This window comes from Fodinibius sediminis (genome assembly GCF_900182555.1).
GTDB classification, from domain to species: domain Bacteria; phylum Bacteroidota; class Rhodothermia; order Balneolales; family Balneolaceae; genus Fodinibius; species Fodinibius sediminis.
This window is the reverse complement of sequence record NZ_FXTH01000009.1, coordinates 1-206,747: the sequence shown is the minus strand read 5'-3', so window position 1 is coordinate 206,747 and position 206,747 is coordinate 1. Positions and strand designations below refer to the sequence as shown.

188 protein-coding genes and 2 pseudogenes are annotated in these 206,747 nt (G+C 47.2%); 98 read left to right on the top strand and 92 right to left on the bottom strand.

Annotated features, from left to right (window positions below):
* Positions 1-148: 148 nt before the first annotated feature.
* From FN808_RS11675 to FN808_RS11660, 4 genes are all read left to right on the top strand, one after another.
* The gene (locus tag FN808_RS11675) at positions 149-793 is read left to right on the top strand and encodes a hypothetical protein (protein ID WP_142714772.1); all 645 of its coding nucleotides are present in this window, start codon (positions 149-151) and stop codon (positions 791-793) included.
* A gap of 137 nt (positions 794-930) precedes the next feature.
* Complete coding sequence (locus FN808_RS11670; protein WP_142714771.1) at positions 931-1,803, top strand: endo alpha-1,4 polygalactosaminidase; 873 nt, start codon at positions 931-933, stop codon at positions 1,801-1,803.
* 27 nt (positions 1,804-1,830) lie between these two features.
* Positions 1,831-3,876, top strand: a complete 2,046-nt coding sequence (locus FN808_RS11665) for a hypothetical protein (RefSeq protein ID WP_142714770.1) — start codon at positions 1,831-1,833, stop codon at positions 3,874-3,876.
* Positions 3,877-3,891: 15 nt separating this feature from the next.
* The gene (locus FN808_RS11660; RefSeq protein ID WP_142714769.1) at positions 3,892-7,758 is read left to right on the top strand and encodes a DUF2194 domain-containing protein; all 3,867 of its coding nucleotides are present in this window, start codon (positions 3,892-3,894) and stop codon (positions 7,756-7,758) included.
* 5 nt (positions 7,759-7,763) lie between these two features.
* On the opposite strand, the gene FN808_RS11655 is transcribed toward FN808_RS11660, so the two are convergent.
* From FN808_RS11655 to FN808_RS11630, 6 genes are all read right to left on the bottom strand, one after another.
* Positions 7,764-8,291 (bottom strand): TrmH family RNA methyltransferase, encoded by a 528-nt coding sequence (locus FN808_RS11655; RefSeq protein WP_142714768.1) that lies wholly within the window; start codon positions 8,289-8,291, stop codon positions 7,764-7,766.
* Between the two features lie 264 nt (positions 8,292-8,555).
* Positions 8,556-8,714 carry a YqaE/Pmp3 family membrane protein gene (locus FN808_RS11650; RefSeq protein WP_142714767.1) on the bottom strand — a complete coding sequence of 53 codons (159 nt, stop codon included), beginning with the start codon at positions 8,712-8,714 and terminating at the stop codon, positions 8,556-8,558.
* Between the two features lie 352 nt (positions 8,715-9,066).
* Complete coding sequence (locus FN808_RS11645; RefSeq protein WP_142714766.1) at positions 9,067-9,267, bottom strand: hypothetical protein; 201 nt, start codon at positions 9,265-9,267, stop codon at positions 9,067-9,069.
* 4 nt (positions 9,268-9,271) lie between these two features.
* Positions 9,272-11,416 carry a M3 family metallopeptidase gene (locus tag FN808_RS11640; protein WP_142714765.1) on the bottom strand — a complete coding sequence of 715 codons (2,145 nt, stop codon included), beginning with the start codon at positions 11,414-11,416 and terminating at the stop codon, positions 9,272-9,274.
* A 31-nt stretch (positions 11,417-11,447) separates the two neighbouring features.
* Positions 11,448-12,956 carry an amidohydrolase family protein gene (locus FN808_RS11635; protein ID WP_142714764.1) on the bottom strand — a complete coding sequence of 503 codons (1,509 nt, stop codon included), beginning with the start codon at positions 12,954-12,956 and terminating at the stop codon, positions 11,448-11,450.
* 183 nt (positions 12,957-13,139) lie between these two features.
* Positions 13,140-13,994 (bottom strand): helix-turn-helix domain-containing protein, encoded by an 855-nt coding sequence (locus tag FN808_RS11630; RefSeq protein ID WP_142714763.1) that lies wholly within the window; start codon positions 13,992-13,994, stop codon positions 13,140-13,142.
* A gap of 161 nt (positions 13,995-14,155) precedes the next feature.
* Between FN808_RS11630 and FN808_RS11625 the strand changes: the two genes are divergently transcribed.
* The 24 genes from FN808_RS11625 to FN808_RS11510 all read left to right on the top strand — a co-directional run bounded on the left by FN808_RS11625 (position 14,156) and on the right by FN808_RS11510 (position 37,155).
* Entirely contained in the window at positions 14,156-14,962 is an 807-nt protein-coding gene (locus tag FN808_RS11625; protein ID WP_185958368.1) for a LuxR C-terminal-related transcriptional regulator, read from the top strand.
* A 392-nt stretch (positions 14,963-15,354) separates the two neighbouring features.
* Complete coding sequence (greA, locus tag FN808_RS11620; protein ID WP_142714761.1) at positions 15,355-15,825, top strand: transcription elongation factor GreA; 471 nt, start codon at positions 15,355-15,357, stop codon at positions 15,823-15,825.
* A gap of 3 nt (positions 15,826-15,828) precedes the next feature.
* Positions 15,829-17,190: a UDP-glucose dehydrogenase family protein gene (locus tag FN808_RS11615; protein WP_142714760.1), complete on the top strand. Its 1,362-nt coding sequence runs from the start codon at positions 15,829-15,831 to the stop codon at positions 17,188-17,190.
* Between the two features lie 14 nt (positions 17,191-17,204).
* A complete protein-coding gene (locus FN808_RS11610) occupies positions 17,205-18,167 on the top strand; it encodes a UDP-glucuronic acid decarboxylase family protein (RefSeq protein WP_142714759.1) in 963 nt (320 codons plus the stop codon).
* Between the two features lie 7 nt (positions 18,168-18,174).
* Positions 18,175-18,627 carry an NUDIX domain-containing protein gene (locus FN808_RS11605; protein WP_142714758.1) on the top strand — a complete coding sequence of 151 codons (453 nt, stop codon included), beginning with the start codon at positions 18,175-18,177 and terminating at the stop codon, positions 18,625-18,627.
* On the top strand, positions 18,609-19,841 hold the full coding sequence (locus FN808_RS11600; protein WP_142714757.1) for a BamA/TamA family outer membrane protein: 1,233 nt from the start codon (positions 18,609-18,611) through the stop codon (positions 19,839-19,841). Before FN808_RS11605 ends, FN808_RS11600 begins: the two co-directional genes overlap by 19 nt.
* Positions 19,842-19,880: 39 nt before the next feature.
* On the top strand, positions 19,881-21,587 hold the full coding sequence (locus FN808_RS11595) for a caspase family protein (protein WP_142714756.1): 1,707 nt from the start codon (positions 19,881-19,883) through the stop codon (positions 21,585-21,587).
* Positions 21,588-21,590: 3 nt separating this feature from the next.
* On the top strand, positions 21,591-22,448 hold the full coding sequence (locus FN808_RS11590; RefSeq protein WP_142714755.1) for a hypothetical protein: 858 nt from the start codon (positions 21,591-21,593) through the stop codon (positions 22,446-22,448).
* A 394-nt stretch (positions 22,449-22,842) separates the two neighbouring features.
* Positions 22,843-24,291: a Fe-S cluster assembly protein SufB gene (sufB, locus tag FN808_RS11585; RefSeq protein WP_142714754.1), complete on the top strand. Its 1,449-nt coding sequence runs from the start codon at positions 22,843-22,845 to the stop codon at positions 24,289-24,291.
* Between the two features lie 57 nt (positions 24,292-24,348).
* On the top strand, positions 24,349-25,131 hold the full coding sequence (gene sufC / locus FN808_RS11580) for a Fe-S cluster assembly ATPase SufC (protein WP_142714753.1): 783 nt from the start codon (positions 24,349-24,351) through the stop codon (positions 25,129-25,131).
* A 4-nt stretch (positions 25,132-25,135) separates the two neighbouring features.
* The gene (sufD, locus tag FN808_RS11575) at positions 25,136-26,470 is read left to right on the top strand and encodes a Fe-S cluster assembly protein SufD (RefSeq protein WP_142714752.1); all 1,335 of its coding nucleotides are present in this window, start codon (positions 25,136-25,138) and stop codon (positions 26,468-26,470) included.
* Positions 26,471-26,474: 4 nt separating this feature from the next.
* Complete coding sequence (locus FN808_RS11570; RefSeq protein ID WP_142714751.1) at positions 26,475-27,722, top strand: cysteine desulfurase; 1,248 nt, start codon at positions 26,475-26,477, stop codon at positions 27,720-27,722.
* Between the two features lie 105 nt (positions 27,723-27,827).
* Entirely contained in the window at positions 27,828-28,379 is a 552-nt protein-coding gene (locus FN808_RS11565) for a NifU family protein (protein WP_142714750.1), read from the top strand.
* A gap of 19 nt (positions 28,380-28,398) precedes the next feature.
* Entirely contained in the window at positions 28,399-28,737 is a 339-nt protein-coding gene (locus tag FN808_RS11560; protein ID WP_142714749.1) for a HesB/IscA family protein, read from the top strand.
* Between the two features lie 7 nt (positions 28,738-28,744).
* Entirely contained in the window at positions 28,745-29,269 is a 525-nt protein-coding gene (locus tag FN808_RS11555; protein WP_142714748.1) for a DUF2480 family protein, read from the top strand.
* 156 nt (positions 29,270-29,425) lie between these two features.
* Positions 29,426-30,160, top strand: a complete 735-nt coding sequence (locus tag FN808_RS11550; RefSeq protein WP_246068345.1) for an SDR family NAD(P)-dependent oxidoreductase — start codon at positions 29,426-29,428, stop codon at positions 30,158-30,160.
* 161 nt (positions 30,161-30,321) lie between these two features.
* On the top strand, positions 30,322-31,029 hold the full coding sequence (locus FN808_RS18920; RefSeq protein WP_185958367.1) for an SH3 domain-containing protein: 708 nt from the start codon (positions 30,322-30,324) through the stop codon (positions 31,027-31,029).
* 64 nt (positions 31,030-31,093) lie between these two features.
* On the top strand, positions 31,094-31,858 hold the full coding sequence (locus FN808_RS11540) for a M15 family metallopeptidase (protein WP_185958366.1): 765 nt from the start codon (positions 31,094-31,096) through the stop codon (positions 31,856-31,858).
* A 7-nt stretch (positions 31,859-31,865) separates the two neighbouring features.
* Positions 31,866-32,390, top strand: coding sequence for a GNAT family N-acetyltransferase (locus FN808_RS11535; protein ID WP_142714746.1), 525 nt, complete (start codon positions 31,866-31,868; stop codon positions 32,388-32,390).
* A 161-nt stretch (positions 32,391-32,551) separates the two neighbouring features.
* Entirely contained in the window at positions 32,552-33,583 is a 1,032-nt protein-coding gene (gene fni / locus FN808_RS11530) for a type 2 isopentenyl-diphosphate Delta-isomerase (protein WP_142714745.1), read from the top strand.
* Between the two features lie 54 nt (positions 33,584-33,637).
* On the top strand, positions 33,638-34,630 hold the full coding sequence (locus tag FN808_RS11525) for a polyprenyl synthetase family protein (protein WP_142714744.1): 993 nt from the start codon (positions 33,638-33,640) through the stop codon (positions 34,628-34,630).
* Between the two features lie 17 nt (positions 34,631-34,647).
* On the top strand, positions 34,648-35,526 hold the full coding sequence (locus tag FN808_RS11520) for an outer membrane protein assembly factor BamD (protein WP_142714743.1): 879 nt from the start codon (positions 34,648-34,650) through the stop codon (positions 35,524-35,526).
* Entirely contained in the window at positions 35,526-36,122 is a 597-nt protein-coding gene (gene nadD / locus FN808_RS11515; RefSeq protein ID WP_142714742.1) for a nicotinate (nicotinamide) nucleotide adenylyltransferase, read from the top strand. Before FN808_RS11520 ends, nadD begins: the two co-directional genes overlap by 1 nt.
* 7 nt (positions 36,123-36,129) lie before the next feature.
* Positions 36,130-37,155: a S66 peptidase family protein gene (locus FN808_RS11510; RefSeq protein ID WP_142714741.1), complete on the top strand. Its 1,026-nt coding sequence runs from the start codon at positions 36,130-36,132 to the stop codon at positions 37,153-37,155.
* Between the two features lie 110 nt (positions 37,156-37,265).
* Here FN808_RS11510 and FN808_RS11505 read toward each other — a convergent pair whose 3' ends face one another.
* From FN808_RS11505 to FN808_RS11490, 4 genes are read right to left on the bottom strand one after another with little or no spacing between them, the layout of a single operon-like run.
* Positions 37,266-38,651, bottom strand: coding sequence for a peptidylprolyl isomerase (locus FN808_RS11505; protein WP_142714740.1), 1,386 nt, complete (start codon positions 38,649-38,651; stop codon positions 37,266-37,268).
* Positions 38,644-39,552 carry a peptidyl-prolyl cis-trans isomerase gene (locus FN808_RS11500; protein WP_142714739.1) on the bottom strand — a complete coding sequence of 303 codons (909 nt, stop codon included), beginning with the start codon at positions 39,550-39,552 and terminating at the stop codon, positions 38,644-38,646. The genes FN808_RS11505 and FN808_RS11500 overlap by 8 nt, the downstream gene beginning before the upstream one ends.
* Positions 39,553-39,575: 23 nt before the next feature.
* Positions 39,576-40,910: a NupC/NupG family nucleoside CNT transporter gene (locus FN808_RS11495; RefSeq protein WP_142714738.1), complete on the bottom strand. Its 1,335-nt coding sequence runs from the start codon at positions 40,908-40,910 to the stop codon at positions 39,576-39,578.
* A gap of 12 nt (positions 40,911-40,922) precedes the next feature.
* Positions 40,923-41,552 (bottom strand): thymidine kinase, encoded by a 630-nt coding sequence (locus FN808_RS11490; RefSeq protein ID WP_142714737.1) that lies wholly within the window; start codon positions 41,550-41,552, stop codon positions 40,923-40,925.
* A 566-nt stretch (positions 41,553-42,118) separates the two neighbouring features.
* Here FN808_RS11490 and der point away from each other — a divergent pair.
* From der to FN808_RS11465, 5 genes are all read left to right on the top strand, one after another.
* Positions 42,119-43,426 carry a ribosome biogenesis GTPase Der gene (gene der / locus FN808_RS11485; protein WP_142714736.1) on the top strand — a complete coding sequence of 436 codons (1,308 nt, stop codon included), beginning with the start codon at positions 42,119-42,121 and terminating at the stop codon, positions 43,424-43,426.
* 91 nt (positions 43,427-43,517) lie between these two features.
* A complete protein-coding gene (locus FN808_RS11480) occupies positions 43,518-44,216 on the top strand; it encodes a NuoI/complex I 23 kDa subunit family protein (protein WP_142714735.1) in 699 nt (232 codons plus the stop codon).
* Positions 44,217-44,223: 7 nt separating this feature from the next.
* Positions 44,224-44,799, top strand: coding sequence for a hypothetical protein (locus FN808_RS11475; RefSeq protein ID WP_246068344.1), 576 nt, complete (start codon positions 44,224-44,226; stop codon positions 44,797-44,799).
* A gap of 12 nt (positions 44,800-44,811) precedes the next feature.
* Positions 44,812-45,423 carry a hypothetical protein gene (locus FN808_RS11470; protein WP_142714734.1) on the top strand — a complete coding sequence of 204 codons (612 nt, stop codon included), beginning with the start codon at positions 44,812-44,814 and terminating at the stop codon, positions 45,421-45,423.
* A 60-nt stretch (positions 45,424-45,483) separates the two neighbouring features.
* Positions 45,484-45,954: a redoxin domain-containing protein gene (locus FN808_RS11465; protein WP_142714733.1), complete on the top strand. Its 471-nt coding sequence runs from the start codon at positions 45,484-45,486 to the stop codon at positions 45,952-45,954.
* A 1,050-nt stretch (positions 45,955-47,004) separates the two neighbouring features.
* Here the strand turns inward: FN808_RS11465 and FN808_RS11460 are convergent.
* The 10 genes and pseudogenes from FN808_RS11460 to FN808_RS11415 all read right to left on the bottom strand — a co-directional run bounded on the left by FN808_RS11460 (position 47,005) and on the right by FN808_RS11415 (position 54,296).
* Positions 47,005-47,487, bottom strand: a complete 483-nt coding sequence (locus tag FN808_RS11460; protein WP_221930019.1) for a cupin domain-containing protein — start codon at positions 47,485-47,487, stop codon at positions 47,005-47,007.
* A gap of 60 nt (positions 47,488-47,547) precedes the next feature.
* Entirely contained in the window at positions 47,548-48,024 is a 477-nt protein-coding gene (locus tag FN808_RS11455; RefSeq protein WP_142714781.1) for a nuclear transport factor 2 family protein, read from the bottom strand.
* Between the two features lie 87 nt (positions 48,025-48,111).
* Positions 48,112-48,300, bottom strand: a pseudogene (locus tag FN808_RS19255) (aldo/keto reductase); the annotation flags it as partial.
* Positions 48,301-48,336: 36 nt separating this feature from the next.
* Positions 48,337-48,393, bottom strand: a pseudogene (locus FN808_RS19455) (twin-arginine translocation signal domain-containing protein); the annotation flags it as partial.
* Between the two features lie 110 nt (positions 48,394-48,503).
* A complete protein-coding gene (locus FN808_RS11440; protein WP_142714732.1) occupies positions 48,504-49,490 on the bottom strand; it encodes an aldo/keto reductase in 987 nt (328 codons plus the stop codon).
* 44 nt (positions 49,491-49,534) lie between these two features.
* A complete protein-coding gene (locus tag FN808_RS11435; RefSeq protein WP_434084134.1) occupies positions 49,535-49,945 on the bottom strand; it encodes a nuclear transport factor 2 family protein in 411 nt (136 codons plus the stop codon).
* 325 nt (positions 49,946-50,270) lie between these two features.
* A complete protein-coding gene (locus tag FN808_RS11430; protein WP_142714731.1) occupies positions 50,271-50,897 on the bottom strand; it encodes a flavodoxin in 627 nt (208 codons plus the stop codon).
* 59 nt (positions 50,898-50,956) lie between these two features.
* On the bottom strand, positions 50,957-52,363 hold the full coding sequence (locus FN808_RS11425) for a PQQ-dependent sugar dehydrogenase (RefSeq protein WP_142714730.1): 1,407 nt from the start codon (positions 52,361-52,363) through the stop codon (positions 50,957-50,959).
* A 49-nt stretch (positions 52,364-52,412) separates the two neighbouring features.
* Positions 52,413-53,486 (bottom strand): NHL repeat-containing protein, encoded by a 1,074-nt coding sequence (locus tag FN808_RS11420; RefSeq protein WP_142714729.1) that lies wholly within the window; start codon positions 53,484-53,486, stop codon positions 52,413-52,415.
* A gap of 63 nt (positions 53,487-53,549) precedes the next feature.
* A complete protein-coding gene (locus FN808_RS11415) occupies positions 53,550-54,296 on the bottom strand; it encodes a carboxymuconolactone decarboxylase family protein (protein WP_142714728.1) in 747 nt (248 codons plus the stop codon).
* A 196-nt stretch (positions 54,297-54,492) separates the two neighbouring features.
* Between FN808_RS11415 and FN808_RS11410 the strand changes: the two genes are divergently transcribed.
* The 7 genes from FN808_RS11410 (at position 54,493) to FN808_RS11380 (ending at position 62,370) form a co-directional block, all read left to right on the top strand.
* A complete protein-coding gene (locus FN808_RS11410) occupies positions 54,493-55,383 on the top strand; it encodes a helix-turn-helix domain-containing protein (protein WP_142714727.1) in 891 nt (296 codons plus the stop codon).
* A 339-nt stretch (positions 55,384-55,722) separates the two neighbouring features.
* Positions 55,723-57,048 (top strand): sigma-54-dependent transcriptional regulator, encoded by a 1,326-nt coding sequence (locus FN808_RS11405; protein WP_142714726.1) that lies wholly within the window; start codon positions 55,723-55,725, stop codon positions 57,046-57,048.
* Positions 57,049-57,226: 178 nt separating this feature from the next.
* The gene (locus FN808_RS11400) at positions 57,227-59,089 is read left to right on the top strand and encodes an ATP-binding protein (RefSeq protein WP_185958364.1); all 1,863 of its coding nucleotides are present in this window, start codon (positions 57,227-57,229) and stop codon (positions 59,087-59,089) included.
* Positions 59,082-59,321 (top strand): hypothetical protein, encoded by a 240-nt coding sequence (locus FN808_RS11395; protein ID WP_142714724.1) that lies wholly within the window; start codon positions 59,082-59,084, stop codon positions 59,319-59,321. Before FN808_RS11400 ends, FN808_RS11395 begins: the two co-directional genes overlap by 8 nt.
* 41 nt (positions 59,322-59,362) lie before the next feature.
* The gene (locus FN808_RS11390; RefSeq protein WP_142714723.1) at positions 59,363-59,758 is read left to right on the top strand and encodes a hypothetical protein; all 396 of its coding nucleotides are present in this window, start codon (positions 59,363-59,365) and stop codon (positions 59,756-59,758) included.
* Positions 59,759-59,791: 33 nt separating this feature from the next.
* Positions 59,792-61,645 (top strand): TrkH family potassium uptake protein, encoded by a 1,854-nt coding sequence (locus FN808_RS11385; protein WP_142714722.1) that lies wholly within the window; start codon positions 59,792-59,794, stop codon positions 61,643-61,645.
* A 23-nt stretch (positions 61,646-61,668) separates the two neighbouring features.
* Positions 61,669-62,370 carry a potassium channel family protein gene (locus FN808_RS11380; RefSeq protein ID WP_142714721.1) on the top strand — a complete coding sequence of 234 codons (702 nt, stop codon included), beginning with the start codon at positions 61,669-61,671 and terminating at the stop codon, positions 62,368-62,370.
* 585 nt (positions 62,371-62,955) lie between these two features.
* Here the strand turns inward: FN808_RS11380 and FN808_RS11375 are convergent.
* Positions 62,956-64,305, bottom strand: coding sequence for a hypothetical protein (locus FN808_RS11375; protein ID WP_142714720.1), 1,350 nt, complete (start codon positions 64,303-64,305; stop codon positions 62,956-62,958).
* An 862-nt stretch (positions 64,306-65,167) separates the two neighbouring features.
* Between FN808_RS11375 and FN808_RS11370 the strand changes: the two genes are divergently transcribed.
* A complete protein-coding gene (locus FN808_RS11370; protein ID WP_142714719.1) occupies positions 65,168-67,327 on the top strand; it encodes a sensor histidine kinase in 2,160 nt (719 codons plus the stop codon).
* 392 nt (positions 67,328-67,719) lie between these two features.
* Positions 67,720-68,451 carry a tetratricopeptide repeat protein gene (locus FN808_RS11365; protein ID WP_142714718.1) on the top strand — a complete coding sequence of 244 codons (732 nt, stop codon included), beginning with the start codon at positions 67,720-67,722 and terminating at the stop codon, positions 68,449-68,451.
* Positions 68,452-68,544: 93 nt separating this feature from the next.
* Here FN808_RS11365 and FN808_RS11360 read toward each other — a convergent pair whose 3' ends face one another.
* The 3 genes from FN808_RS11360 to FN808_RS11350 all read right to left on the bottom strand — a co-directional run bounded on the left by FN808_RS11360 (position 68,545) and on the right by FN808_RS11350 (position 72,530).
* Positions 68,545-71,799: a CHAT domain-containing protein gene (locus FN808_RS11360; RefSeq protein ID WP_142714717.1), complete on the bottom strand. Its 3,255-nt coding sequence runs from the start codon at positions 71,797-71,799 to the stop codon at positions 68,545-68,547.
* A gap of 189 nt (positions 71,800-71,988) precedes the next feature.
* Positions 71,989-72,219, bottom strand: a complete 231-nt coding sequence (locus tag FN808_RS11355; RefSeq protein WP_142714716.1) for a hypothetical protein — start codon at positions 72,217-72,219, stop codon at positions 71,989-71,991.
* Between the two features lie 80 nt (positions 72,220-72,299).
* The gene (locus tag FN808_RS11350; RefSeq protein WP_142714715.1) at positions 72,300-72,530 is read right to left on the bottom strand and encodes a hypothetical protein; all 231 of its coding nucleotides are present in this window, start codon (positions 72,528-72,530) and stop codon (positions 72,300-72,302) included.
* A gap of 1,189 nt (positions 72,531-73,719) precedes the next feature.
* Between FN808_RS11350 and FN808_RS11345 the strand changes: the two genes are divergently transcribed.
* Positions 73,720-74,175, top strand: a complete 456-nt coding sequence (locus FN808_RS11345; protein ID WP_142714714.1) for a fasciclin domain-containing protein — start codon at positions 73,720-73,722, stop codon at positions 74,173-74,175.
* A gap of 57 nt (positions 74,176-74,232) precedes the next feature.
* Here the strand turns inward: FN808_RS11345 and FN808_RS11340 are convergent, their stop codons facing one another.
* The 6 genes from FN808_RS11340 to FN808_RS11315 all read right to left on the bottom strand — a co-directional run bounded on the left by FN808_RS11340 (position 74,233) and on the right by FN808_RS11315 (position 79,733).
* The gene (locus tag FN808_RS11340; RefSeq protein WP_142714713.1) at positions 74,233-75,273 is read right to left on the bottom strand and encodes a hypothetical protein; all 1,041 of its coding nucleotides are present in this window, start codon (positions 75,271-75,273) and stop codon (positions 74,233-74,235) included.
* 121 nt (positions 75,274-75,394) lie between these two features.
* On the bottom strand, positions 75,395-76,087 hold the full coding sequence (phoU, locus tag FN808_RS11335; RefSeq protein ID WP_142714712.1) for a phosphate signaling complex protein PhoU: 693 nt from the start codon (positions 76,085-76,087) through the stop codon (positions 75,395-75,397).
* A gap of 43 nt (positions 76,088-76,130) precedes the next feature.
* The gene (pstB, locus tag FN808_RS11330; RefSeq protein WP_221930024.1) at positions 76,131-76,901 is read right to left on the bottom strand and encodes a phosphate ABC transporter ATP-binding protein PstB; all 771 of its coding nucleotides are present in this window, start codon (positions 76,899-76,901) and stop codon (positions 76,131-76,133) included.
* A gap of 98 nt (positions 76,902-76,999) precedes the next feature.
* Positions 77,000-77,857 carry a phosphate ABC transporter permease PstA gene (gene pstA / locus FN808_RS11325; protein WP_142714710.1) on the bottom strand — a complete coding sequence of 286 codons (858 nt, stop codon included), beginning with the start codon at positions 77,855-77,857 and terminating at the stop codon, positions 77,000-77,002.
* Positions 77,850-78,725 (bottom strand): phosphate ABC transporter permease subunit PstC, encoded by an 876-nt coding sequence (pstC, locus tag FN808_RS11320; RefSeq protein WP_142714709.1) that lies wholly within the window; start codon positions 78,723-78,725, stop codon positions 77,850-77,852. Before pstC ends, pstA begins: the two co-directional genes overlap by 8 nt.
* Positions 78,726-78,785: 60 nt before the next feature.
* On the bottom strand, positions 78,786-79,733 hold the full coding sequence (locus tag FN808_RS11315) for a PstS family phosphate ABC transporter substrate-binding protein (protein WP_142714708.1): 948 nt from the start codon (positions 79,731-79,733) through the stop codon (positions 78,786-78,788).
* 229 nt (positions 79,734-79,962) lie between these two features.
* On the opposite strand from FN808_RS11315, the gene FN808_RS11310 reads away from it, so the two are divergent.
* Positions 79,963-80,706, top strand: a complete 744-nt coding sequence (locus FN808_RS11310) for an NYN domain-containing protein (protein WP_142714707.1) — start codon at positions 79,963-79,965, stop codon at positions 80,704-80,706.
* A 5-nt stretch (positions 80,707-80,711) separates the two neighbouring features.
* On the opposite strand, the gene FN808_RS11305 is transcribed toward FN808_RS11310, so the two are convergent.
* The 3 genes from FN808_RS11305 to FN808_RS11295 are packed head-to-tail and all read right to left on the bottom strand — an operon-like array spanning position 80,712 to position 84,955.
* The gene (locus FN808_RS11305) at positions 80,712-81,596 is read right to left on the bottom strand and encodes a cell division protein FtsX (RefSeq protein WP_142714706.1); all 885 of its coding nucleotides are present in this window, start codon (positions 81,594-81,596) and stop codon (positions 80,712-80,714) included.
* A 12-nt stretch (positions 81,597-81,608) separates the two neighbouring features.
* The gene (locus FN808_RS11300) at positions 81,609-83,666 is read right to left on the bottom strand and encodes a putative porin (RefSeq protein ID WP_185958363.1); all 2,058 of its coding nucleotides are present in this window, start codon (positions 83,664-83,666) and stop codon (positions 81,609-81,611) included.
* Positions 83,663-84,955, bottom strand: coding sequence for a competence/damage-inducible protein A (locus tag FN808_RS11295; protein WP_142714704.1), 1,293 nt, complete (start codon positions 84,953-84,955; stop codon positions 83,663-83,665). Before FN808_RS11295 ends, FN808_RS11300 begins: the two co-directional genes overlap by 4 nt.
* Positions 84,956-85,053: 98 nt before the next feature.
* Here FN808_RS11295 and FN808_RS11290 point away from each other — a divergent pair, with 98 nt between their 5' ends.
* From FN808_RS11290 to pyrE, 3 genes are all read left to right on the top strand, one after another.
* Positions 85,054-85,680, top strand: a complete 627-nt coding sequence (locus tag FN808_RS11290) for a CDP-alcohol phosphatidyltransferase family protein (protein WP_142714703.1) — start codon at positions 85,054-85,056, stop codon at positions 85,678-85,680.
* Positions 85,667-86,131, top strand: a complete 465-nt coding sequence (locus FN808_RS11285; RefSeq protein ID WP_142714702.1) for a phosphatidylglycerophosphatase A family protein — start codon at positions 85,667-85,669, stop codon at positions 86,129-86,131. Before FN808_RS11290 ends, FN808_RS11285 begins: the two co-directional genes overlap by 14 nt.
* Positions 86,132-86,206: 75 nt before the next feature.
* Complete coding sequence (gene pyrE, locus FN808_RS11280; protein ID WP_142714701.1) at positions 86,207-86,848, top strand: orotate phosphoribosyltransferase; 642 nt, start codon at positions 86,207-86,209, stop codon at positions 86,846-86,848.
* Here the strand turns inward: pyrE and yiaK are convergent.
* A complete protein-coding gene (yiaK, locus tag FN808_RS11275; protein WP_221930016.1) occupies positions 86,842-87,852 on the bottom strand; it encodes a 3-dehydro-L-gulonate 2-dehydrogenase in 1,011 nt (336 codons plus the stop codon). The genes pyrE and yiaK overlap by 7 nt on opposite strands.
* A gap of 167 nt (positions 87,853-88,019) precedes the next feature.
* Here yiaK and FN808_RS11270 point away from each other — a divergent pair, with 167 nt between their 5' ends.
* The 5 genes from FN808_RS11270 (at position 88,020) to FN808_RS11250 (ending at position 92,776) form a co-directional block, all read left to right on the top strand.
* Positions 88,020-88,391 carry a DUF488 domain-containing protein gene (locus tag FN808_RS11270; RefSeq protein ID WP_246068343.1) on the top strand — a complete coding sequence of 124 codons (372 nt, stop codon included), beginning with the start codon at positions 88,020-88,022 and terminating at the stop codon, positions 88,389-88,391.
* A gap of 106 nt (positions 88,392-88,497) precedes the next feature.
* Positions 88,498-89,859 (top strand): tRNA (N6-isopentenyl adenosine(37)-C2)-methylthiotransferase MiaB, encoded by a 1,362-nt coding sequence (miaB, locus tag FN808_RS11265; protein ID WP_246068342.1) that lies wholly within the window; start codon positions 88,498-88,500, stop codon positions 89,857-89,859.
* Between the two features lie 343 nt (positions 89,860-90,202).
* Positions 90,203-91,495 (top strand): sigma-54 interaction domain-containing protein, encoded by a 1,293-nt coding sequence (locus tag FN808_RS11260; RefSeq protein ID WP_142714699.1) that lies wholly within the window; start codon positions 90,203-90,205, stop codon positions 91,493-91,495.
* Positions 91,485-92,003, top strand: a complete 519-nt coding sequence (gene lptE, locus FN808_RS11255; protein ID WP_142714698.1) for an LPS assembly lipoprotein LptE — start codon at positions 91,485-91,487, stop codon at positions 92,001-92,003. Before FN808_RS11260 ends, lptE begins: the two co-directional genes overlap by 11 nt.
* A 140-nt stretch (positions 92,004-92,143) precedes the next feature.
* A complete protein-coding gene (locus tag FN808_RS11250; RefSeq protein ID WP_142714697.1) occupies positions 92,144-92,776 on the top strand; it encodes a hypothetical protein in 633 nt (210 codons plus the stop codon).
* A gap of 5 nt (positions 92,777-92,781) precedes the next feature.
* Here the strand turns inward: FN808_RS11250 and FN808_RS11245 are convergent, their stop codons facing one another.
* The 16 genes from FN808_RS11245 to FN808_RS11170 form a co-directional block, all read right to left on the bottom strand.
* A complete protein-coding gene (locus FN808_RS11245; protein ID WP_142714696.1) occupies positions 92,782-93,423 on the bottom strand; it encodes an MBL fold metallo-hydrolase in 642 nt (213 codons plus the stop codon).
* 120 nt (positions 93,424-93,543) lie between these two features.
* The gene (gene rpmE, locus FN808_RS11240; protein ID WP_142714695.1) at positions 93,544-93,756 is read right to left on the bottom strand and encodes a 50S ribosomal protein L31; all 213 of its coding nucleotides are present in this window, start codon (positions 93,754-93,756) and stop codon (positions 93,544-93,546) included.
* Positions 93,757-93,830: 74 nt separating this feature from the next.
* Entirely contained in the window at positions 93,831-95,354 is a 1,524-nt protein-coding gene (locus FN808_RS11235; RefSeq protein ID WP_142714694.1) for a sigma 54-interacting transcriptional regulator, read from the bottom strand.
* Between the two features lie 202 nt (positions 95,355-95,556).
* Complete coding sequence (locus tag FN808_RS11230; RefSeq protein WP_142714693.1) at positions 95,557-96,651, bottom strand: Gfo/Idh/MocA family protein; 1,095 nt, start codon at positions 96,649-96,651, stop codon at positions 95,557-95,559.
* A 158-nt stretch (positions 96,652-96,809) separates the two neighbouring features.
* A complete protein-coding gene (gene pabB, locus FN808_RS11225; protein ID WP_142714692.1) occupies positions 96,810-98,093 on the bottom strand; it encodes an aminodeoxychorismate synthase component I in 1,284 nt (427 codons plus the stop codon).
* On the bottom strand, positions 98,090-98,977 hold the full coding sequence (locus FN808_RS11220; protein WP_142714691.1) for an aminotransferase class IV: 888 nt from the start codon (positions 98,975-98,977) through the stop codon (positions 98,090-98,092). Before FN808_RS11220 ends, pabB begins: the two co-directional genes overlap by 4 nt.
* On the bottom strand, positions 98,964-99,506 hold the full coding sequence (locus tag FN808_RS11215; protein ID WP_142714690.1) for a TlpA family protein disulfide reductase: 543 nt from the start codon (positions 99,504-99,506) through the stop codon (positions 98,964-98,966). Before FN808_RS11215 ends, FN808_RS11220 begins: the two co-directional genes overlap by 14 nt.
* A gap of 5 nt (positions 99,507-99,511) precedes the next feature.
* Complete coding sequence (locus FN808_RS11210) at positions 99,512-101,302, bottom strand: glycoside hydrolase family 13 protein (RefSeq protein WP_142714689.1); 1,791 nt, start codon at positions 101,300-101,302, stop codon at positions 99,512-99,514.
* A 3-nt stretch (positions 101,303-101,305) separates the two neighbouring features.
* Positions 101,306-102,301: a 6-phosphofructokinase gene (gene pfkA / locus FN808_RS11205; RefSeq protein ID WP_142714688.1), complete on the bottom strand. Its 996-nt coding sequence runs from the start codon at positions 102,299-102,301 to the stop codon at positions 101,306-101,308.
* 29 nt (positions 102,302-102,330) lie between these two features.
* A complete protein-coding gene (locus FN808_RS11200; RefSeq protein ID WP_142714687.1) occupies positions 102,331-103,332 on the bottom strand; it encodes a LacI family DNA-binding transcriptional regulator in 1,002 nt (333 codons plus the stop codon).
* 67 nt (positions 103,333-103,399) lie between these two features.
* Positions 103,400-104,167: a tetratricopeptide repeat protein gene (locus FN808_RS11195; RefSeq protein ID WP_185958362.1), complete on the bottom strand. Its 768-nt coding sequence runs from the start codon at positions 104,165-104,167 to the stop codon at positions 103,400-103,402.
* 145 nt (positions 104,168-104,312) lie between these two features.
* Positions 104,313-104,954: a hypothetical protein gene (locus tag FN808_RS11190; protein ID WP_142714685.1), complete on the bottom strand. Its 642-nt coding sequence runs from the start codon at positions 104,952-104,954 to the stop codon at positions 104,313-104,315.
* 42 nt (positions 104,955-104,996) lie between these two features.
* On the bottom strand, positions 104,997-106,235 hold the full coding sequence (gene ispG, locus FN808_RS11185; protein ID WP_142714684.1) for a flavodoxin-dependent (E)-4-hydroxy-3-methylbut-2-enyl-diphosphate synthase: 1,239 nt from the start codon (positions 106,233-106,235) through the stop codon (positions 104,997-104,999).
* A 73-nt stretch (positions 106,236-106,308) separates the two neighbouring features.
* Positions 106,309-107,178, bottom strand: coding sequence for a rhomboid family intramembrane serine protease (locus tag FN808_RS11180; protein ID WP_142714683.1), 870 nt, complete (start codon positions 107,176-107,178; stop codon positions 106,309-106,311).
* Between the two features lie 56 nt (positions 107,179-107,234).
* On the bottom strand, positions 107,235-107,864 hold the full coding sequence (locus FN808_RS11175; protein WP_142714682.1) for a rhomboid family intramembrane serine protease: 630 nt from the start codon (positions 107,862-107,864) through the stop codon (positions 107,235-107,237).
* 237 nt (positions 107,865-108,101) lie between these two features.
* Positions 108,102-110,285: a glutamine synthetase III family protein gene (locus tag FN808_RS11170; RefSeq protein WP_142714681.1), complete on the bottom strand. Its 2,184-nt coding sequence runs from the start codon at positions 110,283-110,285 to the stop codon at positions 108,102-108,104.
* Positions 110,286-110,566: 281 nt separating this feature from the next.
* On the opposite strand from FN808_RS11170, the gene FN808_RS11165 reads away from it, so the two are divergent.
* Genes FN808_RS11165 through menE form a run of 3 tightly spaced genes read left to right on the top strand, consistent with a single transcriptional unit; the run spans position 110,567 to position 114,038 of the window.
* Complete coding sequence (locus FN808_RS11165; RefSeq protein WP_142714680.1) at positions 110,567-111,463, top strand: 1,4-dihydroxy-2-naphthoate polyprenyltransferase; 897 nt, start codon at positions 110,567-110,569, stop codon at positions 111,461-111,463.
* Positions 111,460-112,539, top strand: coding sequence for an o-succinylbenzoate synthase (gene menC / locus FN808_RS11160; protein WP_281280774.1), 1,080 nt, complete (start codon positions 111,460-111,462; stop codon positions 112,537-112,539). The genes FN808_RS11165 and menC overlap by 4 nt, the downstream gene beginning before the upstream one ends.
* A gap of 2 nt (positions 112,540-112,541) precedes the next feature.
* Positions 112,542-114,038, top strand: a complete 1,497-nt coding sequence (gene menE, locus FN808_RS11155; protein ID WP_142714678.1) for an o-succinylbenzoate--CoA ligase — start codon at positions 112,542-112,544, stop codon at positions 114,036-114,038.
* A 25-nt stretch (positions 114,039-114,063) separates the two neighbouring features.
* On the opposite strand, the gene purD is transcribed toward menE, so the two are convergent.
* The 4 genes from purD to gatB form a co-directional block, all read right to left on the bottom strand.
* Positions 114,064-115,353 carry a phosphoribosylamine--glycine ligase gene (purD, locus tag FN808_RS11150; protein ID WP_185958360.1) on the bottom strand — a complete coding sequence of 430 codons (1,290 nt, stop codon included), beginning with the start codon at positions 115,351-115,353 and terminating at the stop codon, positions 114,064-114,066.
* A gap of 120 nt (positions 115,354-115,473) precedes the next feature.
* A complete protein-coding gene (gene tpiA / locus FN808_RS11145; RefSeq protein ID WP_142714677.1) occupies positions 115,474-116,247 on the bottom strand; it encodes a triose-phosphate isomerase in 774 nt (257 codons plus the stop codon).
* A gap of 17 nt (positions 116,248-116,264) precedes the next feature.
* Complete coding sequence (locus tag FN808_RS11140) at positions 116,265-117,605, bottom strand: TlpA family protein disulfide reductase (RefSeq protein WP_142714676.1); 1,341 nt, start codon at positions 117,603-117,605, stop codon at positions 116,265-116,267.
* A 33-nt stretch (positions 117,606-117,638) separates the two neighbouring features.
* Complete coding sequence (gene gatB, locus FN808_RS11135; protein ID WP_142714675.1) at positions 117,639-119,081, bottom strand: Asp-tRNA(Asn)/Glu-tRNA(Gln) amidotransferase subunit GatB; 1,443 nt, start codon at positions 119,079-119,081, stop codon at positions 117,639-117,641.
* Positions 119,082-119,268: 187 nt separating this feature from the next.
* Here gatB and FN808_RS11130 point away from each other — a divergent pair, with 187 nt between their 5' ends.
* Positions 119,269-119,820 carry a hypothetical protein gene (locus tag FN808_RS11130; protein WP_142714674.1) on the top strand — a complete coding sequence of 184 codons (552 nt, stop codon included), beginning with the start codon at positions 119,269-119,271 and terminating at the stop codon, positions 119,818-119,820.
* A 502-nt stretch (positions 119,821-120,322) separates the two neighbouring features.
* Here FN808_RS11130 and FN808_RS11125 read toward each other — a convergent pair.
* From FN808_RS11125 to FN808_RS11105, 5 genes are all read right to left on the bottom strand, one after another.
* Positions 120,323-121,585, bottom strand: a complete 1,263-nt coding sequence (locus tag FN808_RS11125; RefSeq protein ID WP_142714673.1) for a collagen-like domain-containing protein — start codon at positions 121,583-121,585, stop codon at positions 120,323-120,325.
* A gap of 464 nt (positions 121,586-122,049) precedes the next feature.
* Positions 122,050-123,393 (bottom strand): amidohydrolase family protein, encoded by a 1,344-nt coding sequence (locus FN808_RS11120; RefSeq protein WP_142714672.1) that lies wholly within the window; start codon positions 123,391-123,393, stop codon positions 122,050-122,052.
* A 20-nt stretch (positions 123,394-123,413) separates the two neighbouring features.
* Positions 123,414-124,805, bottom strand: a complete 1,392-nt coding sequence (locus tag FN808_RS11115) for an amidohydrolase family protein (RefSeq protein ID WP_142714776.1) — start codon at positions 124,803-124,805, stop codon at positions 123,414-123,416.
* A gap of 15 nt (positions 124,806-124,820) precedes the next feature.
* On the bottom strand, positions 124,821-126,149 hold the full coding sequence (locus FN808_RS11110) for an amidohydrolase family protein (RefSeq protein WP_142714671.1): 1,329 nt from the start codon (positions 126,147-126,149) through the stop codon (positions 124,821-124,823).
* 145 nt (positions 126,150-126,294) lie between these two features.
* A complete protein-coding gene (locus tag FN808_RS11105) occupies positions 126,295-127,929 on the bottom strand; it encodes an acyl-CoA carboxylase subunit beta (RefSeq protein WP_142714670.1) in 1,635 nt (544 codons plus the stop codon).
* Between the two features lie 154 nt (positions 127,930-128,083).
* On the opposite strand from FN808_RS11105, the gene FN808_RS11100 reads away from it, so the two are divergent.
* The 5 genes from FN808_RS11100 (at position 128,084) to queG (ending at position 133,012) form a co-directional block, all read left to right on the top strand.
* Positions 128,084-129,493: a GWxTD domain-containing protein gene (locus FN808_RS11100; protein ID WP_185958359.1), complete on the top strand. Its 1,410-nt coding sequence runs from the start codon at positions 128,084-128,086 to the stop codon at positions 129,491-129,493.
* A 22-nt stretch (positions 129,494-129,515) separates the two neighbouring features.
* Positions 129,516-130,520 carry a 4-hydroxythreonine-4-phosphate dehydrogenase PdxA gene (pdxA, locus tag FN808_RS11095; RefSeq protein ID WP_142714668.1) on the top strand — a complete coding sequence of 335 codons (1,005 nt, stop codon included), beginning with the start codon at positions 129,516-129,518 and terminating at the stop codon, positions 130,518-130,520.
* A gap of 5 nt (positions 130,521-130,525) precedes the next feature.
* A complete protein-coding gene (locus FN808_RS11090) occupies positions 130,526-131,308 on the top strand; it encodes a class I SAM-dependent DNA methyltransferase (protein ID WP_185958358.1) in 783 nt (260 codons plus the stop codon).
* On the top strand, positions 131,290-131,973 hold the full coding sequence (gene ftsE, locus FN808_RS11085; RefSeq protein WP_142714666.1) for a cell division ATP-binding protein FtsE: 684 nt from the start codon (positions 131,290-131,292) through the stop codon (positions 131,971-131,973). Before FN808_RS11090 ends, ftsE begins: the two co-directional genes overlap by 19 nt.
* 88 nt (positions 131,974-132,061) lie before the next feature.
* Positions 132,062-133,012 carry a tRNA epoxyqueuosine(34) reductase QueG gene (gene queG / locus FN808_RS11080; protein WP_142714665.1) on the top strand — a complete coding sequence of 317 codons (951 nt, stop codon included), beginning with the start codon at positions 132,062-132,064 and terminating at the stop codon, positions 133,010-133,012.
* Positions 133,013-133,085: 73 nt separating this feature from the next.
* On the opposite strand, the gene FN808_RS11075 is transcribed toward queG, so the two are convergent.
* Positions 133,086-133,724 carry an RNA polymerase sigma factor gene (locus FN808_RS11075; RefSeq protein WP_142714664.1) on the bottom strand — a complete coding sequence of 213 codons (639 nt, stop codon included), beginning with the start codon at positions 133,722-133,724 and terminating at the stop codon, positions 133,086-133,088.
* A 225-nt stretch (positions 133,725-133,949) separates the two neighbouring features.
* Here FN808_RS11075 and FN808_RS11070 point away from each other — a divergent pair, with 225 nt between their 5' ends.
* The gene (locus tag FN808_RS11070) at positions 133,950-134,447 is read left to right on the top strand and encodes an outer membrane protein (protein ID WP_142714663.1); all 498 of its coding nucleotides are present in this window, start codon (positions 133,950-133,952) and stop codon (positions 134,445-134,447) included.
* A gap of 55 nt (positions 134,448-134,502) precedes the next feature.
* Here the strand turns inward: FN808_RS11070 and FN808_RS11065 are convergent, their stop codons facing one another.
* The 6 genes from FN808_RS11065 to FN808_RS11040 form a co-directional block, all read right to left on the bottom strand.
* Positions 134,503-135,456 carry a Ppx/GppA phosphatase family protein gene (locus FN808_RS11065; RefSeq protein WP_142714662.1) on the bottom strand — a complete coding sequence of 318 codons (954 nt, stop codon included), beginning with the start codon at positions 135,454-135,456 and terminating at the stop codon, positions 134,503-134,505.
* Positions 135,423-136,262 carry a 50S ribosomal protein L11 methyltransferase gene (prmA, locus tag FN808_RS11060; RefSeq protein WP_142714661.1) on the bottom strand — a complete coding sequence of 280 codons (840 nt, stop codon included), beginning with the start codon at positions 136,260-136,262 and terminating at the stop codon, positions 135,423-135,425. Before prmA ends, FN808_RS11065 begins: the two co-directional genes overlap by 34 nt.
* A 94-nt stretch (positions 136,263-136,356) precedes the next feature.
* Positions 136,357-137,331, bottom strand: coding sequence for a M28 family peptidase (locus FN808_RS11055; protein ID WP_142714660.1), 975 nt, complete (start codon positions 137,329-137,331; stop codon positions 136,357-136,359).
* Complete coding sequence (locus tag FN808_RS11050; RefSeq protein WP_142714659.1) at positions 137,324-138,100, bottom strand: SDR family NAD(P)-dependent oxidoreductase; 777 nt, start codon at positions 138,098-138,100, stop codon at positions 137,324-137,326. Before FN808_RS11050 ends, FN808_RS11055 begins: the two co-directional genes overlap by 8 nt.
* Before the next feature lie 165 nt (positions 138,101-138,265).
* Positions 138,266-139,801, bottom strand: coding sequence for an amidase family protein (locus FN808_RS11045; RefSeq protein WP_142714658.1), 1,536 nt, complete (start codon positions 139,799-139,801; stop codon positions 138,266-138,268).
* 13 nt (positions 139,802-139,814) lie between these two features.
* Positions 139,815-140,045, bottom strand: coding sequence for a Sec-independent protein translocase subunit TatA/TatB (locus tag FN808_RS11040; protein WP_142714657.1), 231 nt, complete (start codon positions 140,043-140,045; stop codon positions 139,815-139,817).
* A gap of 188 nt (positions 140,046-140,233) precedes the next feature.
* Here FN808_RS11040 and FN808_RS11035 point away from each other — a divergent pair, with 188 nt between their 5' ends.
* The 3 genes from FN808_RS11035 (at position 140,234) to FN808_RS11025 (ending at position 144,281) form a co-directional block, all read left to right on the top strand.
* Positions 140,234-140,488: a DUF2795 domain-containing protein gene (locus FN808_RS11035; protein WP_142714656.1), complete on the top strand. Its 255-nt coding sequence runs from the start codon at positions 140,234-140,236 to the stop codon at positions 140,486-140,488.
* A gap of 93 nt (positions 140,489-140,581) precedes the next feature.
* Positions 140,582-143,002: a BamA/TamA family outer membrane protein gene (locus tag FN808_RS11030; protein WP_246068340.1), complete on the top strand. Its 2,421-nt coding sequence runs from the start codon at positions 140,582-140,584 to the stop codon at positions 143,000-143,002.
* A gap of 82 nt (positions 143,003-143,084) precedes the next feature.
* Positions 143,085-144,281, top strand: coding sequence for a lycopene cyclase family protein (locus FN808_RS11025; protein WP_185958357.1), 1,197 nt, complete (start codon positions 143,085-143,087; stop codon positions 144,279-144,281).
* Positions 144,282-144,311: 30 nt separating this feature from the next.
* Here the strand turns inward: FN808_RS11025 and FN808_RS11020 are convergent, their stop codons facing one another.
* Together FN808_RS11020 and FN808_RS11015 are read right to left on the bottom strand one after the other, a co-directional pair.
* Positions 144,312-145,364: an AI-2E family transporter gene (locus FN808_RS11020; protein WP_142714654.1), complete on the bottom strand. Its 1,053-nt coding sequence runs from the start codon at positions 145,362-145,364 to the stop codon at positions 144,312-144,314.
* A 68-nt stretch (positions 145,365-145,432) separates the two neighbouring features.
* Complete coding sequence (locus tag FN808_RS11015; protein ID WP_142714653.1) at positions 145,433-146,143, bottom strand: PIG-L deacetylase family protein; 711 nt, start codon at positions 146,141-146,143, stop codon at positions 145,433-145,435.
* Positions 146,144-146,307: 164 nt separating this feature from the next.
* Between FN808_RS11015 and FN808_RS11010 the strand changes: the two genes are divergently transcribed.
* The 3 genes from FN808_RS11010 to FN808_RS11000 all read left to right on the top strand — a co-directional run bounded on the left by FN808_RS11010 (position 146,308) and on the right by FN808_RS11000 (position 150,201).
* On the top strand, positions 146,308-146,940 hold the full coding sequence (locus FN808_RS11010) for an ankyrin repeat domain-containing protein (RefSeq protein ID WP_142714652.1): 633 nt from the start codon (positions 146,308-146,310) through the stop codon (positions 146,938-146,940).
* A gap of 179 nt (positions 146,941-147,119) precedes the next feature.
* Positions 147,120-149,270, top strand: a complete 2,151-nt coding sequence (locus FN808_RS11005) for a tetratricopeptide repeat protein (protein WP_185958356.1) — start codon at positions 147,120-147,122, stop codon at positions 149,268-149,270.
* A 100-nt stretch (positions 149,271-149,370) separates the two neighbouring features.
* Positions 149,371-150,201, top strand: a complete 831-nt coding sequence (locus FN808_RS11000) for an ABC transporter ATP-binding protein (protein ID WP_142714650.1) — start codon at positions 149,371-149,373, stop codon at positions 150,199-150,201.
* Positions 150,202-150,220: 19 nt separating this feature from the next.
* Here FN808_RS11000 and FN808_RS10995 read toward each other — a convergent pair whose 3' ends face one another.
* From FN808_RS10995 to FN808_RS10975, 5 genes are all read right to left on the bottom strand, one after another.
* Positions 150,221-150,931: an ABC transporter ATP-binding protein gene (locus FN808_RS10995; RefSeq protein ID WP_281280773.1), complete on the bottom strand. Its 711-nt coding sequence runs from the start codon at positions 150,929-150,931 to the stop codon at positions 150,221-150,223.
* Between the two features lie 415 nt (positions 150,932-151,346).
* Positions 151,347-152,702, bottom strand: a complete 1,356-nt coding sequence (locus FN808_RS10990) for a TolC family protein (protein WP_142714774.1) — start codon at positions 152,700-152,702, stop codon at positions 151,347-151,349.
* A 185-nt stretch (positions 152,703-152,887) separates the two neighbouring features.
* Positions 152,888-153,289, bottom strand: coding sequence for a hypothetical protein (locus FN808_RS10985; RefSeq protein ID WP_142714648.1), 402 nt, complete (start codon positions 153,287-153,289; stop codon positions 152,888-152,890).
* Between the two features lie 9 nt (positions 153,290-153,298).
* Positions 153,299-153,742 (bottom strand): phage holin family protein, encoded by a 444-nt coding sequence (locus FN808_RS10980; RefSeq protein WP_142714647.1) that lies wholly within the window; start codon positions 153,740-153,742, stop codon positions 153,299-153,301.
* Between the two features lie 6 nt (positions 153,743-153,748).
* A complete protein-coding gene (locus tag FN808_RS10975) occupies positions 153,749-153,961 on the bottom strand; it encodes a hypothetical protein (RefSeq protein ID WP_142714646.1) in 213 nt (70 codons plus the stop codon).
* A 461-nt stretch (positions 153,962-154,422) separates the two neighbouring features.
* Between FN808_RS10975 and bshB1 the strand changes: the two genes are divergently transcribed.
* Positions 154,423-155,166 (top strand): bacillithiol biosynthesis deacetylase BshB1, encoded by a 744-nt coding sequence (gene bshB1, locus FN808_RS10970; RefSeq protein WP_142714645.1) that lies wholly within the window; start codon positions 154,423-154,425, stop codon positions 155,164-155,166.
* Between the two features lie 29 nt (positions 155,167-155,195).
* Here bshB1 and FN808_RS10965 read toward each other — a convergent pair whose 3' ends face one another.
* Together FN808_RS10965 and dnaG are read right to left on the bottom strand one after the other, a co-directional pair.
* Positions 155,196-156,017, bottom strand: coding sequence for an inositol monophosphatase family protein (locus FN808_RS10965; RefSeq protein WP_142714644.1), 822 nt, complete (start codon positions 156,015-156,017; stop codon positions 155,196-155,198).
* 85 nt (positions 156,018-156,102) lie between these two features.
* A complete protein-coding gene (dnaG, locus tag FN808_RS10960; RefSeq protein WP_246068339.1) occupies positions 156,103-158,124 on the bottom strand; it encodes a DNA primase in 2,022 nt (673 codons plus the stop codon).
* Between the two features lie 270 nt (positions 158,125-158,394).
* On the opposite strand from dnaG, the gene sucD reads away from it, so the two are divergent.
* From sucD to FN808_RS10920, 8 genes are all read left to right on the top strand, one after another.
* Positions 158,395-159,264 (top strand): succinate--CoA ligase subunit alpha, encoded by an 870-nt coding sequence (sucD, locus tag FN808_RS10955; RefSeq protein ID WP_142714643.1) that lies wholly within the window; start codon positions 158,395-158,397, stop codon positions 159,262-159,264.
* Between the two features lie 206 nt (positions 159,265-159,470).
* Positions 159,471-160,757: a serine hydrolase domain-containing protein gene (locus FN808_RS10950; RefSeq protein WP_142714642.1), complete on the top strand. Its 1,287-nt coding sequence runs from the start codon at positions 159,471-159,473 to the stop codon at positions 160,755-160,757.
* A 593-nt stretch (positions 160,758-161,350) separates the two neighbouring features.
* A complete protein-coding gene (locus tag FN808_RS10945; protein ID WP_142714641.1) occupies positions 161,351-162,604 on the top strand; it encodes an MFS transporter in 1,254 nt (417 codons plus the stop codon).
* A 397-nt stretch (positions 162,605-163,001) separates the two neighbouring features.
* Positions 163,002-163,322, top strand: coding sequence for a hypothetical protein (locus FN808_RS10940; protein WP_142714640.1), 321 nt, complete (start codon positions 163,002-163,004; stop codon positions 163,320-163,322).
* Between the two features lie 99 nt (positions 163,323-163,421).
* Positions 163,422-163,889, top strand: coding sequence for a hypothetical protein (locus FN808_RS10935; RefSeq protein WP_142714639.1), 468 nt, complete (start codon positions 163,422-163,424; stop codon positions 163,887-163,889).
* Positions 163,890-163,943: 54 nt separating this feature from the next.
* Positions 163,944-166,172: a TonB-dependent receptor gene (locus FN808_RS10930; RefSeq protein WP_142714638.1), complete on the top strand. Its 2,229-nt coding sequence runs from the start codon at positions 163,944-163,946 to the stop codon at positions 166,170-166,172.
* 569 nt (positions 166,173-166,741) lie between these two features.
* Complete coding sequence (locus tag FN808_RS10925) at positions 166,742-167,590, top strand: LEA/WHy family protein (protein ID WP_142714637.1); 849 nt, start codon at positions 166,742-166,744, stop codon at positions 167,588-167,590.
* A 251-nt stretch (positions 167,591-167,841) separates the two neighbouring features.
* A complete protein-coding gene (locus FN808_RS10920; RefSeq protein WP_142714636.1) occupies positions 167,842-170,307 on the top strand; it encodes a serine/threonine-protein kinase in 2,466 nt (821 codons plus the stop codon).
* Here FN808_RS10920 and FN808_RS10915 read toward each other — a convergent pair whose 3' ends face one another.
* From FN808_RS10915 to FN808_RS10890, 6 genes are all read right to left on the bottom strand, one after another.
* Positions 170,308-171,183 (bottom strand): sensor histidine kinase, encoded by an 876-nt coding sequence (locus FN808_RS10915; protein WP_142714635.1) that lies wholly within the window; start codon positions 171,181-171,183, stop codon positions 170,308-170,310.
* 209 nt (positions 171,184-171,392) lie between these two features.
* Positions 171,393-173,744: a M61 family metallopeptidase gene (locus FN808_RS10910; protein ID WP_142714634.1), complete on the bottom strand. Its 2,352-nt coding sequence runs from the start codon at positions 173,742-173,744 to the stop codon at positions 171,393-171,395.
* Positions 173,745-173,907: 163 nt separating this feature from the next.
* Positions 173,908-175,320: a glycosyltransferase family 2 protein gene (locus FN808_RS10905; RefSeq protein WP_142714633.1), complete on the bottom strand. Its 1,413-nt coding sequence runs from the start codon at positions 175,318-175,320 to the stop codon at positions 173,908-173,910.
* Complete coding sequence (locus FN808_RS10900; RefSeq protein WP_142714632.1) at positions 175,313-176,125, bottom strand: HEAT repeat domain-containing protein; 813 nt, start codon at positions 176,123-176,125, stop codon at positions 175,313-175,315. Before FN808_RS10900 ends, FN808_RS10905 begins: the two co-directional genes overlap by 8 nt.
* Entirely contained in the window at positions 176,122-176,442 is a 321-nt protein-coding gene (locus FN808_RS10895) for a hypothetical protein (RefSeq protein ID WP_142714631.1), read from the bottom strand. Before FN808_RS10895 ends, FN808_RS10900 begins: the two co-directional genes overlap by 4 nt.
* Before the next feature lie 80 nt (positions 176,443-176,522).
* Complete coding sequence (locus FN808_RS10890) at positions 176,523-176,987, bottom strand: response regulator (protein ID WP_142714630.1); 465 nt, start codon at positions 176,985-176,987, stop codon at positions 176,523-176,525.
* A 379-nt stretch (positions 176,988-177,366) separates the two neighbouring features.
* Between FN808_RS10890 and FN808_RS10885 the strand changes: the two genes are divergently transcribed.
* From FN808_RS10885 to FN808_RS10845, 9 genes are all read left to right on the top strand, one after another.
* Positions 177,367-178,578 (top strand): YaiO family outer membrane beta-barrel protein, encoded by a 1,212-nt coding sequence (locus tag FN808_RS10885; RefSeq protein WP_185958355.1) that lies wholly within the window; start codon positions 177,367-177,369, stop codon positions 178,576-178,578.
* A gap of 6 nt (positions 178,579-178,584) precedes the next feature.
* Complete coding sequence (locus tag FN808_RS10880; protein ID WP_142714628.1) at positions 178,585-179,046, top strand: methylated-DNA--[protein]-cysteine S-methyltransferase; 462 nt, start codon at positions 178,585-178,587, stop codon at positions 179,044-179,046.
* 99 nt (positions 179,047-179,145) lie between these two features.
* A complete protein-coding gene (locus tag FN808_RS10875) occupies positions 179,146-180,741 on the top strand; it encodes an amidohydrolase family protein (RefSeq protein ID WP_142714627.1) in 1,596 nt (531 codons plus the stop codon).
* A gap of 121 nt (positions 180,742-180,862) precedes the next feature.
* Positions 180,863-181,333, top strand: a complete 471-nt coding sequence (locus FN808_RS10870) for a hypothetical protein (RefSeq protein ID WP_142714626.1) — start codon at positions 180,863-180,865, stop codon at positions 181,331-181,333.
* 51 nt (positions 181,334-181,384) lie between these two features.
* A complete protein-coding gene (locus tag FN808_RS10865) occupies positions 181,385-181,780 on the top strand; it encodes a (2Fe-2S) ferredoxin domain-containing protein (RefSeq protein ID WP_142714625.1) in 396 nt (131 codons plus the stop codon).
* A gap of 107 nt (positions 181,781-181,887) precedes the next feature.
* Positions 181,888-183,558 (top strand): hypothetical protein, encoded by a 1,671-nt coding sequence (locus tag FN808_RS10860; RefSeq protein ID WP_142714624.1) that lies wholly within the window; start codon positions 181,888-181,890, stop codon positions 183,556-183,558.
* Positions 183,559-183,981: 423 nt separating this feature from the next.
* Positions 183,982-184,926: a pyridoxal-phosphate dependent enzyme gene (locus FN808_RS10855; protein ID WP_246068338.1), complete on the top strand. Its 945-nt coding sequence runs from the start codon at positions 183,982-183,984 to the stop codon at positions 184,924-184,926.
* 62 nt (positions 184,927-184,988) lie between these two features.
* The gene (locus FN808_RS10850) at positions 184,989-186,170 is read left to right on the top strand and encodes an FAD-dependent oxidoreductase (protein WP_142714623.1); all 1,182 of its coding nucleotides are present in this window, start codon (positions 184,989-184,991) and stop codon (positions 186,168-186,170) included.
* 62 nt (positions 186,171-186,232) lie between these two features.
* The gene (locus tag FN808_RS10845; RefSeq protein ID WP_185958354.1) at positions 186,233-187,315 is read left to right on the top strand and encodes an AI-2E family transporter; all 1,083 of its coding nucleotides are present in this window, start codon (positions 186,233-186,235) and stop codon (positions 187,313-187,315) included.
* A gap of 25 nt (positions 187,316-187,340) precedes the next feature.
* Here the strand turns inward: FN808_RS10845 and FN808_RS10840 are convergent, their stop codons facing one another.
* From FN808_RS10840 to FN808_RS10805, 8 genes are all read right to left on the bottom strand, one after another.
* Positions 187,341-187,679 carry a ribbon-helix-helix domain-containing protein gene (locus FN808_RS10840; protein ID WP_142714621.1) on the bottom strand — a complete coding sequence of 113 codons (339 nt, stop codon included), beginning with the start codon at positions 187,677-187,679 and terminating at the stop codon, positions 187,341-187,343.
* Positions 187,680-187,706: 27 nt separating this feature from the next.
* On the bottom strand, positions 187,707-188,528 hold the full coding sequence (locus FN808_RS10835; protein ID WP_142714620.1) for a ZIP family metal transporter: 822 nt from the start codon (positions 188,526-188,528) through the stop codon (positions 187,707-187,709).
* A gap of 37 nt (positions 188,529-188,565) precedes the next feature.
* The gene (locus FN808_RS19450; protein WP_142714619.1) at positions 188,566-188,946 is read right to left on the bottom strand and encodes a MerC domain-containing protein; all 381 of its coding nucleotides are present in this window, start codon (positions 188,944-188,946) and stop codon (positions 188,566-188,568) included.
* A gap of 108 nt (positions 188,947-189,054) precedes the next feature.
* Positions 189,055-189,240 carry a CsbD family protein gene (locus tag FN808_RS10825; RefSeq protein WP_142714618.1) on the bottom strand — a complete coding sequence of 62 codons (186 nt, stop codon included), beginning with the start codon at positions 189,238-189,240 and terminating at the stop codon, positions 189,055-189,057.
* 61 nt (positions 189,241-189,301) lie between these two features.
* A complete protein-coding gene (locus FN808_RS10820) occupies positions 189,302-189,712 on the bottom strand; it encodes a YtxH domain-containing protein (protein WP_142714617.1) in 411 nt (136 codons plus the stop codon).
* Between the two features lie 100 nt (positions 189,713-189,812).
* Positions 189,813-190,007 (bottom strand): CsbD family protein, encoded by a 195-nt coding sequence (locus tag FN808_RS10815; RefSeq protein ID WP_142714616.1) that lies wholly within the window; start codon positions 190,005-190,007, stop codon positions 189,813-189,815.
* 113 nt (positions 190,008-190,120) lie between these two features.
* Positions 190,121-191,233: an AI-2E family transporter gene (locus FN808_RS10810; RefSeq protein ID WP_142714615.1), complete on the bottom strand. Its 1,113-nt coding sequence runs from the start codon at positions 191,231-191,233 to the stop codon at positions 190,121-190,123.
* Positions 191,234-191,680: 447 nt separating this feature from the next.
* The gene (locus tag FN808_RS10805) at positions 191,681-192,214 is read right to left on the bottom strand and encodes a DUF421 domain-containing protein (RefSeq protein ID WP_142714614.1); all 534 of its coding nucleotides are present in this window, start codon (positions 192,212-192,214) and stop codon (positions 191,681-191,683) included.
* A 320-nt stretch (positions 192,215-192,534) separates the two neighbouring features.
* Here FN808_RS10805 and FN808_RS10800 point away from each other — a divergent pair, with 320 nt between their 5' ends.
* A complete protein-coding gene (locus tag FN808_RS10800) occupies positions 192,535-193,188 on the top strand; it encodes an EcsC family protein (protein ID WP_142714613.1) in 654 nt (217 codons plus the stop codon).
* A 392-nt stretch (positions 193,189-193,580) separates the two neighbouring features.
* Here FN808_RS10800 and FN808_RS10795 read toward each other — a convergent pair whose 3' ends face one another.
* Positions 193,581-193,832 (bottom strand): DUF7218 family protein, encoded by a 252-nt coding sequence (locus FN808_RS10795; protein ID WP_142714612.1) that lies wholly within the window; start codon positions 193,830-193,832, stop codon positions 193,581-193,583.
* 373 nt (positions 193,833-194,205) lie between these two features.
* Between FN808_RS10795 and FN808_RS10790 the strand changes: the two genes are divergently transcribed.
* The 5 genes from FN808_RS10790 to FN808_RS10770 all read left to right on the top strand — a co-directional run bounded on the left by FN808_RS10790 (position 194,206) and on the right by FN808_RS10770 (position 197,251).
* A complete protein-coding gene (locus FN808_RS10790) occupies positions 194,206-194,565 on the top strand; it encodes a PRC-barrel domain-containing protein (protein ID WP_142714611.1) in 360 nt (119 codons plus the stop codon).
* Between the two features lie 183 nt (positions 194,566-194,748).
* On the top strand, positions 194,749-195,327 hold the full coding sequence (locus FN808_RS10785; RefSeq protein WP_142714610.1) for a CHRD domain-containing protein: 579 nt from the start codon (positions 194,749-194,751) through the stop codon (positions 195,325-195,327).
* A 62-nt stretch (positions 195,328-195,389) separates the two neighbouring features.
* Complete coding sequence (locus tag FN808_RS10780; RefSeq protein WP_142714609.1) at positions 195,390-195,590, top strand: hypothetical protein; 201 nt, start codon at positions 195,390-195,392, stop codon at positions 195,588-195,590.
* Between the two features lie 25 nt (positions 195,591-195,615).
* Positions 195,616-195,780: a DUF1328 domain-containing protein gene (locus FN808_RS10775; RefSeq protein ID WP_142714608.1), complete on the top strand. Its 165-nt coding sequence runs from the start codon at positions 195,616-195,618 to the stop codon at positions 195,778-195,780.
* Positions 195,781-196,612: 832 nt separating this feature from the next.
* Positions 196,613-197,251: a response regulator gene (locus FN808_RS10770; RefSeq protein WP_142714607.1), complete on the top strand. Its 639-nt coding sequence runs from the start codon at positions 196,613-196,615 to the stop codon at positions 197,249-197,251.
* A gap of 354 nt (positions 197,252-197,605) precedes the next feature.
* On the opposite strand, the gene FN808_RS10765 is transcribed toward FN808_RS10770, so the two are convergent.
* Positions 197,606-199,576 (bottom strand): aconitate hydratase, encoded by a 1,971-nt coding sequence (locus tag FN808_RS10765; RefSeq protein ID WP_142714606.1) that lies wholly within the window; start codon positions 199,574-199,576, stop codon positions 197,606-197,608.
* A 403-nt stretch (positions 199,577-199,979) separates the two neighbouring features.
* On the opposite strand from FN808_RS10765, the gene FN808_RS10760 reads away from it, so the two are divergent.
* Positions 199,980-200,300: a Dabb family protein gene (locus FN808_RS10760; RefSeq protein WP_142714605.1), complete on the top strand. Its 321-nt coding sequence runs from the start codon at positions 199,980-199,982 to the stop codon at positions 200,298-200,300.
* Positions 200,301-200,442: 142 nt separating this feature from the next.
* On the opposite strand, the gene FN808_RS10755 is transcribed toward FN808_RS10760, so the two are convergent.
* Entirely contained in the window at positions 200,443-201,267 is an 825-nt protein-coding gene (locus FN808_RS10755) for a sulfotransferase domain-containing protein (RefSeq protein WP_142714604.1), read from the bottom strand.
* 345 nt (positions 201,268-201,612) lie between these two features.
* On the opposite strand from FN808_RS10755, the gene FN808_RS10750 reads away from it, so the two are divergent.
* The 5 genes from FN808_RS10750 to FN808_RS10730 all read left to right on the top strand — a co-directional run bounded on the left by FN808_RS10750 (position 201,613) and on the right by FN808_RS10730 (position 206,611).
* On the top strand, positions 201,613-202,623 hold the full coding sequence (locus FN808_RS10750) for a GNVR domain-containing protein (protein ID WP_142714603.1): 1,011 nt from the start codon (positions 201,613-201,615) through the stop codon (positions 202,621-202,623).
* Between the two features lie 77 nt (positions 202,624-202,700).
* Positions 202,701-204,137, top strand: a complete 1,437-nt coding sequence (locus tag FN808_RS10745; protein ID WP_142714602.1) for an oligosaccharide flippase family protein — start codon at positions 202,701-202,703, stop codon at positions 204,135-204,137.
* On the top strand, positions 204,130-204,720 hold the full coding sequence (locus FN808_RS10740; RefSeq protein WP_142714601.1) for an acyltransferase: 591 nt from the start codon (positions 204,130-204,132) through the stop codon (positions 204,718-204,720). Before FN808_RS10745 ends, FN808_RS10740 begins: the two co-directional genes overlap by 8 nt.
* Positions 204,721-204,740: 20 nt before the next feature.
* Positions 204,741-205,694, top strand: coding sequence for a sulfotransferase family protein (locus tag FN808_RS10735; protein ID WP_142714600.1), 954 nt, complete (start codon positions 204,741-204,743; stop codon positions 205,692-205,694).
* Between the two features lie 11 nt (positions 205,695-205,705).
* Positions 205,706-206,611, top strand: coding sequence for a glycosyltransferase family 2 protein (locus FN808_RS10730; RefSeq protein ID WP_142714599.1), 906 nt, complete (start codon positions 205,706-205,708; stop codon positions 206,609-206,611).
* Positions 206,612-206,747 lie beyond the last annotated feature (136 nt).

Here is a 206,747-nt window from a genome sequence, read left to right as displayed (position 1 = left end):
AATTCCGTTTTAATCATCGAAATAAAAACTTATATAACGTCTTACTGGATAAGCTCCGAGAGGACCCCCTTTGAGAGCTTAACTTCATAAGACCCATATTAATTACCGTTATTTTATTTATGGCTTGAGTTATTTCTTGTTCCTTTTCATGGACCGCTTATTAGCATGGACAACCGGTGATGTACCCCCACCTTTAATTCTATGGTTCAATACACCCTATGAAATTGGTATGGATTGGGCTCTGATTACCCTGGTTTTGAGTTTTGCGATGCTTGAATATAGTATAAATGTATTTTCGAGGGGGCTTAAACCGTTGCAAGAAAAAATACCGTTTCTACAGTTGGAGCAATTTAATGAATACTTTAAACGTCTCTATTTTAGGCAGTTGTTTTTGTTGGTCGCTGTGGGAGGGATCTCTATTATAGGTACTTATTATGCAGTAAATAGCTTGATGGTTTTTCAGGATACAGTTCCTGAAATAAAAGATTTTTTTGCCAATACTCTGACTACGAGAGTATTTTGGATAGCAAGTATTTCATATCTGTTTCTTACAATCGGTCTGCTGCACTGCTTGTTTTTTTTGACGCTGGACCAACCCGTATTTGCAATGTATGCTGTTTTGGGGGGATTAATTGTAAATTTCACCATAGGCTTTATCTGCAGTCGAATAATTGCATTTGATTACGCTACCATCGGACTGTTAGCAGGATCTATTGCTTTTGCAATCCTATCCGGTTTCATGGCCCGAACTTTCTTCAAAAAATTGGACTACTTTTATTATTCAGCCTTCTGATTAAAAAAACAATAAAAGATTGGGTAAGAACTCCGATGGACGATGGCGTATAATGAAGTGAGCAACATTGAAAAATGGAGCTGAGCAAAAATATATAATCGACATAAGCTTATGCCATCGATTAAAAAATATAAGTTATGATCTTCGACAACATGGTAATTAATACAAATTTGCATCTGCTATTAATGGTATTCATGATCTCGTTGGCAGATTGCACAGGTCCGGGTAATATGCAAAAGGAAATAACACTGGAACCTTTTGCCGTTAGCTATGAAAAAATTGAAAATCGAGCAGAGATAGCCAATAAATACAAGTTACTCATTGTAGAACCCGACCATTATTCTAAGCCGGAGATCGATTCGTTAAACACCAGTACTAATAAATTGATTGCCTATGTGTCCCTGGGTGAAGTTAATCGCAACCGATGGTATTACCCTTTACTTGAAAAACGTGGTTTTTTAGGAGTGAATGAACAGTGGGGTAGTCAATACCTTAATTTAGCTGATTCAACAACTCGTGCTATTCTACTGGGAAAAGTTATCCCCAATATAATGAAAAAGGGTTTTGACGGTCTCTTCCTGGATACCGTGGATGGCGTAGCTCCATATACGGATCGCTCTCATTTACAGTCTTGTATGATTGATATGATTGCTAAAATTCACAAGGCCAATCCCCAGGCTTTTGTTGTTCAAAATTCGGGTTTATTTATGCTTGATAAAACCAATCAGTTTATTGACGCCGTCCTGATCGAAGATGTGGCTTCAAGTTATAATTTTGGGGACCAAACTTATGGATTAAAATTACGAAAAAAGTATAAAGATAAAGTCGAAAGTATTGGCAGGTATTCATCTTTATATGATAAGCCTATTTTAATCGTAGACTTTTCAGATAAAGAATTACTCAATAAAAAAATTAAAAACAGGTTGGATTCCTTATCTTATCCCTATTTTATCGGTCCTATACAATTAAATAATATTAAAGAAACGATTTCAAGTATACCTTCTCATTGATCATAACTCATAACATAAGTTTTTTCCTTGGGATTTTTTGCTGATTATCCATATTGGGTCAACGCTCTCTTTGCCATTTTTCGCATTGGCCTTATTTTCTTCATTCTTCTTGGATTTATAGCTCCTCTGTTCCTTTCGCATATTCGTAAACTACCACTCATAGAAAGGTTACTTTACTCTTGGGTTGGTCTGGGTGGGATTATTATGGGTTCAATTTTCGTACTGACTGTATTGCACATATACGATTTCATCAGTCTTATTCTGACCCTACTGCTAATTTCTTTTTTTGTAAATTTTTCACGAAGTAAAAAAAGAAGCATTCTGTCTTTTCTGCGACAGTGGGAGCAAAAAGTGCTGATCGCATATATTCGATTCGTAGAAATGAAAAAAGGATCGTTTGGAGATTGGTTAAAACGTAATGTTCTGACCCTGGAAAATTATGGATGGTCAAAGATTGGGAAATATTCTCTAATCATCAGTATCGCTGTAGCAGGTGCCCTTGTACGGTTATTCCCGATTTTGCAACATGCTGCTCCCTTTGGCAGTGGCTGGTTTTCACACCTTGATCGTGTTAAAGAAATCAGTCTGCAAGACTATTTTGGAGACACAGCTGAACCCGTTGGCATGCATGCAGCTGTAAATTTATTTAGCCAACTCATACAGGTAAGTCCTGAGATGATTTTACAGATATCTGGAGTTATAACCAGCTTTTTTTTAAGCGTCATTATCTATTGGTCAGCCAAAGACCTTATCAAGAATCGCTACTCAGTGGCACCACTATTTGGAATGTCCATTTATGCTTTAACGCCATTGCTTTTAATGCCTATTTCTTTTGACCAGCATATAGAGGCTGCCAGCTTAGAAATGGCCCTCGGCCTGGCTTTTATAACTTTTACGATCTTTGTGAGAAATTTACGGGGCAGCTATAAAAGTCCCTGGTTTTATGTTCTTTCCGGCTTTGTTGCAACAGCGATGATGAATTTATTCATAGCTTTTGTTTTCTTGTTACCCATACTGTTATTTATGCTGGTCATAGTACCCCGTAAGAACTATTTTCGCTCTTTCCGCAGGCCCACAATCTATTTGATATCCATCAGCATCACTGTTCTAATGCCTTTTGCAGGTTTTAATATTTACCATGGTGTTGATTTTCAACAATTTGTTTTGAAACAGTTATTTAACGTTCACCTTTATAGTTATTTCCCTTCTTTAATTTTGCCTTTAGAAAAATTGAGTGTCATATATGTTTTAATCGCCTGCGGAATAGGTTCATTTCACCTGATACGATGGGGGGTTAAAAGAGACGGTATGCGTGATGAACTAATTTTTTTGGGATCATTCATAGGAGTCTCATTTTTTTATATCCCGGCAGTCGATCTCAGTAATAGCTGGTGGCTCGATCTTGACCAGCTTAATCATGTGTATGCATTAATGATTGCCATATTCGCCAGTGTCGTTTTTGCTACACTTCTGGAAATAGTAGATATAACATTTGAGATGTACAAAACAGGACTGCGTATCTGTTCCGGTATACTGCTGGTAGTAACGATTGGCAGCCTTATTTTTATTCAGGGAGGTCTCAAACTGAGCCGCACTAATCCGGATACCATCCCTGACGGTTTCATGGAAGCTTATTATCAAATTATTACCAAGCGGCAGCCGTATACCTATGCCACCGTGGGACCAGAAGTGCAGCAGGTGATGGCTAAAAATCGTCATTATTTTATGGAATACAGTTATTTTTTGTCAGAGTATAACAGCATTGATTCTCTTTATCGCGAAGAACTTGAGCTGCCGGAAGTGGAGCGGGACGGAAATAACATACCACCCGCTTCTATCTTCGTGTTTACTGAAAAGGCTCCCTATGGACATATACAGCAGGGAATTTTATATGATTCCCCATCTGTAATGCGTGATGTAGAACAATGGATTACCAACTATAAGCAATTGCCGAACAGAATGGTCGAAGTTTATTATTCCGATATCAACACAAAGGTATATGAGCTTGTAATTCGTCCGAAGGAATCTGAAATGGAGGATATTCTCTATGATATTTATCCTGCCAACCAGTAATAAGGTTCATTTTCTATGAGTAATATGCTCCGTTCTTTTTTTATTATATCCTTCTTGGTGAGCATATTCTATGGTTGGTTGGGAGGGTGTTCCACACAGAGAACATCTGAACATATAGAGCACCCCCTCCCGGTTCGGGCTCCTCTTGTATTCGTGATTGGCGACCATAAGGACAGTACCTCAATTACAATTGATCAGCAGCTGTCAAAAACGCTTGATTATGCCGGTATACCCTATACTAATCACGATCTCTCTGTTGAAGGTGGTGGATTATCTATTCCTATAACGGCACGATTAGTATATTTGACTACCGATCGAGTAGAACAGTTATCGGATGAATCCGTTGAACGGCTCGTACAATTTGTAGCCAAAGGCAACCAGCTACTGATCCTGAGACCTTTGTTCGATGATCGTTTCGCCTACCTGCTTGGACTCAAACGAAACAGCTCATATGCAATCGACCGGCAGGCAGAGGGGTACTTTTTTCAAGAACCTGTGCTTCCGGATGTTCAAGGAAAATTATTCCAGTCGCGCCAAATCTCCCTGCACAATGGATTTCAAAGCTCAGAATTTTCAGACAAAGTAGGTCTTATTGCCACTGCTGCCAGTGACACGACATATCCTGTTATTGTGGAACGATCGATAGGAGAGGGGAAATCTGTTTACTTCAATACCTCTCAGATGACTGAAAAAAACAATAGAGGACTCCTTTTTTCATCTGGAGTGAGAGCGCTGGAAGGCATTCCTTATGAGATAGCGAATGTAAGTACAATCTTTCTTGACGATTTTCCAGCTCCTTTATATGACAGAAAACTACCACCCATCGATAAGGAATATGATATAACCCACGCTGAGTTTGTACAGCGAATCTGGTGGCCGGAAATGAAAGCATTAGCCGACAGTTTTGGTATAGACTATACGGCAATGCTTACTTTTAATTACAATGCTACTGTTGTGCCACCATTTAATTTTAATGAATGGGAGGCGAGCAAAATTACCATCAACGGGATGACTCAAAATACAAGTCCCTGGCTTGCTAATGATATATTGGACAGCAGGCACGAGTTGGGCTTCCACGGTTACAACCATTTTTCATTATGGCTGAAAGACTGGCAGAACAGAGGATACATGGAAGCGGCATTAGGGGCTGCCAAAAAAAGATGGAGAATTAATAGTCCCGGTACGTTGCCAGAATCATACGCACCGCCTACCAATGAAATTGATTCGGTAGGATTGACCAGTCTCAGGGCAAAATTTCCAGAAATTAAATATATGAGTTCTCTTTATAATGGACAGGTTGAAGAAGGAGGCGGCCGGGAATTCGGCCCCGATCCATTCGTCCCATCGTTATTTGATTATCCTCGCATCACAAGTGGTTATATCAATAATAATATGTCGAGCTTTAACCAGCATAGTTTATTTTTATACACTGGTATTTGGACACACTTCATCCATCCCGATGATGTATTCCAGGTCATGCAGCGGGCTGAAGATGATTATAGGAGTCGTAATCCCGAAGGATTAGGCTGGCACAGTAGTGAGACGCATGATTATGGGTTGTATGAAGTTTTTCAACAGCGTCTGGAAAATACGGTAAATGAATATCCTTTTATAAGGTTTGTTTCTGTCAGTGAAGCCGGTCCCATCGTACAAAACTGGCTCAATACTCAAAATAGGTATGACTTCAGTGATTCGACTTTAAAAGTCAATACCGCTGCTATCCAGAGGGGAACACAGGATGATAATCAGCAATTTTGGTTTACTTATGTAAGTGATAGTAATCGGATTCCTTTTGAGCAGTCACTTTTAGACTCGGAAATTAATTTTACCTCATCAACATTCTGGGATGGCAAGCTCTATCAATTTTCAACGACTTCCGACAGCCTGACGTTGCCATTACTAATCGAAAGTTCTGTATCTGAAAGTACCGACAGGAGGGAGGTGATGCAGGCAGTTAGACAATACCGCGACTATACCAGTGCAGGGGGAGATTCAGATTGGGTGGATACCCGTTTTGAAGAGGCTGTTGCTGCGCTAGAACAAAATCCGTCGTCGAGAAATCTACAGGACAAGGTAATCGAACTGGCAGTTGAGTTTGATAGTATCAATACGGCTATTGATGTCCTTGAACAGCAGCTAATGAAACAACCAATATGGAATGCCCATGACGTACAGAAACTGTTAAAATTTTATGGATGGGAGGGGCAATCCGGTAGAGCGTTTTCACTACTGGAAGAACTGTGGGTGAAATATCCCGGCCAGTCGATTATTTCGCTTAAAAAGATGATGATTGAAGAATATGGGATTCCGGATGATGAATTTCAAAAAAAATGGACACAACGGGCATTGGCGCTCGAACCTAAAAATGAATCTCTGCTCAGAGAAATGGTCCGGCTGCACTACTCAGTAGAGGAGTGGTCAAAACGGAAACAATATATTAAACGCCTGATTGATTTGAATCCCCGTTCAGATACGCTATATCATTTTGCTTTGGATAATTCCATGGCTTATGAGTCTCCTCAAAAAACACTGGAATGGCTTAGGGACTTTCCAGCTGAAGCAACGCAGCAGTTACAGCCATTGGCTTCAGATATTGCCTATATGTATGCTAATGAAGGAGCGTTGAGCCGGGCCGTAGTATGGGGACAACGAACAGAGAAGATCCCTGCTGTTATGGAACTCGACTGGCTGTTGCAGCAAAAAAGATATCATGACTTTCTAAACCGAAGTAAAACATTTCTGAAAGAGCAACCTCAAAATGACTCTCTACGCACTTTTATTGGACAGCAACTGATATACGAAAACTTTAGGAAGGAAGGATTTCGAACACTTTATCCTTTATTTCAGCGAGATCAGGCGTCACCGGAATCCAAAGAACTGCTGTACTCCGAAATCGGATACATGAATTATGAGCAGAAGAAGCAGTTCTTCCAAAGTTATTCCGATTTTTTTAATGACAGTCTAAGATCGGATCTGGATCATACCCATCGGAAAAATGAAGGATTTGAAGTAGGAACCAACAGTTCCTTTGCTTCTGATAATTTTGATAACGAGATCGCTACCGTTGGGCTGTTCTCCACCTGGGGTAAAAGGCCAGAGCTCACGCATAGCATTACATTGGACGAGAAGATCATTGCATCCAATATTTTGGGTAATGATAATGTAAATAATTTGTACCATTTAAGTTACCGGTATCAACGCAGTTACAAGGAACAGACGAGGCAGTCTTTTATGAAGGGAGGTGTTTACCTGGACGAGGGGGCATTTAGACCGGATATAGAAACAGGCTTTTCATTTTCAAAAGATTCCTCCTTCACATCAACTAGGCTACAATTTGAACCTGTATTTACCAACCGGGGAGTTCGTAAGAATATGAATCAAGTTACGGCTATGATCTATCGGGAAGACCACTGGCTCAAAGATCAGCGCGTACAAACGGCACTATCACTGACCGGCAGCTGGTACAGCAATGATGTGTTTGAACATGAAACCTTGGCCCGATTCTATATCAATCTGCCGTTTTCAACAAGATTTAGTAAAGTGCGTCCGGTCGCCCACTTGTCCTATTCGAATGCTTCTGAACATTATCGTTCCGGCGTCCCATACTACACGCCCGATCACCTTTTTATTAAAGGTGGTGGAATAGACTACAGCTATCGTGACCAACTTTATGACCCCGATTTTTCAGCGGGCCTCACCCTTATGGCAAAACATGATAATCGATCAGGCGCCTTCTTCTCGGCAAATGCCCGCTTATCTGCTCGAATCCATAGATACTGGCAGTTATCGCTGGAAACAGAACTTTCCACCAGCAGCGAGTATCGGTACAATAATGTGGGATTTAATATCTCCTACTTATTGCCCAAAACATTTACCGATTAATCACCTCACCAATACTTTTCCAGGAAGGCATACAGCGCCACGCCTACTGTTACTGAAACATTCAGCGAGTGTTTGTGTCCATACTGTGGAATTTCCACGAACTGATCGATGTGGGGCAGGAAATCTTTGTCGAGCCCCGTCACTTCATTCCCGAAAATGAGGCATATTGATTTGTCGGATGGTATTTCATAGTCGGGAAGCAGGATACTATGCGTCGTTTGTTCGAGGCCAACAAGCAGATATCCGGCCTCTTTGAGCTGCTTGACTTTTGTTTCCGTCTCTTCTATCGATTCCCACTCCACATGCTTCTCGGCCCCGATGGCGGTCTTGGAAATTTCCGGTCTCGGTGGGGTGGGGGTGTACCCCGAAAACAGCAGGCTTTGGATGCCAAAGGCATCAGCACTGCGGAAGGCGGCTCCCACATTATGCATGCTGCGAACATTATGAAGCCATATGTTAAGTTTATTCAGCTGCCCTGGCACGCTGCGATCCAGATTTTGTTGGAGTATTTCCCTGGTACTGAGTTTTTGCATGTTTCTGAGGCTGTTTGGTCAAAAAATGAAGTCAAAGATATGAATTTTAAGTTCCGAAAGGTAGCTGCCGGGGGGACGCTTGGGTTGCTGATGCAGGAGTAAAATAGTGCACTTTTTAATAAGTCCGGCTATGGAGCGTGAAATTATCCTGCCCCGTGCGCTGAGTTGGAAGGGGCAATGGATGCTATGTGCCAAGTCCCCTGCTTTGATACTCGTATTGGAGAGGCAAAAATACATCTAGGTGACCTGCGTGGTCAGGGCTGATTACTTCCGTGCGATAATCCAGACGGCATGGACGATACCGGGGATATAACCAAGCAGGGTCAGCAGGATATTCAACCAGAAGGCCCCCTTTATTCCAACTTCCATGAACACGCCGAGGGGAGGCAGGATGACGGCAAATATGATTTTCAACAGGTCCATATTTTCCTTGTTTCATTGGGTTTAGTACGATATCAACAGCAGTTACCAGCTTACAGTTCAAATTTTTGACCATGAGTCTGGATTAGGGATAGAAGTGCACGGCAGGTTTTGTAATAGAGCAGGTCCTGTATGAAGGCAAAGTGTCCCTTACACCATGGTCTAACCATGTCCGTGATGAACGTATGGATGAATACCATATCAACCCAAACTTATAATCCCTTTACCCGTCCTACGACGATCATCGGCGGAGCCCGGTCTACTCCTGATAAAAAACCGACGATTCCCCTTAGGTGATGAAAAAATGTTTTCCATCGGGTAGATAGGGCACGGATATCGGGTACTCCGGGTGCTCTTATAACCAACCCTCGGGCAGCCGAACCAAGATGCGACATTCCTCCTCCAGAATGTCCGATTGAAACGTCATCGCGGTTTCGATGCTGATTGGCTCGTTTCCATTGATGGCTTCCTGCGCTTGTGCTATTAAGATAGAGACAAAAATAACCGAGCATGAAAAGGCCAGGATTGCGATCTTTTTTATATTGAATGGTTTCATAAGGTCATCTCTCGGTTTGGGTTATTGTTCGTTTTTGGCTGCCATTCAGCCAGTCCTGCCAGGCCTCGGTGTTAAACGGCCGGCCCAGAAATTCTTCGATGAGTTCTTCCATAGGCGCGGTGCCGGAACGTTCCAGGATGATTTTTCTATATCGATGACCAACATCGGGATTGAGCAGGTTTTTATTGTCAAATCGAGTTAACAAATCTTGGGCAATGACGTCGGACCACAGGTAGGTGTAAAAGTTTGAGGAATACAAAAAAAGATGAGGCAAAAAGCTGGATGGATGAAACCAGTCCGGCCGTTTAAAATGGAAGGCGGACTCAAATGTATGGTCTTCCACTTCTTTTATTGATTGTTCGTGCGGAGCACTGTTAAAGTGCTGAAATGATAAAACTGCCGGCCAAAGGCTATAATGAGTACGTAGTGCCCGTCCAAATTGATCAGACTGGTTGTATGCTTTCACCATTTTATTGGGGATAGGCTCTCCGGTTTCATAATGTCTGGCAAAACGGCTTAGATTTTTGGGATCCTTAGCCCACTCCTCAAACAACCGGGAGGGCGCTTCTATAAAATCCCATTCCATTTTGCCCACTGCCGGGGCGCTTCCTGTAAATATTCTATGCAGGGCGTGTCCAAACTCATGAAAAATTACCCTAACCTGCCCGGGGTCAAGCAGTCCGGGATCATCGGGGGTGCCGCCCGGCAAATTCATCAGGAGTGTGGTCTCGGGAACGGTACTGTTCCCCATGCGTAATGTAAAATTACCTGCACCTCCAAACTTGCCTTTCCGTGGATGCATATCGAGATAAATCCGTCCTATTAGATTTCCATGATCAACTATTTCATAAGGCTCGACGGCTGGACTCCATTTTGGAAGCTGGGGTGCATGTCGGATCTCTATATCATATAATTTTTCTGAAGTCGTTAAGACCCCGTCTATAACCTGCTCACAAGACAGGTACTCTTTTATTTTTGAGGCACTAAAATTATAGTTTTTTGACATTACTTTATTTTGTAGATACCGGCTAATCACCCAATCAATCTCTTCTGCCGTTGGATCCGTCTCTTTTTTTATTTGCAGCAGCTGATTTATTTCATTTTCTATAGGTTCTTTCGATATGGTTGCTATCTGCGAAAGAAACTGTTGGATTCTTCGAGGTGATTTGGTCATTAACGGCTCTGCCGAATAATGGGCCCAGGATTCATAGCCCAGAAGTCTGGCCAGTGTATGACGAGCGGTTCGGAGGGAGTCGAGCACAGAAAAATTCAGGGGATAACCCTTCGTATAATAACCTTTCATCGCTGCCTGCCGTGCATATTCTTGCTCGGCGTAGATGGCTAACTGATTCATATTTGGATTCGTCAGGGGGATACGAACAAATCCTTGTTCATCCTGGGGATGGCTTTCTATCCATTCCGTGGAAATTCCTGATAATGAATCTCTGTGGATAGTCAGGGTAGGAGTATTCTCGAATATATTGCGCTCGAATTGATTGCCGAAGGTCGTAATCTTGTATTTAAGTTCAGCCACCTGTTCTCTTTCTTCTTTTCCAAGCAGAACACCATTGCGTTCAAAAATCGTAAGTTTTTTGTCTCGGATATAACGAAGTTCCGGTGAGAGTTCGGAGGAATCGATTTCAGCCAGGTAGTAATAGACTTCAGGGTCCGTGTTAAGTTGTCCGAGCTTTTTCGACAACCGGCTATCCCAGCGTTGGGCTACATCTCTGAAGGTCTTCTCCGGATGAGCGTTAAGGACAATCCGCGCCAGCAGGCGGGCATTTTCAAGCTCTCGTTCGGCAGACAGATACTGCAAGGCTTTATGTTCAACAGGCTCTATAAGTCTCTGACCCTTGAGCTGTTTTTTTAAGCGATCAATTTTCAGGTCCGCCCGATAAATATGAGCCTTTATCCGTTCGTTAAATGCAGTGGTGTCGGTAAGCCCCTGCCACACCGGCCCCGGATCGGTTAATCGATTGGCTGGTTTAATATTAGCATGATCTGTAAATGGAGCATTTAGCTGCTCATCTGTTTGTGCAGTCGTACGTAGAAAGGGATTGGTATTGTTGGTGTTATCCTGGGAACGAACGGCTGTCGTTGAAAGTCCCAAAACAATTATTAATAACGATAGGAAAGTTTGTGTTTTCATCTCTCTGTGGATTTAGTTGATATAAGGAATCTTATTCGCGTTTTTTGAATTTCTTTACTTTGCTCTTTATCTCATTTAGCATGGAGTCCAGCGCCGCCCGTTTTAGCAGTCTTCCTCTTAAAACTACGGCATGGATATCCCGCACATTATTGATGTCCTTCAGCGGATTCTCATTGAGAAGCACCAGATCAGCGGTATTGGCGACAGCAACTGTTCCCATCTCGTATTCTCGTCCCAGGTATTGCGCTGGATTAATGGTGGCTGTACTCAGGGCTTCGGCAGGAGAGAGGCCAGCCTGTACCATGAGTTCCAGTTCATCATGCAAACTTGAGCCGGGAAAAATATAGGGCAGATCGGGCATATCGGTGCCCGCCAGCAGGGGAACACCGGCTTCATGAAGTGTATGGGTGATTTTGAACCGGGATTCAAAGAAATCATGGTTCATTTGACCAAAGCCCGGCTTCTGTACGATAGAGTCCGGGATCGAGTTAACACGTTGTTGCCAAAGATTTTTATACTGGGGATGTAACGTCTGATAGCGTGGATCATCCTCTGATGGAGGCTCTGTAATATGTGTCATTCCCTTGAAAACGGCATGAGTGGGTGTGTACCATACGGCTGCATTTTCCAATTTTCCAAGAAGATTCTTACACGCACTGGGATCAAAAGAGGTCATTACTTCTTTGTCTGCACCGGCAAATATATCTAATGCCCTGATACGTTTGGGATGCATCCGTTCAAGGCTGTTCGCCTCTTCTATTATCTTTCGATATTCAGTGGCTTGTTCCGTACAGCGGTAGGCTAATGGATCGCCGTGCTCAAAACTTCGCTGACCGGCCTCAATGGCCTCTTCAAGTTTAATTGTGGGTGGTAGATGTCCGGCGAAAGGAATGCCCAGCTTGTTGGCTTCTTCAGCTATAGCAACGTACGTTTTGCGGCTGAGGTTACTGTACACCTTGACGAAATCAATGTTGGAATTCTTGTTTAACGTTCGAACCAAAGAACGTGCTTGTTCTGCTGTTGACAGAGGATATGAGTAATAGCGTTGCAGAGAGGGATTTCCATCAAGATAGGGACCTGCTGCGATGATCTGCGGGGCAATGAGTTGTTCATTAGCGGTCCACCTTTTCCATTCAGCAAGCTGACGGAGATTTCCTCCCATATCCCTAACCCCCACAATGCCATGGACAACAAGGAGGTCCAGTGTCATTTTTTTGTCTTTATCGGTGAAGTGCAGCCCCGGTTTGTCATCCAGATGCACATGCATATCCCACAGGCCGGGGATCAGGTACTTGTTTCTGGCGTTAATCATGGTTGCATGGCCGGGTGTGGACAAAGAATCCACCTGACCCAGGCCAGTGATCTGCTGACCGGCAATTATTACGGTTTGATCGGGGATGAGTTGCCCCTTTACGACATCCACAATTATAACATCTGAAATCACGATAGGGGAGGAGGAGGCATCAATAGGCTGGGCATGAAATGAACAGGGTAAAATGAAAAGCAGTATTAGCGTTGGAAGAGGAGCTTTTGTTTTCATTTCTCACCGTAGTTTTAATATTCAAAATAAAATCCCGACTGTTATACGGCTATTCGTTCCCTTAGGAGTTACAGACAAAGTTCAGGAGAATTACGGGCGGGTTATAGTAAAAAATCGTCAAATTGAATTGAAGGGAGGAGGGATTCGGACTGTATTTATCGCACGGTGAAATACAGCCTGAAGTTAAACGGTTTCGTCAATAGGCTGTTTATCCCTATGAGCAACATCACTTAATAAGTGGTTATCCTCGGAAGTATGTTGGGCCGGGGTCTTGCCGTAGAACAATTTGAACTCTTTGATAAAATGAGTCTGATCGTAATAGCCGAAGCGATGGGCAACCCGGGACCAATTCAATGGTTTTGGTTGTTGACTGATGTAGTCAAGACACAAGTTGAACCGCATGATTCTCTGGAATTCTTTTGGCCTTACGCCTACAATCTTTTTCATGTGCCTTTCGAATGTACTTAGAGAGTAACCGGTCTCTCGGCATAGTGCTTTGACTGATGATCGGCTCCGATGGCATCGTTTAATCTTTTCAATGGCATGTGACAGTTTTTTTATCTCATCCCTTTTAGTCAGACGCTTGATTCTTTTCAGGAAAAACCTGTCCACGCACTCCCGAACGTCATCAGTTTCCTGCTTTTCAGCAAGATGTTCTTCCAGGAAGGATTCGGACGACCCAACAAGGGCACTAAACCCAATACACTGGTTTTGACAGCAGTCCTGTGAAATGCCGAGTAATGGAAAAGCGCCGAAAGGCTCAAAAACAACAAGGAATAGATGCAGCCTGTCGCGCCAGGCCAGGTTTTTGTATTGTGTGGTCTGTCCGACAAAGGTAATAGGTTCATATTTTGTTTCTTCCCGGCTATTCTCTTTTACCCTGATGTTGTCCTTGTTCAAGGTGATTGAAAGCTTGGCACAACCGGGCGGTACCATGCTGCTGTGAGTCCAGCTGCCGTCGGTTCCTATTTCACAATTCACATAATGACGTATATATTTTCTAAGCGCTCGATGTGGTTTGAGAAAACGGATAAACATGAATCCCCGGACATAATATTGAAAAGAAGCCCTGATATTCTACTCTTCTATAGCAAGGTTATTCAATATTAGCCGGAAAAGATATCCCCAGAAATGGGGATATTTATGAAAAATTGTTATTTAGATACTAAAAGGGGAGAACGATGATATTTTGAATGGCCATGAAGAAGAATAGAATTGCTCAAAAGATGGCAGATTTACTTCGGGATTTCTCGGGAACGCATTTGAATGCTGGTGATATCCACTCCCATTTGGAGCGTATTGATCATCAAAACTCCCTCTTATCAAGCGGGTCGGTCATTTATTCACTATTCAATCATGTGACATTCAAATTTGACTATATGAGTCCGAATGTCAAGCAAATACTGGGAGTCTCGGCCAAGCGACTTATGGCGCTTGATTATCAAACATTTCTCGAAGAATATTTTCATCCTGAAGACTTACAGATCATTAGCCAAAATATATTCCCGGATCTTGGCACATATGTAAATCAGCATGAAATAGATCCCATTAGCCGTATTTCAATTAATTACAGCTATCGAATGAAAACCGCGAGACAAAAGTGGATCAGGATTGAGCAGCAGGCAAGTCCTGTACAATCGAATGGAAAAGATGAAATTCTTCTTACCCAGTCTTTTTATCAGCTGGTTGGAGAAGCTGAAGAGGAGAGGGGAAACCCCATTACACTTTCCATATTTATCAGCGATTCTGATGGCTTATATCATCTTGAGCATTCTAAAACCTATGCGACTGAGAATAATAAGACCAGCAACAGCATTACCCCGAGAGAAATGGAAATCCTGACTTTGTTGGCGGAAGGGAAGACCAGCAGTCAAATCGGAAAAATATTGTACATCAGTGAATCTACAGTGATCACCCACCGGAAAAATATGCTCGAAAAATTCGGACTCAAGAATACCAGTGAGCTCATCGCTTATGCCTTTAAGACAGGGATCCTGGAAATTTAACGATGGTCCTAGATCGTCCTGTTATGCAAGGAGAAGAGTTGAGGTTAACGGCTCTGCCGTTGCGATCTAAAAAAGACACCCCGGCCGTCGACAGTGGTCAGGCCGGTGAAAATAACCGGGAGTGCTTTACGTTGTATCATATGCTGGAAGTGTCCGCCGGCTGCTTTAACAAAGAGTATCAACGCTGTATATTCGTTATCAGCCGTCGGATTGGCAGCTGTTCGTAATGCCCGGCTGATGGATTTGTCAGGATGGGAACATATAAATTTAGATTTGGTAACAGAGAGTTAAAGATGGTATTTTAAGGTACTTTGAAACCAAGGAATGTCAGCTGTATAGCTGGCATTTATTTTTATGTACGAATAAAGATTTTGAATTAAACGTTAGATACCGTGGAGAAGAATTATTTATCACGTGAAGGTTTTGAAAAGCTGGAAGCTGAACTTAAAGATTTAAAAGGCAGGGGACGCAAGGAGATAGCTGAAGAGATAGCCGAAGCCCGGGCCAAGGGAGATCTGAGTGAAAATGCAGAATATGATGCAGCCAAAGAAGCCCAGGGCATGCTTGAGAAGCGTATTGCCGAGCTCGAAAATGCGCTGGCCAACGCCCGGATCCTTGATGAAGAGGACGTCAACACCGACAAGGCTTATTTGCTTTCTACGGTGACCATTTATAATCACAAGGTGGAGAAAGAAGTTAAGTACACGCTGGTCTCAAAAGACGAGGCTGATTTCAAAGAAAATAAAATTTCGGTTGAATCACCCATCGGCAAGGCTATTCTGGGATCGGAAATTGATGAAATTGTTGAAGTGGAGGTTCCGGCGGGAAAGCTGAAACTGGAAATCAAAAATATAGAGCGATAGTATATGAATATAGCAGTAATTGGTACCGGGTATGTGGGGCTGGTCAGCGGGACTTGCTTTGCCGATTCGGGTAATGATGTTACGTGTGTTGATATTGATAAAAAAAAGGTCGATCAGCTGCGGGATGGAGAAATCCCCATCTATGAACCGGGCCTTGAAACGCTCTTTTCCCGGGGACTGCGTGAGGGACGCCTTCACTTTACCACTGACATGGACCGTGCTGTTTCCAATGCTGATATCGTGTTTTTATGTCTGCCGACTCCTCCCGGTGGTGACGGGCAGGCCGATCTAAGCGCTGTAATGCAGGTCGCCGGAGAGCTGGGATCGCTCATTGAAGATTATACGGTTATTGTCAACAAATCCACGGTGCCGGTGGGGACCGGGGATCGGGTAGAGGAAGCTGTGGCCGAAAATGTAGACAGGGAACGCTTTGATGTGGTTTCCAACCCGGAATTTTTGCGGGAAGGGGCTGCCGTGGACGATTTTATGTACCCCGAGCGCGTGGTCATCGGTACCGACAGTGACCGGGCGGCAGAGATCATGACAACCCTGTATGAGCCCTTTGTACGGTCGGGGAACCCCATTATTGTGATGGACCGGCGCAGCTCAGAGCTCACCAAATACGCGGCAAACGCCATGCTGGCTACCAAAATTACCTTTATGAATGAAATCGCCAACATCTGCGAAAAGGTCGGGGCTAACGTCGACAATATCCGGCGGGGTATTGGTACTGATTCGCGCATCGGCAAGCGCTTTTTGTTTGCCGGTATCGGATACGGGGGCAGCTGTTTCCCAAAAGATGTACAGGCCATCCACTACACCGCCGCTCAGAATGGCTATGATTTCAAGATCCTGGATTCGGTCATGAAAGTGAACGAGTCCCAAAAAATTTCCATCGTTAAGAAGATGGAAGAATATTACGAGACCACGGATTTTTCCGGAATGACCTTCGGCGTCTGGGGACTGAGCTTCAAGCCCGAGACCGACGATATCCGGGAAGCGCCGGCTCTGTATATCGCTGATGAGCTGACCGAGCGGGGAGCAAAGCTGCTGGCTTACGACCCGGAGGCTATCGGCACCTTCAAGCAGGCCACCAGCCCGAAGGTGCTAGACAACACGACCTTTGTTCATGATCAAAAAGCGGCCCTGGATAATATTGATGCGCTGGTCATCTGTACTGAGTGGAATGAATTCCGCCGTCCCACGGTAGACAACTTTGCCGATGAGATGAAGCAGCCCATCATTTTTGACGGCCGCAACCTGTACGATCTGGAACGGGCACGCAAGGCGGGCATCACCTATATCAGCGTGGGCCGACCGGCCATAAATGTTCCTGAACGGAAGAAACTGGAAAACAGTCTTTAATTAATTTAGCGTCTGTGGCTGAATCAACGAATAAGAAACGCGTCCTTATTACAGGGGGAGCCGGTTTTCTGGGCTCTCACTTGTGCGATCGTTACCTCTCGGAAGGGTATGAGGTAATCTGTATGGACAATCTTGTGACGGGAAGTGGCGATAACATTGCTCATCTTTTTGGCCATGAAAGGTTTACCTTTATTGAGCACGACGTAACCAACTTTATATATGTAAGCGGTGCACTGGACCTTATCCTGCATTTTGCATCCCCGGCTTCCCCCATTGATTATCTGGAAATGCCCATCCAGACCCTGAAAGTCGGATCCCTGGGCACCCACAAGGCCCTGGGACTGGCAAAAGCTAAAAATGCCCGATTCCTGCTGGCATCAACGAGTGAAGTATACGGGGACCCGCTGATTCATCCCCAGGCTGAAGACTACTGGGGAAATGTCAATCCCATTGGCGACCGCGGGGTCTATGATGAGGCCAAGCGATTTGCCGAGGCCATGACGATGGCTTATCATCGCTATCACGGTGTTGACACCCGGATCGTTCGTATTTTCAATACCTATGGCTCGCGCATGCGCCTGCACGACGGGCGGGCCCTGCCAACCTTTATGCGGCAAGCCCTTAATGGGAATCCGCTTACGGTCTATGGCGATGGTTCCCAGACGCGCTCGTTCACCTATGTGGATGATCTTGTTGAAGGCGTCTGGCGTCTTTCTCAAAGTGACTTCACCGATCCTGTAAATATCGGCAATCCACAGGAAATCACCATCCTGGAGTTTGCCAGGGAAATTATAGAACTAACCGGCTCCGACAGTGAAATTACATTCGAGGAGCTGCCCAAGGACGACCCAAAAGTTCGCCAGCCCAATATTGGGCGAGCCCGGGAAGTGTTGAACTGGGAACCTGTTTTTGACCGGAAAGAAGGGCTCACGAAAACCCTGAACTACTTCAAGCAGAAAGTCCTCAGCCAGTCCTGACCCTTCCATGGAGCGACGCCTCGTAGATGTGTATGCCTATTGCTTCAGAAAAGGGGAGGTTGAGCTCCTTGTATTGAAAAGAGCGCCCCATGTCATTTATTCGGACCAGTGGCGAATGATAGGCGGTAAAGTACGACAAGGTGAAAAAGCCTATACGGCAGGACTTCGAGAGCTGAGGGAAGAAACGGGATATGTCCCAAAACTGTTTTGGACCCTTCCTTCTGTTAATCATTTTTACGAAGCAAGCAGCGATTGTATCAGGCACATTCCCGTTTTTGCAGCGGAGGTCGATCCTGAAGAAAGCATCACTCTTAATCACGAGCATGTTGATCACAAATGGATATCAGACGAGCAGATATCCGAGCATATTCAATGGCCGGAACAGCAACGGCTTATGCATCTTCTGATTAGGATCCTAACCCAAAACCAACTGTTAGACGAGTGGATTTTAAAAAAATAAGCTACCCGCAGCTATGTATTGCAATAGTCGCCCTTCTTCTGGCAGAGGCGTCACCGTCTGTGGCGCAATCGGGAAAAGGCTATCAGATTTTACCTGCTCCGGATGTTTGGTACAACAGTGTTGACGGGCTACGGGTGGGGCTCCGCCTGAGGGGGGAAACACCGGGAACGTTTGGCGACGGGCCGCACCGAATGAGTACTGGGGTATGGCTGGGAACAAAATTCCCGGATCACCCGGTTTCCTACTATTTCTCCCTTACCGAACCGATTCCTTCCTTGTCGGACTTCGGAAGTGAGGCAAACGTACATCTGGAAACTTCTTACCGAACGGGATTTCAATCGCACGGACTTACCTTTAAGAAACGCTGGCAGGCGGGTTTCGACGAAACCCATTATACGGAGCTTGCCTTAGGCATGAGGACGGAACATCGTTTCGAGGACAGCTATTTGCTCTACCGTCAGCTGTGGCAGGATGAATGGCTCTACCCGTTTTCAGCCAATCTATTGAGGACCCGAGAAAACGGGGCCGGACGGTATGTCTTTGCATGGTCCGCAGCTGCCAGCATCATGGGGCCTGGCCCGGAATTTATACGTACTGAGGTCTCATTTGAACAACGGATTCCCCTCTCAAACGCACTTATGTTCAGGGGACGGCTCTATTCTGGACTGGCATCCGATGAAACACCCCCGGAATACCGTTTTTCGCACAGCTTGCGGTCGGCACGTCGCTGGATGGACAGTGGGCTGACGCGGGCGCGGGGAACCATCCCGCCGGCATGGATGCAGTCCGGAAACATCCAGGTGACGGGAGGAGCCAGCCTGCGCGGATACCTGCACCAGGATATTCAACAGTTAAACAACGGTGCAGCTCCCCTGTATACTTCCCTCTCCGCACTGAATATGGAACTAGATTACCCAAATCCTCTGGGACGGGCCGTAACAAATATCCCCGTCGTGGGTGAATTCATCGATTTTCGCTCCTATCTGTTTTTTGACAGTGGTACTTCCACGGGACTGACATCTGTGGAGGAATCTCGTATATTGGCAGATGCCGGACCAGGTTTTTTGCTATCCATCAATGTTCCCGATTACCTGGGGAAGTCGCGCGGGTTGATCATTCGCTATGACCTCCCGCTCTGGATTTCTCATCCTGGTCTCGAGGAACACGTTAAATTTCGCCATGTCATAGGTATTGGGGCGATAATTTCTCTTTAATACTATACTGTGAAACAATCGACCTACATAGGATTTTATATGATTATGCTGGTCCTGCTGTCATCCTGTACCAGCGGCAGGTGGGTGGTTAAAGACCGGCAGGCAATCGATCGATCCGATTATGAAGTACTGGAACAACAGAAGTTTTTATCGGTGGCAAATTCGCTGAGCCCCGACGATCCCATACTGCGGCTTAATGTAAAATCTCATACTACCTACAAGTACACTCAGAAGATGCTGGTTCAGCGAAGCATCCAGGACTATCGCTTGCGACCGGGCTTTGTAGCTCTTGGACTGGCAGGAGCAGCGGCGGCATTCTACGCAGCCAATTCCGGTGGTGGGTCAGGACAGTCTTTGACCCTGAATGCGGTAGGAGCACTTTTGGCCGCCTCGGGTTTTTTGAATCTAAAGCCTGTTGGAGAACCTCGACCGGTAGGAGAAGAGCGATACCTTAATCCTTCTGGCACGGTAGTTGAAACGGACACCATCAATATAAAGGAAGATGAATCCTCGCCAGCCACGGTACTGGTAACGTATGGTGAACGCACTGTTTTTGAAGAAAACCTCGACCAGATACCGGATGGACAGCTTCAAATACCTCTCGCTCAGGGGTTTAACGATCTACAGCTGACCGATCGTGATCCCGGTTCCTTTGATATCAGGGTCTCATTCCAGGACTCCATGTATCATTACCGCTATCCGGTGGAATCTATCCTGGAGCCCTATGCCCGGATCACCACCGATCTTACGGAGTTACGGAATGAGCCCGTTGTCGATCCCGATAATGTCCTGGCCGACTTGACCCGTGGCAGTCAAATCAGAGTTGATACGCTCGTTAATGATCAGTGGTACCGTGTTTGGTATGGCATCTCTCAAAATTACATACAGAGCAAGGATGCCCAGCTGAGCTGGCGGTCTACCAACCTTTCTGTGGATGACAGGGTGGTGGCAGTCCCCCGGGTCCCTTTTGGTAATATCGATGTGGAAAGCAATATCCCGGTTTTAAGAGATAAAACACCCAATGCTAGGGCGCTCATTATTACCAATGAAAATTACCTTGACCCTCTGGCTGAACGGCAAAATACCCATAGGGACGGGAGATTGATGGCGGAATATCTCGTGGAAGCCCTTGGATATTCGGCTGAGCATATTCATCACCTTACAGATATTCAAAACCCGGATGAAATCTATCGGCAAATAGATCAGATGGCTTCCGAGGTCAACGACAGTACGGAGCTTTTTATGTATATTGGAGGATATGGTGAATTGCAAAATGATCATGAACTAACACTGAAAAACGTTACGCCGGTGGGTGAGAAATCCGCCAGTGATATTTCTCTGCGATCCATTTTCAGCCGTTTGGCTGCCCTGCCTGCCTCCAAAAAGATTATTGCAGCAGACGTTGACTTCAGTAGTTCGATACCCCGTAAACTGTCGGAAAGCGAGCAGACCAAGCTCTTGAAAGATCATGCATCCATCCTGACCCAGCGGCCAGGTTCTGTATTGCTGGTGGGTAATCAGCCCGGCCAGCCATCATACCTGTACCGTTCATCGGGAGGAGAGGATAAGAAACATCATATTTTTCCCTATTTTGTGGCACGGGCCCTGCAGCAGCAGCGCACTTCGATTAGCCGGATCAATGATCTGTTACAGCGCAATATTTCCTATACCGCCCGAAGATTGCACGATCGTCCCCAGCAGCCGTTGATTTTGGGCGATCGATCGCTTTCGTTCACAGCCCCCTAGCATATGGTCTTGCTTTACCTGCTTTTAAGTTCAGCCTGCTCGCTGGGTGTAGCTCACCTCCTGAAGCGCAGCGAAGCGGAAGGATTGCGAACGCTGAATACCCTGACTGTTAATTACGCCAGTGCTTCCGTTTTTGCCTTCCTGGTTGGTTTTAGTGAGAGCAATGGACCGATAAACTGGCTGCCGGACCAATATGTACTCTTTTTTTGTGGGATTATCGGATTATTTTTCATTTCCAATTTTATTGCCTACAGTAAGTCTGTCCATGCCAATGGCATAGGAGTTACCATTGCTGCCATGCGCTTGTCGCTGCTGATTCCCGTACTACTTTCGATCATGGTCTACGATGAGACGATGAGCGGGACAAAAATATCGGGCGTCGTCCTGGTGTTCGGGGCTCTTTTTCTTCTTGTGCCACATACTAAAACCATAAGAATTGGAAACTTTTATGCTTCATGGCTTCTCCCAACTGTCTTCATACTCACCGGACTGGCAGATTCCTCGCTGAAAATTTATAACGAAGAGTTAAGCACCGTTTTTAGTGAAACGATATTTATGGCCTGGGTTTTTCTGTGTGCGTTTATTATCGGACTGGTGGTTGTATTGATGAGGAAGGGGACACTGGTAAGCAGGGACGAGGTAAAAATGGGGATGCTCATCGGTCTCCCGAACCTCTATTCAGCCGTATTCCTGATGTATGCCCTGGATGGAATGGCCGGTGCCATCGCTTTCCCGGTGGTTAATGTGATCAACGTATTAGGTGGTACTTTCCTGGGCCTTTTTTTGTGGAATGACCGAGTTTCTGTAAAACAATGGTCCGGTATCTGCGTTGCACTAGTGGCAATATGGATCTTGATTTGACCGCTCGAACCCCTTTAAAAGCCAGGCTCATAGTCTGAGCATAGCGTTTAAAGGCAGGAGGGATGGAATGGTCATTAGAAACAGAGGTGATAATACCTTTGATAGTGTGTGCTTATATCGCACATAATCCTTTTCAATTGGCATGCTTTCCTTTTAATGAGGATATTCTAAAACAGAAATAAGCCGTAAAATATGTATTGAGCCATTAATAGAGTTTACCTTGCTTGTAAGTTTGTTTATATTATGAGTTCTCTGTGATCCCCTTATAATCAAACCATGCGGACAGGGAGAGCAGACCGGTTTTTAGACTTGGTCTAAGTTAATATAGGAACAACATATTTACCTTTTTTGTAATTAACGAGTTTAGCACCCTAAAAATAATTGAAGTCAAGTTATGAGTGAAACTGAAGCACTTGAATCGATGGTCGGTGGTGAGTACAAGTATGGCTTTACCACGGATGTTGAATATGAAGATTTTCCCACGGGTATCAACGAGGATATTATCCGTGAGATTTCCCGCCGGAAAAATGAGCCGGAATGGGTGACCGAATTCCGTTTGGAAGCGTATGAAAAATGGAAGCAGATGGAAGAGCCCGAATGGCCCAACGTAGAGTATCAGACCCCTGATTTTGACAAGGTGCAGTACTATTCGGCGACCAAGAAAAACAATGGTAAAAAGCCTGAAAGCCTTGATGATGTAGATCCCGAAATTATTGAAACCTATGAAAAGCTGGGGATTCCGCTCCAAGAGCAAAAGCAGTTGCAGGGTATTGCCGTAGATGCAGTATTCGACAGTGAATCAATTTTTACGACCTTCAAGGAGAAACTTGCCGAAGCGGGCGTAATATTTTGCTCCATTTCGGAGGCAATTCAGGATCACCCGGAGCTGGTTAAGGAATATTTGGGTTCGGTGGTGCCGAAGGGAGACAACTTCTACGCGGCACTGAACTCGGCCGTATTTTCTGATGGTTCGTTTGTGTATGTGCCCGAAGATACGGTATGCCCCATGGAGCTTTCCACCTATTTCCGAATTAACAATATGCAGTCGGGGCAGTTCGAACGTACCCTGATTATTTGTGAGGACAACAGCCATGTGAGCTATCTTGAAGGCTGTACTGCTCCCATGTACCAGGAAAATCAGCTCCACGCTGCTGTGGTTGAGCTTGTAGCACTGGAAAATGCTGAAATCAAATACTCGACCATTCAGAACTGGTATTCCGGTGATGAAAAGGGCAAGGGTGGTATTTTCAACTTTGTCACCAAGCGTGGCCATTGCCGCGGGGACAATTCCAAGATCTCCTGGACCCAGGTTGAAACCGGCTCGGCCATAACCTGGAAGTATCCGAGTGTCATCATGCAGGGAGATAATTCCATAGGAGAGTTTTTCTCCGTGGCCGTTACCAATAACAGGCAACAGGCCGATACGGGTACTAAAATGATCCACGTTGGCAAGAACACCAAGAGCACCATCATTTCAAAAGGTATTTCTGCCGGCGAATCGAACAACAGTTACCGTGGACAGGTGAAAATAAGTCCCCGGGCCGACAACGCCCAGAATTACTCTGTATGCGACTCCATGCTAATTGGTCAAACCTGTGGAGCCCATACATTTCCGTATATCGAATCAGCCAATCCTACAGCTAAGGTTGAGCATGAAGCCAGTACCAGCCGTGTGGGCGAAGATCAGATCTTTTACCTGCAGCAGCGGGGCATGGATGAAGATGACGCTATCTCGCTGATCGTCAATGGTTTCTGTAAAGAAGTGTTGAAAGAGCTGCCCATGGAGTTTGCTGTTGAGGCCGATAAGCTTCTGGGCATCAAGCTGGAAGGCAGTGTAGGATAACGAGTCAGCGTCAAACCATTTTAAACTATCAAATAAATTTTAGAGGAATAGATTAACGTGTTAGAAATTAAAGACTTACATGTTTGCGTAGCAGAGGATCCTTCAGAAAAGATCCTTAAAGGAGTTAACCTTACGATTGGAAAAGGCGAGATCCATGCCATTATGGGTCCCAATGGAAGCGGAAAGAGCACGCTGTCCAAAGTGGTAGCCGGCCATGAAGCATATGAGGTTACCCAGGGGGACATCCTTTTCGAGGGGGAGAGCATTCTTGAACTGGACCCCGATGAAAGAGCTCACAAGGGTATTTTCCTAGCGTTCCAGTACCCTGTTGAAGTACCGGGCGTAACCAATAAGAATCTGCTTCGTCAGGCTCTCAATACCATTGCCAAAGAGCAGGGCCGCGAAGAGCTGGATCCCCTTGAGTTTGAAGATTATGCTCATGAAAAACTTCAACTGGTTGACATGAAGCCAGAATTTCTGGAGCGCAGCGTCAATGCCGGTTTCAGCGGAGGTGAAAAAAAGCGCAATGAAATTTTTCAGATGGCCGTATTGAATCCGAAACTTTCATTTCTGGATGAAACCGATTCAGGACTTGATATCGATGCCCTTAAGATTGTGGCCAACGGCATCAACCAGATTGCAGATGAGGAGAAATCTGTTGTAATGGTGACGCACTACCAGCGGATTCTCGATTATGTGCAGCCGGACTTTGTCCATGTGATGATTGACGGCAAGATTGCCAAGTCAGGCGAGAAAGACCTTGCGCTCAAACTTGAAGAGCAGGGGTACGACTGGTTGCACGAAGAAGTAGCAGTATCTGTAAATGGTGAACAGAACTAAGCAAATGACAAAATTGAAGCAGACAAAACAAACTTTTTTGCAGGATCTCCTTGATTTTCAGGGATCATTGAACGGAAAATCGCAATTTTTAGACGAGGTACGCCTGAAGGCGGCTGATGAGGTTCGGAATACCCCTTTTCCACATCGCAAGGATGAGGACTGGCGATTCATCAGTCTGCGGGACCTGTATTCCGACAATTACCAGCTGGCGGACGGCATGGAAGTCTCTCTTCCGGATATCAGTGAGCACTATCTGCCGGAGAGTGAAGGCGCCCGCATGGTTTTTGTAAACGGCTCATTTTCGGAAAAACATTCTTCCACCGAGGCGTTGCCGGAGGAGGTGGAGATTGGCAATCTGGCTGATTTTGCTTCTGAGGACCATCCTCTGGTAAAAGAACATCTGGGAAAATACGGCAATTTTGAGGGCGATGTCTTTTCTTCATTTAATGCCGCATTCCTGTCAGATGGTGTTTTCATTCATGTGCCCGAGGGCCTTAAAGTGGATACCCCGGTCCATCTGTTGTTTGTACAGACCGATGCCGAGGTGAATTACTTTGCCACCTCGCGAAGCCTGGTTTTGGCCGATGCCAATTCAGAAATCACCATTGTTGAAGACTATATTGGCCTTGGCAACAACAAGTACTTTAACCTCCCCGTATTTGAGGTCAACCTTGAGGAAAAAGCGTTTGTAAAGCATACCAAGATCCAGCGCGAAAGCAAGGAAGCCATTCATGTTGCCCGTACAGGAGCTTTTGTGGCTAAGCACGCCAACTATGAATCGTATACCATTACGCTCGGCGCCAAGCTTTCCCGCAACGAGCCGCGGATTTCACAGCGGGATGAAGAAGTGGAATTTACGGTGGACGGGCTGGTCCTGATCGATGGCGACCAGGTATCTGATACCCACTCTGTGATGGATCACCGCTTCTCGCATGCCGAAAGCCACCAGCTTCATAAATGCGTGATTAACGGGAAGGCCCACTCGGTATTCAACGGCAAGATTTTTGTCCGCAAGGATGCCCAGAAGATTGACTCTTTCCAGGAAAACAGAAACCTTCTGCTTTCCCGCAAAGGGCTGGTGAATACCAAGCCCCAGCTTGAGATTTTTGCTGACGATGTAGTCTGTACACACGGTGCAACGGTGGGGCAGCTCGAGGAAGATGAGGTTTTTTATCTCAAAAGCCGGGGACTGAATGACCAGCAGGCAAGAGAGCTGCTTATTTATGCGTTCGCCCTGGAAACCATTGAAAACATTGCGGTGGATTCAGTTCAGAAGCTGCTGGTGGATGAAGTCCACAAATACACCGAACGTCAATTAGACTCACAACTTACGACCTGACATCATGGCCAAGGCTGCACCTGCTATATCAACAGAGGCAACAGACTTTGATCAAATCCGGTCTGACTTTCCAGTCCTGCAGGAAAAGGTCAAGGGTAAACCGTTGGTATACCTGGATAATGCAGCCTCCAGCCAGATGCCTGCTGTTGTGGCCAACCGTATTGATCATTATCACCGCCATGAACATGCCAATGTACACCGGGGCATCCATCACCTGAGCCAGAAAGCGACAGATTCCTATGAGGAAACGCGCAGAAAGGTACAGGCATTCATCAATGCGGAGCATGAACATGAAATCATTTATACGTCCGGGACGACCGATAGTATAAACCTGGTGGCCTATAGTTTCGGCGAGCAGTATATTGATGAAGGCGATGAAATCGTCGTTTCAGAGATCGAACATCATGCCAACATCGTACCCTGGCAAATTGCAGCGCAAAAGCATGGGGCAAGCGTACAGGTTGTACCGGTTAATGATGACGGAGACCTTGATCTGGAAGCGTATGAGAAGCTGCTAAATAAACGCACAGCTATTGTAGCTATTGGCCATGTTTCCAATGCGCTGGGTACTATACACCCCGTCAGGGAAATTATAGCCAAAGCCCATGAGCGGGACATTCCGGTCCTCGTTGACGGAGCACAGGCCGTACCTCACGGGCAGGTGGATGTGCAGGCGCTTGATGCCGATTTTTATGCCTTTTCTTCCCATAAGATGTGCGGACCCACCGGTTTTGGCATCTTATATGGAAAAGAACGGTACCTCGATGCCATGCCACCCTACCGGTCAGGCGGTGACATGATTGACAAGGTCTCCTTTGAAGGAACTACTTTCAATGTCCTTCCCCATAAATTCGAGGCCGGGACTCCGCCTATCGCGGCTGGAGTTGGGCTCGGAACCGCCGTCGACTACCTGTCTAATATTGGCATGGATGTGATTGCGCAGCGCGAACAAGAGCTCCTGGATTACGCCACGCAACAGCTGCTCGATATTGATGGGTTACGTATTGTTGGTACGGCCCGGCAAAAGGCATCGGTAATCTCTTTTGTGTTCGATGATATTCATGCTACCGACATAGGTACCATTCTGGATCAGCAGGGTATTGCTATTCGTACCGGACACCATTGTGCTCAGCCGGCCATGCGACGATTTGACATTGCCGGTACGGCCCGTGTTTCACTTGCATTCTACAATAACCGGGAGGATATCGACCGGCTGGTGAAAGGGATAAAAGAGGCGAAGACGTTTTTTTAACGCAGGAAGCACTGCCACCAAAATAATCAGGTTTCATTGGGAATGATATTTTATTTATATTAATTCTAAACAAGTAACTACTGCTCCAATTTAACGCCAAAAGCTATGCCAAAGATTAAAGAAATCGAACGTACGCCCAACCCCGATGCCATGCGATTTGTATTGGGGGAAGCCCTAACTAACGGTGTAACAAAATCTTATGAGAACAGTAGCCAGGCTGAAGATGATGAACTGGCTTCTGCACTTTTTGCCATCGATCATGTTATCAATGTGTACTATGTTGATAAATATGTAACGGTTACCCAGGATGGGGAAGCCGTATGGTCGGAGCTGCTGAGAAAACTGGCACCGCCTATTCGAGAGGCCAAAGCGCAGACAGACGCCGTGGAAGACGATGAAGTCCACGCGACCAAGGAGGTGCAGGATAGCGATGATCCCCGGCTGATAGAAATTAACAAGATGCTGGACGAACAGGTGCGGCCGTATTTATTGGCCGATGGAGGGGGACTCAAGGTTCTGGGCCTTGATGGCAACCGGTTGAAGGTGCACTACCAGGGCGCCTGTGGGACCTGTCCGACCGCAACCAGCGGCACCCTGTATGCCATCGAAAGTATGGTTAAACGGGTGGATCCTGAAATTCAAGTTGTTTCTGTGTAAATAGAGACGGAAGGTAGTTATGTCAATCACCATCAGCGATCGAGCAGCACATCGAATCAAGGAGATTCGTAAAGAGCAGCATGTGCCCGATGAGGCCAAATTACGGGTAGGTGTCGTCAGTGGTGGCTGCTCGGGGTTAACGTATGATCTCAATTTTGACGCTGATCCCCAACAGGGATCAGAGGAAGACCAGGAATTTGAGGATAATGGAATCAAATTGATTGTAGACATGCGCAGCTTTTTATACCTCTCCGGAACTGAACTGGATTACACGGAAGGATTGGAAGGGCAGGGGTTCCATTTTCAGAATCCCAATGCAACGCGTACCTGCTCCTGCGGAGAATCATTTTCAGTTTAAATAAACTATGGCTACAGATACGCAAGACGAAATTGTCAACAAGGTTAAGCAGTCTGACAAACTCGTCACTATCGACTTGCAGCAGTACTTTGATTCAACAACCCGCGAGGGCCTCGACCTGAAACAATTTTTGTTCAAGGGGCTGATTCTCAAGGAAAAGGAATTTCGCAAGCAGCTTGACGAGTACGACTGGAGCCGTTACGACGACCAGTATGTTTGTGTCTACTGCTCGACAGATGCTATTCTCTCCAAATGGGCCTATATGCTGGTTGGTCAGCACCTGGCGCCTCATGCCAAAGAGGTATTCAAGGGAAAACCCGATGAGATCATACACGAACTGTTCCGCCGCAGACTCGATGATGTTGACTGGAGCCGGTACCAGGACAAATTTGTCATTCTCAAAGGGTGCAGTGATGACGATCGTCCGGTCCCCGACAGCGTATACCTGTATGTGACCCAGAAACTAATACCACATGTGAAAAAGATCATGTACGGCGAAGCCTGTTCCAATGTCCCTGTGTATCGCGGCTAAAACAGATCCTTTCCCCTTCAGCCGACAGGATGTAAGTATCCTAAAATTCCTCAGGTAGAAAACGGTAATTAAGGCTTGCTTGTAATCCCCTGAGGACCGATTTTGAGGCCATCACCAATGGTAGAACTGTAATAATCCTTGACTTTGAACAGCCCGATGATGTATGCATTAGTAACCGGTGCCTCCCGGGGCATTGGCAAAAGTATCACTGAAACACTGCTGAGAGAGGGAACTGCGGTCATTGGAACCGCACGCGGATCTGCATTTCCCGATGAACTTGCGTCACATCAAAACTTTGAAGGACTGCATATTGATCTTGCAGATCTCGAACAGCTCCGGGAACGCTTGAAACCCATTTTTGAACGGGACCAATCACCGGGAATCCTCATCAACAATGCCGGCATTTCCGAGCATTCTGATTTTTCCGACAGTGACATAAGCTGGCTGAAAAACTGGGACCGCACCATGCATATCAACCTTCGGTCGCCGGCTCTTCTTTCCAAGTGGGCCCTTAATGGGTGGAAGCGGGAGGGAAGCGGTGGAATTCTGATCAATATCGCTTCCAGAGCGGCCTACCGGGGCGATACCCAGGAATATGCCTCGTATGCCGCCTCAAAAGGAGGGATGGTGGCCTTCACCAAAAGCATAGCGCGTGATTTTGGCCGTGATGATATTTATGCCTATACCATTGCTCCCGGATTCATCAATACGGACATGGCCAGGGAGGCCGTCGATATTTATGGCGAGGAGTACCTGACTGAGGGTACTGCTTTTGATGAAATTACATCGCCGGAAGAGGTGGGTGAACTGGTCGCCTTCCTGGCATCCGGCAAAGTGCCTCACATGACGGGGGGCACTTTTCATATCAATGGTGGAAGTTATATGCTCTGATATTTGAACAGGGGGAGTAGGGCGCCTTCACTGATCCCCCCCCCCGGCTTTTGCAGCTGCTTAAAATTCTGTCTCAACACTTTTTTGATGTTCATATTTTAATTAAACTGATCTGTCATAAAAGGTTAAACAAATAGCTACTCCAACGGTAACCGACTACCATGTACGCCAAATTTATTCATTTCTCTGTCGCTGTCGTAACATTGTCCGTAATGAGCCTGCTTTCGGCCTGCAGTTCTTCGACATGGGAAGAGGCCCGGCAAGCCGATACCTACGAAGCCTATCAGGCCTATATTTCAGAGAACCCGGATGGCGAGCATCTTGAAAAAGCCAGAAAACGCGCTGACAACCGTTACTGGACGGCGATCGAGCATGATACGACTGCCCGGTCATTTGAAAAATATCTCAAGGAATTTCCCGAAGGCTCGCATCGACCGGAAGCACAGCAGAAAATGGAAGAGCTGTCCGGAACCGCAACAGAAGGACGCGTGACAGGTTCGAATATTATCATCAGGAGTGACCACACCACCCGGTCGCCATCCGCCGGTGTTGTAGCCAACGAGGGGACTGTTGTCAAAATCCTGGATCAATATAGTTCAGGTAACAGCAAGGAAGCCATTCTAAAACGCGATGTAACCATTACCGAGGGGGGCAATACAATAAAACTGCCGGGAGGGAAGGCCATTAACATACTGGACGATTTAAATGATTCGGTCCGGGCTTCTTTCTCCACCCCCGATTATGGCAGGGTTGAAGCCACGATCAGCAAGCGTGATGTGGAAGCTATAAGCGGGGAAACATGGTATAAGATTCATACCAGCGATGGCATCACTGGTTGGATTTATGGCAAGTTTATAAAAGAATTGTAGTATTCGTATCTTCTGTTGATTATCCATAATGTAAACCTCAGTTGTTATTTACAGATTTATGAGAATGATCTTTTTTCTGCTTATTGGGTTCCTGATAAGCTGCAGTGCAGACAAACCTTCTTCTGATAAACAAGAAAGTGCTTCTGGCAAGGCAACAGAAGCTGCCGGCGACACATTGCAGGTGGACGTTTCTATCGATTTTGTTACCGGGCAGTTTGATTTCAGGTCGCATGATGATTTTGTGCGTGTTGATCCCGAATATGCCAACAAGGAGATCTATCTTCACAGGAAAGCGTATGAGGCCTATAAGGCGATGGTTGACAGCGCAGAAAATGACGGTATTTCATTTACTCTTATTTCCGGGACCCGCAATTTCAATTACCAGAAGTCGATCTGGGATCGAAAATGGAGCAACTCCACGGCCGGCTCCGACATGCAGAAGGCCCTTGGAATTCTCGAATACAGCTCCATGCCGATGACTTCGCGCCATCACTGGGGCACCGAGGTCGATCTCAACGATCTCAATAACACTTATTTTGAAAACGGACAGGGTAAAAAGGAGTATGAATGGCTGAAGGCCCATGCCAATGACTTTGGATTTTACCAGCCCTATACCTCGAAAGATCTGAACGGCCGCACCGGCTACAACGAGGAGAAGTGGCACTGGTCCTACCTCCCGCTGGCAAGGCATTATCTGGCCTACTATAACAATCATGTCTCGAATGCTGATATCACAGGGTTCAAAGGGGCGGAGCTTGCCAAAGAAATTGATATGGTCAAGAATTATGTAAACGGTATTTCATTGAAGATAAAACAGCAAAGCAACTGATGCCCTTATGCCGCAGAAGATCCCTACCGACATACCGGGCTGCTACCTTCGCTTTGCAGAAAAGGAGGATACGGCCCTGATTCTCGATTTCATTCACGGACTTGCCGCCTATGAGAAGATGGCAGACCAGGTAGTGGCTACAGAAGAGCTTCTGAGAAAAAATCTATTTGGCAAGCAGAGCTATGCCGAAGTGCTGCTGGCTTATGATCGGGATGAACCAGTGGGATTTGCCCTTTTTTTTCACAGCTTTTCCACCTTCAGGGGGCAGGCGGGGATTTATTTGGAAGATCTTTATGTGAATCCATCTGCCCGCGGCAGGGGCATTGGAACTGCATTACTTGCCTTTCTGGCTCAGCTTGCGGTCGAGCGCGACTGTGCACGTTTGGAATGGTCGGTTTTAAATTGGAATAAACCCGCCATCGACTTTTATGAGTCTCTCAAGGCCCGGCCACTGGATGATTGGACAACATACAGGCTTAGCGGTCGGGCGCTGCGGAATATGGCACAGCATGCGGCCAGCGGTCAAGCCTGAGCGCACGGGCAGCCGGACATCGGCTTGAGTCTAAATGACGTCCTCGATCTTTACACCGGAAAGGCTGATTTATTCCCGGAGAATGGACAGATATATTTTCGCTTTCCGACTTACTTGCCTACCTTACTTTCAAATCATAAAAACTAGTCTTCGGTCAGCCCATGTCGATTAAACAGCGTAAAATAGATCATGTAGAGCTAACGACTACGGGGCAGATGAACTATCGGCAGACAACCGGTTTGGAACAATACCGGTTTGTACACAACGCCATGCCCGAAGTCAATACCGACGAGGTGTCGACGCAGGCCAGTCTGTTGGGGCGCTCTTTTGCCTTTCCGCTCTTTATTTCATCGATGACGGGAGGATATACGGATGCAGGGGCTGTGAATGCTATCATTGCTGAATTCTGCGAAAAATACAATCTCCCTTTCGGCGTGGGCAGCCAGCGCATCATGCTTGATAATCCCAAAGCGGAGTCTTCATTTTCTATTGTTCGCAAGCGGGCTCCCAGTGCGTTTATAGCCGCCAATATCGGGGGTGCCCAACTTATCGGCGGACTTCCTTCTCAACAGGTACGTCTTCTCGTTGATTCCATCGAGGCCAATGCGGTTATCGTGCACCTGAATCCTCTGCAGGAGCTTATGCAGCCTGAAGGGGATCGAAGATTCAAAGGCATCAAGGAAGGCATTGCCATGCTGGTTCAATCTATCGAAGTGCCCGTGATAGTAAAAGAAACCGGGGCCGGAATATCCGGAGAGATAGCCGAACAGTTGCTTGAAATCGGTGTTAAAGTGATTGATGTAGCAGGAGCCGGCGGCACCAGCTGGGCAAAGGTGGAAAACAGGCGCAAAAGTAACCAGAAGCCCTCTCCTCAGTTTGACGATTGGGGGATTCCTACCGCGGAATGCCTGCGTCAGGTGACAGACCTCAAGCACGATTACTCTTTTGATATTATTGCTTCCGGCGGCATACGTTCGAGTCACGATATTGCTAAATCCTTGTGCCTGGGGGCCCGGTTTGCTGCTTCCGCCCAACCTGTTATTAAGGCCGTGGTGAGTGATGGCATGCAGGGGCTGGAGTCACTTTTCCATAGCTGGTGTCATCAGTTGCGCGTAATTCTTACTCTGCTGGGATGCGAACAACTGGAAGAGCTGTCCCCGCATCATATTGAAATAAAGCGAAGGAGCAGGTAACATCTTGCTTCAAAATGCTTATATTTGGCCTTTTAGAAATTCAGTATAGACCACGTGCAAGTTACTACACAGCAAGAATTATCAAATCTCATTGACGAGGGTTTTGATCGGCTCAGTTTACCCGAGGCACCGGCCTCGCTGTATGATCCTATTCGCTATACCCTGGAGCTTCCCGGGAAACGAATACGACCCCTTTTGACCCTCATCGGCTGCGGTCTTTGTGAAGGTGATGTTAAAGAAGCCCTTCCAGCGGCTATTGCCGTGGAGCTGCTGCATAACTTCACTTTGTTGCATGATGACATCATGGATGCCGCCCATACGAGGCGGGGGCAGCCCAGCGTCTATAAAAAATGGGATGCCAACACTGCTATACTCTCCGGGGATGCCATATATGCCAAGGCTTTTAGACAACTCCAGTATTACGGCTATGCCGAAGCGTATACCAAAGATCATTACGCAGCAATTGTTGATATTTTTCTGGACAGTGCACAGAGCGTTTGTGAGGGGCAGGCCTACGATCTTGATTTTGAAGATAAACAGGAGGTTACCCTTGAAGACTACCTGAAAATGATTGACGGCAAGACTGCCGCCCTGATCAGTACATCGCTGGCCATTGGGGCCCGGGTGGCCACGGGCGATGCTGCCATTATTGACCGCCTCAGGACGATAGGCAAAAAGACCGGTATCGCCTTTCAGATCCAGGACGATTTGCTGGATGTTGTCGCTGACCCTGAGAAATTTGGCAAACAGCGTGGAGGTGATATCAGAGAAGGCAAGAAAACATATTTGTCTCTTCTTGCGTTACAACGATGCAGTCCCGAGCAGCGGAAACGTCTGTCGGCCATTCTGTCTCATAACGATACCTCTGATGATGAGGTCGTTTCGGTTATCGAATTATATAAAGAGCTGAATGTCATTAGTGCCACCCGAAGCGTTATACGAAGTTTTTACGAAGAAGCAATGGAACATATTGATACTTTCGCAGCTTCATCCTACAAGGATGAAATTATCACCCTTTTAAATCGTTTGATATCCCGAGAATACTGAAAGTCAAATTTAGTGACATGAAAAATATTTATACTCCCTTTTTTAGAATATCCTGTCTCTTGCTTATCACTGCAGTTCTGCTGTCGTGCAAGAATGAGGATCTGATTCAGCGCGGTGACACACTTCCCACGGCCTTTAAAAAATCAATGAGTTTGTACCAGTCAGAGGAGTACACGGATGCGGCGGAGGCTTTCGAGACGGTTATCCAGCTGGGACGAGGCACGGACTATGGCCAGGAGGCACAGTTCTATCTTGCTGAATCCTATTTCAAGAGTGGCCGCTATCTGCTTGCCAGTGCAGAATACAGCCGCTTTGTCACCCTCTATCCGCGTGCAGACAAAAGGGAGGAGGCACAGTTCAAGGAAGCATACAGCTACTATAAATTAAGTCCCCGCTACAAGCTTGATCAGAAACACACTCGTACAGCCATTGAAAAATTCCAGCTGTATAATTCGCGCTATCCCAATTCCGAACGGGTAGAGGAGGCCGCCAGGTACATTACGGAGCTTCGCTCCAAGCTTGCCAAAAAGCTTTATCATTCAGCTCGCCTTTATATGCAGACGGACAGCTATGAAGCGGCTATCGTGTACTATGATCTCACTATTGACAATTATCCTGAATCCATGTGGGCACAGCGCGCACTTGTAGATAAAATAAATACCTATGTTGTTTATGCAGATCGCAGTGTGCAGGCCAAGCAGCGTGAGCGATACCAGGCTGCCGTTGATGCCTATGAAACCTTCATCCAGTTATTTCCCGAAGGTCAATATCGCTCGGAAGCTGAAGACCATGTCGATGATGCCCGTGCGGCCCTTGCAGATCTCGGGGAAAGCAACAGCTCACAGGAGGGCAGTGCAGTGAGCAGCAACAATGCTGCCGCAAACAGTTCGAGGTAATGGCATCTGCAGGGAAGTCGGTGGGCTTACTGGGGGGGAGCTATGATCCGGTACACAACGGACACTTGGCTATTGCCCGATCCTTTGTTGAATCGGGTTATATATCCAATCTAAGGGTGCTCCTGACGCCTGAATCACCCCATAAATCCAGCCGAAAGCCTGCGGATTATGATCTGCGTCTTAAAATGCTTGAGGCCGCTTTTGATGGGGAGGATCAGATAAGCGTCAGTGATCTGGAACGCAGGCTTCAACCACCATATTACACGGTCCAGACCCTCCGATACCTGACGGAAAAGGAACCAGGCATCAACTTCTTTTTATGCATCGGGGAGGACTCGCTCCTCAACTTTCGTACCTGGCACATGTGGAAGGAGCTGCTCACGTACTGCGATCTGCTGGTAGCAGCCCGTCCATCTTTTGAGACGGAGAATTTGGATGCCGAGATCACGAGGAAAGTCCACTATGTGGAGCATGCGCCGGTCGCCATTTCGTCGACACAGGTAAGAAACCGTGTCAAAGAGGGGAGGGATATATCAAAGTTGGTGCCGCCACGGGTGGCACAGATCATTACCGAGCATAAACTATATACCGGGTGAATGCCTAATGAATCGGGAAACGTTTCTACAGCTCATCGGGATTGGAGGGATGGCCCCCTTTTTTAACTATAAAGCAGCCATGGTTGACGGGAAAGGGGTGATTAAGCCCAAAGCCTTGTCGAGGGGAGATACCATCGGTCTGATAAGTCCCGCTGGTATCATTGGGGACGATACGGACTATGACAAGATTGTGGAACGCATTCAGCAGCTGGGATACAAGACCAAAGAGGGGGCCAACGCCCGCCGGAAATACGGCTATTTGGCGGGGACTGATGAGCAGCGGGCTGCAGATCTGAATGCGATGTTTGCCGATCCCTCGGTCGATGCTGTCATGCCGTTCCGGGGAGGGTGGGGATGCAACCGCATTCTGGATCTCATTAATTATGAACTCATTCAAAAGCATCCCAAAATACTGGTGGGATTTAGCGACATAACTTCGCTCCTTCTGGCTATACAAGCCAAAACCGGACTTACTACTTTCCATGGCCCCGTAGCCAAGGTGGTATGGACCACCTTCACCAAGCGTCACTTTCACAAGCTGCTGGGGTCGTCAGCCCTGACTACGCTCAGGCGCCGCTCATTGCACGTCAGCAAGGAGTATGATCGGTTGAATATCATACGCCCTGGCCAGGCAAGGGGGCGCCTTTTAGGAGGCAATCTGAGCGTGCTTACCGCAATGATCGGATCCGATTATCTGCCAGAATGGGAGGGAAGTATCCTGTTTCTGGAAGATGTGGGTGAGGATGTTTACCGGATTGATCGGATGTTAACCCAGCTGAAGTTAAGCGGTATCCTTGATAGGATATCGGCTCTTGTATTTGGTCAGTGTACGGCTTGTGATATTTCCGACGAGCATGGCTTTACACTCCGCGAAATACTGGATCAACATATCAAACCGCTGCAAATTCCCGCTTTTTCAGGGGCGCTGTTCGGACACATTGATCATATGGGCACACTGCCTGTCGGCATCAGCGCAGAACTGAATGCCGGGGAAGGCAGCATCACCCTTCTGGAGTCTGCTGTTCGGACATAACGTATTCCAGCATTGAACCTTACCGCTTGTGCTGAGAAGAAATTAAATCAACATCACCGGCCCCATGAATACCCTGTACAGGTAGTCTCGATAAGAACGGAAAGGAAGTGTTAGAGGTTCATATTCCGGTAATTCTCGGGGATGTGAATTTTATACTCAACGTACATTTCATCCCTCAGATCGGCAATCCAGGATTCAATCATCCGTTGTTGTTTCTGCTGCAGGGCAACCGCCTTAATACGATTGTAATCCTGTTCAAAATTGGCCACATGCTCTTCAACATGCTTGTTCAGCCGTACAATGCGAAAGGCGCGTTTGGAATTGTTGTTTTGCCCCAGCTGAAAGGAACGGGGTTCGGAAATATCCCCCTCGTTTTCCAGAAGAAGAACAATACGGTAGAGGGCAGGATCCAGCTGTTCGAGGGCCAGCAGCCGCTCTCCGGTTTGTGGATTCAGCAGACGTCCACCGAGCGGAGCAGTATTGGGATCTTCCGAATGCTCGCGTGCAACATCGGCAAAACTCACATCTTCATTGGTTTGAATGGAATCTTTGAGCGCTTTCAAGCGGTTTATGGCCGCCTGGTCGTCATAGCTTTCCTCATCAATTGTAATTAAAATATGATTGGTGTCAATCTGATCACCAACCCGCTTGTTCAGGCGAATGACATGAAAACCAAAAGAGGATTCCACTACCTTGGATATCTCGCCGGGCGCCAGGGCCGAGGCCGCTGCCGAATACTCGGATACGAGCTCATCGAGCGACATAAGCGGCAGTTTACCGCCATCCGATGCAGAGGGACCGTCGCTGTATTTCCTGGCCAGTTCTTCAATGGTTTTGCCATGATTGATCAGTGAATCACGGAGCTGCCGGGCCCGTTCAAGGGCCTGCTGGCGGGCATCTTCAAGCGGGGGAGGGGTAATGACAATCTGCGAGAGACTTACCTGTTCTGGAATTGTAGGCAGAGAATCCTGCGGAATATTTTCAAAGTAGGCTTTGACCTCGGGACGTGTGATTTGAATTTCGTTACGTTTCTGTTGCTGCAGGCGCTGAACGATCATCTGCTCGCGATAGTTTTCACGCAAATCGGCACGAATCTGTACAATACTTTTTCCCATTTGCTGTTCAAGTGCCTGCTCGCTACCCACTTGCTGAATAGTCTGCTGGATACGCTGGTTGATCTGCTGGTCAACCTGCTGGTTGGATATTTCGACAGAATCCCGTTTGGCCTGATCCAGCATGATATTGCGATCCACAATATTCTGCAATACGGCATACCACATATCCTCGCCAAAAGGGATGCGTTGATTCTGTTGTTGCTGCATCTGCAGCATATACTGCTGCACCTGCTGGTCCACTTCTGATTTCAGGATAATATGATCATTGACAACGGCTACGATTTGGTCAATGGATTCATTTTGTGCTTCCTGTGCCTGACTCCAGTCGGGCATGAACAGGAGAATAAATGCTGAAAGAAACGTTAAATAAATCTTATTCATCAGTTGAGGTACTTTCAAGGGTATCTATAGGGGTATGTTTAGAATTAGACTTCGCAGGTAAAACGTTAAAAACTTCTATTTCATTATTCGACTCGGCCCTAAGATAAAGATTCTTTAGGTAGGAATTGAATTTTCGCTTCCTTTTGTCGAGAATAATCCAGTTTTTAACTTCCTCCATGATCCAGTCCAGGTCTGCATATTCGCCCGCTTCCTTTTTTTCTGTAAGCTGTACAAAGTGATACAGGCCATTAACCCGCTGAATAGCGGAGACTTCTCCTTCACCGATGATCTGGAGATAGCGATTCATAATTTCAATTTCCGACAGGGCCCGCGAAACAGGTTGAAACCGGCGGGCCCGGCGTATGGCCTCCTCCGGATCTTGAGCATAGGTTGTCGCCACCGTATCCCAGGCTGTTCCATCCCGGAGACTCTGCTTGGCCGCGCGGGCGTCTTCAATGCCCTCGACAGCGAGGTGACGGAACCGCACATAGGCTTCACTCAGTGCGAAATCCTCTTTATTTGCCTCATAAAAGTCTATGGCTTCCTGGTCGGATACCACGGAGTCGACCTGGCTTGTAATCACATGCGAGCGGAGAGCCTCTTTCAAAACCTCACGCCGGGCCTGACGCAATTTCTCCTGGACTTCCTCCTGCTCTTCAAGCTTCAGCTTGTTTGCCTCCTGCAGCACCAATTGCTGTTGTATCCATTGCGTGCGATACTGTTCAATGGCCGCCGTACTATCCGGCCCGTACATAAATGAAGGAATTGCTTTTTTAGCCTGGTCGAGTGTTAGATAGGTGCTGCCTACCCGGGCAATACGGTTGGGGTTTTCCTCAGGCTGCATCTGCGTGCAGCCGAGCGGAAGAAGGAACAGAAGGGCCAGCCAGGTAATAGGTTTCATGAAAAGGATATCTGTTTTGTCATCTAAAATAACATTCCTGCAATAGTTGCAGTCATCAAATTGGCCAGGGTGCCCGCCAGAACAGCTTTGAGCCCAAATTGGGCCAGTTCAGATTTGCGGCTGGGAGCCAATCCCCCAATACCGCCAATCTGTATGGCAATAGATGAAAAATTGGCGAAGCCGCACAGGGCAAAAGTAGCCATGGTTACGGTTTTGGGATTCAGGGTCGCATTCCCCACCATGTCAGAAAGCTGAAGATATGCTACAAACTCGTTAAGCACCACCTTTGTTCCAATGAGAGATCCCATATGAATGGCATCCTCCCACGGAACTCCCACAAGAAAAGCAACGGGGGCCAAAATCCATCCCAGCAGTGTTTCAATGCGAAGGCTCCCACCGGGAATGAGCTCATTGATCCCGGTCATCGTTCCAAAATTTTCCAAAAAATAGTTCCCCATTGCCAGCAACGCAATGAAAGCCAATAGCATAGCGCCAACATTAGCAGCTAATTTTAGCCCTGTAGCCGCCCCGCTGGCCGCCGCGTCAATACCATTGGCATCAGGCTGTTCAATATCGATCTGAACATCCCCCTTGGTTACCGGTTTGCTCACCTCCGGGTATAGAATTTTGGCGATGACAAGTGCAGCAGGAGCCGCCATGAGACTGGCTCCCAGAAGCTGTTCTGCAAACATCAACCGTCCGATATCAAGCGAGACCCCCTGGGCCTGGGCATAGGAATTGCCAAGCATCTGCACATAGGCGGCCATGACCCCGCCGGCAATGGTTGCCATGCCCCCCGTCATGACTGCAAGGAGTTCCGATTTGGTCATTTTTTTAATATAGGGTTCCACAACAAGGGGGGCTTCTGTTTGGCCGACAAAAATATTAGAAATGACCGAGAGAGATTCTGCCCCGGAGGTTCCCATCAGCTTTTGCATGCCCCGGGCCATATACTGTACCAGTCGCTGCAGAATGCCGTAGTGATAGAGAATAGCCGTAAGAGAGGCAAAGAAGATGATGGTGGGCAGGACCTGGAAAGCAAAGAAATTGCCCATGCTGTCTTCCATGCCGGGACTCAGGGCCAGGTCACCGAAAATAAACGTGGCTCCTTCCGTGGTGAAGTCGAGAACAATCACGAAAAAAGAGGAAATCCAGCTGAAGAAATCTTTGGGCCAGCCCAGCGGTGTCCAGTATTCAGCCATATCCCGTCCCTTCAAGATAAAAACAGCCAGTATAAACTGAATGCCCAGACCGGTGCCCACCAGCCGCCAGTTGATCCTGCTCCTATTCTGGCTGAATGCATAAGCGATACCGACGATAGCCGTCATTCCGATGATCCCGCGGAGAATATCAATCATTATAGGGGTCTTCTATGATTCGTTATTGGGATTTTGCCTGGTTATGGGAGTAACCGGCTTTCCTCTTCGTTCGTCGACGGGGGGACGGAAGCAGTGGCGGGCTCTGGGTTCATATGCGTCGGCTTCGCCTACCAGCATGCGATCTTTATGATCTACCACACGCTGGGAATAATGGGCCATGGCTCCACTTTCTGTACAGATGGCATGGAGTTTGGTTACATATTCTGCAATGGCCAGAAGCTGGGGCATCGGCTCAAAGGGGCGGCCTTCAAAATCCATATCCAGACCGGCAATAATAATTCGCTTTCCGTCATTGGCCAGAGTATTGGCTACATTGATCAGCTGACTGTCAAAAAACTGGGCCTCATCAATACAAACCACCTGCGCATCGCTGGTCAGCAATACCATCTGGTCGGCCGTATCAACCACCAGCCCGGGGAGGGCATTCTCATTGTGTGATACGACATTGTCGTCACTGTAACGATCATCCATCTTGGGCTTGACAACCACAACTTTCTGTCCGGCAATATGAGCCCGCTTGGCTCTGCGAATCAGCTCTTCCGTTTTGCCACTGAACATCCCTCCGCAGATGACTTCAATCCATCCAATATGATCGGGAACAAATGACGGTTCGTTTAGCATAAATCAGGGATAAAGATTCTGGATATGTCTGTTAAGCGTGCATTATGGCTGCCGGCGTCCTGCACTCCGGGGGAGGGCGCCAGTCGCAGCCGGAGACATGCACAGCGCCGAGGCCTAAGTTAATCGTTCTTTCATAGTCGGTGAAATATATCTTTGTAAGACGAAAAATAAAAAGAGTGAATTGGCCTGATCTGTGCGTTAGAGGAAGGGCAGGATAACCGGAAGATGGGAAAAAGCTATTCAATCAACACTTTCTTCCTTCATAAGTCTGCTTTGGGTTTGCATATCCCAGAACAGCCATACAATGGGATAAGGGGGGAAGAAAATGGAGAAAAACAGTTTTACATTTTTGGCTTTGCCGTCTTTCAGCTGTGATATGCCGGCAACTCCGGCCAGCCAAAATATAAAGAGTAAAAATATCAGGAACGAGATCGAAATTGATCCTATAAAACCAAAGCTATTGTAAAAGGTTTGAAGCATAGAGTTTGTTCTCTACTTTGACCAGTTAATTCATTATTTTCTCCGGTTACCTTAACAATATCAGATAAATTAAGAATAAATTCCAGATGCTTCCGGTAGTTTCAATTGTAGGCCGACCCAATGTCGGTAAATCTACTATTTTCAATCGTCTCATTGGCAGTCGCAAGGCTATTGTGGACGATCAGTACGGTGTTACCCGCGATCGCCATTACGGAGAATCATTCTGGAACGGGCGGAGATTCAATGTTATTGATACGGGGGGGTACCTTCCGGATGAGAGTGATGTGCTCGTGGCTGGGGTCCGGGAGCAGGTGCACATCGCACTGGAGGAATCGGATGTTATCCTGTTTGTTGTTGATGCCGAGGGCGGCATTACCAGTCTGGACCAGGCCGTGGCTGAACTGCTGCGTAAACAGGACAAGCCCGTGCTGCTGGTGCCCAACAAAGCAGACAATGATGAGCGAACCCTCAATGCCACCGAATTTTATGCCCTTGGGTTTGAGCAGCTTTTCCCCATATCGGCTATTAACGGCAGGGGAACCGGCGATCTGCTGGATGAACTGGTCAAGCTCCTGCCCGAGGAGCAGGAGGAAGAGGAGGACAAGACACCAAAACTGGCCATTGTGGGACGTCCCAATGTGGGTAAAAGCAGTTTTATCAATGCTCTTTTAAACAACGAGCGCTGTATCGTCACGGATATTCCAGGCACAACCCGTGATTCCATTAACAGCCGGCTAACCTATGAGAACAAGGACTATATCCTTATTGATACCGCCGGACTTCGGAAAAAGCGAAAGGTCAAAGAGAATGTAGAGTTTTACAGCACTGTACGCACAGACCGGGCGCTCAAGGAATGCGATATTGCCATCCTCATGCTTGATGCCATGCGGGGTTTTGAAGCCCAGGACAAGCATATACTGCGGGAAGCAGAAAAATATAACAAGGGTATTGTCATTGTACTTAACAAGTGGGACCTGGTGCCTGAAAAAGACACCCACATTCACAAAGAGTTTGAGGAATATATCTACAGCCGGGCCCCGATGATGGATTATGTGCCCATCGTTTCAATTTCTGCGCTGAGCGGCCAGCGTATCCACAAGGTTATTACCGTAGCCGACAGGGTGCTCCAGGAGCGCCGAAAGAGAATTAGTACGCCTGACTTGAATGATTTTATAAACCGTATCCTGAAAGAAAAACCCCTGCCCATTCGAAGAGGCGTGCCTCTGAAAATTAAGTATTGTACCCAGGTTAAATCAAACCCGCCGGTCTTCAAGTTTTTTATGAATATCCCCAAGGAATTACCCGCCAACTACCGTCGGTTCATAGAAAATAAGATCCGGCAGGAATTCGGCTTTGAGGGGGTTCCCATAACCATGACATTCAAAAAGAAATAAATGATTTTACCTTTGATGTGAATCATTTTATCAGTTATTTTTCCAGCGATACTTAGTTGAGCAATAACCACTATTTTCTTACAGCAGACAGATGGCAGCACCACAAAACTTAGAACAACCGCGGGCAAACACGCTTAACGAGAATTTTGAGCGTGAACGCGATTTCTCTTTTTGGGAAAATATTTATCTCCCTGAAATTTTCAAGGCGCTCTGGTATACGCTGAAACAGATGTTTATGCCCAAGGTTACCCTTCGCTATCCCGAAGAGAAATGGGATCCCCCTTCCATCTTTCGCGGACGTCCGGTACTGGTAGAGGACGGAGGCAAAGAGCGCTGTGTCGCATGCGGGCTTTGTGCCCGGGCATGCCCGCCGCTGGCCATCAGTATGCAGGCCAACGAGGATGCGGATGATCCCAAGGAGCGCTATCCCGATTTCTTTGAAATTAACATGCTTCGCTGCATCTACTGCGGCTATTGCGAGGAAGTCTGTCCCGAAGAGGCCATCGTTATGAGCAAAGATTACGATATTGTTTTTGAGTCCCGGGAAGAAGCCATTTATGACAAACAACGGCTCCTGGTGCCCAAAGAGGATTTGAAGGAACGCCTGGATTTTCTCCGAAATTATAAAAACCATCAATTCGGTCAATTTTGGGACTTCCAGGAAGAAAATAACATTCACTCCGTCCGTGACCGCGACCGGGAATTTAACTCCGGCCTTTCCCTTTTTGACATGCTTGAGCAACAAAGACACAATGACAATGTAGAAGCCGAATCTCCATGGGTACGGTAATTAAACGATGATGGCTGACCGAGAGATTTCTCAGGAAGAGGTTGACCAGCTCATTGAGGACGCGGCCTATTTGCAGGATGAGGCTGATGCCCTGCAATATGTCATTGACAGCGTTCCCTACAACCAGGCTCCCCCGGGCAAACGCTCGATCGGTGAAATACTGCTCTTTATCGATCATGCCCAGACAGATTACTATCGCCCCATCTTTGATGAAGCCGTAAAGAGCAAACGACCAACCCACCTCAAGAACTTTCCTCATTTTGAAGAGAGCTTTGAGTTTGATGGTGAAATCGAAGACATCCAAAAGGTGCTTCGCAAGATATCCAAGCATCGGGCAGGGGTTGTAAATGCGATCAAAGGCATCCCATTAATTGATTGGGAGACAGTTATTTATGATAATGATAAACAAATTTTACTGATCCGGGTTATGCAGCAGATGGTTCGTTTTGACCGGAGAATGCTGAAACAAATTGCGAGCCAGGTAATGGAGTACAGCAAGGAGAAACAGACCCAGAGGGAAATTAAACAGCGTCATCAGCGACAAGAGCACAATGGAGAACATCCAACAGATAACCCTTCCTAGACCTATCTTTTTATGCTCTGGATCGATATCCTGCTTTTGCTGATCAGCGGTTATGCCGCCTATGAGCTGGTAGAATTTGCACGGGGCAGGGGACGGCTTAAATTTTTGGGACTTACCATCGCTGCCATCATATTTGCCTTCATGCAGGTGACCGTCATAATCGGACACCTCGTTGAAATGTCCGCCGTTGCCACAGTGGTTACCTTTATTATCGAATGGAGCCATCTCATCAGCCTGGCTTTCACTTTGAGCGCGCTGGCCGTATTTATTCGAGAATCCAAACCCGTCTTCGCCCAGTTTCCCCTGGCATACACGGCATTGCCGCTTTCCATTATCCTATCCTACTTTTTTGTCTACGACAGCCTCGTGCTTAAAAAGTGGTTGTTCTTTCTCTACCAGGGGGGAGCGCTCGTTGTATCCGCTATGATGTACGGTATCTATACCTACCGGTCGAAGAAATATATCCTCATCCTGGCAGGCATTGCACTGTTCTGGCTCTGTTTTTTACTCTATTGGGGTATCCCGGCACTCAGAATAACATCACTTGCCTGGATATGGAAACTGTTGCTGGGCGGGGGCATGGTTACAACGCTCTTGGGCTACAAGTACGCTCACAGCTATTAATGCCGCTCAGAAACGGTAATAACATCAGCTGAACGCCTAATTTATATAACCCGGATTGTCATGATTCCAGAAGTTAACGATTCCGCTCCTGATTTTACGCTGCTTAATACGGAAGGCAACAAGATTTCACTTGCCGATTTCAAGGAAAAGCAAAAAGTGGTGCTGCTGTTTTTCCCGCTGGCGTTTTCAAGCGTATGTACCGAAGAACTGTGCTTTACACGTGACAATATGAAATTGTACCATGCAATGAATGCCCGGGTTCTGGCTGTCAGTGTCGACAGTTTTTTTGCACTCAACGCTTTTAAAAAAGCCGAGAACCTCAATTTTACCCTGCTGAGTGATTTTAATAAAGAAGTAGCCCGTTCCTATAATGTGCTCTATGAGGATTATTTCGGCATGAAGGGAGTGGCAAGGCGGGCCGTCTTTGTCATCGGCGAGGATGGCATCATCCGGCACAGGGAAGTGCTTGAGGATTCCGGGGATCTGCCTGACTTCAAGGCGGTGCAGCAGGTACTTGGGACCTTGTCGTAACAGAGAGTAGAGCCCCTTTTTAAGGACAAGAGCAGCTTAATAGGCGACCTGTTGATCCCTCTGCCTAAAGAGGAACAGCCCGTTGTGAGTGCCATTTTTCAAGAGTAACCGTAGTGAATATGGAGACTGTAACCATTGGATGGTTAGCCGCTGAGAATCCATTGATCGGCCGGACTACGTATTACCGCTAACTGCCGTGTAATACGAAATAGAGATAAACGGAATGTCACTGTTTTCCTCCCGGCTGCTTTATAGGTCAACTAATAGAAGAAAATGGGTACAATGAGAATTGTTAACAGTACAGGCCTGCTGGTATTAGCAGCTGCCCGGGATGGAGCAGTTCTGATTTAATACCCCCGGCTTCAATAGCTTCAGCGCTTCTATCAAGCGGATCTTATGCAAAAGCCAAAAGGGTTTCTGTCCAGGCTGATAGCTTGTCCGACCGGGCCCGTCAAAGACCCCGATTCGGCGGACTGCTTATTTATAAGTCCAACCAGCTGAGTATCTGTCTTACCAACCCGGCGCAGCAACAGGTAAAAGACAGGGATATTCTCTAACTCGGACCTTATCGCGACAGCGCTGTCAAATCAATCGCCTTCCATATCTTATGAAAAAGCCGGTATGCCTTTATTATTCTTCTTTAGTGGAAAAAGAGGTATCCAGAGAGATCTCCGTCAAACTATGGGTCTAATCGGTCGACATCGATCAATCCCGGAGCATGCTGACAATTGGCATTGAAAGCAAATCTGTACGGGATGAGGTATACAGGAAACTGGCAGGGCTAAATATCCCGGGAAGGCGGCTATGATGTAACAGATGACGGAACCTGAGTTCCTAATGATTCGCTAACAACAAAATATTGTTATTTTAGAGTTATCCACTCGATAACGGAGCCTCCATGACTGTAATACCAATGCTAAGCCCCGGCTGGATAGTTTACTATAACAGGAGGGAGGCATGGAAAACCTTTATGAGATAAACGGGAGGCAGATACAGTGCTAAGCATGGTTCTTAAAATATTTCCGGGAAAGGTTTTCATTGGTTTTAAATTCATCTATGATACTCTTCCTCGCTTACGGGACGGAGCCATTCGGTAGGACCATGTTCCCGGCCCGTGATGGCTATTTGGACAAATGCTTGATCAGGACTTGCCCCATGCCAGTGCGGTACATTGGGCGGACATTTTACCGCATCGCCTTTACGCAGGACTCTCCTGGGGCTTCCTTTCTCCTGATAATAGCCGACACCTCCTGTAGCCAATATAATCTGGCCGGCCGGATGGGAGTGCCAATTCGTTCGAGCCCCCGGCTCAAAAGTAACGTTCCCGACCGATGTTTGATTGGTGCTGTCGCCACGGATCAAGAAGCTCACCCATGCAGCCCCATTAAAATGATCGTTTTCAATCTTTTCACCCCTGGGAAAAATGGTGTCTTCCTCAGCCCATTTTTGTTCCTGTTGGGCCCTCGCCTGGAGAACAGGCAACAGCAGCAAGGCTATTACTAAAGTTAAGCTCGATGTTTGCATGGTTTTCATAGTGGATGAATTTGGGATGACGGATTAGTTAAGGTACCTAAGAAGAAGGGTTTTTGTGAATCAATGACCTTCCGAATTCATCAGCCTTGTAAACGACAAAGAGGCCAACTTCCACTCATCGTTCTGCTTCACATACACTTCAGTAACCTCGAAGGGATTGGTAACCTCATTGCCGCCCACCTCAGCCAACAGGCTAATCCGGTTTAAGAGAATGGCTGTATTGTCAATAATGTTAACCAATACCTCATGGATGTCTGCGTTTTTGTACCAAATGCCTCCACTTTCGATGATATTGAGTTCTTGTTCTTTACCCCAGGATCCGCCCATATGGACAAACTCAGCTTTTTCGTGAAATAGATTCTCCAGGGCATCCACGTTTTTATCTGCCATCCACTGCCACTTCTCTTCGGAGAGATTAATGATTTCCTGCTCTGCATCCGTGTTCCTTTCCGCCGAAGTACTTGCCTCATTTTGTTGTGCAAAGGACCAGTGTATATCCGTTATAAAAAAACACAGGACCAGAACTGATACTTTTATTCCTGTGTCTGCAAGTTTGCCATTGCTCATAACATTCGCCTGCTTCATAATTTTTGTTGATTTATTATTAATTGAATTGTTTAGTTATTATGTCCTCTCGGAAAACCACTTGATAATCTCTGGATCACGGTGGCTGAAAAACTGGCTCTCCCCGGTATCAAGCGACCGAATAGAGGTCATATCTTGGTCTGAGGGTACAAAATCGAAGACGTCAATATTTTCCTTCATTCGTTCCTTCCGGATTGTTTTCGGAATAACAACAATCCCCCTCTGACTTTTTTTCGACTGAGCTTTTGACATTCCCCATGCCAGGGATGCAAAGGCGACGCAGGCTCCCGCACCTGCCGTTTTTCTCAGAAAATCACGTCGACTTGTGGTACTGCTTCCACAGTTATCTGAGCTGGTTGAGCTTTATTCCTTATTCATACTAACGACTTATGGAGTTGAACATTAATTGACATTAATGTTAAAAAGCCCTTTTAATTACCAGTTCTTGCCTCAAGCTCTTCCGGGTATCGGGCGCCCAGAATATCAATCTTAGACAAGGCCTGATCAATTTGGTCAAGATCATCCGACGAGAGTGCAATATCGACCGCTGCTATATTGCTTTTTAGGTGCTTCAGCTTTGTAGTGCCGGGGATAGGGACGATCCACGGTTTTTGAGCCAGCACCCAGGCGATGGCAATCTGGGCACGGGTTGTGCCGTAATGATCCGCAATTTCTCCAAGCAGCTCCACCAGCTGTTGATTGGCCTTGCGGTTTTCCTTGTTGAACCGCGGTACGATATTTCGAAAGTCATTCTCTGAGAAGGTGGTATCTTCGTCAATCGCACCGGTTAAAAATCCTTTGCCCAACGGACTAAAAGGAACAAATCCTATGCCGAGTTCTTCCAGCGTAGGCAGCAATTGGTCTTCCGGCTTTCGCCACCACATGGAATATTCGCTCTGGATCGCGGTAACCGGCAGCACGGCATGGGCTTTTCGGATACTCCTCACACCGGCCTCCGACATTCCAAAATGTTTCACTTTTCCCTCTTTAATCAACTTTTTAACGGCTCCTGCCACCTCTTGAACTGGAACATCCGGATCTACCCGGTGCTGATAGCAGAGGTCAATAGTATCAATGTCGAGCCGCTTTAGCGAGCCCTCGACGCTTTTACGAATCTGATCAGGATGACTGTTGAGAATCTGGGTTCCATTGTTATCGTGATAGATTCCAAACTTGGTGGCTATCACCACTTCCTCTCTAATCGGTGCCAGCGCTTTGCCCACCAGTTTCTCATTGTTGTATGGTCCATAGGCCTCAGCGGTGTCAAAAAAGGTGACCCCCTCATCAAAAGCGGTACGTATCAGGCTAATCATTTCTTGTTTATCAGCAGCCGGACCATAGCCATAACTCATGCCCATGCAACCGAGTCCAATGGTTGAAACTTTCAGATCACTACTACCGAGCATTCGTGTTTGCATAATACTGCCTATATGGATGATTTGTTAAAGGGTTCTGTCTGTGATCATTCAATGCTATGGGTGTCTCGCACACTGCTAAAGGTCAAGTCTAATAACTTCCAATCGTTCTCTTCTTGTTTATAGACCTCGGTAACCGTAAACTCATTCGACACCTCATTGCCCCGGACCACAGCCACCAGCGTAATGCGGTTCCAAAGAATGGCCGTGTTGCCAACAATTTCCACGGCAACCTCATGAACATCTGCATTCTTGTACCAAATGCTCCCGCTATTAATGATTTCGAGCTCCCGGTCTTTGTTCCAGGTTCCGCTCATATGGACAAATTTTGACTTGTCATGAAAAAGGGTGGCGAGTTTATCCACATTTTTGTCTGCCATCCACTGCCATTTCTGTTTGGATAGATTTCTAATTTCCTGCTCCACCTCAGAATGTTGTGCAAGGGATGGCATGCTCATTGTAATTAAAAACAGTCCGACCAGTACTGGCTTTATTGCTGTAATAAGTGTTTTCATATTGACGATTATTTATGGGTTATATAATTGTTATTTCAACGCTTTTACCGGTTTATAAAGAAAGAACTATACGTATAAAGTTGGTCAATCCCCCTGTCCTCCTTCTCCAAAGCTTGTCCCGAAAACTATCGGGAGAGGAACTCTTGGATTACGTTCACGGCCAGGATGCCTAAAGTCCCTCTTGGAGACCTTAGGTTATCTTTAGGGCGATGGCCCACCTTTTCTACAGAATTCTGTTGTTAAATGTGATATAGGGATTACTGTTTTATTACTGATGAATCCCAATTTCCCGCAACCAACTGACGACTTCGGCCTTGGCTTCTTTTCTTCGTTCTCCCTTAATCGCCAGGTGTATGCCCTCTTTTTCCAATCCCCCTTTGAGGGAAAAGGCTTCCAAAACGTTGGAATCAGGACATAGGCTGTTTATCTGTTGGATGCTGCTTCCCAGGCCGTACCCTCCATTGGTATTGAAGGGAATTACCGTTTTACCGCTCAGGTCATATTTGCTCAAGAAACTTTTCATCGGTGGCGGCAGCTGCATATCCCAGGTGGGAAACCCGATTAATATTGTATTGTACGCTTGGATATTATCAATATCAGTTTCAAGAGGAGGGAGGTATCCCTTTTCATTTTCCCGGTCCACTTGTGCTACAATAGCATCGTAATTTTCGGGATAGGGCTTTCTCAGCTTGAGTTCGATCATGTTGCCTCCCACTTTTTGGTGGATGATTTCTGCTATTGCCCGGGTATTTCCTGTACGGGACAGGTATACGATTAGCATCTTCTCTTGATCAACCTCGGGCAGGGCTACATCCTGTTCTTGTGCATTAGATGAACAGGAGATCAAGCCGATAAATGCTGCCAGCAGCAGCGTGAAGGAATTTTTCTGTTTCATGATGTTAAGCTTGTCCACAAATTATAAAAGTTGACTGTGGCGGATAGATCCTGGAAGCCCTACCTCTCGACCGTCTCTTGTTTATCTTTTTTACCGGTGTATACCACGCGCCAGATGCGCCCCTTTTGGGAATCGGAGATATAAAGTGCACCGTCGGGCCCCAGCGCCAGCCCCATCGGGCGGTATGCTGCTTCGCTCGGGGCAGAAATGGAGTCTGCACCGGCGAAGCCGTCCGCAAACGTCTCGTAATCACCTGCAGGCGCCCCATCTTCAAACGGAGTAAAAGTGACCTTGTAGCCCTGTTGGGGCAGTGGGGCACGGTTCCAGGAACCGTGGAAAGCAATGAAAACGCCGCCACGGTATCGTTCGGGGAAATGATCGCCGGTGTAAAAGAGGAGGGCGTTAGGGGCCCAGTGACCCGGGAAAGCCGCTACCGGATCCAGGTATTCCGCGCAGCGCCCGACTTCCTGTCCGTCGCCGCCGTATTCGGGAGAGAGAACTTTCTTTGCCTGCTGGCCGTCGTAGTAGCAGTAGGGCCAGCCTGCATTGGCGCCTTCGGGAAGACGCAGTAATTCCTCTGCGGGCAGCTCGGCATTTTCTTCCTGTGTATAGAGGTCCGGCCAGAGCTGATTGAGCTGGTCGCGCCCGTGCTGCATCGCGTAGAGCACACCCGTTTCGGTGTGCCAGTCGAGGCCGACGACATTTCGAATGCCTGTAGCGTAGTGGGTACCTTCCTGCTGCATCTGTCCCAGCGAATCGGCCGGAAAGCGCCAGATACCAGCCTGCCGCTCCAGCTGAGGACATGGGTCCTGTCCCGGAGAACCGGGGGTTCGCGGCTCTTCCTGGCAGGCATTCGACGGGGCGCCCACATTTACGTAGAGATAACCGCTGTCATCAAAGGCAATGGACTTGGAGTCGTGCGATCGCTGTTCCGGGAAACCGGTGACGACGATCTCCGGATCACCTACGGGGACGAGCCTGCCGTCTTCGGGCATCGGCCAGCGATAAACGGACCCCGTATTCGAAGCCCACAGGTATCCATCATGAATTGCCATGCCTGTCTCCCACAAGATTCCACTGCCCACCGGGGTCCTGTCACTGAAACGTTCAATGACGTCCGCCCGAAAATCGCCGGTGGTATCACGCAAGGCAGCGATGCCGCCCTCTTCGCTGCGCGTCTTTACGTAGAGGTCTCCATTGGATGCTACCGCGATATGACGCGCAGGGCCCAGGCTGTCAACCACAAGGCTCGCACAGAACCCTTCCGGCAGGGTAATACCGCCGTTGCCGGGCACACACTCGATCTTTGGACTCTCTTCGGAATCACTGTCGACCACTGGTTCGCTGCATCCGGCAATCAGCAGTGTTACAAAAACTGATAAAATGGGAAGCAGGCGGGAAGCCCTGGTAAAGGAGCGCGAGAAATTGTTACCAGTGTGGGGCGAAGAGCTATTTTTGATATCCATAGTATTCATGTCGTTCGGTTTAGGTAGATAGATGTTTTGAGAAGACCCGTTAGTCGAGCGGAATAAACCCAAGCGTATTCTGGGACGTCATCGGAACAACAAGCTGATTGGCCTTCGAATCATAGCATATGGAAGCAGCGCTTGGGATGTTCTCTGCAATCAGCTCGGCAGGCTCACCGGGGCTGATTCGGGAAATACCTCCCTGCCTCACACTGCTAATATATTTGGTACCATCAGGCATGATTTCTATTCCATCGCCTCCCGCCTGAACAGCTTTCTCCGTCTCCACCAATTCTCCGCCGGGAGTAAAGGTCAATACCTCTCTGTTTCCAAAATTGACTACGACAATATTTCCGTCCTGATCTATTGCAATGCCGTTTGGGACATTAATTGGGTTGCCTACGACAAATACAGAAATATCCCCTTCCGGAGAGATTTCCCATACCCGCCAGGATTGCGGATCGGGATTTTGTCCCAGGTCGCCGGTTTGCGTGGTGTAAATTGTTCCATCCTTTGCAACGGCAAGGTCGTTGATCCAGGGGGAATCTTCGATTCGAATTTCTTCCAGGGGCGCACCCGTTTTTAAATCAAACCGGCGAATAACGGCAACTGTTGGGTCATCACTGCCGGTACCGCCGTCGCGATCGGCAAAATAGAGAACGCCGTCTGCTATTTCGCTTCCCAGCGGATCATTGAATACCAGGGGCGGGGACAAATCGCTGCGCTGGTCTGAATTCTGAATGCCAATCCATTTCGAGGTGTGGACCGATCCGTCGTGATTGATGAGGGAAACCCAGGCGTCATTGGTCCGAAGACTCTGTGGGGCCCCTCGACTCGGCACTACAATAAGATCCCGGTCCGGGTCATAGATACAACTTTCTGCAGAATTGATAGCTCCATATACTTTTATATTGGATGAGATGGGTCTAAATTCACCTTCAGACGTTAGGCCAAGGGGATTCCCGACCGGAAAAGAACCCGTATCCTGCGCTTGTGCGGATACCGGAGGGGGCAGGATACCAATAGTCAGTACTGCAGTAACAAGGGAAAGAATAAACTTGTATTCGTTGAATCGATAGCTGAATTCTTTACAATAGATTTTTTCAGGGTTTATATTTTTCATAATGATCTCCATGTTTTTTTATTAAAATCTGTTTTGCGAATGGAATTTCTTTTCCCGGTCTCCTTATTGGTTTCTTGAAATCATAATCTGGGATAGAACTTCGAGACCTGTATGGGCCTCTTCTTTACCCACATTAGCCTCCATGATGGAGAAGAGTTGCTGAAGCCGGGATTCCGTAACACCAATGTTCAGTGCAATTCTTATATGGCCTCCCAGCATGGGCTCAACGCCTCCCATACTGCTGAGTGCAGCAATTGTCACCAGTTCTCGCTGCCGATACGTCAATAGGTCGCGTTCAAAGATGTCGGCAAACAGATGCTCTTTAAGGAAAGTGTCGATGACAGGGGCAAAAGCGCCGTAACCCGATTCCGGGTTTCCCCATTCTTCGCCGGTCAGTTCATGAAGGGTTTCCACGCCCCGTTCGTACTTGCTTCTTTGATCCATGATGGCAGAGGCTTCCGGGCCCAGTTCATCGGTGATGCCGTTGGCTTTACGTTCATCCAATACCCCCATAAATGTGTTAAGCCCCCTGATGCTGCGCGGAAAGCCACAATAGGCATATAGATGTACCAGCACTTCCTTGATCTCATTGATGGTAAGACCGGCCTCCAGGCCACGTCGCAGGGCAGGTTCCAACTTTTCAAGATCGCCTATGGCAGTATATGCGGATATAAGGACAATGCTTTGTTGCTTTTCACTAAGCGATTGATGGTTACCGGTGTTATTTTGTGCATCTGTTGTGTTCGAAATGCTGAATAGGGAGATAACCAGGAAAATGATTATATGAACCTTTGGGTTCCCATTTTGCATAAAAGCTTAAACGTTTATGTTTGTTATAAATTCAATAAACCGTTCCTCTTTGATGATACAAAGGAAAGATAGTGTATTATTTTTGGCTCTTCGTTATACCGATTACGGAATTGCTAACCAATATTACGGATCATTCCTCTGACCACTGTTATTGCGATCCAGGAATAATTACATTTGTATTAAAACAACAGCAGATATGTCACAGATCTACAGGTTTGATACCGTTCGTACATACAATGACTTTAATAATCATGATACATTGCACCCCTTGGTCAGTGTGATTGATTTTTCCAAGGCGGAAAAGCGTACCGGCAAAAAAATGTATTTTGGACTTTACTGCATTGTGCTGAAAGATGTAGCATGTGGAAATTTGAAATACGGCCGTAACTATTACGATTATCAGGAAGGAACCCTGGTCTTTATTTCGCCCGGTCAGGTTATTGATGTCGAAGATAAAACAGAACCGTATCAGCCCATGGGGCACGGGCTGGTGTTCCATCCGGATTTAATACACGGTACTTCCATCGCAAGAATTCAAAATGAGTATAGTTTTTTCAGCTACAATACGAATGAGGCCCTGCATCTGTCGGATCGTGAACAGCAGATTGTTCTGGATTGCTTTTCAAAGATAGCGTTTGAATTGAAGCAATCCATCGACAAGCACAGCAAAAAACTCATTGCGTCTAATATCGAACTGTTTTTGAATTACTGTGAACGTTTTTATGATCGCCAGTTTATTACAAGAGACAGTGTTAACAGGGGAGTGTTGGAAAAATTTGAAGAACTGTTGAATGACTATTTTTTATCAGATAAACCCCGGGATTTAGGATTACCCACCGTTGCTTATTTTGCAGAAGAGTGTCATTTGTCTGCCAACTATTTTGGTGATTTGATCAAAAAAGAAACAGGAAAGTCAGCCCAGGAACACATTCAATTGAAACTGATCGATATTGCCAAAGAACGAATTTTTGACCCGGACAAATCGATCAGCCAAATTGCGTATGAATTGGGATTCAGCTATCCCCAGCATTTTAGCCGGATGTTCAAGGAGCACGTGGGTTCTTCTCCAACTGAATACCGGCAGTAGAATGGAAATGAACAATTGTCTATTCATATGAGGACATTGTCCGGGCAGCTTATCATTTAAACCGTTTTTTAGAGCGCATATTCTCCTGTTTGCTTATCTAATCTTCGCTTAACAGTTGGAGTATTTCAGCATGGAAAGCGACCTATTGCGGTCATTCACAACCCTTTTTATTGTACCCAGTGTATGGATGCCACACTTTCAGACGAACTGGTGTATTATTAATTGTCGTTGAGTTGTTTGATTTAGATTACTGAGTACAGATCATATAATTCTATTATTTGCTGGACAGATATTTAGCAATATCTTTACAGTGGATAAATCGAGAAAAACCCATGCACAATGAACAAAAATGTCTTAATTATTGATGATGAAGAACGCTTTCGTGAATTGCTGGCACGGGTGGTTGGACTGGAAGGTTTTACTATTTTTCAGGCCAAAAATGCCCGTGAAGGATTTAGCATACTGAAAAAGGAGACCATCAGTGTCGTTGTTACGGATGTGAGACTCCCCGATGGCAATGGGCTGGAGATATTATCGCGGATAAAGGAGGAATATCCACTCATTGAAGTTATTGTTATTACAGCCTTTGGTACCATCCAGGATGGCGTAAACGCAATGAAGCAAGGGGCTTTTGACTACATAACCAAAGGGGATGAGGATGACCATATTCATGTAGTGGTAGAGCGGGCGGTGGAAAAGGCACAGATGCAGTCCAAGTTGCGACATTTAGAACAGCGCATGGACAGCCAGTACAGTTTTAAAAACATCATTGGAGAATCAAGTGCTATCCAGCGGGCTAAACAGATGGCCCGGAAGGTGGCTGATTCTGAGATAAGTGTTCTGTTACAGGGGGAAACAGGCACCGGGAAAGAGCTTTTTGCCCAAGCAATCCACCAGGCAAGCAAGCGAAAAAATGCCCCTTTTGTTGCTGTAAATTGCAGTGCTTTTCCCAAGGATTTATTGGAATCTGAACTTTTTGGCTATAAAAAGGGTGCTTTTACCGGGGCTGATGAAACGAAGAAGGGGCTTATCGAGGAAGCTCATACTGGAAGCTTATTTTTGGATGAGATCGGGGAGATGGATATTAGCCTGCAGGCCAAACTGTTACGGTTTCTTGAAAACAAGACTTTTACAAAGCTCGGGGATACGAAAAGGCAATCCGTTGATGTTCGCATAATTTCGGCGACAAATAAAATACTAAAAGAGAGAGCTGAGAAAGGAAATTTCAGGGACGACTTGTACTACCGGCTGGCAGGGTTTACAATCGACATTCCTCCACTGAGAGAGCGCAAAGCTGATATTCCCATACTGGCTGATTTTTTTCTTGGCCGCGTCAACAACCGCGTCAAAAAGATCAATGAAGATACCTTGCAATTATTACAGGATTACCCCTGGAAGGGAAATATCCGGGAGCTTAAAAATGTGATTGAACGTGCGGCTATTTTAGCCGAAGGTGATTGTATTACAGCGGATCTTTTGCCGGAGGAGCTTCGGCAAAGAGAAGATTTTTCCATCCCGTCCCCTACAAGTACACTGGAAGAAATTGAACGTGCCCATATCAAAGGGGTACTGAGAAAGGTGGATGGTAACAAGACCAAAGCCGCCGGCATATTGGGTATTGGGACGAGTACGCTTTACCGGAAAATTCAAGAGTACGATCTGTAGGCTCTCCCGATTTGGGATGCCGGGTCTCCCATAATGGGAGACTTTATATTGTCTTTCCTATTCTATTTCGTGCCTTAATGGTCTTTAAATGAACAGAGAGGCGATTACCCTTATATTTTGGATATTCATATCGGGCTGGCACGATTCTTTCAATTTGTAACACTAAATGCATACCAAAATGAATATTGGAATAAAGTCAAAGTTATATGTAGGCATTGGCCTGTTAGCCGGATTTGTAGTTCTTCTTTGGATCAGTGGCTCCCTGTTCATCAATATGCTGGCAGAAAATTCTGGAGCTATTATCCAGGATAACATTCGTTCGGTTTCGTATGCACAGCAGATGGAGCAATCTCTTAATGATTTATATACCTCACAAATGTTATCTGTAGCTAGAGTAACTGGTTCAGATAGTGTGGATACCAAAGACTACCAGCAATCAGCTCGTCAGTTTGAGGAGGTACTCCAGAAACAGAAAGCCAATATCACGGAAACCGGCGAACAGGAACTTACCCGCCAGCTGGAAAAAAATTATTTGGCTTTGATTGGATTTATTGAATCAGGGGAATCCAATCAGCGTACTTTTTCGGTACCCCTAAATCAGCAGATTGCTTCAGCTTACCACCGTGTGCAGCAGAATTTAAGCCAACTGACAACGATGAATGTTGATGCCATTCATCGTAAGAATAATATAGCCCAACAAACAGCTTCAAACATTACCCTCTACATGAGTATCATTGGCGGTCTTTGTTCAATACTGGGTATTCTGATGCTGATCCGTTTTCCGAACTATATCGTTGATCCTATCCAGGAACTTATCAGACGGATTAAAGCCATAGCAAACCGAAATTACAACCAGGTATTAGAATTTCAAACGGGGGACGAGTATCAGGAGCTGGCCGAAGCATTTAATCAAATGGCCAGCAAACTCCAGGAATATGAAAATAGTAATATTGACCGCATCGTCAGCGAAAAAAAACGCGTTGAAACCATCATTAATAACATGGGGGATGCGGTCATTGGGTTGGATGCGGGAAATACCATTTTATTTGTCAATGAGAGAGCGGCAGAACTTATTGGCCGGCCCCAAGGATCATTGGTGGGGCAGTATGGTCCGGATATTGCCTCACAGAATGACCTGTTCCATAAAGTTATGCAATCTCTTTCAGTGGATCTCGAGGATGATACAGGCTATGTGAAGGTAGGTCAGACGGATGAGCATTATTATTCGATTGAGGTTATGCCCGTCCACCATGAAAACGGGGAAGAGTCTTCACAGGATTCACATTTGGGGAACATTATTACACTGAAGAATGTGACTCGTTTTCATGAGCTTGATCAGGCGAAAACGAATTTTATATCTGTGGTTTCTCACGAGCTGAAGACGCCAATATCATCCATAAATATGAGCCTGCGTTTGCTTTCAGATGAGCGTGTAGGAAAACTTAACACTGAACAACAGGATCTGGTGGCCAGCATAAAAAAAGATGTCCGCCGTATGAAACAAACAACGTCGGAACTGCTGGACCTGTCTAAAATTGAGTCGGGGAATATCCAGCTGAATATGAGTTCATCTGACCCACAGGACTTGCTGGAATATGCCTACGAAACGATGATTATCCAGGCCATGCAGAAAGATTTGGTTATGGACATAGATGTGGAGGAGGGGCTTCCTCCCGTTGAGGCTGATCCACAAAAGACGGTCTGGGTGCTGGTTAATCTCATTGCCAATGCCATCAGGTACACCGATAACAACGGGTATGTTACCCTGAAAGCACAACAAGATGAAGATCCCTATTTCATCCGGTTTGTGGTGCAAGATACGGGGGTTGGTATTGCTCCTGATGATCTGGATAAAATCTTTGATAAATATTATCAGGTAGACAAAGGCCCCAAAGACCGCAGTGGTTCCGGTCTGGGCCTTTCTATCGCAAGGGAATTTATTATTGCCCAGGGAGGTAGAATATGGGTTGAAAGTGAACCCGGAGAAGGAAGTAGCTTTTATTTCACCCTACAAACAAGCAGGCCGTTAAATCATGACTAAATTTTTAGGCATATACCGTGGAGCTGAAATATATGAAATCGACGAATTTGATCCTTCAGAAGGTGAGAAGGTGGGTTCCAGGGTTATAGCTAAAGCGATGCTACCGGAACAGCAAAATATGAAAGTGGATTTTAGCGTAGAGGCAGGTACCCGGGAAAAAGCCCAAGAAAAGATTCAGAAAACAATTGACCATTATTTGGAAAAGTACGACATAGGCGAATTTGAACACTAATAGTTATAACCGAGACAAGCACAGAATCAATGGAAGCAACAATGGACGAGATTCTACACAAGGAGCATTTACTAGCCGAAAAAGCGCAAAGCATACTTGAACATCAGCGAGAGCTGGAAAGGCTAAAACAGCATAGAGAGGCATTGCAACAAAAGAAACCTCAGACTGACAAGAGCCAGCTTAGCTATAAAGAATCCCTGAAGTTGGGTGAGCAGCTTAACCAGTATGAGGAAGAATTACAACGGGTGGAGATTCACCTTCAAAAGGTCCGGAGAGAACTCAGTGCATTAAAGCTGCAGGCAAAAAAACTGTTACCCGTTTCAGAAGTTAATGTTCGGGTTTCAACGGCTAACCCTCCCCAGCAAACCTATTGCATCAAACATGTTAAAACTGATGCCGAGTCCCAGGGTCATTTTGAAATAAAGCAGGTATCCTAACATACCCATCTCCAAAACAGACCGTCTTCACGCATGAAACTTCCTTACCGTTGGAAACAAAAGTGGGTACAGCTGCTGCAGAAATGGCGCGTATTTAAAAAAGATTTAAATCTGAACTTCCGCTACCTACAGGATGATATTTATGAAATTGATAAGGTGGCCCATCCTTATTTAAGGGCATTTACGGTACTGCTTAGCGTATTGGTGATAGCCAGCGTCCTTATTCCCATCGGCTTTGAACTGACCCCCGAACTTGTTCATTTAAACCGGCAGATTGAGGGATGGATCCTTTTCGGATTCGTGGCAAATTTTCTGCTGCGGTTAGCCTTAACCAATGATCACCGGAATTATCTCAAAAAACGATGGTTTGAAGGCATTGTATCAATCTTTTCGATTATTTTATTAATTGATATTTGGGTATCGTCCATTGGGGTTATTGCATTTCTTTCGGGTGATGCACCAAATCCGGAACGGATTTTCCTACAGTTTCTTAAGGGCTATCTGCTGTTTATTGTAGTCATAAAATTTCTGCAGTATTTGCCCGAGCTCCTGGACCAGCAAAAAAATACCGCTCGTTTCCTCGTCTACAGTTTTCTGTCTCTTATTGCCAGTGGTACGTTTCTGCTTATGTTGCCGGGGGCCACGCAGGATAGTCAGGGGCTGATGTTTATTAATGCTTTATTTACCTCGACCAGTGCGGTTTGTGTTACAGGGCTTATTGTGGTGGACACTGCAACACATTTTACCCTTTTTGGGGAACTGGTAATCCTTACGCTGATCCAGCTGGGGGGAATAGGCATTGTTACCTTTGCCACCTTTTTGTTCTTGTTTATTAGTGGTGGCCTTGGGGTTGGACAAATGAATACCCTAAAGGGGATGGTCGGTGAAAGTAATACGAGCCTGGTGACATCCACCCTGAAACAGGTGGTCGGATTTACTTTTGCTGTCGAGCTCATCGGAGCCATAGGGTATTATATAAGCTGGGAAGTATCCTTTCCCTCACACGGCCAGCGAATATTGTTTTCCATATTCCATGCTATTTCTGCTTTTTGCAATGCGGGATTTTCCTTGTTTACCAACAGTCTTGCCGACGGTGCAAATGCAACCAACCTGGGAATTAATATTACGACAATCATACTTATTGTTTTGGGAGGTCTTGGCTTTACCACCATATGGGAAATGATTCGTACTAAGACAGACCGATCCCGTTGGCGCAGGAGGCTTTCCATACACACCCGTACCGTGCTGGTGACAACGGCTGTACTTATTGTTATCGGTACTGCATTTATTCTCGCTATGGAGTGGGATCAAACCCTGGCCGGGTACAGCTGGGGCAACAAGGTTTTGGTGTCTTTATTTCAGAGCGTGACAACAAGAACTGCGGGATTTAATACCATTAATACCGGGGCCATAGGTATCTCCGCAACCCTGGTAATGCTGATTCTGATGTTTATTGGTGGCTCTCCGGCATCTACAGCAGGCGGTATTAAGACAACTACCTTTGCGGTTCTTATGCGATCCCTTGTGATGACTATTCGGGGCTACGACAGAATGGAATTATTTAAACGAACCGTACCCAATCGTGTCATTTTTCGAGCGATGACCGTGATACTTTTAGCTGCCTCATGCATAGGCATGAGCACCATTTTATTGTCGATTGTGGAGGATCATGCGTTTATGGATTTGCTTTTTGAAGAGATTTCAGCTTTTGCGACTGTTGGTCTGTCTCGTGGTATAACATCTGATCTTACTCCATGGGGCAAGGTAATAATCGTGGTATCAATGTTTTTGGGCCGCGTTGGCATTCTGACATTCATGGTTGCTTTTGCCAGTCGCATCGACACGCATGACTATGAATATCCGGAAGAAACCATCATGGTTTCCTGATTTAACTTTAGAAACTGACTGTTATGAAACGACGACGAGAACTGCATTTTGCAATTATTGGAATTGGGGCCTTTGGGAGCGCCTTAGCTAAAAAGCTGTCTGAAGAAGGGGCTTATGTAATCGCAATCGATAACAATATGGAGCATATTAACCAGGTCAAGGAATATGTTTCTGATGCCATCTGCTTTGATGCCACAGATCCTGAATTATTGGAAAGCCATGGCATTACCAATGTTGATGTTGCTATTATTTCCATTGGTGAATCATTTGAACCTGTGGCGCTTATTGCAATGCACCTGCTAAATTCCGGGGTCAAAGAAGTTTATGGCCGTGCAGGAAGTTATCTGCAGGAGCAAATTTTAAAACAAATTGGAATTACGGATGTCATTCATCCAGAGCGGCAGGTAGCCGAACGGATGGGCGTCTCCCTGGTGAGAAGAGGGATGTCGGACGTTTTTGATTTGGGAGAGGGGCTGGCCATGTTTGAAGTTGAGGCTCCTGATTCAATGGTGGGTTATACGCTGGAAGAGCTCAATATTAGGAAGAGGTATAATCTGAATCTAATTACCATCAAAAGATTAGAAGAAACAATAAGTGAAACTACGTTAAAGGAACAGTATAAACCGATTGGAATCTTAGCCGGAGATACAGAAATCAAAAAGGGGGATCGATTTATTTTGGTGGGAACCAAGGAACATTGTGATAAAATGCTGGAAGCAAATTGATATAAGCTTCCAAGTACTTTTAAAATTGTTGGCAATGGCTACACAATTCGGTAATTGAACGCTTTCTCTTTTTCTTAAAATTGCACTTGCACAAACAGGGGCGGCTTTCGGCTTCGCCCACCCCGCCAGGGAGGGAGGACAGCGCCCGGGTGCTACTGAGGCCTTTAAACCTTTATCTCTCAAACCTATTTCTCTCGCTTGATATGGTGTTTAGCATCTCATCTATTCGATGTTAGTATAATATTGACAGGCAGTCAAAGAGTAAAAAAAGCGGAAGGGTGCTGAAGTAACGCATCGGCAAGACGGTTTTTGAAAATGGAAAAATGTCGACCATCTGTTGTTCGGCGGCGGGAAAGGTAAACTGGAGAGATCATTTTTTTGATTGGTGGACTGGACGGGATACCATAACCTTGAAGGAGATCAGGAACCGATATCCAATATAAAAATCAATCATACCCCTCTTGCCAAGTACTTTACTAAATTCTTTTATTTATTGAGTAACAATGAAATAGGGCGAAAATTTAATGTAAAATAAAAAAGGGTAGAGTACAATACGCAACTGGCATTATACTCTACCTTCTCTATTTAATTATCCAGGATAGGTTCCTCGCTCGTTTTAAAGATATTCGTCAAGAACCTCCCGTTGTCGACGTATTTATAGGTGTCGCTCTCAGGGTTGTATCGCAGGATGGATGAATGGAGATAGCCCTGATAAACAAAGGCTTTTTTACCAGCGGGAACGGAATAGTCGATGGTCTCCGTCTGACTTTTGTTCCATGTTTCCGTGAAGGTGAGACTGAAACCGATTTTTATTCCTGCTTTTACAAATTCGACATCGGCCTCAAAGGACAGTTCCGCGCTTAATGTCTGGCTCATGGAAAAGGTAAAGCCACTGGTCGTGCTCTTACTGTACTTGGAAGAGACATCCGAATTCGTATTATCCAGGCATCCCACCTCCTCCAAATTTGCTGAATGAAGTATAATCACTTCCACATACTTCTCCTTTGAAATGACCGGAAGACCGCGGTTAAAGGTGTTTTCTGTAGCAGGAGGTCGACGGTCAAAGATCTTAAGACCATGATGCTTGGGAGGGATGCTTAAACAGTACGCTTTGCTTTTAAAATGGGATTCCACGAATTTTTTGTCGGCATGCAGCACTTTGATATCATCATACAGTACCGTCCGTGCACGGATTTTTAAGCACGTTTTGTGTTTTAGCGACTCTTTCTTCTCTTTATAATCCTTTATCTTCAAATGCCAGTTAATGGTTAAAACCCCGATGGCATCTGCTTCTTCTGTTTTATCGTTATAATTATCCACTAAAAAAATCACTCTGCTATCCGTCTCATCATAATCCTTTGCATTCTTGTCGTTAAGCGGAGCTATCGCATTACTCAACACCGATTCTATGGAGCTTTTATCTAACCCCTTTACCAGTGTGGATGATGCTGTCGTGCCAACATTGGTAAAGAGATTCTTGATGGCTTCCACCGTATTGTAATTGCCTCTATAGACCGGGGGTTCTTCAGTAACTCCGGTAAAGGAGGGCCGGTGTTTCATCAGATAGTCAAAATGTGTTGGAAATTGAATGTACTCAAGTTCAGAAGAGTACCCCAGACCGGTGTCTGATGGCTCCCAGTTGCCTTTTGAGGAGGATTCTAACCCGTTGTAGTCGGCTTCCAGGGGTCCTAATTCATCATTGAAATGGGGGCTTCCATTCGGATTTTCCTTGTACTTTAAGATTCCAAACGTATTCACTTCGCCCGGAGGAAACTGGGATATCACCTCTTCTTTATATTCTTTTAAGTTCTCTGTGCTCGTATGTTTGCATGTTAATCCTACATGATGCAACTGTTTTTTTAAGGATTCAACATCCAGCTGGGTTGGGGTTGCTTTCTTTAGTGAAAGAGCAATTCCTTTTTTGGGAATAGGCATAAGTCTGTTTATTTATTAAAGTTATTGAATAATTTATTTAACTATAATTAAATAATATGATAGCTATATATTATACTATTCGGATAAATTGAAGTAAGAATACGAATGGATCTGATACTTACTTTACATTTTGCGGGGAACCAGCTGGAATATTAAATGTGGAGGGTACTTAAGAAGCTTCAAATCATAACCCCGGCTGTTCAACACGTTTGTTATCGCTGACTTTACAGCTTAGATAGCAGTTGTTGGGATGAGAGGAGGATATGCATGAAAATCTTCGCATTGAACGTGAAATAGGAATAACGGACCTGGAATATTCGGTCACTCAATTTTTGGGCACCGCTAAGATCGATGAACCAAAGTAATTACTCCTGATGCTTGGTAGAACAACATATCAGAAACTGAAAAGGTTGATGTTGGAAGAGGCATTGCTGATCCGAAAACAGGTTATACCATTTCCCATGAGGAGTTCATGATAAAGGGTGACCATCAGTTATATCTGCTGTAGTAATTTTTATCAGGATAAATTAATATAATTTTCAAATAACGCCTATTCATAATTATATTTTAAAGTAGGAAAAAATGCGTATTTGGTAGCTTATCTTACAAGAAAAACTCTTGCAGACCATTTAAAATCTTGTAATTTACGACAGGAAAATCTGCCAGCCGGCGGATGAATGAAGCAAGCTGGAAAAATATAAATCTAAATTAATATGCCTCCATCTATGACTTGTAGCTATGGGAAACGTTCTGGAATGTATTTGGATGGTAAGCTATTAAATGACGCGAATGGGGGGTATTCTTTGGGAAGTATTTGGCTTAAAATGTAACCCTGCTTGTGGCGGCGGGCTAATTTTCAGCAATGTCAGAAGACAAATGTGAAGAAAGTATGACCATATCAGCTAACTTTTCCAAGACCTTTTTCTCAAATTTTACAGGGATTACAACAGCAGCATTTTTTTTGGTCTTTGTGTCTTTTTCGTGTCAGGTTTCAGAGAATGACAAAAATGTCGATAGAGATCGTGAGATTAAACAACTGACCGATGAAATTACTCACCGTGTCGACAGTCTTGTGCGGGCAGGGCACCCTGATCCCGTAGCCTTCCTGGACTCTGCAACCCAGGTATCCCCGGAACCGGAATTTGAAAATTTATTCCGGAAATATACCGCAGGCAGCTATTATTTTTCCCAGTACGGTAATAATTATGCGCTGGCCGAAACCTATACGGACAGCACCCTGCAACTGTTTGAAAAAAAGCAGTATGCCTCGGATTATGAAATGCTTCATTTGTATGCAATTTTACAAAAGGGAGATACCAAGCGGCATCAATACCTGTACGGAACGGCCATCCGGTACCTTATGCAGGGCTGGCAGCTGATCGACCCGGAAACAACGCCCTGCATAGCTGCCGAATACCTGCGCAGGCTGGGAAGGATCAGCTATCAGCAGGAAAACTACAAGGATTCAAACAATTATTATTCCCGATCCTGGCGGCTATCTGCCGGTTGTACCGCCCATACGGATTTTTCCTGGTTCCGGCGTACGTTTCATCATTACCATCACCTGTCTTCGAACTACCTCGAACTTCAGAAGCCCGACAGTGCGCTTTATTACGACGAATGGGCCCTGGCCCTGCTGCAGGAGGCAGAATCGTCGGGAAGATTTTCGGAGAATGCGAATCATCGTCATTACCTGGAGCGGGCAAAAGGAGTTACCTATGGTAATATGGGAACGTCAAGTAACAAAGTTGGCCGTGAGGAAGAAGCGGAGCGCTTTTGGAAAATGAGCATTGCCATCAATGAGCGGAGTAGTTATGCCAATGAGCATGCAGAACTGATGCGGCTGCAGCTTGCCGAACATTATGTGGATGCGGACCGTCTGGAGGAGGCCGAAACAGCGCTGACAAAGGCCCGGGAATGGCTGGATAGGGTTCCGAGTGAAGCAGTAGCGCTGCGATGGTGGCGTGTACGGTGGAAGTGGCTCGCCCGCACAGGAGATGACGCCCAGGAGTATGCCGCCTACCGGAGATACACGGAACTGATGGAAGCGAGGATGCAGGATAAAGTGGATGCGGGAGCAATAGATATCGCCGCCCAAATCCGGCTTTCCGAGCAACAGCATGAAATCGGCCGGTTACAAAGGGAGAGCAAATTAGGGGAGATCTATCTTGTGATGGCAGTTATTGTTTCGCTATTGGCATGTGTTATACTCTTTTTGATATGGCGTAACTGGAGACAGTCAAAGAACAATGTGCAGGAATTGGCGGATTTAGGCAAACAGGTGTTTAATCAGAAATTGGAGTTGGAAAAGAGTAATAAAACCATCACCAGAATAATGAATATGGTAGCCCATGATCTGAGAAATCCTCTTACCGGCATCAAAGGGATCTCATCGATGCTTGCGCGAGATGGGAATCTGGTGGACGATCAGAAGGAATTGATCAGGCTTATACACGACTCAAGCGGACATGCCCTGGAGCTGATCAATGAGTTAATGGATAGCAATGTATTAGAGGATATTGAAAACAGGCACAAGTCGAAAGAAAAGGAGATTACAGAAATACGGCCTTTCCTTAAACGCTGCGCGGATGTGTTGCAGTTCAGAGCCAAAGAAAAAAGTCAAACTATAGAACTTGATTTTGAAGGAGATGCCGCCGTTTCTCTCAATCGAGATGCAATGCAACGGGTAATCGGAAATTTGATAAGTAATGCCATCAAATTCAGCCCCGGCGATTCTGCGATCCATCTGCGCATGGAAAACCTGACCGATACGGTTCTTCTATCAGTTCAGGACAGCGGAATCGGAATTCCCGACGATTTAAAAGAGAACGTTTTCGATATCTTTACAGAAGCTAAACGGGAGGGCACTTCTGGGGAACAATCATTCGGCTTGGGGCTTTTCATCTCCAAACAGATTGTGGATGCACACGGAGGGACTATCTGGCTCGAAAGTGAAGAGGGAAAGGGAACCACCGTTTATATTGAACTGCCGCTAATCAGTAAACATTCTGAAGTAAAATGACATTCTTTCTGAAGGGTATGGGTTTACGATTTACTCAGCAAAGAACGCTCGCGATTGGATTTCAGGGGAAAATCCTTTACGGGTCTGCCGGAAAGATTCCTTTAGTGATTAACAGGTCGCCATCACAAGAGCCGGCAGTGACTGCTGTTTGATACAATGAAACCGTAACCTGGATTACAGAAAAACCAGTCTTTTTGGTACCGTTGATCGGGGGATACAGCTTTCAGATCCGCCAAAAGCGCTTACCAAGTGTAATTAAACAACCAATAAATTATACGGCAACTAGGAGCGGTTAAGAAAGAGGAAGAAGAAAGGGCTCATTTTTCTTATATTTATGTAGTAATTATTATTAAAATTTTGTATGCTGTACTAATTCATCAAAAATAATAACTATGAGCCCAAGAGTTATTAGTCCGCAACTAAAGAAAAAAATAGACCGCTATGTGGAGGGGGAGCTGGACGCTGAAGAGGTGGACGAACTCTGGACGGAGTTAATCCACGGCAGCAGGGCTTTGGGCTATTTAAAGGTCGCTGCTGGCATAGACGAGAGCGATGATAGTGGGGATGAAAAGAGTATCAAAACTGCTGCTCAAAAACAAATCTTAAACTACAAGCACCTTTCTGCTGCTCTGGTATTGATCGCAGGCGTGTTTTTTGCTTTTCAAATCACGGGAGAGGCGACAGAATCCGTTCAACCCATTACAAGTATTGCGCTTAATTATTATCGATCTGCAGATGCCGGTATTTCGGGCGATGAAGTCAGGTTAAAAAAAGCCATTGAGCTGGCTAATCAGGGAAAAGTTGACAGGGCCGTTCGGATCATTGATGTGGAACTGAATCGAACCACTGATGTTCATACCAAATCCTCTCTTCTTATAAAATCGGGTTCCATTCTCTATAATGCGGCGAGATACCGGGAAGCTCTTTACCGGTTTGAAAGGGTGGTCAAAGACCCGGACGTTAATCTGCTGCTGCACGAAAAAGCTTACTGGTACCTGGGGAATACTTATTTTCGACTCGGTGAACCGGAAGCAGCGAAAGTCGCATTTCAGAATGCCTATGAACTGGATGGAGCGTATAGCCGGGTCGCTGAAAAATATCTTATTGCTTTGGGGCAGGAGTAATGTAAAATTGGCATTACTCCAACTGCGAATGGCTGAAATTATCCCCTCAAAGGAGTCTCTTTGATTCCCGGTGAGTGGTTTTCTTACAAGAAATTATTTAAACTCCTTCAGGCTCCGTACGCTACGCAGCAGAACCGGAAAAGAAATGTCGATGCCCTCGTTCCTTCTCAGCAGCCATACCCCCATAAAGACCAGTCCCCCCATTAGAAGCACTATGAAAGCAAGTACAGGGGGGGTAAAAAGGTTATCAACAACAGGCTGGGGATTCCCATTTAGCATATAAGCCCCCCAATAGTGTGGATTGGCATTTTTGTTCTTCAAAAAATCCATTTTTGCCTCACGAAGAGCTGCAGGTTTTGTTTTACCTTCACTCAAACCTTCATAGAAATCGATGGCAAAATCGGATGCCAGCTGATCCTCTACCTGCCACAAGTTCAATACAAGACTTTGGGCCCCCGCATACCGTAACGTGCGACTAATTCCCATAATTCCGGCCCCTTGAACATACTCTCCAGAAGCTGATTCGCAGGAATTGAGCATGATCAATTCATTGTCGAGGTCCATATTGAAAAGCTGGTAAGCAAAAATTTGCCCGGACAGGGAATCTCCGGATTCTTCATTCATGCCGGGATGGAGGTAAATGGTTGAAAAAAGAGGATTATCCTCAGAAATTTTGCTGTGCGAAGCCACATGAAGTATGCGTGAATCAGATACACCGGATCTGAAGGCATGGGGGGTGGCCTCTGAATTCAAAAAAGCCCTTGTCTTTCCCACGCTGTTCAGTCTTTCAGCAATGGTGTGTACTTCCTGGGAGGCATTGGGTAGAGATAACAGCTGTTTATCGGCTGCATGATCAAAATCAGAGACGCCGATGCCCGTAAAATCAAACGTATAATTCTGCTCGGACTCCGGTCTGAAAAGATCCTTCAGGCTGTTCAGATAGCGAATATCCATCTGTTCGACCAGGTATTCAGCCGAGCCGTAACTCAGAGGGGAAGAAGGGGGGGAGACCGGCAAAACTCCAACAGGTAATTGATAAAGATAACTGTCGGGCACTACAATGAGAGAAGACCATTGTTCGGGAAGTTTGTCTAGTTCCAGCCAGGAATAGACCTTGTGGAGGGCCTCCAGGTCGGTTGCACCTGTAGCCAGGCCGTCGAGTGCTTCCTCAAACAACACCTCTTCCGATTCTGTAAACAAAAGTTTTTTGGTCGTGATTTCATGGCGGTCGATCAGGACCATATACAGATTGTCCTGGATGCGGGTTATATGAAGAATTCCTTCTCCTTTCCGGAGCCTGGACTGTATATCCGAAAGGGGGAGGGTTCGAAGCAATTCTGAGGAAGGCTTTTGCTGCAGGAGTTGATTTTTGCGTGCCGTTAACGCAGAGATCTTACTTTGGAGGGAAAGTTTTTCCTTTTCATCGGCGACCATGAGTCTTTTTCTAAGATTGTCCAGCTCCTGTGTAATTCGCAGGTTCTCAGTTAGCTCCTCTTCCGAAAGCAACCCTGAGGTTACAAGCGGATTTTTAACCAATGCGGCATCATTAATGGTTTTCAGCTGATCCAATACGTTTACCATTTCATCCGGACGATTCTGTTCTTCCAGAAGCTCTGCATAAAGCCGGACCAGGTGGAGATAGGACTCCTCAACATGCCAGTAACCAGCTTCTCTGTTGGCGGTATTCCGGCCTCTTTCCATCACCTGCTGGTACATGCCAGCGATCAATGCCTCCGCATCCTGGATTCTGCCCTCGGTCCATGCAATTTCGGCTTCAATCCGCCGGGCATTTACCAATACATGAAAATCGACAACCGACAGGTCATAGCTGTTAAACGTATTGATGGTTTTTTGGGCGGCTTCGGATTTTCCCATCATCAGTTCCACTTCGGCCAAATGGACAAGGGCCTGAAGGATGCCGCGGTTATTGTCATTTTTAGAACTGATGGATATGACCTTGGAGAAAAGATCGCGGCTTTCAATATATTCCCCTCTTTTCTTGTGGAGCGTTGCTTTTTCGGAAAGGATTCTGGCCCGAAGCCGGTCGTTGTCCGAATCCTCCAGTAACAGTTGTGCATCCGAAAGCAAAGCAAAAGCGCCGTCTATATCGTTGAGAAAACGATCGTAATAATCCGCTTTGGAAATCAGGACGGAGGCCAATTCGTTCTTGTTTTCTATTTTCTTCGCTATATTTTGTGCTTTTTCGATATATGTTGCTGCGAGGTCCCGGTTCTGGTTGTTACGGTGATAGATATGGAGATTCCGGTAGATGTTGAGCTGGTCGCTGTAATCTCCGCTTTCGACAGCAAGGTTGAGGGATTTAATCTGGGTTTCAAGATAACGGTCCGTTTCCCCAAGCTTGTAGTGGACCAGGCTCAGGTTGTTGAGAACTCGCGAATGAATGGTTGGAGAAAGATCGGTGGTATCAGCGAGAAGCGAGGTAAAGACCTCTTTGGCTTCCCCGTACCGACCGATGGTATAAAGATACCCGCCATGGTTGGTGAGAATGGTATTCAGGCTGCTTTCGTCGCCGGTCATTCGTGATAGCCGAATGGTTTGTTTTCGCTGCACCTCAAGGCTCCGGTCTATATAGCCCGTCCGGTAGAGGGCTACGTCCAGGTGCCAGTAGAGGTTTCTTTTCCAGAAAACGTCGGGCAGATGACCCAGATCGATCAATTGCTGGTAGTAGGGGATAATCGAACCGTAATTACCAAGTTGGTTGAATGCTTCAAAAAGTGAGGCGTACAGAAAGTTGCTCTGAAGCGGGTTCGCAACTGCATGTTGGCGAATCATTTCCTCCAGCCCTCGGGCAGCCTCCTTATAAAATTGCGCTCCTTCAATATCAACATTATTTGGATAAAACAGGATTAGAAAGGTTGAGAAATCCCATCTGTCCTGCAGCAAATCTTCAGCGTGAACCTCAGTTCTCTCTGCAATCCTCCGGTTGAGGTCTTTCAGGCGCCCGTTCGGTGTGGCCGAGTAGAACTCTTCGAAATAGGTGCGGCGATTTTCATCCGATTCAACCTGGAGCAGCAGGTAGAGGAGCAGATGTTCATCCCCGAAATAGAGAGCCAGCTCATGCAATGCAGCGGGATTGAGTCTGAACTGATCCGAAGGGTGGAGATCGAACAGGTCGATCCATTCTACATCCTGAGAATGTCCGATTTCATAGAATGTTTGCCGGTAGTCCCTGTTTTCCAGGTAGATTTGTGAGAGGGACCAAAGTGATTCGGATACCGAGTCTCCGTTTTCAATCTGCTGAACGTAGTCATAGATCTGCCTTTCAGGTTCTCCGGATGGGAGACTGTCTGCCTGAAAAAAAAGTAAAAGAACCAGACAAATATACATAGCAGAGGAAAATAGGAAATAAGCTGTACAGTTACAGCATATTTGGCACAGAAAGAGGATTCACCTTCCCAATAGCTCTCATTGCCTCTTAGAGGCATTTATCCGCCCTCATTAAAGCAGGAACAACCAAGTATCACTCATGACTGTCTACTTTTCTTGACAAACCTCTACAGCAGAGGCAACAGGGGATTACCTGCCGCCGGTACCGGGTCCGTCAGTGATGATGGGATCCATTTCATCGTCCGTTGATGTGGGATTGACCTCGGGGACATCCGTATTGACGGTGGTCTTTTCTTTGGTTTCGGTATCTTCGAAGCCCGAATCGGTAACGGAGGCGCAGCTGGCCAGCAGCCCGGCTACAAAAATGATTGAGAAGAATTTTACGAGCAGGGTGTTGATACGGTTGATTGCGTTATTCATAATAATGGTTGTTGATTGTGTATTGGTTATTGCTTGTTTTATGCTGTGAAGAATATCATAAGGTACTGGGCAACAAGAGATTACCTGCCGCCGGTACCGGGTCCGTCAGTGATGATGGGATCCATTTCATCGTCCGTTGATGTGGGATTGACCTCGGGGACATCCGTATTGACGGTGGTCTTTTCTTCGGTTTCGGTATACTCGAAGCCCGAATCGGTAACGGAGGCGCAGCTGGCCAGCAGCCCGGCTACAAAAATGATTGAGAAGAATTTTACGAGCAGGGTGTTGATACGGTTGATTGCGTTATTCATAATAATGGTTGTTGGTTGTGTATTGGTTATTGCTTGTTTTATACTGTAAAGAACATTGATTTTTTATAAACTCGCTAGACCTATTGCCGTGAGTTTATGATCCACAATTTGTCGAAGACAAGTTATCCCATATAGGATGACCATGCAATTTTTGGATTGCAGTTAATTAAGACAAAAAAACTAACATCTCTATATACAATATAATAGACTGGAGAGGATGCAGTAATACAGATAGCAGTTGGCAATAAAATGGTAGAAATTGATTGGTAACATTTTATTATTCTATTTACCCATCGATTCCTGGCTAATTCTCATTTATCACACAGATCCATTAAGTAAAGGGGGGGGGAGAAAGGTCTGAAAATTATTCTGGTTGAGTATTCATTTATTTTATTCTGCATGGCCAGTGATATCATCGATAGATGTTAAAGATGTAAGACCGTACATCTTAGGAGGATTTACTTAGATCTCTATTTCTATTTTACATAATATATATTATACGACAAATTACTGTTGCATTGAACACAGACTGGCTTAAAGATGCTTCATAAATATAAAGCGCCTCCCGGTTGGATAAAACGTGACAACCACTTTAATAAAAGTATGTTGATGAAATCACGGCTATTCGTACAGATATTTAGTCTTAATTTGGATAGTCCGATCATTCATTAAAAGCAATCCATTATATGTTTTGAGATGATTGACAGATGCTGTATCACAGTAAATGTTTAGAGTTCAACAATTAAATTTGATAATTCTGCTGGTGGACACGCCATAACTATATATTTGATAAATTGGTGGCTCCCCTTATTCTTCCCAAAAACCTATGTGAGTCCAGCATAATTTCCACCTGGAATGTCCCCAGATCACATTAGCAGCCCGGAAAGTTCATATTTGAACCCATTGATGATCTAAAAACACCCTCTAAATCCATTAAACGATGATTAAATGCAAATTTTCCATTTAAGAGCCTTAAAACAAATCATAAGGGTAAGGGTTGCCTATTTATGGTAATATGTATCATTCTTGGGCCTGGGAGCGAATAATTGCCAAGATCGGGAACTGAAATGGACTATAGGGATACAACAGATTGATATTGGGATCTAAATAAATTAATGATATTATTGATGCAGAATAGATTGGACTGTAAGACGTTTTTAAGCTGAAAATGTTAAAATAGGCAGAAATTATGATAAAAGGTTACAGAAAATGCGTTAGCGCTTTGTTGCTCCTGCTCGCAATGGGTTTTTTTAGTGCAGCCCACGGCCAAAGTGTTCTGGAGGTTTTAAAGAGCAATGGGCAAACATCAGACTTTGCAGCTGCCATCGAACGTGCAGGTCTGGATGATCGCCTGGATCGCAACAAGGGTTCGTTTACGGTCTTTGCACCGTCAAACAGCGCGTTTAACCGTATTTCCGCAAGCGAGCAGAATAATTCTCAATTACTGCTGAACCATATTATCACGGGTAAAGCGACCAAACGGAGTTTGCAGTATATGTCGAAAATTACCTGCCTGAGCGGCCTTACGGTAGAAGTTGCCCAGCTAAACAACAGCGGCCTCTCCATTGAAAATTACCCGCTCATGGAAAGTAATATCCAGGCGGATAATGGCGTCATTCATGTTATTGACGGTGTCATACAATAGGAAATAAATGTAAGAAAATCTGTAAGTCATTTATATAAAATAACTTACAGAAATTAACTAGAAATTATATGACAATGTTATTCGGGGAATAAGATCCATGTCCGGCCTCTCACCTGTACTGTCTTCGCCATAGGTCACGGCCTCAATATTGGGCATCAGGTGGATCTGCTCCTCCAGTAAAATATCCAGCCCTCCCACGATAAAGGTTGATTCTACATTTTCAGCAAATGGAATATACGAATTTTCACTTCCCCCCGGATACGGGTCAAACATATGATCTACCCGCAAGAAGCCCTTCAGGCTGTCATGGAGTCGCATGTTACTGAAAACAGAGACCAGGTCCAGTTCCGTGGTGGGATCGCCTCCTATGATGTCAGACTCGCGGTGCTGAAAGGAATAAAGGGCTCCAAGATTAAACGTTTCGGACTGGTAACCGGCAAAAACTTGTGCTGTTTTAATATCCTGGTTTTCCTGATCATTCAAGTCGGCATAGCCTTCTATAACAAGATGTTCGGTGAGATAGTACCCCAGGGAAACCATCACTTTTTTGCCCTTATCCACTTCAGGTTTGTTGCTATTGCCGTTACCAACGAAAAAGTGGTAGTTGAGGCGCTCATCGTTGTCAAAACTCCCTTTGAATGAAAGCCCAAAATCGCGCGAACTTCCAAAGTCATACAGGTCCTGGGGCGACTTTTCAATGGATCGGTATCCCCAGACATCTTCGGTCAAGCCGAAGGTTGGTGTTGAGGAAATGCCTGCCAGGATCTGGTGACGGTCGTTTTGCCACTTCAAGTATGCATCCTTGACATTGGGAATCATTTCTGCGCTTGTAGAAAAATCCCCTGCAGAATTCATCTCAAGACGAACTCTGCTGGAGAAAGCTTCGCTGAAGGAGCGCTCGTAGGTGAGATAGATCCGCCGCATCCAAAAGCCGTTTTTTCCCTCAAGATCGCTGTCGTGGTTTTGGGCCATCCAATAATAATCGGTAAAAACCCGGCCGGTCAGCGTTCCGCTGTCGCCGACGGAAACCTGGGCAAGGGCGGTGGGTAAATAAAGACAAAAAAGTGCTGCGCATAATAATGCTATCCGTTTTTTCATAATTGTAGAAGTGTAGATGTATGTGTGCTGATTTTTGACCGTATATGTTCCAACCTGCCTAAATGCGGTAAGGTACTTGGCTCAACTCCGGCAGGTTGCTGAATGTTACAGTAAGAGTTTGTTAGCTATCGTTGCCGCCATTATTGTTTTTTGACTTCATCTTCTGGTGTTTCAAGACCTTGGCTTCGATATAGAAGATGAGTTCTTCGGCAATATTTTTGGTCAGATCACCGACCCGTTCCAGTTTACGAATGATGGAAAAGAGATAGAGGTAGTTCTGGGTCTCTTCAATATTCTTCTGGATGAGTTTAGTGGTGACGGAAGAAACCTCCCGGTTAATTTCGTTCAGTTTTTTGTCAAGCTTAAAGACCTTGCGGGCAAGATCGGTATCTTCGGTGATAAAGGCATTAAACACATTGCTCATCATCTTGATGGATGTCTCGTACATCTCATCAATGCGCATAATCTTCATGATTTCCTCCTCAACAGGGGCACCAAAATCCGTAATGTAGTTGGCAATGCTGTTGGCATGGTCCCCTACCCTTTCGAGATCGGAATTGATCTTGAACGCCGCCATTACGAACCGCAGATCCACCGCCACCGGATTGTGAAGGGCCAACAGATTTTCACAGTCCCGGTCGATGGTAAGTTCCAGGCTGTCTACTCGCTTCTCGTTGGCGATGATTTCGTGGGCGAGCTCTTCATCAAAATCATCGAGGGCCCGGTGTCCTTTCTCAAGCTGATTTTTAACAAGGAACATCAATTCCAGAATGTTATCCTTCAATAACTTTATTTCATTTTCTAAATGTGACATCTGCTGATAATTTAATTAATCCCTCTTTTATGAACGGTTATGATCATCCAAACCTGCCGGTAATATAATTCTGTGTGCGATCTTTTTCAGGATTGGTGAATATTTTCTGGGTATCGCCATATTCAATTAATTCCCCCATGTAGAGGAAAGCTGTATTGTCACTCACTCGTCCGGCCTGCTGCATATTATGGGTCACAATAACAATGGTGTAATTCTTTTTAAGTTCATGTACAAGGTCTTCTATTTTCCCCGATGAAATAGGGTCCAGCGCAGAAGTGGGCTCATCCATGAGCAGTACAGAAGGCTTGACTGCCAACGCCCGGGCAATACACAAGCGCTGCTGTTGTCCCCCCGAAAGAGCCAGGGCCTGTTTATCGAGATCGTCTTTAATTTCACTGAAAAGTGTAGCCTGTTTTAGCGACTCTACGACCCGTTTTTCTATAAAATCTTCATCCTTGATGCCCTGTATACGCAGTCCATAGGCCACGTTTTCGTAAATGGACTTGGGGAAAGGGTTGGGTTTTTGAAAGACCATGCCAACGGTTTTACGAAGCTCTTCCACCTTTATCGAGGGATCATAGATATCCTGTTTGTCGAGAGAGATCTCTCCCTCCATGTGGAAGCCGTCGATATAATCATTCATGCGATTAAACAGGCGCAGGAAGGTGGATTTTCCACAGCCTGACGGGCCGATAAAGGCTGTTATGGAACGCTCAAGGATGTCCAGGCTGATATTCTTTATGGCTTGGAAATCGCCGTAAAAAACATCCACATTATTGGCCTGAAGTTTAAAGGACTGATCTTTGGAATCCATCTTCGGCTTGGTCTCTACCTTGCTTGCCTTGGGATTCGGATTTTGGGTCTCTGACTCCATCTTCTTACCGGTCTATATTGAAATAATTACTATGATATTTACCATTTCATTTTGCTTTGCCACCTGTTGCGCAGGTAAACGGCGATACCGTTCATCACAAAGGTTATCAGAAGAAGCACTATAATGGCGGCGGCTGCATTAATCACAAATTCGTGCTGGGGTCGGGACACCCAATTGAAAATTTGAATGGGCAGTACGGTAAATTCATCCAGCGGACCCCTCGGTGCGAAGGGGACATAAGCCAGGGCGCCAACCACAATGAGGGGAGCAGTTTCTCCGACAGCCCGCGATAGAGCTAGTATAACCCCGGTCAATATGCCCCCAAAGGAAGCGGGCAGTACCTGATTCCAGATGGTCTGCCATTTTGAAGCCCCCAGAGCGTTGGAGGCATCACGGATGGAACTGGGCACGGCCCGCAGCGACTCGCGGGTGGAGACAATGATAATCGGGAGAATCAGAAGCGCCAGCGTCAAGGCACCGGCAAGGATACTGTTCCCCATTTGCATGATACGCACGAATACCTCCAGGCCTAGCAGACCATAAATGATGGACGGCACACCTGCAAGATTGGCAATGTTAATCTCCAGGAAAGTAGCCAGCTTGTTTTTTTTGCCGTATTCTTCCAGATAAATACCGGCGCCCACTCCCAGTGGAAATGAAATCAGGGTTGTCAACACCAATACCCAGATGCTCCCGATCCAGGCAGTATATATTCCGGATTGATCGGCGAAGCGGGAAGGCAGGCTCATCAAAAATTCCCAGCTGAGACGGTCCAGCCCCATATACAGCACGAAGCCAACAAAGACGGCCAGTATAAGCAGGCATGAAACCGTAACAACCATTCCAAGTCTTCTGAAGGCCTTATCTTTAAATCTGCTTGTATTGACTTTATTCATATTTTTCCTGGTATTTAGTCTTTATCCAGTAACTGATGTTATTCAGGATGAAGGTGAATATGAACAAGGTGATGCCGGCTGCAAAAATAGTTTTATAGGCGATAGACCCATAGGGTACATCCCCCATGCTAACCTGAACAATATAAGCTGTAATGGTTTCTATGGGCACGGTGGGATCAAAGGTAAACCGAGGCTGCTGACCTGCAGCAATAGCAACAATCATCGTCTCGCCGATGGCACGGGAAATAGCAAGGATAGCTGAAACGATAATGCCGGAGGAAGCCGCGGGAACCATCACCCGAAAGGCCGTCTGAAATTTTGTCGACCCCATCCCAAATGAGGCTTGTCGAAGCGAATTCGGTACCGAACTCAGGGCATCTTCACTGAGTGATGAAACAAAGGGAATAATCATAATGCCCATCACGATACCCGGTGACAAGGCGTTAAAGCCAGCCAGACCCGGTATAAAGGTCTTAAGGAAGGGGGTGACGATCATTAGTGCAAAAAAACCGTAGACGACCGTCGGTACTACAGCCAGGATTTCCAGCATCGGCTTCAAGACTTTCCGGACCCTTTCATGGGCATATTCGTTCAAATAAACGGCGATGGTCAATCCTACCGGCAGAGCCACAGTAATGGCAATGAGCGTCGTCAGTGCTGTCCCTGACAGCAGCGGGAGGATGCCGTAATTTTTTTCCGTAAACAAGGGCGTCCATTGTGTGGAGGTCAGAAACTCCAGTATGGAGACATCCTGGAAAAAAACGAAGGCTTCAACCGCCAGGATAAGGATGATCCCCAGCGTCGTTAAAACGGTGACCAGCGCACAGGCCGCCAGCACTTTCTCAATAATTTTTTCTTTTACCCGCATGGTTCAGTGATATAAACTAAAAAGGATGACGCCTTTGCCTGGGTCATCCCGTTAGTAACCCTAATTTGCTGAAACAGAATCGGTGGCCGCAGAAAATTTGCGGAATTTTTCTTTCTGGGCGGCATAAGCAGAATCGGGCATTGGGACATAACCGATCTGTTTGGAGAGCATGGGCGCTTCATCCAGATAGAAATTAACAAACTGCTGCACGCTCTGGCGCTGGGCGGCCTGCTTGCTGACATAAATAAAGAGGGGGCGCGAGAGCGGATTATAGCTTCCATTGGATACGGTCTCAAGGCTGGGCTCGACAGGGTTTCCCTGGTCATTTACCACGGGCACAAGTCTTAACTTATCCGCATTTTCCTCAAAATAGGCAAGTCCAAAGAAGCCGAGCGAATACTGGTCGGTGCTCACGCCCTGGACAAGAACATTATCGTCCTCGCTGGCCGTAAAATCACCACGGCTGGATCCACTTTCGCCTACAATGGCCTCGGTAAAGTAATCGTACGTGCCGGAAGCAACGCCGGGACCAAACAAGTGAAGTTCTTCATCGGGCCAGTCCTCGCGCACATCACTCCATCGATTAATTTCACCCTGGGCCGAAGGCTCCCAGATTTTTTTGAGTTCATCAACCGTGAAATGATCAACCCAGTCATTTTCAGGATTGACGACCACCGCCAGGCCATCGTATGCTACTGAGAGTCGAACATAGTCAACGCCCTTTTCTTCTGCGGTCTTGATTTCACTCGGTTTAATTTCCCGCGAGGCGTCATTAATATCCGTTTCGCCACGCAAAAACTTCTGGAACCCCCCTCCTGTCCCGGAAACACCAACGGTAACCCGGGTATCTGGGGCTTCAGCCCTGAATTCCTCCGCAACAGCCTCGGTAATGGGGAAGACAGTACTCGAGCCATCAATTTGAATTTCTTTGGTGTCACTCCCACCTGACCCGCAGGAAGTAAGGAAGAGGCCACTTAACAGGAAAAGAGCTGCATATTGTTTAACCATTATCTCAGATATTTAGAGTTGAAACATTACTAGTATGTGATTAGCGTGCTGTCTTCTTTCGATGCCACAATGTAATCGAAAAAAATGAGACTTTTGTTAACTCAATGTTAAGAATTTCATTCCTGGTCATTCAGCTCCATAAATCAATAGAGTCTTGATCTGGGAATGTGGTCTTTTTCTTGTACCTTATACCCAATAAACTTAATAACCCATCTTATTTCAACTATCCATGGAATCGAACTCAAATACCAAGCTGGCAGTGCTTATTGATGCCGATAACGCCCAGCCTTCCATCATTGAAGGACTCCTGGCGGAAATCGCCAAATACGGTACAGCTAACGTCAAACGCATCTATGGAGACTGGACCTCGACCAAACTCAGAAGCTGGAAGGACCACCTGCTGCAGTTTTCTCTTCAGCCTATTCAGCAATTTGGGTATACCAGCGGCAAGAATGCAACCGACAGTGCCATGATCATTGATGCCATGGATTTGCTTTATACCGAACGCTTTGATGGCTTTTGTATCGTCTCAAGTGACAGCGATTTTACCAAACTGGCCACCCGCATCCGGGAATCGGGCCTCATGGTGTATGGCTTCGGAGAGAAAAAGACGCCTGACCCATTTGTGGCGGCCTGTGACAAATTCATCTTTACCGAAGTGCTGCGAAGCGAGGAGGAACCGGACAAGGAGGCTACCTTCCGACGGATGAGTACGATTGAACTAAAACAGGATACCAAGCTTGTGAATCTCATGCGTAATGCAATTGAAGCCTCATCGGACGAAAACGGATGGGCCCATCTGGGGCAGGTTGGAAGTTATATCGCCAAACAGTCGCCGGAGTTCGATCCCCGTAATTACGGCTATCGCAAACTCGGTGAGCTGGTGCAGGCGATTAAGCTCTTTGAAATAGAGGAACGCTCAACCGGACAGGGCCATGCAGCGGTTATTTATGTAAAAGACAAGCGAAAATAACGGGTTTACTGCGAGATCGAAGTCTGCTTTATGAATTTTCGTGCGGCCCACTGGCTTCCCCAGTATCCCATAAAGATCGAAAGAAACAGCATAGCTCCGCTCAGGTAATACCAGCGTCCAAAGGGCCAGGCCAGGATGCCGAACTGAGGAACATACTGCGGAAGGACAAAGTGAAAAACGAGGTACATCACCCCCATCGCCAGAATCCCCGCTATTGTCCCCTGTATTACGCCCTCCACCACAAAGGGTCTGCGGATGAATCCGTTTGTGGCTCCGACCAGTTTCATGGCCTTGATAAGGTCACGCTTGGCATAGATCGTCAGGCGAATGGTGTTGAATACCAGGATTAAGGCGGCCAGCAGAATAAGTACTCCCAGTCCCCCGCCGGCTGTTGCGACGGTTTGAAAGCGCTGCTCCATCATCTGCAGCAGCTGCTGATTAAATCGCACTTCATCAACGCTTTCATATGTTTCAATTTCAGAGACCAGGCTGTCGATGCGCCCGATATCCGTATCGGATGTCATGACCAGCCGAAAGGAGGCCGGTAGAAAATTAAGCTCCGCCATGGCTGCGGCACCGGTCCCGAATTCGTCCTTAAAGATTGCGGCAGCGCTGTCTTGCGAGATATAGGTCACCTCCTGTACCAGCTCTTCCTCTTCGAGAGTTGTCCTGAGATTGTGAAGGCTGTTATCATCAATCTCATTGAGAAAAACTTCAATATCAATGGATTGTTTCAGAGACTGGGCTACTTCATAAGCATTATAGGAGACCCGCGCCAGTACGCCCAGCAACAAAATCGCCACAAAAAGAGAAAACACGGCAGTAAAAGAAGCCAGCCGGGCGCGTCTGAATCCTGCAAATCCTTCTTTTATAACATATCCTAAGCTCATAAAAAGTACTCGTTAGTTTCTGAATAAAGCACGAACCCCGAAAAGGAATTTCCGCTGAGACATGGGGTATCCGGCCGTCTCAAAGTAGCCCGGCTGGCTTACATCATCAAGTATATTTTGCCAGCGCATAACAAACATAATTGACCGTACACGTGCTGAAATGTCCAGGTCCAGGCGGTTGAAGGCAGGCAGCCGCTGGTCGCTGCTTACCGGAAGCCAGTAATCCAGTTCGGGATTGTAGTGGTCCGCCTGATAGCGAAAGGGGGTTAGCATGCCTGAAAGCCCCGCTTTAACATAGGTCGCTCGATCAAATAGGTATCCTTTCCAATAGGCCCCTGCCTTTATCCAGAATCGTTGCTGTGCTGACATCGGTATGGCCTGATCCGGGGCAAAAGTAGGGTTTGTAAACTGGTGAAGGGTCGCAGATCCGTTAAATTCAAAATGGGGGGCATCCCAGTCAAAAAAAGCGGCGGCAGATTGCGATGCATAACTGTTCACATTGATAAAAATGCTGTCTGCTCCTATGGTTGGGCCAGGTTTAAAATTATCAAGGTTGTTGGATATGGAAGAGGCATCTACCATCAGACCATTCGTTATGTCCTTGTGCTGTACGCGAATACCTAGTCGAGTGCCTGGGGTGAAATGATAGGTCAGCTGTGCCCGCCCTTCCTGTATGTCTTCATTCGAGAGTCCGGGATTTCCACTAAAGGCCCCTGATCTCCAGTACAGCTGCTGGGGGGTGGGCATCAGAGAACCTGAGGATAAGCCTGCCGTCAGAGCAAATTTACCTATGTCAAAGTCGAGGACTCCATTAAGTCGATGACCGCTGAAACCGTCACTGCGCGTTTTTAAAGCACCATCGACCCGTAGCGTCACAAAGGATGCGGGATGTACCGATGTTTTAGCTTCCGCTTCCAGCAGCCCCCAGTTACCGGTGGCGAGAACGCCGGCGGGGTGCTGTTCGCGATTTAAAAAATATTCATAGGTGATCCCCCCTTCCATGTCCAACAGGCCGGCTGACCACCATTTACGAGTCGTCAGACCCAGCGAGCTGATGTTGTAGGAGGTGGAATCGGCCGTCCGCTGCAACATGCGCTGGGTACTGCGGTAATACAGGCTGCCGTGTAAATTATCTGTAGCCAGCGTTGAATCAGCACTCCGCCTGTAAAAGTTGAGGGCAAGCAAATTGTTTATTTCCGTTGAATTTCCGGAGCCCTCGCGCGGAACAGTCTCAAATCGGTCAAAATTAAAGGTCCGCAACGCTCCGGTGATATAGCCAAAGGGACGTCCCACATCCAGTTTATTGTTAACGTAATTGAGTTTTAGCAGGTGCCGGTCGTCCAGGTGATGACTGGCTTTGGCAAATATCTGGCGTCCCTTGACCTCGGAATTATCATACTCACCTCCCTCCCGTCGATCCCAGTACCTGAGTTCGATATTCGTTTTCTGAGACAGGTTGTGACTGACTTCAAATTCAAGATTGCGGCTCGAAAATTTACTTTCACTGTAGATGAGCCTCGACAGTGGCTTGTTCAGGTAGTACTGGGTAAGATAGTAGGTGGTACGGTAATGGGTGCCTAAATCCTCTCCATAGACCGTGCTTATTTTATGCTGCGGAATCAGCGACCAGTTCAGCATGCCGGAAACGGGATCATTAAGGGGGATGCCCTCCCAGTAAAGCTCCTGGTGTCGCGGTTCATGGGCATACCGCTGTACGGCATTGGATCGTATGCTGGTACCCATCCGGTAACTCACCACTCCCGGCTCGCGATTGAGTTTGTAGGTCCAGTCGGGCCATATCTGCCAGCGAAGGGTGCTGTCTGTGGCAGTAACTTCGGCCCCGATTGGGGAACGGAATTCCCAGGGGATCACTTTAATCAGGGGCTTCGCGGAATCTGCGGGGGCCGTATCCTCGTCTCTGGACGTGGATACATCCGATAGTGTTATCTTTTCCAAAAGGGTACGGTCAATTGCAACCGAATCGATGGATGTCTGGTCCACCTGGGCCCACAGTTTCACAGGCATCCAGAGAAGCAACAGTAAGAGATATGTGGATAGCGCTAATCTCAAGCCAGCTGTTTTTTAAGTCCGTAGGGCATTTCTGGAATATCCAGCAATACGCGGCGCACCATTTCAAGGGCAACGGCTGTCGTACGTTCTTTATTTGCCAGACGATCTTTCGTAAACTGGGCCCGCAGGGCAAAATGCTGTTTCCGGCTCCAGAAACCTATCCAAACCATACCTACCGGCTTTCCATTTGTTCCCCCGCCGGGGCCGGCTATTCCGGTTGTGGAGAGACCGATGTCAGTATCCATCTTCCGCGCTACCCCGCGGGCCATCTGTAAGGCAACCGTCTTGCTGACCGCACCGGCATCTTTTATATCATCTGCAGCGACGTCCAGTTCCGTTATTTTAACATCGTTGGCGTAGGCGACAATCCCTCCTCTTACGTACCGGCTGCTTCCTGCGATGTCTGTTAGTTGATTAGACAGGGCTCCGCCCGTGCAGCTTTCGGCGGTGGATACCGTCAGCCCCTGTTCATACAATAGTTTTCCCACCACCTCTGCCAGCTGTAATTCTTTTCCTTCACCTGCGAGATACGATTTCGCCCTGTCACGAATATATGCTACAACCGGCTTCAGGCGTTCATCCAGTTCAGCTTCCGAAGCAGCGTGCCCGCGTATGCGTATGCGAGTTCCGGAGGGGCTGGGCAAATAAGCAACACTTATATTCGCACTGGGCGTCAAGAAATTTTCCAGGGATCCTATGACCTCATCACTGAGCGTACTTTCCCCAATTCCGGAGGTTAGCAGGTAATGCGTTCTTCGTACCTCTGTCCCCTGTTGCCGCTCTGTGAGCTTCGGTAAGATGTATTCCCGCATGAGATGCTTCATTTCCGATGGAACACCCGGCAGGACGGCCAGGCGATGTCCATCCCGCTCGAACCACATGCCGGGGGCCGTGCCCTCTTTGTTGAACAGCACCTCGCAGTCGGCGGGCACCTCCGCCTGGTGATAGTTGGATTTGCTAAAAGGGATGTTCCGCTTTTTGAATTTTTCCCTGATAAATGAGAGGGTCGGTTCATGCACAACAAGTTCGGAATTCCACAGCTCAGTCACCGCCCTCTTCGTCATATCATCGTGTGTTGGCCCCAGTCCTCCCGTAGTAATAACAGCATCCACAGAGGAAAGCGCTTCTTCGAGAACATCTTTAATAACCACCAAATCGTCCTTGATGGTGTCGATACGCTCGACGTCGATACCGGCTTCCGTAAGAGCCTGTGCCATCCAGCTGGCATTGGTATTGACGGTATCGCCGAGAAGCAACTCATCGCCTATACTTATAATCCGACACTGCATACTGTTATTCTAATTCTTATTTTAGATAAAATTGAATCCCAAAATATCAATCTTTGGCAGCTTTTCGAAGCACTTTATATTTTCAGCTTTGAATGGGAATGGCCACTGACGACTGCATCTGTAAATACGTGCATCTACTTCCAAATATACTAAGTACCATACGTATTATTCTGGCACCCATATTCTTAATTTTATACGTACAGGATGAAGTCGTCTGGCGTGCACTCAGCGTAGGTATCTTCGCTGTTGCTGTGGTAACCGATTTTTTTGACGGCTACCTGGCACGCCTGTATGAAGCCCAGACCCCCTACGGCGTTTTCCTTGACCCCCTGGCTGATAAATTTTTAACTTTTGCAGGTTTTATCTGTTTACCCTTTATTGATGCCACACAATTTCCGTGGTGGGCTATAGGAGTCATTGTATTACGGGATGTCACAATCACGAGCATGCGCATTGCTGCAGACTGGCGGAACATTACCATGAAAACACGGTGGACCGCTAAAATTAAAACTATGAGCCAGATGATTTTTCTTTATCTTGTGCTCCTTGTCGGTGTTTTCGTTTCAGCGGATGTCTGGCTCAGCCGTTATTGCTTGCAATTGCTGCAATCGGGCATTCTCGGATGGCTGATGATGCTTATCGTTGCTCTTACATTATATTCCGGAATTGAATACATTTACGTCAATAAAAATATTTTTACTACACAGTATGATGCAAAAAATTAAACCGATTTTAGGTAGTTTTTTTTACGCTGGTTTTTTACCCAATGCGCCCGGTACCTGGGGCAGTTTTTTTGCTCTTTTCCCGATTTATTTTATTGGTGTTTATGCTCCCTGGTACGGCATTGCCCTCTTTACTCTGCTCTGCTCCTTCATCACCGTCTGGGTATCGGAGGAGTGCGAACGAGTATGGGGCGGTGATCCCTCGCCCCTGGTCATGGATGAATTTGCAGGACAGGGCATGGCATTTATTGCCATCCCCTTTTTCGGGACTCCCTCCCATGATATTCTGCTTTTAGTAGCTGGATTCATTATATTTCGATTCTTTGACATTAAGAAACCCCTGGGCGTAGACGAGCTGCAAAAACTTCCAGGCGGACTCGGTATCCTGGTTGATGACCTGCTGGCCGGATTTTATGCCTTTTTATGCTTAAGCGTTATATTATTTATCATTTGATAGCAACTTAACAACATTACGAGTGATGACTGGCAGCTTCAATGCTGTACAGCCTGTAGATAAACCCTTTTTTATATGATTATCGATTCATCTTTTGCTGAAGAACTTGCGCTTGACCTGCTTAATATCAATGCCGTGATACTGCGACCCAACGATCCGTTTACATGGTCCTCCGGCTGGAATTCCCCTATCTACTGCGATAACCGCCTGACAATGCGGTATCCGGAAATCAGGAAAAAAATTGCCAAAAATTTTGTTGAGTTTATCAATAGCGAGTATGCTGATGTGGATGTAATTACGGGAACGGCCACAGCAGGTATTCCACACGCCGCATGGGTTGCGGAGAATATCAACAAACCCATGTCCTATGTTCGATCGAAGGCCAAATCATATGGTCTGGGCAACCAGATTGAAGGCGGCATCCAAAAGGGTGAGTCAACGATTATTATCGAAGATCTCATTTCAACCGGCGGTTCTGCCATTTCAGTGGTTGAAGCCCTTACATTTATTGGCGCAGATGTTTGGGCAGTGCTGAGCATCTTCACCTATGGTTTTGACAAGGCCCTGAAACGATTCGAGGATTCGGATATTCCCGTCCATACCCTGACGGACTATGCCACCCTGATCAAGGTGGCCAGTGAGAACGGCTTTGTAGACGAGGAAGATTTGCAGACCCTTGGTAAATGGAGAGAAAATCCTGAAAAGTGGCCTCACTGATCTTTTAGCTGGTTGATGGTTTCCCATATTTCCTCGCTGACCCTTATGCCGTTTTTCAGCTGCTCTTTTCGGGTTGCCAGGGTTCGCTCGCCGGGATAATAGGTGTGATCTCCCTTGTTCATGGGAGGCACATCGTGTACATAATCAATAATATTATCCAGCAGCTGATCTTTGAGGTTTCCATCCGAAAATTTGGCGGGGTCGATGCAAAGGAAGACCTGTGAAATGCCGGTCTCATATTCTTTGCTGCCTATTTCCCTGGTCGATTTCCCGTCAGACAGCAGGGCCGCCAGCATATCCAATACCATCGACAACGCCGATCCCTTCCAGTAGCCGATGGGCAGCCCACGCTCCCTGGCAAGAATTTTTTTCGGGTCGCGGGTCAGATTACCCTGTTCATCCCATCCGCCCGGAAAAGGAAGCTGTTCGTTATTGAGCTTGTAATTGTGAATTTTCCCGAATGAAAACTGTGACATGGACATATCCAGTACCACATGTCCCCTGCTCCGGGGGATGGCAATAATAAAGGGATTATTGCCTATACGACTTTCCTTTCCGCCCCACGGGGGCATATTGGGTGTTGTATTGGTAAAACAGATGGCAATCATCCCCTTGTTCACTGCTTTCCATCCGTAGGTTCCCCCGCGCATCCAGTGGTTGGTATTGCGAAGGGCCACTGCACCCAGGGTATGATCTTTTGCCAGTTCGAGGGCCCGTTCCATACAGTGGTGAGCGTTGGTTACTCCCGGCCCCATTCGGCCATCCCACCGTTCCATAGTCCCAAAAGAGGCCACTTTTTCAGGTTCTGCGGTAATATCAATCAGTCCTTTTTCGACATATTCAATGAAAAGGGGAAAACGGTTAAGTCCATGAGAGTACACCCCATCGCAGCTGGACTGTGTGTGAGTCTCAGCTATAATTTTGGTTTTTGCAGGAGAAAAATCATACTTCTCCAGTATCGTGACCAGCGTTTGTTTGATTTCCTCAAATGGTATTCTCAACATATGGCGTATGGTTTCGATTAAAAAACATATTATCGGCTCAAAGTTCCGTAAACAGCAGCAAAATTAAAAGATTTTATGGGACAACTTCCGCCCTTATATTATTTGCCTGTTAATTTTCTACATATTAAATAGATTCCCCGAACCTTTTATCCTATTGGAAGCTTCAGATGATGAGTAAACAACCAACCATTCAAATCAAACGCGCCTATGAGGATGTAGAAAAAGAAAAAGACGGCTGGCGGGTGCTTGTAGATCGGCTTTGGCCGAGGGGCGTTAGCAAACAGGAGCTTCAGCTCGATGCCTGGAATAAAGAGCTGGCCCCATCGGATAAACTGAGAAGATGGTTTGACCACGATCCGGAAAAATTTGAAGAGTTCAGCCGTCGGTATCGCGGAGAACTCCATGAGAAGCAGGAGGCGGTGCAGGAACTGCTTTCCACCATCCGGGAGCACTGCAAGGCAACCCTTGTTTTTGCAGCCAGGGATCGGGATCATAATAATGCTGTGGTGCTGAAGGACTATCTGGAGAGAAAATTATAGAGAGGACATTTCCCGACTGGCCAGCTTTCTTATTGCCTTTCATAAAGAGCGAATCTCTTCTTATATTTCATGCTCTTTCACAACCAGTAAGCAAAACTCTATTCTCTTGGATCAACGGAATTTTTATATCGAAACATACGGCTGTCAAATGAATGTCTCCGATACGGAGATCGTCAACTCCATACTGATGGAAGATGGCATGCAGCCGGTCAATGAACCGAATCAGGCAGAAGTCATATTCATCAACACCTGTTCAATTCGGGAAAATGCCGAAGAGCGAGTCTGGAACAGGCTCAAGGAGTTTAAAGCCCTTAAAAAGGAAAAAGAGGGCGACCTTACCGTGGGGGTTCTGGGATGTATGGCCGAACGCATCCGCGACAAGATCATGGAAAAAGAGAAACTGGTCGATCTCGTGGTGGGCCCCGACGCATACCGGGATTTACCCAAGCTGCTTGCCGATGTTGACGACGGGCGAAAAGCTGTCAATGTTCTGCTGTCGCTGGAAGAAACATACGCAGATGTGAAGCCAGTGCGTACCAATGACAACGGAGTCAGTGCCTTTGTGACCATCATGCGGGGCTGCGACAATATGTGTGCTTTCTGTGTGGTCCCCTTTACCCGTGGAAGAGAACGAAGCCGCCCGGCGGAGAGTATTCTCGATGAGTTGGAGCGGCTCAGTGATCAGGGATACAGGGAGGTTACCCTGCTGGGACAAAATGTAAATTCGTACAATGACGGGGAACACTCTTTTGCCGACCTGATGTATAAAGCGAGCCAGGTGGATCCTGAAATGCGTGTTCGATTTTCTTCTCCACACCCCAAGGATTTCCCTGAAGAACTTCTTAAGATCATCAGTGAGCAGCCCAATCTGTGCAATTACATCCATATTCCGGCGCAGTCCGGCAATGATGAGGTACTTGAGCGCATGAGGCGTCCTTACACACGGCAGCAGTACCTGGATCTCGTTGATAGGATGCGTGAAATCATTCCGGGTGTTACCTTGTCGACCGATATTATAACCGGCTTTTGCGGGGAAACAGAAGAGGAACACGAAGATACCCTCTCCCTGATGGCCAGGGTAAAATATGACCTGGCCTACATGTTCGCCTACTCAGAACGGGGGCGGACGCTGGCCCAGCGCAAGTATGAGGACGATGTACCTGAAAAGGTTAAAAAGCGTCGCCTTTCTGAGATCATTGAACAGCAGATGAATATCCAGGAGGAACTCAACAAAAAAGAGATCGGTCGCCGTCACCTGGTATTGGTGGAAGGCCCCAGTAAACGTTCCGATGAACAACTGTGCGGACGTACGGATACCAACAAAATGGTGGTATTCGACCGCGAGGACTATGCCAAGGGAGAATATGTAGAAGTTGTTATCACCGATTGTACATCGGCTACCCTGATGGGGGATCCCATCAAAAAAAGCAGTATTGCAGAGTTTGAAGCAGAAAAGATCACAGCCTGACTTTTGTATTGTTAGTGTCGGGAATAAAAGTCTGAAAGCCTGATGTAGTGGCAGGCTTTTGTGTACATCGGCCCGCTTCTTCCATGGCATTTAAGAACCGGGGTTGGTTCCTCAGCCAGCGAAACAATTGGCGAAATTGAAAGATTTATCCGACGGCCTGATCATGGATCCTCCGTGACATATGCCCTCATAGTACAGCATCTGGACAGGTGCTGTTCAGGGATACTTATGGACTCAAATCGCTCCCTGAACGGTAGAATATATTTATGTATCTAGAGCAGTAATTCTTACCTTTAGAGCATAGAGAAATTAGGCATTTAAGTTTTAAACAGGCGTATTCCATATGGATCGGGAAGCATTTCAGGAACGATTTGGGCTCATTGGTGAATCGGCTGCCTTAAAGCAGGTCATTGACAAAGTTATACAGGTGGCTGATACGGATATCACCATCCTGTTGCAGGGCGAAAGTGGGGTTGGTAAAGATATCACAGCGAAGGCCATTCACGAGATAAGTCATCGCAAGCATGAAAATATGGTGATTGTCAATTGTGGTGCCATCCCCGAGGGCATTATTGAAAGCGAGCTCTTTGGTCATGAGAAGGGGGCTTTTACCGGGGCCCATGAAGCACGGGAAGGCTATTTTGAGAAAGCTAACAGGGGCACCATTTTCCTGGATGAAATTGGGGATACGCCAGCGAATGTGCAGGTGAAGCTGTTGCGCGTTCTTGAATCCGGGGAATATTTCCGGGTGGGATCCAGCAAATTACGTACCACGGATGTCCGCGTTATTGCAGCCACCAACAAAGATCTCTGGCAGCTTGTGCAGGAAGAATCATTTCGTGAAGATCTCTACTATCGCCTCGATACGGTTAAAGTCAAGCTTCCTCCTCTCCGGGAACGCCCCGACGATATCATTCCCATCTTCAGGAAATTTGTCACCGAATTCTCTGCCAAATATGACTCTGTCTTCAAGGGCTTTTCCGATGAAGCCAAAGAACTGCTCATCTCCTACCGCTGGCCCGGCAACGTTCGGGAGCTGCGAAATGTGGCTGAACAGCTCGTTGTACTGGAGAAGTCTCAGTTTATTGATACAGAGAAGCTTCAAAAATACCTTAAGGGGCGCCAGCATACCGGTTCTGCCGATAACCTGCCCATGCTGGCAAGCCAGCACCAGGGACAATCGACCAACGGCGCTTTCGGTGATGGTGACCAGCAGCTGATCTACCGGGCCCTGGTGGAGCTGAGAAATGATATTGGCGAACTTAAGAAAATGCTTGGCACCTTCCTCTACTCAACTTTTTCTCAGAAGAATCTAAAGGCGCTTCCCCAGAATATTCAGGATGAAGTACAACACGGCACTATGACGGACCTGGATATTGATATGGATGAAGCCACAGAAGAAAATATTGGAGTGCAATCTTTTGCAGAAGCTGATATTTCCGAGGAAAAGGAACAGGCAGGTGAAGAGCTTATGCAGTTTTTCAATACAGGTTCGATACCCTCTATTGAAAAGACGGAACAGTTTCTTATCGAACAGGCCCTAAAAAAATACGAAGGCAATCGCCGCAAGGCCTCCGAAGCCCTTGGAATTAGTGAACGAACACTATATCGAAAGCTCGATCAATATGATCTTTAAGAACAAAACAGCCCTGGTGCTTGTAATGCTGGCAAGCCTGATGGCCACGGGGTGTTTCCGGTATAGTTTTACCGGTACCTCCATACCAGAAAATGTGAATTCCGTTTACATCCCCTTCTTTGCCGACCAGTCCTCCAGTGGAATAGGAAACTTAAGTGATCGACTCAATGATGCACTCGTTGAGCGGTTTATTAACCAGACCCGCTTGCAGCTGGCCAACTCGGAAGCTTCAGCAGATGCTGTTTTGGAAGGCTCAATAACCAGCTATAGAAACGGTCCATTCAGCGTTACCGGCGAAGACGAGACCAGTCTTAATGAGGTAACAATCGGTATAAGTGCTACTTTCAAGTATACCAGCGAGGAGCAGTCGGAATGGAGCAAATCGTTCAGTGGCTCTGCGACCTATGATATTAATGAAAACCCCATTGACGGGGAGACCAATGCGGCAGCTGAGGCGCTGGGCCGGGTGGCCGACAATATGTTTAACGACGCTGTAAGTGGGTGGTAAGGCCAGCATGCCGGGGTGTAAGATATATCGGTTTCCAGCGCTTTCCGGGAAATAATTAGTCATTTAATTATTTGACTGCTAACATCATCAATTTGTATAATTAACAAGCAGCTGGGTCGGGAACTTTTTAAATAGAATAGATGCTTCAATTACCGTTCAAAATATCCAAATCACTTTCTTCCTATGTTGAAATATTTGACCAGAATCCTGTCAAGGCAACTGAGCGGTTAAAAAAACAGCTGAACAAACGGGGGCCCGATGCTGTTGGATATTTCCTGCTGGCCTGGTTTTATCACTTGCAGGACATGCACGAAAAAGCTGTGAAGGAAGCGCTCAAAGCGCGTATTTATGCCCCGGGCAGCTCCTTTTTCCGTAAGCTGCATTATTATCTGAGTCATCCGGATGCCTTTGAAGCATGGACACCCGATCCCGGCCCCTCCATACGTAACACCTCCAAAACACTTGACCGGCCCGGGCCGGTACTTGATCTGGATTCGCTCATACAGAAACTTTCCGGTGTGGAAACCCACCGTATCAAAGCTGACAACTCCTCTTCCCGGGACGAACCGTCGAGGGAACGGACGGCGGCTGTCAGCGAGGTGGATGATATCGTATCAGAAACGTTGGCCAGGATTCATGAAAAACAGGGAAAGATAGATACAGCTATTCGTTCTTATCAACAGCTTAAAAGCATCAAAAAAAATAAGAGCGATTATTTTAATAAACAGATAGATCGACTGCGTCAACTAAAGGAAGGAAAGGAAGAAGAATAAATAGCCTACGCCTCAAGCTTTACGAAAGGATTTGACTCTTTTTCATGACCAATGGTCGTTTCCGGGCCATGTCCGGAATAAACCCTGGTTTCATCAGGAAGAACATATAGCTGTTCGCGTATAGATTCTTTCAGAAGATTCATATCGCCTTTATAGAGATCCGTGCGCCCCACGCCTTCTTTAAACAGGGCATCTCCGGCAATAAGGCTGCCACTTTTGGCGTGGTAGAGAGACAGATGATCAGGAGCATGTCCCGGTGTGTATCGTACGTCAAATTCAAAGGGACCGATGGCCCAGTCTTCAGTTATGGGCAGTGATCGGGGATTAAAATCAAATCCTTTGACCTGGAAACCAAACATGGCTGCCTGGGAAGAAAAGTTATCCCATAGATAGCGATCCTTGTCACTCAGGTAGACGGGGACTTCAAAATGGCTGAGAACATACGGTAGGCCCATCACGTGATCTACGTGGGCATGTGTCAGCAAAACGGCAAGCAAGGTCAGATCCTGCTCTTCAAGTACTGACCTAAGTTCATTGAATTCATTTTGACTGGAGAATCCCGGGTCAATGATGAGCGCCTGCCCTTTTTCAGCCAGCAGGTAGGTATTTTCAGCAAAAGGTCCAACCGTAAAACAGGTGATGTCCATAATCTGTGCAACCATTGAGATTTACTGCCTGCGGGCAGTGTAATCCATTTCAGTTAATAAAAAAAGGATGCATCTCAGTACGACATGCATCCTTGAATGACCTGGTTCGATCTGGTAAACTCAGTCAGTTCCGTAACGCTTCTTAAAGCGGTCAATACGGCCAGCTTTCTTCTGAAAGTTCATATTTCCGGTATAGAACGGATGATTCTTAGAGTCAACCTCACTGCGGTAAACTCCATCTTTCGGATTCATGGTGCTGCGGGTTTTAAATTCCGTACCATCGCTCATTACAACCGTAATTTCGTTGTATTCTGGGTGGATTCCTTTTTTCATGAGATCATTAAATTTCTTTATTGCCTATTTCCGTGGACAAAGATAAGGGTATATAAACCTATTTGCAATTTCAATTATTCTTTAAAGTCTCCAAGATCATCCAGATCATCCATGGAACCGAGCATACTTCCAAGCATATCGGAATAGGAACGACGGTTATCCATATCTTCTTTGCCCAGCATGGAGTGCTGGTGCAATGCCTCAACAACAAAATCCATCAATACATAGGTTTCTTCTTCATGTTGAGACGGCGCCCTGCTCTCGTTCTCCACCAGCTGCTTTAAGCCTGTAATTTCTGAGAGTGCTTCTCTGTAGGCCTTACTCGACATTTGGTCGCTGATTTCAAGGGCGTGGCCGTCAGCAAACCAGTCCAGAACCGGCTGGTAAATACTCCTGTCATCCTGCCGTTTTTGGAGCTCGGGGTCGGGAAAATAGTTGGCAAATATATGTTTAACTGCTTTGCCGATGATATGTTTTGCCACATTCAATGCTCCCTCCTGCTCACCTTCATAGACGAGCTCCAGCTTGCCGGTGAGAGCGGGAACGGTATGAAACAGATCGGTAATGCGGGCGGTTGTTTCCTTCTCGTTATTAAGAAGCGCCCTTCGTTCGGCAGATGAAATAAGCTGCTCCATTGCTGTGATTGTCATGCGTGTAGAAACCCCGCTTTTCTGGTCGATATACTCTGATTCCCGCGCCTCAAAGGCGATCTGTTCCAGCAGCTCCTTCATAATCGCTGGCACCCTGACTTCCGGCAATCCGTCTCGGCTGGTCCAGGCCTCTTGTTGCGTAATTTCCATACCAATAGTTATGTCCCGCGGATAATGCGTCAGTATTTGCGCATCAATACGGTCTTTAAGCGGCGTAATGATGTTGCCACGGTTGGTATAGTCTTCCGGGTTGGCTGAAAATACCATAAGAACATCAAGCGGAATTCGGACATTAAATCCCCGGATCTGGATATCACGCTCCTGCATTATATTTAACAGTGCCACCTGGATCCGTGGCTGGAGATCAGGCAGTTCATTGATGGCAAAAATACCATGATTGGTCCGTGGCACCAGCCCAAAATTGATTACGTTTTCATCAGCCAGCGTAAGTTTCCGAGCAGCGGCCTTGATGGGATCGATGTCACCGATCAGGTCGGCAACGGTGGTATCGGGAGTTGCTAACTTCTCGCCGTAACGCCGGCTGCGATGTATCCATTCAACCGGTGTTTCATCTCCCTTTCCGGCGATGAGCTCCCGGGCCTGTTTGGAAATAGGATTCAGCGGATTGTCATTAATTTCAGACCCCTTCACAACCGGCCGGTACTCATCCAGAAAGTCAGGCAGCTGACGAAGGATCTTTGTCTTGGCCTGTCCCCGCAATCCCAGCAAAATAAAATCGTGCCGGGACAGTAGCGCATGCTGCAACTCGGGAATGACGGACTGGTCGTACCCTTTGATCCCGGGGAAGAGTGTCTCACCTGACCGAATTCTGGCAATTAGATTACGCCGAATTTCCTCTTTTACAGAAACAGATTGCCATTCGGTTTCCTTAAGCTGTCCCAATGTTTCAACATTTTGGCGCCATTGATCGATATTGCTTTCTGTCATCTATCTCCAGTATTCCTTAATGCAATTGCGAGTGACCTCCACCGTCGTGTTGGGAGGATATACCTACCCCTATAACCAGACTTGCCGGTTTATCATTTCATTGAATGAGGATATAATACCCAAAAATGAGAGTCAAAAAAAAACATCGGGAGACGCAGGATGTGTAAAAAATGCTTCCTCTTCTTCCATATGGAAAACCAACCTACAATTTAATCTGGCTTCCGCCCTTGTCGGAAGACATCATAATAGCACGTACAATCCTGATGTCTCTCAGCCCTTCTGAACCGGGTACAACAGGCGGACGGCCCTCTTTAATGGCCAGGGCTTCGTTATCCATTTGACGGGCCTGCTGGTGGTTTGGATCGGGAGGTAGTTTCGTTCCGTCACTGGTTTCTCCCTGTACCCCGCTGTAGGACTGGAAGGGACGCAAATTATACCAGCCATCGGTGCATTCCACATCCAGGTAGTTCATTGATTTTCCAAAACTGGTCTCTCCCTTGGCAATAACGCCGCCTGGAAATTCCAGTTCAAAGACCGTGGTTTCGTCAACTTCACTGTACATCTCGGATCGTTCTGAGCGCTGAATACCACTGGCGGCCACCGGCTCCATGCTAGTCGCATAACGTGCGGCATTGATCGGATAGACGCCCATATCGTACAAGGCACCTCCTCCCAGCTCCGCATCGCGTCTCCAGTTTCCCTCCGGATGGCTTCCATTATACCCCGCTCCCGTCTGTACGCCGGTCACGGAACCATAAGTCTCTTCCTTTCCATAGCGTATGATGGTTCGGGTATTGGGCTCATGCTGCATGCGGTAGCCAATGGCAAGCTGGACATCATTTTTATTGACAGCATCTATAATGGACTGGCATTCATCGACATTCATGGCCATTGGTTTTTCACACCATACGTGTTTTCCCGCCTCAGCGGCATTAATGGCATACTTGGCATGAAGCCCGGTTGGTACCACGATATAGACCACATCAATGTCGTCGTTGCTGGCCAGCTCGTGCATGGTCTGATAATTATATACATTGCCGTCCGGTATACCATAGCGTTCCTGCCAAACCGGAATTTTGGACGGAGATCCGGTAACAATGCCCCGCAGTTCACAGTGCTCCGTCTGTTGTAATCCGGGTGCTAACCGCGAGGTACTGTAATTACCCAGGCCAACCAGTGCCACACCCAGTTTTTCTTTCTTCCTGGGCAGTATGATGGATGGAAAGCCCAGCGAGGCCACTGCCAATGCCGAGCCCGTTGTTTTTAAAAAATTCTTTCGGGAAATCTTATCACTCATGGCTCCTCCTCCGTTAGGTTAAACAGTATCATGTTACATGATATACAGAGGTTTCCGGTAATTCAAAGAATTATTGCTGAATGATAAAAAATATCGCATGCCGGACAGGGTCCTGCCCGAACGGCTTCAGGATGATTCCGTTTATCCCCTGTCTCCTATTACTGCTGCTCAGACCTGCTGAGAACATTACGCAGTGCCTGTGCCTTTATCATCGTTTCTTTCCACTCCTTCCGGGGGTTCGAGTCGCCGGTAATAGCTCCGCCTACCGAATAAAAAAGATTCTGTTCCTTGATAATGGCTGTCCTGATAACCACATTGAAATCAAAATCCCCCCAGGGTTTAATATATCCAATGGCCCCTGAATAAATACCACGACGATACTTTTCCAGTGTATCAATGGCTTTCATGACCCTTATTTTTGGAGCCCCGGTCATCGATCCCATGGGAAAACAGGATTTAAGGATCCGGACTGGATCTGACTCCCGGGTACGGGCTTCAACGGTGGAGACCATCTGGTGAACGGTACTGAATGTCTCTATATCAAATAACCTGGGAACACTTACCGATCCTTTCTGGGCCACCCGGTTTAAGTCATTGCGGACCAGATCTACGATCATCAAATTCTCGGCCCGTTCTTTTGCCGAATGGCTGAGGGCCGCTTTGAGGGCCTGATCTTCCTGTTCACTCCTGCCCCGCTGGGCCGTTCCCTTGATAGGCTGAGTAAAAATAAGATTTCCTTCCTTTCGCAAAAACCGTTCCGGTGATTGAGAGCATACAGCAAAATCAGGGGTCTGCAGATACGCTCCAAACGGTACGGGACCATTTTTTTTCATCTTCTGATACAGTGCAAAGGGAGAACCGGTGAATTCCCCCCTGAGTTGGTGCGAAAGATTAATCTCATAAAACTCCCCTTCAAAGATGGCCTTCTGGGCTTTTTTAATACGAGAAAGATAGTCAGACATCGATTGCCGGGGACGGAATACTCGGACGTCAAATTCATCGCTGCTGAACGTTGCTCCCTCTGAGATTCCTTCAGGAGGCCAGCTTCCATGAATCAGGGTGCTCTGCGATGCGCCTCGATCCTGTTCCACAATAAAATCAGGTACCATGAAATAGAGATCGGGGGCGCCAACAGGATCCGGGTTCTTTGATTGAAGACATTCGATTTGATTTTTCAGGTCGTATCCCAGATAACCAAACAACCAGCCACCATACTGCTTTCTGAATACTTTCAGTGCTTCCCACGGATTGGCCTGGAAGGCTTGCGTGCCTTCCCGGCTAATGATCCGGATCTTCGTTCCAAATGCAGTGATTTCGGCACGGGGCCGGGCGGCTATGTAAGATTTTTTCGACCATGGATGGTCACTGGACTGGGATTCCAGCAGGATCACAGGTCCTTTTCGGGCGAATGCTTCTGTTATTGCAGCCAGATCCATCTTCATGATGTATGCGGAAGGACTTTGGAATGCTCAATTCGAAAAGCGGTATACAGCTGCTGCAATTCACTTACAACAGGGTGATCCGTTTCAAAAACATGGCCATCGACTTTACTGACGGCCATGATTTCCCGTACTGAATTGCATAATACGACAGCTTCTGCCTTGTACAATGATTCTACCGAGTAGATACCCTCCCGCATTTCAAGTTCAGAGTTCCGATTGACAATATCCAGCATAATGTTACGAGTTATGCCCGGAAGAAGATCGCACTGCAGGGAGGGCGTAAAGATGCTCGTGCCCTTGATCCAGCATATGTTGGCGATGGTGGTTTCCGAAACTGCCCCGTCCACAGTTTGCATAAGGGCATCATCTGCCCCTTTATCAGCGGCTTCCCTGGCCGCCAGTATGTAGTTGATGCCATTGGTGAACTTGCCTTCGGAAGGCAGGCACCCGGAAGGAATGCGTCTGGTCGATACGGTTGCCAGTACAGGATAATATTGCCGGTAATCAGGACAGACGGAAGCTACAGCCGCGTAGCGTGAATGACCATCCACGGCATGATAGCCTCGTCCCCCCTTGCGCCAGAACTGCAACCGTATGATGGCATCGCGTGACAGAAGATCATTTTTCCGGAGTAGCTGATAAAGCTTACCTTCAAGAGTTTTTTTTCTTGTGCGGTCCAGTTGATCCATACCCAGTGCATGAAGTCCCCTGTTAAGACGGTCCAGATGGTTCTCAAGAAGCAACGTGCTTCCCCTGTATACACGAATGGTCTCAAAAGCCCCATCGCCGTACATAAGTCCCCTTGAGTCGGCGGGTATTACCGGGCTGCTGGCCGGTTTCAGCATACCATCAAATAAGATCCAGCTCTCATCAGGGGTTTCCATTGATTATATTACTTATACTGTCAACTTTTACATCGTCAAGAATTCCCAGGGAGACATACCGAAGCCGCCCCGCGGGTGTATATAAAAGATAGGCGGGCACCCCGGGTATTCCAAAGGATGAAAACTGTTTGGAGCCGGCCACGTGGTAAAAAGGGAACTCATGCTTATTGATGTAAGACAGAGCTTCTTGCTTTCGAAGTCCCACTGCTGCAGCTATTACAGAAAGAGCTTTTCCCTGCTTGCCCTTGAGAGTCGCTAATTTTTGATGGGCACTGATAGAGGCATCCGACCAGTTGGACCAAAAGTGAATCAATACATGATGCCCTTTAAAATCTGCTATCCTGAGACTGTCCTGCCGCTGGACCATCGGCCAGGAGACAGTTTGAAGAGAATCCTGCTGCATGATACGTTCTTTGAACGCTTTCCGCTTGTCCTGCTGGCTGCTTACGGTGTAGTAGGCAATTAAAAGCGCAGCAATAATCGCGACCACGCCCAGAAAGCTGTTAAAATATTTGGGATCTATTTTCATTGGGTTCAGTCTCCTCGCACAGGGATTAAAATGGCTCCGGCAACGGGCGGAAGATTGAGTTCAACATGATCATCCCCGACAGCATGGCGGGTATCTGTAAGAGGATTATCCATATAGCGTAATTCCGGAAATGAAACGTCAGACAAGGGAATGCGAATATTCTGTGACATCTCTGATCGATTCAGCACAGTCACTGCGAACTGTTCATGACTCAGAAACCTGGCAAAAGCAAAAAAATCATTTTCTCCGTCCATGGCCAGCAATTCGAAGCTGCCGGTCTGAAGTGCTAAATGTTCATTCCTTATTTTCGCCAGTCTTTGATACCAGTCAAAGAGCTTCGGGTCAAAATTATTATCATCCCGCGGGCGGTTTTTACCCATCGGGTGAGTCGTTTCCGGCTCATACTCGAATTCCTTCCATACCATGGGCTTGCGATCATCAGGGTCTCCCGCGCCCCACATGCCGGCTTCGGTACCATAGTAAATCATCGGAGCGCCCGGGTAGGTGTATTGAAACAAAGCAATCAATTTTTGAAGACGGCGTTCTTCCGCATTGGGTTTCCGAACATCAAAGCCCTCCCCCGGCCTTCCCTCTTCATTGTATTCTCGTCCGGGGTTAACAATCATGGAGGCCAGACGAGGCGTATCATGACTGTCCATTAGGTTTTGCATGACAAACGATGCTTCCTCGGGCAAACTTCTTCGTAGCTCCTTCAGTCTTTTCAGGAATGCATCAACCGGTATGGCACGATCAATCATATATTTCTGAACCGCTTTGGCAAAGGGATAATTCATGGCGGCATTAAAAAGGTCCCCGTTCACCCATTCCCCGGATTTGTCCGTCCATATCTCTCCCACCGTGAAGGCCTCCGTATTGATTGTCCGCACCAATGACGTCCATTCTTTCCAAAAATCCACACCTACTTCTTCCGGCACATCCAGACGCCATCCGTCAACTCCGTCGGATGGATCCCCATCATTATCGGGATCCATCCAGCGTCGCGTAATGGCATAAATATGCTCCCGGACAGGCCGAACGAGCGTACCATTTTCTTCTCTCCATTCCGGCAGGGATTTGTGCCCCCACCAACCGGCATAATCAAATTCCGAATCACTGTCATCAGTATTCTTGAAGGACCGGACGGCATACCAATCGCTAAAAGGAGAGCCCTGCTGTTTTGCAGCCAGGTCTCTAAACGCCCAAAAATCGGTTCCCGTGTGATTAAAGACCCCATCGATTATAATCTTCATCCCCCGTTGATGCACTTCGTCAATGAGCTTGAGGAAAAGCCTGTCAGCAGTAGTCCACTGCCATGTTTCGGGATTCATCGGGTCCTCCTGTTCCATGATACGTGCGTCGCCTTCGGGGTCCGGACCAAAAAAACGATCCACATGATGATAACAGCTCGCATCATATTTATGCAGGGAAACAGCATCAAATATGGGGTTAAGGTAGAGGGCCCCGATGCCCAGACTTTGCAGGTAATCAAGTTTATCAATAATACCCTGCAGGTCGCCCCCGTAGCGACGCCGGTACACGCTGTCTAAAAAGTTAGGGCCCATGGAACGCTCCCAATGAGCCCGGCTGTACCAATCGGAAGTCCATGGCATGATTTCCCATCCCCGGGGACCGTGGACTCGTTCAGCAACCGGATCATTGGAGGGATCCCCGTTCCGGAATCGCTCGGGGAAGATCTGGTACCAGATTACGTGTTTTGCCCACGACGGGGTATGGTACTGAGGTCCGCTGTGGGGTGTCACTGTGCCCGGCTGCCTGATATGTTGTACCGTATCCATTTGTTATATTGAAATAATATTGGCAACCCGCATCAGTTCCTTGTCCATTTCGGGATTGCGTTTTGTAGCCTGCTCCAGATCAGTAAATTCCACCTTGCGGTTGCGTACCCCCACCATAACACCTCTTTTACCATCTTTGAGCGCCTCCACAGCAGCTACTCCCAGCCTGCTTGCCAGAACACGGTCGGTACAGCTGGGACGTCCTCCCCGCTGCACATGACCCAGAATGGTCACTTTGGTTTCATAGCGGTCGCCAAATCGTTCTTTGACCTGTTCTTCCAGGTCGTACACATTGCCGTTTTTGTCACCTTCTGCTACCACAACCAGTCGAGAGCTTTTCCGCCGTTTTGAGGTTCGTTCAAGCGATTCAAACAGCTGCTCGATGCCGCGATCCTTTTCAGGGATGAGAATTTCCTCAGCCCCTGCCCCTATTCCTGAATACATGGCAATAAAGCCGGCATCCCGGCCCATAACCTCCACAAAAAAGAGTCTATTATGAGACGTAGCGGTATCGCGAATCTTATCCACCGCTTCCACTACCGTATTGACGGCCGTATCGAAACCGACCGTGAAGTCCGTGCCGTAAATATCATTATCAATGGTTCCCGGAATACCAACGATAGGGAAATCAAACTTCTTCCCAAACTCCATGGCTCCCTTAAAGGTTCCGTCGCCCCCGATAACGACCATGGCGTCCAGGTTATGTTTCTGGACATTCTTCCAGGCTTTCTGCATGCCCTTATCCGTTTTGAACTCCATACTCCGGGCTGACTTCAGGATGGTGCCTCCCTGATGGATGATATGCTTGACAGAACCGGCATCCATCTTGTGTATTTCATTATTTATAAAGCCATCATAGCCATGTCGAATACCCAGGGGAGTCATTTTGTAGTAAACTGAAGCCCGGACTACGGCTCGTATGCCGGCATTCATTCCCGGGGCATCGCCCCCCGAGGTTAACACTCCAATCCGTTTTATCTGTTGTTGCTTAGCTGACATAAATTCGTCTAAAATAGTTTGTTTATACTTTATTGTTCAATACCATTGGTCGTGGAACGCAAAATGAGTTCAGGTGTATAATTTTCCTGAACCAGTTCTGATGGCCTTTCGCTAAGGCTATCAAGCAAGAGCCGGGCTCCTTCGCGTCCCATTTTGTACATGGGCTGTCGCATTGTTGAAAGTCCGATATATTCTGAAAGCTGTATATCATCATAGCCGATGATGGGAATCCGTATTCCTTGTTCCTTCATAGCTGAAAGTGCGCCAATAGCCTGAATATCCGAAACACAGACAACCGCTTCTGGTGGACTGTCCAGTGCCAGTAACTGATGCATCGCCTCGTAGCCATTGCGTTCATTGAAGCCGTCCCGATAAGCCGTACTGCCCCTTACAACCAGCGAGTCATCAGGTGTCAGCCCGTATTCCCGCTGTATTTCCAAAAACCCTTTGCAGCGTTTACCGGCGGGAATGGAACGCTTTGCAGCTGTAATCATACCGATATGTTCAAAACCACGGTCCAGGAAAAATTTTGTGGCCTTGCGTGCTCCTTTCTTATTGTTGATTTGGAAATAGTCGCAGCCGCTGTATGCATCATCGATCAGAACCATTCGCTGATTCAGACGGGCGACTTCAGCCCAGTCATCCTCATCAAGATGAACAGAAACAAACAGATAGCCATCTGCCCATCGGCGACCCAATAGCCTTTTAAGCTGTTTAAGAGGATTTTCTTCAGGCTTTACATTATAAATATGCAACTCGAAATCTGTCTCCGATATAACACCCTGAATGCCATTCAGCACCTGCAGAAAAAAATAGTTCGAGAGCAGTGGTACTACGGCTATGATAACGTTAGACTGCCTGCTTGCAAGTCCCCTGGCATAGCCCTGCGGCTGATACCCCACTTTGTTGGCAATGTGAAGAACCTTCTTTCGTGTAGCAGCCGAGACCTTGGAACTTTCATTGAATACCCTGGAGACGGTTGCAATACTGACCCCTGCCTTGCGGGCTATGTCGTAGATAGTATGAGACAACTGGTATTCGATCTAATTGTAAATGCATGAGATAATAATGAAAGCGCTTACAGATATCAACAGAATTTCAAATATTTTGGATAAGCTGCTGGCACTGGTTTTTCAGGTCAAGATCATCAGGGGTCAACAGAGGCAATTCCATGGCAGTCTGACAGGTCTCAATAGCCTCTTTTTCGCGGTCCAGTTCCTCATATATCCTGGCCAAATCATAATAATAAAGAATATACTTGTCGTTCAGCGATATTGCCTTCCGGATACTTTCTGCAGCCTTTTGATTACTTGCATTACCGGGAACCCCTCCAAACAGTGTGTTGGCGGCCAGGCGTTCGACCCAGCTTAGATTGGCCACTTTAAAATGCCATCGACCCAGTACGTGCCATGCTCCCGCATGGGTACTGTCATATTTTATTGCCAGGTCCGCATACTTTTTAATGGCCCGTGAAGCTGCCACACGATCTTTGGCACCTGAGATAAGTGCCTTTCGTCCCATCGCCACAGCCATTACAAAATTGGATTGAGAATCCGTTGAATCGACCTCCAGTGCCCGTTCTGCCAGCTGGATGGCCCGGTCGAAACACTCTTTCTTTTTTTCTTCGGTATCCAGGCGGTTACCTATACGGGCATGGAGAAAGCTGCTCCTCCAGAGTGCCCTGTAATGATTGGGCTCTTCGTCCAATACCTGCTGGTAAAGGTTCAGCGCCTGCTCTTCTTCATATGCGGCATAGGATGAATCGGCCTCCCTGAGTAGTTGATCGGCCTCCTGGCCTGCAAGCATGGAGGGAAATAACACGTAATATAAGACCGCCAGCCAGCAAAAAGGATATGATATTTTCATAATCATCTGGGTTAAATGGAAACCGGTTGTTTCAAGGTATAAAATTATAAGAGCTGTAAAAAATATAATCACCCCGGCCCTTCTTTATACCAATCCGAGGATACCACCCGATTTCTAATGGAAAACAGAATAATACCAACTTTCATTAATCTATAACCCCCTGCGGTCCAATTAGATACGATTTTTCCACAGAATTATTCTGCTCAAAGGGATAGATAATTTTTCGATGCTGCTTACTCTGAATAAGCAGCTTGCCATCCACGCTCGAGACGTTCAGTGTTGTGGTAATTTGCTCTCTCAGGTTTTCTTTAAAAATTCCGATAAGTTCCGCGGAGTGTAACGTTTTCTCTTTGAAGATGGCCAGCCATAATTCATGATCTTTGTAAATCGTTTGTTTTGAACGAAGCACCCACCATATATTCATCTTCCCAAATCGGGTCTGGGCTGCTGCCTTAAGCCGATATAGCCTGTCTGTAAAGGCACGGTCATCGAAACAGTTGTATTTGTTTTCCAGTGCCCATGCTGAGACTGACAATGAATCAATAGTGAAAGGAACGACCAGGGTTTGCGGTGCTTGGCAATCTCCGATTAGTTTCAACTGTTCAAAAAGATCACGCTCGCGGTTTCGTGACCTGCGGATTTCTTGTTCCGCTTTGTCAGAAAAGGTATGGTACGCATCGGATTCTAAATACTGCTGGTTCACAATTTCCCTCTCTGACCCCTGACAGCCGGAAAAAAAAGTCAGCAAAATCATTGCCGAAAAAGTATGCCATATAGATTTTGTCATAATGGTCCATTTGTATCAAGGGTTTTACAGCGGACCGTTTTTCTAGTGTGTTTGTTCAACCTTCCCCTTCTTTCCGTAATTACGCATTACGTAATTATCCAGGATTTCACGGAATTCCCCGGCAATATTATCGCCTCTCAGGGTACTGTGATGTTCTCCGTCCATATAGACCGGGGCTTTCGGCTCTTCGAAGGTACCGGGCAGTGAGATCCCAATATTTGCATTGCGCGACTCGCCGGGACCATTGACCACGCATCCCATAACGGCCACATTCATCTCCTCTACTCCCGGGTATACCTCGCGCCAGACGGGCATCATCTCCCTCAAATAATCCTGGATCTCTTCGGCCAGCTCCTGAAAATAGGTACTGTTGGTGCGGCCGCAGCCCGGGCAGGCGGTAACCTGTGGGACAAAACTGCGAATCCCAAGTGATTGGAGGACCTGCTGGCAGACCCGAACTTCCTCTGCCCGATCGCCGCCGGGTTTGGGGGTTAGAGAAACGCGAATGGTGTCTCCAATACCCTGTTGCAACAGCACCGACAGGGCCGCAGAACTGGCTACCATGCCTTTCATCCCCATGCCCGCTTCGGTCAGGCCCACATGCAGAGGATAATCGAGCAGATCGGCAATACGTTCATAAACGTGAACCACATCCTGAACGTGCGACATCTTGCAGCTGATTATAATCTTGTTTGAGGCCAGCCCCACATCTTCGGCCAGTTCAGCGGATCTGCGAGCACTTTCAACCATCGTATCCAGCATTACCTGTTTCGAGGACTTGGGATTCTCGAGCTTGCTGTTGTCGTCCATCTTGTCAGCAAGAAGCTGCTGATCCAGTGATCCCCAGTTCACCCCAATACGAACCGGCTTTTCGTGTTTTATGGCCTGTTCAACGATGGTGCAAAAATTTTCGTCCCGTGTTTTGGTTCCGGTATTGCCGGGATTAATCCTGAATTTCGACAGTGCTTTAGCGGCTTCCGGGTAGTCGACCAGCAGTTTATGGCCGTTATAATGAAAGTCGCCGACAATGGGAACAGTGACATCTTCTTTCAATAAGCGGTCCTTGATGTGAGGGACGGCCTGTGCCGCCTCCTTGTTATTAACGGTGATTCTCACAATTTCGGACCCGGCCCGGTGCAAATATTTTATCTGATCAGCGGTGGCATCGACATCAGCGGTGTCGGTATTAGTCATCGATTGTACCACAACGGGTGCTCCTCCACCTACCGGAACATCTCCGACCATTACCTGGATTGATTCTCGACGTTTAATATGAGACATATTGGAAACAACTTAATCGGTTATATTCCACTGCATCGACAATGGGATAATATACCTGTAACAATTAATGTTCTTAATTCTTTTTACTAAGCTCAAACAGCTTCTTTTTCTCTTCCTGGGTCAGCCCGTCATATCCTTTCTCAGAAATTTTCTCCAGTATTTGATCCAGTTCAGACTGTTCTGTTTCATCAACAATTTCAACGTCCGAAACCGTATACATATTTTTATTTTTCGGTTTGGACTTTGATTTCTGATAGGTTCCCTTCAGACGATACCAAAACTGTTCAACGGGTAACATCCACTTGCTCAGATCAGTGCCCTGGATTTGAGCCCGCATTAAAAGATACCCTATGCCCGCCCCTCCCAGGTGAACAATGCGGGCTGTCCCGTCCTGAGAGCCCAGCAAAAGAACATCCAGGGCAATAAGTCCGGCTACGACATATCGTGCCTGTATAGGCGGCAGCAGAATAAGCATGATCGGCATGGTCGGGAAAAGCATGGCAAAAGCCACCATGATCCCGTAGACAGCCCCGGAAGCACCAATGACAAAATTAAAGCCCATGATTTGTGCGAACAGTATATCCAGAAGCGCTCCCCCGATGCCGGCCCCCATATAGATGACTGTAAATGTACGCGGTCCCAGCCGTTCCTCCACAGCTCGTCCCATCCACCACAGCCACAACATGTTAAACAGCAGGTGAAAGGCTCCACCATGCAGGAACATATAGGTTACCAGCCGCCAGGGCTGAAATAATGCCGTCTGCCATTCCGGGTAGAAAGCAAAAGCCTGAATAAGTGCACTGCTGTACCCCCTTCCGAAAATACCCAGGACAACCTGTAAAACAAAGACGGCTACATTAAGGGTAATCAGGGTACGTATGGCAACCGGCAACCCCCGGTATCCACGTTTAAATGAACTGCTGAAGGATTCGTTTTCGTACATATGATGTATTCATTGCTTAGGGCTGTATAAATTTAAAATTAACAAATATTTTTATGCTAATATTGAGAATTTTCACTTCTCATTCCCCAATATTTTATAAGGATAAAACCTACAAGCATGCCGCCGAGGTGGGCAAAATGCGCCACTCCTGAATTGGCCCGGCTGAGACCACTGATAAGTTCGATAGCCCCAAAGCCGGCTACAAAATATTTAGCCTTGATGGGTATGGGCGGAAAAAGAAGCATAATGGGCCGATCTGGAAACATCATGCCAAAGGCCAGCAGGATGCCGTAAACAGCTCCTGACGCCCCCAGGGTGGGTACCCCTCCGGGTCCCACCAGCATATGCAGCAATGCTGCTCCAATGCCGGTTAGAAAGTAATAAATGGTAAACCGGCGGGTTCCCCAGTAGTTCTCGATGGCCTGTCCGAACATCCAAAGCGCAAACAGGTTAAAGAAGATATGGCTAAAACCCGCATGCAGAAACATGTAGGTAATCAACTGCCAGAAATCAAAACGTCCGGAGCCGATGGGCCACAGTGCGCCATATTCGAAAAGGAACTGTCCGATGACAGGGGTATTCAGCCCTACAAATGCAAGGCCATTGATGATAAGTAAGTGTTTAACAGCCGGTGGAAATATGGATAGCTGCGTATTGGGCTGGTAGTTCGAAGACTGATAATTCAAGAATACAGGTGTTAATTACTATTTTCTTTCATCGGAATATACGGTTCCTGCACACCAATTCTAATAATTTGGGTACGGAATCATTCCGAGAATTGTCATATACGGTAAAAACCACAGTTCTTTTTTCCAAAAAAGATTTTTTAAATAGAAAGCCGGAATATTGGCCCCTGAAATGATTAAAAAAGGGCGATGCCCAATATTATGAGCATCGCCCTCTTGCCTCAGATGATTTATGGCTTACTTAACAAACAACATCTCGCGATAGATGGGTAACGGCCAGTAGTCATCAGCGACGTAGCGTTCGAGGAAGTCGACAGAATCCCGAACTTTCGTCATGACGGGTATCACGTTATCCTTAATGTGGGTAGCACGCTCCATGAGCGGCAGCTCCTCGCCCTCCAACACCGCTTCGCGGAGTTCCTCAAGCGATTCATTAAGACTATTAATGCCCGTATTGACTTTTTGCAGCATAGCCATGGAACCGCTGTTATCAAGCTCCAGCCGTTGAATACGCTCGACGCTTTCAGCCAGTTCATTCAGGTAACGAACAGCAGCCGGATACACCATGGTTTTGGCAATCGCCTCAGTCGTATCTGTTTCAATATTCAGGGTCGTCAGGTACTGCTCAGCCCAAATTTCCTGACGAGAATGAACTTCACGCTCATTCAGCACCTTATGCTTTTCAAACAGATCGATGTTCTTGTCATCGGTCAACAGCGGAAGGGCATCCATCGTAGTCGGCAGGTTAAGCAACCCGCGGTTTTTGGCTTCCTCTGTCCACTCGTCGGAATAGCCGTCGCCATTGAAAATAATGTCTTTGGAGGTTTCCAGCGTATCCGACAACACAGCCCCCAGGGCTTTTTCAAATGAGTTGTCACCGTCTACTTTTTCTTCCAGCTGTGTACACATCTCGTCGAGTGCATCTGCCACGATGGTATTTAATACGACCGTGGGGAATGAAATAGACTGGCTGGATCCCACAGCGCGGAATTCAAATTTATTACCGGTAAAAGCAAAGGGGGACGTACGGTTGCGGTCTCCTGCATGCTTTGGTATAGACGGCAATACCGGTGTTCCGAGACCCAGCAGTCCGCCCTGCTTGGATTCTTTGAGGTCACCCTCCAGCAGCTGGTTGATGACATCTTCGAGGCGATCACCTATGTAGGCAGAGATAATGGCGGGAGGAGCCTCGTTTGCACCCAGCCGGTGATCATTGGCGGCATGAGCAATACTGATGCGCAGCAGATCCTGGTTTTCATATACCGCTTTCAGGATGGCTGAAAAGAAAAAGAGAAATTGCATGTTGTCATGTGGATTGTCACCCGGCTCAAGCAAGTTCATGCCCTCGCTGGTACTCAGAGACCAGTTAAGGTGCTTGCCACTGCCGTTCAACCCGTCATAGGGCTTTTCGTGCAGCAGGCACTCGAAGCCGTATTTGCGGGCAATGCGTTTCAGAGTGATCATCATCAGCTGCTGGTGGTCGGCCGCAATATTGGAACTTTCAAAAATGGGCGCGATCTCATACTGGCTGGGAGCAACCTCGTTATGCCTTGTCTTTACGGGGATGCCCAGCTTATAAAGCTCCTTCTCGGCTTCAAGCATAAAAGAAAGCACACGTTCCGGGATGGAGCCGAAATAGTGATCATCCAGCTCCTGCCCGCGGGGGGGCTTAGCTCCTACAAGGGTTCGTCCTGTGGTCATTAAATCCGGTCGACGATAATAGAATTCCTGGTCCACGAGGAAATACTCCTGCTCACATCCAACAGTAGAGCCCACACGCTTTGTGTCCACATCAAAAAGTTTGAGGGCTCGCTTGGCCTGCTTATTCAGGGCTTCATTTGAACGCAGAAGAGGCGTCTTGTGATCCAGCGCTTCCCCGGTCCAGGAGGCAAAAGCCGTCGGTATACACAAGTAAGATCCATTCTGATTTTCCATAATAAAGGCCGGCGATGTGGGATCCCATGCCGTATATCCCCGGGCTTCAAAAGTCTGACGAAGACCACCGTGGGGAAAACTGGAAGCGTCGGGTTCCCCCTGTATCAGTTCCTTCCCTGAAAATTCAGCAATGGCGCCACCTCCTTCATTGGGGGTGATAAAACTATCATGCTTCTCTGCGGTAAAGCCGGTAAGCGGCTGAAACCAGTGGGTGAAGTGGGTGGCCCCCTTTTCCATAGCCCAATCCTTCATGGCTACAGCCACTGCATCCGCAACTTTTGAGTTAAGTTCTTCTCCTTCCTGAATGGTTCGCTGAAGAGCTACCCAAATCTCTTTCGGCAAGCGCTCTTTAAGAGCTTCCAGCTGAAGTGTATTCTCACCAAAGATTTCGGTAATATTCATCGATTGTGACTGCTCCCCATTGGCATTGGGTAACCAATTACGGGCAGCTGCCAGTGTATCGTATCGTCGAATTGCTTTCGTCATTTTATTTAAAATGTGTTGTTTAGGTCCGAATTATAAACTGCACGTAAAATACGCGAAGAAAATTATATTGCAAAATTTTTTTAATTCTTTATTTGCAGTAATATTATTATAAAAGGCCTTTACGCATTAAAATATTATTTTTTAAGTAAAAGGGATCTAACCGGCCCTTGCAGACTAACTTTTTTTGCTGAAATAAAATCCAGGCTTGTTTTTTTAAGTGATCAATTTATTCCTATAATTGGTGCTGATTATTTTTCTCAACTTAGAGTCATTCATCACCCATGACCAATGAAGACATGCTCGGTACCTGGATCAGGGCTGCACGTCCACAGACACTGCCGGCAGCTTTTGTACCGGTTTGTGTAGGTTCCACCATTGCCGCATATCACCAGGCTTTTGATTGGCTGCCCTCCCTGGTAGCCCTGCTCTGTGCATTTCTCATTCAAATAGGGACCAACTTTGCCAATGATTATTTTGACTTCAAAAAGGGAGCAGATACCCGGGAACGTATCGGTTTCGAACGGGCCACGGCCGAAGGACTGATCCCTGCCAGGACCATGCGTAATGCCACCATCATCACCATGGGATTGGCTTTTCTGATGGGACTTTACCTCGTCTGGCATGCAGGCTGGATCGTTTTCTGGATCGGTGTAACTTCTCTGGTTTGCGGCGTACTTTATACCGGGGGGCCATTTCCCCTGGGGTACAATGGGCTCGGCGATTTTTTTGTATTTCTTTTTTTCGGGATCATAGCCGTCATGGGCACCTATTATGTAAATGCCCTGGCATGGAGTACCGATTCATTCTGGGCGTCGCTGGCTGTGGGTGCATTATCCACGAATATCCTGGTCGTCAATAATCTGCGTGATATCGAACAAGATGGACCCGCCGGGAAAAATACCCTTGGTGTACTATTCGGTGAACAAGTACTCCGGTGGGAATACCTCCTGATGCTGCTACTGGCCCTTGCCATTCCTCCTCACTTCTATTTTCGTCTTGGTTACGGTCTCCCCGTTTTTCTTGCCTATATAACGCTTCCCATGGCCGTCATGCTTCTTAATAAAATCTGGACGGAACAGGACAAACGTAAACTGAATAAAGCACTGGAACAAACGGCCCAGTATATGACGCTGTTTGGTCTCTTGTTCAGTGTGGGTATATTGCTTGATCTATTGTGAAGTTAGCATGCTATCAATATCAACTGCCTTTTAATGAACCCTTGAAAAATAGTGGTCGTATCTACTATGAACGAAAAGGGATCATTTTTGTACTTTCTTCTTCGGGAAAGAAATACTACGGAGAAGCAGCACCCCTGCCCGGCTTTTCCAATGAAACATTCGAACAACTAGCACCGGTCGTAACCAGTCAGCACCAGCAGTGGCTGAATATGCTCTCCTCGCCCAGCCCGCTGAAACAGCTTCAGAACTATTACAAAGCCCGGGAAACCGCCCCCTCCCTCCAGTTTGCTCTGGATTCGGTGGCCACACAGCTGGAGGCCCAACAAGCGGGAAAAAAAATCTCAACATTCCTTTTTGGTCACACTCATTCAAAAATAACAGTGAATGGCCTGGTCCCCCTTCTGCAGGAAGCCTCCCCCATCACAGCGATTCAGGAACTGACACGCGATGGATTCAATACCGTTAAATGCAAAGTAGGTCGTAATTTTAAGCGGGAATATGAACAGCTCACCCGGATCCGGTATCTATTTCCCGACCTTCGCATCCGGGTCGACGCCAACAGGGCCTGGACACTGGAAGAGGCAGCAACCCGTTTGAAAACACTGGAACCCATTGGTATTGAATATTGCGAGGAACCGCTGCGCCATCCATCCCCGTCTGCCTATGATAAACTCAGACGCGAAACCTCCGTGCCGCTGGCCCTGGATGAATCGGTCAACATAGAACCAAACTGGGCCGACCTGCTGGACAGTTGCTCCATACTTATTCTCAAACCCATGGTAATAGGAAGTTTCTCTACCCTCTTTACTATTCGGCAGCAGGCCCGGGCTACGGGCTGCAAAATTGTTTTTACCTCGAGCCTGGAGAGCAGTATCGGACGGATGATTACTGCTGCCCTGGCCCTGGGCATGGGGGCTTCGGATTATGCCCACGGCCTTGCCACGGGTTCTGTGCTGTCAGAAGATTTCGCATCCAATCTCCCTAACATTCATTCCGGCTCCATCCGGGCTGATGAACTGGATTTTGGGACCATAAACCCGACCCTCATTGCATCAAAAGCAAAAACAATCAGATAGTCATGAGTTCTGCACCATCCATTCCCTCTTTCCATGAGCCCCTGCCGATCGATGTATTTCTTGAATCAGCGGTCCACACCTACATCTATGATGATTTAAGGCAGTTTGAACACGCATTTCTGTATTTTTTCAAAGAGCGCAACCTCAATTTTGACCGACCCGTCGCCCTCTTGGCAGACTCTTCTGATGAGCTTGTCTTTCTTATTGCTTCATGCTGGAGGCTGGGCATACCCTTTGTGACAATTGATGCCGGCCTGTCTGCACGGGAACAGAGCCAGTACCTGCAGCAAGTCAGGGTCGAACTCATTATCTGCGACCAGGACCCTGAGCATCCTGATTTTTCATGCCCAACAGTTCATATCAGCCGGTTTGCTCTTGCCAAAATACTTAAACCTGATTTCACCCCCGAGCCGTGGGTTAAGGATCACAAGAAAAACATCAATCCTGACCAGATTTTTGGGTATTTCTTTACATCGGGTACCACCGGCATACCCAAAATTGTTCCTCTGAAACGAAGACAGGTGCTGTATGGAGCAAAGGCTTCTGAAGCGAACATAGATCCGGGAAGAAATCAGCTGTGGCTGCTCTCTTTGCCGCTGCACCATGTCGGCGGGGTTTCCGTCATACTTCGTTCCCTGCTGTACGGCTCGGGTGTCTATCGCATGGATACGTTTGACATTTCGAGAGTGACCGAACTACTGGACAAGAAGCAGCATATGGTAGCCGCCTCTATGGTTCCCACGATGTTGAAACGGCTGATGAAGCGGGGTGACTTTTCTGTTCATGATCACTTCATGGCCATTCTGCTGGGGGGAGGCCCTCTGGATGGAACGCTTGTCGATGAATGTTTCAACCGTGGTATTCCCGTAGTTGCAAGCTATGGCATGACTGAAACCTGTGCCCAGATTGCTGCCAATCCCCTTATGACAGTGGGAGATTTGAGCCGTCCCAGGGAAAGTGTGGGCCAGGTTTTCAGTCCTAACCGCATTGAGATTCGTGATGAGTCAGCACAGGCCCTAGAAGAAGGCGATTCCGGGCAGATATGGCTGAAAGGTCCTCAGGTATTTGAGGGATATTACCAAACAAAGAATCAGGGCTGCTTTTTTGACAGGGACGGCTGGTTTAATACGGGGGATTACGGCCATCTGAACCATCGTGGTGAGCTGTTTATTGAGGCCAGGCGCACCGATCTCATTGTGAGCGGTGGCGAAAATGTGTCCCCCCTTGAAGTTGAACAGGCACTGCGCAAAGTAGCTCCCGTACAGGAGGCTGCCGTCGTCGGAGTGCCGGATGAGGAATGGGGGCAAAAAGTGGTAGCCGCAGTGGTCGCAAAAAAGGGTCAGCACATAGACCCTGATGCTATACGGCAAAAGCTCCGGTCAAAAATCAGTTCCTTTAAAGTGCCTAAACAGATCATACAGCTCGATGCAATACCCAGGAATAAAACCGGTAAAGTACTACGCGACAAGGTACAAGAAAGTATAGCCAGCAGATTGTAGAGGCTTCACTTCCTCCCTGCCTGCTTCATTCGTCCAAATGGGCAAGACCTTTTGCCCCGATGTCGGACCGATAATATTTGTTTTCGAAGTTGATCTTTTTAACCTCGCTGTAGGTATTCTTGATGGCTTCGGGCAAGGTTTTGCCGGCACCGACCACATTCATTACGCGCCCACCATCAGTGAAAATTTTTCCTCCTTCTGCTTTGGTTCCTGCATGAAACACCAGGGCGTCATCTGATACATCTTCGATACCGGTAATTTCTTTGCCTTTTTCATAATCGAGGGGATACCCCTTGGAGGCCAGCACCACACAACATCGGTACTTGTCATCGATCCGGACTTCTTTTTGGTCCAGCCGCTGATCCGCTGCGGCTTCCATTAGTTCAAGCAGGTCGGATTCCAGTGACGGAAGAATAGCCTGACATTCGGGGTCCCCGAAACGGCAATTGTATTCGACCACTTTGGGGCCCTCCTCTGTAATCATGAGGCCACAGTACAAGATGCCCTTGTAGGGATTTCCATCGAGCAGCATCGCTGATACTGTTGGAAGAATAACTTCCTTTTCTATGCGCTGAAGCATGCGTTTACCCAGCACCGGTGTGGGAGCGTAAGCCCCCATGCCACCGGTATTCAACCCGGTGTCTCCCTCTCCTATCCGTTTGTGATCCTGGGCGTAATGGATGATTTTTGCTGTTTTACCATCTGATATGACAAAGACAGAAGCCTCCTCCCCTTTCATAAACTCTTCAACCACCAGCGTTTCAGCCGCATCACCAAAACGAGTGTTTTCTTTGAGTTCATCCAGCCGCTTTTCGACCTCCTCTTCGGTCTCACAGATAAACACACCCTTTCCCCCGGCCAGTCCATCCGCTTTCAATACGACGGGGTAGTTGTCCTTTTTCTTGATCACCGAGAGGGCCTGGTCAAACTCATCCTGCGAATAGGTCTCAAAATCAGCAGTGGGAATATGATTCTTTTTCATGAATTCATTGGCAAACTTCTTACTGCCTTCCAGCTGTGCGGCTATTCGGGACGGACCAAAAACTTTGTGACCTTCTGCCTCAAGAAAATCCGTAATGCCTTCAACCAGCGGCTGCTCTGGACCCACGACGGTTAAATCAATATTGTTATTCTCCACGAAAGCCAGAATGGCATCAAAGTCCGCTAGGGCCAAATCAACATTCTCACCCAGCTGAGCCGTTCCGGGATTTCCCGGAGCTATATATAGATCATCCAGCCGGTCAGATTTTGCCATGCTCCAGGCCATTGCATGTTCGCGTCCGCCACTGCCTAGTAAAAGTACATTCAAACCCATGTCAATACGATTATTGAGGAATTATTTAATTAACGCTGATTTACAGAGAGAATATAAATAAAATAACAGTACAAAGGAGCGTTCCAACCCCTTTGCACCATTTATATTGCAGATTCTTTTTTAGGAGGATATCTGATCAGCGATCTTAATAATCTCAGTAAAGCTGTCGGCCTTCAAAGAGGCCCCTCCTATAAGTCCCCCATCCACATCAGGCTGGCTCAGAAGCTCCTCGGCGTTATGGGGCTTCATACTGCCGCCATACAGAAGCTGAATGTTATCAGCCACATTTGAAGCGTATAAATCGGACAGTACGCCTCGGATCATTTTATGCATTTCCTGGGCCTGATCCGGTGTCGCCGTCTCCCCGGTTCCTATGGCCCAGATGGGTTCGTATGCAACTACAAGGTCTTCGGCATCCTCTTCATCAACCTCTGTAAGGGCTGCCTCAACCTGCTTGCGAACTATGAGCTGATGCTCTCCTGCCTTGCGCTGTTTCAGCGACTCCCCTACGCAGATAACCGGGCGAAGACCATCTGAAAGTGACTTTTTTACTTTGGCATTTACGGTCTGGTCTGTTTCCCCGAAGTATTCGCGGCGTTCAGAATGCCCTATGATGACATATTCACAGTCAACCTCATTCAACATCTGGGTACTAACTTCGCCCGTGTAGGCTCCATTGTCTTCATAATGTACGTTTTGGGCTCCCAGGGCGATGCCCGCGGCGTCTTTAAGTTCATCTGAAGCCACCGTCAGTGAAATCATGGGGGGGCACACGAGTACATCTATAGTCTCCGGTATTGATATTCCGCTATTTTTAATCCCCTGTAACAGCTTCTTGGTTTCTTCGGGTCCACAGTTCATTTTCCAATTTCCAGCCACTAAAAAATTTCGCATGATATTTATTCTTTATCTTAATTGGTAATTGATTGAAGGTCCTGTATGATATCCTGAAACTCCCTTCCCACATATTTTCTTACAATTTTACCATCCCTGTCAATCAGAAAACGGGTGGGGATGAGCCGTATATTGAATTTTTCCAACAAATTTTCACGATCAAATGCGCGGGCATCGGCCACCGGCCATGGCTTGATCCGCTCCTCGAAAAATGCATCCACCGTAATTTGGCTTTCATCCAGGGGAAGGGTTACGACGTTAAGCCCATAGTTCTTGTAGATACTGTGAATGACTACCGTGCGATCAAACTGCTCCTGATAGAGTGGATTTGCAAGGCGTGTTATCTCCAGAATATACGGTTCTCCCAGCAGGGAGTCCCTGCTAATAATCGCTCCCTTTTGGGTAAACTCAAATTCAGGCAGCTGGTCGCCCGGTGAAAGGTAATTCAGATCATAGCTGATTGATTCTGCCCATTTCTGCGCCGTGCTGTCATCATCAAACTGCTTCTTGAAGTCCTCCAGCTTATGCTGTGCTTCCTCCACACGTGCGCTGTCATATAGTAGTCCAATGCGCTCAATACTAATCTGCATTTTGGGCCTGCGGGCCTCGCTGATCTGCTCAAGGCTGTCCAGATATGCCAGGGCAGCCTCGAGCCCCTGGCTCTCTGCAACATAATCCTTGCCGTAATTGGCAGCCAGGTGTACCAGGTTGTCTTGTTTCTGAACCGAGCGTATGCGTTTCATCATGGTACTGTTGTCCCATCCCTGCAGTAAACGAATGGATTCTGTAATCGCCAATTCACCAGCTCTTGTTTGTTCATTTTCTTTGTAGAGTTCATAATACAGATCACTCCACTTTGAAAGTTCCTGTTCAAGAGTATCTCCCTGAAGCTGGCCGGCACTAATGAAACGGGCAACACGCTGGAAACCTCTATTCAGGTTCCTGAACTGTCGAAGGGCATCATGTTCCCTGGAAGAGAGGGTAAGCGTATTGCCAATGCCGGGGAATCGGCCCTCAATTTGGACCGAGTCTCCTTCGGCCAGAATAACGCCAAAACGAAGCAGGTTTCGCCCATCCCGGCTGATAAATGCCGGGTATTCTCTTTTGGACGCAAAGGAAGCCGTGCCGGAAAAGGACCCGCTTGAATCCGTAGTCGCCTGGAAAAGGGTATCCGGGTTGGCACCAACCGAATCTTCCTGTACAATGGTAATGTCAACAGGTAAATAGAGCGTATCCTGTACCGACGTATCAGTTACAGAAAATTTACCGCTGACAACAGCCTCTTTTTTCTTATTAGCAGAGCACCCAAGGCTAATTAGGGCAATAAGAATAAAAAAAGGCAATTGTCTCGTAAGCATACAGGAAATATGAACTGTGGTTCGGAATTAGGCTTAATTCAGGCGTTCAGCAATTAGTTCACGGACAAGTTGGGGATTGGCTTTTCCCTGCGACTGCTGCATCACCTGCCCAATAAAAAAACCAATAAGCCCTTTTTTCCCCTCCTTGTAGCGTGCCACCTCATCCGGATGACTTTCAATAACTTCATCCACGATGGGTTCAAGAAATCCGGTATCCGATACCTGCATCAGATTCATCTCCTGGGCAAGATCTTCTGCCGATTTTTCTTCATCAAGCATGGCATCAAAGATCTCCGTCATGGCGGAAGAGTTTATTTTATCGTTTTCCCGGAGCTCTACAAGCCCGGCCAAACGCTTCTCGGAAATCGAAAAGGCATCAATGGCGATACTTTGTTCATTGAGTACGCGTAAGACTTCCGAAAGGATGATATTGGCAACCGCTTTCGGATGTTGAACATACTCCAGTACGTTTTCATAGTAATCCGCGAGGTAGCGATTTTCCGTAAGTGTCCGGGCATCTTCTTCGCTCATGCCGAATTCATCAGCAAAGCGCTGCTGCCGTACATCCGGCATCTCGGGCAGACTCTCCCGGATTTCAGATAACATTTCATCGGTAACAACTACCGGAGGAATATCCGGCTCCGGGAAATAGCGATAGTCGTGGGCTTCTTCCTTCGAACGCATGGTGCGCGTCTCCATCTTATTGGCATCCCACAAGAGCGTTTGCTGAACAACTTCACCGCCCGACTCAATGAGGTCGATCTGGCGGTCGATTTCAAAAGCGATGGCGCGCTCAACATTACGGAAGGAGTTCATGTTTTTAAGCTCCGTCCGCGTTCCAAATGCCTTCTGTCCTTTGGGCCGTACCGAAACATTGGCATCACACCGCAGGCTGCCCTCCTCCATATTGCCGTCACAAATTTCAAGGTACTGTACAATTTGCTTAATGCGTTTCAGATATTCATAGGCCTCTTCCGGGGTGCGGAGGTCGGGCTCTGAAACTATTTCAATCAGAGGAACGCCGGAACGGTTGAGATCGATAAGCGTATTGAAGGGATCCTGATCGTGGATGGATTTACCTGCATCCTCTTCCATATGGATACGGGTGATTCCAATATCCTTATTGTAATCATCCAGTTTAATGGTAATATTTCCATCATGGCAAATAGGCGTCTCATACTGAGAAATCTGGTATCCTTTCGGCAGATCGGGATAGAAATAATTTTTACGGGCAAAGATTGATTTTCGGGCGATGCTGCAGTCTGTTGCCAGCCCCATCTTTATAATATAGCGCACAAGATTCTCATTGAGTACCGGCAGTGTTCCCGGATGACCGAGACACAAGGGGGTAACCTGCGTGTTGGGTGATCCTCCAAATTCCGTGGATACCGGTGCAAATGCTTTGCTTTCTGTTAATAGCTGGGCATGGACCTCCAATCCAATAACCGCTTCATAATCTATATTGGAACTGCTCATGGATAACAATTGATTACCGATTCATTTTGATGGCAAAGATATTAAACGTATGGGACATTTATTAATCTATTTACAAGAATATAAAATCTTATGCTATTGTCATGCTACATAAATTTTCCCACCTTCTATCATAGATAGCCAATACGATTTTATTGATATCATGAAATAGTGCAATACATTACCGGTGATGACTCTACAGCAAAAACTGCATATTTACGAGGAAACCGCTAACCTGTTCTGGTCTTTAGTTGTTTTGATAAGTACTGCTACGGGAGCATTCTTTCTTGCAGGAACATTTAATTCTGAAAACTGGAGCGTCATGAGCGTCAAGCAGGTAGCCGCACTGCTATTATTTTTTATTAGTTTTTCGGGAATTTTTAAACTCTCAGAATCCCGGTATCACTTCATATTTTATTTTAAAGAAAATAAGCTTGTTATTGACATCCATAAGGGCAACGTTTTGCTCAATACGCACAGCATTGCAACCGATGAGATAAAAAGCCTCGCCTTTGTTCCAAGCAGGCCGCGCACAGAGAAAGAGGCCTTGTTCGACTTTGCGCACGACTACCACTTGGTGTGGAAAAGGAAAAACAGTACCGCCTATCAACAGCTTATCCCCCTTCAATCCGCCCATTTCACGCTCAAGGTGGATGATATCGGCCGGATTATGCACTTCGTAAAGAGACACACTCCTGGGGTGAACATCCCAGCTGAGCAAGCAGATTATTTCAGTTTATAGACTATTTACTAAACTATTTCAAATAGTATATACCGATAAGCGATATAGATACTATCAATTTACAAACCTCTCTGTATAGGCCTACCTTTTGATCTGATTTTAAGACGGCCCAAGAATGGTTAGAGAATTAAAATTAATTTATTGAATCGATATAATATTTATTAGTTAACAGCGTTAACTAATAAATCGGACATAGTTCCGATCACCAGTTTTAAACAACGATTTCCCTTATCATAATCCCTAAAGGCGGCGTACCTGGAATATTGGACGCCGCCTTCTCTTTTGCAAATATTTTTTTACATATTCCGATTTATCTTACCTCCTCCCTGACTGAATGTTCAAAGCAATGATCTGCCCTAAGGCCTGAAATACGACAGGCAAAATAAAATGGGCTCAGCCTCGCGGCTGAGCCCATTCAAAAGAAAGGATCATTTTATTTTCTAAGCCAGTCTCTGTTCACTATCCACTGAGCTACTTCTGCATATAAAGCATTGCATAACCACTAAAATCCATAGTGGTTGGCCACTTCCTCATAATTTCCTGGATCAATCCCCTCAGGTATGATAGCCTGGTTTCCGCTATTCTGTTTTAAATAGCTCTCGGTTTGCTCCGATTCGATCCTTATTACTTCCACGGCATCGTAGGATTGACTGCTTCCTCCCCGTGCTGAAATATTGAAGATCAATTTTGGATTTGTCGTCCAGCTGCTATAATAATGAAAAACGTCAAAGATCACGCTGGATCGCCCCTGACCGGGAATGTGAAAATAAGTATAATTCGCAAAGGGACTGCTGGTTACGAAATAATTTCTGACTACCAGGTAGACAAGCCAGGCACTCTCCCTCATTTCAGCCTCGCTGTTTATGTCAATAGACAAGGTAGTGCCATCACTAAAGCCTGGAAACCGGTATCGTGTTACGTTGGCGTTGCCGTCGGCCCCCTTCAGATTCAATGGAATTCCCCATCCGCTGCCGGTCTTCGGACCGTAGAGTTCATAACTGCTTTTATCCAGGTAATAGTCGCCTTCCACACCCAGTGAGGCCCCGGGGGCCCCGGTGCCGGCATAGATCTGGCTGCCGTCTTCGCCATCGGCTCCGTCCTGCCCGTCAGCCCCGTCCTGGCCGTCGGCTCCACTGAGGTTGGTGGGCGTACCCCAGCCGCTGTCGGTCTTGGGGCCGTACAGCTCCTTGTTTGCCGTATCAAAATAGTAATCCCCGTTGGTGCCCAGGGAAGCATCCGGGCTTCCGCTGCCGGAGTAGATCTGGCTGCCATCTTTACCATCCGCTCCGTCCTGGCCATCGGACCCATCCTGTCCGTCCTCGCCCATCAGGCTGGTCGGCGTGCCCCAGCCACTGTCCGTCTTGGGACCATAGAGGTTCATATTGTCCATATCCAGGTAAAAGTCGCCAACCACACCGACGGAGGCATCGGGGGATCCGGACCCCGGGTGAATGGTAGTGCCGTCTTCACCATCCGCCCCGTCCTGACCATTGGCCCCATCTTGTCCGTCCTCCCCCATCAGTACAATAATGGGATTGCCCCAGCCGTCATTATCTTTTGGTCCATACAGCTCGCCGGTGCTGCTGTCGAGGTAGTAGTCGCCCTTGGCCCCGATATCCGACGTCGGTGTGCCCTCACTGGCGTACATCACGCTGCCATCCTCTCCGGCCGGTCCCACGGGCCCTTCCGGCCCCTGGGTTCCTTTTGGACCTTCCGGTCCCTGGGGACCCTCGCAGCCGGCGATTCCAACAGCAAATGCTATCATTAATAATACAAATGTTCTGGCGAATGATGCTACCATGTTATAGAACATACGATCGTTATTTTTGAAGCCTAATAGTGTTGTAATTGAGAAGAACCTATGTTGATTCTACATGTATTAACACAGACGTGTATAAATCTGCAAAAGGGATAAGCCCACACCGAATATCACTCCGGTGCAGGCAGGTCATCAGATGTTATGTTTGGATAACGGCAATGCTACGATCTATATACCGAATTAGAGCTTGCTGTAGTGGCAATGAATTCCTTCCACTTTTTAATACGAAGTCCACAGCAAAAAGAGCTCAAATTAATCTCAAGCTCTAACAGTAACGGATTATGCTCAAAAGAAAAGCAGTACTGCTCTGCCTGATAAATGTTCACTGGTCTCGCCCAATCACCAAAAAAAATGGTGTGGCCTGTTAAAGACCCCACCATTAAATAAAGGGATTACCGTGCCGGTTCTTGTCAATTAGTCTCTGCTCCCCGGTTGAGATACTCTTCATAGAGCTGTGAGTGTCGACTCACCATCGGAATCTTATACCCGCGAATAAACACCTGTTCAATCTGAGTCATCGGTTCAAAAGGATCACCATCGGAAATAAAAAGATTGGCCTGCTTTCCCTTTGCAATGCTGCCCAGCTTATCATCTACCCCAAAAATTTCAGCGGGGTTCAGTGTAATGGCCTTCAGGGCTTCTTCCCTGCCGAGCCCGTAGGTTGCGGCATAACCGGCATGATAGGGAGCATTGCGCACATTCTCGATCTCACCTGTAGCGATGGCCACTTTCACTCCTGCCTTGTGCAGCATTGCTGGATTCTGATAGGGACGCTGATAATTGTCATAGTCGCGTTCGGGGGTATAAAGGGTGGATACCAGGCATGGTAAATCTGCCTCCGCGATTTCATCGGCTACGCGCCATCCTTCCTGTACTCCGGCCAGGATAAAATGGGTTTTCGGGTGTTTTTCGGTCCATGCTATTGCATTGAGGATATCTTTTTTCTGATCTACCGAGATAATAACCGGAATATTGCCGCTGATCACCTCCCGCATTGCTTCTAATTTCTTTTGAACCTCCGGCCGCTCTTGGTCCCCAGAACCTTCCTGATAGGATTCCATCATCTCATTATAGAAGACAGCCCGTTCCCATAAATCATTCAACTGCTTGATATTCTTCTGATAAGCTTCTTCCACTTCCTTGTCACTCCGCTGATCATGCGGGCCTCTTTTCATGGCAGTGGGCCAATTAAGATGCATGGCTGCATTGGGAGATATGGCCATGGAATCAGGCGTGTATCCATAGAGATCAATAAGGGTTGCTTTTCCCGATAAGCGTCCTGATACGGGCATGGAAACCACGTGAGTAACCCCATTGACGCGCGTCACGGGTATACTGACGCTGCTGGGATTGATGGCCGTAAAAGCCCGTACATGGGGATTGAATTCGCCCAGTTCTGCCTGGTCCCTGGTTACCTGTACAGCCCCAATCTCCTGCAGGCCCAGCTGCGTACCGGCATCCATAAAGCCTGGATAAACATGTTTTCCCGAGGCATCTATGTGCTGATAGTCGGATGTTATCCGGGCGTTCCTCCCTACAAATTCAATTTCTTCGCCATTTATAAGCACAACCCCGCCCTCAATAACACCATCAATCACAGTATGAACCGTCACATTAGTGATGGCAAATTTTCCAAATTCTGCTTTCTCTGTAATTTGCGCCTGTGCCGTCGTTGCCAGCAGAAAAACAGCTATGCCGGACAGGGCAAAAGCCTTCAGATACTTCTTTTTCATCATTACTAGACTAACCATCATTTCTATGCTTTAATTGATTCCTAAAATTGCATCCCCCGCTTGCTGAAGCGGATTTCTGCCCCTTCCATGCAGGTAGCCCCCCGGCGGCCATGTTCTTCATACCAGCGCTTGCGCGCCTCCGCAAAACTTCCCTCCGGGTCGGGATCCAACCTCATATCATCGGGATCGCCTGAACGGTCAAAATATTGCTGCCCGTCAATAAAGGTGGCTTCGGCGACACTATAAATACTCAGCGGATGCCCACTCCATATTGCCACATCCCCGTGCTTCCCCTCCTCAAGACTGCCCACCTTTTCATCTATGCCCAGTTGTATAGCCGGATTAATGGTGATCATCTTAAGTGCGTCCTGTTTTGAAGTTTCCCCGTAATGAACGGTCTTGGCCGCCTCGTGATTCAGGTGGCGAATCAGCTCCCCACTGTCGGAATTGATGCTGTTTATAACGCCATTGGCATTGAGGATGGAGGCATTAAAAGCCGTTGAATAATATACCTCAAACTTGTAGGCCCACCAATCCGAGAACACCGAGGTATAGGCATTATTTTTACGGAGTTCCGGGGCGATTTTAAAAGCTTCATTGGCATGCTGGAAGGTATAACTTTTAATTCCGTAATCTTCAAAAACCCGCATCAGCATCATAATTTCGTCGGATCGGTAAGAATGACAGTGCACTCGTATCTCTCCTTCAATGATATCAACCAGGGTTTCCATACGGATATTCCGAGCCACCGGCACCGGGGGGCTTTCCCGTTCCCCCTTTTCATACGCATCGCGGGCATCCAGGTAGTCTTGCCGATCCCGCCGGTAATCCAGTGCGGCATCGAAATGATTGCGGATTACCTGCTCAACTCCCATCCGGGTTCGGGGCTGTACGTTGAAACCCTGCCCGTGCACGCGGGTGGGATTTTCCCCCAGCGCAAATTTTATGGTTCGCGGCGCATCTTTAAAGCGCATATCATTCATGCTTGATCCATAACGGAGTTTCAGTGTTTCATTTTGCCCCCCTATAACATTGGCGGACCCATGCATTAAATGGATGCTCGTAACCCCCCCGGCCAATGCCCAATAGATATTTATATCGTTGGGATTGACGGACTCTTCCATCGACACCTCGGCTGTCACGGGGTGAGTCCACTCATTAACATCCACAGCAGCAATATGCGAATGTGCATCAATAATACCAGGCATCACATATTTGCCTGTTGCATCTACTGTTTTGATCCCTTTGGGTGCAGGAATATCCTTGCCTATCCGGGTGATGATGCCGTTTTCTATAAGTACATCAGTGTTCTCCTTGTTGCCATCGGTGATCGTCAGGACCGTTCCATTAGTGATAAGTACGGATCCTTTTTCCTGTGCATAGCCGCTAAAACTTACACAAAGTCCCAAAAACAATAGCACAATCCGTTTCATAGTCATAGATAAAAACTAGTTATCAGTTTCAGATTCAAACTCAGTCACCTTTCCATTGGAAATAGAATAAAGAGCCCTGGCCTTATCCTCAGAAAAAGCTTTATTGAAAACGGTAAAATTCGCAATCAGTCCTTCTTTAAGATCCCCCATTCGTTGTCCGTATCCCAGGATATCCGCTGTCGACTGGCTCAGCAGATGCAGAACGTCAGGGCTGTCAAGGCCGCCCTCTTCCTTCAGCAGGGTTAGATTTTCCCGGACATCCGAAACTTTCAGCCCGTAGGATGCAAATCCAACATTGACGCCGGCGTCCTGCAGAGATTTGATATTTTGCATATGCTGCCGGTATGCTTTTTGTTGCCGTTCCCTGAACCGTTCCTGCTCCGGAGTCAGCTCTTGGTCGTATTTGTCTTTTTCTTCGTCGCGCATCCACTCGGGTTTTTCCGGGAAGTCAATGCCTGCCAGTACTGGAATGTCCCGTTTTTTCAATTCACGGGCGGTCTTATAGGCTTCCCGGCCGGATACCAGCACAGCCTTGAATTTGAGCTCATCCTGCAGCCAGAACATCCGCTTGATGTCCTGCTCGCTGTTGGCCACAAAAAAGAACGGCTGCTGTTGCTGCATCACCGGGTACAGGGCCTCCAGTACCTTTTCTTTGGGTGGAGCCGGGTAGCTCGAAGAAACAGCAGCAAAATAACGTTGTTGCTCAAGCTGGGCTTCTGCATCATAAAACAGCTGGCGAAACTGGGCCATCACTCCCATCGTTGTGGAGGGATAAGCTGATCCCTTGGCTTCCTTAAATTGGGCGACTATGCCCATGCCCCTTTGCAGGAGTTGCTTCGTACTCATGTCTTCATTGATGAAAAACAGGTCAACCTGACCCGGCATCATTTCTCCCTTCATTGCCAGTGCTGCTGTTGTAAACCCCGCCTGTACAGCTTTTGAAAAGGCATCATCATTCGTTTTCAGGTGATTGGAAGGAAAACGGTGAGGCTGTATTCCGGCTCGTCTGTAGCCCGGATTACCAGGTTCTTCAGGCGTACCATTATGGCCGTTGTTTCCGGGACTGCCCCATAAAGCCATGCCATCAATAAAACCGGGATACACATGCAGACTGTCGCCGCCATCCCGCACGAAAGCATCGAAGGGGATGGCAACCTCTTTTCCGACCGCATGGATCAAGCCATCCCGCCATACGATTGTTCCGCCCCTGATAACCTGCCCATCAGCGGTATGGATAATTACATTCTCGAAAGCTTGTGCCGGTATTGACTGGGTTTGTCCATCCAATGGCAGGGCCATCAGTAAGGCGATACAGCAAATAACAGTGCGTACCAACTTTATCATTGTCTTCTGTTCTTATTGTTGAAATGGAAATCTTAATAATAACATTTTGGCTGTGAATCCAAAGAATGGAAAATTAAAAAATGTAAAGGATGAGCACGTGCCGACTACAAAAAAGTTTCCTGCAGTCTCCCGGCTTTCTTCGCTGCTAAACCTGGATAACCCCGGTTTTGAACTCCCCGATATCTGGATTATGGTTGGCATACCGGATAGCATGTGAAATATGAGCCCGTGTTTTGATGGGATTGATGATTCCGTCCACCCAGAGACGTGCAGCGGCATAACGAACATCGGTTTGGCGATCGTAGCGCTCGCTTATCTCTTCCATGATTTCCTGCTCTTCCTCTTTCGTTATCTCCTGCCCCTTTTTTTCGAGAGAAGAGACGCGGATTTGAGTCAGTACCTTTGCAGCCTGCGTGCCCCCCATGACCGCTATCCGTGCGGTCGGCCAGGCATAGATGAATCGGGGATCATAGGCGCGGCCGCACATGGCATAGTTCCCGGCTCCATAGCTGTTGCCAAGTACAATGGTAATTTTGGGGACGGTGCTGTTGGAGACTGCGTTGACCATCTTGGCTCCATCCTTGATAATACCCCCGTGTTCACTGCGCTTGCCAATCATGAATCCGGTGACATCCTGAAGGAAGACAATAGGTATTTTTTTCTGGTTGCAATTCATGATGAAACGGGCGGCCTTGTCGGAGGAGTCGGAATAGATAACCCCTCCGACCTGCATTTCCCCCTGCTTGGTTTTTGTAATCTTTCTCTGGTTGGCCACAACCCCGACACTCCAACCGTCCACACGTGCATAGCCGGTAACAAGTGTTTGTCCATATCCGCTTTTGAATTCTGTAAACGTATCTGCATCCACGATACAGTCCAGAATATGGCGCATGTCATAGGGCCTGGAACGATCATCGGGAAAGATATCCAGAATTTCAGTCACATCGCGTGAGGGAGCCACTGGTTCACGACGGTTAAATCCGGCCGTATCAAAGGGTCCCAGCTTATCAACCAAATCACGCATCGTGTGCAGACACTGCTCATCATCTTCCATCTTATAGTCCGTGACACCGCTGATCTCTGTATGGGTGGTTGCCCCGCCCAGCGTCTCATTGTCTACCTCCTCACCTATTGCCGCTTTCACCAGGTAACTGCCGGCCAGGAAAACACTGCCGGTTCCATCCACGATCAGAGCTTCGTCACTCATGATAGGCAGATAGGCACCCCCGGCGACACAGCTGCCCATGATGGCTGCTATTTGGGGAATTCCCCTGGCACTGATTACCGCATTATTGCGAAAAATACGACCAAAATGATCTTTGTCAGGGAAGATTTCATCCTGCATGGGCAGGTAGACACCGGCAGAATCAACCAGATATAAAATGGGAAGGTGATTTTCAATCGCTATCTCCTGCGCCCGCAGATTCTTTTTAGCCGTTATTGGAAACCATGCACCCGCCTTCACGGTGGCATCATTCGCTACGATCACACAGTCGTGTCCCGCAACCAGTCCGATTCCGGTAATAACGCCGCCCGATGGACACCCGCCTTCTTCTTCATACATTTCATAACCGGCCCACAAACCAAATTCATGAAACCGGCTCTCTTCGTCAGTGAGGACCTCAATACGTTCCCGGGCCGTCAGCTTTCCCTTGTCGTGTTCCTTTTGAATGCGCTTGTTTCCTCCGCCCCTTTTTATTTTTTCCTCCTCCTCATTGATGGTTCGAATCATCTCTTTCAGATCCTGTTGTGAGAGCGGTGTAGAATCGGATGAGTTCATAGTGCCAAAGTAATATTGAGTAGGAAATTACGTTTCCAAGATAATGATTTTTTACAATCACAAAAGCTATGATTGGGTTATTTCCTTCTAAGTTTGTTACCTTGAAGGTAGCTATTTGTGAGGCACCTGTTTTCAATTAAAAGAAATGATCTCTGTGAAACAGACTATATATAGTATTGCGGGCGCGCTGCTCTTCGGACTTCTTTTTGGTTCAGCATCTGAACTCCGGGCACAACAAAATTTGAAATACCAGCAGCTCTCATTTGCAGATCAGCGACCTTCACAATTTTTTGATTTTTTAATATTGCCAGGCCAGGCAGACGAAACGGTTGCTTTAGCATCTGTTTACAGCTTCTCCTATAGTTCTATGCCGTTCAAGAAAAGTAATGAGTCTCAATCCTCCGGCAAGAAACGAGCTTTTTTCAGTCCGGTGACAATGAACATGGAAGTGTTTAGTTCCAACGAATCTCTCCTGAAGCGGAAAGATCCCGATATTTCTGTTGAGCAACTTGATCCAGCCGGACGTGCTTTCTGGGAAGACACCGCCTATGCCGGAACCTATGAAGAGACGCAATCTGAATTGACCTTTCTCTATGGCCACCTTGGGATGGAATTAAAACCCGGAATCTATACCTATGTCCTCCAGCTCAAAAGAGGAGATCGCGGGGACCCCCGGACCTCCCAAACCCGTACCATCCGTATCAAGCCCTACAGCGAGATGACTATAGGAAATGTTTATTTGGGCGAAAAGTTATCCTCCGACGGAAGTCAGCTTCAGCTGATCAGCATGGGCGACAACGTAAAGTACGGAAGCGATTTTTATGCTCTGGCTTACCTACCCGGCTATACTGAAGAAGCATCGTACTCTCTTGATGTTAATGCCATCAGCACATCACGAGGTGACACGAGCGTTACAGATCAGCTCTATTCACAGGAGCTTGGCACTGACGATCTGCGCAGGGGAATAAAACCCTGCCTGAATTCTGGCCGCAACTCCAAAGCCAACATGCTCCAACTGTCCCCGGATCCGGATGGCTTTACCTACGCCCTGGTTAAAATACCCAATAGTAGATTCCCCAATACCTCATACCGAATCACTATTCGTGAGAATGACCGTAAAACAGTATCCAGCACCACCTACCAGTCAAAGTGGCTCGATATGCCGCGCTCTTTGCTGAGCCTGGACATTGCCACAGAAATGCTCCGATACATGGTGAATGACCAAACACTGGACCGGCTCTCAGAAGGTTCTAAAGAAGAGCGGGAGCGTAAGTTTCGTGCTTTCTGGAAAGAGCGCGACCCTACGCCCGATACGGAATACAATGAGCTTATGGCCGAGTATTACCGTCGTATCGACTACGCCTATCGACATTTTACAACCAACAATATCATCGGTTACGAAAGCGATCAGGGCAAAGTGTATATTAAATACGGTCCTCCCAACAATATTGAACGAAAATTCCCTATCGACGGCTCCCCTGTGGAAATCTGGAGTTATCCCAACCGCGAATTTGTATTCCGGGCTACTTCCGGCTTCGGGGATTTTAAACTAGTATCCCAATAACTACAAGCTGCCCAGGATATTCATGGCACAGCATATCGTAATCAGCAGCGGGGATATCAACGGCATCGGCCCTGAGATTATCCTCAAAGCCCTCAAAACAGACAGGCTGAACGACCACACGGCCACCATTTTATCCGCCCCGGAAGTCATCGAATATTACTGTTCACTGCTTGATATCAATCTTGCCTGGCATCAGATCCCAGCGATTGATGAAGCGCGCCCGGGCAGGGTTAATGTCCTGGATTGTTATGACGAAAATGAACCGGTCTCTATTACGCCCGGCGTGCTGAGTAAACAAGCCGGAGGCTATGCCATGAAAGCGGTGGAATGCGGTCTTGAGCTTTGCAAAAGGGGAGCTGCTGATGCCATGGTTACCGCCCCGATCTCTAAAGAAGCTGTCAACCGAGCGGGGTACCATATTCCGGGGCATACCGAATTTCTGGCCGAAAACACCGGGACTAAGGACTTCCTGATGATGCTGGTCAATGATGGTTTACGCGTTGGACTGGCCACCATCCATATTCCCATTTCAGCAGTGCCGGAAGCTTTGAATAAACGCATCATTGAGCGCCGGGTCAAACTGATGCACCAGAGCTTGCACGTTGATTTTGGCATTGCTGTGCCCCGCATCGCTGTTTTGGGACTAAACCCCCATGCCGGTGACGGTGGAATTATAGGAAACGAAGAACGTGACATTATTAGCCCCGCCCTTGAGTCACTAAAGAAGGCAGGCATCACCGCTTCGGGCCCCTACCCCGCCGACGGTTTTTTTGGCAATAAAAAATATGACAACTTTGATGGAATACTGGCGATGTATCATGACCAGGGGCTTATTCCTTTCAAAACACTTTCTTTCGGGGCCGGAGTCAATTTTACGGCGGGTCTTCCCATTATACGAACCTCTCCCGATCATGGTACGGCCTTTGACATTGCAGGCAAAGGGCAGGCTGATGCCTCCTCTTTTAAACAAGCACTGAGTTTGGCAATAGCGTTATCTGTCAACAGGAAGAGAGAGGCCTCGGGATGAATTCCATGGCAACAGAAAAACCTGCATATACCACCCTGGCAGCCATCTATGATGCGGTGATGGAAGAAGTAAATTATGATTTCTGGGCGGACTATATCGATGCGCTCATGCTCAGCCATCATCCTCATCCCAAAACCGTTATGGAGCTGGCCTGCGGTACGGGCTCGCTGGCACTTTCGCTGGATGAACTTGAGTGTTATGATATATGGGGAACCGACAAATCGCCCCAGATGATTGCACGGGCCCGCGAAAAGAACCGGCAGCGAATGTGCGGAGTAGACTTTTCAGTGATGGATTTCCTGGACATAACCATGAGCCGCACTTTTGATGTGGTTTTCTGCGTTTTTGACAGTATTAACTACCTGCACACTCCCGAAGAAATCATCCGTTTTTTAAATCAGTGCCAGAAACTGTTGACACCGCAGAGTCTGCTCATTTTTGACTTTACCACCCCGGTTAATTCCATGGAAGCCATCAATTATCTTCACAATGAGGAAGGTATCACGGAAAATAATTTTCGATTCTATAGAAGCAGTACCTATAATAGAGACGAGCAGGTTCACACCAACAAATTTAAAATTCAGAAGCTGGCCACGGATCAGGAGACGGTTTTGGATGAGTGTATCGAAACCCATCGTCAAAAAATATATACCCTGCAGCAGATGCTTGCTATTATCAATCAAACGGCGTATAACATACGGGCAAAATACAGCGACTTCGAGTTCGAGGAAGCAGATGATGAAAGTTTAAGAATAACGATGGTATTACAATGTCCCAACACTCAGTAATAGAATTTAACAATGTTTCGGTTACCTATGATTACCGAACAGTTCTCGATAATATCAGTTTCCAGCTGGGAAATGGAGAATTTTCTTACCTGATCGGTCAAACCGGTGCCGGGAAGAGCTCTTTTTTACGACTGATCTACAGAGATCTGGTCCCGGACACCGGCACCGTACGCGTTGCTGATTTCGATGTCACCTCCATATCCAAGAAACAAATCCCCTATCTGCGGCGGCGGCTGGGAATTGTCTTCCAGGACTTTCAACTTCTGCCGGACCGAACGGTCTACGAGAATGTGGCTTTTTCATTGAAAGTCACAGGGAACAAAAAAAGCTACATTAAGCAGCGTGTACTGGAGGTGCTGGGAATGGTTGGCCTGAGCCACAAGCGAAAGAGCATGCCTGAGGATCTTTCCGGTGGCGAACAGCAGCGCGTTGTTATCGCCCGTTCTCTGGCTAACGAGCCTCGTATAATGCTGGCCGACGAACCTACCGGAAATCTGGATCCGAAAGCCTCCGCCTCGATCATGAAATTGCTTGAAAAGATTAATCACCGCGGCATGGCGGTGTTGATGGTTACCCATGATTATGATACGGTCAAACAGTACCCCTACCGGACGCTGAAGCTTGAAAATGGCCGGCTCTCGGAAGTGGATCCCCGGCAGCTGTAAGGTACCGGATTCAATTCCCCTGTCCATGCAACCAGCACAGGGAACGTGGCTCAACTCATGGAAACCGCAACGAAAACCAACCAGGAGCATGAATCTGGCCCAACGCACAAAACGAGTCCGCGAAGAAGCACTGCGCCTTGGCTTTGACGCCTGCGGCTTCGCCAAGGCGGGGCGGCTGGAAACGGAAGAGCGGCGGCTTGAAGAATGGCTGAACCAGGGGCGTCACGGTATGATGCACTGGATGGAGAATCATTTTGACAAACGCGTTGACCCGACCAGGCTTGTCCCCGGCTCCAGATCGGTTGTTTCCGTGATTGGAAGTTATTTTCATCCTGACCACAGGCGGCAGCAGCAACAGGGCGACCGGCCCAAAATTGCCAAGTATGCGCAGGGACGAGACTATCACAAAGTATATAAGAAGAAACTCAAGAAACTCTTCTCTTTTACTGAAGAATTGCTGGGAGAACTACACGGCCGGGTGTTTGTTGATTCCGCACCGGTACTTGACAAAGCCTGGGCCGTCAGGGCCGGCCTGGGATGGATTGGAAAGAATTCCAACCTGCTCAACAAGAATGTGGGTTCATTCCTCTTTATTGGGGAAATGATTGTTGATGCCGATTTCCTGTACAGTACCCAAGTAACCGATCATTGCGGCAGCTGTACCCGTTGTATTGATGCCTGTCCGACAAATGCCATCTATGAGCCTTATCGCGTGGATGGCAGCAAGTGTATCTCCTATCATACCATAGAGCTCAAAGAGCGGATCCCCGAAGAATACCGCGACAGCATCGGCCAGTGGTTGTATGGTTGTGATATCTGCCAGGATGTTTGTCCCTGGAACCGGGATGCCAAATATAGCCAGATGGAGGATCTGTATCCCCGTCAGAAAATCCTGGATCATGACATCAATTTCTGGAAGGAATTGGATAACCAACAGTACGACGCCCTTTTCGAGGGAAGCGCCATGCGGAGGGCGAAATTTGAAAAATACAAGGACAATGTAGCAGCCGTAGCAGAAAATATGAATGCAGGCAGTTAACCGGCTGAGAGAGGAGCATTCCTGATTATGCCTGGGAGCCGTTATGTTCTCTCTGTATGGGTGGTGAACCGGGTTAAAACCGACTTCTTTTGTCTTTTAATGCCTTGTATAGCATCTCACGGGCCCGGAAAATGTGAGCCTTGACCGTCCCCAGAGGCTTGTCGAGCACTTCTGAAATTTCCTGGTAGGTCTTTTCTTCCATATGTCGCAGCTCGATCACCCTGCGGTATTTTTGGGGCAGATCCTCAATGGCTTCACGCACCATCTGCTTGCGCTGACTGCGAATGATTTCCCGGTCGGTACGGGCTGTGTCGTCGGGAAGCTGCATCTCCATCTCCCCGCTCTTCGTTTTTACCGGCTCATCAATAGAAAGCGTTCGAAGTTTCTTTTTACGCAGGTAATCGATCGTATGGTTGGTCGCAATGCGATACAGCCAGGTAGAAAAAGCATAGCTTGTATTATAGCTATTCAGGTTGTCAAAAGCCTTGACAAAGGTTTCCTGCACCAAATCCTCGATCTGTTCCCGGTCCTTCACCATCTTCCTGATATGGTAATGGAGCGCCCGCTGGTACTTGTCGACCAGTTTTTTATAGGAACCTTCATTCCCTCCCTTGGCCTCCTTGACCAGCTTATCATCCTCGAGGCTGCTTTCTGAAGCATTCTCGCGGGTGGTTTCTGAAACTTTGGTATTGCTCCCGTTTGTATCTGACATTCCTTCGTCGGGCCGTAACTATTGGTTGTTATTAACGGCTTAAAACTTACTGAAAGTGTCGCTTTATTCCCATTCTAATTTTTTTGATCCAAAATGATCTGATTTTACTGATCCTCACGTATATAAAGTGTAATGCAAGAAATCTGCAGGATCTTCTCGCCGAAAGGATGTTGCAGACAAGGGAACTACCCTACTAATCACTAACTTAAATTAACCCATTACAAAATGAAAAAAATAATAGTAACAAGTTGTGTTCTTTTCGGTTTGTTGTTTGCTTTCAATTCATCAAGCTATGCCCAGGAATCCTCACCCCTTTCCATTGGTGGTGGTATAAAATATGGCTCTGAGGTAGAAGCAATTGGTATTCAGGCTGGTGCCCAATACGCATTCACACCAGAAATAAGCGGACATGCTGATTTTTCAATTTTCTTCCCGGAAAACTATGATTGGTGGGCCCTTAACATAAACGGTCATTATAATTTCCTGGCCGATGAAGACATGAAAGTCTACGGTCTGGCGGGTCTCAATTATGCTACCCTTAACATCTCATACGATCTGGGTGAATTTGGATCCGGTTCCGTATCCAGTTCTGAATTGGGCCTCAACCTGGGCGGTGGAGCTGAGTTTGGAATGGATTTTGCCAATATATTTACAGAACTGAAATATGTTCTTGGCAATGCCGACCAGCTGGCTCTGTCTGCCGGCCTGCGATTCGGTATCTAATAAACGGTACATACCACCACCATGCAAGGCTCCTCGCAATGAGGGGCCTTTTTTTTTAGGAATCGTACACTATGGCCCCGTGCCGAATCCCGCCCGTGGAAACGGTAACAGATTGAAAGTCGTAGTGTTCCATGACCCCTTCCAGGATTAACAATCCCGCCAGAAAGATATCTGCACGCCCCTCCAACACCGCAGGATAACGAGCGGCCAGATCATCTGTAGGAATGGAACTGAAATTACTGATATAGTCTCGGATGACAGACAGGCATAAGGAGTACCCATTAAGCCGACCGCTCTCATAGATACTGAGCTCCTGGTCAATAAATGCCAGTGACGTAACCGTGCCTGCCACTCCAATCAATCGGGGATGATTATCAAAATCAAACGGACGTTCTAAAAGCATTTTCAAAATGGCCTGCCTGGCAGTATCCATTTGTAGAGGCGTCGGGGGATCAGTTGTAAGAAAACGTTCTGTAAAACGTACACAGCCCATATCAAAGGAATGCCGGTCGATAATTTCTTCTCTCTGGCCCCAGGCTATCTCAGTACTCCCGCCCCCGATATCAAGTACGACCACGGGCTCTTCTTCAAAAGTATGGTCAAGTACACTCTGAGCTCCAAGGAACGTATAGCCTGCCTCCTCCCCGCCATTGAGAATGTGTACTTCCAGGCCGGTTTCCTGTTTCACTTTTTCAATAAACAGCCTTCGGTTGGCGGCATCGCGCACTGCACTGGTAGCCGTGATAATGGGATTATCACATTCAGGGTAATGCAGTTGCAGAAAATGGTAATATTCCCTGATAATAGCCCCAACCCGGCTCATGGCTTCCCCGGAAAGATTTTTCTGGCTGTCAACATCACGACCGAGTCGTGGCATCCGCTGTAGCTCCTCCAGGACATCGAATTCACTTCCACTCTTCTGTTGCACAACAAGCAGAAGCACCGTATTTGTACCTATGTCAATGGCAGCTTTAATCATTTCTTTCTCTTCGCGTGGACGGCGATCCACTCATTTTCCTGTTGAAGACTGATAATTTCAAAATGGGCTTTCAATTTATTCCTTACTACATCCTCGTCATCTTCCTGAAGCCCCGATAGCAGCAGGTTCCCTTTCTCACCAAGTGCCTCTGTAAAAGCGGGCAGCAGCTCAAGAATGACGTTACGTTGGATATTGGCCATCAAAAGATCTGCCTTTTCCTCCGCTTGGATAACCTCGGCCGATCCCTTCCGGAGTGTTATCCTGGACTTTACCCCGTTGAGCAGGATATTTTCCCGAGCATTCCCGATGCTCCACTCATCAATATCAAAGGCCAGCGCATGCCGGGCACCCAGCTTGACGGCGGCAATAGCTAGTATACCCGTGCCGGTACCGGCATCTATGAGGATATCATTTTTCTTCACCAGGGAGGGTAAAAAGTTAAGCATCAGCCGGGTGGTCTCGTGGTAGCCCGTGCCGAACGACATCTTGGGATCGATTTCAAGTAGTATCTTGCCTTCGGGCACAGGGTCGTCTGACCATGTCGGTTTAACAAAGAATTGGCCAATTTCCTGGGCCTTAATAGTCTGCTCCCACTCTTCGTTCCAGTTTTTGTCGCTTACCAATTCTTCTGTTTCAATAAAACCGTTTCCGGGAAAACCCGCCAGAAGCTGTTCTATCCGTTCCCGGTCGCCAACTCCGAGGCCTTCTTCTGTAATATATGCGATGATCGAGTTATCACGCTGTTCAAACCCGTCAAATCCCATATCAAAAAGTTCAGCGATAAACGGTTCCTGGTACTCATCATCAATCGCAATTACCAGTTTTATATATTTCATGAAGTGGCATTAAATAAACTATGGTTGGCATGTGTTAAGTCTGCAGCAGGCAGCGGAAGATCCGGATATCAATTATACGATACCCAACGCCGGCTTACATGCGGTTGTAAATCAATTCCGTCAGTATTTCACCGACGGCCTTCAGCGTATTTTTGTCAATAATATCCATATTATCATTGTGGGTATGCCAGTAGGGAGCAAACCCCATACCCCCGCGGTTGGGTTTATGGTGAATGATGTCGATGGTGGGGATGCCAAGAATACGATTGATGACAACATGATCATCCGAAATAGCATTCCCCTCCTGCTCCGGAAAGAGATGACCGTATCCCTCCTGCTCAGCAATAGACCACAATTCATTGACCAGCGCAGGTGCATACTGCATGGAATATTGTTCTTTGGGAAACAGCGCCTGACGCCCACCAACCATATCGAGCAAGATACTGAAGCGCGGGGCGTAACCCGGAACCGGGGGGTGTTGAGACCAATAGCGGGATCCCAGGAAATAGCGGTTCGTATCCCCTTCCCGTCCGTAGTCCTCCCCGTCGAAGAAAATGAGATCGACCCCTATAGGAGGAGGGTTTTCCTTGAAAATACGCGCAAGCTCCAGCAGTACGCCAACCCCGCTGCCCCCGTCATCAGCGCCGGGAATTGGTTGGTCTGCCTTTACCGAATCCCGGTCGGCCCGGGGCCGCGTATCCCAGTGTGCACAAAGCATAATGCGATCTGCCCGGCCGGGACTAAAGGCTGCAATAATATTGGTAAGCTGAAGGCTGTCGCCGCCATAACCTTCGGCCGTGAATTGCTGGGAATAGGCATTCCCGGTCCCTGCATAGGATTCCAGCTTTTCCATAAGATATGACTTTGTCTCCCTGTGGCCTTGCGAACCGGGGTTACGGGGACCAAAAGAAAGCTGGTCTGCAATGTACTGGTAGGCGCTGTCGGCTGAAAAAGCAGGAACCGTCCTGCCCTTCTTTTCAAAATTCAACCGCTGCTGATCTTCGCTGGTACATCCAAAAAACAGAAAGCAAGCCGCCAGGAATACAATTGAGAAAACGGATTTATTCATTATCCTGATAGACCATCGTTGCCGAGGACTGGTCAACCGGAAAGATAATGGTATCCATAATATTCACATGCGCTGGACGATTCGCCGTAAAATGGATAACTTCGGCAATATCCTGGCCAACCAGCGGCCGCATATCCTCATAAACCTGATCGGCCTTGCTTTTATCCCCGTCATAGCGAACCACACTGAATTCCGTTTCTACCAGGCCCGGCGAAACCATGCTTACACGCACTTTGGTGCCATGAAGATCCTTCTTGGTGGATTCTGTAAATGCTTTCACTGCGTGTTTGGTAGCAGTGTAGATAGACCCTCCCGGATAGCTCTCATGGCTTGCTATTGAACCGACATTAATAATATGACCCTCGTTGCGCTTCTTCATCCCGGGGGCAATAAGACGGGTCATGGTCACCAGGCCCTTGATGTTGGTATCAATCATCAGGTCCCAGTCAGCCAGATCCGCATTGAACACAGCATCGACACCTTTGGCTAGGCCTGCATTGTTTACCAAAATATCGACCGGCTGAGTCAGGTTATCAACCATTTTTTTACAGGCATCCACATCCCGGACATCAAAAGCAGCCGTCTGTGTTTCAATATCATGTTCCGACTCAGAGCATATGGTTTCCGCGATTTCTTCAAGTCGTTCCCTCCGGCGTCCCGTAAGCATGAGGTTACAACCTGCATTCCCAAAAGCCCGGGCCGTTGCCGCTCCGATGCCGGATGTGGCACCGGTAATCACCGCATACTTGTTCAAGAGTCTGTTTTCCATAGCTTTGACTAAGATATTGTGGATTAACCTTTAACGCCCAGCCGCGCGGTTGTTTCAGGATGACCCGCCAAGCACTTGGGCGTTGCGGGTCGCCAATCAGGACACAGTTTTGATCACCCCGACCGCCGGAGGTCTCCGGGATAATATAGTTAGCCGGTACTCTTTTTATTCACTCAGCTGTTCCACCAGTCGAGCCGCGTTGAAGAGTTTTCCCTCTTCAAACGTGTTGGCCATAAACTGCATGCCATACGGCAGTCCATTGGTGTGAACTCCCGCCGGTATGTTGATACCACATATACCGGCCAGGTTGGCTGAAATGGTATAGATATCATTGAGATACATCTGCAGTGGATTCTCAATATTAGCTCCTATGTCGAAGGCGGTGGTAGGCGCTGTAGGTGAAACGATAACATCCACCTCTTCAAAGGCACTGGTAAAATCCTCCTTGATTAGTCGTCTTACTTTCTGTGCCTTTGCATAATAGGCATCATAATAACCGGCACTCAGTACATAGGTGCCCAGCATGATACGCCGCTTCACCTCTTGGCCAAAACCCTCGGTGCGGCTTTTCTTGTAAAGTCGTATGAGCGGTGAATCGACATCATCGAGCTGTGCTCCAAGCTCCACTTTTTTGTCCCCTCCCGCCAGTTTCATCTGTTCCTTTATCGCTTCTTCCTCTTGCTTAAGCTCCTTCTCAACCTCTTCGATATCGGCCCGGTGGCCATACCGGATGCCGTCATAGCGGGCAAGGTTGCTTGAAGCCTCTGCCGTTGCCAGTATATAGTAGGTGGCAATTCCATATTTCATATGAGGAAGATGGATGGGTACCAGTTCTGCCCCCGCCTCTTCCAGTTCTGCCAGTCGTCCACGGATGCCTTCCCGGATTTCATCGTCCAGACCTTCCCCGAAATATTCTTCCGGCACGCCAATGCGAATATTGGCGTCCGGTCTGTCAACAAATCGTTGATAGTCTGGTACGGCCCGGCTGGATGATGTATTATCATTTTCGTCGTGACCGGCCAGCGTCTCCAGCATTATCGCCGCATCCTTGACGCTATGAGTCAGGGGCCCAATGCAGTCGAAAGAAGAAGCATAGGCGATAAGGCCGTATCGGGACACACGTCCGTATGTAGGCTTGAGCCCCACCACTCCGCAGTACGAGGCCGGCTGGCGAATAGAACCGCCGGTATCGGTACCCAGTGAAGCCGTACAGAAGTCAGCAGCGACGGCCGCCGCACTTCCTCCGGAAGAACCGCCCGGTACCTTCGAAGCATCCACCGGGTTGTGAGTGGGGCCATAGATGGTGTTCTCATTGGAGGAGCCCATTGCAAATTCATCCATATTCAAGCGTCCCAATAAAATAGCGTCTTCATCTCGTAGCCTTTCTATAACAGTGGCATCGTAGACGCTTTCAAAGTTGGCAAGAATATTAGATGCACAGGTCGCCTGTTTGTCTTTTTCGCAGATCAAATCTTTGATGCCGACAACCATGCCTGCCAGCTTGCCGGCTGTGCCCTGTTCAATACGTTCCTGGACTTCACCGGCTCTTTTAAGTGCAGTTTCTTTGTCAAGGCTTACAACAGCGTTAATCTTATCATTACGCTGTTCAATATTTTGGATATAGTTTTGTACAACATCTGTTACGGATAGCTCACCCGTATCCAAAGAGGTACGGATCTGGCTTAAATCTGAAAAACTCAAGAATGATTTTAATTTAGTTAACTTTGCTTTCTTCGGTTTTCTCGCTTGACTGGGTTTTATCTGTAGATCCAAGTCCCTCTTTTTCACCTTGTTCAAGCTCCTGCTTGATCTGGTCTGAGGCCTTGCGAAACTCGTTCATTCCCTGTCCAATTCCACGAGCGAGCTCTGGAATACGCTTTGCTCCAAAGAAAAGCAGAATAACCATCAGGACAATTAAAATCTCCATGCCGCCGAAACTTCCCATAAAATATTCCTCGTTATTTTAAGTTTATTGGTTATAAAGTGGAAAGATAAGAATTATTTTGTAGATCTTTCAGTTATAGTTGGAAAAAATAATTGCATTTTCGTTAAAAAATGAGTTGAATTTAATGTGCGAAACCTTTGTTAAGGTTTTATGAAATTCTAAGAATTAAAAATTAAGTACTTCTATTTATGATTTGGACAGTTGAATTAGCTGCAACATTAGACGACGCACCCTTCCCCGCAACCCGAGAAGAACTCATTGAATGGGCAGAGCGTAATGGTGCGCCTCAACAGGTGCTTGACAATCTGTATGATCTGGAAGAGATTGAAGAGGGAGAGGATGTTATATATGAGGATATGGAAGATATCTGGCCCGACTATATTGGCAAAGAAGATTTTTTCCATAATGAACAGGATGAAGGATTCGATTACGACGACGTTTAAATCCTTCCCTCGTAATAATATAGCATTTAACAAAACGGTTGCATGAGTGGTTCGTGCAACCGTTTTTTATGAATCTTCAAAGCACTGATCCTTTTGAAACAGATTAATGCCGTAAACAGGCTGAACCGGTATTTACTATCCGGCATGGTTGGAATAATGCTATGGGGAATGACCAATACCGGCCAGGCTCAAAACAGCAGCGTCTCCGGCGACACCACGGATCATGTCGTGCGGGTGATCCGATTTGTAGGTAATGACAACATCAAGGATAATACCCTTGAAACCCTCATCCGTACCCAAACCAACCGTGAGTTCCTTGGTATTCCCCGCTTCACTCCCTGGTATTTTATCTGGAAACTCACCAAAAAATTCGGGGAGCCTCCCTCCTTTCTGAATCGTGAAACAGTGGCCAATGACATTGAACGCATACAGCGCTATTACCGAAGCGTGGGGTTCCTGAAAGCCTCTGTTGACACAAACATCGTAGAGTTCAAAAAAAACCGGGTGGAAGTCTCCTTTCTCATCAACGAGGGGGAACCGTCAACAATACAGACCGTCGCCTATACCGGCATGCCCTCTTTCGAAGACTCCACGCGGGTACCTGAGTTTTATGATGACAGTCCCCTTACCCGGGAGCGTATTGATGATACGACCTACTCCCACAACCGGCGCTATTCGGAAAACGCACTGACGCAGGAGCGTGCCCGGATTATCACCTTCCTGAAGAACAATGGCTATGCGGCCGTACAGAATGATTCCATCTCGGTATTAATGCGGCGGGATCCTCAGAACAAGCACCAGATGGATGCTCTCTTCACCATCAATCCGGGACGCAAGTATACCTTCGGCGACCTCCACATCAGCCTGGCCGGACCGGGCGATTCCGTCAGTTACTCTCAGCAGGATACCGTCCAGCGGCCGGAACTTACCACTGACGAAAATAAAATGTACCTACAGAAAGAACCGTCCGCCCAGACTAATTTCAGCCTCCTCACCGACCAGATCCTCTTCAAGCCGGGCGACACCTTTGACAATTCGCTGTACATACGAACGGTTAACGAGTTTCAAAACCTGGGCATGCTCTCGATCCAGCAGTTCGGCCTGAGTGAGGATGGATCGCTGCCCGATTATTCCAAGGAGGAGCTGCCCGTTATGTTTTCACTGAAATCTCTTCCCAAGCATTCTATCAACGTCAATGTTTTCGGTATGCGACGCTATGGGTACGGCTCAGGGGCGGGACTAACCTATACCAACAACAACCTCTTTGGGAAGGCAGAGAATTTGCAGCTTAGCCTGAACGGAAGCTTTGAATACGTAAGTTCCGAAACCATTCGTGATATCGCTCCTGATTCCGCTTCGGGCCCTGTGGAGGGAGGGTTTTTCCAAAACTTTGACGCCCGGGCCGAATATACACTCCCGCGGCTCATTTTTCCCTTTGTCTTCCTGGATGACAATGCTTCATTCTCCAACTCCAGGACGCGCTATGGTCTTTCCTTTACCCGGTCAGACCAGCTGCTCTTTGACATTAATTCCGATATTCGGTTCAACCTCCGGTATGAAGTTAACCACAACAACCGCTTTTCCAGCTACCTTGACCTTATTGAGCTGGATTTGCTGGATACCAACCCTTCTACCCAGTTCCGGCAGTCGCTGAAAGAGAAGTTCGGGGAAAATTCCTTTGAGTACCAGCGTATCCTGGAAGACTTCCGCCCCCAGGTCTCCTCCATACTGCGCTATACTTTTCAGAGTAAGCGAACGGACCTCATCAAACGAAATTATGGATACTTCAGTGAATATTCAGCGGCTGTGGGGGGGAATATTCCCTACCTGGCTGACCGTCTTATTGTTACCCCGGATACGCTTGAAGGCAACCTCCCCCCTATCATTCCTTCGAGTCAGAACAGCCTGGCTTACAGTCGTTTTTTAAAAGGGACGGCCGATTATCGGCGCTATATCCCGATATCAAATCACGGTGTCTTTGCTTACCGGGGCTTTCTTGGGTTGGCTTTGCCCTACGGAAAGAGTAATTCCCTGCCGCTGAATCAGCGGTTCTACGCCGGCGGGACCAACGATATCCGGGGCTGGAATATTTACAGCCTGGGTCCCGGAAGCATCCCACTGGATGAGGTAACCATCAGTGGTGGTGAGATAAAATTGCTTGCACAGACTGAAGTTCGCCAGCGTTTTATCAGCAATTTTTTATCATCAAACTGGGTCGCGGCCCTGTTTGCTGATGCCGGAAATATCTGGTACGGACCACGGACGGAATTTCCATCAACTTCCCAAAGCTCAGCCGAAACCGTTGCAAATCAACGCCGGCTGCTGGAGATGGGTAAATTTAAATTTGATCAATTTTATAACCAGATTGCAGTAGGTTCAGGTGCAGGTCTTCGCATTGACTGGGAATACATTGTCATTCGTTTTGACTTTGCATTCCGCATTCATGATTTACAGCAAGGGTGGTTTAATAATAAAAAACTTTATTTCAGCTTTGGCATCGGCCACTCGTTCTAGAACAGGGGGCACCTTTTCATCATTTTTAATGTTTATACAGCTTTGACACGCTTCTGGAACAATACATAACAATCACATTCAATTGGCAAGTAAATTCAGCGACAGTGTGCAGAAAAGGTATGACTATATTATAGCAGGCGCCGGTGCCTCGGGACTCTCACTGGCCTGGCACATGCTTCATTCCCCGATAGCTGAAAAGAACATACTGATCGTTGATGCTGACCTGACCCCGGAGAACGATAAGACCTGGTGTTTTTGGTATTCTGGAACGCCTCCCTATGCAGATCTTATTTACAAGAAATGGACAACCATTGAAATAGGCCTTTCCTCCGAGCGTATTGCACAATCTGTTGATGAATATCACTACTATGGACTGCGAAGTGTCGATTTCAAGCGTACGGTCTTGGAAGCTGTTGGTGCCCACCGGAACTTCGATCTTTTTCAAGGATCAATAAAACAGCTCAGCTGCAGCCCCTCTGAAGAGGTGGCGGTGCTTGATACCGAAGAGCAAAGCTTTGAAGCTGATTATATTTTCCAAAGCTGCCTGGAACCTCCCGGCTTCAAGGAGGAAGCCATTCATTACCCTCTGAAACAACATTTTCTGGGCTGGGAACTCACTGTTGACAAGCCGGTTTTTGACGATTCCACTTGTGTGTTGATGGACTTTGACAAAACATTCACCGAGGGGGTCTCCTTTATGTATATGCTTCCCTGGAGCTCCAAGTCAGGACTGCTGGAGTATACAGTCTTCTCCGGTCAGCTGCTTGAGAAAAAAGCCTATGAGAATAAGATCACACGTTATCTTGACAACCGCTTTGGCCTGAGTCCGGGAGATTATCAAATCTCACGAATCGAACGAGGGGTCATTCCCATGCAGGACCGCCCCGTAATTCCATGGTATACTTCCCGTGTTTTAAACCTGGGCACCCAGGGTGGTCTAACCAAGCCATCCACCGGCTACACCTTCAGCCGTATTCAGGATCAGGCCCGGGCCATCGTGGAGGGACTTCTTTCGCATGGTGCACCGGGCACCCCTGCGGTTTCATCCTTTCGCTTTAAAGCCTATGATCTGTGGCTCCTGGACATTCTCTATACCCAGCCCCGGGAAGCACTGAATGTGTTCCATCATCTCTTCACGAATAATTCAATGGATGAGATATTCCGGTTTCTCAACGAAGACTCCAGCCCATTCGAAGACCTGAAAATTATGGCAAGTGTTCCATACCTTCCTTTCCTGAGAGCCATCTGGCGAAGTCGCAAACGGCTGATGGAAATTTAGGCTTGTCTGAAATACAGCCCATTATGAATGTCAGGAGTATTCCCTCGAATCACCAAACAGGTAGCCCAGGGGTTTCAGCGACTCGACCTGATCAAAAAGGTGTTTCAGGACCCCTACAATAGGGACAAACAGGATCATTCCCGAAATTCCCCATAGCTCGCCTCCGATCAACAGGGCCAACAAAGCTACCATCGGGTTGATACTCACACGGGACCCCACAATGTTGGGCGTAATAAAATTACCTTCCAGAAACTGAACGACAGCAAACACCGCGATTACCCCCACGGGGTTCCACAGAGATTCTGTGAACAACAGGGCAAAAATAATGGCCGGTAAACTGCCGATAATAATACCGACGTAGGGAATGATGGCAAGAATTGCGGCAAAAGCGGCAAAAAACAGGACGTGCTCCATACCCAGAATCCATAGTCCAATGGCGTTTAGGACGGCGAGCAGTGTTATCACTGTCAGCATGCCAATAATGTAGTTCTGGGTCACTCCCTGAATGCCATCGATCACATCATTGACAAGTTTGTTATTATTTTGCATAAGCTTGTGGAGAAAGGTGCGATACATCTCTTTATAATACATCATGAAGAAAACAAAAAATGGCAGTAGACCAAGTGTTGTAAACACGCTGGTGGTAGCCCCGAGGGCCGTACTCATATATTGACCACTTTTATTAATCATGGCAGACAGTCCCTGCTCCAGGTATTCAAGTTGCCGGCTTGGCGACACATTAAACGTTGCCTCCATAAACTGAAGAATGTCGCTGCTCACGGCCTGTATTTTCTGGTTTGCCTCGGGCAGCCGGTCGGCAAATTGTACAAGCTGCATAGACAATAGGGAAATAATGCCTAACAGGATAACAAATACCAGAACTATGCTTATGAGAATGGCCGCAATGCGATTCAGTTTCAGGCGCTCCAGCCGCTGACTCAGGGGTTCCAGTAGCATGGCAATAAGGGCCGCATACGTCAGGGGCATCAGAATAAACTTGCCATGTATAAGAATGATAAAAATTAGAATCACCCCCAGCAGAAGTGTTGTACCCTTTAGCCAGAGTGGATAGGGTCTGTTCATATCACCACAGTTTTTTATCTATTGAATTAAAGTATAATGTAATATGGCCAAAGCCGGAAGAGGTCAGCTTAATCTTTCATTCTGTCCGTAAGATCATCCAGGGGAGGATCAAAATTTTCCTGGAAGATTTCAAAGGGCACCTTTTTGCCAACCTCGTTTTTAACATTGCTATCCTCTATGACTTGCTGGTAGGTTTTGTAGCAGTCAAGAGCATCATGAAATTTCTGGTAATCTTCTTCACTGGCCTCTATCCAGCAGTCAATTTCTTCTTTTGCCGATGAGGTCAAATCAAACTTCCCGCTGCTGTTCTCCTCCCTGAAGTGAGTAAAGAATGCAAGGCGCCTGGGGTGGGATGCCCCCGACCGTTTCCGGTCGCAGTATACGCTCTTGACCACAGCATGACTTACCAGGTGATCTTCGAAACCACTGATGCCGTGGACAGCATATGTGACTAATACATCCGGACGAATAACATCTATATGTTCATGGATAACTTCTTCAATATCTGTCGGATCCAACTCTTTGAGCCCGCTGTCCGGAAGGTCAAGTACTTTCATCCCACTTAACCCGAGAACCTTCTGCACGCATTGCATTTCTTTAAACCGGATCTCTCCCATCTCTTTTTTTCCAATTCCAAGACGAAATCGCTGCCTGGTGGCTTCGCCTTTGGTCAGGGTCAACAGATAAACTTCGTGCCCTTTGCGCAGTTGCGCGGCAATAGCCGGGGCCGGACCAAAAGATTCATCATCCGGATGCGGAAATACGTAGAGAATTTTCATAGCAATTGATCTGGAGCTGTTATTTTCACGAAACACAGAATATCAAAATTTAAGCACCATTGACAATAAAAAAACGTCCAAAAAATAGTTGTGGAAACGAGGTATATTTTTTAAGTAGGGTTACCAATAACTCGAGTAACCCTGAATAGTCATTTACCAACAGCATGTTGAGAATTTCAAGCCTTAAAATTTTTTTTCGTCCGGCTCTGACAGCTCTTGTAATAATAGGCGCTTTTTCCCTGGCAGCCTGTAATAGTGAATCACAGCCCGACACTTCCAAACAGGAGCCGTCCGCCGGGGACGACAGCGCCGGTCTGGTGTACACCGCGCAGGATCTCAGGAATGCCTCTCTGAGAGGGCGCACAGGAAAAGTCAGGGAGATGATCGGCCAGGGTATGGATGTTAACGCCTCGGATAACAGCGGCCGTACGCCGCTCATGCTGGCTTCCTTTAACGGCCATACCGAAATTGTCCAGCTGCTTCTCGAAGAGGGTGCGGACGTCAGCGCCCGAAATACAGATGGAAGGACCCCGCTTATTTTTGCCTCAAGCGGGCCCTTTCCTGAAACAGTGGCACTTTTGTTGGAATCCGATGCCGATCCCAATGCGGTAGACAATGTGGACGGCTGGTCGGCTTTGATGTTTGCCGCTGCCGAGGGCAACAAAGAAGTTGTGACAACACTGCTGGACCATGGGGCTGATCCATCTCTTACAGACAAGGATGACGAATCAGCGATTGACTTTGCCCGCAACAACGACCATTCCGAAGTGGTTCAGGTTCTTGAAGAAATCAAATAGAACCGACGTTGGATACAATGAAGCAATTACTCTAATGTTACGTATACCAATACCTGCCTGCTGTTATAATGAATAGGTCACTGCTTTTATTATTGATCACCGGAATCTCACTGAGTACCGGCATTGTCTTCAGTTGCACCAGCTCTGAAAAAACTCCCGGAACGACCGCGGGAAAAAAAATGGAGAACAGTCAATTTGTTGGTGACAAGCGCTGTGCCTCCTGCCACAGTGAACAGGTGGCTGACTGGAAGGGATCGCACCACGATTATGCCATGAAGAAAGCCACGGATGAATCTGTCCGTGCCCGGTTCGACGATACCACATTCGAACACCATGGCACCGCCTATCGCTTTTTTAAAAAAGACTCACTGTTTATGGTGGAGGCTCCGGGTCCGGGCGGGGAACGTATTCAATATCAGGTTACCCACACGTTTGGCTGGGAACCACTGCAGCAATACCTGATTGATTTCGGCAAAGGAAAACTGCAGGCCCTGAACATTGCCTGGGATACCCAAAAGGAGCAATGGTTCGCCATGAACCCCGAAGAAGATATCCAGCACGGAGACTGGCTGCACTGGACAGGAGGTGCCATGAACTGGAATACCATGTGTGCCGACTGTCATTCAACAAATCTGCAGCAGAACTATATCGCCGAAGCAGACTCATTCCATACCACCTGGTCAAGTATCAATGTCAGCTGCGAAGCCTGTCACGGGCCCGGAAAGCAACACGTAGATTTTGTTGAATCAGAAGCTGTTGAAGACGCAACGATTGAGCGCATTCGCAGGGACCTGGAGCTGACCCGCAACACTCCCCAGACGCAACAAATCAACCAATGTGCGCAATGCCATGCCCTCCGGGAGGATTTAACAGACGACTATCGTCATTCGGGCGACTTTCTTGACCATTACAGCCCCACACTTCCCCATCCCGACTCTTATTTCCCTGACGGACAGATCAAGGAGGAGGTCTATGTTTATGGCTCTTTTTTACAGAGCAAAATGTTCGAGGAGAAAGTAAAATGCAACGATTGCCATGATCCACATTCACTCAAACTGAAGGCCAACGTGACGGATAACAGTCTCTGTATGCAGTGCCATGAGCCACGCTACAACACAGTAGAGCACCATAAGCACCAGGTCAATACAGAGGCATCCCAATGTATAAACTGCCATATGCCCGGGCGCTATTATATGGAGGTGGATTTTCGCCGGGACCACAGCTTTCGCGTTCCCAGGCCCGATTTGAGTGTTGGGTTTGATACGCCCAATGCCTGTAATAATTGCCATGATCAAGAGTCGGCCCAATGGGCTGCTGACGCTGTTGAGAAGTGGTACGGACCGCAACGCCCCGAACACTTTTCGGAAATTTTTACAAAAGCGGACCGGGAAGGCGCTGATATATTGCCGGAGCTTGCACAGCTTGTCGTTGACACCCTCCAGCCTGATATCGTTCGGGCAACAGCCGTCTGGTATGCCGGACAGTTCCCCTCCTCCAATAGCCGCGACCTGCTCGAAAAAACAATAAATGATCCAAGTCCCTTGGTCAGAAACAGTACCTCCCGGGCCCTGGCAAATTTTCCCGAGTCACTGAAAAACCCGGTCTTGCAGGATGCCCTTGATGATTCTGTGAGGGCTGTTCGAATAGGTGCTGTAGGTGGATTAGCCGAATTTTCCACAGCCGATATTGCCTTTAATTTAAAACAGCCGTTTAAGCAGGCGCTCGAGGAGTACAAACGATACCTTGACGTTAGTCGTTATTTCCCACAGGGACAAATGAACAGGGGACAATTTTTTGAAAAGCGGGGGCAGGTCACAAAAGCAATTGATGCATATCAAAAGGCCCTGGAAAAGGATCCCTATTTTAACCCGGCACGGATTAACCTGGCATACCTGTACAATCGGCAGGGTAATAATGCTGAAGCGGAGCAGTTGCTGAAAAAAGTTATCAGCCAGGAACCCGATTATGGGCCAGCCCACTATTCTCTTGCGCTCCTGCTGGCTGAAGAGCGAAAACTGGAGGCCACCCTGCCCCATTTTAAAAAGGCCGCAGCACTGATGCCACAAAATACCAGGGTACGGTACAACTGGGCTATTAGCCTCCAGCAACTCGGGAAACCGAATCAGGCCGAAGAAGCCTATCTTCAGGCCATAGACCTGGCACCGGATAATCCGGAGTATCGCTACGGTATAAGCACCCTGTATGTGCAACAGGAGCAATATCACAAAGCCCTGCCCCATGCCCGGAAGCTGACGGAACTACAGCCGAACAACCGTCAATTCCGTCAATTGCAGCAAATGATCGAAAAACGGCTCGGAGATCAACCATGAAAAAGCTTAACTTTCGTGCGGTACTGCAAGTACACAACCTTGCGCCCGCCGGGAGCCGCACACACCACATGCTTAACCCTTTTACAGACAGTGAACTACCATGACAGAACCCGTCGACGAAGATCCCATCTTGCAATTCCGTGATGTGACCGCCTATCGAAATAACACCAAAGTTATGGATCAGTTTTCGATGACCATTGGCCGTATGGATCACACGGCTATTGTGGGGCCGAATGGATCAGGGAAGTCCACTTTTATCCAGCTTCTAACCCATCAATTGCATCCGGTGGCTCCCGAAAATAATGCTCCCGCTCCTATTCAGGTTTTTGGCAGGGATCACTGGGACGTGACCAAACTCCGCAAGCGGATCGGTATTATTTCCACCGAACTGGAGTATGGTATCATGCACAATCTCAGTTACGGCCGGTTGAGCGGTCTGGATGTGGCGATTACCGGTTTTTTTTCCAGTATGCAACTGTTTCGACACCATGATATTTCCGATGAAATGAAACAGACAGCCTTGAAGAAACTGGATCTTATGCGGGCGTCTCACCTGAAAGATCGCATGTTTAATCGAATGTCGGCGGGCGAGGCCCGGCGGGTCCTCATCGCCCGCGCTCTTGTGACTTCCCCGGAAGTGCTTGTGCTGGATGAACCCACAACGGCCCTCGATCTAGTGGCTCGCAAAACGTGCCTGCAGCTTATCAGCGATGTGGCCCGCCAGGGAACAACAGTCATCATTGTGACTCATCACCTGGAAGAAGTGCTTCCTGAGATCCAAAACGTCATTTTGCTGGAAAATGGCCGGGCCGTTTTTTCCGGCCCCAAGAAAGAGGTCCTGACTTCGGAAAACCTGAGCAGCGTATACAATCACCCCCTGGAACTCTTCTACCGAAATGGAACCCCCAGGATTGAGCTTGATCATTCCTGAAGTGTATCCTGCCCCCTTGCTAAACCGCTCTGAAAGAAGTAGAGGTGGCTATATCAAGATGTTCCAGTGCGGGGGTATCGACCTTTGTATCACTTTCTATTTTACCATCGCGAAGCCGTATTATGCGTCGGGCATGTTCGGCAATGTCGTCTTCGTGCGTGACAAGCAATATCGTATTGCCCATGCGGTAGAGCTCTTCGAAAAGCATCATAATCTCACCGCCGGTCTGGGTATCTAAATTTCCGGTCGGCTCATCAGCCAGTAGTATGGAGGGATTGTTGACCAGTGCACGTGCGATGGCAACACGCTGGCGCTGCCCCCCGGAAAGCTCATTGGGTTTATGATCGATGCGATCCCCGAGTCCCACTCGCTCAAGCGTCTTCGATGCACGTTCCCGCCGCTCAGCAGTCTTGATTCCCGAGTAAATAAGCGGCAGTTCGACGTTTGAGATACAATCCGTACGGGGCAACAGGTTAAAAGTCTGAAATACAAAACCGATTTCACGATTTCGAACCTCGGCAAGTTCCGAATCCTCCAATTGACTCACATCCTGGCTGTTCAATATATATGTTCCGCTCGACGGCGTATCGAGGCATCCGATAAGGTTCATCATCGTTGATTTGCCTGATCCCGAAGGGCCCATGATAGCGATATATTCATTCGCCATCACATCAAACGAAACGCCATCAAGGGCGTGTACCTCCTGGCTGCCCATTTGGTAAATTTTCATCAGATCACGAATTTTTATAACCGGCTCATTCATATGCCACCTGCTGTATTTTGATTATTGGTGAAAAGCAGATCTTCATCTGACAACTGCTTGTTGGAATTCCCCTCTTCTCCAGACCGGATGTATGCGTTTGTCAATTATTTCCATCATTCTACCTGCTGTCAATAGTACTGCAAACGCTCTGTTGCAATAACATTATACATCCTTCCTGTTTCTACATCAACTTATTAGCCTCACACCATGTTCAAAAACAGTGTTTGTAGTATGTTTTACATATCCGCAAACATTTTATGATGGCCTCCCCTTCGGCACAATCCAACCCGCGGAGCAGACTGCCGGGCCACCCGAGACAAGCTGCTTTGTAAACAGGCACCCGTGAAGGTTTTGCACAGGCTGTTCTTCGGACGTGCCATTTTTATCTCATGAAACCAAATGATACATTCTGATCCAGCTTACCAACGTAGTAATCAAGCAATTTTCGTTGAAAAATAACCCGAAACAATGCTTGCGCTCTGCTCGCCTGAGCTTCAACATACTGTGCATTGGCATCACTCAGTTCTATGAGGGTGCCGGCCCCTACTTCATAGCGCTCTTTCTGGGTCAGGTACGACCGCTCAGCAGCCCGCAAGGCCTTCTCAGAAGATTCCAGCTGCTTGATATAGGATTGATAGTCATTGTAGGCCTGATTAACCTCCTGGACGACCTGGAGCTCCGTATTTTCCAGGTCAAGCCGGGCATTTTTATAATTGATCTGCTGCGTCTGGACGTTCGTCCTTCGATCCAGATTACCGAAAATTGGTATGCTCAGCGACAGGCCGATGGCACGGTTGATGTTTTGATCCCAGAACTGGTCCCGAAAATCAAACGGACGTAATTCCGAGTAGCTGCTCGAAATGGAACCGCTTAGGCTCAAGGACGGATACAGGCTGCCGCGTGTGGCACTGAGCTGGTGCTTGATCGATTCGATATCGAATTTTTCACTTTGCAGGTCAGAACGGTTCTCAAGTGCAGTCGTTACCAACTGGTCCAGGTCGTACTGCCTGGCACCAATGGACTGATCGGCAATATCGGGCGTAGCAAATTCATACTCTTTGCGGGGATCGATCTGAAGCATATTGATCAGCTGCAATCGACTTGACTGCACGGCGTTCTCGGAATTGACTACAGCCAGCTCATTATTTGCTACCGTAGCCTCCTGATTATAAAGGTCTACCTGCGGTCGGGCCCCTACTTCCACCTGTGCACGGACCTGCTCCAGGGTTTTGCGCGAGGCGGCCAGGTTCTCACGATCAATTTCCAGGAATTTCTGATCCAGAATAAGCTGTAGGTAGTTGCTGGCCGTATTAAAAATAATATCTTCCCGCACACGCTGAAGATTTTCTTCATCAGATCGTTTGCCATACTGGCTGCTTCTCAGTGAATGCAAATTTTCAAGACCGCTGAAGATAGGAAGATTCGCATTCAGACTGCTTCGAAAGGAATTATTTGTTTCTGTTGTGATCTGACCGGCACTCTGATCGAAGGTACGTCCTATATTCCTGTTGCCAGAGATATTTGCATTTACAGAAGGAAAATAATCCGCCTTTTCGCTTCGAACCTGTTTGTCTGCAAGATCAACATTATTGCTTGCAACTTTAAGCTGGTTATTATTTTCCAGGGCAATTTCAATGGCATCCTGCAGTGAAATTTCCCGGTCACCGGGAGCATCCTGGGCATGTACGGTTGTCGACAGGCTAAAGCCGATGAGCAGTAAAAGTATCCCAATCCGCATATTCATAATAGTTTTATTCGTTTTATTACTGGTCAATTACACGAACTATTATAAAGATAGTTACACTCCCAAAAGATTTTTTTATGTAAAAAAATAAAAAAGGCGGGCCAGATGATCTGATACACTTCCCCGTACTAAAACAACTGAAGGCGGGCACGGTTTTATATGCGATTGGCAGGCAACCGTTATTCCTCTACGGTTCCATTCGGAGATTCAAAGTGACGGCCGGTCTTTTCATGGAATTTCTGTTCCATGAAATCCGTGGCAAAAGACAGTGCCTTCTTGGTCGCCAGCCGTTTTAACTCGTATAGGAGGGTACTGGTAAACTTGCCATCGGACGATGATGAAGAGGATCTTGCCCTCTTCCTGGGTCTCTCATCATTATGTCCAAGCAGAAAACCCAGCACTACGGCCCCTCCAACCACCGGAAGCGGGTGCTCACGGATAAACGACTTGGGATCTAATTTTTCACTTACGTCGCTGCGTACCTGGTCGATGGAGTCGTCAAGCTCATGCTGAATACTATTCAGTTCCGCTTCCAGCGCTCTTTTTTTCTCTTCAAGTTTATCTACCTTGTCTTTGGTCATAATACCTTTTTATTCCTCATTATTGTACGATTTTCTGTGTTCTGAAGCCTCCAGCTGTTTCTGTTTATCGTCTTCTTTGTTATTCTGCTCAATAGCTTCAATAACTTCTTCCTCAAAAAGTTCCTGTAGTTGCCTGAACAAACGCCTGGGTTTCAGGTACACAAATAAGCCTCCGAAAATAAACAAGGGAATGGATACCAAAGCAAAACCAAGCCCCGGAACAGCCAGCAGATTTTCCAGGTAAACAGCAAGGGCAACAAGCAGAAAACAGGTACCCACCAGCAGCAACAGGGCTCCTGCCGATCGCTGTACGGATATAGCCATCCATTTGGAAAAATGTTCTCCAAAATTAAGCATCATCAGCTCAATGCGCTTTTCGACGTACCGCTTGAGATCCGTAGTGATGCCTCTAAGCTTTTGACCTACTTGATCGGTGGATTTTTTTGTTTTCATACTGTATTAGTCATCGGAGCTTAAAATCTTACCTAAAACGTAACCTGCAAAAAGTCCTGCGGCAACACTTTTTATAGGATGATTCCGTATGATTGTTTCTGCCTTACCTTTAAGCTCCTCCACCTGTTCGGGCAGCTCATCGTTTTCAACCATGCGCCTGCCGCGATCAAGCGCATCATCCAGTCGCTTATTTACATTTTCAAGTATTTCTTCATTCATAATGCTCAAATTAAATTCAGGGATTTCACCTCTTGCTGTTTTATTATAAGGAAATTCTGGTTAAAGTGATGCAGTAATTAAAGCCTTCTATTCGTATCGCGGGCTTCGTTTTGGATCCTCCTGTGCAGCTTAACAAACCAAATAAGCACTTGAAGCCATTACACTGTAGAGGTACATGCAAATACCATATAGAACCGCAGCCCCTTGCCGTTGCTGACCGCATTTTTCAGCGGTAACATTAAAATCCCTGTAATACCACACCATTTGGCCGGAATGGAGGCTTTCTACTGAACCACCGCAATCGTAATCCACCCCATTTCGTTCGAAATCCGGTTTATTATTGCTTCAAACAATCCGGGCTGCAGAAACAACATTAACCATTGCATGTGGATTAATTTGATCCGATTTTAGGAGGCTGAATGAAAAACTTACTACCTCATTGAACCCACTCAATTTATATTATGCAACTGGATATCTTAGCGCTGGCGGCTCACCCGGATGACACCGAACTTTGCTGCGGGGGTACACTCGCTGCCCTGGTCAACCAAGGAAAGAAAGTAGGGGTCATTGACTTCACACGTGGGGAAATGGGAACCCGAGGTACCCCTGCTCAGCGGATGGAGGAAGCTGCCGCGGCTGCCGATGTCATTGGGCTTGACGTCCGGCATAATCTGGGCATCGCAGATACCAATATTGAAAACAGCCGGGAGAACCAACTCAAGATTATCCGACAGATTCGAAAATATCGTCCCCATATCTGCCTGACTGGAGCGCCCTCCGACCGGCACCCCGACCACGGACAGGCAACCCGGCTGGCCCTGGACGCCCTGTTTTACAGCGGTCTGACTAAAATTGAAACCACCGATGAGCAAGGAGTGCCCCAGCAGCGATGGCGTCCCTCCCACATCCTCCATTATATGCAGGACCGCCCGTTTGAGCCGGATATGGTCTTTGATATCAGTAAAACCTTTGAAGCCAAAAAGGATGCGATCCTGGCTTTTGAGACACAGTTCAAGGTGGAAGAGGTCGGAGAGGAACCGGAAACCTATATTTCCAATTCTAAATTCTTTAAAGGGATAGAAGCCCGTGCCCGCCACTATGGCCACCTGATTGGAGCCACCTATGGTGAGCCTTTCAAATACCACAACGGTCCCCAGCCCATGGCATCATTCAATACCTTTTTCGAAACCAACCCCATGCGATAAGATGAGCTAAATTGATCTGCTACCATAGTTCAGGGAATAATACTTGCCAGCTCGTCAGGGGTAAACTCCTGCTGGATGGCCTCCAGCAAGAATTGATGGACAGAGGCATTTCCGGCGACAATACGCTGGCCGAGCAGCCAGTTATCCCCTCCGACCCAATCCGACACCTGTCCTCCAGCTTCTCTGACTAAGAGGGCGGCAGCTCCTACGTCCCATGGATTTAGCGCATATTCATAGAATCCGTCGAGACGTCCTGAAGCCACACAGCACAGATCGTAAGCGGCCGCTCCCGCCCGGCGCACCCCCTGGGTCTTATACATCAGCATCCGAAAAAAGTCCAGGTAGTTGTCAATCAAACTCAGGTCGTTGTAGGGAAAGCCAGTGCCGATCAGTGCATTTTCAGGTTCCCTGATCTTGGAAACCGAGATGGAGGCTCCATCCAGGTAGGCCCCCTTTCCGGCAATAGCGCTGAAGCATTCATCACGGGAGACCTCCAGTACCAGCCCCATTTGGGGCTCTCGGTGTTCCCACAATGCGATGGAGACACAGTAAACGGGAAAACCGTGTGCGAAGTTGGTCGTACCATCGATGGGATCGATAAGCCAGGTTCTGTCTTCGGGAAGACGAACCTGGTCAAATGACTCTTCAGCCAGAATATGATCACCAGGAAATTCCTGCTCCAGCAGGGCTATGATTTCCTCTTCCGTTTTTACGTCTGCGTCGGTAACAAGATCATTTTTCCCCTTGAAGTTAATGGTAAATGAATTGGCCGACTGGTATTCCCGAATGATACCGGCCGCTTTCTCAGCAGCCTGCCGGGCGATGTTCAGTTCACTTGTGTAATCAGGCATTCCGATGGAGGTTTATACTTTGTAAATATTTAAAAGATTAATAAAATCTGCTCCCAGGGTCCCGTAAATAACAGCAATCGGCAATTTACTCTTTGTCTCCCTTCATCTTGTATTCGAAGACTTTGTCCGATATACTCTTGGCGTCCTCAGTATCGGGATCCGGAAACAGCTCATCAATGGGGGATTGCTGTATTCGGGTACGCCGGCGGCCGGCCTCCTTCATAAGTCGCATAACCTTCTTCCGTTCCTCCCCGGATGCGGCATTGTACTGTTCATAAAGCTCAGTCTGCAGCCGTTTAAGAAAATGTACTTTCAGCGCCTTTAGTGCTCCCTTGGCTGTCCGGTAGGGATTCTTGTCTTTTTTATACTGCACGCCTACTTTTTCATGATGCCGGTCGCTCACCGAATACTTCTCCAGCACCACCTCTCCTACAAGCTCCGGGTAGGGATGGTCAGCCTGGGCATACTGCTCTACGCTTACCTCCTGATCGGCTTTATACCGCTCGATAATATCTTCATAGAATACTCGCAGTTGTTGATCCTCAAAATGCTTGTCCGAACAGTGCGAACCAACATAATCGATCATCTCTTGTCCATACATCAGCATGAGCCGAATCAGCTCTTTTTCATAATTTGGCCTCTTCCGTGTCAGTGATGCCCCCTTATCGGGAGCTGAAGAATCAACCTTCTTCCTGATCCCCGCAGTATGCGGTGCCGGAGCTGTGTCCGACGATTTCCGCTGTTCCCGTTCGATACGCCGCTGTTCCCTTTTTCGGGCCCGTGCGCGTTCTTCCTTCAGCTCCTTTTGAATCTTTCCAAGCTCCTCAAACAGCGCCCGGTCCCCCACTTTGGCCTTGGTATTCAAGTGCTGAACAAAGGTTTCCCGCGAAACCGGGTCCGGCATGTGGGCAATACTTTCCAGAATTTCACTGATAACCTTCTTCTTTTCGGCAGGTTTTTCCCATCGTCCTTCCTCTTTAGCCTTGTGGATCTGGTAGGTAAGAAAGTCATTGCCCCCCTCCCGTTTCAGCTCCAAAAATGAATCTTTTCCAAATTGCCGGACAAAGGAGTCGGGATCCTCCCCCTCCGGAAGCTCCAGCAGCATAACATCCATCCCTTCACGCAGGGCAATATTAATGCCCCGTTTCATGGCCCGCTGTCCCGCCGAGTCGGAATCATAAATCATGGTAATCGTATCCCCGTAGCGGTGCAGAAGCTTCATCTGCCCGGGCGTCAGTGAGGTTCCGCTGGAAGCCACTACATTCCCGATCCCATATTGCTGCAGTGAAATAACATCGGTATATCCCTCCACCAAAATAACCTCATTGGATTTACGAATCTCATTTTTGGCAAAATTTATCCCGTAGAGCACCTTGCTCTTGTTATACACCTTGGTCTGGGGCGAATTTATGTATTTTGCCGTCTTTTTCTTTCCGAGCACGCGTCCTGCATAGGCAATCACCTTGCCAGATGGATTAAAGATGGGAAACATGAGGCGTCCCCGGAAGGCATCATAGAATCCCTCTCCCCGCTTGCTCGGCTTTATCAAACCCGCTTCCAACAGGTATTCTTCATTCAATCCTGAATCCAGGGCCGTTCGGTACAGTTTATCGCCTGCGGCGGGTGCATAGCCCAGGCCATAGCGTTTGATGATCTTGCGATTGTATCCTCTCTCCTGCAAATAATCCCGTGCCTTATGGGCTTCATCTGTTTCCATCAGGTGGCGATGGAAAAACACCCCCGCGTATTTCAGTGCGTGGTAGATCCCCTCGCGAAGGTGGTGGTCTTCATCAAATTCCTGGTCATCTTCTTCAGGCAGGGAAACCCCGTAGCGGTCAGCGAGGGATCGCATTGCTTCCACAAAACCGACCCCTTCCATCTCCATGACAAAATTGAATACATCCCCGGAAGCCCCGCACCCAAAACATTTGTAGATGCCCAGGTCGGGTGTCACATGGAACGAGGGGGTGCGCTCGTCATGAAAAGGACATAACCCCTTCCAGCTGCGGCCGGACCTCTTCAATTTTACATAGTCCTCAACAACCTCTACGATGTCTGATGCACCGCGGACTTCCTCTTTTTTTTCGTCGGGAATCATTACTGCCATAGCACTGAAATGATAAGAGAATTCATGATGAATCTCATCTCATTATCTCGATAAATTGAAAATTATTAACTATCCACATGGGACATCCCATTTTCATTCAAAAAAGTCGGGATTTGTGCCGATAAAAATCATTCAGGTTTGGATCGATAACGGAATAATACAAGCCCGCAATGTAGAAAACCAATTTTGAGAACCTCTCTTTGCCAATTCATCATCTTGTGGGTATATTCCGTCCGACTAAAAAAATGTTTAATTTAACTAAAAAAGCTCATGAGCGTACTTGTTGGTAATGATACACGGTTAGTTGTACAGGGAATTACGGGAAGCGAAGGCGGCTTCCATGCCGAACAAATGATAGAATACGGTACCGATGTGGTAGCGGGAGTTACCCCGGGAAAAGGCGGGCAGGAACATCTCGGACTTCCGGTATATAATACCGTCGCCGATGCGGTTGAAAAAGAAGATGCCAATACATCTGTCATTTTTGTCCCCCCCGCTTTTGCCGGAGATGCTATCTCTGAAGCCGCTTTTGCCGGTATTGAGGTTATTATCTGCATTACCGAAGGGATCCCCGTCAAGGATATGATTACCGCCAAGCAAATTGTGAAAAGCCACGGTGCTACGCTCATCGGTCCCAACTGCCCAGGTGTAATTACTCCCGGCGAGGCCAAGATAGGTATTATGCCCGGCAATATTTTCACTCCGGGCAAGGTGGGACTGGTATCCCGCTCAGGAACACTGACCTACGAAGCCGTTGATCAGCTTACAAAAGCCGGGCTGGGTCAGAGCACTGCCATCGGCATTGGCGGCGACCCTGTGATCGGAACGACGCACACGGATGCTGTTACACTTTTTGAAGATGACCCCGATACCGAGGCTATTGTACTGATCGGTGAAATCGGCGGCTCGGCCGAAGAAGAGGCCGCTGCCTATATCGAGGCTCATGTTGAAAAACCGGTTGTTGCTTTCATCGCGGGAAGCACAGCCCCTCCCGGCCGACGTATGGGACATGCCGGAGCTATTATTTCCGGCGGTCAGGGTGGAGCTGAAGACAAGAAGAAAGCACTTCGTGAAGCCGGGGTCACGGTTGTCGACAGCCCGGCGGAAATTGGTATCACGCTCAAAGAATTGATCAGTTAAGAATCTGGCAACTATCTGCTTTTTAAAAGCCTCTTTCCATAGCCGGAGAGAGGCTTTTTTTATGAATGTCCAGGCTTAATTTTTTCTTTGCCTGTCTCTTCATTCAGTTTTTGCAGTTCCGGCGGATCCTGTTAACTTACCAGGAGTTCCGCCGCTGACAGAGGGTGCAAAACGGGTACACTAATATCTCAGTCGATCATTTAAGGATGAAATACCTATTAACACTGTTCTTTCCCCTTGTCTCTTTTATTGCTTCTGCCCAGACCCCGTCTATACAGACCTCTCCCCCGCTTTCTGAGGCCACCGCCATTAGCCAGGGAATGTCGGAAGAACGGCTGGCGCGAATCGATACCATGCTTGATGAGGCCGTGGGAGAACAACAGATTCCCGGGGCGGTTGCACTGGTGGCCCGGAATGGGAAAATCATATATCACAAAGCTTTGGGGATGGCTGACAACACCTCCGGACGCCCCCTTCGAAAAAATGACATCTTCAGAATTGCCTCTCAGACCAAAGCCATAACTTCAACAGCAGTGATGATGCTGTGGGAGGAAGGTAAGTTTCAACTGGATGATCCGATTTCAAAATATATTCCAGCCTTTGAGGAGGCCCGGGTTCTGGACTCTCTCATGGTGAAAGATACAACCTATACCACCATCCCTGCCAATAAGCCGATTACGATTCGTCATCTCCTGACCCATACCTCCGGCATCGGCTACGGCATGATCGACGGCGACGACCGCTTCAGAAAAATCTATCAAAAGGCCGGTGTGACGGATCTTTTTACGACGAAGGACATCACCATTGGAGAGAGTGTGCGAAAACTTGCTGAGCTGCCCCTGCATCACCATCCCGGCGAAGGATATACCTACAGCGAAGGGCTGGACGTGCTGGGTTATTTTATCGAGACGTTATCCGGCATGCCCCTCAATGAATTCTTCCGGACCCGCATCTTTGATCCACTGGGGATGGATGACACCTGGTTCTATCTGCCCGACTCCAAGGCAGATCGACTGGTCCCGGTGCAAACAACAGAAGATGGCCGATGGGTACGGTACCCAGTCACCTTCTATGATCCGAACTATCCGGTAAAAGGGGCTAGGCAATTTTATTCGGGCGGAGCCGGGCTTTCCAGTACGGCCCGCGACTATGCCACATTTCTCCAGATGTACCTGAACAAGGGGGAGCTAAACGGGGTACGCCTGCTCAGCAGGACGACTGTCCAATTTATGATGAGCAACCAAATCGGCGACCTCTGGGAGGGAAATGGAAAACATTACGGACTTGCATTTGGGGTTGTCAATCAGCGGGGAGAAAATTTGGGAGGCATGGGCAGCAAGGGTACTTTTGACTGGGGCGGTTATTTCAATACCCAGTATTTTGCGGATCCGCAGGAACGTATTATCGGTATTCTGCTGAAACAGACACAGGGCACCTCCGACCCCACCGGGTGGAAATTCCGTCAGTTGGTCGGCCAGGCCGTGGACGATTGACCATTTGCACCCCGTTGGTCACTATTTTCGAACCAGAATCAAACAAAAGCTTGCTACATGGTTTATTTTTTGCTGGGACTGTCGATGGGGACCTTTGTTTCCGGTCTCATAATCACCTTGTTCAATAAATCATCCAGTCTTATACCGGCACGATACCTTTATGGCCTAAGCGGCCTCCTGGTATTCGTTGCGGTTCTCCTTATGGCCTGGGGGTAGCCTCCTGAAGCTTCCTTTTTATTCCCCGTCCGGACCAGGCTATTTGACAGAAGATATATTCTACAACAAGAAACCCCTCCAGCCTGTATCTTTACTGTCAACTGCCCCTCAGACCTCGTCTCTGGTCCTCCTCCTATCCCTCATTATCCCTGCTCGATATGAGACAAGCCCTGCTTTGCGCAAATAATTAAATTTTTTTTAAAAATATTGAATTATTTATCGACTTTTCTATTTTAACGTCTTGTCGATTACGATTCGCTTATCCAATGTAAAAATCCATATTATGGATACAGGGGATATGATTGCTGGGGAAGACCGCCTCACAATAGGGATGAGCATTAATACTATTACTTTAACTATCCACAAAACTATCTATAATGACTAAACAAGTTAACGAGCGAATTCTTTTTCTGGGAAGCTGTTTTGCACTCATTACCACCGCTTTTACTTTTGCCATTCGGGCAGGGATACTACCAGAACTCGGAGATCAATTTGGATTATCAGCCGAACAACTCGGTTTCATCAATTCCATGTGGTTTTTGGGGTTCCCCATCTCAATGGTTTTAGGCGGAATTTTTTATAATTCTATTGGTCCCAAGAGGATTATGCAGTTTGCCTTTGTCGTGCATACCCTGGGGATCATATTGACGATTTACGCCGGCGGATATACCCTCCTGCTTATATCCACCCTGTTGATTGGCCTGGGCAATGGCTGTACGGAAGCCGCCTGCAATCCGATGATTGCCGATTCATACACCGGAAATAAGGTGGATAAAATGCTGAACCGTTTCCATATGTGGTTTCCCGGCGGCATTGTACTCGGCAGTCTGATTTCAAAATTCATGACAGATTTTTCGATGGGATGGGAAGCCCAAATGTGGATTATCATGATTCCCACGATCACTTATGCCGTTCTGTTCTTCGGACAAAAATTCCCGGAACCCAAACTGGAGGAGATGAAATCCCTCAAGGAAAATGTCAAGGCGCTGGGGAGTCCGGTTTATATATTTTTGTTTTTCTGTTTCGCGATTACCGCCATTTCAGAATTCGGTCCCCAGCAGTGGGTAAATATTGTTATGGCTGAGAGCGGGGCCAGCCCGATGTTAATATTGGCACTGGTAACGGGCCTGATGGCTGTAGGCCGGTTCTTTGCAGGCCCTGTTGTTGAAGCACTGGGTCAGCCCGGCGTGCTTCTGGGAGGTTCCGTATTTGCAGCTATCGGTATCTATATGTTCAGCATCTTTACCGGAGCGATGGCGTATGTGGCCGCTATCTTTTTCGCTATAGGCGTTTGCTACTTCTGGCCTGTCATGATAGGTACAGCTGCCAAGAGAGCTCCCAAAACCGGTGCCCTCGGTCTTTCGCTGTTAGGCGCTATCGGCATGTTTTCCACTTCTATCTTTCAGCCGATCATTGGAAGCTGGATCGACAGCGCCCGGAGTACCTATGCTGATATGGGGCTGAGCGGATCTGAGCTTGAGTTGGCCGCCGGACAGGCGACCCTGGCAAAAGTGGCTATTTTCCCGCTTATCCTGATCGTCTTGTTTAGCATCTTCTACGTATGGCAGAAAAAAACGGAAAAGAAGACGGTGGATGAAATGGCCCAAGCTACCGCTCCCAATGTTTCCTGAGGGATGCAGCACCGAACATAGCTTATAGAATGATTTCCATTGCCCCGTCTTTTTTGAGCGGGGCAATGTTATTATACGGTTGTACATCCAGGGGATAGAGTCATGATCGCTGACATCCAGTCCGCCGGAAATCGCCGGCCGATACGACCTTTCTCTATCATAATGACCCTGCCGCCTAAGTTTGCCGCAAAACCCACTGCCGTCAGTTCTGCCGCTCCTTCACCACTAGTTGTAGCATTAAAAATCATAATTTTTTGTCATTTATCTTCTTAAATGTATATTGAGATAAGTCTTATAAAGATTTATTGATTGCTTTAAACAGTCAGTTAGTCGATACTTAAATTCTGTTTTGGCACGTTTACGCAAGACAGTTGAGTTTATTTAGTAAAGCAATAGGATGAAGCGTGACATAAAATTTAAAGTAGGTCTGTTTTTGCTCTTGCTTACCGGCATCGGGCTTACCATTACTACGCTTCATTCCCATCATCATCTTGAATGGAATCACAGCTCTGACTTTACTGATACCGGGCATTGCATCAGCAGCGATACCACGGTTTGTCCCATAAGCGGCTATCTTTTTGAAACCGAGATCCTTTCTCCCTCCTCTTCAGCTGATGCTTTCTTTAATGTTGAAAATAAGGTCTCAGAAACCACTCATTTCGCGGTTCCCACCTATCTGGTAGTTGACCGTGGACGATCCCCGCCGGTTATTTTATAAGTCCTCGTCCATCACATCTGAATAACAAAATGTTCGGTTCTATTCCACGGGGAATGCCGTACATACCGTTTCTATTTTCACCATTAAAGTTACCCTGTTATGAAATTTAGTATACCTTTTACCCATATAATGATCATACCTGTTTTAACCCTTGCCCTTTTTCTTGCCGGCTGCAGCAATCCAGCCAGTTCCAGCGATGAGGAAGAACATCACCATCCGGAAGGGGTTATTTTAAAGATGGACAGCACTGAGATTGTTCGTATCGAAGAAGGGGTGATCACTTCCGGCCAGCTTGAAGTCGTCAACGGAGAAACTACCCCTCTGATCACCGTGTATTTCCTGGACCACGACGGGGAGCTTTTTCAACCAGAGCATGATTACAGCCTGAAATGGAATCAAATTGACACCGCTGTTGCTGAAATAAACCAGGACAGTCAACAAACTCCGTGGAGTTTTCGTCTTACAGGCAATCAAGAGGGCCAGACCATGGTCCGCTTCCAGCTTTGGCATGATAAAAGTGAACATGCGGATTTTGAAACCCCCTCCATACCTGTAACCGTCAACTGACTTTGTCAATGGCTAAGGCAAGTACCTTCCTTGCCCGTTATAATTTTCTATCCTATGCGATATATAACTCTTTTTCTTTCCATTAGTATCACCCTTGTTTTTTCATCCCCGGCCCATGCACAAGCAGACAGGAACCGCGGGACCATTAAAGGCCAAACAATTGACCGGGAAACAGAAGACCCTCTCGGCTTCGTTTATCTCTACCTTGAAGAACTGGATCGCGCCATAACGGCCCATGGTGATGGGGCTTTTACTTTTAATAACATTCCCGCAGGTGAATATACGCTTTCTGCATCCCGTATAGGCTACCAGTCTGTTACACAGGTTATCACCGTAAATAGCAATGAAACCACGGCCTTGACCCTGTCCCTGAGGCCATCGGTACTTAATGCTCAGGCAGTGGAAGTGATTGGGACCGCAGACCATGCATCCTCGGCAAACCTCGAACACGCCTCTAAAACCATTAAGGGTGCAGATCTCCGTCAGAACCTGGGCACTACGCTTTCTTCCACGATGGAAGAGATGCCCGGCATCAGTTCACGGTCGATGGGATCAGCCCCGGCAAGGCCCATCATCCGCGGACTTGGTGGTGAGCGGCTGCTTATTCTACAGGACGGGGAACGAACGGGGGACGTCTCTTCACAATCGGCGGATCATGCCGTAACAGTGGACCCCATGGCTGCCGAAGAGATCGAAATCGCCCGTGGACCCGCCGCTCTCGAATACGGCGCCAATGCCATCGGCGGAGTTATCAATGTTGTTCGCAACCAAATTTCCCCTACCCTGCCCGACCACCTGCATGGAACAGCCAGCCTGGAGGGGCAGTCCGTAAATACCGGCGGTGTAGCTGCAGTCAATGCCGGGATCCCACTGGGCAGCAGTCTCGCGCTCAATTTTGATGGCAATCTTCGTTCCGCTCAGAACCTTAAAACCCCGGAGGGAAGCCTTCAAAATTCCGATATTTTTTCCACCAACAACTCCGTGGGACTGAGTTCTATACATCCCTGGGGCTATGCAGGCCTGGCTGGCAGCATGTATCTGACGAACTATGGTATCCCACCAGATCCAGCAGGCGGACATGAGCATGGTGTCAATATTGAGGTTCGTAAATATCAAACAGAAGGCAGAGCGGAAATAACGCTTGACAATCCCGTGTTTAAATCAGTGCAGGCGAACCTTTCGTACAAAAACTACTACCACAGGGAGCTTGAAGAGGACGGACAAATCGGTACGGAATATGGATTATTGACCACCAATGCAAAGGTTGCAGTACGGCACCAGCGATGGGGGTTTTTAGAGCAAGGAAAAATAGGCTTTTGGGGAGAAGCCAAAGACTACGCCGTAGATGGTACCCAGACCCCTGGCTCAGATGCCTACAGCCTGGCCAGTTTTGCCATAGAAGAAAAAAATATCGGGGCACTTCACCTGGAAGTTGGTGCACGTTTCGAACTTTCCAGGGCCACCCCGGAGGAACAATATGAGTCTTCCATCGGTCGGATTCGCGAGCGGACCTTTTACGGTCTGGCAACCTCTGCATCAGCAATCTATGATATTGGCAGCGGTTTTTTTACAGGGGCAACCTTCATGCACTCCTTTCGACCGCCCTCCCAAGAGGAACTCTACTCGGAAGGACCACACTTGGCCTCGTACTCCTACGAGGTTGGTAATCCCGATCTTAATCCAGAACGCGGGCTGGGAAAAGAACTGTTTATCTGCTACAAAAGCTCATCCGCAACTGCAGAGGTGGGGGTTTATCATAATTCCTTTAATGGCTACATATACCCCCGCAACACCGGCCAACAAAGCGCCCGGTTCCCCTCGCTCAATGTCTACCAGTTTTCCGGAGTTGATGCACGGTTCCGGGGAATTGAATTTTCGTCACAGGTATCTTTTTGGGATCACTGGGCCCTCACCGGATCTATGAGCTACACCCATGCCCAGCGAGAAATAGAAACTGCTGGCTGGCAGCCTCTCCCCATGATCCCCCCCCTTCAGGCACATATTAATTTAAAATACGCCAGTGGCGGCTTTCATCTGGGTGGAAAGATAACAATTGCCGATCGCCAGGACCGTACAGGCGATTTTGAGACCCCCACCAGTGGGTATACTGTGGCAGGGCTTTTCGGACAATATCGTTTTGAGTCGGCCCGCCTGCTCCATACCATTTCGTTGAATGCTGACAATATTTTCAATACTACCTACCGGAATCATCTCTCGCGTATCAAGGAGCTAATGCCGGAACCTGCACGAAATATATCAATACTGTACAGAATGTATTTCTAGGTTTTAATGGTAATACAATATCCGGAGTTTAACTCGGCTGTCATAATGGAGGTTCAAATAAAGGGAGGGACGTTGCCAGGCAGTTGATCTTCCATTCAGGGTCCCTAAATGCAGGCCCCAAGCATTATATTTCATCCAATACCTGTTTGATGAAGAACACGGATTCAGGCTCAAGGCCCCGGTATGGTCATTGATCCCTTGTTAAACTGCGCCTTTCGGTGCTCATGAAACACTTCCACATGGTCTATTCTATTGCAGTAAAAGCATGTTCCCTTTATGGTTGCCCAAATGCAGTATGCAGAGAAGGGATGAAGGATATACTCGTCCCCCGCGGCAGTTTTTTTATCGTGGTAGAATCTAACTTTATAAAATCCCATATCATCAGGAACATCAGATGGTTAGCAAGGTATAGCTTTTATCACGAAGTACTTTAATTGTTCTCTGCGTATGGTATTGCAGTTGTGTTTAGTCGCTGAACATATGTAAGTTCTTTCTATATACGAAATACGACTTACCACAGATAATCTAATACTTTTACATTTCAGCTATTGCAGATTATTTTTCCTGTTATGAGAAAATATACGATCCTTTTTCTGTTCCCCCTGCTTATTATGAGCTGTAAAACAATCAAGGACTTGGCCAGCAGTATTGACAAGCCCCGCCTTTCTGTCGATGATGTCAGGGTAACCGGATTTAATTTCCATCAAATGCAGCTGATATATGATATCAAAATTGAAAACCCCAATGCCGTGGCTTTGCAGATGCTGGGATATGACTACAATCTGGATCTAAACGGCAGCTCTTTTATTAAAGGAGATCAAACAGAACAGGTTGATATTGATGCCGGCGGGGAAAGCATCATTCAGGTGCCAATGACGCTTGACTTTTCCGATGTATACCAGGCTATTTCAGGATTGTCAGACCAGGATGAAACCACCTATAATTTTTTGAGTCACCTTCGGTTTGATCTGCCGGTCCTCGGTGCTACGGAGATACCCGTACGGAAAGAAGGCTCCCTCCCCCTTTTAAAATTACCGAGGATAAATGTTCAAAACCTGAAGGTTCAAAATTTGAGCTTCAGCAGTGCTGATCTGGCACTCCAACTTGCTTTTGACAATCCCAATGGCATTGGATTTGATATCAATCAACTCACTTACGACTTGGTTGTAAATGGCAGACCGTGGGCAGAGGGAATGGCGTTGCAGGATGTGTCGATTCGGGAAAATGGAACAACACAGCTGACGATTCCCCTCTCCCTGAATCTTTCCGAGATCGGCCGATCAGGATATCGTATACTGTCAGGATCAGAGTCGCTCGAGTACCAGCTGCGTGGAACCTTCAATTTCAATGCCCTTCATGAACTGCTGGGCAGTACCAACTTTACGTTTGATCGATCGGGACAACTTTCCATCAACTAGCCTATGAATTGATTGATGGTAATCAGCCCCGGGTTTTCATGAGCAAATAAGATCTTTTGGGGATCGGTTTACGTCATACTAATACTTTAATGCTGACGTTTCCAAATGTATTTTTGGCAGGGCAGGGTATGAATGAAACCAAACATCCGCTCAGGGTCTGAAAAGCAAGTCTATCTTAACCGCCGCCCGGCTAGAAGTTAATTTCATTTGTAGCTAACTTTAGCGGACCCTAAAACCTATACGAACGATATATGGACAGCATTCACCACTACAACATAGAATACAAACTGGGTGCAGGCCAACACGGGACGGTCTATTATGCCACCGATACCAAGCTCATGCGTCCGGTGGTGATAAAGATTGTACATCCGGAACGGGCGACCGACAAACATATTCGGGAACGCATCCTCGAAGAGGCCCGTATAGCCTCGGCCATTCAGCATCCCAATGTCAGTGCCATCTATGAGGTTGGGGAATTTGAAAAACGACCCTATATCGTCATGCAGTACGTTCCGGGACGCACGCTGGAGGAGTTGCTCGCCGGTGGACCGCTTAATTTGCAGTTTGCCCTTTCTATCAGTATTCAGATTGCCGATGGGCTGGCTGAAGCCCACAGGCTTGATATTTTGCATCGTGATCTTAAACCCGCCAATATCATGGTAACAGATGGTGGACTGGTCAAGATCCTTGACTTTGGACTTGCCAGAAGAAGAGAATCGCCTGCCTCTTCAATGATGGATGAACCGGAAGAGCGGGCCTTGGCAACAGAGGGTGATGAGCTCCAGTCTTCACGTTTTGGCACAACAGCCTATATGGCTCCTGAGCAATTTGTAACCCTGCGGAGCAGTAAACAGTCTGATATCTTTTCGATGGGAGTTATCCTCTATGAGATTATTACCGGTCATCATCCCTTTTCGGGTCCCGCTCGCAACGAACAATCCCTGTTGATCCACGCCATTCGCTCGAGCAAGCCCACAGAACCCAGGGTTTACCGTGAAGAAATTCCCAGTAGCCTCAACAGCCTGATTCTTAAAACGATAGATAAACAGCCATCCAACCGTTTTAAATCGGTTACAGAGCTCCATGAAGCACTTAAAATGCTCATGAAGAGCATGGATTTTGAACAGGGCATGATTCCCGGCGAGCAAACGGCCCTGCTCCCCTCTCCTTCTCCCAGGCAGCCGGGAAGCAGGGAAAAAGGTAAAGACAAACGTACCGGCGTCTTTTCCATGCTTACCGAATTTTTTTTACAGAAGGATGAGGCAGACGTCGTTGCGAATTCCATTGCGGTACTGCCGTTTAAACAGGACGAAGGAAACAAGCGGAACCGGTATTTCGGGCTGGCCATGGCCGATGCCATAGCCACGCGCCTTTCCCAGAATGCCTCCGTAGCCATACGTCCCCCGGGTACCTTCTTGTCACTTGCCGATCAATCCGTTGATGAAATTGAAGCGGGCCATAAACTTGAAACGGAGTATGTTCTAACCGGGTCGTTCTTTACCGCTGAAGAGGGGTTTACCCTGAACTGGCAGCTCATCGAAATAGCCACCAAGACCATTCAGGCCGGCAATACCATTTCGGTCCCCTCTTTCGACCTTGTGAAGGTGCAGGGCGAAATATCGGACGACATTTTCGAGGCCCTTTTTAACCTTGGCAAACTTGAGGCACACCGGGAAAAAACCTCTATGGACCACCTGCCCCTGGATCTCTCCGAACAGTACCTGGAAGCACAGGCCCTGCTCTCCCGTTTTTTATGGGGGTCAAACAATCCCAAGGATCTCCAGGAGGCACAAACAAAATTTGAAGAGGTATTGGAGAAAGCCCCCGACTTTGCCGCTGCCCACGGAGGGCTTGGACGTACCCACCTCAACTATGTCACCAACGGTCTCGGGGGCCCCACCCACTTTATGAAGGCGCAGCGGCACCTGGAAAGGGCCCTTGAACTGGACCCTGACAATGTTGAGGCAAAGCTGCAACGGGCCTATACCTACCTGTGGCGGGGTGAAAAAGAACAAGCCCGGCGAGACATACAGTACCTGCTGAAAAATAACGGCCGTAATTCCGAAGTGTTACTGGGTGCCGGTATCATCATTCAGCTGGACGGACTCCACACGGAGGCATTGCGACTGCTGGGGATGGCTCTTCAGAAGAATCCTGCGGGAGCCACCCAGATTTACAACAGAAGAGCACGGCTAAACCATTATCTGGGACAGATGGATCTGGCCTGGCTGGAAGTAAATAAGGGGTTGACTCTGGAGCCCAAACATTCACTGCTGCGTACGACCGAGGGCTATCTTTATTTTCGTGAGGGCGGTTACGAAAAGGCCATTCCCATACTCGAATCCGTCATCGCCGAGGATCCCAATCGGCGCGTCACCTATCCGACCCTGGCAATGTGCTATGTAAGGAATGGGCAGCATGAAAAGGCTCATGAACTTATTACCGATGAATTGCTGACCATTGCATCCACAGACTGTGAGATGGCGTTCCGCCTCGCCTCGTATTTTGTTGTGGATGACAACGCCACGGAAGCCCTTCACTGGCTTCGCAAGGCCATCTACCTGGGATATGAAAATTACCCCTGGGTAGCGGAAAATCCCGTATGGCAGCCGATGCACCAGAACAGGGATTACCAGGATATTCTTTCGGATCTGGAACGTGTCTATGAAAACAACCGGAACCGCTGGGAAAAATTCCTGTCCGACTTCTGGGAATAATTACCGTGGAAACCTCACATAAAATGCCGATCCCTTTCCCACTTCACTTTCTACCTCTATGGTTCCGCCGTGGGCAGTAACAATTTTCTGGGCAATCGTTAGTCCAAGTCCCGTGTTTTTCTCACCGGAAGTCGGCCTGACGCTCAATGCTGAAAAGGGCTCAAATATGTCGGCGATTTCCTCCTCCGGTATCCCCTGCCCCTGGTCTCGGACGATAATAAGAACTTCGCTGCTGCTCGTACCTTCGATAAACACTTGAACTTCTGTGCGGGGATGCGAATATTTAATGGCATTGGACAATAAATTGTCCAATACCTGCTGAAATTTATGCACATCTATGCTCTTAATGATCGGTAGCTCCGGTAGTTCAACACTTATCCTGATATCTTTTTTCTGTGCTGAAGGACGGTTTAGCATGACGGCCCGCTCAATCAATTCATTGAGATTGTGCTCTTGCAGCTCGAGGGATATACTCCCAGACTCAAACGTTGAAATATCTAACATATCCTCAATGATCTCTACCATGTATTCACTTGACTGCTTGATTTCCCTGATAAACTGGTACTGATCCTCAGTAAAAAGATGGTGGTTCTCATCATCCTCCATCAGGAACAGAGCACAGCCCTGAATGACTGTAAGGGGATTTCGCAGGTCGTGAGCAGCCATGCCAAGCATCTGATCCTTCAGCAACTTCACCGTTTCCTGTGAGTCCGTTCCAGGTGTCTCTTGTTCCCGAAGCATTCCATCAATCCACTCCAGGTAATTGGCAAAAAGCGCTGTGCTGTTAAGCCGAACCGCTTCCCCCAGGTAATTGATATGGCGATTAAACGTTTCTAAAACCGCTTCTCGCCTTTCCTGCGAATGTGTATTATCCACTGGGGACCAAATAACGCTCAAAATACAAGACCCTCATGTGCCTGGCCAGATCATGCTTGTACTTGCATACATCATTAGCGACGGAATCTGTCATGGAATTTTGAATCAGGACATTCAGAGTATCTACGGCTTCATATCAAATCTGTATTTATCTGCTGAGGCGTTGAGATGATCTACTTGTCGTACGGTGCCACAAACCGATTGCAGCATTACTGAGTTCCACCCTCCGGAATTTTTTGGCTCAGCAGATCTTCGGGAATAGGGTTATCATCCCGTTCCGTATTCCAGGTAATACTGGTAATCCACCAGCGTCCCTGGTCGTAAACCAGCTGTATACTGTTTACCCCTCGCTGTGATGCAGTTTCGTTGGTTTCACCGTCATCGGCGATCCTGAACTCGTAGGCAGTCTGTACAGTAGCTATTTCTCCAAACCGGAAGACATCCCGGGCCAACTCCTCTTCCCAAAATCCATTTTCCATGAAGAATGGATGATTCCGCTCTTGGTATTCCTCCGGGGTCATCGCTGTATACTGCAGAGTCCCTTTCTTGTCGGAGTGTAAAGCCCCCATGCTTGCTCCCGGCTTAAAAAGCGAACGGAAGCGCTCCCAGTCGCGCTCCCCCGCAGGGCCCGAGATAACATCATACATGGCCCGGATGATGCCATTGATACTGCCGACGTCCACCGGATCGGCTGTGGGCGCATTCGGATTCAGCCATTGCTCGCGCAGTACGCTTTGTTCACGGGTAACATTATCCATGAGAGACAACTCATACCGATCCTTTTGTTTGACCATGGTCATCGGGGCCCGCAGCAGCATCTGCTGTCGTGTGGTTCCGTCTTCCTGTAATCGTTCCACAGTCCAGCTGACGGTATCCCCTTCTGCTATGGTTGTACTCAGGCTGTCCATCAGTGCTTTTCCTTTCATCGGATCAACATCCACCCCCTGCATCTTGATCAGCAGGTCATTTTCCCGAAGGCCCAGCGCCCGGCCAAAAGCATTCAACTTGTCCGTGCTGACCACCTTCATACGGTTCTCACTCGCATCATAACCCAGGGCCTCAACTTCGAAGCTGGGAGCCATTTCCCCTCTGACATGAACCATCGCAATGCCGGCTTTGCCCAACAGTCCTTCAAGCGGCAGTGGATAAGGGCCGGCTACGTATTTCTCAAAAAAACGACCCACCTCCGGCGACGTCATACTCGTTATTTCATCAAATAAGTCCGCATCCTCGAACGGTTGGTCCTTCCCATACCGCTGACTCAGCTTGTCAATAACATCCTGCAGATTCATAACTCCGCCTGTCGATTCTATAATTTTGAGATCCAGCATTGCCCCAATCAGTGCTCCCTTCTGATAAACATTGGTATACTGCTCGTTGTACTTGCCCGCCGCAAACTCACTCAGCTCTGTAAAAGGAAGCTCGTCATCGTAGCGCTGCTTGGAACGGTTGATTTTATCTTCCAGCCGCTTTACAAATTCCTCGTTGGAGATCAGCCCGTTAACCACCTGTATATGGTGCGAAGCATATTCTGTAACTCCCTCATAGAGCCACAAGTGCCGGGATAAATCCGCCTCATTATAATCAAAGTAGGCGATCTCCCCCGAATGAATATTCAGCGGTGTAACAATGTGGTAGAATTCATGGGAGGCAATATCGGTTAAAAGGGGGGCGATCTGCTCCTGAGGCATCTCGTGAACATAATAAAAGCTGGAGTAACTGTGCTCGTGGGCTCCCGTTACGGACTGAATTTTTGAGGGTTCTTCGAAATACATGATAAAAGCATACTTGTCGACGGGCAGTTTACCGCCCAGGTATTCCTTGTGGGCTTGCAGCAGTGGGCGATACTGTTCAGCCAGAAATTTGGACGTCACCTTGCCGGTTGGAGAATAGACTGAAACAAGAACTTCGGCATTCGCAACATCAATAATGGTTGTATCAGGCCTGTTAAACATAAAGGGGGAGTCAATAAGCATATCATAATCGCGCGTGCGATAGGTCTCCCCGGTCGCGGTCGTATGCACCGGAATGAGCCCTGTACTTCCATAGAAGCCTTCGGGCTTGGTGAAGTTAATCTCAAAAGACTCCTCTTTCAGTCCTTCCAGATAACCGAAGAAGCCCGAACTGTAGATGACATAATTTTCCCCGGCACGGATATTGGTTCCGGACATTCCATACACCTTGTGTTCTTTCTCGGTATCGTAGGTGTCCTCCACCCAGTAGCTCAGACGCTGCATCTCGCGGGCCTGTTGAATTTCCCATTCATTCTTGCCAAGCCGGTTCACCGGCAGTTCTCCGCCTGCCTCATTATAGGCTTTTAACCTGCTTACAAACATCCCGTAATTGCTCTCCCGGTAGGTTCCCGGAATGATGTTCGGCATATAAAATTTAATTGATTGCTCTTCAATCTCTGGCGTCTCAAGATCCACCCGGAGCTGATCATCGACCACTTCATTCAGGTTTATATGATAATGGTAGCTTTCGGACTGCGCACGGGCCGTGCCGGCGGTCACGATAACAAGCAGGGTCAAAAAATAAGGAATGTAATCTTTCACAATCATAAGCAATAATTGGTTCCGGTTTCGTTTTATGGAGGCTACGTAAACAGATGAAGCAAAGTTACAGCCCACACAAAATTTTAGATATCACTGGAAATGCCAGTTATTCAGGATAAGAAAACTGAACCAGATCAATAATCCGCGGGATAATAAATAAATTATGACGCTATGCGTTGTTATCTTTAAAGCCCCTGCGATTGATTTTCCCCCAGCTTTTTTTGCCTTTTAAAAAATCAAACAGCCCCAGCAGCTGCCACCATGCGTGAACCTGCCGATACCCTAAATTTTCAAGGAAGGAATACAGAATGAGTACCAAAATGTCTTTGTAGCTGCTGTACGTTTTAAAAGTTAACTCTTCCGCCAGCACGGAAATAAGAGACACAATCATGCCGTAGATAATAGAAGCGCTTAAAAACAATATCACAAAAGAGGTATCAAGGGCGCCGGGAGTAAAAAATTGCATCGCCAGGTATCCATATCCGCCGACCCTGACAATGGGCCCCAGGAGCTCGAAAAACAGGAAGAATGGTAATATGAACATCCCAATATATCCATAGGTTGGATTAAACAGCATCTTACGATGACGCCAGATGGCATCGGCCAGGCCTCGATGCCAGCGGTTGCGCTGATTTTTCAGGCTCGTATAATCATCGGGCACTTCCGTCCAGCAAATAGGTTCGGGCAGAAATCGTATTTTATAATCGGTATTCCGTTCCTGATAATGGCTGTGAAGCCGAATAATAAGCTCGATATCCTCACCTACCGTATCCGGAAGATAGCCACCTACCTCCTGGACGGCCGTTCGCTTGAAAATTCCGAATGCCCCGGATACGATGAGCAAACTGTTTAAATAATCCCAGCCAACCCGGCCGAATAAAAAAGACCGCAGGTATTCCACAGATTGAAGCCTCCCCAGAAAACTTTTGGGGACATGAATCTGCTGTATTTCTCTGTTTTTCATTTTGCAGCCATTGACCACACGCACAATACCGCCGGCAGCGATAGTGTCTTTATGCTGAATGAAAGTGCGGATAAGCTTTTGCAGTACATCTACTTCAAGTAGTGAATCAGCGTCGATGGAACAGATCAGGTCACTATCGGATACATTCAGCCCCGCGTTTAGGGCATCAGCCTTGCCCCCGTTTTCTTTATCAATAACCGTCAGGGGCGACAATTCCGGTGATTTATAAATGGCTCTGACAGTCTTGTGATCCACCGATTCTTCGTAAAAAAGCTCCGTCTCCTGCAAATCAAAATGAGAAATAAGCTGCTCCATCGTGGCATCACTGCTGCCGTCATTGATAACGATCACTTCATAATCCGGGTAGTGAAGTTTCAGAAGAGATTCCACGGATTCAATAATATTGCCCGACTCGTTGTATGCGGGCACAAGAATGCTGATTCTTCTATAAAAATTGGTTTTAAAAAGCCCGAAGGATTGGACAATATCGCTGTGAAAAAGCTGCTTCCTGACGTGCACTAATGCACTGATCACCAAAAGCAGATAGGTGCTGTTAAAAATAAGGAAATAACCGATAATGGTCCACTCAGCAATCCCCCTTATACTCCAGTCATCCATGGCTATTGACGACTTTGGCAGGCAGCAGTATCCGGATGCCTCTTGCCGTACTTCTAATTTTACGTATCAGCTCTTCCATTTCTATCGTCAATTCACTTTGGTCTCTCGAATAAGAAACAAACTTTTGGTTTACATCCAAAAATTGGAGCAAAAGGGGGATGCCCGCTTCTGAGTTGTTGACAAGAACTTTTATGATCTCTTTCCGTACTGTGAAATCAAACCGAAGTATGGAGTTCAATAAGAAAAGCAGGTTTTCTTCACCTCCCAGTCGGCCCAGTGCCCGGACACAGGTAATTTGCAGGGAGGTCTCTGCCGTATTCAAATACTCCTTGATTAGCGGAGCCGCTTCCTTGACATGCAGCCGTCCCAGCGCTTCAATAAGCCCTGTGATTACGGGAGCATTGGCACGATTGTATTCACGCTTTTCCAGTGAATTTAGCAGGAAATCGGCCTGGCTGAAAAAATTGTGATCTGCCATGTAAAGCGTGATAACTTTTTTCTTCTCAGCCGTTATGGATTCATCATAGCAAATGTTTTTGAGACTTTTCCCAATTTCATCGTAATACGCTACATTGTCGCGGTGAAAATAATGCAGAAGATCATTCACCATGAGGTCTGATACATCATCGCGTTTTAAAAAACGAATAAGTCCATTTTGCCGGATCGACAAATTCTCTGACGCCTGCAGGGCTTTTGTGGCACAATAGGCCACTACCAGGTTTGTTGATTTGCTGATAGTTATCAGCCGTGCCGCCACCCGTCCTTTAACGGCGCTGGTGTATTTGAAATATTTACAGCCTTTCAACTGATCCCTTTTAGAACGGGAAAACAATTTTTTTGGAAGAAATCAATGAACCGGGGGTGCTCAATCAAAATATTTAACTTTTCGCGTTCCTCTCCCTTTACTATTTCGATCATCTCCTTGAGCATTGCAAGGAAAAAAGATATATCACGAGTTGCCCGGTTTAATTTATTAATCAACGCATCAGCCTCAGATTGTCCGGCATTGCCTTCCAGAAAAGCAAAAATCTTCGGTCCGTAACTGTCACGAAATTTCCTTCGATAACTGTTCCAATACTTATTTTGTACTCGTGTCCAGAAGGTATATCCAAGCAAAAACATGAAAATCAGGGTCAACAACCCTGTCAATGTCCAGAGGATGGCATATATCAAATCTATGGACAGAGACGGCATCAGCTTTATCAGTCTGTTTTATTTAACACTTTTTTAATGCGGACTATAAACTCCTGCGGCTGAAAAGGCTTGGAAATAAATTCATCGGCTGAAAGCTCAAATCCCCGCTCAACATCCTCGGGTCTTGACTTGGCCGTAACCAGGATAACCTTGGTATGTTTTTCCAGCAGTTCTTCTTCACGCATCTTTTGCAATATTTCGAATCCCGTCATGCCCGGGAGCATGAGATCCAGGATTACCAGATCCGGATAATGACTCTTGATGTATTCCAGCCCTTCTATGCCATTACTTAAGGAGGTCACTTGAGCCTTGGTATTCCGCTCCAGCAGCCGGACAATAAGCTTGCGGGTCAATTCATCATCATCAACAACCAGCACCTTGATGGGATTATCTTCAGAAACAGTCATGCTTTCACTGCTTTTATCCAGTAACGTTTTATGAATGGCTTTTTTTAGCTTATTGATTCGTTCCATATTACCCTTTAGAATTTATATGCCAACGACTAATAAAGTAATGAATATAAATGACAAAGTAATTGTATCCTTCCTGCTTCAAAACATGATGATCCATTAAAACCATAAGCTGAAATCACCTTTTGAAGCCTGCTGCAATTAAATATGAAGCAAAAATAGATAATCCATCATATACATTAAATATTATTTAGATCAGTTTTATGTTCAATGCTGCAATAGATTCTGTCCCCGTTTAGCTGTATTTTTCGCCTGATTTTTAATACGCTGTCTGATAGGTAAGTCTATGACCCATTGTAAATGAATAATGATGGCAAATTTCATATCTAATCGATTTATGTGTAATTATTTTATAACTCATGGACGGTCTATCAGATTATCTGTGCTATTGCTGCTCGTCACAGCCACCAGCCCTCTGTCTACCCATGCACAGCAGAGTACAACCAATACCGGTCAACGCTTCAGGGAAGCCCGGCATGCCGCCTTTGAGGAAAACAACTATCACAAAGCCAAACAACTGGCCTACCAGGCTCTTAAACAAAGTCCGGATTATCATGGCATTCGCATCTTTATCGCCAACCTCCATGCGTGGGAAAAGCATTACCAAAAAGCACGCAAGGAACTTCATTACATTCTAATCAAAGATCCTGACAACAAGCGGGCATTGACATCCATCATTGATATCGAACAGTGGGCAGCTCGTCCCGAAACTGCACTCAGATGGACCGATCAGGCACTGAAGTATTATCCGGAAAATACCGAATTTATGCTCACCGAAGCCTCCCTGCTCAGTGAACTGGAGCGTTATAATGAAGCCGAGCAATTATACCGTGAAATTCTGGCCCGCGATTCAAATTTAGAAGCGAGGCGGCAACTGCAGCGTGTTCAGCTGAAGCAGCTCAAATACAGGGCTACACTCTCCTACAAGCACGAACGATTCCAGCAACATTTTGATCCGTGGAACTTCATGGAATTCCGGCTCTCCCGTGAAACAGGGGTCGGCCCGGTTATCGGACGGCTGCAATACGGTAACCGCTTTGCATTAGACGGCGTTCAGTTCAATCTGGATGCCTATCCATCACTATATAAAGGAATGTACGCTTATTTGAATGCGGGCTATTCCGATGCCGCCATTTTTCCCCGCTACCGGCTGGGACTTTCGCTGTACCAGACACTTCAGGGCTCCTTTGTGCTGGAAGGCGGAATACGTCACCTCGATTTTTCCAACTCCCAGAGCTCGGTCTTTATTCTTTCGCTGAGCAAGTACTGGAAAAATTATCTCTTCACCACTCGCGGCTATATGGTACCATCAGACTCAGATAATCAGCAGTCGCTGGGTATACTGGCACGCCGATATTTCGGAGGGGAACGATTTTATATGAGCCTCAAGGGCGGCATGGGATCAGCCGGCACGGATATTGAATTCGCCGACGATTTCCGAACCCGTAATTTCTGGTCTATCGGGATGAACGGCCAATATCCCCTTAACCGGCACTTTGACCTGGGCGGAGAAATCGGCTTTGAGTCCGAACAATTTACAAACTACAACCGGGAAAAATACAGTTTTAATATCTTTGTTTCTTATCGTTTTTAATAAAGTATGACCGGTTACTACGAAAGTCCCATAGGCTGGCTTGAACTGACTGCTTCGCAGGAGGCCGTGCGAAAGATCTGCTTTCTCGACAGCGTCCCTGCTTCCCCTCGGGAGACTACAAATGGTATTATCGAACAGCTGGTACAGGAGCTGTCCGAATATTTTGACGGTAAGCGAACGGAATTCAGCCTTTGCCTTCAGCCTGAGGGGACCCCCTTCCAGAAGAAGGTCTGGAAGATGCTGAAATCCATTCCCTATGGCCAGACGGTGAGTTATGGACAGGTGGCTGAATATCTGGGCAACAGCCAAAAAATGAGGGCTGTAGGACGTGCCAATGGGCAAAATCCCATCCCCATTCTGATTCCCTGTCACCGGGTGGTTGGCGCTGAAGGGCATCTGGTCGGCTACGGAGGCGGCATCATTCGAAAACGCTTTTTACTCAGGCATGAAGGGGCCCTACTGCTGTAGGCTGTAGTACCTTCTGTTATATGTATTTTTACAATCTCCTCCCGGTTTAATGTCTATTTTGGTGAGGGCTATTTTATCATATTAATGAACAGTTCTTTTATGCTGAAACTTCGCTTTCTTCTGTTAACCTATCTCCTCCTTGCGGGGCTGAATGTCGCCGCAACTGCACAGGTGCCTGAAGCACCTGAACGTTCCATGGGAGAAGGACCTTACCAGCGGTTGATCATTCGCGGCGTCACACTCATTGACGGAACGGGCGCTCCGCCCCGGGGACCGGTGGATATTGTTATAGAACATAATCGAATTGCGGCCGTACAGTCCGTGGGCTATCCCGGCATACCTGTTGACGAGAGCCAACGTCCCCAGGACAATGCGGAGACAAAGGTTCTTGACGCCAGCAGCATGTATCTGCTGCCCGGGTTTATCGATATGCATGCCCATACCGGCGGCGAAGCCCAGGGAACCCCCGCGGAATATGTCTACAAACTGTGGATGGCTCATGGCATCACCACTGTCCGGGAACCCGGCTCCTTCAACGGGATGGACTGGACCCTTCGACAGAAAGAACGCAGTAAGAATAACACCATTACGGCTCCCCGGCTGTTTGCTTATGTCGGCTTTGGAATGGGTCATGAAGGGGAAATAACAACCCCTGCGGAAGCCCGAAAATGGGTCCGGATGATTGCTGACAGGGGAGCCGATGGCATCAAATTTTTTGGCAGCCGAAAAGCGGTATATGCCGCAGCTATCGATGAGGCCAACAAACAGGGACTGGGCACCATGACTCACCACGCCCAAACCCGCGTAGTTTATAATAATGCGCTTGAATCAGCACGGCTTGGGCTTACAAGCATAACTCACTGGTATGGTATTCCGGAAGCCCTATTTGAAGATAAAACAATTCAAGATTATCCTTATAACTACAATTATAACAATGAACAACACAGATTTGAGGAGGCAGGAAAACTTTGGAAGCAGGCTGCCGAACCCCATAGCAGAAAATGGAACCGTGTGATGAATGAGATGCTGGAGCTGGATGTCACACTTAATCCCACTTTCACCATTTATGAGGCCAGCCGCGACCTCAGTGCCCAACGCCGGGCCGAATGGCATGAGCGCTACACCCTGCCCTCCCTCTGGGAATTTTTCAAGCCAAGCCGTATCTCTCACGGGTCCTATTGGCTCAACTGGGGGACCGAGCAGGAAGTGCTCTGGAAGCAGAATTACCGGCTTTGGATGACGTTTGTCAACGAGTTTAAGAACCGTGGTGGAAGGGTAACCCTGGGTTCCGACGCTGGGTACATATACAAGCTCTATGGCTTTGGCTACATACAGGAGATGGAACTTTTCCGTGAAGCAGGCTTTCATCCGCTTGAAATTTTTCAGTCGGCTTCGCTGAAAGCAGCTGAAGTACTTGGCATGACCGATGACCTAGGAACCATTGAGGTGGGCAAGCTGGCCGATATGGTGCTGGTAGATGCCAACCCCATGCAAAACCTGAAAGTCCTGTATGGAACGGGGGCTGTCCATGTCAATAAGCAGAATAAAATCGTTCGCAAGGGCGGTATAGCCTATACGATCAAGGATGGTATAATCTATGATGTCCGGGCTATGCTCCATGATGTGGAACAGATGGTAGAGGAGGCCAAAATAAGGAACGATTATGAGCTTACCCAGCCCGGCCTCGACTATTGACAGGTAAAATCACCCAGCCAGCCAAAACAGGATTCATTATTTCCCCAGAAATCCTTTTCTTATAGCTAGTAGCAACCGCTTGCGGTTACTGTCATACTTCTAAACCTATCCGGTGTCTCTAATGATGAAAAAAACGTTGTTGACTCTTCTTTTCTGTGGTACCCTGCTTACCCTGGCCCTCCCTGCCTATGCCCAGGAATCGTCGGGCCGTGTGGGCGTCGGGGCTATTCTCAACGACCCGACCGGGTTAAGTGCCAAGGTCTGGATCAGTAACGAACTGGCACTGGATGGCGCCCTCTCCTTCAGTGCAGGTGAAAACATATCACAAGTATACTTCCATACGGATCTTTTGCAGCACAGGCCCATGGATATCGAGAACTTTCAGCTGTACTACGGACTGGGGATGCGCCTGCTTTGGACCGATGCTGGCGATGACTTTATCAGCGGAATACGGGGACCGCTCGGTATGGTGTATTCGATTGAAGATTCGGATCTCGAAGCTTTTTTCGAGCTGGCCCCCACCCTGGATTTCAGTCCCTATTTCCGCTTTTTCTTTGCCGGAGGACTGGGTATGCGGCTGTATATCAATTAATCCTGATCCATCGGTTTAGAGCTTTCTTTATAACCCAAATATTATTATTTCATGAACAAACGCCTCCGTAAAAAGGCCAGGGAACTCCATATTGGCAAGATCAAACGCCATATTTTTCTCTGTGCCGATCAGACCAAGCCCAAATGCTGCAAAAAGGAAATCGGCCTTGAAGCCTGGGCTTTTCTCAAAAGCCGCCTGCGAGAACTCGATCCCGATGGAGCAGGCGGTATTTACCGGACCAAGGCAAACTGCCTGCGGGTCTGTAAAAAAGGACCCGTTGCTGTAGTCTATCCGGAAGGCATCTGGTATCACTCCTGTAAACCGGAAGTACTGGAACAGATTATCCAGGAACACCTGATCGGCGGGCAACCGGTACAAAAGTATATGTTTGCCCAACAGCCTCTGTTCGAACATATTGAAGTTGACATCCCCTCTGCGGAACAATAGGAACTTTGGGCCCTATCATTAGGTTATCATCACTGAACCGGGTAAGATAATGGCAAAAGCGTCTGTTTACGGTTCCAACGTTTATTCATTGATAAACCCCATGGTCTATGGCAAAAGTCAGGCCCACCTTGTCCGGCATGCATCCGCTGCTTAAAAAACTTCTTTACGTTCTTGGGGGCGTGCTTCTTATCCTTCTTCTGCTCCAGGTTCTAATCACTTTTTTTCTCGATGACTACATCGGCCAACGGCTTAAGAATGAAGTGCAACAGTTATCCGACAGCACCTATACCATCACCTTCGACAATCTGGCCCTTAACGTTTTTTCCGGTACGGCCCATGTCAACAATATTCAGATTGATGCTGACACAGCCGCATTTTACAACACCCGTCCTCCTGGCTTTCTTTTCCGGGGTTCGCTCGGAAAAATCGACATTGAGGGGGTCAATGTGATTTCCTCGATGGTGGGGGATGAACTCCGCATCAGTACCATTCGACTGCTGGAACCCGATATTGAGATCCTGAAAAATCCCGATCCCTCTACGGCTGACAGCAGCAGCTCTTTTTCTTCTGTAGATTCCACCATCTACGCCGCCCTCCCGGACCGTTACCGGGGACTGGAAGTCGGTGAGTTTACCGTGCAGGAAGGACAGGGCAGGCTCAGTCACACACAGGATACCCTTTCCTCCATCCGAGAGCTGAACCTTTCCCTTTTCGACATCCGGGTTGATTCATCCAGCGTGGCCTCCGGACGCACTTTCATTACCGATGCTATCTCTATGGATGTCCGCGACTTCATGATAGAGCTTTCCGACAGCCTGAATACCATTCGTTTCCAAACCCTTTCCCTTTCCTCACAAAAACAGCATGTCGTCCTCGATTCCCTCCAGCTCATTCCCCAATACGGCGAGCTGGAATTTGCACGGCAGCACGGCAGTACAATTGACCGTATTGACCTTGTGATCCCCCGTCTGCGCCTGGAGGGCTTTGATTACAGGCGTTTTGTCAACTCCGGTCGTATTTACAGCCGTTATGGTCAAATCACCGATGCCAGCCTCAAGGATTATCTTAATCGCGGTATTGCCGGCGGACCGCCCAGCATCAAAAAGCTCTCGTTTATTCGTTTCAGAGATGAGCTCGACATTCCCGTCAAAATGGATTCCCTGAGGATTGACAATGCTTTCATTTCTTACTCCGAATATGTAGGTAATACCCCGAGAGCCGGTACCATCACTTTTGAACATACTGACGCCATGTTCCGAAATATCAGCAATTACCCCGATGAGGCAAAAGCAGGCATCACCACGACCCTGGAGACCCAGACGCGTGTCATGGGCAGCGGGCGACTTGATGTCCATTTTTCCTTTCCCATGGATACTCGCAATGGCTTTCACAGAATTAACGGGAAACTTCATCAAATGCCACTCACCCACTTCAATAGCATGGTGGAACACGTTGCATTTGTTCGTATTGACCGGGGGCGGCTCGACAGCCTTACATTCGAGATGACGCTGAATGAAGAGGAATCCAGCGGTACCCTTGTAATGAATTACCAGGATTTAAATATTTCCGTGCTTGATAAACAGTCGATCGAGCAGTACGGCCTGCTTGAAAATTTCAAAACATTCCTGGCCAATAATTTTATTGTGCGTGAAAACAATACTCCCGAAACCGGCATACAGGCCGGGCGAATTGATTTTGAACGGGATAAAACAAAGTCGATCTTCAACTACTGGTGGAAATCCCTGCTGAGCGGTATTAAGGAGTCGATCAAGAACTGAATAACCCGGTATCACCGGGGGCCTACCCTGCCGGACCAAAAAACAAACTGCGACAATTATCAGTTTCAATCTCTTTTAACAAACCCGGCCCGAAATAATATATCGAGGCAGAAAGTTTCCATCCCCGTTGCCATGCCTGCGGCAGAGTCATATCAACAGCAGAGGTCACTGCCATAAGACCAGTGAATTTATGAACATCTTTCCGGGCACCGCTGCTGATGGCTACGTATTTCTCAAAATAACGGCAGCCAGTGTCCACAGTAATCCCCCCCGGCCATACGGATGGTCCCTTCTACCTCATCTGTTTTCACCCTGACCGCTGCCATTCCACTGGATTTTTTCCTATTTTCGTTACTGGTGTCCCCTGCAGCAGTAGGGGGCCATGACCTATTTCAGCTAAAGCTTAATATATTCCCTCTTTTCGTGCCGATTCCCACATTTACCAACATACAGCAGGCTTACCTCAGGATCAGAAACAAGGTACACCGCACCCCTGTGCTAAGCAGCCGGAAAGTGAATGATCGGGCCGGCGGCGGAATGCTCCGGTTCAAGTGTGAAAATTTCCAAAAGGTCGGAGCCTTTAAATTCCGGGGTGCTACGCATGCTGTTGGCGAACTGTCAGGGACTGAGGCCTCCAACGGGGTAGCTACCCACTCTTCGGGCAACCATGCCCAGGCGGTCTCCCTCGCAGCTAAACTGCGCGGTATTCCAGCACACATCGTAATGCCCGAGAATGCCCCCGGTGTTAAAGTTCGTGCTGTTCGAGATTATGGAGCTAATATCACTTTTTGTGAATCTACACAACAAGCACGGGAACAGACCCTGCAGTCGGTTGTGCATAAAACCGGAGCCACCTTTATTCATCCCTATGACAATCCTGATATCATCATGGGGCAAGGCAGTGCCGCACTTGAACTGCTGGAGGATTATCCCAACCTGGATATGATCCTTGCTCCGGTAGGCGGAGGCGGGCTTCTAAGCGGAACCGCTATCGCCGCTTCAGGGCTCTCGCCTGATACCCGCATACTGGGGGTTGAGCCTGAACGCGCCAACGACGCTTACCTGTCTTTTACTACGGGCAAACTTCATCCCGTGCAACGAACCGATACCATCGCAGACGGACTCCGTACCTCACTGAGTGAGCTGACCTTTCGGTGCATCCGCCGGCATGCCGACCAGATTGTTACCGTAGGCGAAGAGGAAATTATTAACGCTATGCGCTTTGTATGGGAGCGGATGAAGCTCATCATTGAACCATCAGCGGCCGTACCCGTAGCAGCTGCGTTCAATCACCTGGATACACAAGGAAAAGAAATCGGCATTATCATCAGCGGGGCAATATGGACCTTGACCATCTGCCATGGATGAAATAAGCTTTAAAACCTCAAGGCTGTGACCTTTAACGCATCTTCACCTATTCATCGGTTATCATGGATTCAACCACGCATTCCAAGCCTGTTATTATTATTGGCAGCGGGGTATCTGGCCTGACAACAGCGTATGTGCTGCAGCTCCTGGGGTATGATACGATCATTTATACAGATAAGATGGTCGAAAAAATCGACCGCAAAAATGCACACCCGGATTTTGCAAGCCTTTTTCCCTCGGCCTCAGTTATCCCCCATTCCATTCACAGCGACCGCCTCAGATCTCTATTCAACACCTCTCAGAGCCTCTTCTACACCCTGCTCAATGCTTCTTTCCCGGGCATAGAACGCCGCAGACACCACGAACTGTTTGAAATTCCTAAAAAGCCGCCCAAGTACCTTGCATGGATGGATAACGTCTGTCTGCTCGACAGCGGGTCACAGACCGCTATCGCACCCGGGCGTCCCGGTATACAGGTCACCGCCGGGTGGTCGTTTGACTGCCTCTTTGCCGACTGGCCGGTCTACTTCCCGGCGCTTAAAGAACGTTACCTCAAACAGGGCGGTACCATACATTCCCGGAAACTGCATCCCGAAGATATTAGTCGACTGCCGGCTGCGCATATTGTGAATTGCAGCGGACTGGGCAGCCGACTGCTATTCGACGATCCTGCACCTCACCTGCTGCTTCGGGGCCACCTGCTATACCGGGAAGGCGCTCCCCTGCTCAGGACATCCAAAGGCGGGCCTGTGCAGTCCTATAACTATACACCCACCCCCGGAGTATATGCCCAGGCAGATGGTTCTGCCTGTGATGTGTACTGTTATCCGCGGCGGGACGGTTGGATCCTTGGCGGCAGCCGACAGCAGGGGGTTCTTACCACCGGCGGTCAATGGCGCGGCAAGCTGATGGCTTCACCGGAATACCAGATTGGGAACTACAAGGTACCGGCTCCCGTTGTTAATCTGAACAGGGAAATTATTGAGAACAGTTTTTCCCTCCCGTTTGGGAAGGTCAAGGAGCTTATACCATTTATCGGTTACCGCTATATACGAAAGAAAAAGGGAGGATTACGTCTTGATCATGAAACAATTGGGGATAAAATGATCTATCACAACTATGGTCACGGGGGCGCTGGCGTCACCCTTTCCTGGGGGTGTGCGATAAAAGTAGCCCGCGATGTTACTTCATGGTCACAGTCAACAATAAGCGAAATTTTAAAAACCAGGATCAACGGGCAGTAACCGGGACAACATCGATCGGCCTGTTCACGTCAGCAGTAGTAATTCCAGCTAATCAACTCATCATGGAAAAATATCCCTTGGCGCTGCGGTATCTTATCAGGCTGTTACTTCTCTTCACGGTGGTTACGGCGCTCATCATGACCAGGCAGCTGCTGGTCCCTCTTTTCCTGTCCATTTTATTTGCCTACCTGCTGTATCCCGCAGCTCATAAAATGGAACAGGGCCAATTCCCCAGGATTGCCACCAACCTTATTCTCATTGTTGGTTCTTTTACCCTTTTAGTCGGTGTTATTTACGGTATCGCTCTTCTCATTGTAACCTTTACAGAGGATCTGCCTGAGATTAAAGAACAGCTTGATACCAATATCACCCGCTTTCGATGGGCACTGGGACGAACATTCGGGGTTACCGCCGAACAGCTGGATTCCGTTGTTGAAAGCATTCGGGGTTCGGGGCAGTACATTGCGGAGTTCTTTACCGGCACGGCCAACACCATCTTAACGGTCGGGCTGCTGCCTGTTTATACCTTCCTGCTCCTGTTTTACCGCAATAAATTCCAAGATTTTGTCTTTCAGCTTGTACCAGACAGTCAGCACCAGGTCACGCGGGCTATCATTGATCAGGCAGCAGAGGTGGTCCCAAAATATCTAAAGGGCCTATTTATGGTTTGTTTCATCCTTATAGGCCTTAACAGCCTGGGCTTCTACCTTATCGGGGTAAACTACGCGCTCCTTTTGGGACTTATAGCTGCTATTTTTAATCTTATACCGTACCTCGGCACAGTCATTGGCTATGGAATTGCCCTACTTTTTGTATTGGCAACCCAGTCGCCCACCCTGGCCCTGGGCGTCATCGGCCAGTTTTTTGTAGTGCAATTCATAGAAAACAACATCCTGACCCCGAATATTACCGGCTCCTATGTACAGATTAATCCCCTGGTCACTATTCTATCACTCATAGCGGGAGGCATGATCTGGGGGCTGCCCGGCATGTTTATGGTTATTCCCTACCTGGCCATGCTTAAGATTGTATGCGAGAATATCGAAAGCCTGAAACCGATCGGCTTCCTGCTGGGCACACGCGGTACCGAGGAGCACTCCCTAACCCTTCAATCATTCATCAAAATAGGATCGGACAATAGTTAATAATGCAGGTGATAATCGATAACGGTTACTGGTGAATCTGTTTCTCCGCACATTCCGGACAGTCCAGCCAGTTTTCTGCTGGCATGGATGAAAAAGCATTCGGGCTGTTGCCCTTTTCAAAGACGGGGCGGTAGAGCACCTCGCCTTTTTCGTGCGATTCTCCGCAGCTGTGACAACTTGCTTCATCATCCAACTCCTTGGGCGTGTATCCTGCAATCACCCACCCTTCATGCCCGGCATGGACAGCCAGACTCTCCAGGGCCGCGCGGACGGTCTGTGATTTATTGCCATCGTAATATTTCTCAGACAGCTCGGCCAGCAGCTGTACCGTTTCGCTGTCCAGCGTAAAGTTTAACCGTTTCATATCATTATGAAGTTGTTCAATGAATATTTAGTAGGCCATGTACCAGGCCAGGAAAACAGCAAGTCCCCCAAGGAATGTGTATAAAACCGCCCATTGCCGATATTGATCCAATTTGTGGTGTTCATCATGTTCTAAATTGGTTTCCCGGTGGATCTTCCCCCCCACTTCACACTCAGGAAGAAAATCAATGGCGACATGAAAAAACACCCCCGTAGCGAAACCGAAAATAAGGGCATTTACAACATCATTCCCGGGAATATTCAACAGACTTACCGGAAGCGCAGTAAGCCCAATAGCAGATGCCGGCAGCAGTATTAAAACCGCTGATTTTCCCTGCTTGGCCAGTCGCCGTGAAGCCGCATAGCCAGCGGGCCCCTTGTGCGAAACAATAGCTATACCCAGAAGCAGTCCTAACTCCGGCATGGCAGCATACACAATGCCGATGATAAGACCGGCCGAAAGTGCATGCGAGGTCAATTCCAAAACAACGGGATCTATGGATGAGGAGGTATGCGTCAAGCCATGATTGAGGGTATGAATTGCAAATCCGGCCATAATGCCCAGCGCTATTCCCAGCCCCCCATACACCGGATGGTGATTCATGGCTGTCGGCACCAGGAAAATGGCGGCACTGGTTATCATGGCTCCGCTGGCCAGTCCATAGCCGGCAATAAGATGATTCAGTCTGTGCTGTGCGGCAGCCTTGACCCCCATGGGTATGGCTGCTGCCATAGAAGCAAAAGCGATCCAGGAGATGCCAATCACCTTCCAGTTCGACATCAGCATGGCAATGAAGGTAAACACACACAATATGAAAAGAGTACTGTAGACAACGACTCGGTCAGGCATTTCGTTATAAAAGTATCGGTCACTTGGAGTTACCGCTTCAGCGCAGGATACGGCACTGCCTGGTATGCGTTCTGAAATTCAGCCAATGCCCCAGAATTAGCAATAAACTTCCAACCGAGGCAACAACGGCCTCTCCGGCTGTTCCCAGAAGATCATGGAGTACCCATGACAGAATAAGTATGGATAAACCTGCTATGAGTATGGTATATATGAAATTACCATTCTTTCTTTGCCTTATTGCCAAATAGACGGATGGAATAATAATAAGAAGAAGAACAGGATGCATCCCGTCATGTATTACTCCCGCTGTGGAATGCAGTGATACCATTGTGAAAACAACGGGGATTAGCATGCAATGAATTATACACAGCCCGGAAAAGCCTAATCCTATAGCGTCCCAGATTTTTTTTGTAGCCAAGTGAACCTGTTTAAATTTAAGTGTGTATAATTATACACACCAAAAATTTAAACAGCAAATCATTCTCAAGGGAATCTGTTTAATACTTCATCCATTGGTTTGAGCAGCCTACATATCACGCAAGATCGCTTTTACTTCGTCTCTGGTCTTCCCAAGTTTCTCCTGGAGTTTGCCGATGAGTTGATCCTCTTTGCCTTCCTCATAGACAAGGTCGTCATCGGTCAACTCTCCATATTCCTCTTTTAGTTTACCCTTGATTTTGTTCCAGTTCCCTTCCAGTCTTAATTTATCCATAATATTTCATTTATTAATGCTGCTGATGATATCTTCCCGTGTAAAAAAATGCTCCCCAATATTAGAAGGAGATCGGCTTGTGCTGTCTCAGGGCTTCTATCAGTTCATCCTTGTTCATCGTGGAATACCCTTCAATACCCGTTTCCTTGGCTCTTTGATAGAGTTCCTCTTTGGTCCATTCGTCATAGGAGGCCATTTTTTTGGCTTTGCTGATCACATCATCACTTTTAAATTTAACCTCCTTGCCGAGTTCATCGACCTCTTTTTTTCCCGCCTCGATCTTCTGATTAATCTTGCTGCGCAACTCTTCGATCTCATCTTTCAGATCCTTGAGGTATTCGGCCTGTTTCTGACTTATTTTTTCCCGCGTTTTCTCCCCCTTCTCAGGAGCAAAAAGCAGTCCGAGGATTACACCGCTGGCTACGCCGGTGAGAGTAGCCAAAATCACTTTTTCTTTATTTCTTGTTCCCATAATAATACCAGTTTGATTAGAGATATTGATGACTAGCAACTACTATTGTAACGTCGTGCCGGGGTAAAATCATTTCAACAATTGCTTTTATTCACGCGAATTACCGCTGGGTATATTCACGTAGAATACTCATTATTTCCGCTTTGGTTTTTCCCAGTTTCTGCTGCAACATACCAAGGAGTTTTTCCTCTTTTCCCTCTTCATACTGCAGCCCCTGTTCGGTTAATATCGCATAATCTTCTATAAGTTTGGCCTTAAGTTCTTGCCAGTTCTCTTTTGTTATTAACTCGCTCATAATGATGGATGATTTTAACTTGATACCAGCGACTTTATATCCACAGGCGCATACCACTGCACGCTGTATCTATTCTAATGCCCAGAAATCCAAAAAGTTTCAGCTTATCTTGTTCAAAAGATATTATCTCCCCTCAAATCGTGTGGAAGCCGTTCTTCCAGCGGATCGCCCAGTATGTCCTGTATATAGAGTCTTTTTACAAGCACCATAACACAGCCCATGAGCGGCATGGCAAGCAACACGCCCATAAAACCAATCAAATAATAGAGCAGGAACTGAATAGTGATGATCAGTACCGGGGGAACAGAGATCGCCCGGCGGTGAATCATGGGGGTAATAAAGTACCCCTCCACGCCCTGCAGGATGGCATAAAAAATACCAGTATAGATGGCTGTTTCCAGGCCCACCGTCAAAGAAATTAGCAAGATAGGCACAGCTGCTATAATAGGCCCCAGGTTCGGAATAAACGTCATAAGCGCGGTAAAGACCCCAAGCAGCAGCGCATACGGCACCCCCAGCAGCCAGAGACCCAGTGTTGCAAGGGTGCCCAGGATAATCATGGAAACCACCTGTCCCACAATCCACCACTGGATGGTGATGGCTATTTCATTCATGATTTGCAGTACCCGCTCCCTCCTCTTTTTGGGAAACATGCGGACAAATCCCTCCGAGTAAAGTGTTGGTTCCGCCGCGATATAAACAGCAATGACAAAGACCAGCACCAGAGCGGCTATAATCGTGGCGGTGGTCGACAGATAGCCCAGGATACTCTTGGTCATATCGTAATCCTCGCCGGTCTGATCCGTCTCGTCTTCAAAAAAATCGCGGATATGGGGATTCTCCTGCGCCAGTTCCCGTCCCCATCCAAAACGTGAGATTTCCTGCTTCGTCATCTCCCAGGTTTCAGGCAGCTGTTGATAAAAGGTATCGACCTGGTTGGCAATGCTGGGGGCCAGCACATAAGTAAGGCCGGATACGGTCGCCAGGAAAATCAGGATAACCAAAGTCAGGGATATGCCATGTCCCAAACGCAGTTTTTGATGAATAAAGTCGCGGGCTGATCGAAAAATAGTGCCAAGCAATATGCCCGCAAAGATAATTAACAGCGTATCAATTGCCTCTCCCACAAACATCACGAGGAGGGTGACGGCAAGGGCGATAACCACAAAGATCAGCACCTTCCTCAGAAAAGAGTATGTAGAAGTGGAATCATTCTTATTCTTCATGAATCACTTGTCTTTAATTAATTCAAATAGAATCTTCTTGCTGTAAATCTTCCCGTTGGTTTGCCATCCCAGGCTCCACAGCATTTTAGCTGACTGATGCATCTCTGTTCTATCAGGAGCAAGCACGCTCTTTCTCCCAGTCCTCACCTGTCCCGTATGCAGTCACACAGGCACCATCGGGTCCTATTTGGATTCAGCTTTTTTGTAAGCTGATCACCTTTTTTTATAAAACAGCATGCAGATCTCATCGGGTATTTGTCTTTTTTCCACTTCAACATTCATTTTTAGATAGTATAAATAAATTCTGTCATTACAGGTCTTATATACTAAAAGGTTCGGGCTTAAAAAACCCTCCTTTTAATAGATCCGGACATTAAAATAGACCTGTCGAAGATGACTACGGCGTTCCCGGTTTACAAAAACCAAGAATTAGACAATTCCAACAGATCATTGTCTTATCCTTACCTCCTTCAATAATTCCTCATCCAGTTCATGATCGGGATCATCGTTGTGCAGTACTGAAACATCCCCGGTAGCTTCCATTACTACCGCTTTAATCTGGTGAAGCTGAGTCACATTGGCCTCGCGTAGCTTTGCATGGAGATCGGCATGTGTGACTTTGGCCTTTTTTAAATTCTCTTCCAGAACTTCCGTTCCCTTCATAAGCAGCAAGGGCTCATTATTCACCAGTCGACTTACCACAGACGAACGGCCGCGCAGACTGGCAATAAGAATTTGCATGAGATACAAAGCAGCAAGGGCTACCACGGCCAAATTTAAGGGGGGATCTTTAGTCAAAACAGTACTGCCAATAACCGAGCCAATAGCAACGGTGATAGCAAAATCGAAACTGGACATTTTTGAGAAAGAACGCAGCCCGGCTATCCGTGTAAGGACAATAAGGGCAACATAAATTCCAGCGGTCGTAAGAACAACCATCCATGCTGCCATCCAGGAAGTAGTAATCCAGGAATAATCCATAAAAAGCTATGTCTTCAATTAACAGGTATGGTTATGCGATAAATATGCACCACGCCTTCCATGGTTACAACACAGGCGTTGGTCATCAGCTTATCAACATTGAAAAAGAAAAGCAATATAAAGCTTAAGAAGCTGGTCATATGTAACAATTTTGACACATGCGGTGTAGCTATTTCTGCTTTTCACAAGTTATCATGAGGTTCTTGAAACTATTTATGCCTGCGTTCATAGAAAAGGTACTACCAGGTGGATAAATCTATTCCCTCCCGTATGCCGGGGGCACTATTTAACAGCGCTTATTAACACATAACCCATTGATTATGATTGACACCATAAAAAACTCCCTGCTCCATGTAAGGTCCGAAGAAATTATCAACAAAGCTCGGGCGCGCGACCTGGACGTCCATGCCGTAGAAGATTTTCGCAAACAGGCATCGAACTATGACATTATCGAGGAAATGATGGAAGATTACCGCCTGTCTCATGCCAGGTGGAGTGCTGTGGGAGGCCTGACTACCGGCATAGGCGGGTTCACTACTGCAGTCACCTTTGCAGGCATTGACACTATCTCCCTAGCTATTCAGTTATACCGGCTTTCCGAACGCTTTGCAATCCTCAACGGCTTTCATCCTGATAATCCCCTGCAGAGGGATAGGATCCTCAACATCTATTTTGAGGCTCTCGGTATTAATGCAGTGACACAAGCTACCCTGAAGCATCAGCTGATAAATGCCAACACCCTGGCGGGATCCGCAAAGGCTTCAGAAAACTTCACCCTGAACCTGATTATAAGAGTTGCCAGAATATTCGGAAGAAACATTTCATCAAAAAGAGCAAAACGACTTGTTCCTGTTATCGGCGGTCTGGCAGGGGCTTCCCTAAATTACTCTTTTGCCCGAAAAACAAGTAAAGCCATAAAAGAAGCCTATAAAGAGGCCTATTTTGAGACCTGGCAGGATGAAAGCGGGAACTGAATTTGCCCCTGTGGTTCCTGTTCCCTTCGCCAAAGCTGCAGCAAGGTATCCTCATATATCTCACCTCCCCCGGGAATTCCCTGTTCCCATCCAGTTCGCACGTTATTTTATTCCACTTTCCCGTGCAAGGACATCCGGGCACCATGTACAAACCACATTCTAATACCCCGGGAGTTTTTTTAGCATATAATGAGAGCTGCAACAAAGGGAACGTCCAAAAACGGTTCAGGTTTATGTTGGGGTCATGTTATCATTTGGATGATATCCATCAACATCTAATACAGACGACGGGCTGATCAAAAACCTGACCAGGTATTGCTAATAACGGAAATCTATGACAGAAAGAACGCATAAGAAATATTCCTATTCTACGATCTTACCAGCTGTTCGTATCAGTGGTCCCTGAGGGCCCGAATCAGCTCTTCCTTGTTCATTTTTGAACGCCCCTCAATACCCACTTCTTGCGCTTTTTCATACAGTTCATCCTTCGTCCATTTTTCATATTTTTTGTGTTTTCCACCCTTTTCTGATGCTTCCCTGCCTGCATTTGCAATACGCGCTGCTTTTTCTTTGCTCATTCCCTGGTCTCTGAGTTCTTCGTATTTCTCCTGGTCCTTAATGTGACTCGTGTTTTGGTCCGGCATGAGGCCTCCTTTATTCAATTGTATTTATCATAAACTATGTCCGGTTCAGATATTATGCTGTAGCTTTGTTTGCCTTTCTTTTGTGGCAGTTTTAAGTAAACCGCCTTCCTGTTCTCAGCGGATATGACGGAGATAGGGAGCACCCTCATTTTAGCATAGGCCAACGTTCATTTCCCTTCTTCCCGACCACGGCAAAAAGAGTAATATCCCGGGTACAGCTTAACCTATAGAATCATTAATGAAGGGGTCATAAAAATGACTACACGAAGATCACATATATCGCTATTCCATTTTTCCCGGTCATTCATGAGTTTTTTTTGGAGAAGAATTTTCAGAAGTATTACACAATAGCTATTAATCAATCGATATCATTATGAAACCTCGTACACTGTCAGCCACTTCCCTTACGGGAACCAAAGTACAAAATCTTCAGGGAGAAAATATTGGAGATATACAAGACTTGATGATTGACCTGGAAACCGGTCAGGTACTCTATGTGGTCCTCTCGTTCGGGGGATTCATGGGCATGGGCGACGATTATTTTGCCATTCCCCTGGAAGCGCTGGTATTCAGCGAAAAAGAGGAAGAGCTTGTAAAAATAGACATTGATAAAGAGGCGCTGAAAAATGCACCCGGCTTTGATAAAGATAACTGGCCACTGACCGATGAGTATGTACATTCAGTCTATGATTATTATGGATATGAACGCAAGACCCTATCATCACGGGTATAAACATTCCGAGATTATATGCCACATGGTTTTTGCTTTCTGTCCGGATAATAGATCTCCACACCAGCTACGGTTCTTAGATTTCTTCCGCGCCCCCTATGAACGTTATATGATGAACTCGAATCATGGAAAAGTTAAAAATAGGCTTACCAAAAAGTACAATTCATAACCAGCAAAGGTGTTGCCATGAATAATCAACAATCGATTACAGCCGTCATTATTGGAGTTTTCGTAATTACCACAAGTCTTGGAGCATTAGCTGGTTGTGCTGACAGGGACAGGGCCTCTGATATGGATACCAACGGTGACACCAGCAGCCAGATGAGTGAGAAGCCTCAAACCCAAAATCAAGACTACAGAATGGCCCAGGAGCAGGAACAAACATTCCGGGCTTCGCTCGAGGGTTCCAATGAAGTACCGGAAGTCGATACAGAAGCCTCGGGCAGCACAACAGTTACCCTGCGAGGCGACAGCATCCACCTGAAGGGTGAATTTTCGGGCCTGGGCTCTGAGTATACCGGATCGCATATACATTTGGGAGCTGAAGGGGAAAATGGAGATCCCATACAATCCCTGGAACCATCTCTCGGTGATGATAAAATGTCTGGCACATGGGATAACACCTATCCCCTGAGTATGGATCATATATCGGCACTCAAAGCGGACAGCCTTTATATCAATGTGCATTCGGCAGAAAACAAGGCGGGCGAAATACGCGGGCAGCTTACCTCATCCGAGATGGATACCTCCGGAATGGATATGTAGCAGCCCCTTATGATATTTGCATCAATAGATTACACCCGGCAAGAAATTCGTTTCAGGAATTTATGAAAATCTTCGGATACTTCATCACAATAGCAGGACTTATTGCCCTTGTTTACACCGGCATTACCTATATCAACAATTCCGAATCATTCGGTGTATTTGGTTTGGATATTGCAGTTTCCAAAGGGGATCCGGTTCCCATGATAATCTCACTGGTGGTCTTGATCACAGGCCTTGTGACCGTACGTATTTCCAAAAATTAAACTTAAGTAAAAAAGGAGAATCTTTATGTTAAGATGGGCCATTACTTTTTTAATCATCGCAATTATAGCAGCTGTCTTTGGTTTTGGCGGCGTGGCAGAAGGGGCAGCTGATATAGCACAAATACTCTTCTATATATTCTTGGTGCTCTTTGTTGTCTCACTCTTTTTCGGCGGCTTTCGAAGACCGTGAAAAGTATGCACTTAACCCGGATGAAGAGCACTGAACCAACCGCTTCACACAAACATTTGTGATCTATAAGAGAGAGGGAGTACCCTTTTGCTTCACGGGCGAGGCAATCCTCCTGGCACGGTGAACATGTGCCAGGGGGTTGCCGGGTACTCTGCCTAACCTGCACGACGGCGGCCTCCCTTGTCCTGTCTTTTGGCCGCACCTATCATATCCCCGTCATTACTCCATGATACAAAGACAGTCATCCAATCTGCCACAACCATGCAAAATGAGTTTTCTCAGCACCGGCCATCAATACTTTTGTTCCTTTTCCGGATGGCCGATCTGCCTGCTTTCTGTTTCCTGGTATTAAGGTTGAATACGAATGTACAAGAAAACACGATATCATTGATTTCTACCCCGTTTGGGGGATTAGCTGTCCTTTAGTCTCCCAGTATTATCAGGGATATCACAAGAAGCAATTAACGCTTGCAGCCATTCCTGCAGATATGGACTGGTCCAGATTTCACAGCCTGCGGTACCTGCTACTCGCCCGTTTTCAGATTTTACTTTTTCCCATATACGATAGAAACCTGTTTTGGCTAAAACGAATAGTGATAGGCAACTGATAAACTGTTGCACATTGCTGGCGGCAGATACCAGCATTTTTAATATCTTCCCTAAGATGCAGCCTATAAGTCCCTGTTAATTTCGGCAGATAGTCGTTATATGGGAACATTTTCAGTTTAATATACTTTATTATAAAACAAGGAGTCGAGTACCCTCGACTTCATGCTTCATTAACCTACAAGGGTACTTCTAAAAGGGTACTTAAAGTATTGAACCATTTACCATGATCAATGTTGTCATCGCCGATGACCATCCGTTGATGCGGGAAGGGATAAAAAAAGTTCTTCACAAAGAACTGGGCATCAAAGTAATCGGAGAATCTTCCAACGGCAAAGAACTGCTTAATATCCTTGAGAGTACTCCTCCACCCGATCTGCTTATTCTTGATATTTCAATGCCGGGAAAAAGTGGCATAGATCTGATTAAAGACATCAAGAATCTCTACCCTCACCTATCCATTCTTATTCTCAGCATCCATCCCGCAGAGCGGTTTGCCATTCGGGTGCTCAAGGCTGGAGCTGAGGGGTATCTGTGCAAGTCAAGTATTTCTGACAAGCTGGTCAAGGCCATCAAGCGTATTGTGCAGGAAAACAGGCGGTATATCAGTGATGAAGTGGCTGAGCAGATGGTCCTCCAGATTGACCAAAGCGATCAACCCCTCCACGAAGGACTCTCCGATCGTGAATTTGAGGTGCTGTGCAAGATCGCGGAAGGAAAAAGCGTTGCGGAAATTGCAGGTGAACTCTCCCTGAGTACCCATACCGTTCATACCTACCGTTCCCGCATAAAAAATAAAATGAACCTCGATACTAACGTTGATATGACCCGTTATGCCATCAGGAATAACCTGGTAAACAGGTAACGTTTTCCTTCAAGGTCGGTTAAACAAGTTCCAGCTTTTATTTATTAGATAATTCTCCAATAAGATAAAACCTACTTCTGCCTGGAGGCAGACTGTCCCATCACCCCAGAGCTTCCGCATACAATAAATCAGGCTATGCTCCAGGCTCTCGCTTGTCCATGGCTCCAACTTGCCTTTAGCCACAGAGCAGTTAAAAAACGTACCTGCAGGAGCAAAAAAATAGCCCTTCCTGTGGATGTGGATCTTCCTTCCTGCATCAGCAGCCAACAGAATACCCTCCTTCCCATTAAAAAAGGACCCCAACTGATGCGTATTTGCACCAAAGGGGTCCCGGATCTTCAGGATCGGGTGGCGTTACCCTCTGCCATTTTGCTTATTTGCCTTAAACCGGTTAATCACGCCTCCGTAGAGCACGGCTTCTTTCTGACGTTCGCTGAAGGTATGCTTCACCGTGTATTTCTTTCCTTTGGTCTTATTATGAATAACAACTTCATGCCCGTTCTTTATGGCACTCCGGATGTCATTGACCTCAAGGACATCACCCTGATCGATATCTTCATAATCTGCATCATGCTCAAACTCCAGCGGCGGTATACCGAAGTTGATGAGGTTCTGCCAGCCGATACGGGCATAGCTTTTGGCAATGACGGCCCGCATACCCAGGTAACGCGGAGCAATAGCCGCATGTTCCCGACTGGACCCCTGTGCATAGTTTTCACCTGCAACAACCACATGTCCGCCATGTTCCTGCTTGGCCCTCATCGCACGATCATGGAAGTTTTTATCAACCACGTCAAGGGTAAATTTGCTAATCTCAGGAATATTGCTTCGGTACGGAAGCACCTCGGCCCCGGCACGCAGAATCTCATCGGTAGAAATATCATCTCCCATCTTAAGCAGTACCGGTACTTCAAAATCCTGCAGCTCATCAAAATCAGGCATGGTGGAAATATTCGGTCCTTTCTTGATCTCACCCCGTTTGTTTTTGGGTTTGGGCTCAGTCAGCATCTCCGTATTGACCACCAAAGCCTCAGGCTCCTCAAATCTTGGATACTTCATGTTATACAGCTCCTCGAGATCCCGTGGATCGGTAATTTTTCCCGTCAGGGCTGAAGCTGCAGCAGTTTCAGGGCTTACCAGGAATACCGAATCCTCGGGTGTTCCTGAACGGTCCGGGAAGTTGCGCGGAACGGTTCGAAGGCTGTTCTGTCCTGATGCCGGCGCCTGTCCCATCCCAATACAGCCATTGCAACCAGCCTGATGAATACGGGCCCCTGACTGCACAAGGTTAAACATCACATCATTCTTGACCATATTCTCAATAATCTGTCGAGACGTGGGGTTTATGTCGTACGATACATTGTCATTCACTGTCTTTCCTTTTACAATTTCAGAGGCAATCCAGAAATCACGATAGCCAGGATTGGCAGAAGAGCCAATATAGGACTGATAGATGTCCTGTCCCTCTACTTCGCGTACAGGAACTACATTGCCCGGACTGCTTGGAAGCGCAATCAGAGGTTCAACATCATTTAAAACAAGTTCTTCATACTTGTCATATTCTGCTCCCTCATCGGCTTTGAGTTCAACAAAATCATGGCCACGCTGCTGAGATTCCATAAAACGCCGTACTTCTCCATCAGCCGGAAAGACCGTGCTTGTCGCTCCCATCTCGGTTCCCATATTTGCGATCACATGGCGATCCATTGTGGAAAGGTTGTGTAGCCCCTCACCGAAGTACTCAATCACATATCCCGTGGCCCCGTCAACATCATAGCGGCGCAGCATCTCGAGCACCACATCCTTGGCACTTACCCAGTCGGGCAGCTCACCTTTCAGCTCAACACCGAGTACTTTCGGCATCTTCATATACATGGGCTCGCCGGCAATAGCAAAAGCCACATCAAGTCCACCAGCTCCAATAGCCAGCATTCCCATACATCCGGATGCTGGAGTATGGCTGTCGGAACCGGCCAGCGTTTTGCCCGGAATCGCAAACCGCTCAGTTTCGATGGGATGACTCACTCCGTTGCCCGGTCGGCTAAACCACATGCCAAAATGTTCGGCGGCTGATTTCAGAAAGACGTGGTCGTCGGGATTTTTAAAGTCGGTTTGTATCAGGTTATGATCTACATACTGACAGGACAGCTCCGTCTGGGCTTCCTCCAGCTCCATGGCTTCCAGTTCCAGCATCACCATGGTACCCGTTGCATCCTGGGTGAGAGTCTGGTCGATTTTCAAGCCAATTTCCTCACCCGGTTTCATCTCTCCGTCAACAAGATGGCTTTTAATAAGTTTTTGTGTGACGTTCAGTGGTGTACTCATAAATAGTGGACTTTTTTAAATCTTCGATTTCCTAATTATGTAAAGGAGAACTCGTCCCAGATAGTTTCAATAATATCATTCACAGGGCTTTTTTTCTTGCAATTAAACCGTAAACTGCTAATTTAAAAGTGTTCTAATCTAATTCCTGAAAACCACTTAGGTATTTTACCTAATTTTTTATTAATTGGGAGTTAAGACACTTGCAGACAACATAGCTGTAAGGAGAATGGCCAAATCAGTAGCTGGGCTTAGTTATGGGAAAAACAATTCAACATTTATCAATAGATAGAGCAGGAAGACCGACTTGGTCGTAGCCTACCCGATTTCTAACTGATAACAAGCCAACTACTTTTCAACACTAAACAGTATTTCATAAATCAAGCACACATAATAGGAGAATATTATGATTCGACATGTTGTAATGTGGAAATTGAAAGACGAAGCGGAAGGAGCCTCCAAAGAGAAGAATGCTGAAAAAATGAAGCTGATTCTGGAGGGGTTAAAGATTAACATCGAAGAGATTAAAAATGTGGAGGTAGGCATAAATATATCGGACGATGATGATGAAAGCGGGGCCCCCTACGATGTTGTTCTTATTTCAGATTTTGAAACTGAGCTTGATTACACCATGTACAGCCGCAACGAGCACCACAAGAAAGCAGTCAAATTTATTGAATCCGTTATCGACGAACGACATTTTGTAGATTATAAGGTAGATGTCTAAACCACAAAGTCGGGCTGCAAATCAGTGGCCCGACTTTACCTTTAATAAGGTACCTATCCTACTGCCATTCAGTGGGTTAATATATTAATACAGATTGATTCATTGAACTCTCTCCTGCCCACAGTATAAAACCACCCTTTTATTATATGTCCCAGGATGAAAAGGAATAGCCTGTAAAGGCCTGCAGCTTTTCGACATCCGGCTGCAAATATTCGCGAAGCTTGTCGCGCAATTCCGGCCGTAGCGTGGGCTTGGTAATCTCCGGACGTGTTGCTTTTTTGATGGGATCCTTGATCGCATCCGGAATATAATACTTGAGGGTTTTGATGAGCGGGCTTTCCAGGACAAGACGGCTTAGACGTCCCTTTCGCCTTTTTTGACTGCTTTGGTGCTTTTGTTCCTCGTAGGCGGGGTCGTAAAACATCTCATCCACCCCCACAAATGCAAATACCCGCTGCAAAGCTGAATGTCGCTCATACTTCAACTCACGGGATGGCATAACCAGAATCTGCGCTCCTTGATAATATTCCATAAAATGATTCAGCTGCCAAAAATATTTACTGCACATCACATAATGATTATCACTCAACGTTTCCAGGGCTTCTTCTATCGTGCGATGCTCCCTTCCCTCGCTGTAGTTATGTGTGTAATGGGAGATAATCCGTTCGATCGGATCACGTACCAGGTAAATCAATTTTACATCAGGCAGAAGGTCATGCATACGCTGTGGCACCCCTGCGAAATAGTGGGCTTTTGAATAATTGGGGGAAGCCTCCCCATATTTGCTGAAATTCCCCGTGAACTGTGACCGGTACCAGTCTACCCCCTTGCCGTAATTATTTTCAGCAATAAAGAAATCAACTTCTTTGATTGCTGACATTCCAACCTCAGGATGCAGCTGCAGGTAATGAAACAGGCTGGAGGTACCACTTTTCATCGCTCCTATAATGATAAAATCGGGAAGCATTGAAAAAAGATTTTAAATAATATTGAAACTAAATCGGCTTGTGATCGGTAACTTATATGAAGTATAACCCTGGCACGGTCTGCAGGTTCCGGAAAATGTTGCCCTACAGTATCTTTGCCATATCCTTTTGTAAAATGACTTCACGGAAGTTAACTTGTCATATTAATGTAATCCTGAAGATATAAAAATTCGATTATTCTGAGTTCCTCAACCGACCATAACGAAGACGAGGCCCCGGATAACCAGCAGTATTATCGCCTCATTCCCGTATCGAAAGAGCCGGATGAAGATTATGAACGAATTGATTTCAGCAAACTGCTGCATTACTACTGGGCCAGGAGAACAGTGGTCTACTGGTCTGTAGCAATCTTCTTTGCCATAAGCCTCTTTTTCGCGCTCTTCAGCCCTGCTGAGTATTCCTCCAGTGCTTCTATTATTCCGGAGTATGAGCTTCAGGATAACGTTAATGAGGCTTTGGAAAGCTACGGGCTTCTCTTCGGCCTGACCGGGGTGGGACGCGAAAACCGCCCCCCCTCCTATCTTTTACAGCTCTATCCCCATATGGTAAACAGTGTTGCTTTCAAAAAAGAATTGATGCACCAGCCGTTTAATTACAGCGGCGTGGATTCTACTCTTACGATGTTCCAGTATTTTACGGAGGTCTACCAACCCTCCATCTTTCACAGGATGTACCAATACACCATCGGGCTTCCCGGTTCCATCCTGGGCGGGGACAAGTCGCAGCCCGAGCCCGTGCAGACCAAAGCTCAGGCTGCTGACGACAGCAGCAAGACGACCCCGCAGCTGGCGGTCTCCATTCTCAAGCTGAGCCCCTCCGAGCGCAACGTTATAAGCGAGCTTTCCAGTCGCATTACGGCCACCTACCAGCGGAGAACCGGTATTGTTCAGATATCTGCCTCCATGCCCGAATCCATGCTGGCTGCACAGCTGGTCAAACTCACGCTTGAGACCTTGTATAACCGGGCTAGTTCGTATAAAACGGAAAAAGCAGTGCTGTATAAAAATTTTCTTGAAACCCAACTTCAGAAAGCCGGACAAGAACTTGAAACCTCCCGGCAGGCACTCAGTGAGCAGTCAACCGACAACAATACAGGTCTTCAAAGCCGCTACGAATCGAACCTGGAACGTTACCATACCCTCAGGCAGCAAGTCCAGAGGATGGAATTAAATATTCAGGAACAATTACCTCCTTTCCGCCTATTAGATGATATTACGATGCCCAGTACACTCATTCAGCCGAACCGTAAGCTGATTGTATTCCTGGGAACGATACTTGGTTTATTTATCGGCATCAGCTGGATAACCGCTTCATTTATCCTGCGCAAGGAAGACTGACCGTCGTCGGACAGCTCATCCTGCATCAGAAACCAGTTATTTCTGAAGGACATCATTACTGCAAGGACCGTTGTTACATGGGGGAAGACTTAAAGAAGAAATCCTTATCATCCATTAAATTATTAGCCTTACCGCTGGGCGTCACCTATTTAATCAAGTTTATTCAGACCCCTGTACTGGCTATTTTTCTCTCACCCGCCGATTTTGGCATCTGGGGACTTGCCAATGTTCTCATTAAAGCGATGGAGAGCCTCACGGAAGTGGGCATTCAGAAACTGCTGATACAACGTGAATCTATAAAAAAAAGTTTTTTGCGATCCATCTGGGGGTTTATGATCCTGCGGGGCCTCTTCATTACGGGGGTGGCCCTGGCCATTGTTCCCTATTATGCATCCTTCGTGGATTCTCCGGAAGGCAAGTTCATCTTTACACTGGCCATCATTGTTCCAGCGATTCAGTCATTTACCACCCCTGCCCTCTATTTATCAGAGCGAGACATAGAATTCAAAAATATCGCCATCTATGATGCTCTGGGACAGATCCTGTTCTTTATCATCGTGGTTGCCCTGGCATATGTATATCAGAGCGTGCTGGCCATGGTTATGGCCCTGCTCATTGTGGAAGGCTTCAAAGTGTTTATGAGTTACGGCTTCTTCGGCATCCCCGCCTGGCCACGGTTTCCTGAATGGCGTTACCTGAAGGAGATTTTCCATCACGGCAAGCATTTTTTTCTGATATCCCTGGGATCCTTTGTTACCATCCAGATCGACGACCTTATGGTGGGCAAGCTTTTGGGCAGTGATATCCTGGGCTTTTACCTGATCGGCTACACCTTGATAAATGTTATTATCACAATTATCAGGAAACTCTTCGGACGGGTGCTCTTTCCCTATTACACGAAACTGGTAGCCGGTGATGAGCAGGCCCATACAAAGATCAACCGAATTCTGGAAGACCAGATTCTGCTGCTTTGCATCGTTTTCACGGGGCTGTTTATGCTTACATCCCCCCTAATCAATCTCTTTTTCGATGACCGGTGGGTAGAAGCCATTCCCATTATTCAAATTTTAACCTTTACCGGCCTGATGAGGGGTATCGGCAACATTATCGTACCGCTATTTTTAGCAGAGAAGAAACAAAACATTCTTGCTGTCGGTAGAATAATTGAGGTCATCCTTTTTGTTCCTTTTATCTACCTGTTTACCAAACAGTTTGGGGTGATTGGGACTTCATACAGCGTGGGAGTCATATTCTTTATCGCATTAAGCTATCGCATTATCATGGCATACCGAATGTTCTCTCTGGAAGTATTTAAAAGTACAGCGATGGGGTATGTCGGCACCTTTAGTACCTTTATCACTTTTGCCTTTGTAAGTCTGCTATACCTGGAGCATTACTTTTATTTGTTTGAATATGCCGGCGCACCACTTTTATTGGCAGCAATACTCTTTCATTTTTACAGAAAGGGAAAAACATTATCTTACTTTTTAAAAGAATATATTCAGTATGGTTAAAGATATCGCCCGCTTTTTTGCCCGTCGCATCGGCGCTTTTTTTTATAAGCTGGTTGAGCAGGGAGAAAAGCATACCATCCAGAAAGAAAATCAAAAACTAATTCAAAGCTCCGAGAACTGCAGTCCGGATCTGCGTATCAATGGACGGGTCAAAAAATTCTCCGGATTCGAACAAGCCGTTATCGAAAAGAATGTGCATATAGGAGACAATGTACACATCCGGGCGGAGGGGGGGCTGTTTATCGGTGAAAACACCCACATCAGCCGAAATTTCGTGTGCTACACCATGAACCATGACTATGAAGGGAAACGACTGCCTATTGATGACAATGACGTCTATAAGCCCGTGCATATCGGAAAAAATGTCTGGATAGGGATGAACGTCGTCGTGGCACCCGGTACCGTCATTGAGGATGGCGTCATTGTGGGGGCCGGATGTACGGTCGCAGGCCATGTTCCCGCGCTGTCCATCATCGGCAGCCAGAAATACCGGTTGCTGAAAAAACGTGACGAAGAACATTATAATCGTCTCGAGCGCGAAGGAAAGTACGGTGGAATAAGCGGACGCCCCCTTTCTGATTAAAAAATTACTGCCTGATCATTATGTCTCTGAAGCAGAACCTCCTACGGATCACCCGCAACATACTCGACCGGCATCACCGATTCGTCAAGCGGAAATTTGAGCAGTCGAACCGGGCGCTGCTCCGTGCTTTCGCCTTAGAGGAAGATCCCATTGACGAAGCCCCGCAGATAACCAATCGCATTACGGATGACCGGTGGAAACAGCTTCAGCCTGTATGGGTGCTGTCCACGGGCAGAACCGGCACGAATACACTGACGAGGCTGCTTAACCTGGCTCCCGGTATCGATGCTTTTCATGAACCCTCGCCGGAACTTTTCCAGTTTTCCTTCGATTACTACAATGGCAGCATAGGCCGAGAGCAGGCCCTTGGAACCACCATCTACCTGCGCGATGAGCTCGTATTCAGGAGCATCCGCGATGGATTCAGCTATGTGGAAACAAATAATCGATTGAGTTACATTGCCGACCTGCTCCTTGAATTATATCCGGCAAGCAAGTTTATTCATATCTACCGCAACCCTTATGATTTCATACGTTCAGGGATGCGCCGTCGTTATTACTGCGGCCACATGCGCGATTATGCCCGCATCACTCCCCTCTCCGGAGATCCCCTTCACGAACAGTGGGGCGAGCTCACGAATCTGGAAAAGGTAGCCTGGAACTGGCAGAAAATTAATCACCATTGCCTGACCTTTATGGAACAGCTGCCGAGTGAACAGAAAATGAACTTCTCTTCCGAAGCTTTTTTCCAGGCAAAGCCAGAACTCATTGCCGAACTTTTCAACTTTGTGGAGTCCGTTCCCTACCATCCGCCCGCTTCAGATATAAAGAGCGTCATGGGAAAGAAACACAATGCCCAGGAAGAAGGAACCTTCTCAGTACCAGAAAACTGGACCAGCTCTCAGATTAAAAAAGTCAATGCAATTATTGCACCGGTGGCCCGAACATTATCATACGACCTCCGTTCATCATAAGTAGCTCTTTCATGCCCGAGGCTATGACATATCCCCTTGTTTCCGTCATTACTCCTGTTTACAATGCTGAGGAGCAAATTGACGACTTTCTCGATGCCCTTCAAAATCAGCAATATCCCCGCGAACATTTTGAAATCATTGTAGTCGATAATGGCTCCACCGACCGGACTGTGCAGAAAATACAATCTCATTCTGATATCATTCTTTGCCGCAGAACCGACGTACAAAATCCGTACGCCGCCCGAAATGAAGGGCTCTCCCGTGCCAGAGGTGATATCCTGGTGCTGCTGGATGTAAATTGTACGCCCACCCCTCACTGGCTTCAAAACGGGATTCGTCGTCTCCGGAAGACAGACGCAGATCTGGTGGGCGGCCAGATTTCATTTACCTACTCCAACGAAGAGACCTTTGGCGAGTGGTATGACTCCCTGTTATTTGTAGACATGAAAGACTTGATTGACCGTGGACAATCCTGCGCGGGCGGGAATCTTTTTTTCAAGCGAGAGGTACTGGACACCGTAGGTCCCTTTCCGGAAAACCACCGATCAGGCATGGATTTGTACTGGACCAAAAAAGCATCCAGGGCGGGATTTAAGCTCGTGTATGATGCCCATGCTGAAGTTCATTACCCGGCACGCCCGTTTCTTCCCCTCATGAGAAAAGTATTCCGGGTCGGAACCGGCCAGCCCAAAGTCTGGCTGGACAATGATATGCACCCCGTGAAACTTATTCTGCTCATGCTGTATCAATTCGTTCCACCGGGGACCCGCGAGCTGAGAGATAAAATTGAAAGGCGGGGCAAGGACGAAATGAGGCAACACCTGCCAGTCTTATGGGGAATTCATTATCTGCAGAAAGTAGTCCTTTCTCTCGGATGGGCAAAAGGCTTTGCTAAGTACTATCTTTCCAAGTCGTAACCCAAACTTCATCCAACGGTAAGTGCTGTCATAATATTTTAGGGTCTTATGAAGTTAAGCTCTCAAAGGGGGTCCTCTCGGAGCTTATCCAGTAAGACGTTATATAAGTTTTTATTTCGATGATTAAAACGGAATT

What these genes read in the sequence shown, in the direction of transcription:
- bshB1 (WP_142714645.1), top strand. Translation starts at nt 154,423, where the DNA reads ATGCAACTGGATATCTTAGCGCTGGCGGCTCACCCGGATGACACCGAA.
- FN808_RS11625 (WP_185958368.1), top strand. Translation starts at nt 14,156, where the DNA reads ATGAAGAAGAATAGAATTGCTCAAAAGATGGCAGATTTACTTCGGGAT.
- FN808_RS10965 (WP_142714644.1), bottom strand. Translation starts at nt 156,017, where the DNA reads ATGCCTGATTACACAAGTGAACTGAACATCGCCCGGCAGGCTGCTGAG.
- FN808_RS10780 (WP_142714609.1), top strand. Translation starts at nt 195,390, where the DNA reads ATGAAAATCTTCGGATACTTCATCACAATAGCAGGACTTATTGCCCTT.
- FN808_RS11670 (WP_142714771.1), top strand. Translation starts at nt 931, where the DNA reads ATGATCTTCGACAACATGGTAATTAATACAAATTTGCATCTGCTATTA.
- FN808_RS11055 (WP_142714660.1), bottom strand. Translation starts at nt 137,331, where the DNA reads ATGAATAAATCCGTTTTCTCAATTGTATTCCTGGCGGCTTGCTTTCTG.
- FN808_RS11290 (WP_142714703.1), top strand. Translation starts at nt 85,054, where the DNA reads ATGGCCACTGACGACTGCATCTGTAAATACGTGCATCTACTTCCAAAT.
- fni (WP_142714745.1), top strand. Translation starts at nt 32,552, where the DNA reads ATGTCGATTAAACAGCGTAAAATAGATCATGTAGAGCTAACGACTACG.
- FN808_RS11460 (WP_221930019.1), bottom strand. Translation starts at nt 47,487, where the DNA reads ATGAAAACCATGCAAACATCGAGCTTAACTTTAGTAATAGCCTTGCTG.
- FN808_RS11495 (WP_142714738.1), bottom strand. Translation starts at nt 40,910, where the DNA reads ATGATTGATATTCTCCGCGGGATCATCGGAATGACGGCTATCGTCGGT.
- gatB (WP_142714675.1), bottom strand. Translation starts at nt 119,081, where the DNA reads ATGAGCAGTTCCAATATAGATTATGAAGCGGTTATTGGATTGGAGGTC.
- FN808_RS11560 (WP_142714749.1), top strand. Translation starts at nt 28,399, where the DNA reads ATGTCAATCACCATCAGCGATCGAGCAGCACATCGAATCAAGGAGATT.
- FN808_RS10920 (WP_142714636.1), top strand. Translation starts at nt 167,842, where the DNA reads ATGGACAGCATTCACCACTACAACATAGAATACAAACTGGGTGCAGGC.
- FN808_RS11090 (WP_185958358.1), top strand. Translation starts at nt 130,526, where the DNA reads ATGGCAACAGAAAAACCTGCATATACCACCCTGGCAGCCATCTATGAT.
- FN808_RS10845 (WP_185958354.1), top strand. Translation starts at nt 186,233, where the DNA reads ATGGAAAAATATCCCTTGGCGCTGCGGTATCTTATCAGGCTGTTACTT.
- FN808_RS11395 (WP_142714724.1), top strand. Translation starts at nt 59,082, where the DNA reads ATGACTAAATTTTTAGGCATATACCGTGGAGCTGAAATATATGAAATC.
- sufD (WP_142714752.1), top strand. Translation starts at nt 25,136, where the DNA reads ATGACAAAATTGAAGCAGACAAAACAAACTTTTTTGCAGGATCTCCTT.
- FN808_RS11375 (WP_142714720.1), bottom strand. Translation starts at nt 64,305, where the DNA reads ATGCCTATTCCCAAAAAAGGAATTGCTCTTTCACTAAAGAAAGCAACC.
- FN808_RS11070 (WP_142714663.1), top strand. Translation starts at nt 133,950, where the DNA reads ATGAAAAAAATAATAGTAACAAGTTGTGTTCTTTTCGGTTTGTTGTTT.
- FN808_RS11230 (WP_142714693.1), bottom strand. Translation starts at nt 96,651, where the DNA reads ATGAGTGATAAGATTTCCCGAAAGAATTTTTTAAAAACAACGGGCTCG.
- FN808_RS11035 (WP_142714656.1), top strand. Translation starts at nt 140,234, where the DNA reads ATGATTTGGACAGTTGAATTAGCTGCAACATTAGACGACGCACCCTTC.
- FN808_RS11535 (WP_142714746.1), top strand. Translation starts at nt 31,866, where the DNA reads ATGCCGCAGAAGATCCCTACCGACATACCGGGCTGCTACCTTCGCTTT.
- FN808_RS11435 (WP_434084134.1), bottom strand. Translation starts at nt 49,945, where the DNA reads ATGAGCATGCCATCCCTTGCACAACATTCTGAGGTGGAGCAGGAAATT.
- FN808_RS11675 (WP_142714772.1), top strand. Translation starts at nt 149, where the DNA reads ATGGACCGCTTATTAGCATGGACAACCGGTGATGTACCCCCACCTTTA.
- FN808_RS11565 (WP_142714750.1), top strand. Translation starts at nt 27,828, where the DNA reads ATGCCAAAGATTAAAGAAATCGAACGTACGCCCAACCCCGATGCCATG.
- FN808_RS11110 (WP_142714671.1), bottom strand. Translation starts at nt 126,149, where the DNA reads ATGATAAAGTTGGTACGCACTGTTATTTGCTGTATCGCCTTACTGATG.
- FN808_RS10985 (WP_142714648.1), bottom strand. Translation starts at nt 153,289, where the DNA reads ATGACCAAAGACAAGGTAGATAAACTTGAAGAGAAAAAAAGAGCGCTG.
- FN808_RS11250 (WP_142714697.1), top strand. Translation starts at nt 92,144, where the DNA reads ATGCTTCAATTACCGTTCAAAATATCCAAATCACTTTCTTCCTATGTT.
- FN808_RS10945 (WP_142714641.1), top strand. Translation starts at nt 161,351, where the DNA reads ATGACTAAACAAGTTAACGAGCGAATTCTTTTTCTGGGAAGCTGTTTT.
- FN808_RS11605 (WP_142714758.1), top strand. Translation starts at nt 18,175, where the DNA reads ATGGAGCGACGCCTCGTAGATGTGTATGCCTATTGCTTCAGAAAAGGG.
- FN808_RS11140 (WP_142714676.1), bottom strand. Translation starts at nt 117,605, where the DNA reads ATGCTTACGAGACAATTGCCTTTTTTTATTCTTATTGCCCTAATTAGC.
- FN808_RS11570 (WP_142714751.1), top strand. Translation starts at nt 26,475, where the DNA reads ATGGCCAAGGCTGCACCTGCTATATCAACAGAGGCAACAGACTTTGAT.
- FN808_RS11130 (WP_142714674.1), top strand. Translation starts at nt 119,269, where the DNA reads ATGACTCTACAGCAAAAACTGCATATTTACGAGGAAACCGCTAACCTG.
- FN808_RS10765 (WP_142714606.1), bottom strand. Translation starts at nt 199,576, where the DNA reads ATGAGTACACCACTGAACGTCACACAAAAACTTATTAAAAGCCATCTT.
- FN808_RS11505 (WP_142714740.1), bottom strand. Translation starts at nt 38,651, where the DNA reads ATGAATAAGATTTATTTAACGTTTCTTTCAGCATTTATTCTCCTGTTC.
- FN808_RS10905 (WP_142714633.1), bottom strand. Translation starts at nt 175,320, where the DNA reads ATGGATGACTGGAGTATAAGGGGGATTGCTGAGTGGACCATTATCGGT.
- FN808_RS10860 (WP_142714624.1), top strand. Translation starts at nt 181,888, where the DNA reads ATGGCAAAAGTCAGGCCCACCTTGTCCGGCATGCATCCGCTGCTTAAA.
- FN808_RS11360 (WP_142714717.1), bottom strand. Translation starts at nt 71,799, where the DNA reads ATGTATATTTGTCTGGTTCTTTTACTTTTTTTTCAGGCAGACAGTCTC.
- FN808_RS11005 (WP_185958356.1), top strand. Translation starts at nt 147,120, where the DNA reads ATGGAGAACAGTCAATTTGTTGGTGACAAGCGCTGTGCCTCCTGCCAC.
- FN808_RS11165 (WP_142714680.1), top strand. Translation starts at nt 110,567, where the DNA reads ATGACCAATGAAGACATGCTCGGTACCTGGATCAGGGCTGCACGTCCA.
- FN808_RS10770 (WP_142714607.1), top strand. Translation starts at nt 196,613, where the DNA reads ATGATCAATGTTGTCATCGCCGATGACCATCCGTTGATGCGGGAAGGG.
- yiaK (WP_221930016.1), bottom strand. Translation starts at nt 87,852, where the DNA reads ATGTTGAGAATACCATTTGAGGAAATCAAACAAACGCTGGTCACGATA.
- FN808_RS11595 (WP_142714756.1), top strand. Translation starts at nt 19,881, where the DNA reads ATGATTATGCTGGTCCTGCTGTCATCCTGTACCAGCGGCAGGTGGGTG.
- prmA (WP_142714661.1), bottom strand. Translation starts at nt 136,262, where the DNA reads ATGAAATATATAAAACTGGTAATTGCGATTGATGATGAGTACCAGGAA.
- FN808_RS10870 (WP_142714626.1), top strand. Translation starts at nt 180,863, where the DNA reads ATGATGAAAAAAACGTTGTTGACTCTTCTTTTCTGTGGTACCCTGCTT.
- FN808_RS11640 (WP_142714765.1), bottom strand. Translation starts at nt 11,416, where the DNA reads ATGAAAACACAAACTTTCCTATCGTTATTAATAATTGTTTTGGGACTT.
- pyrE (WP_142714701.1), top strand. Translation starts at nt 86,207, where the DNA reads ATGATTATCGATTCATCTTTTGCTGAAGAACTTGCGCTTGACCTGCTT.
- FN808_RS11245 (WP_142714696.1), bottom strand. Translation starts at nt 93,423, where the DNA reads ATGGACATCACCTGTTTTACGGTTGGACCTTTTGCTGAAAATACCTAC.
- FN808_RS11370 (WP_142714719.1), top strand. Translation starts at nt 65,168, where the DNA reads ATGTCAGAAGACAAATGTGAAGAAAGTATGACCATATCAGCTAACTTT.
- pabB (WP_142714692.1), bottom strand. Translation starts at nt 98,093, where the DNA reads ATGAAGATGGATCTGGCTGCAATAACAGAAGCATTCGCCCGAAAAGGA.
- FN808_RS11405 (WP_142714726.1), top strand. Translation starts at nt 55,723, where the DNA reads ATGAACAAAAATGTCTTAATTATTGATGATGAAGAACGCTTTCGTGAA.
- FN808_RS10925 (WP_142714637.1), top strand. Translation starts at nt 166,742, where the DNA reads ATGAGAAAATATACGATCCTTTTTCTGTTCCCCCTGCTTATTATGAGC.
- FN808_RS10875 (WP_142714627.1), top strand. Translation starts at nt 179,146, where the DNA reads ATGCTGAAACTTCGCTTTCTTCTGTTAACCTATCTCCTCCTTGCGGGG.
- FN808_RS11380 (WP_142714721.1), top strand. Translation starts at nt 61,669, where the DNA reads ATGAAACGACGACGAGAACTGCATTTTGCAATTATTGGAATTGGGGCC.
- FN808_RS10815 (WP_142714616.1), bottom strand. Translation starts at nt 190,007, where the DNA reads ATGAGCGAGTTAATAACAAAAGAGAACTGGCAAGAACTTAAGGCCAAA.
- FN808_RS10975 (WP_142714646.1), bottom strand. Translation starts at nt 153,961, where the DNA reads ATGAATGAAGAAATACTTGAAAATGTAAATAAGCGACTGGATGATGCG.
- FN808_RS10995 (WP_281280773.1), bottom strand. Translation starts at nt 150,931, where the DNA reads ATGAAAATTTACCAAATGGGCAGCCAGGAGGTACACGCCCTTGATGGC.
- FN808_RS11410 (WP_142714727.1), top strand. Translation starts at nt 54,493, where the DNA reads ATGTCACAGATCTACAGGTTTGATACCGTTCGTACATACAATGACTTT.
- FN808_RS11630 (WP_142714763.1), bottom strand. Translation starts at nt 13,994, where the DNA reads ATGTTTATCCGTTTTCTCAAACCACATCGAGCGCTTAGAAAATATATA.
- FN808_RS10730 (WP_142714599.1), top strand. Translation starts at nt 205,706, where the DNA reads ATGCCCGAGGCTATGACATATCCCCTTGTTTCCGTCATTACTCCTGTT.
- FN808_RS10850 (WP_142714623.1), top strand. Translation starts at nt 184,989, where the DNA reads ATGGATTCAACCACGCATTCCAAGCCTGTTATTATTATTGGCAGCGGG.
- FN808_RS11430 (WP_142714731.1), bottom strand. Translation starts at nt 50,897, where the DNA reads ATGAAACAGAAAAATTCCTTCACGCTGCTGCTGGCAGCATTTATCGGC.
- FN808_RS10820 (WP_142714617.1), bottom strand. Translation starts at nt 189,712, where the DNA reads ATGGGAACAAGAAATAAAGAAAAAGTGATTTTGGCTACTCTCACCGGC.
- FN808_RS11340 (WP_142714713.1), bottom strand. Translation starts at nt 75,273, where the DNA reads ATGAAAAAACGGATAGCATTATTATGCGCAGCACTTTTTTGTCTTTAT.
- FN808_RS11210 (WP_142714689.1), bottom strand. Translation starts at nt 101,302, where the DNA reads ATGGATACGGTACAACATATCAGGCAGCCGGGCACAGTGACACCCCAC.
- FN808_RS18920 (WP_185958367.1), top strand. Translation starts at nt 30,322, where the DNA reads ATGTACGCCAAATTTATTCATTTCTCTGTCGCTGTCGTAACATTGTCC.
- pstB (WP_221930024.1), bottom strand. Translation starts at nt 76,901, where the DNA reads ATGGATTCCAAAGATCAGTCCTTTAAACTTCAGGCCAATAATGTGGAT.
- tpiA (WP_142714677.1), bottom strand. Translation starts at nt 116,247, where the DNA reads ATGCGAAATTTTTTAGTGGCTGGAAATTGGAAAATGAACTGTGGACCC.
- FN808_RS11615 (WP_142714760.1), top strand. Translation starts at nt 15,829, where the DNA reads ATGAATATAGCAGTAATTGGTACCGGGTATGTGGGGCTGGTCAGCGGG.
- FN808_RS11645 (WP_142714766.1), bottom strand. Translation starts at nt 9,267, where the DNA reads ATGAAACCATTCAATATAAAAAAGATCGCAATCCTGGCCTTTTCATGC.
- FN808_RS10805 (WP_142714614.1), bottom strand. Translation starts at nt 192,214, where the DNA reads ATGGATTATTCCTGGATTACTACTTCCTGGATGGCAGCATGGATGGTT.
- FN808_RS10785 (WP_142714610.1), top strand. Translation starts at nt 194,749, where the DNA reads ATGAATAATCAACAATCGATTACAGCCGTCATTATTGGAGTTTTCGTA.
- FN808_RS11180 (WP_142714683.1), bottom strand. Translation starts at nt 107,178, where the DNA reads ATGTACGAAAACGAATCCTTCAGCAGTTCATTTAAACGTGGATACCGG.
- FN808_RS10790 (WP_142714611.1), top strand. Translation starts at nt 194,206, where the DNA reads ATGAAACCTCGTACACTGTCAGCCACTTCCCTTACGGGAACCAAAGTA.
- FN808_RS10930 (WP_142714638.1), top strand. Translation starts at nt 163,944, where the DNA reads ATGCGATATATAACTCTTTTTCTTTCCATTAGTATCACCCTTGTTTTT.
- FN808_RS11385 (WP_142714722.1), top strand. Translation starts at nt 59,792, where the DNA reads ATGAAACTTCCTTACCGTTGGAAACAAAAGTGGGTACAGCTGCTGCAG.
- pfkA (WP_142714688.1), bottom strand. Translation starts at nt 102,301, where the DNA reads ATGTCAGCTAAGCAACAACAGATAAAACGGATTGGAGTGTTAACCTCG.
- FN808_RS11105 (WP_142714670.1), bottom strand. Translation starts at nt 127,929, where the DNA reads ATGAACTCATCCGATTCTACACCGCTCTCACAACAGGATCTGAAAGAG.
- FN808_RS11315 (WP_142714708.1), bottom strand. Translation starts at nt 79,733, where the DNA reads ATGGTTAAACAATATGCAGCTCTTTTCCTGTTAAGTGGCCTCTTCCTT.
- FN808_RS11285 (WP_142714702.1), top strand. Translation starts at nt 85,667, where the DNA reads ATGCAAAAAATTAAACCGATTTTAGGTAGTTTTTTTTACGCTGGTTTT.
- FN808_RS11420 (WP_142714729.1), bottom strand. Translation starts at nt 53,486, where the DNA reads ATGAAAAATATAAACCCTGAAAAAATCTATTGTAAAGAATTCAGCTAT.
- FN808_RS11295 (WP_142714704.1), bottom strand. Translation starts at nt 84,955, where the DNA reads ATGCAGTGTCGGATTATAAGTATAGGCGATGAGTTGCTTCTCGGCGAT.
- FN808_RS10835 (WP_142714620.1), bottom strand. Translation starts at nt 188,528, where the DNA reads ATGCCTGACCGAGTCGTTGTCTACAGTACTCTTTTCATATTGTGTGTG.
- FN808_RS10825 (WP_142714618.1), bottom strand. Translation starts at nt 189,240, where the DNA reads ATGGATAAATTAAGACTGGAAGGGAACTGGAACAAAATCAAGGGTAAA.
- FN808_RS10890 (WP_142714630.1), bottom strand. Translation starts at nt 176,987, where the DNA reads ATGGAACGAATCAATAAGCTAAAAAAAGCCATTCATAAAACGTTACTG.
- FN808_RS11195 (WP_185958362.1), bottom strand. Translation starts at nt 104,167, where the DNA reads ATGAAAATATCATATCCTTTTTGCTGGCTGGCGGTCTTATATTACGTG.
- FN808_RS11425 (WP_142714730.1), bottom strand. Translation starts at nt 52,363, where the DNA reads ATGGATATCAAAAATAGCTCTTCGCCCCACACTGGTAACAATTTCTCG.
- FN808_RS10935 (WP_142714639.1), top strand. Translation starts at nt 163,422, where the DNA reads ATGAAATTTAGTATACCTTTTACCCATATAATGATCATACCTGTTTTA.
- FN808_RS10795 (WP_142714612.1), bottom strand. Translation starts at nt 193,832, where the DNA reads ATGCCGGACCAAAACACGAGTCACATTAAGGACCAGGAGAAATACGAA.
- FN808_RS11660 (WP_142714769.1), top strand. Translation starts at nt 3,892, where the DNA reads ATGAGTAATATGCTCCGTTCTTTTTTTATTATATCCTTCTTGGTGAGC.
- FN808_RS11345 (WP_142714714.1), top strand. Translation starts at nt 73,720, where the DNA reads ATGATAAAAGGTTACAGAAAATGCGTTAGCGCTTTGTTGCTCCTGCTC.
- FN808_RS11555 (WP_142714748.1), top strand. Translation starts at nt 28,745, where the DNA reads ATGGCTACAGATACGCAAGACGAAATTGTCAACAAGGTTAAGCAGTCT.
- FN808_RS11590 (WP_142714755.1), top strand. Translation starts at nt 21,591, where the DNA reads ATGGTCTTGCTTTACCTGCTTTTAAGTTCAGCCTGCTCGCTGGGTGTA.
- FN808_RS11115 (WP_142714776.1), bottom strand. Translation starts at nt 124,805, where the DNA reads ATGAAACGGATTGTGCTATTGTTTTTGGGACTTTGTGTAAGTTTTAGC.
- rpmE (WP_142714695.1), bottom strand. Translation starts at nt 93,756, where the DNA reads ATGAAAAAAGGAATCCACCCAGAATACAACGAAATTACGGTTGTAATG.
- FN808_RS11040 (WP_142714657.1), bottom strand. Translation starts at nt 140,045, where the DNA reads ATGGGAAGTTTCGGCGGCATGGAGATTTTAATTGTCCTGATGGTTATT.
- FN808_RS11075 (WP_142714664.1), bottom strand. Translation starts at nt 133,724, where the DNA reads ATGTCAGATACAAACGGGAGCAATACCAAAGTTTCAGAAACCACCCGC.
- FN808_RS11470 (WP_142714734.1), top strand. Translation starts at nt 44,812, where the DNA reads ATGCTCTGGATCGATATCCTGCTTTTGCTGATCAGCGGTTATGCCGCC.
- FN808_RS11050 (WP_142714659.1), bottom strand. Translation starts at nt 138,100, where the DNA reads ATGGAAAACAGACTCTTGAACAAGTATGCGGTGATTACCGGTGCCACA.
- FN808_RS11010 (WP_142714652.1), top strand. Translation starts at nt 146,308, where the DNA reads ATGTTGAGAATTTCAAGCCTTAAAATTTTTTTTCGTCCGGCTCTGACA.
- dnaG (WP_246068339.1), bottom strand. Translation starts at nt 158,124, where the DNA reads ATGGCAGTAATGATTCCCGACGAAAAAAAAGAGGAAGTCCGCGGTGCA.
- FN808_RS10760 (WP_142714605.1), top strand. Translation starts at nt 199,980, where the DNA reads ATGATTCGACATGTTGTAATGTGGAAATTGAAAGACGAAGCGGAAGGA.
- FN808_RS11480 (WP_142714735.1), top strand. Translation starts at nt 43,518, where the DNA reads ATGGCAGCACCACAAAACTTAGAACAACCGCGGGCAAACACGCTTAAC.
- FN808_RS10800 (WP_142714613.1), top strand. Translation starts at nt 192,535, where the DNA reads ATGATTGACACCATAAAAAACTCCCTGCTCCATGTAAGGTCCGAAGAA.
- FN808_RS11120 (WP_142714672.1), bottom strand. Translation starts at nt 123,393, where the DNA reads ATGATGGTTAGTCTAGTAATGATGAAAAAGAAGTATCTGAAGGCTTTT.
- FN808_RS11520 (WP_142714743.1), top strand. Translation starts at nt 34,648, where the DNA reads ATGAAAAATATTTATACTCCCTTTTTTAGAATATCCTGTCTCTTGCTT.
- FN808_RS11440 (WP_142714732.1), bottom strand. Translation starts at nt 49,490, where the DNA reads ATGCAAACACGAATGCTCGGTAGTAGTGATCTGAAAGTTTCAACCATT.
- sucD (WP_142714643.1), top strand. Translation starts at nt 158,395, where the DNA reads ATGAGCGTACTTGTTGGTAATGATACACGGTTAGTTGTACAGGGAATT.
- FN808_RS10840 (WP_142714621.1), bottom strand. Translation starts at nt 187,679, where the DNA reads ATGAAACGGTTAAACTTTACGCTGGACAGCGAAACGGTACAGCTGCTG.
- FN808_RS10775 (WP_142714608.1), top strand. Translation starts at nt 195,616, where the DNA reads ATGTTAAGATGGGCCATTACTTTTTTAATCATCGCAATTATAGCAGCT.
- FN808_RS11550 (WP_246068345.1), top strand. Translation starts at nt 29,426, where the DNA reads ATGATGTATGCATTAGTAACCGGTGCCTCCCGGGGCATTGGCAAAAGT.
- FN808_RS11235 (WP_142714694.1), bottom strand. Translation starts at nt 95,354, where the DNA reads ATGACAGAAAGCAATATCGATCAATGGCGCCAAAATGTTGAAACATTG.
- purD (WP_185958360.1), bottom strand. Translation starts at nt 115,353, where the DNA reads ATGGGTTTGAATGTACTTTTACTAGGCAGTGGCGGACGCGAACATGCA.
- FN808_RS11015 (WP_142714653.1), bottom strand. Translation starts at nt 146,143, where the DNA reads ATGAAAATTCTCTACGTATTTCCGCATCCGGATGATGAATCTTTTGGT.
- FN808_RS10740 (WP_142714601.1), top strand. Translation starts at nt 204,130, where the DNA reads ATGGTTAAAGATATCGCCCGCTTTTTTGCCCGTCGCATCGGCGCTTTT.
- pdxA (WP_142714668.1), top strand. Translation starts at nt 129,516, where the DNA reads ATGGCACAGCATATCGTAATCAGCAGCGGGGATATCAACGGCATCGGC.
- pstA (WP_142714710.1), bottom strand. Translation starts at nt 77,857, where the DNA reads ATGAATAAAGTCAATACAAGCAGATTTAAAGATAAGGCCTTCAGAAGA.
- FN808_RS11170 (WP_142714681.1), bottom strand. Translation starts at nt 110,285, where the DNA reads ATGACGAAAGCAATTCGACGATACGATACACTGGCAGCTGCCCGTAAT.
- sufB (WP_142714754.1), top strand. Translation starts at nt 22,843, where the DNA reads ATGAGTGAAACTGAAGCACTTGAATCGATGGTCGGTGGTGAGTACAAG.
- FN808_RS10940 (WP_142714640.1), top strand. Translation starts at nt 163,002, where the DNA reads ATGAAGCGTGACATAAAATTTAAAGTAGGTCTGTTTTTGCTCTTGCTT.
- FN808_RS10910 (WP_142714634.1), bottom strand. Translation starts at nt 173,744, where the DNA reads ATGATTGTGAAAGATTACATTCCTTATTTTTTGACCCTGCTTGTTATC.
- pstC (WP_142714709.1), bottom strand. Translation starts at nt 78,725, where the DNA reads ATGCGGGTAAAAGAAAAAATTATTGAGAAAGTGCTGGCGGCCTGTGCG.
- phoU (WP_142714712.1), bottom strand. Translation starts at nt 76,087, where the DNA reads ATGTCACATTTAGAAAATGAAATAAAGTTATTGAAGGATAACATTCTG.
- FN808_RS11415 (WP_142714728.1), bottom strand. Translation starts at nt 54,296, where the DNA reads ATGCAAAATGGGAACCCAAAGGTTCATATAATCATTTTCCTGGTTATC.
- FN808_RS10865 (WP_142714625.1), top strand. Translation starts at nt 181,385, where the DNA reads ATGAACAAACGCCTCCGTAAAAAGGCCAGGGAACTCCATATTGGCAAG.
- FN808_RS11270 (WP_246068343.1), top strand. Translation starts at nt 88,020, where the DNA reads ATGATGAGTAAACAACCAACCATTCAAATCAAACGCGCCTATGAGGAT.
- FN808_RS11510 (WP_142714741.1), top strand. Translation starts at nt 36,130, where the DNA reads ATGAATCGGGAAACGTTTCTACAGCTCATCGGGATTGGAGGGATGGCC.
- menE (WP_142714678.1), top strand. Translation starts at nt 112,542, where the DNA reads ATGAGTTCTGCACCATCCATTCCCTCTTTCCATGAGCCCCTGCCGATC.
- FN808_RS11650 (WP_142714767.1), bottom strand. Translation starts at nt 8,714, where the DNA reads ATGGACCTGTTGAAAATCATATTTGCCGTCATCCTGCCTCCCCTCGGC.
- FN808_RS11365 (WP_142714718.1), top strand. Translation starts at nt 67,720, where the DNA reads ATGAGCCCAAGAGTTATTAGTCCGCAACTAAAGAAAAAAATAGACCGC.
- queG (WP_142714665.1), top strand. Translation starts at nt 132,062, where the DNA reads ATGAATCTGGCCCAACGCACAAAACGAGTCCGCGAAGAAGCACTGCGC.
- FN808_RS11540 (WP_185958366.1), top strand. Translation starts at nt 31,094, where the DNA reads ATGATCTTTTTTCTGCTTATTGGGTTCCTGATAAGCTGCAGTGCAGAC.
- FN808_RS10745 (WP_142714602.1), top strand. Translation starts at nt 202,701, where the DNA reads ATGGGGGAAGACTTAAAGAAGAAATCCTTATCATCCATTAAATTATTA.
- FN808_RS11220 (WP_142714691.1), bottom strand. Translation starts at nt 98,977, where the DNA reads ATGGAAACCCCTGATGAGAGCTGGATCTTATTTGATGGTATGCTGAAA.
- FN808_RS11655 (WP_142714768.1), bottom strand. Translation starts at nt 8,291, where the DNA reads ATGCAAAAACTCAGTACCAGGGAAATACTCCAACAAAATCTGGATCGC.
- FN808_RS11355 (WP_142714716.1), bottom strand. Translation starts at nt 72,219, where the DNA reads ATGAATAACGCAATCAACCGTATCAACACCCTGCTCGTAAAATTCTTC.
- FN808_RS10990 (WP_142714774.1), bottom strand. Translation starts at nt 152,702, where the DNA reads ATGCGGATTGGGATACTTTTACTGCTCATCGGCTTTAGCCTGTCGACA.
- nadD (WP_142714742.1), top strand. Translation starts at nt 35,526, where the DNA reads ATGGCATCTGCAGGGAAGTCGGTGGGCTTACTGGGGGGGAGCTATGAT.
- FN808_RS11490 (WP_142714737.1), bottom strand. Translation starts at nt 41,552, where the DNA reads ATGCTAAACGAACCGTCATTTGTTCCCGATCATATTGGATGGATTGAA.
- FN808_RS10810 (WP_142714615.1), bottom strand. Translation starts at nt 191,233, where the DNA reads ATGAAGAATAAGAATGATTCCACTTCTACATACTCTTTTCTGAGGAAG.
- FN808_RS11350 (WP_142714715.1), bottom strand. Translation starts at nt 72,530, where the DNA reads ATGAATAACGCAATCAACCGTATCAACACCCTGCTCGTAAAATTCTTC.
- FN808_RS10735 (WP_142714600.1), top strand. Translation starts at nt 204,741, where the DNA reads ATGTCTCTGAAGCAGAACCTCCTACGGATCACCCGCAACATACTCGAC.
- FN808_RS10755 (WP_142714604.1), bottom strand. Translation starts at nt 201,267, where the DNA reads ATGCTTCCCGATTTTATCATTATAGGAGCGATGAAAAGTGGTACCTCC.
- ftsE (WP_142714666.1), top strand. Translation starts at nt 131,290, where the DNA reads ATGTCCCAACACTCAGTAATAGAATTTAACAATGTTTCGGTTACCTAT.
- FN808_RS11260 (WP_142714699.1), top strand. Translation starts at nt 90,203, where the DNA reads ATGGATCGGGAAGCATTTCAGGAACGATTTGGGCTCATTGGTGAATCG.
- FN808_RS11190 (WP_142714685.1), bottom strand. Translation starts at nt 104,954, where the DNA reads ATGACAAAATCTATATGGCATACTTTTTCGGCAATGATTTTGCTGACT.
- FN808_RS10980 (WP_142714647.1), bottom strand. Translation starts at nt 153,742, where the DNA reads ATGAAAACAAAAAAATCCACCGATCAAGTAGGTCAAAAGCTTAGAGGC.
- FN808_RS11020 (WP_142714654.1), bottom strand. Translation starts at nt 145,364, where the DNA reads ATGAACAGACCCTATCCACTCTGGCTAAAGGGTACAACACTTCTGCTG.
- FN808_RS11465 (WP_142714733.1), top strand. Translation starts at nt 45,484, where the DNA reads ATGATTCCAGAAGTTAACGATTCCGCTCCTGATTTTACGCTGCTTAAT.
- FN808_RS11125 (WP_142714673.1), bottom strand. Translation starts at nt 121,585, where the DNA reads ATGATAGCATTTGCTGTTGGAATCGCCGGCTGCGAGGGTCCCCAGGGA.
- FN808_RS11215 (WP_142714690.1), bottom strand. Translation starts at nt 99,506, where the DNA reads ATGAAAATAGATCCCAAATATTTTAACAGCTTTCTGGGCGTGGTCGCG.
- FN808_RS11310 (WP_142714707.1), top strand. Translation starts at nt 79,963, where the DNA reads ATGGAATCGAACTCAAATACCAAGCTGGCAGTGCTTATTGATGCCGAT.
- FN808_RS10950 (WP_142714642.1), top strand. Translation starts at nt 159,471, where the DNA reads ATGAAATACCTATTAACACTGTTCTTTCCCCTTGTCTCTTTTATTGCT.
- FN808_RS11305 (WP_142714706.1), bottom strand. Translation starts at nt 81,596, where the DNA reads ATGAGCTTAGGATATGTTATAAAAGAAGGATTTGCAGGATTCAGACGC.
- FN808_RS11475 (WP_246068344.1), top strand. Translation starts at nt 44,224, where the DNA reads ATGATGGCTGACCGAGAGATTTCTCAGGAAGAGGTTGACCAGCTCATT.
- FN808_RS11390 (WP_142714723.1), top strand. Translation starts at nt 59,363, where the DNA reads ATGGACGAGATTCTACACAAGGAGCATTTACTAGCCGAAAAAGCGCAA.
- FN808_RS11500 (WP_142714739.1), bottom strand. Translation starts at nt 39,552, where the DNA reads ATGAAACCTATTACCTGGCTGGCCCTTCTGTTCCTTCTTCCGCTCGGC.
- lptE (WP_142714698.1), top strand. Translation starts at nt 91,485, where the DNA reads ATGATCTTTAAGAACAAAACAGCCCTGGTGCTTGTAATGCTGGCAAGC.
- FN808_RS11635 (WP_142714764.1), bottom strand. Translation starts at nt 12,956, where the DNA reads ATGAAAACAAAAGCTCCTCTTCCAACGCTAATACTGCTTTTCATTTTA.
- FN808_RS11000 (WP_142714650.1), top strand. Translation starts at nt 149,371, where the DNA reads ATGACAGAACCCGTCGACGAAGATCCCATCTTGCAATTCCGTGATGTG.
- ispG (WP_142714684.1), bottom strand. Translation starts at nt 106,235, where the DNA reads ATGTCTCATATTAAACGTCGAGAATCAATCCAGGTAATGGTCGGAGAT.
- FN808_RS10880 (WP_142714628.1), top strand. Translation starts at nt 178,585, where the DNA reads ATGACCGGTTACTACGAAAGTCCCATAGGCTGGCTTGAACTGACTGCT.
- der (WP_142714736.1), top strand. Translation starts at nt 42,119, where the DNA reads ATGCTTCCGGTAGTTTCAATTGTAGGCCGACCCAATGTCGGTAAATCT.
- FN808_RS11400 (WP_185958364.1), top strand. Translation starts at nt 57,227, where the DNA reads ATGAATATTGGAATAAAGTCAAAGTTATATGTAGGCATTGGCCTGTTA.
- FN808_RS10895 (WP_142714631.1), bottom strand. Translation starts at nt 176,442, where the DNA reads ATGTTTTTGCTTGGATATACCTTCTGGACACGAGTACAAAATAAGTAT.